Source organism: Pseudomonas sp. PGPPP4, assembly GCF_002256045.1.
Lineage (GTDB): Bacteria > Pseudomonadota > Gammaproteobacteria > Pseudomonadales > Pseudomonadaceae > Chryseomonas > Chryseomonas oryzihabitans.
In genome coordinates this window covers 56116-286801 of sequence record NZ_NKID01000001.1, presented here as the reverse complement: position 1 = coordinate 286801, position 230686 = coordinate 56116, and the positions used below count along the sequence as shown (strand labels likewise).

At 66.0% G+C, this 230686-nt stretch carries 199 protein-coding genes, 1 other RNA gene and 2 pseudogenes (2 of these 202 running past the window's edge); 107 read left to right on the top strand and 95 right to left on the bottom strand.

The window, feature by feature from the left end:
* Positions 1–872 carry the 5' portion of an NAD(P)-dependent oxidoreductase gene (locus tag CFE50_RS01250; protein ID WP_169886925.1) on the bottom strand. The gene continues 343 nt to the left of window position 1, outside the view, so the window shows 872 of its 1215 coding nt (coding positions 1–872); its start codon is at positions 870–872; its stop codon lies off the left edge, out of view.
* A gap of 286 nt (positions 873–1158) precedes the next feature.
* Entirely contained in the window at positions 1159–2652 is a 1494-nt protein-coding gene (locus CFE50_RS01245) for a lipid II flippase MurJ (protein ID WP_007161282.1), read from the bottom strand.
* A gap of 316 nt (positions 2653–2968) precedes the next feature.
* Between CFE50_RS01245 and CFE50_RS01240 the strand changes: the two genes are divergently transcribed.
* Together CFE50_RS01240 and CFE50_RS01235 are read left to right on the top strand one after the other, a co-directional pair.
* The gene (locus CFE50_RS01240; RefSeq protein ID WP_007161283.1) at positions 2969–3223 is read left to right on the top strand and encodes a YebG family protein; all 255 of its coding nucleotides are present in this window, start codon (positions 2969–2971) and stop codon (positions 3221–3223) included.
* Positions 3224–3279: 56 nt separating this feature from the next.
* Positions 3280–4233, top strand: a complete 954-nt coding sequence (locus CFE50_RS01235; protein WP_241808297.1) for a nucleoside hydrolase — start codon at positions 3280–3282, stop codon at positions 4231–4233.
* 139 nt (positions 4234–4372) lie between these two features.
* On the opposite strand, the gene fba is transcribed toward CFE50_RS01235, so the two are convergent.
* From fba to epd, 5 genes are all read right to left on the bottom strand, one after another.
* Positions 4373–5437, bottom strand: coding sequence for a class II fructose-bisphosphate aldolase (gene fba, locus CFE50_RS01230; protein WP_007161286.1), 1065 nt, complete (start codon positions 5435–5437; stop codon positions 4373–4375).
* A gap of 118 nt (positions 5438–5555) precedes the next feature.
* Complete coding sequence (locus tag CFE50_RS01225) at positions 5556–5882, bottom strand: MliC family protein (RefSeq protein WP_286729759.1); 327 nt, start codon at positions 5880–5882, stop codon at positions 5556–5558.
* The gene (locus CFE50_RS01220) at positions 5879–6070 is read right to left on the bottom strand and encodes a hypothetical protein (RefSeq protein WP_286729756.1); all 192 of its coding nucleotides are present in this window, start codon (positions 6068–6070) and stop codon (positions 5879–5881) included. Before CFE50_RS01220 ends, CFE50_RS01225 begins: the two co-directional genes overlap by 4 nt.
* A 5-nt stretch (positions 6071–6075) precedes the next feature.
* Entirely contained in the window at positions 6076–7239 is a 1164-nt protein-coding gene (locus CFE50_RS01215) for a phosphoglycerate kinase (protein ID WP_145151839.1), read from the bottom strand.
* 27 nt (positions 7240–7266) lie between these two features.
* Complete coding sequence (epd, locus tag CFE50_RS01210; RefSeq protein WP_241808295.1) at positions 7267–8310, bottom strand: erythrose-4-phosphate dehydrogenase; 1044 nt, start codon at positions 8308–8310, stop codon at positions 7267–7269.
* A gap of 463 nt (positions 8311–8773) precedes the next feature.
* Here epd and nrdH point away from each other — a divergent pair, with 463 nt between their 5' ends.
* From nrdH to CFE50_RS01175, 7 genes are all read left to right on the top strand, one after another.
* The gene (gene nrdH / locus CFE50_RS01205) at positions 8774–8998 is read left to right on the top strand and encodes a glutaredoxin-like protein NrdH (RefSeq protein ID WP_145011627.1); all 225 of its coding nucleotides are present in this window, start codon (positions 8774–8776) and stop codon (positions 8996–8998) included.
* Between the two features lie 10 nt (positions 8999–9008).
* Entirely contained in the window at positions 9009–9413 is a 405-nt protein-coding gene (nrdI, locus tag CFE50_RS01200; protein ID WP_027598230.1) for a class Ib ribonucleoside-diphosphate reductase assembly flavoprotein NrdI, read from the top strand.
* A complete protein-coding gene (gene nrdE / locus CFE50_RS01195) occupies positions 9395–11536 on the top strand; it encodes a class 1b ribonucleoside-diphosphate reductase subunit alpha (protein WP_286729745.1) in 2142 nt (713 codons plus the stop codon). Before nrdI ends, nrdE begins: the two co-directional genes overlap by 19 nt.
* A 10-nt stretch (positions 11537–11546) precedes the next feature.
* On the top strand, positions 11547–12527 hold the full coding sequence (gene nrdF, locus CFE50_RS01190) for a class 1b ribonucleoside-diphosphate reductase subunit beta (RefSeq protein WP_286729743.1): 981 nt from the start codon (positions 11547–11549) through the stop codon (positions 12525–12527).
* Between the two features lie 548 nt (positions 12528–13075).
* Positions 13076–14614, top strand: coding sequence for a DNA-3-methyladenine glycosylase 2 family protein (locus CFE50_RS01185; RefSeq protein WP_286729741.1), 1539 nt, complete (start codon positions 13076–13078; stop codon positions 14612–14614).
* The gene (locus tag CFE50_RS01180) at positions 14611–15147 is read left to right on the top strand and encodes a methylated-DNA--[protein]-cysteine S-methyltransferase (RefSeq protein ID WP_286729739.1); all 537 of its coding nucleotides are present in this window, start codon (positions 14611–14613) and stop codon (positions 15145–15147) included. Before CFE50_RS01185 ends, CFE50_RS01180 begins: the two co-directional genes overlap by 4 nt.
* A gap of 87 nt (positions 15148–15234) precedes the next feature.
* Positions 15235–17100 carry a type VI secretion system Vgr family protein gene (locus tag CFE50_RS01175; protein WP_286729738.1) on the top strand — a complete coding sequence of 622 codons (1866 nt, stop codon included), beginning with the start codon at positions 15235–15237 and terminating at the stop codon, positions 17098–17100.
* 69 nt (positions 17101–17169) lie between these two features.
* Here CFE50_RS01175 and tkt read toward each other — a convergent pair whose 3' ends face one another.
* The 5 genes from tkt to CFE50_RS01150 form a co-directional block, all read right to left on the bottom strand.
* Entirely contained in the window at positions 17170–19167 is a 1998-nt protein-coding gene (gene tkt / locus CFE50_RS01170) for a transketolase (RefSeq protein ID WP_286729735.1), read from the bottom strand.
* Positions 19168–19250: 83 nt separating this feature from the next.
* Positions 19251–19850, bottom strand: coding sequence for a PqiC family protein (locus CFE50_RS01165; RefSeq protein WP_286729731.1), 600 nt, complete (start codon positions 19848–19850; stop codon positions 19251–19253).
* A complete protein-coding gene (locus CFE50_RS01160) occupies positions 19847–21493 on the bottom strand; it encodes a PqiB family protein (protein WP_286729728.1) in 1647 nt (548 codons plus the stop codon). The genes CFE50_RS01165 and CFE50_RS01160 overlap by 4 nt, the downstream gene beginning before the upstream one ends.
* Positions 21477–22118, bottom strand: coding sequence for a paraquat-inducible protein A (locus CFE50_RS01155; RefSeq protein WP_286729725.1), 642 nt, complete (start codon positions 22116–22118; stop codon positions 21477–21479). Before CFE50_RS01155 ends, CFE50_RS01160 begins: the two co-directional genes overlap by 17 nt.
* Complete coding sequence (locus CFE50_RS01150) at positions 22115–22756, bottom strand: paraquat-inducible protein A (protein WP_027603063.1); 642 nt, start codon at positions 22754–22756, stop codon at positions 22115–22117. Before CFE50_RS01150 ends, CFE50_RS01155 begins: the two co-directional genes overlap by 4 nt.
* Before the next feature lie 213 nt (positions 22757–22969).
* On the opposite strand from CFE50_RS01150, the gene CFE50_RS01145 reads away from it, so the two are divergent.
* From CFE50_RS01145 to CFE50_RS01125, 5 genes are all read left to right on the top strand, one after another.
* Positions 22970–23968: an ArsR/SmtB family transcription factor gene (locus tag CFE50_RS01145; protein ID WP_286729722.1), complete on the top strand. Its 999-nt coding sequence runs from the start codon at positions 22970–22972 to the stop codon at positions 23966–23968.
* A 116-nt stretch (positions 23969–24084) separates the two neighbouring features.
* Complete coding sequence (gene metK / locus CFE50_RS01140; RefSeq protein WP_027598218.1) at positions 24085–25275, top strand: methionine adenosyltransferase; 1191 nt, start codon at positions 24085–24087, stop codon at positions 25273–25275.
* A 170-nt stretch (positions 25276–25445) separates the two neighbouring features.
* Positions 25446–26075, top strand: coding sequence for a phosphatase PAP2 family protein (locus CFE50_RS01135; protein ID WP_241808283.1), 630 nt, complete (start codon positions 25446–25448; stop codon positions 26073–26075).
* 147 nt (positions 26076–26222) lie between these two features.
* Positions 26223–27272 (top strand): polyamine ABC transporter substrate-binding protein, encoded by a 1050-nt coding sequence (locus CFE50_RS01130; RefSeq protein WP_286729717.1) that lies wholly within the window; start codon positions 26223–26225, stop codon positions 27270–27272.
* The gene (locus CFE50_RS01125; RefSeq protein WP_286729716.1) at positions 27259–29583 is read left to right on the top strand and encodes a putative bifunctional diguanylate cyclase/phosphodiesterase; all 2325 of its coding nucleotides are present in this window, start codon (positions 27259–27261) and stop codon (positions 29581–29583) included. Before CFE50_RS01130 ends, CFE50_RS01125 begins: the two co-directional genes overlap by 14 nt.
* Positions 29584–29634: 51 nt before the next feature.
* On the opposite strand, the gene CFE50_RS01120 is transcribed toward CFE50_RS01125, so the two are convergent.
* The 4 genes from CFE50_RS01120 to thiI form a co-directional block, all read right to left on the bottom strand.
* The gene (locus tag CFE50_RS01120) at positions 29635–31572 is read right to left on the bottom strand and encodes an autotransporter domain-containing SGNH/GDSL hydrolase family protein (RefSeq protein ID WP_286729714.1); all 1938 of its coding nucleotides are present in this window, start codon (positions 31570–31572) and stop codon (positions 29635–29637) included.
* A gap of 558 nt (positions 31573–32130) precedes the next feature.
* Entirely contained in the window at positions 32131–32520 is a 390-nt protein-coding gene (locus tag CFE50_RS01115; protein WP_286729711.1) for a lysozyme inhibitor LprI family protein, read from the bottom strand.
* 146 nt (positions 32521–32666) lie between these two features.
* A complete protein-coding gene (gene typA / locus CFE50_RS01110; RefSeq protein ID WP_241808278.1) occupies positions 32667–34484 on the bottom strand; it encodes a translational GTPase TypA in 1818 nt (605 codons plus the stop codon).
* 157 nt (positions 34485–34641) lie between these two features.
* On the bottom strand, positions 34642–36096 hold the full coding sequence (gene thiI / locus CFE50_RS01105) for a tRNA uracil 4-sulfurtransferase ThiI (protein ID WP_241808277.1): 1455 nt from the start codon (positions 36094–36096) through the stop codon (positions 34642–34644).
* 384 nt (positions 36097–36480) lie between these two features.
* On the opposite strand from thiI, the gene glnA reads away from it, so the two are divergent.
* From glnA to ntrC, 5 genes are all read left to right on the top strand, one after another.
* A complete protein-coding gene (gene glnA, locus CFE50_RS01100) occupies positions 36481–37887 on the top strand; it encodes a glutamate--ammonia ligase (RefSeq protein WP_017639449.1) in 1407 nt (468 codons plus the stop codon).
* Positions 37888–38047: 160 nt separating this feature from the next.
* Positions 38048–38569, top strand: a complete 522-nt coding sequence (locus CFE50_RS01095) for a DUF4124 domain-containing protein (protein ID WP_027600334.1) — start codon at positions 38048–38050, stop codon at positions 38567–38569.
* Complete coding sequence (locus CFE50_RS01090) at positions 38569–39207, top strand: DUF4124 domain-containing protein (RefSeq protein WP_286729706.1); 639 nt, start codon at positions 38569–38571, stop codon at positions 39205–39207. Before CFE50_RS01095 ends, CFE50_RS01090 begins: the two co-directional genes overlap by 1 nt.
* Before the next feature lie 171 nt (positions 39208–39378).
* Positions 39379–40443, top strand: a complete 1065-nt coding sequence (gene glnL, locus CFE50_RS01085; protein ID WP_007161315.1) for a nitrogen regulation protein NR(II) — start codon at positions 39379–39381, stop codon at positions 40441–40443.
* A 12-nt stretch (positions 40444–40455) separates the two neighbouring features.
* Positions 40456–41886 (top strand): nitrogen regulation protein NR(I), encoded by a 1431-nt coding sequence (gene ntrC / locus CFE50_RS01080; protein WP_286729702.1) that lies wholly within the window; start codon positions 40456–40458, stop codon positions 41884–41886.
* Positions 41887–43193: 1307 nt separating this feature from the next.
* Here ntrC and CFE50_RS01075 read toward each other — a convergent pair.
* Positions 43194–43751, bottom strand: coding sequence for a hypothetical protein (locus CFE50_RS01075; protein ID WP_286729699.1), 558 nt, complete (start codon positions 43749–43751; stop codon positions 43194–43196).
* Positions 43752–43823: 72 nt separating this feature from the next.
* Between CFE50_RS01075 and CFE50_RS01070 the strand changes: the two genes are divergently transcribed.
* Entirely contained in the window at positions 43824–44291 is a 468-nt protein-coding gene (locus CFE50_RS01070; protein ID WP_007161318.1) for a tRNA (cytidine(34)-2'-O)-methyltransferase, read from the top strand.
* A gap of 76 nt (positions 44292–44367) precedes the next feature.
* Positions 44368–46713, top strand: coding sequence for an FdhF/YdeP family oxidoreductase (locus tag CFE50_RS01065; protein WP_286729697.1), 2346 nt, complete (start codon positions 44368–44370; stop codon positions 46711–46713).
* A 42-nt stretch (positions 46714–46755) separates the two neighbouring features.
* Here CFE50_RS01065 and CFE50_RS01060 read toward each other — a convergent pair whose 3' ends face one another.
* The 5 genes from CFE50_RS01060 to CFE50_RS01040 form a co-directional block, all read right to left on the bottom strand.
* Positions 46756–48126 (bottom strand): TolC family outer membrane protein, encoded by a 1371-nt coding sequence (locus CFE50_RS01060; RefSeq protein ID WP_223855385.1) that lies wholly within the window; start codon positions 48124–48126, stop codon positions 46756–46758.
* Positions 48127–48130: 4 nt separating this feature from the next.
* Positions 48131–49456 carry an HlyD family type I secretion periplasmic adaptor subunit gene (locus CFE50_RS01055; RefSeq protein ID WP_286729693.1) on the bottom strand — a complete coding sequence of 442 codons (1326 nt, stop codon included), beginning with the start codon at positions 49454–49456 and terminating at the stop codon, positions 48131–48133.
* Position 49457: 1 nt separating this feature from the next.
* On the bottom strand, positions 49458–51200 hold the full coding sequence (locus tag CFE50_RS01050; RefSeq protein ID WP_286729690.1) for a type I secretion system permease/ATPase: 1743 nt from the start codon (positions 51198–51200) through the stop codon (positions 49458–49460).
* Between the two features lie 203 nt (positions 51201–51403).
* The gene (gene putA, locus CFE50_RS01045; protein ID WP_286729689.1) at positions 51404–55372 is read right to left on the bottom strand and encodes a trifunctional transcriptional regulator/proline dehydrogenase/L-glutamate gamma-semialdehyde dehydrogenase; all 3969 of its coding nucleotides are present in this window, start codon (positions 55370–55372) and stop codon (positions 51404–51406) included.
* Positions 55373–55639: 267 nt separating this feature from the next.
* Positions 55640–56632 carry an LLM class oxidoreductase gene (locus CFE50_RS01040; RefSeq protein WP_286729687.1) on the bottom strand — a complete coding sequence of 331 codons (993 nt, stop codon included), beginning with the start codon at positions 56630–56632 and terminating at the stop codon, positions 55640–55642.
* A 485-nt stretch (positions 56633–57117) separates the two neighbouring features.
* Here CFE50_RS01040 and CFE50_RS22685 point away from each other — a divergent pair.
* Both CFE50_RS22685 and CFE50_RS22680 read left to right on the top strand, forming a co-directional pair.
* A pseudogene (locus CFE50_RS22685) lies at positions 57118–58152 on the top strand (methyl-accepting chemotaxis protein); the annotation flags it as partial.
* A complete protein-coding gene (locus CFE50_RS22680) occupies positions 58135–59007 on the top strand; it encodes a methyl-accepting chemotaxis protein (RefSeq protein WP_430695106.1) in 873 nt (290 codons plus the stop codon). The pseudogene CFE50_RS22685 and the gene CFE50_RS22680, both read left to right, overlap by 18 nt.
* Before the next feature lie 50 nt (positions 59008–59057).
* Here the strand turns inward: CFE50_RS22680 and CFE50_RS01030 are convergent, their stop codons facing one another.
* Positions 59058–59696, bottom strand: coding sequence for a nucleotidyltransferase family protein (locus CFE50_RS01030; protein WP_502694658.1), 639 nt, complete (start codon positions 59694–59696; stop codon positions 59058–59060).
* A 259-nt stretch (positions 59697–59955) separates the two neighbouring features.
* Between CFE50_RS01030 and CFE50_RS01025 the strand changes: the two genes are divergently transcribed.
* The 3 genes from CFE50_RS01025 to CFE50_RS01015 are packed head-to-tail and all read left to right on the top strand — an operon-like array spanning position 59956 to position 63164.
* Positions 59956–61578: a methyl-accepting chemotaxis protein gene (locus CFE50_RS01025; protein ID WP_241808269.1), complete on the top strand. Its 1623-nt coding sequence runs from the start codon at positions 59956–59958 to the stop codon at positions 61576–61578.
* A gap of 51 nt (positions 61579–61629) precedes the next feature.
* Positions 61630–62751, top strand: a complete 1122-nt coding sequence (locus tag CFE50_RS01020) for a hypothetical protein (RefSeq protein ID WP_051399180.1) — start codon at positions 61630–61632, stop codon at positions 62749–62751.
* Positions 62752–62762: 11 nt separating this feature from the next.
* The gene (locus CFE50_RS01015; RefSeq protein WP_286729677.1) at positions 62763–63164 is read left to right on the top strand and encodes a type 2 periplasmic-binding domain-containing protein; all 402 of its coding nucleotides are present in this window, start codon (positions 62763–62765) and stop codon (positions 63162–63164) included.
* Positions 63165–63220: 56 nt separating this feature from the next.
* Here CFE50_RS01015 and CFE50_RS01010 read toward each other — a convergent pair whose 3' ends face one another.
* From CFE50_RS01010 to yrfG, 4 genes are all read right to left on the bottom strand, one after another.
* Positions 63221–65545, bottom strand: coding sequence for an FdhF/YdeP family oxidoreductase (locus CFE50_RS01010; RefSeq protein WP_286729675.1), 2325 nt, complete (start codon positions 65543–65545; stop codon positions 63221–63223).
* Positions 65546–65561: 16 nt separating this feature from the next.
* Entirely contained in the window at positions 65562–66377 is an 816-nt protein-coding gene (gene fdhD, locus CFE50_RS01005) for a formate dehydrogenase accessory sulfurtransferase FdhD (RefSeq protein WP_027598201.1), read from the bottom strand.
* A gap of 94 nt (positions 66378–66471) precedes the next feature.
* On the bottom strand, positions 66472–67365 hold the full coding sequence (locus CFE50_RS01000; protein ID WP_144955025.1) for a LysR family transcriptional regulator: 894 nt from the start codon (positions 67363–67365) through the stop codon (positions 66472–66474).
* A gap of 107 nt (positions 67366–67472) precedes the next feature.
* Positions 67473–68132 carry a GMP/IMP nucleotidase gene (gene yrfG / locus CFE50_RS00995; protein ID WP_286729671.1) on the bottom strand — a complete coding sequence of 220 codons (660 nt, stop codon included), beginning with the start codon at positions 68130–68132 and terminating at the stop codon, positions 67473–67475.
* Positions 68133–68195: 63 nt separating this feature from the next.
* On the opposite strand from yrfG, the gene nudE reads away from it, so the two are divergent.
* Together nudE and cysQ are read left to right on the top strand one after the other, a co-directional pair.
* Positions 68196–68762, top strand: a complete 567-nt coding sequence (nudE, locus tag CFE50_RS00990) for an ADP compounds hydrolase NudE (RefSeq protein WP_145151905.1) — start codon at positions 68196–68198, stop codon at positions 68760–68762.
* A complete protein-coding gene (gene cysQ / locus CFE50_RS00985) occupies positions 68759–69601 on the top strand; it encodes a 3'(2'),5'-bisphosphate nucleotidase CysQ (RefSeq protein ID WP_286729668.1) in 843 nt (280 codons plus the stop codon). Before nudE ends, cysQ begins: the two co-directional genes overlap by 4 nt.
* A gap of 5 nt (positions 69602–69606) precedes the next feature.
* Here cysQ and CFE50_RS00980 read toward each other — a convergent pair whose 3' ends face one another.
* Genes CFE50_RS00980 through CFE50_RS00965 form a run of 4 tightly spaced genes read right to left on the bottom strand, consistent with a single transcriptional unit; the run spans position 69607 to position 73934 of the window.
* Positions 69607–70836, bottom strand: coding sequence for a 2-octaprenyl-3-methyl-6-methoxy-1,4-benzoquinol hydroxylase (locus CFE50_RS00980; RefSeq protein ID WP_027598198.1), 1230 nt, complete (start codon positions 70834–70836; stop codon positions 69607–69609).
* A gap of 19 nt (positions 70837–70855) precedes the next feature.
* Complete coding sequence (gene ubiH / locus CFE50_RS00975) at positions 70856–72037, bottom strand: 2-octaprenyl-6-methoxyphenyl hydroxylase (RefSeq protein ID WP_286729666.1); 1182 nt, start codon at positions 72035–72037, stop codon at positions 70856–70858.
* On the bottom strand, positions 72024–73373 hold the full coding sequence (gene pepP / locus CFE50_RS00970; RefSeq protein ID WP_027598196.1) for a Xaa-Pro aminopeptidase: 1350 nt from the start codon (positions 73371–73373) through the stop codon (positions 72024–72026). Before pepP ends, ubiH begins: the two co-directional genes overlap by 14 nt.
* A gap of 6 nt (positions 73374–73379) precedes the next feature.
* Positions 73380–73934, bottom strand: coding sequence for a UPF0149 family protein (locus CFE50_RS00965; RefSeq protein WP_241808206.1), 555 nt, complete (start codon positions 73932–73934; stop codon positions 73380–73382).
* A 98-nt stretch (positions 73935–74032) separates the two neighbouring features.
* Between CFE50_RS00965 and CFE50_RS00960 the strand changes: the two genes are divergently transcribed.
* The 4 genes from CFE50_RS00960 (at position 74033) to CFE50_RS00945 (ending at position 75449) form a co-directional block, all read left to right on the top strand.
* Complete coding sequence (locus tag CFE50_RS00960; RefSeq protein WP_007161334.1) at positions 74033–74263, top strand: TIGR02449 family protein; 231 nt, start codon at positions 74033–74035, stop codon at positions 74261–74263.
* The gene (locus tag CFE50_RS00955; RefSeq protein WP_007161335.1) at positions 74260–74568 is read left to right on the top strand and encodes a cell division protein ZapA; all 309 of its coding nucleotides are present in this window, start codon (positions 74260–74262) and stop codon (positions 74566–74568) included. Before CFE50_RS00960 ends, CFE50_RS00955 begins: the two co-directional genes overlap by 4 nt.
* A gap of 58 nt (positions 74569–74626) precedes the next feature.
* Positions 74627–74804: non-coding RNA, 6S RNA (gene ssrS, locus CFE50_RS00950), on the top strand.
* A gap of 9 nt (positions 74805–74813) precedes the next feature.
* Positions 74814–75449: a 5-formyltetrahydrofolate cyclo-ligase gene (locus CFE50_RS00945; protein ID WP_286729663.1), complete on the top strand. Its 636-nt coding sequence runs from the start codon at positions 74814–74816 to the stop codon at positions 75447–75449.
* Here CFE50_RS00945 and CFE50_RS00940 read toward each other — a convergent pair.
* Positions 75416–75580 carry a hypothetical protein gene (locus CFE50_RS00940; protein ID WP_169742417.1) on the bottom strand — a complete coding sequence of 55 codons (165 nt, stop codon included), beginning with the start codon at positions 75578–75580 and terminating at the stop codon, positions 75416–75418. The genes CFE50_RS00945 and CFE50_RS00940 overlap by 34 nt on opposite strands.
* 182 nt (positions 75581–75762) lie before the next feature.
* Between CFE50_RS00940 and CFE50_RS00935 the strand changes: the two genes are divergently transcribed.
* Positions 75763–76218: an EVE domain-containing protein gene (locus CFE50_RS00935; protein ID WP_241808208.1), complete on the top strand. Its 456-nt coding sequence runs from the start codon at positions 75763–75765 to the stop codon at positions 76216–76218.
* Between the two features lie 9 nt (positions 76219–76227).
* Here CFE50_RS00935 and CFE50_RS00930 read toward each other — a convergent pair whose 3' ends face one another.
* Positions 76228–76635, bottom strand: coding sequence for a flagellar basal body-associated protein FliL (locus tag CFE50_RS00930; protein ID WP_241808209.1), 408 nt, complete (start codon positions 76633–76635; stop codon positions 76228–76230).
* A 45-nt stretch (positions 76636–76680) separates the two neighbouring features.
* Complete coding sequence (locus CFE50_RS00925; protein WP_286729660.1) at positions 76681–77706, bottom strand: DUF5924 family protein; 1026 nt, start codon at positions 77704–77706, stop codon at positions 76681–76683.
* Between the two features lie 190 nt (positions 77707–77896).
* On the opposite strand from CFE50_RS00925, the gene glpT reads away from it, so the two are divergent.
* Positions 77897–79237: a glycerol-3-phosphate transporter gene (gene glpT, locus CFE50_RS00920; RefSeq protein ID WP_241808211.1), complete on the top strand. Its 1341-nt coding sequence runs from the start codon at positions 77897–77899 to the stop codon at positions 79235–79237.
* Between the two features lie 135 nt (positions 79238–79372).
* Here the strand turns inward: glpT and CFE50_RS00915 are convergent, their stop codons facing one another.
* The 5 genes from CFE50_RS00915 to CFE50_RS00895 form a co-directional block, all read right to left on the bottom strand.
* Positions 79373–80341, bottom strand: a complete 969-nt coding sequence (locus CFE50_RS00915; protein WP_286729657.1) for a CDP-6-deoxy-delta-3,4-glucoseen reductase — start codon at positions 80339–80341, stop codon at positions 79373–79375.
* A gap of 11 nt (positions 80342–80352) precedes the next feature.
* A complete protein-coding gene (gene ubiD / locus CFE50_RS00910; RefSeq protein ID WP_007161343.1) occupies positions 80353–81819 on the bottom strand; it encodes a 4-hydroxy-3-polyprenylbenzoate decarboxylase in 1467 nt (488 codons plus the stop codon).
* A gap of 118 nt (positions 81820–81937) precedes the next feature.
* A complete protein-coding gene (gene rho / locus CFE50_RS00905; RefSeq protein WP_145151938.1) occupies positions 81938–83200 on the bottom strand; it encodes a transcription termination factor Rho in 1263 nt (420 codons plus the stop codon).
* A gap of 227 nt (positions 83201–83427) precedes the next feature.
* Positions 83428–83754, bottom strand: a complete 327-nt coding sequence (trxA, locus tag CFE50_RS00900) for a thioredoxin TrxA (RefSeq protein ID WP_017639417.1) — start codon at positions 83752–83754, stop codon at positions 83428–83430.
* Positions 83755–83861: 107 nt separating this feature from the next.
* Positions 83862–84557 (bottom strand): FadR/GntR family transcriptional regulator, encoded by a 696-nt coding sequence (locus CFE50_RS00895; protein ID WP_241808214.1) that lies wholly within the window; start codon positions 84555–84557, stop codon positions 83862–83864.
* Positions 84558–84825: 268 nt separating this feature from the next.
* Here CFE50_RS00895 and CFE50_RS00890 point away from each other — a divergent pair, with 268 nt between their 5' ends.
* The 5 genes from CFE50_RS00890 (at position 84826) to ppx (ending at position 89253) form a co-directional block, all read left to right on the top strand.
* Entirely contained in the window at positions 84826–85608 is a 783-nt protein-coding gene (locus tag CFE50_RS00890) for a transporter substrate-binding domain-containing protein (RefSeq protein ID WP_286729651.1), read from the top strand.
* 3 nt (positions 85609–85611) lie between these two features.
* Positions 85612–86277 (top strand): amino acid ABC transporter permease, encoded by a 666-nt coding sequence (locus CFE50_RS00885; RefSeq protein WP_286729648.1) that lies wholly within the window; start codon positions 85612–85614, stop codon positions 86275–86277.
* Positions 86274–86924, top strand: coding sequence for an amino acid ABC transporter permease (locus CFE50_RS00880; RefSeq protein WP_186309242.1), 651 nt, complete (start codon positions 86274–86276; stop codon positions 86922–86924). The genes CFE50_RS00885 and CFE50_RS00880 overlap by 4 nt, the downstream gene beginning before the upstream one ends.
* Positions 86911–87642, top strand: a complete 732-nt coding sequence (locus CFE50_RS00875) for an amino acid ABC transporter ATP-binding protein (protein ID WP_286729645.1) — start codon at positions 86911–86913, stop codon at positions 87640–87642. Before CFE50_RS00880 ends, CFE50_RS00875 begins: the two co-directional genes overlap by 14 nt.
* 111 nt (positions 87643–87753) lie before the next feature.
* Positions 87754–89253: an exopolyphosphatase gene (ppx, locus tag CFE50_RS00870; RefSeq protein WP_145151954.1), complete on the top strand. Its 1500-nt coding sequence runs from the start codon at positions 87754–87756 to the stop codon at positions 89251–89253.
* 892 nt (positions 89254–90145) lie between these two features.
* Here ppx and ppk1 read toward each other — a convergent pair.
* Both ppk1 and hemB read right to left on the bottom strand, forming a co-directional pair.
* A complete protein-coding gene (ppk1, locus tag CFE50_RS00865; RefSeq protein WP_286729639.1) occupies positions 90146–92365 on the bottom strand; it encodes a polyphosphate kinase 1 in 2220 nt (739 codons plus the stop codon).
* 9 nt (positions 92366–92374) lie between these two features.
* A complete protein-coding gene (gene hemB, locus CFE50_RS00860) occupies positions 92375–93397 on the bottom strand; it encodes a porphobilinogen synthase (protein WP_007161353.1) in 1023 nt (340 codons plus the stop codon).
* 263 nt (positions 93398–93660) lie between these two features.
* Here hemB and CFE50_RS00855 point away from each other — a divergent pair, with 263 nt between their 5' ends.
* On the top strand, positions 93661–94215 hold the full coding sequence (locus CFE50_RS00855) for a DedA family protein (RefSeq protein ID WP_241808218.1): 555 nt from the start codon (positions 93661–93663) through the stop codon (positions 94213–94215).
* Positions 94216–94333: 118 nt separating this feature from the next.
* The gene (locus tag CFE50_RS00850; protein WP_286729635.1) at positions 94334–96454 is read left to right on the top strand and encodes a putative bifunctional diguanylate cyclase/phosphodiesterase; all 2121 of its coding nucleotides are present in this window, start codon (positions 94334–94336) and stop codon (positions 96452–96454) included.
* A 14-nt stretch (positions 96455–96468) separates the two neighbouring features.
* On the opposite strand, the gene CFE50_RS00845 is transcribed toward CFE50_RS00850, so the two are convergent.
* Entirely contained in the window at positions 96469–96930 is a 462-nt protein-coding gene (locus CFE50_RS00845) for a YaiI/YqxD family protein (protein WP_241808220.1), read from the bottom strand.
* A 100-nt stretch (positions 96931–97030) separates the two neighbouring features.
* Between CFE50_RS00845 and CFE50_RS00840 the strand changes: the two genes are divergently transcribed.
* Entirely contained in the window at positions 97031–97795 is a 765-nt protein-coding gene (locus CFE50_RS00840) for an SDR family NAD(P)-dependent oxidoreductase (protein ID WP_286729631.1), read from the top strand.
* 9 nt (positions 97796–97804) lie between these two features.
* On the opposite strand, the gene CFE50_RS00835 is transcribed toward CFE50_RS00840, so the two are convergent.
* From CFE50_RS00835 to CFE50_RS00825, 3 genes are read right to left on the bottom strand one after another with little or no spacing between them, the layout of a single operon-like run.
* Positions 97805–98440 (bottom strand): LysE family transporter, encoded by a 636-nt coding sequence (locus tag CFE50_RS00835; protein ID WP_286729630.1) that lies wholly within the window; start codon positions 98438–98440, stop codon positions 97805–97807.
* Positions 98441–98444: 4 nt separating this feature from the next.
* The gene (locus CFE50_RS00830) at positions 98445–99023 is read right to left on the bottom strand and encodes a mechanosensitive ion channel family protein (protein ID WP_027598178.1); all 579 of its coding nucleotides are present in this window, start codon (positions 99021–99023) and stop codon (positions 98445–98447) included.
* A complete protein-coding gene (locus tag CFE50_RS00825; RefSeq protein WP_145151973.1) occupies positions 99023–100936 on the bottom strand; it encodes an ATP-binding cassette domain-containing protein in 1914 nt (637 codons plus the stop codon). Before CFE50_RS00825 ends, CFE50_RS00830 begins: the two co-directional genes overlap by 1 nt.
* 47 nt (positions 100937–100983) lie before the next feature.
* On the opposite strand from CFE50_RS00825, the gene CFE50_RS00820 reads away from it, so the two are divergent.
* Positions 100984–101448, top strand: a complete 465-nt coding sequence (locus CFE50_RS00820) for a TIGR02444 family protein (protein WP_286729623.1) — start codon at positions 100984–100986, stop codon at positions 101446–101448.
* Here CFE50_RS00820 and CFE50_RS00815 read toward each other — a convergent pair.
* The 8 genes from CFE50_RS00815 to CFE50_RS00780 all read right to left on the bottom strand — a co-directional run bounded on the left by CFE50_RS00815 (position 101445) and on the right by CFE50_RS00780 (position 108608).
* Entirely contained in the window at positions 101445–101921 is a 477-nt protein-coding gene (locus CFE50_RS00815; protein WP_007161363.1) for an Rsd/AlgQ family anti-sigma factor, read from the bottom strand. The two genes, CFE50_RS00820 and CFE50_RS00815, sit on opposite strands and share 4 nt — an antisense overlap.
* A gap of 109 nt (positions 101922–102030) precedes the next feature.
* Positions 102031–102516: a disulfide bond formation protein B gene (locus CFE50_RS00810; RefSeq protein ID WP_027598175.1), complete on the bottom strand. Its 486-nt coding sequence runs from the start codon at positions 102514–102516 to the stop codon at positions 102031–102033.
* An 88-nt stretch (positions 102517–102604) separates the two neighbouring features.
* Complete coding sequence (locus CFE50_RS00805; protein ID WP_241808223.1) at positions 102605–103813, bottom strand: heme biosynthesis HemY N-terminal domain-containing protein; 1209 nt, start codon at positions 103811–103813, stop codon at positions 102605–102607.
* The gene (locus CFE50_RS00800) at positions 103810–104976 is read right to left on the bottom strand and encodes a uroporphyrinogen-III C-methyltransferase (RefSeq protein WP_042135286.1); all 1167 of its coding nucleotides are present in this window, start codon (positions 104974–104976) and stop codon (positions 103810–103812) included. Before CFE50_RS00800 ends, CFE50_RS00805 begins: the two co-directional genes overlap by 4 nt.
* 17 nt (positions 104977–104993) lie before the next feature.
* Entirely contained in the window at positions 104994–105752 is a 759-nt protein-coding gene (locus CFE50_RS00795) for a uroporphyrinogen-III synthase (RefSeq protein WP_241808224.1), read from the bottom strand.
* Positions 105749–106687, bottom strand: coding sequence for a hydroxymethylbilane synthase (hemC, locus tag CFE50_RS00790; RefSeq protein ID WP_502694669.1), 939 nt, complete (start codon positions 106685–106687; stop codon positions 105749–105751). The genes CFE50_RS00795 and hemC overlap by 4 nt, the downstream gene beginning before the upstream one ends.
* A gap of 93 nt (positions 106688–106780) precedes the next feature.
* Positions 106781–107527 carry a LytR/AlgR family response regulator transcription factor gene (locus CFE50_RS00785; RefSeq protein ID WP_007161369.1) on the bottom strand — a complete coding sequence of 249 codons (747 nt, stop codon included), beginning with the start codon at positions 107525–107527 and terminating at the stop codon, positions 106781–106783.
* 4 nt (positions 107528–107531) lie between these two features.
* On the bottom strand, positions 107532–108608 hold the full coding sequence (locus CFE50_RS00780; RefSeq protein WP_286729612.1) for a sensor histidine kinase: 1077 nt from the start codon (positions 108606–108608) through the stop codon (positions 107532–107534).
* A gap of 128 nt (positions 108609–108736) precedes the next feature.
* Between CFE50_RS00780 and argH the strand changes: the two genes are divergently transcribed.
* Positions 108737–110131 carry an argininosuccinate lyase gene (gene argH / locus CFE50_RS00775; protein WP_286729609.1) on the top strand — a complete coding sequence of 465 codons (1395 nt, stop codon included), beginning with the start codon at positions 108737–108739 and terminating at the stop codon, positions 110129–110131.
* A 330-nt stretch (positions 110132–110461) separates the two neighbouring features.
* A complete protein-coding gene (locus CFE50_RS00770; RefSeq protein WP_286729607.1) occupies positions 110462–111190 on the top strand; it encodes an endo alpha-1,4 polygalactosaminidase in 729 nt (242 codons plus the stop codon).
* Positions 111191–111421: 231 nt separating this feature from the next.
* Here the strand turns inward: CFE50_RS00770 and CFE50_RS00765 are convergent, their stop codons facing one another.
* Positions 111422–112297: an NAD(P)-dependent oxidoreductase gene (locus tag CFE50_RS00765; protein ID WP_286729604.1), complete on the bottom strand. Its 876-nt coding sequence runs from the start codon at positions 112295–112297 to the stop codon at positions 111422–111424.
* 36 nt (positions 112298–112333) lie between these two features.
* Positions 112334–113320, bottom strand: coding sequence for a magnesium transporter CorA family protein (locus CFE50_RS00760; RefSeq protein ID WP_007161374.1), 987 nt, complete (start codon positions 113318–113320; stop codon positions 112334–112336).
* Positions 113321–113375: 55 nt separating this feature from the next.
* Here CFE50_RS00760 and CFE50_RS00755 point away from each other — a divergent pair, with 55 nt between their 5' ends.
* Positions 113376–113654, top strand: coding sequence for a hypothetical protein (locus CFE50_RS00755; RefSeq protein WP_241808228.1), 279 nt, complete (start codon positions 113376–113378; stop codon positions 113652–113654).
* On the opposite strand, the gene rnk is transcribed toward CFE50_RS00755, so the two are convergent.
* Entirely contained in the window at positions 113651–114034 is a 384-nt protein-coding gene (gene rnk / locus CFE50_RS00750; protein WP_286729601.1) for a nucleoside diphosphate kinase regulator, read from the bottom strand. The genes CFE50_RS00755 and rnk overlap by 4 nt on opposite strands.
* Positions 114035–114386: 352 nt before the next feature.
* The gene (cyaY, locus tag CFE50_RS00745; RefSeq protein WP_241808230.1) at positions 114387–114716 is read right to left on the bottom strand and encodes an iron donor protein CyaY; all 330 of its coding nucleotides are present in this window, start codon (positions 114714–114716) and stop codon (positions 114387–114389) included.
* A gap of 169 nt (positions 114717–114885) precedes the next feature.
* On the opposite strand from cyaY, the gene lptM reads away from it, so the two are divergent.
* The 17 genes from lptM to CFE50_RS00660 all read left to right on the top strand — a co-directional run bounded on the left by lptM (position 114886) and on the right by CFE50_RS00660 (position 133310).
* Complete coding sequence (gene lptM, locus CFE50_RS00740; protein ID WP_007161378.1) at positions 114886–115011, top strand: LPS translocon maturation chaperone LptM; 126 nt, start codon at positions 114886–114888, stop codon at positions 115009–115011.
* Positions 115012–115020: 9 nt separating this feature from the next.
* Positions 115021–116268, top strand: a complete 1248-nt coding sequence (gene lysA / locus CFE50_RS00735; protein WP_027600344.1) for a diaminopimelate decarboxylase — start codon at positions 115021–115023, stop codon at positions 116266–116268.
* Between the two features lie 10 nt (positions 116269–116278).
* Positions 116279–117109, top strand: coding sequence for a diaminopimelate epimerase (gene dapF, locus CFE50_RS00730; protein ID WP_286729591.1), 831 nt, complete (start codon positions 116279–116281; stop codon positions 117107–117109).
* Positions 117106–117792, top strand: a complete 687-nt coding sequence (locus CFE50_RS00725; protein WP_183631806.1) for a DUF484 family protein — start codon at positions 117106–117108, stop codon at positions 117790–117792. Before dapF ends, CFE50_RS00725 begins: the two co-directional genes overlap by 4 nt.
* Before the next feature lie 15 nt (positions 117793–117807).
* Entirely contained in the window at positions 117808–118701 is an 894-nt protein-coding gene (xerC, locus tag CFE50_RS00720; protein ID WP_241808232.1) for a tyrosine recombinase XerC, read from the top strand.
* Positions 118698–119390: an HAD family hydrolase gene (locus tag CFE50_RS00715; protein WP_241808233.1), complete on the top strand. Its 693-nt coding sequence runs from the start codon at positions 118698–118700 to the stop codon at positions 119388–119390. The genes xerC and CFE50_RS00715 overlap by 4 nt, the downstream gene beginning before the upstream one ends.
* A gap of 989 nt (positions 119391–120379) precedes the next feature.
* Positions 120380–121759 carry a pyridine nucleotide-disulfide oxidoreductase gene (locus CFE50_RS00710; RefSeq protein WP_286729586.1) on the top strand — a complete coding sequence of 460 codons (1380 nt, stop codon included), beginning with the start codon at positions 120380–120382 and terminating at the stop codon, positions 121757–121759.
* A gap of 44 nt (positions 121760–121803) precedes the next feature.
* On the top strand, positions 121804–122976 hold the full coding sequence (locus tag CFE50_RS00705; protein WP_286729584.1) for a DegT/DnrJ/EryC1/StrS family aminotransferase: 1173 nt from the start codon (positions 121804–121806) through the stop codon (positions 122974–122976).
* Positions 122977–122995: 19 nt separating this feature from the next.
* Positions 122996–124531, top strand: a complete 1536-nt coding sequence (locus CFE50_RS00700; RefSeq protein ID WP_007161386.1) for a lipopolysaccharide biosynthesis protein — start codon at positions 122996–122998, stop codon at positions 124529–124531.
* 1 nt (position 124532) lies between these two features.
* Positions 124533–125468 (top strand): glycosyltransferase, encoded by a 936-nt coding sequence (locus CFE50_RS00695; RefSeq protein ID WP_286729581.1) that lies wholly within the window; start codon positions 124533–124535, stop codon positions 125466–125468.
* A 57-nt stretch (positions 125469–125525) separates the two neighbouring features.
* On the top strand, positions 125526–127739 hold the full coding sequence (locus tag CFE50_RS00690; protein WP_027598160.1) for a polysaccharide biosynthesis tyrosine autokinase: 2214 nt from the start codon (positions 125526–125528) through the stop codon (positions 127737–127739).
* Between the two features lie 47 nt (positions 127740–127786).
* Positions 127787–128317 (top strand): transcription/translation regulatory transformer protein RfaH, encoded by a 531-nt coding sequence (gene rfaH, locus CFE50_RS00685; protein ID WP_286729579.1) that lies wholly within the window; start codon positions 127787–127789, stop codon positions 128315–128317.
* Between the two features lie 33 nt (positions 128318–128350).
* A complete protein-coding gene (locus CFE50_RS00680) occupies positions 128351–129349 on the top strand; it encodes a glycosyltransferase (protein WP_286729576.1) in 999 nt (332 codons plus the stop codon).
* Entirely contained in the window at positions 129346–130593 is a 1248-nt protein-coding gene (locus CFE50_RS00675) for a glycosyltransferase family 4 protein (RefSeq protein WP_286729572.1), read from the top strand. Before CFE50_RS00680 ends, CFE50_RS00675 begins: the two co-directional genes overlap by 4 nt.
* A 31-nt stretch (positions 130594–130624) precedes the next feature.
* On the top strand, positions 130625–131713 hold the full coding sequence (locus tag CFE50_RS00670) for a glycosyltransferase family 4 protein (protein ID WP_286729569.1): 1089 nt from the start codon (positions 130625–130627) through the stop codon (positions 131711–131713).
* A 37-nt stretch (positions 131714–131750) separates the two neighbouring features.
* Positions 131751–132065 (top strand): hypothetical protein, encoded by a 315-nt coding sequence (locus tag CFE50_RS00665; RefSeq protein WP_241808240.1) that lies wholly within the window; start codon positions 131751–131753, stop codon positions 132063–132065.
* 45 nt (positions 132066–132110) lie between these two features.
* Positions 132111–133310 (top strand): glycosyltransferase family 4 protein, encoded by a 1200-nt coding sequence (locus tag CFE50_RS00660; protein WP_241808241.1) that lies wholly within the window; start codon positions 132111–132113, stop codon positions 133308–133310.
* Between the two features lie 3 nt (positions 133311–133313).
* Here the strand turns inward: CFE50_RS00660 and CFE50_RS00655 are convergent, their stop codons facing one another.
* On the bottom strand, positions 133314–134177 hold the full coding sequence (locus tag CFE50_RS00655; RefSeq protein WP_027598153.1) for an oxaloacetate decarboxylase: 864 nt from the start codon (positions 134175–134177) through the stop codon (positions 133314–133316).
* 298 nt (positions 134178–134475) lie between these two features.
* Between CFE50_RS00655 and CFE50_RS00650 the strand changes: the two genes are divergently transcribed.
* The 20 genes from CFE50_RS00650 (at position 134476) to CFE50_RS00555 (ending at position 162447) form a co-directional block, all read left to right on the top strand.
* Positions 134476–135684 carry a methyltransferase gene (locus CFE50_RS00650; protein ID WP_286729565.1) on the top strand — a complete coding sequence of 403 codons (1209 nt, stop codon included), beginning with the start codon at positions 134476–134478 and terminating at the stop codon, positions 135682–135684.
* A gap of 136 nt (positions 135685–135820) precedes the next feature.
* Positions 135821–136033: a hypothetical protein gene (locus tag CFE50_RS00645; RefSeq protein ID WP_241808243.1), complete on the top strand. Its 213-nt coding sequence runs from the start codon at positions 135821–135823 to the stop codon at positions 136031–136033.
* Between the two features lie 470 nt (positions 136034–136503).
* The gene (locus tag CFE50_RS00640; RefSeq protein ID WP_007161398.1) at positions 136504–137913 is read left to right on the top strand and encodes an undecaprenyl-phosphate glucose phosphotransferase; all 1410 of its coding nucleotides are present in this window, start codon (positions 136504–136506) and stop codon (positions 137911–137913) included.
* Positions 137914–138070: 157 nt separating this feature from the next.
* Positions 138071–138511 (top strand): low molecular weight protein-tyrosine-phosphatase, encoded by a 441-nt coding sequence (locus CFE50_RS00635; RefSeq protein WP_027598150.1) that lies wholly within the window; start codon positions 138071–138073, stop codon positions 138509–138511.
* A 15-nt stretch (positions 138512–138526) separates the two neighbouring features.
* On the top strand, positions 138527–140743 hold the full coding sequence (locus tag CFE50_RS00630; RefSeq protein ID WP_027598149.1) for a polysaccharide biosynthesis tyrosine autokinase: 2217 nt from the start codon (positions 138527–138529) through the stop codon (positions 140741–140743).
* Between the two features lie 200 nt (positions 140744–140943).
* Positions 140944–141819, top strand: coding sequence for a glycosyltransferase family 2 protein (locus CFE50_RS00625; RefSeq protein ID WP_241808245.1), 876 nt, complete (start codon positions 140944–140946; stop codon positions 141817–141819).
* On the top strand, positions 141812–142552 hold the full coding sequence (locus CFE50_RS00620; RefSeq protein WP_027598147.1) for a WecB/TagA/CpsF family glycosyltransferase: 741 nt from the start codon (positions 141812–141814) through the stop codon (positions 142550–142552). The genes CFE50_RS00625 and CFE50_RS00620 overlap by 8 nt, the downstream gene beginning before the upstream one ends.
* An 84-nt stretch (positions 142553–142636) precedes the next feature.
* Positions 142637–143914 (top strand): hypothetical protein, encoded by a 1278-nt coding sequence (locus CFE50_RS00615; protein WP_241808246.1) that lies wholly within the window; start codon positions 142637–142639, stop codon positions 143912–143914.
* Between the two features lie 55 nt (positions 143915–143969).
* A complete protein-coding gene (locus tag CFE50_RS00610; protein WP_042135263.1) occupies positions 143970–145241 on the top strand; it encodes a flippase in 1272 nt (423 codons plus the stop codon).
* A 57-nt stretch (positions 145242–145298) separates the two neighbouring features.
* Complete coding sequence (locus tag CFE50_RS00605) at positions 145299–146333, top strand: glycoside hydrolase family 5 protein (RefSeq protein WP_286730845.1); 1035 nt, start codon at positions 145299–145301, stop codon at positions 146331–146333.
* Positions 146334–146616: 283 nt separating this feature from the next.
* The gene (locus tag CFE50_RS00600; RefSeq protein ID WP_241808247.1) at positions 146617–147729 is read left to right on the top strand and encodes a polysaccharide biosynthesis/export family protein; all 1113 of its coding nucleotides are present in this window, start codon (positions 146617–146619) and stop codon (positions 147727–147729) included.
* Between the two features lie 292 nt (positions 147730–148021).
* Positions 148022–150814, top strand: coding sequence for a bifunctional glycoside hydrolase/polysaccharide deacetylase family protein (locus tag CFE50_RS00595; protein ID WP_286729556.1), 2793 nt, complete (start codon positions 148022–148024; stop codon positions 150812–150814).
* On the top strand, positions 150795–154391 hold the full coding sequence (locus tag CFE50_RS00590) for a tetratricopeptide repeat protein (protein WP_286729553.1): 3597 nt from the start codon (positions 150795–150797) through the stop codon (positions 154389–154391). Before CFE50_RS00595 ends, CFE50_RS00590 begins: the two co-directional genes overlap by 20 nt.
* 22 nt (positions 154392–154413) lie before the next feature.
* Positions 154414–154929, top strand: coding sequence for a hypothetical protein (locus CFE50_RS00585; RefSeq protein ID WP_017639355.1), 516 nt, complete (start codon positions 154414–154416; stop codon positions 154927–154929).
* Positions 154929–156302 (top strand): PelD GGDEF domain-containing protein, encoded by a 1374-nt coding sequence (locus tag CFE50_RS00580; protein WP_068384629.1) that lies wholly within the window; start codon positions 154929–154931, stop codon positions 156300–156302. Before CFE50_RS00585 ends, CFE50_RS00580 begins: the two co-directional genes overlap by 1 nt.
* Complete coding sequence (locus CFE50_RS00575) at positions 156280–157269, top strand: tetratricopeptide repeat protein (protein ID WP_241808250.1); 990 nt, start codon at positions 156280–156282, stop codon at positions 157267–157269. Before CFE50_RS00580 ends, CFE50_RS00575 begins: the two co-directional genes overlap by 23 nt.
* Positions 157266–158786, top strand: coding sequence for a GT4 family glycosyltransferase PelF (gene pelF, locus CFE50_RS00570; RefSeq protein WP_286729548.1), 1521 nt, complete (start codon positions 157266–157268; stop codon positions 158784–158786). The genes CFE50_RS00575 and pelF overlap by 4 nt, the downstream gene beginning before the upstream one ends.
* A 1-nt stretch (position 158787) precedes the next feature.
* On the top strand, positions 158788–160158 hold the full coding sequence (gene pelG / locus CFE50_RS00565; RefSeq protein ID WP_027598138.1) for an exopolysaccharide Pel transporter PelG: 1371 nt from the start codon (positions 158788–158790) through the stop codon (positions 160156–160158).
* An 80-nt stretch (positions 160159–160238) separates the two neighbouring features.
* Complete coding sequence (locus tag CFE50_RS00560) at positions 160239–160850, top strand: hypothetical protein (protein ID WP_241808252.1); 612 nt, start codon at positions 160239–160241, stop codon at positions 160848–160850.
* 103 nt (positions 160851–160953) lie between these two features.
* Positions 160954–162447, top strand: coding sequence for an aldehyde dehydrogenase (locus tag CFE50_RS00555; protein ID WP_241808253.1), 1494 nt, complete (start codon positions 160954–160956; stop codon positions 162445–162447).
* Positions 162448–162493: 46 nt separating this feature from the next.
* Here the strand turns inward: CFE50_RS00555 and CFE50_RS00550 are convergent, their stop codons facing one another.
* The 4 genes from CFE50_RS00550 to CFE50_RS00535 form a co-directional block, all read right to left on the bottom strand.
* Positions 162494–163099, bottom strand: coding sequence for a hypothetical protein (locus tag CFE50_RS00550; protein WP_241808254.1), 606 nt, complete (start codon positions 163097–163099; stop codon positions 162494–162496).
* Positions 163100–163111: 12 nt separating this feature from the next.
* Positions 163112–163600: a hypothetical protein gene (locus tag CFE50_RS00545; RefSeq protein ID WP_241808255.1), complete on the bottom strand. Its 489-nt coding sequence runs from the start codon at positions 163598–163600 to the stop codon at positions 163112–163114.
* 609 nt (positions 163601–164209) lie between these two features.
* The gene (gene gmk, locus CFE50_RS00540) at positions 164210–164830 is read right to left on the bottom strand and encodes a guanylate kinase (RefSeq protein ID WP_007161416.1); all 621 of its coding nucleotides are present in this window, start codon (positions 164828–164830) and stop codon (positions 164210–164212) included.
* A gap of 10 nt (positions 164831–164840) precedes the next feature.
* Positions 164841–165701 carry a YicC/YloC family endoribonuclease gene (locus CFE50_RS00535; protein ID WP_286729541.1) on the bottom strand — a complete coding sequence of 287 codons (861 nt, stop codon included), beginning with the start codon at positions 165699–165701 and terminating at the stop codon, positions 164841–164843.
* A 172-nt stretch (positions 165702–165873) separates the two neighbouring features.
* Here CFE50_RS00535 and rph point away from each other — a divergent pair, with 172 nt between their 5' ends.
* The 4 genes from rph to CFE50_RS00515 all read left to right on the top strand — a co-directional run bounded on the left by rph (position 165874) and on the right by CFE50_RS00515 (position 170529).
* Positions 165874–166596, top strand: a complete 723-nt coding sequence (gene rph, locus CFE50_RS00530; protein ID WP_058791176.1) for a ribonuclease PH — start codon at positions 165874–165876, stop codon at positions 166594–166596.
* Between the two features lie 12 nt (positions 166597–166608).
* Positions 166609–166971 carry a DUF4870 domain-containing protein gene (locus tag CFE50_RS00525; RefSeq protein WP_241808258.1) on the top strand — a complete coding sequence of 121 codons (363 nt, stop codon included), beginning with the start codon at positions 166609–166611 and terminating at the stop codon, positions 166969–166971.
* Positions 166972–167277: 306 nt separating this feature from the next.
* The gene (locus CFE50_RS00520; protein ID WP_286729535.1) at positions 167278–168576 is read left to right on the top strand and encodes an O-antigen ligase family protein; all 1299 of its coding nucleotides are present in this window, start codon (positions 167278–167280) and stop codon (positions 168574–168576) included.
* A 48-nt stretch (positions 168577–168624) separates the two neighbouring features.
* The gene (locus tag CFE50_RS00515; protein WP_286729532.1) at positions 168625–170529 is read left to right on the top strand and encodes an acyltransferase family protein; all 1905 of its coding nucleotides are present in this window, start codon (positions 168625–168627) and stop codon (positions 170527–170529) included.
* Positions 170530–170611: 82 nt separating this feature from the next.
* Here CFE50_RS00515 and garD read toward each other — a convergent pair whose 3' ends face one another.
* From garD to CFE50_RS00465, 10 genes are all read right to left on the bottom strand, one after another.
* Entirely contained in the window at positions 170612–172168 is a 1557-nt protein-coding gene (garD, locus tag CFE50_RS00510; RefSeq protein WP_286729530.1) for a galactarate dehydratase, read from the bottom strand.
* Between the two features lie 21 nt (positions 172169–172189).
* Positions 172190–173548, bottom strand: coding sequence for an MFS transporter (locus tag CFE50_RS00505; RefSeq protein ID WP_007161423.1), 1359 nt, complete (start codon positions 173546–173548; stop codon positions 172190–172192).
* A gap of 166 nt (positions 173549–173714) precedes the next feature.
* Positions 173715–174752: a LacI family DNA-binding transcriptional regulator gene (locus tag CFE50_RS00500; RefSeq protein ID WP_241808262.1), complete on the bottom strand. Its 1038-nt coding sequence runs from the start codon at positions 174750–174752 to the stop codon at positions 173715–173717.
* A gap of 477 nt (positions 174753–175229) precedes the next feature.
* Entirely contained in the window at positions 175230–176270 is a 1041-nt protein-coding gene (locus CFE50_RS00495) for a threonine aldolase family protein (RefSeq protein WP_278440157.1), read from the bottom strand.
* Positions 176267–178078 (bottom strand): aminopeptidase P family protein, encoded by a 1812-nt coding sequence (locus tag CFE50_RS00490; RefSeq protein WP_286729524.1) that lies wholly within the window; start codon positions 178076–178078, stop codon positions 176267–176269. The genes CFE50_RS00495 and CFE50_RS00490 overlap by 4 nt, the downstream gene beginning before the upstream one ends.
* Before the next feature lie 120 nt (positions 178079–178198).
* Positions 178199–178369: a hypothetical protein gene (locus tag CFE50_RS00485; protein WP_007161427.1), complete on the bottom strand. Its 171-nt coding sequence runs from the start codon at positions 178367–178369 to the stop codon at positions 178199–178201.
* Positions 178370–178487: 118 nt separating this feature from the next.
* Positions 178488–179429, bottom strand: a complete 942-nt coding sequence (locus CFE50_RS00480) for a LysR family transcriptional regulator (protein WP_039976008.1) — start codon at positions 179427–179429, stop codon at positions 178488–178490.
* Between the two features lie 232 nt (positions 179430–179661).
* Positions 179662–182712, bottom strand: coding sequence for an efflux RND transporter permease subunit (locus tag CFE50_RS00475; RefSeq protein WP_286729518.1), 3051 nt, complete (start codon positions 182710–182712; stop codon positions 179662–179664).
* The gene (locus CFE50_RS00470) at positions 182709–183779 is read right to left on the bottom strand and encodes an efflux RND transporter periplasmic adaptor subunit (RefSeq protein ID WP_286729517.1); all 1071 of its coding nucleotides are present in this window, start codon (positions 183777–183779) and stop codon (positions 182709–182711) included. The genes CFE50_RS00475 and CFE50_RS00470 overlap by 4 nt, the downstream gene beginning before the upstream one ends.
* The gene (locus CFE50_RS00465) at positions 183776–184879 is read right to left on the bottom strand and encodes an efflux RND transporter periplasmic adaptor subunit (RefSeq protein WP_286729515.1); all 1104 of its coding nucleotides are present in this window, start codon (positions 184877–184879) and stop codon (positions 183776–183778) included. The genes CFE50_RS00470 and CFE50_RS00465 overlap by 4 nt, the downstream gene beginning before the upstream one ends.
* Before the next feature lie 306 nt (positions 184880–185185).
* Between CFE50_RS00465 and CFE50_RS00460 the strand changes: the two genes are divergently transcribed.
* Positions 185186–185413 (top strand): hypothetical protein, encoded by a 228-nt coding sequence (locus CFE50_RS00460; RefSeq protein WP_007161432.1) that lies wholly within the window; start codon positions 185186–185188, stop codon positions 185411–185413.
* A 123-nt stretch (positions 185414–185536) separates the two neighbouring features.
* On the opposite strand, the gene CFE50_RS00455 is transcribed toward CFE50_RS00460, so the two are convergent.
* Entirely contained in the window at positions 185537–185746 is a 210-nt protein-coding gene (locus CFE50_RS00455) for a DUF1127 domain-containing protein (protein ID WP_007161433.1), read from the bottom strand.
* A gap of 355 nt (positions 185747–186101) precedes the next feature.
* Positions 186102–187490: a GABA permease gene (gene gabP / locus CFE50_RS00450; protein ID WP_007161434.1), complete on the bottom strand. Its 1389-nt coding sequence runs from the start codon at positions 187488–187490 to the stop codon at positions 186102–186104.
* 568 nt (positions 187491–188058) lie between these two features.
* Here gabP and CFE50_RS00445 point away from each other — a divergent pair.
* The 3 genes from CFE50_RS00445 to CFE50_RS00435 are packed head-to-tail and all read left to right on the top strand — an operon-like array spanning position 188059 to position 191932.
* Positions 188059–188790, top strand: a complete 732-nt coding sequence (locus tag CFE50_RS00445) for a gluconate 2-dehydrogenase subunit 3 family protein (protein ID WP_286729509.1) — start codon at positions 188059–188061, stop codon at positions 188788–188790.
* Positions 188790–190577, top strand: coding sequence for a GMC family oxidoreductase (locus CFE50_RS00440; protein ID WP_286729507.1), 1788 nt, complete (start codon positions 188790–188792; stop codon positions 190575–190577). The genes CFE50_RS00445 and CFE50_RS00440 overlap by 1 nt, the downstream gene beginning before the upstream one ends.
* Before the next feature lie 11 nt (positions 190578–190588).
* Positions 190589–191932 carry a cytochrome c gene (locus tag CFE50_RS00435; RefSeq protein ID WP_286729504.1) on the top strand — a complete coding sequence of 448 codons (1344 nt, stop codon included), beginning with the start codon at positions 190589–190591 and terminating at the stop codon, positions 191930–191932.
* A gap of 8 nt (positions 191933–191940) precedes the next feature.
* On the opposite strand, the gene CFE50_RS00430 is transcribed toward CFE50_RS00435, so the two are convergent.
* Positions 191941–192855: a LysR family transcriptional regulator gene (locus tag CFE50_RS00430; RefSeq protein WP_286729502.1), complete on the bottom strand. Its 915-nt coding sequence runs from the start codon at positions 192853–192855 to the stop codon at positions 191941–191943.
* Positions 192856–192957: 102 nt separating this feature from the next.
* On the opposite strand from CFE50_RS00430, the gene CFE50_RS00425 reads away from it, so the two are divergent.
* The 3 genes from CFE50_RS00425 (at position 192958) to gpmA (ending at position 195410) form a co-directional block, all read left to right on the top strand.
* A complete protein-coding gene (locus tag CFE50_RS00425) occupies positions 192958–193947 on the top strand; it encodes an aldo/keto reductase (protein WP_286729500.1) in 990 nt (329 codons plus the stop codon).
* Between the two features lie 360 nt (positions 193948–194307).
* Complete coding sequence (locus CFE50_RS00420) at positions 194308–194535, top strand: hypothetical protein (protein WP_241808654.1); 228 nt, start codon at positions 194308–194310, stop codon at positions 194533–194535.
* Between the two features lie 128 nt (positions 194536–194663).
* Complete coding sequence (gene gpmA, locus CFE50_RS00415; protein WP_027598118.1) at positions 194664–195410, top strand: 2,3-diphosphoglycerate-dependent phosphoglycerate mutase; 747 nt, start codon at positions 194664–194666, stop codon at positions 195408–195410.
* 216 nt (positions 195411–195626) lie between these two features.
* Here gpmA and CFE50_RS00410 read toward each other — a convergent pair whose 3' ends face one another.
* The 4 genes from CFE50_RS00410 to CFE50_RS00395 all read right to left on the bottom strand — a co-directional run bounded on the left by CFE50_RS00410 (position 195627) and on the right by CFE50_RS00395 (position 199709).
* Positions 195627–196607: a YihY/virulence factor BrkB family protein gene (locus CFE50_RS00410; protein ID WP_241808653.1), complete on the bottom strand. Its 981-nt coding sequence runs from the start codon at positions 196605–196607 to the stop codon at positions 195627–195629.
* Positions 196608–196733: 126 nt separating this feature from the next.
* The gene (locus tag CFE50_RS00405) at positions 196734–197576 is read right to left on the bottom strand and encodes a galactosyltransferase-related protein (RefSeq protein WP_241808652.1); all 843 of its coding nucleotides are present in this window, start codon (positions 197574–197576) and stop codon (positions 196734–196736) included.
* Positions 197573–198610 carry a hypothetical protein gene (locus tag CFE50_RS00400; RefSeq protein ID WP_286729496.1) on the bottom strand — a complete coding sequence of 346 codons (1038 nt, stop codon included), beginning with the start codon at positions 198608–198610 and terminating at the stop codon, positions 197573–197575. Before CFE50_RS00400 ends, CFE50_RS00405 begins: the two co-directional genes overlap by 4 nt.
* Before the next feature lie 22 nt (positions 198611–198632).
* A complete protein-coding gene (locus tag CFE50_RS00395; RefSeq protein WP_286729494.1) occupies positions 198633–199709 on the bottom strand; it encodes a glycosyltransferase in 1077 nt (358 codons plus the stop codon).
* A gap of 187 nt (positions 199710–199896) precedes the next feature.
* Between CFE50_RS00395 and CFE50_RS00390 the strand changes: the two genes are divergently transcribed.
* Positions 199897–200628: a glutathione S-transferase gene (locus CFE50_RS00390; protein ID WP_286729492.1), complete on the top strand. Its 732-nt coding sequence runs from the start codon at positions 199897–199899 to the stop codon at positions 200626–200628.
* A gap of 50 nt (positions 200629–200678) precedes the next feature.
* Here the strand turns inward: CFE50_RS00390 and CFE50_RS00385 are convergent, their stop codons facing one another.
* Entirely contained in the window at positions 200679–200870 is a 192-nt protein-coding gene (locus tag CFE50_RS00385) for a CsbD family protein (protein WP_027598113.1), read from the bottom strand.
* 246 nt (positions 200871–201116) lie between these two features.
* Here CFE50_RS00385 and gloA point away from each other — a divergent pair, with 246 nt between their 5' ends.
* The 3 genes from gloA (at position 201117) to CFE50_RS00370 (ending at position 203748) form a co-directional block, all read left to right on the top strand.
* Positions 201117–201641, top strand: coding sequence for a lactoylglutathione lyase (gene gloA, locus CFE50_RS00380; protein ID WP_027598112.1), 525 nt, complete (start codon positions 201117–201119; stop codon positions 201639–201641).
* Positions 201642–201838: 197 nt separating this feature from the next.
* Positions 201839–203467 carry a methyl-accepting chemotaxis protein gene (locus CFE50_RS00375; protein ID WP_286729488.1) on the top strand — a complete coding sequence of 543 codons (1629 nt, stop codon included), beginning with the start codon at positions 201839–201841 and terminating at the stop codon, positions 203465–203467.
* 158 nt (positions 203468–203625) lie between these two features.
* Entirely contained in the window at positions 203626–203748 is a 123-nt protein-coding gene (locus tag CFE50_RS00370) for a hypothetical protein (protein WP_255211814.1), read from the top strand.
* 40 nt (positions 203749–203788) lie between these two features.
* Here the strand turns inward: CFE50_RS00370 and CFE50_RS22675 are convergent, their stop codons facing one another.
* Together CFE50_RS22675 and CFE50_RS22670 are read right to left on the bottom strand one after the other, a co-directional pair.
* Entirely contained in the window at positions 203789–204652 is an 864-nt protein-coding gene (locus CFE50_RS22675; RefSeq protein WP_502694668.1) for a methyl-accepting chemotaxis protein, read from the bottom strand.
* A pseudogene (locus CFE50_RS22670) lies at positions 204644–205414 on the bottom strand (MCP four helix bundle domain-containing protein); the annotation flags it as partial. The gene CFE50_RS22675 and the pseudogene CFE50_RS22670, both read right to left, overlap by 9 nt.
* A 670-nt stretch (positions 205415–206084) precedes the next feature.
* Between CFE50_RS22670 and CFE50_RS00360 the strand changes: the two are divergent.
* The 3 genes from CFE50_RS00360 (at position 206085) to CFE50_RS00350 (ending at position 209250) form a co-directional block, all read left to right on the top strand.
* Positions 206085–206792 (top strand): carbonic anhydrase, encoded by a 708-nt coding sequence (locus tag CFE50_RS00360; RefSeq protein WP_007161453.1) that lies wholly within the window; start codon positions 206085–206087, stop codon positions 206790–206792.
* Positions 206793–207003: 211 nt separating this feature from the next.
* Positions 207004–208563, top strand: a complete 1560-nt coding sequence (locus CFE50_RS00355) for a SulP family inorganic anion transporter (RefSeq protein WP_286729483.1) — start codon at positions 207004–207006, stop codon at positions 208561–208563.
* Positions 208564–208974: 411 nt separating this feature from the next.
* Complete coding sequence (locus CFE50_RS00350; protein WP_017639309.1) at positions 208975–209250, top strand: HU family DNA-binding protein; 276 nt, start codon at positions 208975–208977, stop codon at positions 209248–209250.
* Between the two features lie 92 nt (positions 209251–209342).
* Here the strand turns inward: CFE50_RS00350 and CFE50_RS00345 are convergent, their stop codons facing one another.
* The gene (locus tag CFE50_RS00345; RefSeq protein ID WP_007161456.1) at positions 209343–209510 is read right to left on the bottom strand and encodes a rubredoxin; all 168 of its coding nucleotides are present in this window, start codon (positions 209508–209510) and stop codon (positions 209343–209345) included.
* Between the two features lie 173 nt (positions 209511–209683).
* Here CFE50_RS00345 and CFE50_RS00340 point away from each other — a divergent pair, with 173 nt between their 5' ends.
* From CFE50_RS00340 to CFE50_RS00330, 3 genes are all read left to right on the top strand, one after another.
* Positions 209684–210829, top strand: a complete 1146-nt coding sequence (locus tag CFE50_RS00340; protein WP_286730842.1) for an MFS transporter — start codon at positions 209684–209686, stop codon at positions 210827–210829.
* A gap of 98 nt (positions 210830–210927) precedes the next feature.
* Entirely contained in the window at positions 210928–212253 is a 1326-nt protein-coding gene (locus CFE50_RS00335; protein WP_286729478.1) for a type II toxin-antitoxin system HipA family toxin, read from the top strand.
* Positions 212250–212525 (top strand): helix-turn-helix domain-containing protein, encoded by a 276-nt coding sequence (locus CFE50_RS00330; RefSeq protein WP_241808645.1) that lies wholly within the window; start codon positions 212250–212252, stop codon positions 212523–212525. The genes CFE50_RS00335 and CFE50_RS00330 overlap by 4 nt, the downstream gene beginning before the upstream one ends.
* A gap of 52 nt (positions 212526–212577) precedes the next feature.
* Here CFE50_RS00330 and CFE50_RS00325 read toward each other — a convergent pair whose 3' ends face one another.
* The 4 genes from CFE50_RS00325 to CFE50_RS00310 all read right to left on the bottom strand — a co-directional run bounded on the left by CFE50_RS00325 (position 212578) and on the right by CFE50_RS00310 (position 216071).
* Entirely contained in the window at positions 212578–213354 is a 777-nt protein-coding gene (locus tag CFE50_RS00325; RefSeq protein ID WP_197851101.1) for a MetQ/NlpA family ABC transporter substrate-binding protein, read from the bottom strand.
* 211 nt (positions 213355–213565) lie between these two features.
* A complete protein-coding gene (locus tag CFE50_RS00320) occupies positions 213566–214348 on the bottom strand; it encodes a MetQ/NlpA family ABC transporter substrate-binding protein (RefSeq protein ID WP_502694667.1) in 783 nt (260 codons plus the stop codon).
* A gap of 50 nt (positions 214349–214398) precedes the next feature.
* Positions 214399–215064, bottom strand: a complete 666-nt coding sequence (locus CFE50_RS00315) for a methionine ABC transporter permease (protein WP_007161460.1) — start codon at positions 215062–215064, stop codon at positions 214399–214401.
* The gene (locus CFE50_RS00310; protein WP_286729468.1) at positions 215064–216071 is read right to left on the bottom strand and encodes a methionine ABC transporter ATP-binding protein; all 1008 of its coding nucleotides are present in this window, start codon (positions 216069–216071) and stop codon (positions 215064–215066) included. The genes CFE50_RS00315 and CFE50_RS00310 overlap by 1 nt, the downstream gene beginning before the upstream one ends.
* A 286-nt stretch (positions 216072–216357) precedes the next feature.
* Between CFE50_RS00310 and katE the strand changes: the two genes are divergently transcribed.
* Entirely contained in the window at positions 216358–218499 is a 2142-nt protein-coding gene (gene katE, locus CFE50_RS00305) for a catalase HPII (protein ID WP_286729465.1), read from the top strand.
* Between the two features lie 132 nt (positions 218500–218631).
* Here the strand turns inward: katE and ridA are convergent, their stop codons facing one another.
* The 8 genes from ridA to glcD all read right to left on the bottom strand — a co-directional run bounded on the left by ridA (position 218632) and on the right by glcD (position 228218).
* Complete coding sequence (gene ridA / locus CFE50_RS00300; RefSeq protein ID WP_007161463.1) at positions 218632–219012, bottom strand: deaminase RidA; 381 nt, start codon at positions 219010–219012, stop codon at positions 218632–218634.
* A gap of 202 nt (positions 219013–219214) precedes the next feature.
* Positions 219215–221374: a bifunctional GTP diphosphokinase/guanosine-3',5'-bis pyrophosphate 3'-pyrophosphohydrolase gene (gene spoT / locus CFE50_RS00295; protein WP_042135202.1), complete on the bottom strand. Its 2160-nt coding sequence runs from the start codon at positions 221372–221374 to the stop codon at positions 219215–219217.
* Between the two features lie 3 nt (positions 221375–221377).
* Positions 221378–221650, bottom strand: coding sequence for a DNA-directed RNA polymerase subunit omega (rpoZ, locus tag CFE50_RS00290; protein ID WP_007161465.1), 273 nt, complete (start codon positions 221648–221650; stop codon positions 221378–221380).
* A gap of 153 nt (positions 221651–221803) precedes the next feature.
* A complete protein-coding gene (locus CFE50_RS00285) occupies positions 221804–223978 on the bottom strand; it encodes a malate synthase G (RefSeq protein ID WP_286729455.1) in 2175 nt (724 codons plus the stop codon).
* Between the two features lie 30 nt (positions 223979–224008).
* The gene (locus CFE50_RS00280; RefSeq protein WP_027598097.1) at positions 224009–224413 is read right to left on the bottom strand and encodes a heme-binding protein; all 405 of its coding nucleotides are present in this window, start codon (positions 224411–224413) and stop codon (positions 224009–224011) included.
* Positions 224414–224427: 14 nt separating this feature from the next.
* Entirely contained in the window at positions 224428–225660 is a 1233-nt protein-coding gene (glcF, locus tag CFE50_RS00275) for a glycolate oxidase subunit GlcF (protein ID WP_241808640.1), read from the bottom strand.
* A 12-nt stretch (positions 225661–225672) separates the two neighbouring features.
* A complete protein-coding gene (gene glcE, locus CFE50_RS00270; protein ID WP_241808639.1) occupies positions 225673–226719 on the bottom strand; it encodes a glycolate oxidase subunit GlcE in 1047 nt (348 codons plus the stop codon).
* A complete protein-coding gene (gene glcD / locus CFE50_RS00265) occupies positions 226719–228218 on the bottom strand; it encodes a glycolate oxidase subunit GlcD (RefSeq protein WP_241808638.1) in 1500 nt (499 codons plus the stop codon). Before glcD ends, glcE begins: the two co-directional genes overlap by 1 nt.
* Before the next feature lie 208 nt (positions 228219–228426).
* On the opposite strand from glcD, the gene glcC reads away from it, so the two are divergent.
* Entirely contained in the window at positions 228427–229194 is a 768-nt protein-coding gene (gene glcC / locus CFE50_RS00260; RefSeq protein WP_044341159.1) for a transcriptional regulator GlcC, read from the top strand.
* A 146-nt stretch (positions 229195–229340) separates the two neighbouring features.
* A protein-coding gene (locus CFE50_RS00255) for a hemolysin family protein (RefSeq protein ID WP_286729433.1) crosses the window boundary here: on the top strand, positions 229341–230686 show its 5' portion. It continues 19 nt past the right edge of the window; 1346 of the gene's 1365 nt are visible here — the first part of the coding sequence; the start codon lies at positions 229341–229343; its stop codon lies off the right edge, out of view.

Here is a 230686-nt window from a genome sequence, read left to right as displayed (position 1 = left end):
GCGGCCACGCTCAGGGTCGGTGTGGTGGAGTTGTTGAGCAGGATCTTGCCGCCGGCGATGACGCGTCTCAGGGTCTTGCCGACCTCCAGGGAGCACAGGTGGAAGGGGCGCACCAGCACGTAGTACGGGCCCTTGCCCAGCTTGAAGTACTCGATGGCACCGGCCTGGTCTTCGTCATGGCGACCGACCACGAAGACGCCACCGGCGGAGTAGCCGCTGGGGATCACGTAGTCGACGATGGGCTGGCCCAGTTGCTCGGCCATCTGCGCGAGGATGTTGGCGCTGTCCTGCAGGTTGGTCGAATTCAGGCCTTCCAGCCCCTGGCGGGTGATGGTGGCGCCATAGTTGTTGCCCACCACCACCTGCTCGATCTGCACCTTGGTGCCGTCGGTGAAGGAGGTGGTCTGGTCGACGCTGGTGCCCTGGCGCGCGGACCAGTAGGCCATGTCTTCCGGCGTCGGGTTGTGGTTCAGATAGCCCTTCATGTTGCCGTAGACCAGCGGCTTGAAGCCCATCTGCACGGCCTCTTCGTGCAGCGCCGCCAGCGAACCCGGCTGATCGCCCTCGGCCTCGGTCAGGAAACCCTTGCCGGCCAGGTAGGAACCGGTCGTCACCTGCAGTTCGGCATTGATGGTGACCACCTTGATGCCGGCTTCGAAGGCGCGCTCGATGATCTCGGTGCCGTGGTAGGGGTCGCCGCTGCACTCCACCAGCAGGTCGCAATGATCGATGAGATCCGCCACCGACTGGGTGAGCGCCTCGGTCAGCGGATAGTCGGTGACCGTGGCGATGGGCCGGCGGGTCAGGACGCGGGTCACGGTCATGTCGTCATAGTGACGGCTGATGAGCCGGGCCAGGCAGCGCGAGATCATGCCGGTACCGACGATGCCGATACGGGTGACAGGGGATTGGGAGGACATAGGATCGATTCCTTTCAAAGAGAATGTCGGTAGCGAGCAAAGCCACCATGCGAAGTGCCGACCCCAACTACATGTCCGATCTCTTGCAAATGGAAAAAAGCTTCCATCAGAAATTCTTTGACTGGGATCAATCTTTCCGTGCGACTCGAAGCCAAATCAAAAATTCATGACTTCGTAACAGATAGCGACCAATGGCTGCAGATCGCCACCTTTTTCCTTGCCGTCCAGCGACGGCCGTTCAACTCGTCGGTTCAGCGCGCCCCGTGCCTGAGTCACCGCGAGCCCAATAGCCGCGGCGGAACAGGTCACGTTCGCCCAGGACCAGCAACAGCACCAGGAAGCCCAGCATGGCCACGCTGACGCTGACGATCAGCTCCAGCAGGCCGACCGGCTTGGGCAACAGGAAACTCAGCAGGGCCACCGCGCTGCCCGCGCTGAACCAGCGCAGCAGCAGCGACAGGTGCAGGCCGGCCAGGGAGTGGCGATAGAGCGCCAGCGCCATGAACACCGCCTGCAGGAAGGCTCCGGTGGTAAAGGAGTAGGCCAGTCCCTGGGCACCGAATGGCCGATAGACAACAGCGTCCAGGGCCACGGTGATGAAGGAGCTGGCCAGGGTGGCGTAAAGGAAGGTGCGGGCGCGCTGCTGCGACAGCAGGGCACGCCCCCACAGCAGGGCCAGCCCCATCCAGGGCAGACCCAGGGCATAGGCCACCACCAGGGTCGCGGTCGCCGCGCTCTGCTCGGCGCCAAAGGCCCCGCGCTCCAGCAGCACCTTGACCACCGGCTCGGAGTAGCTGAACAGCACCACGGCGGCCGGCACCAGGAACAGCAGGGTGCCGAGCAGCGCCTTGCGCATCAGCGCGCTGTACTTGTCGGCATTGCCCTCGTTCCAGCTGCGGGTCAGCTCGGGAAAGATCATCGCCAGGATCGACAGCGCATAGAGCGTCAGCGGAATGGTCACGATGCGGTAGGAGAAGGACAGCATGGTGATGTTGCCCTCCGCCAGCAGCGAGGCGAAGAAACGCTCCGCCAGCATGCAACCCTGCTGGGCGCCGGCGGCGAGCAGCACGGGAGCGAAGGTCACGGCGAAGGGACTGCCTTCGGGCTTCTCGAAGGCCACCGAGCGCTGGCCGAGATAGCCCAGCCGGCGGTGCTGGATGACGATCAGCAGCACCTGGGGCAGCAGCATGCCGGTGAACAGCGCGATACCGCTCGGCTGCAGGATGACGATGGCCAGGATGGCGCCCAGATTGAGCATCAGGGTGCGGGTCATCGGCAGGATGAAGATGCGATCCAGGTTGAGCAGCGCGCCCTGGCAATAGAGGACGGCCTGCACGCAGATCAGCAGGGTACCGACGGCGAAGACCAGCTTGCCGGTCTCGACCTGCTCGTCGCTCCAGCCCGGCGCCAGGGCATGCATCAGCCAGGGGCTGGCGAGGACGCCGATCACCGACAGCAACAGGCCGAACAGGCCGATGCGCCAGTACAGCCAGCGACCGACCTGCTCGTACTGGGCGTTGCAGCGGTCGCGGATGCGTTGCAGATAGGGAATCATGGCATCGCGCAGGGCGAGGCCGAAGAAGCTCTCGAAGAACACCGGCAGGATGAGCGCGACAAAGATCAGGTCGGCTTCCCAGCTCACGCCGAATTGGCGGGCGATCAGCAGGTCGCGCAGGAACCCCAGCAGAAAGCTGGCGACCGTGATGGCCAGGATGATGAGGGTCGAACTCACGCCCGCACCTCGATCGACCCAGACGGGCCAAGCGCGGCAATAAGCGGACGGATAAAGATGGCAGGCATTGGCGGTCTCGTTCCGTGAGCCGGAGGTGATCCGGATAAAGGCGGGCAGTGATGCCCGTTTGGTCCAGACTCAGAGACCAGCTTCCGCGCTTAAGTTTCCCGAGGCAAATCTGGAGACACGCAGAAATGTCGAACGATTGGCAAATTGCCATGAGTGACCAGAGGCTGACCGCCGAGCGGTAGTCCTTGCAATCCCGCGACAAGCCAACTACTGTATATATAACCAGATACAGAATACGAGGTGACGCATGGCCGTCGAAGTGTTGTATCGCAGCAGCCGAGATCCGGAGCGCCTGTTCATGGATAAAGCCGAAGCCGATCGTCACGACAAGATGTTGGAGCTGGCCGAGTCGCTCGCCAGCGTATTGGACAAGGCCGTACCCGGTCTTGCCGAGAAGCAGTGCGAAGACCTGGGGCTGTTCATGGCCCGCAATCGCGAGGTCTTCGCCCGGGCGTTTCGCAACCAGCCGGATGCCCTGGGCGAGTTGGACCTGCCCAGCTAGCAAGGGGCGCTGCCCCTCGGGTAGCCTGGGAAGAGATCTGAGCCGGAGAAAGCCTCTTGTCCCTTCCCATCATCTTCGATACCGATCCTGGCGTGGACGACGCCCAGGCCATCGCCCTGCTGTTTGCCGATCCCGCTTTCGAGGTGATCGGCCTGACCACCACCTTTGGCAATGTGCCGGTCACCACGGCGACCCGCAACGCCCTGCTGCTCACCGAGCTGGCCGGCCGGGACACGCCCGTCGCGGCCGGGGTGGCCGAACCCCTGATCAAGCCGGCCGGCAACCACGCCCTGCACGTGCATGGCCAGGATGGTCTGGGCAACCAGCAGCTGCCCGCACCGAGCCAGACACCCCACGCCCTGGATGCGGCGCGCTTCATCGTCGAGCAGACCCGCCTGCGACCGGGCGAGATCACCCTGGTGGCGGTCGGCCCGCTGGGCAACCTGGCCCTCGCCCTGGCGCTGGATCCCACGGTCGCCGAGCGCGTCCGCGAGGTGGTGGTGATGGGCGGCGCCATCGTCGAGCCGGGCAACGTCACGCCGGTGGCCGAAGCCAACATCTTTTCCGATCCCCATGCCGCGGCGCGGGTCTTCGCCGCCCCCTGGCCGCTGACCCTGGTCGGCCTGGATGCCACCCACCGCGCCGTGCTCGATCCGCCCCGCCTGCAGCGCATCGCGGCGCACCAGGGCGCTCTCGGCGAGGTACTCGCCCGCAGCTATGACTTCTATGCGGACTTCTACCGCAGCGTGAAGGACATCGACGGCTGCCATCCCCACGACAGCTGCGCCCTCGCCTATCTGCGCCGCCCCGAGCTGTTCCACACCGCTCGCGGTCACCTCAGCGTCGGCACCGAGGGCCTGGCGGAAGGCCAGACCTTTTTCGCTCCCGAGGGGCGCGCCTACCTGGACGGGCGCTGGTCCGGCAATCCCCTGGTGACGGTCTGCCTGGGCATGGATGGCCCCGCCATGGTCGCCTGGATGGAAGAGGTCCTGACCACAACGGCGCAGTAACCGGTAAAGCATCCAAGGCCGCGCGCGGGGCCTTGCAGTGTGCACGGCCGCCTGCGCCAGGCGAATGGCGGCTCTGCCCGGTCGAGCGTGCTGCAGGCATAAAAAAAGGCCCCTCTCGGGGCCTTTTTTACATCCCGGATCAGTTGACCTTGGGATCCAGCTCGCCGCGGGCATAGCGCTCGAACATGGCGTCCAGGGAGATCGGCTTGATCTTGGAGGCCTGGCCGGCGGTGCCGAAGGCTTCGTAACGGGCGATGCAGACGTCGCGCATGGCGGTCACGGTCTTGGCCAGATACTTGCGCGGGTCGAACTCGCTACGGTTCTTGGCCATGAATTCGCGGATGGCACCGGTAGAGGCCAGACGCAGATCGGTGTCGATGTTGACCTTGCGGACCCCGTACTTGATGCCTTCGACGATCTCTTCGACCGGCACGCCGTAGGTTTCCTTGATGTCGCCACCGTACTCGTTGATGATCTTCAGCCACTCCTGGGGCACCGAGCTGGAGCCGTGCATGACCAGGTGGGTGTCCGGGATGCGCGCATGGATTTCCTTGATGCGCTGGATCGACAGGGTGTCCCCGGTCGGCGGCTTGGTGAACTTGTAGGCGCCGTGGCTGGTGCCGATGGCGATGGCCAGGGCGTCGACCTTGGTGGCCTTGACGAACTGGGCGGCTTCTTCCGGATCGGTCAGCAGCTGGCTGTGATCCAGGGTGCCTTCGGCGCCCACGCCGTCCTCTTCACCGGCCATGCCGGTTTCCAGGCTGCCCAGGCAGCCCAGCTCGCCTTCCACGGACACGCCGCAGGCATGGGCGAAGGCCACGGTCTGCTGGGTGACGCGCACGTTGTAGTCGTAGTCGGACGGCGTCTTGCCGTCGGCCATCAGCGAGCCGTCCATCATCACCGAGGAGAAGCCCAGCTGGATGGAACGCTGGCAGACGTCGGGGCTGGTGCCGTGGTCTTGGTGCATGACCACCGGGATGTGCGGGAATTCTTCCACCGCGGCCAGGATCAGGTGACGCAGGAAGGGAGCGCCGGCGTACTTGCGGGCACCGGCGGAGGCCTGAACGATGACCGGCGAATCGGTCTTGTCGGCGGCTTCCATGATGGCGCGCATCTGCTCGAGGTTGTTGACGTTGAAGGCCGGAACGCCATAGCCGAATTCGGCGGCGTGATCCAGCAGCTGACGCATGCTGACGAGTGCCATTGGTGATTATCTCCCTACAAAGGCGGTGGTGGCGCCAGCCTGCATGAGCGGCTGGCAGGGTTCAAGCGGCCGACCCCTGGCCGCCCTGGATTAATCGGTTCAGCTGACATTCGCCGCTTCAAGGCGTCCGGCAGCCGCGGCCGATGAGGTCGTTGTTGGCGATCCAGTAGACGAGTCCCTGGTCGCCGCGGATATGCAAAGCCACCAGCCCGTCGGTATAGGACTGGCCATCGGTGGCCGGTTCGCGGTTGAGATGACGGATCAGGCCATCGCCTTCCAGCTTGAGGTCGACGATGGACTGGCTGCGATCCACATAGCGCCAGTCGAAGGCCGCCTTGGAATCGCAGACCCAGTGGGTCCAGCCGCCGGTTTGCTGCGCGCCGCGACCGGCACAGCCGGCCAGCACGAGACCCAGCAGACCGAGGGCGAGCGTGCGCCCCTTCACTGGGCGCAACCGCTGGCAGGACGGCTGGCGTTGCCATTGAGCGTATCGACCCGCTCGCCATTCTGCGCCGTGGGCGTGGCGGCTGCCGCCGGTGGCGGCGCGAACACCGCGCAGGCCTTGTCGGCATTGCCACCGGCGCAACCGACCAGCATCAGGACAGCGGAACAGACGAGCAGCGGCGTACGCATGGCGATTACTCCTGGGCGCGTTGCTGGAGGACTTCGACGGCCGGCAGGACCTTGCCCTCGACAAATTCGAGGAAGGCGCCGCCACCGGTGGAGATATAGGAGACCTTCTCGCCGATGCCGTACTTGTCGATGGCGGCCAGGGTGTCGCCACCCCCGGCGATGGAGAAGGCGTCGCTGTCGGCGATGGCCTGGGCCAGGGTGCGGGTGCCTTCGCCGAACTGGTCGAATTCGAAGACGCCCACCGGACCGTTCCAGAGGATGGTCTTGGCCGACTTGAGCAGGTCGGCGAATTGCTGGGCGCTGACCGGGCCGATGTCGAGGATCATGTCGTCGTCGGCCACGTCGTTGATCGACTTAGTGACGGCTTCGGCGGTCTCGGCGAATTCCTTGGCGACCACTACGTCCACCGGCAGCGGCACGCTGACCTTGGCGGCGATGGCCTTGGCGGTGTCCACCAGATCGGCTTCGTACAGCGACTTGCCGACCTTGTAGCCGGCTGCGGCGAGGAAGGTGTTGGCGATGCCGCCGCCAACGATCAGCTGGTCGCAGATCTGCGCCAGGGAGTTGAGCACGTCCAGCTTGGTGGAGACCTTGGAGCCGGCGACGATGGCGGCCATCGGGCGGGCGGGATTGCCCAGCGCCTTGCCCAGGGCGTCCAGTTCGGCGGCCAGCAGCGGACCGGCCGCGGCGACCTTGGCGAACTTGGCCACGCCATGGGTCGAACCCTCGGCGCGGTGGGCGGTGCCGAAGGCGTCCATGACGAAGATGTCGCACAGGGCGGCGTATTTCTTCGCCAGCTCATCGGCGTTCTTTTTCTCGCCCGCGTTGAAGCGCACGTTCTCCAGCAGCACCAGCTGACCCGGCTCGACCTGGACGCCGTCCAGGTAGTCCTTCACCAGGGGCACCTCGCGGCCCAGGGCCTTGCTCAGGTAGGCCGCGACCGGGGCCAGGCTGTTTTCCTCGCTGAATTCGCCCTCGGTGGGACGACCCAGGTGCGAGCAGACGATCACCGCGGCACCCTTTTCCAGGGCCAGCTTGAGGGTCGGCAGGGCAGCGACCAGGCGGGCATCGCTCTTGATCTGGCCTTCCTTCACCGGAACGTTGAGGTCTTCGCGAATCAGGACGCGCTTACCCTTCAGATCGAGGTCGCTCATTTTCAACACGGACATACAGGCAATCCCTTAGTTGTGCTTGTTTCAGGTGGGCTTGGCGATGCGCAGCCAATGGCCGGCGACGTCGAGCATGCGGTTGGCGAAGCCCCATTCGTTGTCGAACCACACCAGCAGATTGACCAGCCGGGGGCCGGAAACGCGGGTTTGGCTGCCATCGACGATGGCGGAATGGGGATCGTGGTTGAAATCGCAGGAGGCGTGGGGCAACTCGGTGTAGTCGATCAGCCCGGCCAGGGGACCGCTCTGGGCGGCGTCACGCAACAGGGTGTTGAGCGCCGGCGCCGTGGTGTCGCGACCGACGATGCAGGTGATGTCCAGGCAGGAGACGTTGACCGTGGGTACGCGCACGGCACGGGCCTGGATGCGCCCGCCGAGCTCCGGCAGCAGGCGTTCGATGCCGCGCGCCAGGCCGGTCGCCACCGGGATGATCGACTGGAACGCCGAGCGGGTCCGCCGCAGATCTTCGGCATGGTAGGCGTCGATCACGGGCTGGTCGTTCATGGCCGAGTGGATCGTGGTGATGGAGACGTATTCCAGACCCAGCGTCTCATGCAAAAGTTTCAGCACCGGGACGCTGCAGTTGGTGGTGCAGGACGCATTCGAGACCAGCGTCTCGTCACCGCGCAGGGCCTGCTGGTTGACGCCATAGACCACGGTGGCGTCGACGTCGGTCTCGCTGACCATGGGCTGGGAGAACAGCACCCGCGGTGCACCGGCGGCGAGGAAGCGCCCGGCCTCGGCACGGGTGCTGAAGGCGCCGGAGCACTCCAGCACCAGATCGACGTCCAGCGCCCGCCAGTCCACTCGCTCGGGCTCCGCCTCGCGGCGGATCTCCAGGGCCTGGTCGCCGATGCGCAGGCGCTCACCCTCCAGCGCCACCCGCCCGGGAAAGCGGCCATGGGTGGAGTCGAAGCGGGTGAGGTATTCGAGGCTGGGCCGGTCGGCCAGGTCGTTGAGGGCGACGATGGCGAGCTCGCTCGCCGCACCGCGCTCGTGCAGGGCACGCAACACGCAACGACCGATGCGACCGTAGCCGTTGAGAGCGAGGCGATAGCGAGCGGAACTCATGCGTGAACGGACTCGGGCGCAAGCGAAAGGCCGATTATGCGGCGGTTCGACGACGAATGGGAGTCGCCAGCGTAGTCCGGTCGACTTTCGCACTACAAAAAGGCGCTCTCCTTGGCAGACAGGAAAGAAATCCGCCGTCTGGCCAGACGCCCCTGCCGCAGTCACGGCGTCTGGCGGTCTGCAGGGGAAGTCCGCAGGTAGCCTCAGGGGCCGCGGGACTACCGGGTTCGGCGACCCTGGCCTGACAGAAATCGTCATCTAAGCGTGATAGAGCAGAGCCATGACCTGGATCAAAATCCCCACTGATTGTGGTGTAGAAACTAAAAAGCACTATATGTAGTATCTGGACCGAACTTGAGCCCCAAGTCGAACTCAAAGGAAAGGACCCGCGCCGCCCTGGCAGATCCCGGCTGGCGACAGGCTTTTTCCTTTGAGTTCGCCCCACTACGGACAGGAGTCAGCCATGACCATCACCATTTACAGCAAGCCCGCCTGCGTGCAGTGCAACGCCACCTATCGCGCCCTGGATCGCCAGGGCATCGCCTACCAGGTGGTGGACATCGAGCAAGACGCCAATGCGCGCCAGACCGTGGAATCCCTGGGTTATCGCCAGGTACCGGTGGTGGTGGCCGGTGACGACCACTGGGCCGGCTTTCGCCCGGACAAGCTCGGCCAGCTGGTGGCCTGAGGCCAGGACCATGGGTGAGCTGCTGTATTTCTCCAGCACCTCGGAGAACACCCACAGATTCGTCGAGAAACTCGGGCTGCCGGCGCGGCGTATCCCCCAGGATCCCGCCGCCGAACCGCTCAAGGCCCGCGAGCCCTACATCCTGGTGCTGCCCACCTATGGCGGTGGCGGCAGCAAGGGCGCGGTGCCCAAGCCGGTCATCCACTTTCTCAACGATCCGCACAATCGCGCCCTGATCCGCGGCGTCATCGCCGCCGGCAACACCAACTTCGGCGAGGGCTACTGCCTGGGCGGACGCATCGTCGCCCAGAAGTGCGCGGTGCCCCTGCTCTACCAATTCGAATTGCTCGGCACGACGGAAGACGTCGACCGGGTGCGCACGGGAGTGAACGACTTTTGGCAACGTCAGGCCTGACCCCGACCGGCAGCGAGGCGGACTACCACGCGCTCAACGCCATGCTCAATCTCTACGGTCCGAACGGCGAGCTGCAGCTGGACAAGGATCGCCAGGCGACGCGCCAGTACTTCCTGCAGCACGTCAACCAGAACACCGTGTTCTTCCATAACCTGGACGAGAAACTCGACTACCTGGTGGACAAGGGCTACTACGAGGCGGCGGTGCTGGAGCAATACGCCCCGGCCTTCGTCAAGGCGCTGTTCGAGCGCGCCTATGCCTACAAATTCCGCTTCCAGAGCTTCCTGGGTGCCTTCAAGTACTACACCAGCTACACCCTCAAGACCTTCGATGGCCAGCGCTACCTGGAGCGCTACGAGGATCGGGTGTGCATGGTCGCCCTGAGTCTGGCCCGTGGTGACGAGGGCCTGGCCGAGTCGCTGGTGGACGAGATGATCAGCGGGCGCTTCCAGCCGGCCACCCCGACCTTCCTCAACGCCGGCAAGCGCCAGCGCGGCGAGTTGGTGTCCTGCTTCCTGCTCCGCATCGAAGACAACATGGAGTCCATCGGCCGCGCGGTGAATTCGGCGCTGCAGCTGTCCAAGCGTGGCGGCGGCGTGGCCTTCCTGCTGAGCAACGTGCGCGAGGTCGGGGCGCCGATCAAGCGCATCGAGAACCAGTCCTCCGGCATCATCCCGATCATGAAGCTCCTGGAAGACGCCTTCTCCTACGCCAACCAGCTGGGTTCGCGCCAGGGCGCCGGCGCCGTCTACCTCAATGCCCACCATCCGGACATCCTGAGGTTCCTCGACACCAAGCGCGAGAACGCGGACGAGAAGATCCGCATCAAGACCCTGTCCCTCGGCGTGGTCATCCCGGACATCACCTTCGAGCTGGCCAAGCGCAACGCCGACATGTACCTGTTCTCGCCCTATGACGTGGAGCGGGTCTATGGCGTGCCCTTCGCCGACATCAGCGTCAGCGACAAGTACGCCGAGATGGTGGCCGATGCGCGCATCCGCAAGCGCAAGATCAACGCCCGGGAATTCTTCCAGACCCTGGCGGAGATCCAGTTCGAATCCGGCTACCCCTACCTGATGTTCGAAGACACGGTGAATCGCGCCAATCCCATCGCCGGGCGCATCAACATGAGCAACCTCTGCTCGGAGATCCTCCAGGTCAACACCCCCAGCCGCTTCGACGAAGACCTGGGCTACGAGCATGTCGGCCAGGACATCTCCTGCAACCTGGGTTCGCTGAACATCGCCCGCACCATGGATTCGCCGGATCTGGGCCGCACCGTGGAAACCGCCATCCGCGGCCTCACCGCGGTCTCGGAGATGAGCGACATTCGCTGCGTACCCTCGGTGGCCGCCGGCAACGCCGCCTCCCACGCCATCGGCCTGGGGCAGATGAACCTGCACGGTTACCTGGCCCGCGAGCACATCCACTACGGCTCGGCGGAAGGCCTGGATTTCACCAATCTGTACTTCTACACCGTCACCTACCATGCGGTGCGCGCCTCCAACCGCCTGGCCATCGAACGCGGCCAGAGCTTCCAGGGCTTCGCCGAGTCCAAGTACGCCAGCGGCGACTACTTCGATCAGTACACCGAGGGCGACTTCACCCCGCGCACCCTGCGGGTGGCCGAGTTGTTCGAAGTGGCCGGCATCCGCCTGCCGACCCGCGCGGACTGGCAGGAACTCAAGGCCTCGGTGATGGCGCACGGGCTGTTCAACCGCAACCTCCAGGCCATCCCGCCCACCGGTTCGATCTCCTACATCAACCACTCCACCTCGAGCATCCACCCCATCGTCGCCAAGGTGGAGATCCGCAAGGAAGGCAAGCTGGGCCGCGTCTACTACCCGGCGCCCTACCTCGCCGACGATAACCAGGAGTACTACCAGGACGCCTACGAGATCGGCCCGGAAAAGATCATCGACACCTATGCCGAGGCCACCCGCCATGTCGACCAGGGACTGTCGCTGACGCTGTTTTTCCGCGACACCGCCACCACCCGCGACATCAATCGGGCGCAGATCTACGCCTGGAAGAAGGGCATCAAGACGCTCTATTACATCCGCCTGCGCCAGGCCGCCCTGGAAGGCACCGAGGTGCAGGGCTGCGTGTCCTGCAGCCTGTGAGGAAAAGGTCATGAATGCATCCATCAAAGCGCCGCGCCTGAACCGTATCAACGCCATCAACTGGAATCGCCTGCAGGACGAGAAAGACCTGGAGGTGTGGAATCGCCTGACCGGCAACTTCTGGCTGCCGGAAAAGATCCCGCTGTCCAACGACATCCCCTCCTGGGCGACCCTGACGCCCAAGGAGCAGCAACTGACCATCCGCGTCTTCACCGGCCTGACCCTGCTGGACACCATCCAGAACGCCGTGGGCGCTCCGACGCTGCTGGCCGATGCCGTCACTCCCCACGAGGAAGCGGTGATCGCCAACATCGGCTTCATGGAAGCCGTGCATGCGCGCTCCTACAGTTCGATCTTCTCCACCCTCTGCTCGACGCCCGACGTGGACGAGGCCTATCGCTGGAGCGAAGAGAATCCCTATCTGCAGACCAAGGCCGACCTGATCCTTGAGCGTTACCACGCCGAGGACCCGCTGCTGCGCAAGGTGGCCAGTGTCTTCCTGGAATCCTTCCTGTTCTATTCGGGCTTCTACCTGCCGATGTACTGGTCCAGCCGCGCCAAGCTGACCAACACCGCCGACCTGATCCGTCTGATCATTCGCGACGAGGCGGTGCACGGTTACTACATCGGCTACAAATTCCAGCAGGCCCTGGCCAAGGAAAGCCCGGAGCGCCGCCAGCAGGTCAAGGACTTCGCCTACGAGCTGCTGCAGGATCTCTACGACAACGAGGTGGCCTACACCGAGGACCTCTACGACAGCGTCGGCTGGAGCGAGGACGTGAAGAAATTCCTTCACTACAACGCCAACAAGGCGCTGATGAATCTGGGCTTCGAAGCCCTGTTCCCCAGCAGCATGACCGACGTCAGCCCGGCGATCCTGGCCGCCCTGTCGCCCAGCGCCGACGAGAACCACGACTTCTTCTCCGGCTCGGGTTCGTCCTATGTCATCGGCAAGGCGGTGAGCACCGAAGACGAGGATTGGGATTTCTGAGCCAACCTCCTGCTCCGACCAGCCCCCTCTCCCCGTGGGAGAGGGTTGGGGTGAGGGTGTCCCGCGCGACGAAGCCCTCAGTGGAAAAGGCTGCGCCGTTTTCCACGCTACGGCGCTGAACCGTCTTGCTCCGACAAGCCCCCTCTCCCTCTGGGAGAGGGTTGGGGTGAGGGTGCTCCGCGCGACGAAGTCCTCAGCGGAAAAGGCTGCGCCGTTTTCACGCTACGGCGCTGAGCCGGCCGCTTGCTCCGACAAGCCCCCTCTCCCCCTGGGAGAGGGTTGGGGTGAGAGTGCCCCGCGCGACGAAGTCCTCAGCGGAAAAGGCTGCGCCGTTTTCCACGCTACGGTGCTGAACCGGCCGCCTGCTCCGACAAGCCCCCTCTCCCCCTGGGAGAGGGTTGGGGTGAGGGTGCGCCGCCCGACGAAGCCCCCAGTGGAAAAGGCTGCGCCGTTTTCCACGCTACGGTGCTGATTCCTGATCGCCCTACCTCGGCGGTCCCGTCCGAAAACGGCCAGTCGCCCCTCCCCAGCGGTGCTAACCTGCCGCCATGAACGCCTTCCCTGATATTCCCGCTTTCGAACGCGCCCGCCTGGCGCGAGATCCGCGTTTCGACGGCCTGTTCTACACCGCGGTGCTCACCACCGGCATCTACTGTCGGCCGGTGTGTCCGGCGCAACCGCCACGCCCGGAAAACGTCAGCTACTACCCCAGCGCCGCAGCCGCCGAGGCCGCGGGTTATCGCCCCTGCCTGAGATGCCGCCCGGAACTCTCCCCCGCCGGCGGCCACTGGCAACGCGGCGATGCCACCCTGGCGCGCGCCCTGCGGCTGATGGACGAGGGCCTGGAGGAAGGCGGCCTGCCCGCCCTCGCCGCCCGCCTCGACCTCAGCGAACGCCAGTTGCGCCGGCTGTTCGTCGAGCGCCTGGGCGCTGCGCCCCTGGCGGTGCTCACCACCCGCCGCCTGCTGTTCGCCAAGCAATTGCTCAGCGAGACCCGGCTGCCCATCACCGAGGTGGCCCTGGCCGCCGGGTTCGGCAGTCTGAGACGCTTCAACACCGCCTTTCGCGACGCCTACGGCCTGGTCCCCAGTCAGGTGCGCAAGGGTCAGGCCGCCGCTTCGCCGGTGCTGGTCCTGCGCCTGGCCTATCGTCCGCCCTACGACTTCGCCGCCCAGCTGGATTTTCTCCGCGGTCACGCCCTGCCCGGCGTCGAGGTCCTGGATGACCACAGCTACGCCCGGGTGATCGGCACCCCCGAACAGCCGGGCTGGCTGCGCGTCTCGGCCTGGGACGCCGACACGCCGGCACTGCGCCTGGAGTTGCACGGTGCCGCCCCTGGAGAGCTGCAGGCCGCGGTGGCGCGTATCCGCCGCATGTTCGATCTGGACGCCGATCCCGAAGCCATCGCCCAGGGCCTGGCGGTCGATCCGACCCTGGCCGAACTGGTGGCGCGCCGCCCGGGCCTGCGCCTGCCTAGCGGCTGGGATGGCTTCGAGATCGCCGTGCGCGCCGTCATCGGTCAGCAGGTCAGCGTGGTGGCGGCCACCACCATGACCGCCCGGGTGGTGCAGCGCTTCGGTCGTCCCTGGGGCGAGTCCGGTCACGAGGCCAGTCGACCGCCCGCCGGTCTGCACCACTTCTTTCCCACCGTGGACGCCCTGGCCGATGCCGCCCTGGAAGACCTCACCGGCCTCGGCCTGATCCGCGCCCGCGCCGGTACCCTGGGTACGGTAGCCAGAGCGTTGCGCGCCGGCGAGGTGGACTTCGACACCGGGCGCACCCTGGACGATTTCGCCCGGCGCTGGATCGCGCTCAAGGGCATAGGTCCCTGGACCGCCCAGTACATCGCCCTGCGCGCCCTGGCCCATCCCGATGCCTGCCCGGTGGAAGACCTGGTGCTGCAGAAGCGCCTGGCGCAGCCCGGCGAGCGCCTGACCGCCAAGGCCCTGTATGCCCGCGCCGAAGCCTGGCGGCCCTGGCGTGCCTACGGGGTGATGCAGGTCTGGCGGGAAGCCACCTGGAAGGCGCCCGCCGACGCCCCCGCCGAACCCGTTCCCACCCGTCTCGCCAAGGAGTCGCCTCGATGATCGCCTACTGCCTGCTGGACAGCCCCATAGGAACGCTCACCCTGGCCGCCGACGACAGTGGCCTGCGCGTGGTGGAATTTCCCGAGAATCGCTACCTGGCCAAGCGTGACGCCAGCTGGAGCGCCGCCGACCATCCGATCCTCGACCTGGCCCGCGCGCAGCTCGGCGAGTACTTCGCCGGCCAGCGCCAGACCTTCGAGCTGCCCCTGGCACCGCGCGGTACTCCCTTCCAGCTGGCGGTCTGGCAGGCCCTGGCGGAGATCCCCCACGGCCAGACCTGGAGCTATGGTCAACTCGCCAGCCATCTCGGCCGACCCCAGGCGATGCGCGCGGTGGGCGCCGCCAACGGGCGTAATCCGCTGCCCATCGTGCTGCCCTGCCACCGGGTGATAGGGGCGTCCGGCGCCCTGACCGGCTTTGGCGGCGGCTTGCCGACCAAGCAATTCCTGCTAGAACTGGAAGGCGCGCTGCCGCCGCCGCGGGATCTCTTCGCCGCCTCCCAGCCTGGCACTGCGCCAGAATCTACCTGTTAAAAGGCTCTAGAATGCGGCTTTCAGGGCTTGAGCCGGTGCAACCCCGTAGCGCACACTGGAGCTTTCGATTCGCAAGGACGCGACGCGATGTTCAGCTCAGCCAATACCCCGACGTTTACCCTGACGCTGGACGGCGTCGCCCAGGATTTCCAGGTGCTCGCCTTCGACGGTCACGAGGCCATCGGCCAGCCCTATCGCTTCCAGCTCGAGCTGGTTAGCGAGCGCCCGGACTGGCCGCTGGAAGCGCTGTTGCAGCGGCCCGCCTTCCTCGCCCTGGGTCCGGGTGACCAAGGCATCCACGGCCAGCTCGCCGCCGTGGCCCAGGGCGATACCGGTCGGCGCCTGACCCGCTATCGCGCCGAACTGGTACCGCGCCTGGCCAGCCTGGCCCACCGCGTCAATTCCCGCATCTTCCAGGGGCGCAGCGTGCCCGAGATCCTGGCGCAGCTGCTCGAGGAGCACGGCATCCTCGACGGCGACTATCGCTTCGCTCTGGGGCCGACGCGCTATCCGCCGCGCGACTACTGCGTGCAGTACGGCGAAAGCGATCTGGCCTTTCTGACCCGCCTCTGCGAGGAAGAAGGCCTGCACTTCCACCACCAGCATCGCCGCGACGGCCATGTGCTGGTGTTTGGCGATGACGCCACCGGCTTTGCGCGGCTGGGCGCCACCCGCTATCGACCCGGCAGTGGCCTGGTGGCGGAGGAACCCGTGATCAGTCGCCTGGCGGTCGGCCTGCAGATTCGCAGCAGCGCCGCGACCCTGCGCGATCACGACCCATTGCAACCTCGGCTGCGCCTGCACAGCAGTACCGACGCCACGGCCCAGCCCGCGCTGGAAGACTATGGCTTCCCCGGCCGCTTCACCGATCGCGCTACCGGCCAGCGCCTGAGCAGCCGGCGCCTGGAGCGCCTGCGAGGGGACGCCGTTCAGGCCGAGGGCGCGAGCAACCAGCCCAGCCTGGTGAGCGGGCATTTCCTGCCGCTGGAACAGCACCCGCGCGCCGACTGGAATCAGCTCTGGCTGCTGACCGAGATCCAGCACCAGGGCCGCCAGCCGCAGGTCCTGGAGGAAGACGCTGCCGACGCCATCCCGGCCGACGGCTGGCACCAGGGCTATCGCAACAGCTTTGTCGCCCGGCCCTGGACCCAGCCCTTCCGCCTGCCCCGGCGCCATCCCAGGCCCAGGCTGCTGGGCGCCCAGAGCGCCGTGGTCACCGGACCGGTCGGCGAGGACATCCATTGCGATGCCCTGGGCCGGATCAAGGTGCAATTCCACTGGGATCGCCAGGGCCAGGCCGATGAGCGCAGCAGCTGCTGGCTGCGGGTCGCTAGCGGCTGGGCGGGTGACGGCCATGGCGCCCTGGCGGTTCCGCGGATCGGCATGGAGGTACTGGTGGGCTTTCTCGAGGGAGATCCCGACCAACCCCTGGTGATCGGCTGCCTGTACCACGCCGAGCATCGCCCACCGCTGGAACTGCCCCGGGACAAGACCCGCAGCACCTTCAAGAGCCTCAGCAGCCCCGGCGGCAACGGCTACAACGAATTGCGCAGCGAGGATCAAGGGGGTCAGGAAGAGATCCATGTCCATGCCCAGCGCGACTGGGACGAACGCATCGGCCATGATCATCGCAGCGAGATCGGCCACGCTCGCCATGAGCGCATCCGCGGCAACAGCTACAGCGAATTCCACGCCGAGGAACACCGCATCACCCGGGGCGAGCGCCGCAGCGAGGTGCGCGCCGACGACCACCTGGACATCGGCGAGAGTCAGCACCTGCGGCTGGACGGCAGTCTGCTGGTCGAGGCCGGCAGCGAGATCCGGCTCCAGTCCGGCCAGAAGATCGTCCTGGAAGCCGGCGCCCGCCTGACCCTCAAGGCCGGCGGCAGCTTCGTGCAGCTGGAGGCCGGCGGGGTCACCCTGGCAGGGCCGAGCATCCGGGTGAATCCCTGAGCAGGCACTGAATCCCGGGCATAAAAAAGCCACGCTTCAGCGTGGCTTTTTCTTTTATCGCGGCAGGACTCAGTCTTCCAGCAACTCGCCGGCCACCGCCAGGACGTTGTCCAGGGTAAAACCGAAGTGCTCGAACAGCGCGGCCGCCGGGGCGGATTCGCCGTAGGTGTGCATGCCGATGATGCGCCCGTCGAGACCGACGTACTTGTACCAGAAGTCGGCGATGCCGGCTTCGATGGCGATGCGGGCACCGACTTCCACCGGCAGGACCTGCTGGCGGTACTCGGGACTCTGGCGGTCGAAGACGCTGGTGCTGGGCATGGAGACCACACGCACCTGGCGACCTTCGGCGCTCAGGCGCTCGTAGGCCTGCACCGCCAGACCGACTTCGGAGCCGGTGGCGATGAGGATCAGCTCGGGTTCGCCGACGCAGTCCTTGAGCACGTAGCCGCCGCGCGCGGCGTTGCCCAGGGTGGCTTCGTCACGCACGCTGTGGGCCAGGTTCTGGCGCGAGAAGATCAGCGCGCTGGGACCGTCGCGACGTTCCAGGGCCGCGGTCCAGGCAATGGCGGATTCCACCGCATCGGCCGGACGCCAGGTGTCCAGGTTGGGGGTGTAGCGCAGCGAGGCCAGTTGCTCCACCGGCTGGTGGGTCGGGCCGTCTTCGCCGAGGCCGATGGAGTCGTGGGTGAAGACATAGAGCACCCGCTGCTTCATCAGCGCCGACATGCGCACCGCGTTGCGGGCGTATTCCATGAACATCAGGAAGGTGGCGCCATAGGGCACCAGGCCGCCGTGCAGGGCGACGCCGTTCATGATGGCGCTCATGCCGAATTCACGCACGCCGTAGTGGACGTAGTTGCCGCTGGCGTCTTCGGCGGTGACACCCTTGGCGCCCTTCCACAGGGTCAGGTTGGAACCGGCCAGGTCGGCGGAGCCACCGAGCAGCTCGGGCAGCAGCGGACCAAAGAACTGCAGGGCGTTCTGGCTGGCCTTGCGGCTGGCGATGGTCTCGCCCTTGGTGGCGACGTCCTGGATGAAGGCGGCGGCGCGCTCGGAGAAATCGGCGGGCAGGTCACCGGCCATGCGGCGCTTGAATTCAGCGGCCAGCTGCGGATGGGCCTGGGCGTAGGCGGCGAAGCGCTCGTTCCACTCGGCTTCGGCGGCGGCGCCGCGCTCCTTGGCACTCCAGTCGGCATAGAGCTCGGCGGGAATCTCGAAGGGCGCATGGGACCAGCCGAGCAGCTCGCGGGCGGCCTGGATCTCGTCGTTGCCCAGCGGAGCGCCGTGGCACTCTTCCTTGCCCTGCTTGTGCGGCGCGCCGTAGCCGATCACGGTCTTGCAGCAGATCAGGGTGGGCTTGTCGCTCTTGCGCGCGGTGTCCAGGGCGGTCCTGATCTCGTCGGCGTCGTGGCCGTCGACGTTGCGGATCACCTGCCAGCCGTAGCTCTCGAAGCGCTTGGGGGTGTCGTCGGTGAACCAGCCCTCGACCTCGCCATCGATGGAGATGCCGTTGTCGTCATAGAAGGCGATCAGCTTGGACAGGCCCAGGGTGCCGGCCAGGGAGCAGACCTCGTGGGAGATGCCTTCCATCATGCAGCCATCGCCGAGGAAGGCGTAGGTGTGGTGGTCGACGATCTGGTGGCCATCACGGTTGAACTGGGCGGCCATGACCTTTTCCGCCAGGGCGAAGCCCACGGCGTTGGCGATGCCCTGACCCAGGGGACCGGTGGTGGTCTCGATACCCGGGGCGTAGCCGTATTCGGGGTGGCCCGGAGTCTTGCTGTGCAGCTGACGGAAATTCTTCAGGTCGTCGATGGACAGGTCGTAGCCGGACAGGTGCAGCAGCGAATAGATGAGCATGGAGCCGTGGCCGTTGGACAGCACGAAGCGGTCACGGTCGGCCCACTGGGGGTTGCCAGGGTTGTGCTTGAGCTGATCGTGCCAGAGCACCTCGGCGATGTCGGCCATGCCCATGGGGGCGCCGGGGTGGCCACTGTTGGCCTTTTGCACGGCATCCATGCTGAGGGCGCGGATGGCGTTGGCTCGATCACGACGGCTGGGCATTGCGGTGTCTCCTGGCAGAGGCAGAGCGAAGGGGCCGTTATTCTGGCCCAGCCAGGGCACTTCCAGCAATCGGCGCGGTCGCCTCAGCCCGCCGGGCAGACCGTCGCGCCGTCGGCCACGAAGGCCCGTGCCACCGGTTCGATGCGCCTGGCCAGGGTCGCCAGGGCCTGGCGGTGCGCCGCCACGACCTCGGCATAGGAGGCGCCGGCGGGCTGGCTGATCCGGCTGCCGCAGGTGAGTACCCGCTCTCCGCCCGGCTCGGCCAGGCGCAGGGTCCACAGCGCGTCCTGTTGGACGCCGCGCCCGGGCTGCGAATCGAAGCGCTGTAGATCCACCTTGATGCGCAGCACCGGGGCGCCGCTGCCGCGCGGGGCATCGCCCAGGTCCAGGGTGCCGAGGTCCCGCGACAGGTCGGCGGACAGGGCACTGCGCACCTCGTCGGCCAGGGGCGCGATCCAGCGTTCGTTCTCCAGCAGGGCGATGCCGTCGCCCTGGCGCACCACCAGTTGCGGCTGATCCACCTGCGGCGGCACCGAGACGCCTTGCAGGGCGAAGCGGAAGTCCGCGGCGCGCGCCTGGCTCACGGGCTCCGCGGCGCTGGTCAGGGTGTGGTAGTTGAGCGGCGCCTTGGACGAACAGGCGGCCAGCAGCAGAGGCAAAGCCAGACAGGTCAGGCGCTTCATTGCAGTTTTCCTTTGGCGGGATCGCGGGAGCCCGGTTCGAACTTGGGCGGCGGATCGGTCACCAGACCGCGGATCAGGGATTCCGGATGGCGGCCGAGGTAGTCGCCGAACACGCGCAGGGAGCGCGCCATGCGCTGCATCTCTTCCAGGGTCTGGGTCAGATTCTGCTGCACCGGGGAATCCGCGCCCAGGCTCTGGCTGGCGCTGCCGGTAAGTTGCTGCACGCCCATCAGGGTGGTGGTCAGCTGCGGCAGGACCCCGGCGTTGAGCTGTTTGAGGGTGCCGCTGAGCTGCGCCAGGCTGGTGTCGAGATTCTTGCCGATGGAATCGAAGGGGATCTTGTCGATCTTGTTGACGATGCCGGCCATCTGCTCCTGCAGGCGATCGAAGCTGCCGGTGACGGTAGGGATCGACAACGGCTTGGCCTGGGGATCGAAGGCCACCTTGGGCGCATTGGGCACGAAGTCGACGGAAATGTAGAGCTGGCCGGTCAGCAGGTTGCCGGTGCGGGCCTGGGCGCGCAGACCCCGGGCCACCCAGCCGGCGAACAGCTTGCCGTCGCGGTCCTTGGTCTCGATGCGCTTGCCGACGTCGCCCAGCCGCTGGGGATAGATGACCGCGCCGACGATCAGCGAGAAGCGATCCTGGGCATCCTCGTAGTCGGGGGTCAGGGACACCACCCGGCCGACGTTCATGCCAAGGAATTCCACCGGCGCCCCGGTGGCGAGGCCACGCAGCGACTGCTGGAATCTCATCCGCACATAGAAGGGCTCGCCATCTGGCGGCGCCAGGGCGCTGGTCTGGTCGTCGAACAGGGTGAAACGCTGGTCTTCCTGGGCCTCCTCGGGATCCTTGGGCCATTCGGGGGTGACGAAGGCGATGCCGCCCGCCACCACCGTGGCCAGCGACTGGGTATTGAGCTTGAGGCCGGAGGCGCTGAGCGAGACATCGACCCCGCTGGCGTTCCAGAAGCGGCTATTGGCGGTGACGAAGCGGTCGTAGGGCGAATCGACGAAGATCTGCGCGCTGACGCCCTTGCCGTCCTGGTTGAGGTGGAAGGACACCACCCGCCCGACCTGGATGCGCCGGTAATAGACCGGCGAGCCGACGTCCAGCGAGCCGATGTCGTCGGCAGTGACGATGAATCTCTTGCCCGAGGCGCCGTGGATCAGCGCCGGCGGCTGCTCCAGGCCGCGGAAGTCGCGATGGGACTCGGTGGAATCACCGATGTCGGCGCCGATGAAGGCGCCCGACACCAGGGTGTCGACCCCCGAGACGCCATTGACGCCGAAGCGCGGCCGCACCACCCAGAAGCGCGCGTCCTTGGTGGCGAAGCCCTCGGCGGACTTTTCCAGCTCGATGGTGGTGATCACCCGGTTGCGGTCCGGCGCCAGCTGGATGTCGCTGACGGTGCCGATCACCACGTTCTTGTACTTGACCTGGGTCTTGCCGGCTTCCAGGCCCTCGGCGGTGAGAAAGGTCACCGTGATGGTCGGCCCGCGCGAGGCCCAGCTGTGGATCACCATGGACAGCCCGATCAGGGCCGCCACGATGGGCACCAGCCAGATCAGCGATACGCTCCAGCGACTGCGGCGTACCTCGGGGGTAGGCGCCAGGGCGTCGGGTTCATGCCTGTCCGTCATCGTTCACCTCTGCATCCCAGATCAAGCGGGGATCGAAACTCATCGCGGCGAGCATCGTCAGCACCACCACGAAACCAAAGAACACGATACCCAGGCGCGGCGCCGCCGAACTCAGGGCACCGAAGTGCACCAGCGCCGAGACCAGGGCCACCACGATCACGTCGAGCATCGACCAGTAGCCGATCAGCTCGACGAAGCGATAGAGCCGGGCACGCTGGGCGGTGGCCCAGTCGCTGCGGCGCTGGCAACTCACCAGCAGGGTGCCGAGCACCAGAAACTTGATGGAGGGCACCGCCACGCTGGCGATGAAGATCACCAGAGCGACGCCCCAGGAGCCGTTTTCCCAGAATTCGATCACCCCCTCGAGGATGGTGCTTTCCGTGCCGCGGCCCAGGGTACCGGTGAACATCACCGGCAGGGTATTGGCGGGGATATAGAGGATCAGCGCGGCGAGCAGATAGGCCCAGGTCTTGGCATAGACGTTCGGCTTGCGCCGGTGCAGCGCCGAGCCGCAGCGCGGGCAGCCGGCCTTGTGCCGGCGCGGCGCGGTGCAGACCTTGCCGCAGACGTGGCAGAGGCAGAGGCCGAGTTCGTCGGCGCGCGGGGGCAACTGGGTCGCGCTCAAGACTCGCGCTCCCCGACGGCGTCCCACAGCGGGTGCAGGTCGCGCTTGGCGATGATCAAGAGGACCACCATCAGCCCGACCATGCCGAACAGCCCCAGGCCCACCACCACGTGCAGCAGTCCGGCCAGCTTGATCACCGCCACCAGGGCGCCGAGCACGAAGACCTCGATCATGCTCCAGGGCCGCAAGTAGTGCAGGGTGACCATGGCCGTGGCGAAGCCGGGGGCACGGCGGCCGAGCTGGGCGAAGCCGAGCACCCAGAGCAGCAGCAGGATCTGCAGCAGCGGCACCACGAACAGGGTCATGGCCACCACCAGCGCCATGGGCCCGGCGAAGCCGCGACTCATGGCGACCACCGATTCCAGCAGGGTCGCCTCGCTGTGCAGGCCGCGAAAGCTGAGTTGCAGGATGGGCCCGACATTGGCGATCACGAACAGCACCGCCGCGGCGATCGCCAGCGCCAGCAGACCCTGGATGTCCAGGCGGCTGGCCCGATAGAGCAAGGCGCCACAGCGCAGACAATGCGCCCGCTCGCCGGCGGCGAGCGGCTCCAGGCGATGCACCGAATCGCAGTGCTCGCAGATCACCAGACGCGTGCCGGCGGCAGGCGCGGAAGGGGACGGTGGCTGGACGGACATGGGTTACCCGGTGACGCTCCTGGAAGGGGGCTGCAGGTTGGACGCGCGAGTCTCGCGGTCGTTACCGCAACGTCGCGAAGACCGCTGAGCAAAAGGCCCCGGCATCTTACCTTCCTCGACGAAGGTATGCGCGGCCCACCGCCATGGACAAGTATCAAAACTTTTTGATGCTTTTCTTGCGAGGCCCGGGACGGGTCTCTAGACTAGCGCCCCATGAATCCGCTCCGCGTGCCGGCGCTCGGCCAAGAACCAGGAGATACCCTCGCCGCCCTGTGCAAGGCCGGCGGCGATCCCCTGCGCCTGAACATCCTGCGCGCCCTGCACAGCGCCTCCTTCGGCGTGCTGGAGCTGGCGCAGATCTTCGCCACCGGCCAGTCCGGCATCAGCCACCATCTCAAGGTGCTGGCCCAGGCGCAGCTGGTGGCCACCCGCCGCGAGGGCAACGCCATCTTCTATCGCCGCGCCCTGCCCCGTCCCGGCAGCCTGGGGGGCGCCCTGCACGCCGCCCTGCTCGAAGAGGTGGACGCCCTGGACCTGCCCAGCGCGGTGCAGACGCGGATCACTGAGGTGCATGCCCAGCGCGCGGCGGTGAGTCGCGACTTCTTTGCCCGGGTGGCGGAAAAATTCCAGGCCCAGCAGGACCTGATCGCCAGCCTGCCGCAGTATCGCGACGGCCTGCTCAGCCTGCTGGACGCCCTGGCCCTGGATCCGCGCGGCTGCGCCCTGGAGGTGGGCCCGGGCGACGGCGCCTTCCTGCCGGACCTGGCACGGCGCTTCGCCCGGGTAGTGGCGGTGGACAACAGCCCGGCCATGCTCGAACTGGCGCGCCAGCGCTGCCAGCGCGACGGTCTCGCCCATGTCGAACTGCAACTGGCCGACGCCCTCGCCGAGCCGCTGCCAGCGGCCGACTGTGTGGTCCTCAACATGGTCCTGCACCACCTCGCCGCACCGGCGGAGGCGCTGCAGCAGCTGGCGCGGCGCGTGGCACCGGGCGGCAGCCTGGTGATCACCGACCTCTGCCCCCACGACCAGACCTGGGCGCGCGCGGCCTGTGGCGATCTCTGGCTCGGCTTCGACCAGGACGAACTGGCGCGCTGGGCCCAGGCCGCCGGCCTGCAGGCGGGCGAAAGCCTCTACCTCGGCCTGCGCAACGGCTTTCAGATCCAGGTGCGCCAGTTCGCGCGCCCGGATCAGGGAAACACCCCGTCATGAGGCCAACCGGCCAGTGGCGGGCGGACCCGACGCTCAAGGGCGTCATGTCCAGCAAGGAAACTGCTGTCTCGACCGGCCTGCGGGCCCCTACCCCTTGGTAATTTAGGAACCATTCGATGAGCGAATATTCCCTGTTCACCTCCGAGTCCGTGTCCGAAGGCCATCCGGACAAGATCGCCGACCAGATCTCCGATGCCGTGCTCGACGCCATCATCACCCAGGACAAGCACGCCCGCGTGGCGTGCGAGACCCTGGTCAAGACCGGTGTGGCCATCGTCGCCGGCGAGGTGACCACCTCCGCCTGGGTCGACCTGGAGCAACTGGTGCGCGACGTCATCGTCGACATCGGCTACGACAGCTCGGACGTGGGCTTCGACGGCGCCACCTGCGGCATCGTCAACATCATCGGCAAGCAGTCGGTGGACATCGCCCAGGGCGTAGATCGCAGCAAGCCGGAAGACCAGGGCGCCGGTGACCAGGGCCTGATGTTCGGCTACGCCTGCAACGAGACCGATGTGCTGATGCCCGCGCCCATCACCTTCTCCCACCGCCTGGTGGAACGTCAGGCCGAAGCACGCAAGTCGGGCCTGCTGCCCTGGCTGCGCCCGGACGCCAAGTCCCAGGTGACCTGCCGCTACGACGGCGGCAAGGTGGTCGGCATCGACGCCATCGTGCTGTCCACCCAGCACAATCCCGAGGTCAAGTACGCCGACCTGCGCGAAGCCGTGATGGAGCTGATCGTCAAGCACGTCATCCCCGCCGAGCTGCTGCACAAGGACACCCAGTTCCACATCAACCCGACCGGCCAGTTCATCATTGGCGGCCCGGTGGGTGACTGCGGTCTGACCGGCCGCAAGATCATCGTCGACAGCTACGGCGGCATGGCCCGTCACGGCGGTGGCGCCTTCTCCGGCAAGGACCCGTCCAAGGTCGACCGCAGCGCCGCCTACGCCGGTCGCTACGTGGCCAAGAACATCGTCGCCGCCGGCCTGGCCGATCGTTGCGAGATCCAGGTGTCCTACGCCATCGGCGTGGCCCAGCCCACCTCCATCTCGATCAACACCTTCGGCACCGCCAAGATCAGCGACGAGAAGATCGTGCAGCTGGTGCGCGAGCATTTCGACCTGCGCCCCTACGCCATCACCACCATGCTCGACCTGCTGCACCCGATGTACCGGGCCACCGCGGCCTACGGTCACTTCGGTCGCCACCCGCAGGAAATCACCGTGGGCGATGACACCTTCACCACCTTCACCTGGGAACGCACCGATCGCGCCGCCGCCCTGCGCGCCGCTGCCGGTCTGTAAGACGCCTCCCGGCAGACAGCCCCGCCACCTCCGGTGCCGGGGCTTTTTTCTGGGTCTGCAAGCGGAATCCCAGCGCTTTCTTGCGCCAGTCCACAGGCTGGCACGGGCGATGCAACCTCTGGGCGTCCGGTGGTCAGAATGCCTCGTCTTCTCCAGGAGTGTGCTTATCCATGTGGCTGTTCATCACCAACTTCGGCGATTCTTCGGTGATGCTTCCCTGCGCCGTGCTGATCGCGCTCTGGCTGCTGGCCGGTCTGTCGGCGCGGGCGGCACTGCTCTGGCTGCTGCTGTTTGGTGCGGCCAGTCTCAGCGTGGCCCTGTCCAAGATCGCCTTCTTTGGCTGGGGCCTGGGCATTCCGCGCCTGGACTTCACCGGCTTCAGCGGCCATTCCATGCTGGTGGGCAGCGTGCTGCCGGTTCTCGGCTGGCTGCTGGCCAGCCGGGCGCGGCCGTCGCTGCGGCTGACCGCGGCCGCCCTGGGCGCGCTGTGCGCCCTGCTCATCGCTGTCTCGCGGGTGGTGCTGGGCTATCACTCGATCTCGGAAGTGGTGACCGGTCTGCCCATCGGCTACGCCGCCAGCGGCAGCCTGCTGTGGCTGCTGCGCGGCCAGGAGGTCAATCTCAAGCCGCGTCAGGCGGCGCTGGGCGCCACCCTGCTGCTGTTGCCCCTGTTGCTGCTGCATGGCACCAATGCCCCGACGCAACGGGTGCTGGAGCGTCTGGCGGTAAAATTCGCCGACGAGCAGAAGCCCTGGACCCGCGCCCATCAGCGTGCCGGGGTGGCGCCGCTGCAGAACTGAGGCTCAGCGCGTGCAATAGACGGCGCCCGCGGCTGGCGAATACGCGGATGACTCCTAGACTGGCAAGAGCCCTGACGTTCGCGGGGTGAACGTCAGGGCCTTGCGGCCCCTCCTAGTTAAGTCAGTCCTTGCCGCCGAGTCGTCCGCATGCGCTACTGCCTCCCCCTTGTCTGCAGCCTGGTGCTCACCGGGCTGCCCGCGTCACCCGTGGCGGCTGCCGAGCCCTTGCGGCTCTATACCTGGGAAGGCTATTTCAGCGACACCCTGCTGCAGCGCTGGGCCAAGGCCCATCCTCCCGTGCAGGAAATCCATTTCGACAGCAGCGACGTGCGGGATGCCACCCTGGCGCGCGGCGACGCCGATCTCGACCTGGTGGTGATCAACGAGGTCAGCGCCACCCGCCTCGGCCAGGACGGCCTGCTGACGCGCATCGATCCCCAGCGCCTGCCCCACCTGAGCGAGCTCGATCCGCGCTGGCGCCAGAGTTGCGGCGACTATGCCGTGCCCTACGTCTGGGGCACCCTGGGCCTGCTCTATCGCAGCGATCGCCTGGCCCGGGCGCCCTCGTCCTGGCAGCCGCTGCTGCAGCCGGAGCCAGCCCTGCACGGCCACATCGCCATGCTCGAAGACCATGACGATCTGCTGGTGCCCCCTCTGATCACTCTGGGCGCCGCCATCAACAGCGACGATCCCGAGTTGCTCAGACGCAGCTTCGCCCTGCTCAAGGCCCAGGCCCCGGCGGTGCTGACCTATCAGTACGTGGTCAGCGCCCTGCACAATCCGGCCTACAGCGACCGCATCGAGCTGGCCCTGGGCTACAGCGGCGACCAGCACCTGCTCAATGCCGCGACGCCCGGGCAGCCCTGGCGCTTCGTCACGCCTCGCGAGGGCAGCCTGTTGTGGGTGGATTGCGTGGCCCTGCTCAGTAGCTCCCGGCACCAGGCCGCCGCCTGGCGCTTCATCGATTTCCTCAACGAACCGCGCAATGCCGTGCTGGCGACCGAGGACCTGCACCTGGCGACCCCCAATGCCGGCGCCCTGCGCCTGTTGCCGGCGGACCTGCGTCAGGACCCCAGCCTGTTCCCCCCCGATGACGTACTCGCCCGCAGCCAGGTCTTTCGCGAAGGTCCGCCCGATACCTTCCAGACCCGGCAACGCATCGGCAGTGCCCTGGTAGGTCGCCATGACGCTCAATAGACGCGCCCTGCTGCTGATCCTGCCGGTCGCCCTGCTCTGCATGCTGACCCTGGTGGGGCTGGGCTACACGGTGCAGCGCGAAGCGGTGATCGGCCTCGAACGCTCGCGGGTCAAACATGACCTGGCGGCGCTGGAAACCACCTATCGCGAGTACGATCACTTCAGCCGCAACCTGCTCTATGCCCTGTCCAACAGCGCCGCCCTGGGCAACTTCCTGCGGCAGACCGAGGTGCCCTATCGCAACGAAGCCCTGGGTACCCAGCTGCAACTGGCGGTGCGCCAGCTGGCCGGCAACGATGCGCCCAGCCATATCTCCCTGGCCATCGCCCGTCCCGACCTCAGCCTGGCTTACTACTACGAGCGCAGTGGCGACCCTTTCGCCCAGCTGAGCGCCGTCCAGCGGCAACTGCTCGAACGCCTGGCCCAGGAGCCGAGCGGGCCGCTGGAGCGGCGCGACTATCTGCTCGACGAACAGGGGCGCTCGCTGCTGGTGGCGACCACGTCACTGCTGCCGAGCACGGCCGGACCGCCCCTGCCGGGTCAGCGCGGCCTGGCGATGACGCTGCAACTGGCGGTCAGCCCGGACCGGATGGAGGCCATGCGCCGCACCCTCGAGCAGAGCTATGGCGCGCCTCTGGAATTCAGCCGGACGCTCCCCGTCCGCTCCAGCGATTTCACCGCCGTCGAGCGCCTGTCGCCCGATCTCTATGTGCGCCTGACCCCGGATCCGGGGCACCTCGACCGGGAATTGCGCCGCCTGGCGATCACCTACTTCGGCGGTGGCCTGCTAGTGACCCTGGCCTGCATCCTGGTGCTGATCGTGCTGATCCGCCGCTATATCACCCGACCCATCGCCCGTCTGGACAGTCAGCTCACGGAGGTCTTGGAAGGCCAGCGCCAGGCGCTCGAAACCGGCGAAGAACCCGGCGAGATCGGCCATCTGGGCGCCAACATGAAGCGCCTGCACGACAACAACCTGGCCATCCAGGCGCAGTTGCGCACGGCCCTGCGCACCGACGTCCTCACCCAGATCGGCAACCGCCGCTATTTCCAGCTCATGGGTGAATCCTGGCTGGCAGGCAAGCCGGACGGCCGTCGTATCGCCCTGCTCTATTTCGGCTTGGACCATTTCAAGTCGGTGAACGACAGATTCAGCCACGAGGTGGGCGATGAACTGCTGCAGGCCGTGGCCCGGCAGACCCAGCACCTGCTCGAAGCCCATCAGGTGGACAACGAGCTGGTGTTCACCCGCCTGGCGGGCGATGAATTCGCCATCCTGCTGCGCGGCCCGGCGGCGGCGACCGATGCCCTCGCCTTGGGCCAGCAACTGCAGCAGAACCACGACAACGGCACCCTGGTTGGCGAGCGGCGCTATGCGGTGACCCTGAGCCTCGGCCTGGCGACCCCCGAGGCCCCGCTGGACCTGGCCGACCTGCTGGCCCAGGCCGACCTGGCCCTGGAGCGGGCCAAGAACGAAGGCGGCAACCGCCTGGTGCACTTCACCCCGGAACTGGCCGCGCGCCAGCGCCGCCAGGATCTCCTGGACGAGCACCTGCGGCGCATGAACCCGGACGAGGAATTCCATCTCGTGTACATGCCGGCCGTCGACAGCAACGGCCAGGTGCGTTCCGCCGAAACCCTGCTGCGCTGGAATTCGCCGCGCCTCGGCCCGGTGTCACCGGCGGAATTCATCCCCATCGCCGAACGCCAGGGGCATTTTCGCTGGATCGATCGCTGGGTCGTGGATCAGGCCTGCCGCGAATACCCGGCGCTGCAGGAGGTGCTGGGCAGCGACCTGGTGCTGTCCATCAACCTGTCGTCGGCGCAACTGGACCAGGCCGACATCGTGCCCTATCTGCGCGAGCGGGTCCGCCACCACCGTGTCGATCCGGCCCGCCTGGAACTGGAATTCACCGAGACCTTCGCCGCCGAGCTGAACGAGCGGACCCTGGGGCTGCTGCATGAATTGCGCGCCGAGGGCTTTCGCGTGGCCATCGACGATTTCGGCGTCGGCTACACCTCGATCCAGCAGGTCACCGACTATCCCGCCGACACCATCAAGTTCGACCGGCTCATCGTCGAGCGCCTCAGCCAGCCCGGCAACCAGGCCAGCCTGGATGCGCTCATCGCCTTCTGCCATGCCCGCGACGCCCAGGTGATCGCCGAGGGCGTGGACACCGAACTCAAGCAGCTCTGCCTGCAACAGGCCGGTTGCGATCTCCTGCAGGGCTTTCTGGTCTGCCCGCCGCGCCGTCTGGACGAATTGCGCGACTGGCAGCGCCAGCGCCTGGGCGATCCCAGCCGGGTCTAGCCGCAATGCCCGCTGACACCCTGTCAGCGGGCCTTGTCCGCAGCGCGGCGGTTAGAAGTCCAGTGACAGGCCCAGGCCCACGCCCTGCTGATGGCTATCGCCCGCGCCGGCATAGCTGTAGCCACCGCGCAGGGTCAGTTCCGGGGTCAGCCGCTGGACCACGCCCAGGCTCAGTCGGGTGCGGTCGCTGTCGGGCTGGTAGCCGTCCAGGGTGTAGTCCAGACCTGGCACGCTGTTCAGGCGCATGGTCACGTCGCGGGTGCCATCGGCGAATTCCCGCTCGCGACCCAGGTCGGCGAACAGCGCCGTGGACGGGGCGAGCTGCCAGCGCCCCTGCAGACCCAGCCCCAGCCGCCGCGAGGTGCTCGACTGGTCGTCGAACTCCAGCGCCGTGGCGTCGTTGCCGCGCTCGCGATAGCCATCCACCTGGACGCGGGCATAGTCGGCGCTGAGATAGGGACTCAGGTGCCAGGGACTGCCGGCCGCCGCCAGGTCGTAGCCCAGCCGCGCCGAGAGGGCGCGCAGATCGCCGTCGGTGTCGCCCTGCTCGCTGCGGGTGGTCGGGCCGAGGGCGAAACGGCGGCTCAGGTCGTCATAGTCCAGCCGGCCACCGGTGGCGGTGAGATCGCCCCAGAGGCGCTCGCCCTGGTACTGGGCGAAGGCGCTGAGCAGATAGCTGTTGAGGCGATAGCTGGAATCGGCCGCGCCGGGCTCCAGGCGCTGGCGCGCGACACCGGCCGCCACGCCAAGGCGCCATTCCTCGCTGAGTCGATAGCTGCCACCCAGGTCCAGGCTGTAGCCGTTGCCGTCGCCGCCGGCGGTGCTGCGCTGGTCGTCGACATCCAGACGCCGCGCGCTGGTATCCACATAGCCCTGCCAGCGCCCCACCGGCTGCCAGGCATGCCAGTCGCCCAGCCAGCGCTGGTGCAGGCCGTCCTGGTGCGCCCTGAGGGTGGACTGGGCCATCTCCGGCAACAGGGTGACCTCCCAGGGCGCCGCCAGCAGCGAATAGGCGTAGTCGGCGATCAGCCGCTGACCGGTGATGGTCGGGTGGACGCGATCGTTGAACAGCAGCTGGCTGGGATCGGCCGCCGCCGCACCCAGGCCATAGGTGGTGTTGCGGGTGCAGCTGTCGCCACTGAAGCAGGTGCCGGTCAGATTCTGCCCGCTGGCCAGGCCATAGCGGCCCGGTTCGGCCACCACCTCGGCCAGCAGCTGGGGCACGTTGAGGCCGATGATCTCGGCGTCGATGCCGGCCAGGCGCGTCACCAGCGCCTGGTTGTAGACCCGGCTCAGGGCCGAGCTGGCCGCCTGTTGCGGCGAACCGGCCAGGGCCGGGGTCTGGCCGATGTCGGGCAGCAGCCAGACCACCAGGTAGCGGGCGCCGGCCTGCTGCAGGGCAGCCACGCCGTCGCCCAGGCGATTGGCCGCGGCCGCCGCGGTGGCCGGCGAGGTGACCAGGCCCTGGAGGAAGTCGTTACCCCCGCCGCTGATATAGAACAGGGTGTTGGGATCCAGGCTCAGTCCCTGGCTGGCGAGGCCGGGCAGGTAGCCGTCACGACTGCGCAGGGTCAGGCCACCCACCGCCACCACCGAACCGTTGCGAGCGATGATGGAATCGCGGATCTGCGCCGTGGTGTAGCCACCCGTGGCCCAGTTGTCGCCATCGCTCAGACCGATCCGCTGATTGATCAGGGAAGTCGAAGCGTCCAGGGTACGAACATCGAAGCCCAGCTGCTGGCCGAGCAGGATCGAGGACACCGGTCCGGTCACCGCACCGCTGGCCGGGCTGTAGCCGGGCCCGCCGCGGTTGGTGAATCTGAGGCTGGCGCCCGTGACCCCGGTATCGGGAAATTGCCCGGCATCGAGCAGGCTGTCGCCGAACACGGTGAAGCCACTGTAGGGATTGGGAGCCGCCTGGGCGGTTGCCGCGAGCGCCGTGGCCAGGGCGATGGCCAGCGGCAGGCGTTGCCTGAGAAAAGATGTCATGCCTGCATCCTTGGTTGTTGTTATCGGAGCACGCGTCAGGGCGTGTCGTCTCACGCTAGACGGTTTTCATGACGTTGTATCTGGGTGTGAACAAAAACTTGCAAGACGTTCATGCCGTCTGGACGGCATGCCAGACGGCTGTCGATAATTCGACCAAGGCGGCCCGTCATGACTGTCGAGTCTGCTGATCTACCAGTGGCAGCGCTCATGGGGCGACGACGCTGAGCACCCGTTCGAATAGCCCCCTCTCCCTCTGGGAGAGGGTTGGGGTGAGGGCTCTCTGGCGGCGAACCCCAGTGGAAAAGGCTGCGCCGTTTTCCAGGCTACGGTTTTCTCCGGGCGATGACGCCGAGCGCCCGCTCGGATAGCCCCCTCTCCCCTGGGGAGAGGGTTGGGGTGAGGGCCCTGGCAGCGAGCCCAGTGGAAAAGGCTGCGCCGTTTTCCAGGCTACGGTTTCATCCGGAGCGATGACGCCGAGCGCCCGCTCGGATAGCCCCCTCTCCCCCGGGGAGAGGGTTGGGGTGAGGGAACGGCGAAATGCCTATCCCGCCAGCGACCTCACTGCCCCAGCTTGCCCGCTTCGCAACCGGTGCTGGCGCATTCGCGCAGGCGCTCCTTGAGCACCTCCAGACGGCTGTCGGTCAGGCTGACGGCGCAGTCCAGGTTGACGAAGTAGCCATCGGCTTCCTCGCGGGCGCACTGGCTGTCGCGCTGCTTGATCCAAGCCAGCTGGCTCTGCTTGAGCACGGCCTGCTGATCGGCCGGCAGCTGTTTGCGCAATTCCCCATAGGTCTGGTTCAGCGACTTGTCGCTCTGGGCGAACAGGTTGCTGGCGCAGTAGACGGTATCGAAGGCATTGCGCGGCGTGCCGCAACCGGCGGCCTGGGCCGTGGCGAAAACGCAGAGACCGCTCAGGGTCAGGGCGGTGGCGAGGGTAGTCTTGAGCATGGCAGCATCCTGCAGAGGGGGCCGGCCCGAATGGCGCGGCCGTGGGACAAACGCTAGCAGAGCCGCCAGTCGTGCGCGCGGCAGGCCCTGAAAAACAGGCAACAAAAAAGCGCCCGAAGGCGCTTTCCTGCATCACCCGGACGGGATCAGACCTTGGAACGCTCGAAGCGCTTGCGGTCGTTCTCGTTCAGGTACTTCTTGCGCAGACGGATGGACTTCGGCGTCACTTCCACCAGCTCGTCGTCGGCGATGAATTCCAGCGCCTGCTCGAGGGTGAACTTGATCGGCGGCACCAGGGCGATGACTTCGTCCTTGCCCGAGGCGCGCATGTTGTCCAGCTTCTTGCCCTTGGTGGGGTTGAGCACCAGGTCGTTGTCACGGCTGTTGATGCCGCACAGCTGGCCTTCGTAGATCTCGTCGCCCGGCGCCAGGAACAGCTTGCCGCGGCTCTGCAGGGTTTCCAGCGAGTAGGTCAGAGCGGTACCGGTGGCCATGGACACCAGCACGCCGTTCTGACGGTTGCTCACTTCGCCGGCCTTGATCGGGCCGTAGTGGCTGAAGGTCGAGGTCAGGATGCCGCTGCCCGAGGTCAGGGTCAGGAAGTTGTTACGGAAGCCGATCAGGCCACGCGCCGGGATGGTGTACTCCAGGCGGATACGGCCCTTGCCGTCGGGGATCATGTTGGTCAGATCGCCCTTGCGCAGACCCATCTGCTCCATCACCGAGCCCTGGTGCTGCTCTTCGATGTCGATGGTGACGTTCTCGTAGGGCTCCTGCTTTTCGCCGTCCTTCTCGATGATCACCACTTCCGGACGGCCCACGGCCATCTCGAAGCCTTCGCGGCGCATGTTCTCGATCAGTACCGACAGGTGCAGCTCGCCACGGCCGGAGACCTTGAACTTCTCGGCGGACTCGCCCGGCTCGACGCGCAGGGCCACGTTGTGCAGCAGTTCCTTGTCCAGACGGTCCTTGATGTTGCGGCTGGTGACGAACTTGCCTTCACGACCGGCGAAGGGCGAGTCGTTGACCTGGAAGGTCATGCTCACGGTGGGCTGGTCGACGGTCAGCGGCGGACGGGCTTCGACGTTCTGCGGATCGCACAGGGTGTCGGAGATGAACAGCTCGTCCATGCCCGAGACGCAGACGATGTCGCCGGCTTCGGCTTCGGCCACTTCCACGCGCTGCAGGCCGGAGTGGCCCATGATCTTGAGGATACGACCGTTGCGCTTGCTGCCGTCGTCGCTGATGGCCACCACCGGAGTGTTGGCCTTGATGCGGCCACGGGCGATACGGCCGATGCCGATCACGCCGAGGAAGCTGTTGTAGTCCAGCTGGGAGATCTGCATCTGGAAGGGACCGTCCAGATCGACCTGGGGGGCCGGGACGTGGTCGACGATGGCCTGGAACAGGGCATCCATGTTGTCGTCCATCTTCTCGTGGTCCAGACCGGCGATGCCGTTCAGGGCGCTGGCGTAGACGATCGGGAAATCCAGCTGCTCATCGGTGGCGCCGAGGTTGTCGAACAGGTCGAAGATCTGGTCGATGACCCAGTCCGGACGCGCGCCGGGACGGTCGATCTTGTTGACCACCACGATCGGACGCAGGCCGGCTTTAAAGGCCTTCTGGGTCACGAAACGGGTCTGCGGCATGGGGCCGTCTTGGGCGTCGACCACCAGCAGCACGGAGTCGACCATGGACATCACGCGCTCCACCTCGCCACCGAAGTCGGCGTGGCCGGGGGTGTCGACGATGTTGATGTTGTAGTCCTTCCACTTCAGCGCGGTGTTCTTGGCCAGGATGGTGATGCCACGTTCCTTTTCCTGGTCGTTGCTGTCCATCACCCGCTCGTTTTCCGCTTCTTTGCGGTCCAGGGTGCCGGACAGGCGCAGCAGCTTGTCGACGAGGGTGGTCTTGCCATGGTCGACGTGCGCGATGATGGCGATGTTGCGTAGATTCTCGATCACAGTGGTGTTCTCGGTATAGAAATGAAGGAGCTTCAGCCAGCAGGCTGACAGCCGGAGATTGCAAAGGCGCGAAACGCGACCGACCGGTACGAGACCGGAGGGCTAGAGGAGGTCGGGAGGGCGGTGGCGGATACTGCCACCCAGCAGGCCCGGCTGCTTAGGCCGGACGATAAACGCGCACATTGGCGTGCCCTTCGGTGAGCAGGTGATGGGCGTGCAGCCGGCTCATCACCCCGCGGTCGCAATAGAGTAGGTACTGGCGATTCTCGTCCAGTTCCTTGAAACGGCTGTTCAGCGCGAAGAACGGCATGGCCTGCACCTCGATGCCGGGCAGCTCCAGCGGCTGGTCTTCCTGGGCGTCGGGATGGCGGATGTCCACCACGATCTGCCCGGGCAGCGGCTGGTCCACCTCTTCCACCTGCACGTCCTTGCCCAGCTCCTCGATCACCTTGTCGACGGTGATGAAGCGCGCACGTTCCAGGGCGGCGTCGAGCACCGCCAGGTCGAACTTGCCTTCCTCGTGCTCCACCCGCAAGGCCTTGGCCTTGGTGGTGGGATTCACCGAGATGATGCCGCAGTACTCGGGCATGTGCTTGGCGAAGTCGGCGGTGCCGATACGCTGGGCGGTGTCGATGATGTCCTGCTTGTGGCTGGCCAGCAGCGGGCGCAGCACCAGGGTATCGGTGGCCTTGTCGATCACCGCCAGGTTGGTCAGGGTCTGGCTGGAGACCTGGGAGATGGCTTCGCCGGTCACCAGCGCCTCGATCTGCAGCTGTTCGGCGATGCGACTGGCCGCGCGCAGCATCATGCGCTTGAGGATGACGCCCATGTGGCTGTCGTCGCACTGGGTCAGGATCTGCCCCACCACTTCCTCGAAGGGCACGCTGATGAACAGCACGCGCTGGGAACGCCCGTACTTTTCCCAGAGATAGTGGGCCACTTCCATCACGCCCAGCTCGTGGGCGCGCCCGCCGAGATTGAAGAAGCAGAAATGGCTGACCATGCCGCGTCTCATCATCTGGTAGGCGGCCACGGTGGAGTCGAACCCCCCGGACATCAGCACCAGCACCTGCTCCAGGGCGCCCAGCGGATAGCCGCCCAGCCCTTCGTGGTGCTCGTCGATGATGAACAGCTGCTGGTCGCGAATCTCCAGGCGGACGTTCACCTCGGGATTCTTCAGAGCGATGCCAGCGCCGCCGCAGCGCTCGCGCAGGCCACCACCGACATGGCGCTCCACGTCCATCGAGGAGAAGTCGTGGCGACCGGCGCGCTTGCAGCGCACCGAGAACACCTTGCCGCGCACGCGCTCGCCGAAGTGGCGTACGCACAACTCGAGAATCGAATCGAAATCGCCCAGCGGATACTCGTGCACCTCGAGGAACTGGCCGATGCCCGGGGTGCAGGCCAGGCGCTGCTTCATTTCCGCCAGCAGCCGCGGCTCGTCGAGCGCGGTCTCCAGGGTGATGTTGTCCCACACCCCTTCCACGCGGACATCCGGATCCAGATCGCGCAGCACGACACGAATGTTCTTCACCAACTGGCGAATGAAATTCTTGCGCACCGGGCGACTCTTGATGGTGATTTCCGGAAAGACCTTGATGATGAGCTTCATGAGCGAGAAACGGGGGCGGGCAACGCGAAAGAAAAGGGCGAATATCATACCTGAAAACCTCCCGGCACTCGAATTCGCCCGACAAAATCACCCAAGGCGCCATTAAGGTGCATCCGCGGAATTTTTCGCACCAAATTGGTGCTTGAATGCGGCCTCCATTGACCTGAAAACGGCACGACAGGCGCCAGGACGGCCCTCCAGCCCATTTAGGGGCACTGGCATACAACTTGCTCTCTTGTGAGGCAGCCGCCCCTGGGCCAGCATAGGGCGCTTTTCGTGGAACGCCGGTCGCTGACCAGGCAGTACGGGAGCGCCCCTCAAGGGCACAGCTGATACCGGGAGTACCGCCAACCGCTCCCGGCCGAAATTCCTCTGGAGGAAACCATGTCGAAGGCTGTTCAACTGATCAAAGAAAACGACGTGAAGTGGGTAGACCTGCGCTTCACCGACACCAAAGGCAAGCAGCAACACGTCACCATGCCGGCGCGTGACGCGCTGGACGAAGACTTCTTCGCCCACGGCAAGATGTTCGACGGCTCCTCCATCGCCGGCTGGAAAGGCATCGAAGCCTCCGACATGATCCTGCTGCCCGACGACAGCACTGCCGTTCTGGATCCCTTCACCGAAGAGCCGACCCTGATCCTGGTCTGCGACATCATCGAACCCTCCACCATGCAGCCCTACGAGCGCGACCCCCGCGGTATCGCCCGTGCTGCCGAGGAATACCTGAAGTCCACCGGCATCGGCGATACCGTGTTCGTCGGCCCGGAGCCCGAGTTCTTCATCTTCGACGAAGTGAAGTTCAAGTCGGACATCTCCGGCTCCATGTTCAAGATCTTCTCCGAGCAGGCTTCCTGGAACACCGATGCCGACTTCGAGTCCGGCAACAAGGGCCACCGTCCGGGCGTCAAGGGCGGCTACTTCCCGGTACCGCCGGTCGATCACGACCACGAAATCCGTACCGCCATGTGCAACGCCCTGGAAGAGATGGGTCTGGTCGTGGAAGTCCACCACCACGAAGTGGCGACCGCTGGCCAGAACGAGATCGGTGTGCAGTTCAACACCCTGGTCAAGAAGGCCGACGAGACCCAGACCCTGAAGTACGTCGTGCACAACGTGGCCGATGCCTACGGCAAGACCGCCACCTTCATGCCCAAGCCCCTGTACGGCGACAACGGCTCCGGCATGCACGTGCACATGTCCATCTCCAAGGATGGCAAGAACACCTTCGCTGGCGAAGGCTATGCCGGTCTGTCCGATACCGCCCTGTACTTCATCGGCGGCATCATCAAGCACGGCAAGGCGCTGAACGGCTTCACCAACCCGTCCACCAACAGCTACAAGCGTCTGGTGCCCGGCTTCGAAGCCCCGGTCATGCTGGCCTACTCGGCCCGTAACCGCTCCGCCTCCATCCGTATCCCCTATGTGTCGAGCCCGAAAGCCCGCCGCATCGAGGCCCGCTTCCCGGATCCGGCTGCCAACCCCTACCTGTGCTTCGCCGCCCTACTGATGGCCGGCCTGGACGGTATCCAGAACAAGATCCACCCCGGCGATGCCGCTGACAAGAACCTGTACGATCTGCCGCCGGAAGAAGGCAAGAAGATCCCGCAGGTTTGCGGCAGCCTGAAGGAAGCCCTGGAAGCCCTGGACGCCGGTCGCGCGTTCCTGACCAAAGGCGGCGTCTTCACCGACGAGTTTATCGATGCCTACATCGAGCTGAAGTCCGAGGAAGAGATCAAGGTGCGTACCTTCGTGCACCCGCTGGAATACGACCTGTACTACAGCGTCTGATCCCGCTGCGGTAAGGGCAAGAGGCCTCCTTCGGGAGGCCTTTTCTTTTGCCCTGGGAAAATCGCCGCGACCGACGCCCGGGCATAGCGGCCAGGTTGCCTACCTGCGCACCGGGCGCGCCTGCTACCCTTGATCTCCACTGCCCGGCCGAGATTCCGCCATGCCTCGCCTGCTTGCCTGCTGTCTGCTCTGCCTCGCCTGCTCCGCCCAGGCCGCGATCTACAAGTCGGTGGATGCCGAAGGCAACACGGTGTTCAGCGACCAGCCCTCGGCCAATGCCAAGCCGGTGCAGGTGGCACCCACCAATACCGTGGACAATCCACGGCCGGCGCCGCCCATCCCCAGCGCACCTGCGGCGGCGGCGACGCCTGCCGGCCCGGCCTTCAGCCGCCTGGAGGTCAATGTGCCCGACGATGAGGCCATCCGCGCCAACAACGGCACCTTCTCGGTGGGCGTATCCCTGGAGCCGGCCCTGGGCGCGGGGCAGTCGCTGCAATTGCTGGTGGACGGCGCCCCCTATGGCAGCCCCGGCCAGAGCACCCGCTTCGGGGTGGCCAACCTGGATCGCGGCGAGCACCGTTTCGCGGCCCAGGTGCTGTCCGGCAACGGCGAGGTGGTCCAGACCAGTGCCGAGAAGACCGTGACCGTGCAGCGCATCAGCGTCAACAGCCCGGCCCGCTGATGCGCGCGCTCCTGACCCTGCTGCTGCTCTACCTGCTGCTCCCCGCCCAGGCGGCGGTCTACAGCTATGTCGACAAGGAAGGCAATCGGGTCTACACCGACCAGCCGCCCAAGGGCGTCAAGGCCACCCAGGTGCCGATCACGGCGCCCAACAACCTCAATCAGCAGGGCCAGCCGACCCGCAAGCTGAGTCCGACCCCCGCCGCGCCGGTGGCCAGGACGCCCAAGGCGGCGCCCTTCCGCTACCAGATGCTGCGCATCCTGGTGCCCGAACCCGATGCCACGGTGATCGATCAGGAAGGGCAGCTCATCGTCAGCCTGGTCAGCGAGCCGGAATTGCAGCCGGGTCACAGCTACCGCCTGCTGCTGGACGACCGGGAAGCTGGCGCCGGACGCAGTCCGGTGTTTCCCCTGGGCGGCCTGGACCGCGGCACCCACAGCCTGGTGGCGGAGATCCTCGCCGCCGATGGCAACGTGCTGGAGCGGACGCCGGCCCAGCCCTTCCATCTGCGGCGCCCCTCCCTGGAGCAGAGACGCCGCGCCCATCCCTGCAGCGACAAGGACTGGGGTAAGCGGCCGGAATGTCCGCTGGACATGAAACCGCCCGAAACCAGGAAATCCTGGCTACCCTTCCTATAGCGCACGCTTTTGGTGCAACTTTTCGTATCGCACCATCTTGATACAAATCCTGGTCGAGCCACCGAGTCCGGCGGCGGCTGTTAGTGCACGTTACAGCTATCTGCCCTAACTCGGGGCGTCTTGGTTTGCTTCTTGCATTTTCCTATCGTCCCTATAGCGCTGTGGCCTCCCATGCCTACCGACGTCATTCACCGGCTCCTGCTCGACAACCTCACGACCGCGGTCATCCTGCTGGATGCGGAATTGCGGCTGGAGTACATGAACCCGGCCGCGGAGATGCTGCTGGCCATCAGCGGTCAGCGCAGCCATGGCCAGTTCATCAGCGAGCTGTTCACCGAATCGCCCGAGGCCCTGCAGGCGCTGCGCCAGGCGGTGGACCATGCCCACCCCTTCACCAAGCGCGAGGCGCTGCTGATCTCCACCTCGGGCAACAGCCTCACGGTGGACTATGCGGTGACCCCGATCCTGGACCGCCACAACACCCTGCTGCTGCTGGAAGTCCATCCCCGTGACCGGCTGCTGCGCATCACCAAGGAAGAGGCCCAGCTCTCCAAGCAGGAGACCACCAAGCTGCTGGTGCGCGGCCTGGCCCACGAGATCAAGAATCCCCTCGGCGGCATCCGTGGCGCGGCCCAGCTGCTGGCCCGCGAGCTGCCGGAAGAGGCGCTCAAGGACTACACCAACGTCATCATCGAGGAAGCCGATCGACTGCGGAATCTGGTCGATCGCATGCTCGGCTCCAACAAGCTGCCGAAGCTCGCCATCACCAACGTGCATGAGGTGCTCGAACGCGTCTGCAGCCTGGTGGAAGCGGAAAGCCAGGGGCTGATCAACCTGGTGCGCGACTACGACCCGAGCATTCCCGATCTGATGATCGACCGCGAGCAGATGATCCAGGCGGTGCTCAACATCGTGCGCAACGCCATGCAGGCCATCTCCCAGCAGAACGAACTGCGCCTGGGCCGGGTGACCCTGAGAACCCGCACCCTGCGCCAGTTCACCATCGGCCACCACCGCCATCGCCTGGTGTGCAAGGTGGAGATCACCGACAACGGTCCGGGCATCCCCCAGGACCTGCAGGAAACCATCTTCTATCCCATGGTCAGCGGTCGCCCCGACGGCACCGGCCTCGGGCTCGCCATCACCCAGAACATCATCACCCAGCACCAGGGGCTGATCGAGTGTGAAAGCCATCCTGGCCACACCGCCTTCAGCATCTTCCTGCCGCTGGAATAACGAGGAGTACGCATGAGCCGTCAGGAGACCGTCTGGATCGTCGACGACGACCGTTCCATCCGCTGGGTCCTGGAAAAAGCCCTGCAACAGGAAGGCATGACCACCGTCGCCTTCGACAGCGCCGACAGCGTCATGACCCGCCTCGGTCGCCAGCAGCCGGACGTGGTGATCTCGGACATCCGCATGCCGGGGACCAGTGGCCTGGACCTGCTGTCGCGCATCCGCGAGATGCACCCGCGCCTGCCGGTCATCATCATGACCGCCCACTCCGACCTGGACAGCGCCGTGGCCTCCTACCAGGGTGGCGCCTTCGAATACCTGCCCAAGCCGTTCGACGTCGACGAGGCCGTGGCCCTGGTCAAGCGCGCCGGGCAGCACGCCCATGAGCAGCAGGGCTTCGCCGAGCCGGCGCACCTGACCCGCACCCCCGAGATCATCGGCGAGGCGCCGGCGATGCAGGAGGTGTTCCGCGCCATTGGCCGTCTTTCGCACTCCAACATCACCGTGCTGATCAACGGCGAATCCGGTACCGGCAAGGAACTGGTCGCCCACGCCCTGCACCGCCACAGTCCGCGCGCCGCCGCGCCCTTCATCGCCCTGAACATGGCCGCCATCCCCAAGGACCTGATGGAGTCCGAGCTGTTCGGCCACGAGAAAGGCGCCTTCACCGGCGCCGCCGCCCAGCGCCGCGGCCGCTTCGAGCAGGCCGATGGCGGCACCCTGTTCCTCGACGAGATCGGCGACATGCCGGCCGACACCCAGACCCGCCTGCTGCGCGTGCTGGCCGATGGCGAGTTCTATCGCGTCGGTGGCCATACCCCGGTCAAGGTGGACGTGCGCATCATCGCCGCCACCCACCAGAACCTCGAAGGCCTGGTGCGCGAGGGGAAATTCCGCGAGGACCTCTTCCATCGCCTCAACGTCATCCGCATCCACATCCCGCGCCTGGCCGATCGCCGCGAGGACATCCCCGCCCTCGCCCGCCACTTCCTGGCGCGCGCGGCCCAGGAATTGGCCGTGGAGCCCAAGACCCTGCGCGGCGAGACCGAGGAATACATGAAGGGCCTGCCCTGGCAGGGCAACGTGCGCCAGCTGGAAAACACCTGCCGCTGGATCACGGTGATGGCCTCCAGCCGCGAGGTGCTGATCGACGACCTGCCGCCGGAGCTGCTCAACCAGCCCCAGGACGCCGCCCCCGCCGCCAACTGGGAACAAGCCCTGCGCCAGTGGGCCGACCAGGCCCTCACCCGCGGCCAGTCCAGCCTGCTGGACAATGCCGTACCGGCCTTCGAACGCATCATGATCGAGACCGCCCTCAAGCACACCGCCGGCCGCCGCCGCGACGCCGCCGTCCTGCTCGGCTGGGGCCGCAACACCCTGACCCGCAAGATCAAGGAACTGGGTATGAAGGTGGACGGGCCGGATGAGGAGGGAGAGGACTGAGGGTTCTCTATCGTGCCGTAGGTTGGGTTGAGCGAGAGCGAAGCCCAACACCCGACTGCCCCAGCTGATTATCTTGCTCTACTGATGGCTCTTGTTTCGCCCACCCGGGCGACTCACTTTTTTCAAACGCGGTTGCGCGCTCCGGACAAAAGTAAGCAAAAACGCTTGCCCCACCATCCGGCCCTCCGCTGCGCTGCGGGTGACTCGCGTTGCTCACCCTTCGGGCCAGCCTACGGCTGTTACTCCGCTTCGCTACGTTTCCCTCGCTCCGGCGCCGTGGCAGGGGCACGGCACCGGAACTCGGCCTCACTGACGGGGACGGGACGCCAGACCGAGGCTTCGATATTTACCGTCTCTGTAGCGTGGAAAACCGCGCAGCGTTTTCCACTGGCAGCCCTCAACCACCGAAGCCCAGGCCCTTGGAACTCTGCCTTTATCGCGGCCATGGGCCGCTCCTACCGAAGCCGGATACCCCGTAGGAGCGGTCGCTACGGCGCACCGGCATGGCCGCGATTTCAGCGGTGTCAGGGCGTGGCGGCCTTTTCCACAAGTGAGCTTGGTCTTGAACAGTGGACAAGGCTGCGCCGTTGTCCACGCTACGGGCTACGGGCTGTTCACGGCTCTTCAATCAGAACTTCCAGGCTGGCGAATCGCCCCGTTCAGCAGGGCGAGCGCCAGGGTCGTGGAGTGGGTCGAGCCGCATGGAGGCGGCGAGAGGCCTAACGGGCCATGGACGGCCCGTGTAGGCCGACCCCGGAACGGCGCTGGGGTGAGCGGACCTGGAGCGAAGCGGAAGGCCGGATGGTCGGGGCAGCGTTTTTGCTTACTTTTTTGGCGACTGCAAAAAGTGAGTCGCCCGGGTGGGCGAAACAAGAAGTACCCACAAAACTCGGTAAACAGCCAAGGCACCAATAAGCCTTATTACCTAGCACCTAGCACCTAGCATTGGCTTCACCTTGTTGGGCTTCTGCGATAAAGCCGCCTCAACCCAACCTACAAACCCTTCAAAACCACCCAAACCAAAAAACTTGGCACACCTCCTGCAATATCCTAGGTAACTACCCTTTTGGGGACCTCGGTACAGGCAGGCTGGGGAATCCCCTCTTTTCTTCCCAAGGCCATCACTCAGTGTGATGGCCTCTTTTTTTCGCTTGCGAAAAGCTGCAAACCCCAAGCTAGAGCGCTTCCTACCTGATGACCAGGTCAAAGGGCTTGGCAAAGGCAGACAAGACGTCAGAACAACCCGGCACCCTACCCCGTTCCGCTCTGGTGCAAACCAGCGGCCTTTTGCCTGATAACGGGGCATTTCAGGGTGCCAGCGGGACCTCGATGTGGAGCACCCAATCCTCGCCTTCTGCGACGATCCGGTCGCTGGCCTGCAAGACACCGCCCACACCGACCAGCAACACCTTCAGGTCCTGGCCATCCTGGCGTACCGTCCAGGAGAAGCTGCCGCCCGGCCGCGCCACCCGGCCCTGGCGCTCGCCGCCGTCCCAGCGGGCGCGGGGCAGGCGTAGGCTGAGGGCGCCGTCGGGGCGATAGCGTTCGTAGAACAGCGAGCGGTCGGCGGTGATCAGCAATTCGAAGCGCCCCGCGTCCTGATGAGCCTCCACCCCCAGGATGACCGGGCGGCGGGCCTCGGCCGACCAGGGATCGGGATGGGTGCGCTGGTATACCAGCTGGCCGAGGATCATGCCGAACAGCCCGGCGCCCAGGGCCGCCGAGGCCAGCCAGAGGGTCAGGCGCTGGCGCTGGCGGCGCCATTCGGCCCTGAGCAGATCGGGATCTTCCACCCGCGCCAGTTCGTCCCGGCGGGCGCGCTGTTCACGCAGCAGCCAGTCGACCAGCCGGCGCCAGAGGTTCATCGCCCTACCCCGCTCGCGACGGCGCGACGGCGGCGCAGTACCATAGGCGCTTTGCCAGGCGCCCTGCCCTTCATGTTCGACATCATCCTCTACCAACCGGAAATTCCGCCCAATACCGGCAACGTCATTCGCCTGTGCGCCATTACCGGCTGCCGCCTGCATCTGATCGAGCCGCTGGGCTTTGCGCTGGACGACAAGAAACTGCGTCGCGCCGGCTTGGACTACCACGAGTGGTCCAGCGTGCGGACCCATGCCAGCCTCGCGGCCTGTATAGCAGATTTGCAGCCGCCCCGACTGCTGGCCTTCACCACCAAAGCCAGCCATCCCTTCACCGAGATCGCCTATGCGCCGGGCGATGCCCTGCTGTTCGGTCCGGAAAGTCGCGGGCTGCCGGCCGAGGTGCTGGAGTCGCTGCCGCCCGAACAGCGGCTGCGCCTGCCGATGCTGCCCAATCGCCGCAGCCTCAATCTGTCCAATACCGTGGCCGTGGCGGTCTACGAAGGCTGGCGCCAACTGGGCTTCGCCGCACCGCCTGGCTGACCACCAGAACCTTCCCGACAGACGCGTCGTCCCATGACCTACAGGCACATCGCCAGACAGTCACGTGAGGCGCACCATGAGCAAGATCGGCAAACCCAAGGTTGAACGCTACGACGCGCCCTCCGGTGGCTGGGGCTCGGCGCGCTCGGTAACCGAGATCGTCCTGCGTGAACGGGTGCCGCTCAAGTCCGGTGCGCTGCTGGCCCGGCAGAACAAGCACGGTGGCTTCGCCTGCGTGAGTTGCGCCTGGGCCAAGCCGGGCAAGCCCCATCCGCTGGAATTCTGCGAGAACGGCGCCAAGGCCACCGCCTGGGAGGTCACCAGCAAGAGATGCGGACCGGAATTCTTCGCCCAGCATTCGCTCAGCGAACTGCGTGGCTGGCGCGACTATGACCTGGAAGAAGTCGGCCGCCTGACCCATCCGCTGCGCTACGACGCCGCCACCGACCGCTATCGTCCGGTCAGTTGGGCCGAGGCCTTCGCCGACATCGGCGCCGAACTCAAGGCGCTGGCGCCGGACTCGGTGATCTTCTACGCCTCGGGTCGCGCGGCGCTGGAGACGTCCTACCTCTATCAGCTCTATGCCCGCCTGTACGGCACCAACAACCTGCCGGACAGTTCCAACATGTGCCACGAGAGCACCTCGGTGGCCCTGCCCAAGAGCATCGGCGTGACCGTGGGCACCGTGACCCTGAACGACTTCGATCAGGCCGACTGCCTGCTGTTCTTCGGCCAGAATCCAGGCAGCAACAGCCCGCGGATGCTGCATGACCTGCAGGAGGCGCGCAAACGCGGCGCACCCATCATCACCTTCAATCCCCTGCGCGAGCGCGGCCTGGAAACCTTCGTCAATCCGCAGTCACCGGTGGAGATGCTGACCGACCAGCCCACCCAGATCAGCACCCAGTACCACCAGCTCAAGCCCGGTGGTGACACCGCGGCCCTCGCGGGCCTGTGCAAGGCCTTGTTGGCGGCCGATGATCTCGCGCGCGAACAGGGCCAGCCGGCCGTGCTCGACCATGCCTTCATCGCCGAGCATTGCCACGGCTTCGCCGACTTCTGCGAGTGGCTGCAGCGCCAGGAATGGCCACAGCTGGAGCGTCAGTCGGGGCTGACCCGCAGCGCCCTGGAAGCGGCCGCTGCCGTCTATGGTCGCTGCCAGAAGGTCATCGGCATCTATGGCATGGGGCTGACCCAGCATCGCCATGGCGTGGAAACCATCCAGATGCTGACCAACCTGCTGCTCATGCGCGGCAACATCGGCAAGCCCGGCGCCGGCATCTGCCCGGTGCGCGGGCATTCCAACGTTCAGGGCCAGCGCACCGTGGGCATCACCGAAAAGCCGGAATTGGCGCCGCTCGAACAGCTCGGCGAGCGCTTCGGCTTTGCCCCGCCGCAGGACAAGGGCCGCAATACCGTGGAAGCCTGCGAAGGCATCCTCGACGGCTCGGTGAAGGCCTTCATCAGCCTGGGCGGCAACTTCCTGCGCGCCATTCCCGAGACCAGCCTGATGGAGCCGGCCTGGCGCACCCTGCGTCTGTCGGTGCAGATCGCCACCAAGCTCAATCGCAATCATTTGGTGCCGGCGGACAAGACCTATCTGCTGCCCTGCCTGGGGCGTACCGAGATCGATCGCCAGAATGGGGTGGAACAGGCCCACAGCACCGAGGACAGCACCGGCTGCATCCATGGCTGGCGTGGCGTGGCCGAGCCGCCCGAAGGCGACCTGTTGTCCGAGCCGGCCATCGTCGCCGGCCTGGCCATGGCCACCCTGCCGGACAACCCGAAGGTCACCTGGGATGCCTGGGTCGCCGACTATGCCCTGATCCGCGACGAGATCGCCCTCTCCTTTCCGGAGATCTTTCACGACTTCAATGCGCGGCTGTGGGAGGTGGGCGGTTTCCATCGCCCGCTGCCGGCGGCCAAGCGCGAATGGAAGACCGACACCGGCAAGGCCAATCTCATCGTGCCGCGCAGCCTGGAAGAGGATCCAGACATGCCCGCCCGCGGGCGTGACGTCCTGACCCTGATGACGCTGCGCAGTAACGACCAGTTCAACACCACCATCTACGGCTATCACGATCGCTTTCGCGGCGTGAAGGGCACCCGTGCGGTGCTGCTGATGAATCGCAACGACATCGAACGCCTGGGCCTGGCCGAAGGCGACAAGGTGCAGGTGTCGACGGTGGCCGACGATGGCGTACGCCGTGAGGTAGGGCCGCTGCGGGTCACGCCCTACAACATTCCGGAAGGCGCCTGTGGCGGCTACTACCCCGAATGCAACGCCCTGATCCCGCTCTGGCACCACGCCGAAGGCAGCAAGGTCCCGGCGGCCAAAGCCATCCCGGTACGCCTGAACAAGCTGATCGCCGCCAACGATGGCAGCTTTCCGGTGGAACCGGAGGGGTATGGGCCTAGCTAGCGCATGTAGGCAGCGAGAAAAGCCGGTCCAGACGAAACTCGATCATGGCTCTTCCGCCCCCTTTCTTGCCAGAGAGGGAGCGACCAACCAGCTGTTGACTCGCTGAATATCGGCCGCGGAAAAGTCCCCGCTCCAGCGCAGTAAGACGAGCTGATTGGTGACGAAGTCGTACTGGGCCTGCAAGTAATCGCGCCGGCCGAGAAACTCCTGACGCACGGCGTTGAGGACATCGACTGCTGTAACGGTACCGTAGGCGAAGGACTTTTCGGTCACTTCTCTGGACTTGACCGCCGACTCCAAAGCCTTGCGCGCTGAAGTGATCTTCCGCAGATTGGCATTGCTCTTGAGATAGGCGGTCTTGGTTTCCTTGACCACCTGCCGTCGTAACGCTTCGTAGTCCTGCTCGGCAGCGTCTCGCGAACCGTACAGCCCCCGGGTACGGGCAGTCACCGACCCGCCGCTGTAGATCGGAATCTGCAGGTTCAAGCTGGCGGACAGGGTATCGACCTTGTCCGCCGCGATGACATTGTCGTAGGCAAAATCGCTGCGTTGCGCGCCCAAGGCGAGGCTCAAGGTGGGCAGGTGGCCGGCCTTGGCCTCATCAATGGCCTGTTCGGCCGAATTCAGCGCATTCTGCCGGGCTTTGAGCGCCGGATTATGCGCAAGCGCGGACGTCACCCAATCCGTTTCCGCGCCTGGCAGAGCGCTGAACAGCGTTCGCTCGTCAATTCGCTTGAGAGGCTGGTAGACCTCCTGGCCCAGCAGTTCGGCCAGCGCCTCGCGGGCGACCTGAATCTGGTTCCTAGCCTCGATTTCCTCAGTTTCCAAGCTGTCGACTCGGGCAGCCAATTGCAGCTTGTCCGTGATGGTCGCCAACTGACGCTCGAACAGCGCCGAGACGCGCTCCAGGTTACGGCGCGTCGCATCACGCTCGGCCCTGGCCAGGTCCAGCTCATCTTCCGCGGCCAAGACCGCGAAGTAGCGCTGGACGAGATCGGCGGCGGATTGGATACGCGCATCCTCCGCCTGGGACCGGTACTGTTGGGTGAGCTCCGCGTACTTCTTGAAACCGCGCCAGGCTTCAGGGTTATAGAGCGTCTGTGTGAGACTCAGGTTGTAGGTCTGGCCATCATAGAGCAGCGCCTGGGTTCCTTCCGAGCGCTTGATACGGCTGGTGGAGGCACCGCCTCTGAGCTGCGGCAGCAGTTGCCCTAGGGCACTGCGCTCCTGGCCGGCCCCCGCCTGGATCTGCGCATCCGCGCCGAGGATGCGCGGATCGGACTGGACGACTCGCTGATAGAGCTGCCAAACATCCACTGTGCCGGTGTCATTGTCAGGGAGAGCGGCAACGGCTGGTCCCATAAATAGCAGCAGCACGACCAGCTCCCGGCGCAGCCTTGATCGTCGGGACATAGTCCTACTCCTCGATCATCGAACGCGCCATGGCGTTGCGAGCGGGCTTGAGCAGATAGTTGAGCAAGGTACGATCCCCCGTGGTGATGAGGACCTCGGCCGGCATGCCAGGCACAAGTTCGCGTCGGCCTAGCTCCTGGCGACCTCGCTCCGTCAGGGCCACCCGCGCCAGGTAGTAGGGTGCACCGGTCTTCTCGTTGGTGAAACGGTCGGCAGAGACATAGACCAACTCCCCCTCCAGGATGGGGGTGGTCGCGCCCTTGAACGCGCTGAAGCGAATTTCGGCAGGCCTGCCCAGGGCTATACGATCGATGTCACCTGGCTGGATCTCCACCTCGACCAGGAGGTCCGCCCCACCTGGGACGACGTCCAGCAAGTGACTACCAGGCGCGACGACTCCACCCAGGGTATGGACGCTCAGTCCCATCACCATGCCATCCACGGGCGCCCTGATCACGGTACGGTCGAGCGTGTCCTGCAATGCCCTTAGCTGTTCACGCAATTCGTAGATACGTGATTGAGTATCGGCCAGCTGATTGGCGACCTCGGACCTGAATTTCTGGGTGATCTGGAGCATCTGCAGCTGGGTTTCCCCGCGCTGTACCCGGGCCCGGGCGATGGCCGAGCGCTGATCCGCAATCTCCGCCTGCAGTCGCGAGAGGCTGCGTTCCTGATCGCGCAGGCGCTCGTTGCTGACGAACCCCTGCCTGAGCAGCTCGCTCAGATCTTTGATCTCGCTGGTGTAGGACTTCGCCAGGCCCAGCTTGCTTTGACTGTTCGCTTCAAGTCCCAGGATCTGTTGCTCAAGCTCCATACCACGACTGCGCAGTACTTCGATCTCGCCCAGCCGAGCCGCCCGGCGTGCTTGGAACACCTGCCGCTCGCTGTTGCGCGCCTCACGAACGCGCCGGTCATCAACGGCAAAATCACTGCCGGTGAAGGCGATCTCGGACCGATCATCACGCTCGGCGATCAGCCGTGCCTCGAGTGCCTGGGCCGCGATCAGTTGGCTCCGCGTCGTTTCGAGCTGTGCCCGCGGCTGGGTATCGTCAAGCTGCATGAGTATCTCTCCCGCTTGCACCCGGTCGCCGTCGCTGACCCGCAACTCGCGCAGGATGCCGCCCTCCAGGTGCTGCACGGTCTTGCGCGAGCTCTTGATGATCACCGAGCCCTGCGCGAGCACGGCGCTGCTCAGCGGCGCCAGTGCCGCCCAGAGCCCTCCGAGGCCAAATACCACGAAGAGGATGGCGAAACCGAGCCAGCGGATGGGCCAGTCAGATACCTTGAGCCCCTCGGCTTCGGCTTGGATAAGGACGGGATGTTTCAGCACCTTAGACCTCCCTGCCAGGTTCACGGGCCTCGCTACCAGGCAGCCCCTCCGGCGCGGATGCCTCAACGCGGCCCTGCAGCCGCGCCAGCACCTCATCGCGCGGCCCCGACAGCGCGATCTGGCCGTCGCTGAGCACCAGGAGATTATCAACATAGGCCAGGGCACTGATCCGGTGCGTCACGATGAGCAAGGTGGTCTGGCTTTGCTTGAGCCGGGTCAAGGCAATCCCCAAGGCGCGCTCGCCGTGTTCGTCGAGATTAGAATTCGGCTCGTCCAGCACCACCAGTCTCGGCTTGCCATACACCGCGCGCGCAAGACCGATGCGCTGTCGCTGACCACCGGACAAGGCACCACCCTGGGTGCCAATGAGTGTGTCGTACCCTTGAGGCAGTCGGAGGATCATTTCGTGGACGCCAGCGAGTTCGGCCGCTTCGACCACAGCCTGCGGATCCACCGCCCCGAAACGGGCGATGTTGTCACTGATGCTACCCTCGAAGAGCTCGATGTCCTGAGGTAGGTAGCCCAGATGAGGCCCCAGGTCACTGCGCGGCCACTGGGCAATGTCGGCGCCGTCCAGACGAATCTTGCCGCTCTGTGGCAGCCAGATGCCCAGCAGTGCCCTGGCTAGGGTCGACTTGCCGGCGGCACTGGCGCCGAGGATGCCTACGGACGCGCCGGCAGCCACGTTGAAGTTCAACCCCTTGAGCACCGACTGGCTGGCTCCAGGCGGGGTCAGGAAGACCTGCTCCACGGCTAGGTGACCAGCGGGATCGGGCAAGGGCATCCTCGGCGGCTCGGCCGGTATCTGGCGTAACAGAGCATTGAGACGCTCGTACTGGCCGCGCGCCGTGACAAAGCCTTTCCAGCTGCCAATCATGAGATCGATCGGCGCCAGGGCTCTCCCCAGCAACAGAGAGCCCGCGGTCATCAGGCCAGGGGTAATTTGGTGATCGATGACCAGCCAGGCGCCCAAGCCAAGAATCAGCGACTGCAGGATCATACGCAGGGTCTTGGACAGGTTGCTCAGGGCACCGCCTCGCTCGCTGGCCTTGGCCTGCAGCGCCAGTACCCTGTTGTTACGCTGGCGCCAACGCTCGAACAGACTGGGCAGCATGCCCATGGCCGTCACCACCTCGGCATTGCGCAGGTTCTTGCTGGTGAACTGCGTGGCCCGGCCATGCTCTTGGTTGGCCTCGGCCAGGTGCCTGCTGGTCAGCCGCTCGTTGGCGAAGGCCAAGGCGAGCAACAGCAGAGCACCGAGGATGGTGAGGACACCGAACAGCGGATGAAAGAAGAACATCACCGCGATATAGAGGGGTAGCCAAGGCACGTCGAAGAAGGCGAACAATCCCGGACCGGTCAGGAATTGGCGCAGTCCGGTCAGGTCATTGAGCGCCTGCGCTGAAGCCAGGACACCACCGCTGTAGAGGGCCTGTTGGTAGCTCGCTTCATAGAAGCGACGATTTAACAGCAGGTCGAGTCGGGTGGACACCCGGATCAAGATGCGTGAACGCACCCACTCCAGAGCGCCATAGGTCGCCATCAACAGCAGCATGATCAGCGTCAGCATGACCAGCGTGGTGATGCTGTAGCTGGTCAGAACCCGGTCATACACTTGCAGCATGTAGAACGCGGGCACCAGCAGCAGCAGATTGATGAACAGGCTAAAGAAACCGACCGCGAGAAAGCTGCCCTTGCACGCGGCCAGCGCCTGCTCGAGATCCGTCTTATGGTTGTAGTGCATGCAGATACCAGCTGGAAACGGAAGCGCAGAGCCAGCGCGTTGCGACTCTAACAGTACCGCCTGGAACCTGCTGCCAAGACGATCAAATAAGTACAGACCAGCGAAAGAAATTCCGGTCGCCTTCAGGAAGGAGACCACCGGGATCGTCAGGGCTGAGCGTGCAGTGCCGGGAGGCGATGGTCACGCCTCCCAGCTCATACCCTTTAGCCAATCGTCATCAGACTCGCATTACCACCCGCCGCCGCGGTATTCACGCTCAGCGCGCGCTCGATGAGCAGGCGCTCCAGCGGAATGGCGGTCTCGCCGCGGGCCAGGCCCTGGACGCCGACGATGGGACCATTGCGCTTGGCCACCTGCTGGCAGACCTGGCGCAGCTGATCGGAATCGCCGTGGTGCAGGACCGCCTCGAAGGCGACCTCGTCCTTGCGCCAGTCGGCCGCCACCTGCACCCGCGCGCGCACGGCGTGCGGCAGGCGCGTCAGCGTCGTCTTGTGGGCGTCCTCGACCAGGGCCGTGCTGCCCACCGCCATGACCGCCGCCAGTTGCAGCAGCAGATCGCTTTCGTCGGCCGCCAGGCACAGCACCCGGCTGCGCGGCAGCAGGCTGTAGCTGTTGCGCTCGCCGGTGGGGCCCGGCAGCAGCCGGGTCAGGCCGCTCAGGGATTCCTCGGCGAATCTCAGGCAGGCCTGCTGCAGCTCGCCCAGGCCCTGTTGCTTGGCCCAGTCGTGCAGGGCGCCCAGCGGGTTGCCGGCCTGCTGCCGCAGGGCATCGCGCACCTGCCATTCGGTCTCGCCGGTGCTGCCCTTGGCCAGGGCCACCGCGGGATCGCCATCGGGACGGGTGCTGAGTAGGCGATAGAGGTACAGCGGGCCACCGGCCTTGGGACCGGTACCCGAGAGGCCTTCGCCGCCGAAGGGCTGCACCCCGACCACCGCGCCGACCATGTTGCGGTTGACGTAGAGGTTGCCGGCATGGGCGCGCTCCACCACCTTGGCGATGGTCTCGTCGATGCGGGTGTGCACGCCAAAGGTCAGGCCGTAGCCGGTGGCGTTGATCTGATCGATGACCTTGTCCAGGTCCTTGCGGCCATAGCGCACCACGTGCAGCACCGGACCGAAGACCTCGCGGCCCAGTTCGGCCAGGCTCTCCAGCTCGATCAGGGTGGGCATGACGAAGGTGCCGCGGTGGATGGCATCGCCTTCCACGCGACCGCCCTGGTGCACCCGACGGCCTTTGCCCCTCAGGGCCTGGATGTGCTTGTCGATGGTGGCCTTGGCCTCGCCGTCGATCACCGGGCCGATGTCGATGGCCAGATTCTCCGGATTGCCCAGACGGCATTCGGCCATGGCGCCCTTGAGCATTTCCAGCACGCGATCGGCCACGTCGTCCTGCACGCAGAGCACGCGCAGGGCCGAGCAGCGCTGACCGGCGCTGTCGAAGGCGGAGGCGACCACGTCGGCCACCACCTGCTCGGCCAGGGCCGAGGAGTCGACGATCATGGCGTTCTGGCCACCGGTCTCGGCGATCAGCGGGATCGGCCGGCCCTGGGCGTCCAGGCGTCCGGCGATGTTGCGCGCCAGGATCTGGGCCACCTCGGTGGAGCCGGTGAACATCACGCCCTTGACCCGCACGTCGTTGACCAGGGCGGCGCCGATGGTGGAGCCCTCGCCCGGCAGCAGTTGCAGCACGCCTTCGGGGATGCCGGCTTCCAGCAACAGGCGCACGGCCTGGGCGGCGATCAGCGGGGTCTGCTCGGCCGGCTTGGCCAGCACGGTGTTGCCGGCGGCCAGGGCCGCGGCGATTTGACCGCTGAAGATGGCCAGGGGGAAGTTCCAGGGACTGATGCAGACCACCGGACCCAGCGGGCGGTGGCTGTCGTTGGCGAAGTCGCGACGCACCAGGGCGGCGTAGTAGCGCAGGAAGTCCACCGCCTCGCGCACCTCGGCGATGGCGTTGGCGTAGGTCTTGCCGGCTTCGCGCACCAGCAGGCCCATCAGCGGCTGGATCTGCGCTTCCATCAGCTCGGCGGCGCGATCCAGGGCCGCGGCGCGCTGCTCGGGCGGGGTGGATTGCCAGATGGGCGCGGCGGCCAGGGCTTCTTCCAGGGCGATGTCGACATCGGCGCGGGTGGCATTGCTGACCTGGCCGACGCGATCGCGGCGATCGGCCGGATTGAGCACCGGTTGCGCAATCGACGGCTCGCTGGCGCGACCCAGCAGCGGGCGGGCTTCCCAGGCGGTGTTGCCACTGGCCAGCAGCGCCGCGGACAGCGAGCCCAGGCGGTGTTCGCTGGACAGGTCCAGACCGCTGGAATTGCAGCGCTCGGTGCCGTAGAGGGCGCTTGGGTGGGGAATGCGCGGATGCGGCAGGCCGATGGCGCCTTCGTTGGTGGACTGCTGTTCGATCTGCACCACCGGATCGGCCACCAGCTCGTCGAGGGAGATGGAGTGGTCGGCGATGCGGTTGACGAAAGAGGTGTTGGCGCCGTTTTCCAGCAGGCGGCGGACCAGGTAGGCCAGCAGCGTCTCGTGGGTGCCCACCGGAGCGTAGATGCGGCACGGCCGTGCCAGCTTGCCGTCCTTGACGCTGCCCACCACCTGCTCGTACAGCGGCTCGCCCATGCCGTGCAGGCACTGGAACTCGTACTGGCCGGGGTAGTAGTTCTGCCCGCCGAGCTGGTAGATGGCGGCCAGGGTGTGGGCGTTGTGGGTGGCGAATTGCGGGTAGATGGATTCCGGCGCCGCCAGGAGCTTGCGGGCGCAGGCCAGGTAGGCCACGTCGGTGTAGACCTTGCGGGTGTAGACCGGATAGCCCTCCAGGCCTTCCACCTGGGCGCGCTTGATCTCGCTGTCCCAGTAGGCGCCCTTGACCAGCCGGATCATCAGCCGGCGACGGCTGCGCCGGGCCAGATCGATCAGGTAGTCGATCACCAGCGGGCAGCGCTTCTGGTAGGCCTGGATGACGAAGCCGATGCCGTTCCAGCCGGCCAGTTGCGGTTCGAAGGACAGGCGCTCCAGGAGATCCAGGGAGATCTCCAGGCGATCGGCTTCCTCGGCGTCGATGTTCAGGCCGATGTCGTAGCGCTTGGCCAGCAGGGTCAGTTCCAGCAGGCGCGGATAGAGCTCGCTCATCACCCGGTCGTACTGGGCGCGGCTGTAGCGCGGATGCAGTGCCGAGAGTTTGATGGAAATGCCCGGGCCTTCGTAGATGCCACGGCCGTGGGAGGCCTTGCCGATAGAGTGGATGGCCTGCTCGTAGGAGGCCAGGTAGCGGCGGGCATCGGCCTCGGTCAGGGCCGCTTCGCCGAGCATGTCGTAGCTGTAGCGGAAGCCCTTCGCCTCGAACTTGCTGGCGTTGGCCAGGGCCTCGGCGATGGTCTCGCCGGTGACGAACTGCTCGCCCATCAGGCGCATGGCCATGTCCACGCCCTTGCGGATCACCGGCTCGCCGCTCTTGCCGATGAGGCGATTGAGCGAACTGGTGAGACCGGCCTCGTTGTGGGTCGACACCAGGCGCCCGGTCAGCAGTAGACCCCAGGTGGCGGCGTTGACGAACAGCGAGGGACTGTTGCCCAGGTGCGGCTGCCAGTTGCCGGTGCTGATCTTGTCGCGGATCAGCGCATCGCGGGTGCCCTTGTCGGGGATGCGCAGCAGGGCTTCGGCCAGGCACATCAGGGCCACGCCCTCCTGGGACGACAGCGAGAATTCACGGAGCAGACTCTGCACCATTCCGGAGCGCCCGGTTGCACCCTTGGCGTTGCGCAGCTTCTCGGCGATGCGGTGAGCCAGTTCATGGGTGGCCTTGGCCTGGGCCGCCGGCAGCCGCGCCTGCTCCAGCAGCAGCGGCAGCAGTTCCTCTTCCGGCCGGCGATAGGCCGCAGTGATGGCCGAGCGCAGCACCGATTGCGGCAGGATGCTTTCGGCGAATTCCAGGAAGGGCTGGTAGACCGGATCGGCCAGCGCCTCGACGGCTTCGTTGTCGCCCTCGGCCAGACGCTGGGCGATGCCCTGCAGATCGGCCAGGGTCGCACCGCTTTCCAGGGTTTCCAGATAGGTATAGATGGCCTGCTTGATCAGCCAGTGGGGCGTCCGATCAATACGGCGCGCCGCTTCCTTGAGGCGATCGCGAGTGGCTTCGTCGAGCTTTACGCCCAGGGTGGTGGTGGTGGCCATGCGCAGGTCCTCAAGCAAGAAGGCGTCGAAATTTGGCGCAGCTTAGCGCCGCTCGAAATAAAAGTGCAACCAAGTGCAACCCGCAAGGTTCTACCGTCGATCCGGTTGCACCTGAAGCTGGGTAACAGAACGGAAGGTCATGCAGAGATCAGGCCAAGGGGTGCGACCCGGTTGAACCCCCACCCCAGGGGAGTCGCCTGACCGGGTGACGACGGGCGGGAATCGTTAGCCAGGCAAGTGTTACCTGGCGCCACACCGCGGCGATCGCTACGGCTGCAGGGAAGGAAAGTGCGGGAGCACGAATTCGCCCAGTTCCTGGACCACTTCGCTGGCCGGACGCCGTGAGGGGCGCAGGTTGAGGGCCAGGTGATTGACGCCGGCTTCCTGCAACTGACCAAGGTAGTCCACCAACGCCCGCCGCCCGCAGGACAAGCCGGCATGGATAGGCCGAGGCGGCTGGGCCGGATCGCTGGCCAACTCGAAGAACAGCCCCTGGGCGAAGGGCTTGAACAACTCGCGCCCACCGATCTCGTCCAGCGCCTCGCGCCAGACCCGTGTCAGCGCCGGAACGTGCTCGGCCGGTACGAAGTAATAGAACCAGCCATCCGCCTTGGCGGCGATCCAGTCCACCGCTTGCCGACTGCGCCCGGTGACCAGCGCCGGAATGCGCCCATGCACGGGCTTGGGCACCAGATCGGCCAGCCCCTGCAGATCGCCGAAGCGGCGAAAGGCCCCGAGCGGGAAGTTGGTCTCGCCGGCCAGGCGAAACATCTCGAAGGCATCGCGAAAGCGCTCGCCCCGCCGCTCGAATTCGCTCTCCAGGCCGAAGGCCGGGTATTCCACCGGGCGATCGCCGGAGGCCACCCCCAGCACCAGCCGGCCATCGCTCAACTGGTCGACCGAAGCCGCCATCTTGGCCAGGTGCAGCGGATGGCGCAGGGTGATGACGGCGCTGCCGGTGGCCAGGGTCAGGTGCTGGGTGATGCCCGCCAGATAGCCGAGATAGGTGAAGGGCTCGAACACCTGGCCGGCGTCGTTGAAGCCGGGATCGTAGAAGGGCACGTCGCGCGCCCAGAGCGCCGCGAAGCCCAACTGGTCGGCCAGCCGCGCCAGGCGGGCGTGGTCGCGCAGGGTCGGCATGGGATCGTCGGGATAGCCCTCCAGCGGCAGCAGGAAGCCCAGGGTCAGGCGACCGGGCGCGAACAGCCGCGAAAAGCCCGGATGCTGCAGAAAGGCGCGGCGACGCTCCGTGGTGGACATGGGGATTCCTTGCCGGAGAGGGAAGGCGAATGACCTTCTATGGAGTCTAGCGGTAGTCCAGGGTTCGCCGGACAGCCGACGAGGATGTGAAACGTCGTTCATTCCCGCCACCGAAAGCTGCGCTTGCCGGCCGTGAGGGGTGACGGCACTCCCAACATCCTTCCGCGGCAGTATCAGACCCGTATCGCTCGGCATCTGAACTTTGCCTCCAGAAAAAAGAAAGACTAATAAAAAATTAGCCTATTAAAAATAACACTACCTTATTCACTTGAACTTCCGAACCGCACTTAAGCTAATCAATAACCGTCACGACTAGAGGCCAATAGTCAACCAAATAAGCAGAAACTTTAATATCCCATAAATAGACTTACCATTATTTAAATAGTGTAAATATAAGACTTTCCCGCCTTGCCCTCGGCTAGAATCCAGTGCTTCTCACCCACTTAAAACCCCGGAATTTTCCGCCGAACATCGGGAATAGTCCCATGAAAATGAGCAACATGAGTGTTCGCACGAAGCTGTTTTCCGGTTTCACCGCACTGATCATCCTTACTCTGGCCATCGCCTATGCTGGCTGGAATGGCATCCAGGCCTTGGGGCGACGGGGCAATCTCATCGAGCAATTCACCCAGATCGGTCTACTTACCCGCGACATGCGCAATGCCCGCTCGGCCTTCGCCTTGTTGCCGGAGGTGGAGCAGGCCAATCGCTGGAAAAGCGCTATCGACACCCTCGAAAAGCAGCTGCAGGAAGCCCGCCCACTGTTCAGACGCCCTGAGAGCCAGGCGTTGCTGGCTCGCACCGAGCAGATCCTCAAGGAATACCGCGATCTCTATCAGCAGACGTTGAAGGTAACGCAGGACCGCGGCACCACGGTCCAGGACATCCGGGACACCGGCGATAGCATGGACAAGCGGCTGCAGGAGGCTTCCAGCGCCATGGATAGCCAGAATGATCACGGCGGCGTGCAGTTGTCGCCGCTGCTGGCAGCGCTGCAAAAGCTGCGGATCGACTTACGCGTCTATGTACTCAAGTCAGCTGGCCCACAGCAGGAAGCCCTGCAAGCCTCGTTGACCAGAGTGGACGGTATGCTAAAGGCCCTGCTGACCGACAGCGCCTCAGCCCCGGGCCTGCAGCAGCTGCCAGGACTCTTTGCCGGGTATCAGCGTCAGGTACAGCAACTTTTCACCATCCAGAAGCAGTACGAAGACACCGATCAGGGTCTCGATCAGAGCATCCAGGCCCTGCTCAAGGCCGCCGACGAGATGAAGCAGGTGCAGAACCAATTCCGCCTCAGCGACATCCGCGACGCCAAGCTGATGCTGTTCGGCGGCCTATTGCTGGCGGTCCTGCTGAGCCTGGTCGCCGCCTGGATCATCACCCGTTCCATCGTGACGCCGCTGCGCCAGACCTTGGCGGCTGTAGAGCAGCTCGCTGCAGGCGACCTGACCGTCCAGATCCAGACGGAGCGCAAGGATGAGCTCGGCCAGCTGCAGGCCGCCATGCAACGCATGATCGTCAATCTGCGCGACCTGATCCGCGAACAGAAGGATGGTGTCATCCAGGTAGCCAGCGCTGCCGAAGAACTCTCCGCCATCACTCAGCAGACACGCTCCGGTGCCACGGCGCAAAAGGTCGAGACCGAGCAGATCGCAACCGCCATGCAGCAGATGACCGCCACCATAGGCGAGGTGGCCCGTAATGCCGAACGGGCCTCGGCTTCTGCCCGCGAGGCGACCCTCAAGACTCGCGAAGGCGATGAAATGGTCAATCAGGTCGTCGTCCAGATCCAGACCCTGGCCCAGGAAGTGGACAGCACCCAGGTCACCATGGAGTTGCTCAAGCAGGATGCCGACCGCATCGGCGGGGTGCTGGACGTGATCAAGACGGTCGCCGAACAGACCAACCTGCTGGCGCTCAACGCCGCCATCGAAGCCGCCCGCGCCGGCGAGGCCGGCCGCGGCTTCGCCGTGGTGGCCGACGAGGTGCGTGGCCTGGCGCAACGCACGCGCTCCTCCACCGACGAGATCGCCAGCCTCATCACCAGCCTGCATGGCAGCACCGACAGGATGAGCGCCGCCCTGGACCGCAATATCCAGCTGACCGGCGACAGCGTCGACCTGACCCGTCAGGCGGGTGTGGTCCTGGCCAGCGTCAACAGCGCGGTGGGCGAGATCGAAGCCATGAACGAGCAGATCGCCACCGCGGTCGAGCAGCAGAGTGCAGCGGGTGAGGACATCAGCCGCAGCGTGGTCAAGGTCCACGAGGTCGCCGACCAGACCGCTGCCGCCACCGAGAAGACCGCCGGTTCCAGCACCGAACTGGCGCACCTGAGCCTGCAACTGCAGGAGCTGACCGCAAGGTTCAAGGTCTGAGGCCTGTACCAGGCGGCCCTTAGGAACCGCCTGGTGGCACGGCTGCCACATCAAAGGCGTACAAGGCATCGCGGTTGACAGCCCTGCCGTAACGCGATCGGCAGGCGCTGCCGAGCAAGGCCTACGCAGGCACCGTCAAGGCGCCTGAATCCGCAATCGTGGCCAGCGCCCGAGCCAATCCTTGGTCGCGATCCGCTGGCGAAAGACCGCGGGCCGGGGCCGCCAGGGATTGGGCGTGAGATGGAGGGCGAAGAGCCCTTCCTGGGCGAAGGGGCTGACGACTCGAGCTTGCCTTCGGCGGTCAGGCGCGCGGCCAGGGCCGTCTCCACCTCGGGCCAGTGGGCCAGGGCATCCCGGCAGTCGCGATAAGGGCGATCGCCGTTACGCAAATGCATCCGCGCCTGATTCTTCACCGACCAGGGCCAGCCCGGCGCCTGCGCCGCCAACAGCGCTTCGATTTCCCTGTCCCGCTCGGGCCGGCAGTCGGCCGCATCGAAATAGATGACATCCAGATCCGCCAGCGGCGTCGACTCGGCATAGTCATGCAGTCGACCCCAAACCAGATTGCGCACTAAGCCAGCAGCCAGCCAGGCGTCGGGCAGGTGCAGGTCGGCCAGGGTGCGGAGCAGATGCAGACGGTCGGAGTCCGCAATCAGCCAGCGCTCGATACGAGCGAACAAGGGGTTCATGGCACGACTAGTCAGTCTAGAAAGCTGGACAGTGACCGCCTGCACCGGCTTTCGCAACGTCTATCGCCAATAATCGCAATAACGTTTAGCCCTCTTAAGTTTCAGCTCTAGATGTCGAAAATGTGACGGCTTCGCTTATTCACGTTTGCGAGGCCAACAGGACGTGGTGACCGGTCAGGACATGACCACTGGCAGCCCTCGCTTAAAAGAGGGCGCCGCACCTCGCTGCTCGCTACTGCCCACGCTTTCCGAGGTGTAGATGTTTCGTAACCTGTCGCTGACGCTCAAGCTGTCGCTGCTGCCTGCTGCCGCTCTGCTGGGCTTGCTGCTCTACGTGGCCTACACCTCGGCCCAGCTGGCTGGCAACGATCAACGCCTCGACCAGCTGGAAAATCACAGCTATCCGCTGCTGGAAAAGGCTGACGCCGTACTCTTCCAGTTTTCCCGTCTGCCCGGCCTGTTCAACAGCGCGGTGACCGCCAGTGAGCTGGAAACCCTGGGCGAGGCGCGCAAGGTGGTCGACGACATCGACCGCCGCCTGCAGGAGATGGCCGACCTCACCCGTCAGACCTCGGCGCGCAACGACGAGATATCCGGCTGGCGCCAGGGCATCCATCGCTATGCGGACAACGCCCTGGGCGCCTCCGAGCAGCTGATCAAGGGCAGCGGCTCCTTCGACTCCCTGCGACCCAACCTGGACCGCATGGCCACGGATCTCGCCGCCGCCCAGCAGCTGGGCACCACTCTGCGCAGCCATGCCTATACCGACTTCCAGCAGACCCTGGCCCAGGCTCGCGACCAGAACGCCGACACCACCCGGGTGGGTATCTGGCTGAGTCTGCTACTGGTGGTGATCCTGGCCGGCGCCGCGGTGCTGACCATCCGCAGCGTGCTCGGCAGCGTGCGCGAAGTGATCGCCTCGCTGCGCGCCATCGCCGAGGGCGACGGCGATCTCACCCGCCGCCTGCAGGTGGGCTCGCGGGACGAGATCGGCCAGATGACCGCGCTGTTCAACGTCTTTCTCGATCAGCTGCAGGGCACCATCAAGGCCATCGTCGATGCCGCCCATCCGCTGGGCCAGGTGTCCGGCGAGCTCTATAGGCTCACCCAGACGGTGGAGAACAACGCCCGTTCCCAGCAGGGTCATACCGAGTCCATCGGCCGTGACATCCAGACCATGAACACCAACCTGCACGAGGTGGCTGACCGCTCCCGCGAGGCCGCCGACCAGGCCTCTGCCGCGGCCGAGCAGTCCGCCGCCGCCCGTACCAGCATCGGCCAGCTGTCGCGCAACATGGGCGAACTGGACGACAGCGTGCGCCAGTCGGCCGAGTCCATGCAGCAGCTGGAACAGGAAACCCGCCAGGTCGGGCTGGTGCTGGACGTGATCAAGTCCATCGCCGAGCAGACCAATCTGCTGGCGCTCAACGCCGCCATCGAGGCCGCGCGCGCCGGTGAACAGGGCCGCGGCTTTGCCGTGGTGGCCGACGAGGTGCGCAATCTGGCGCAGAAGACCGCGCGCTCCACCGCCGAGATCCAGCAGATCATCGAACGCCTGCAGGGCAACGCCCAGCGCGTGCTGCAGGCCATGCAGGGCAGCCATACCCAGGCGCAGGTCAGCGCCAGCAGCTCCCAGGCCGCCACCGCGATGCTCGAGGGCATCGCCCAGGCCGTGGCGCGCATCAACGACTACAACGCTCAGATCGCCCTGCTCACCGGCGAGCAGCTGAGCCTTTCCGATTCGATCAGCAGCGACACCCGCCGCCTGCAGAGCGATACCCAGTCCAGTGCGGACAGCACCACCGCCACCGCCCGCATGGGCGAGCAACTGGTGGTGGTCGATACCGACCTCCGGCAGGCGACCTCGCGCTTCCGCATCTAGCCGTCCCCGTACTGATTTTCCCTATACCGAGAAACCTCTAGGAGCACTTCCATGGCTTTTGCACGTCTGCTCGCCTTCGGCGCGGCCCTCACCTGCGCGGGATCCGCGCTCGCCCTCGATCAGGGTGACTATCGCTTCAACGGCTTCGGCACCGCCGGCATCACCCATCTGGGCGGCGAAGACGACGGTCGCAGCTTCGGCATCAACGGTCAGACCAACGACCACTGGCGTGGCGACCAGCTGAGCAAGCTGGGCGGCCAGTTCCAGTACGGCCTGACCGACAAGCTGGACGCCACCGTGCAGGTCACCGCCAAGGCCGAGCAGGATCAGTGGAAAGCCAACCTGGAATGGGCCTATCTGGCCTTCCACGCCACCGACAACCTGACCTTCCGCGCCGGCCGCCTGCGCACGCCGGTGTTCATGTATTCCGAGACCCTGGACGTGGGCATCACCTACCCCTGGCTGCGCCTGCCCGACGAGGTCTACAGCCAGGTGCAGGTCTCCAACTACGAAGGCGCCGATGCCCTCTGGAGTCTGCCGGTCGCCTTCGGCACCCTGAACCTCCAAGTCAGCGGGGGCCAGGCGGTCAATCGCAACTACTTCGTCAACGACGACCTCTACGACATCGACTACAAGCGCATCGCCGCCGCCAACGTCAGTCTGGCGACCAACGAGTACGGCACCGTGCGCCTGGCCTACACCGAGTCCAGCATCGACCTGCACTATCCGTTGCTGACCCTGGACGACCAGAAGGGCAAGTTCACCTCGCTCGGCTACCAGTACGACAATGGCACCTGGCTGACCAGCAACGAATGGACCCGCCGCGTCATCGAGGGTGACAACCAGGGCAGCAGCAACGCCTTCTATCTGATGGCCGGTCGCCGCTTCGGTGACTTCCTGGCCCACGTGACCTACGCCCAGCTGGACGAGGAACGCGCCGGTCGCCAGAGCTCCTGGACCTACGGCCTGAACTACAACATCACCCCCAGCCTGGTGCTCAAGAGCGAGTACAAGCGCGTCGACACCACCGGCGGCTACAACGGCACCTTCGTCAAGACCGACAACGAGAGCATCGCCAATGCCGTCTACGATCGCAGCGGCGGTCGCTTCGGCGCGCCGGCGCGCAACTTCGACGGCGACATCATCAGCATCGGCCTCGACTTCATCTTCTAAGGAATCCGCCCATGAGTTCTCTCCGCCTGCTCACCGGCGCCGCCCTGCTGTTCAGCGTCAGCCTGGTCCATGCCGAAGTCGCCGTGATCGTCAATCCGGCCGCCACCAAGACACCCGGCCAGGATGAAGTGGCCAACATCTTCCTCGGCAAGGACAAGTCGCTGAAGGGCGTCGACCAGAAGGATTGGTCGGCCACCAAGGAGACCTTCTATGCCAAGGTCGCCAACAAGAACGAAGCCCAGCTGAAGTCCTACTGGTCGGGCCTGGTGTTTACCGGCAAGGGCCAGCCGCTGCCCAGCTTGGCCGGCGACGACGCCGTGGTCGCCCAGGTGGCCGGCGAAGCCGACGCCATCGGCTATGTGGACAAGGCCGCGGTCACCGACCAGGTAAAGGTCCTCTTCACCCTGCAGTGATGCCGCGCCATGAAAAAAGCCGTCTCGCGACGGCTTTTTTCATTTCGAGGAAGGCCTCAGGCCACCGAAGCGATACGGTTGCCAGCGCTGGCCTTCTCGACCTTGATGGCGACGAACTTGGAGGTGGGCGTGAAGCTGCCCTCGCCGTAGCTCTCCAGGGGCACCAGCGGATTGGTCTCCGGGTAGTAGCCCGCAGCCTGGCCGACCGGGATGTCGAACGGCAGCGCGGTGAAGCCGCGGACCCGGCGCTCGAGGCCGTCGTCCCACAGGGCGACCAGATCCACCTTCTCGCCGGCGACCACGCCCAGGCGATCCAGATCGGCCTGGTTGACGAAGACCACGTCGCGCTGGCCCTTCACGCCGCGATAGCGGTCGTCGAGGCTGTAGATGGTGGTGTTGTACTGATCGTGGGATCTCATGGTCTGCAGGATCAGGTCGGGCTTGATGCCCTGGCGGCGGACCGCGTCCGGCAAGAGGTCATGCAGCAGCGCATTGGCGGCGAAGTTGGCCTTGCCGGTGGGAGTGTTCCACTCCCGGCGCCCGGCCTTGTTGCCCAGGTAGAAACCGCCGGGTGCGGCGAGACGCGCGTTGAAGTCCTGGAAGCCGGGAATGACGTCGGCGATCAGGTCGCGGATGCGGTCGTAATCCTCGATCAGCCAGTCCCAGTCCACCGGATGGTTGCCCAGGGTGGCCTTGGCCAGGCCGGCGACGATGGCCGGCTCGGATTTCATCTGCGACGACAGCGGCCGCAGGATACCGGCCGAGGCGTGCACCATGCTGAAGCTGTCTTCCACGGTGATGGCCTGCTTGCCGCCCTTCTGCACGTCCATCTCGGTACGGCCCAGGCAGGGCAGGATCAGCGCCTGGCGACCGGTCACCAGGTGGCTGCGGTTGAGCTTGGTGGCGATGTGCACGGTCAGGTCGCACTTGCGCAGCGCCTTGTGGGTGCGCGGGGTGTCCGGAGTGGCCTGGGCGAAGTTGCCGCCGAGGCCGATGAACACCTTGGCCTTGCCCTGCTCCATGGCGGCGATGGCCTCCACGGTGTTGTGGCCACGATTGCGCGGCGGCTCGAAGGCGAAGCGTTTGGCCAGAGCGTCGCTGAGCCAGGCCGGGGCCTTCTCGTCGATGCCCATGGTGCGGTCGCCCTGGACGTTGCTGTGGCCGCGCACCGGGCAGAGGCCGGCGCCGGGCCGGCCGATGTGGCCGCAGAGCAGTTGCAGGTTGGCGATCTCCTGCACCGTGGCCACCGAATGGCGGTGCTGGGTGATGCCCATGGCCCAGCAGATGATGACCTTCTCGGCGCGGGCATACATGCGCGCGGCCTGTTCGATCTCGTGCAGCGACAAGCCCGACTGGCGCTCGATCAGCTCCCAGGAGGTGGCGTCGACCTGGGCCAGGTAGTCGTCCATGCCCAGGGTGTGGGCGGCGATGAAGTCGTGGTCGAAGACGCGCTTGGCGCCCTTGGCCGCGGCTTCGCGCTCCCACTGCAGGAGGTACTTGGCGATGCCGCGCAGTGCCGCCATGTCGCCGCCCAGAGCCGGACGGAAGTAGGCGGTGTTGGTCGGCCGCGAGTCGTTGGTGAGCATCTCCAGCGGACTCTGCGGGTGCTGGAAGCGCTCCAGGCCCCGCTCCTTGAGCGGGTTGAAGCAGACCACCTGGGCGCCGCGCTTCACCGCGTTGCGCAGGGTCTCGATCATGCGCGGGTGGTTGGTGCCCGGGTTCTGGCCGATGACGAAGATGGCATCCGCCTCGTCCAGGTCGTGATAGGTCACGGTGCCCTTGCCGACGCCGATGCTGCGGCCCAGGCCCACGCCGCTGGCCTCGTGGCACATGTTCGAGCAATCGGGGAAGTTGTTGGTGCCATAGGCGCGGACGAACAGCTGATAGAGGAAGGCCGCCTCGTTGCTGGCGCGCCCCGAGGTGTAGAACTCGGCTTCGTCGGGACTGGCCAGGGCCTTGAGCTCCTTGGCGATCAGCGCGAAGGCGGCGTCCCAGGCGATGGGCACATAGCGATCGGTGGCCGCGTCATAGCGCAGCGGCTCGGTCAGCCGGCCCTGGTATTCGAGCCAGTAGTCGCTCTGCTCCAGCAGCGAGGTCACGCTGTGGCGAGCGAAGAAGGCGGCATCGACGCGGCGCTTGGTGGCTTCCCAGTTGACCGCCTTGGCGCCGTTCTCGCAGAACTTCACCAGGCCGTTTTCCGGGGCCTCGCCCCAGGCGCAGCCGGGGCAATCGAAGCCATGGTCCTGGTTGGTCTTGAGCAGGGTACGCAGATTCTTGAAGGCGTTGCCGCTGTCGAGCCAGAAGTGCACCACGCTCTTCAGGGCGCCCCAGCCGGCGGCGGGGCCTTGATAGGGTTTGAAGGACTGCTGAGGTTTGTTCATGGCGATTCCCGTGGGATCAAGGGGCCACCGGCGCCGGGGCATAGACCCGCGGCGGCGACCGGTGTGGCAGATGGATCAGGTTGAGACGATGACGGCGCGCCCATTCCACGGCCAGCCCGGTAGGCGCCGACAGGGTGATGAGGGTGGCGAGTCCGGCCCGCACCGCCTTGTGGATGAGTTCGAGACTGCAGCGGCTGGTGACCACCACGCAGCCCTCGCGCACCGGCTGGCGCTGACGCAGCAGGGCGCCGATCAGCTTGTCCAGGGCGTTGTGGCGACCGATGTCCTCGCGGCACAGGGTCAGTTCGCCCTGGCCGTCGATGAACAGTGCCGCATGCACCGCACCGCTGCGCTGGCCCAGGTCCTGGGCGGCATCGATGCGCTGGCGCAGGTCGTGCAGGTGGGCGGCCGGTGGCAGCGGCACCTTGCGCAGGCGATCCAGCTGCGGCAGCGCCTGTTCCAGGGCCTCGACCCCGCACAGGCCGCAGCCACTGGTGCCGGCCAGCTGGCGGCGCTGCTGCTTGAGCGCCCAGAAGGTACGACTGCTGATCTCGACGTCGACGTTGAGGGCTTCGCCGACGCGCCGCACCTGGATGCCATAGATGTCGTCGATGGCATCGACGATGCCGGCGCTGAGGCTGAAACCGACCACGTAGTCTTCCACGTCGGCCGGGGTCGCCATCATCACCGCATGGCTGATGCCGTTGTAGGCGATGGCCAGCGCCACCTCCTCGGCCAGCGGCTGTTCGCCGCGCACGGCAGGCTGCTCCAGCTCGGCGAAGGCATAGCCGGCGGGAGGCGCGGCAACGAGGTCTGGCGAATCCTGGGACATGGGCGAAAACGACCTGCGGCGGTTTGACACAGATCAAAGATTAACCAGCACATCCCGGGGCGTCTAATCGCTATGACCGATGCCTTGATAAACGCTATCTATCACTCTCGGCATAGAGCGCCTTGACCGCCTGGAAACAGGCATCGGCGACCGCCAGTCGGGGTTCGGTCCGACGAATGAGCAGCCCCAGGGGAGCCAGGGTGCGGGCCGTGGCGATGGGGATCAGCCGCGCATGGGGGGTGAGCCGGTCGAAACCGCCGGCCAGGGGCACCACGGCGCAGCAGAGACCGGCATTGACCGCCTGCAAGAGCAGATAGACGGCGTCGGTCTCCAGCACCGGCTGCGGCGTCAACCCCAGGCTGCGAAAGCCATGGTCCACCGACTGGCGAAAATGCATGGCGCCGGTGAGCAGGCCGAGCGGCAAGCCGGCCACCGCCTGCCAATCCAGCGCGGCCTGGTCGAAGCTGAAATGGCGCTCGTCATAGAGCAGGCCCATGCGCGTCTCGGTCAGGGTCAGGCTGTCGAAGCGCGCAGGATCCAGGTGTTCCAGGTAGGAGATGCCCAGCTCCAGGCGATTGCTGGCCACGGCTTCGAGGATGCGCTCGGTGCTCAGCACCTGCAGCTGGAAATGCAGCTTGGGGTGCAGCTGGCGCAGGTGCTGCAGCAGCGGCATGGGATCGAAGCTGGCCAGCGGCACCAGGCCGACCCTCAGGGTGCCCACCAGTTGCCCCTGGAAGGCCTGGGCCTCGGCATAGAGACCGTCATGGGCGGCCATCAGGGTGCGCGCCCAGGCGAGGATGCGCTGCCCCGCCTCGGTGAAACCCTCGAAGCGCTGCCCACGCCGCACCAGCTCTACGCCCAGTTCATCTTCCAGGCCACGCAGGCGCATGGACAGGGTCGGCTGGGTGACGTGGCAGCGCGCCGCCGCCTGGCCGAAGTGGCGCGTCTCGTCCAGGGCGATGAGAAAGCGCAGTTGCTTGATATCCACTGATTACCTCCGGGCGCTCTGCCCCCTCTCCCCCTGGGAGAGGGCCGGGGTGAGGGTCGCCAGGACTGCGGCAGTCCTCACTGCGGCAGTCCTCACTGCGGCAGTCCTCACTGCGGCAGCAGCTCGCGATAATCCCGCACCGCCTCGAATTCCTCGCTGTCCTTGGGACCGCGACGGCTGTCCGGTTCGTGGATCGCCAGCAGATGGGCGACGCCATAGTCGCGAGCGCTGCGCAGGATCGGCAGGTTGTCGTCGATGAACAGGGTACGCGCCGGATCGAAGGCGAAGTCGGCCTGCAGAGCGTGCCAGAACTGCTGTTCTTCCTTGGGGAAGCCGTAATCGTGGGAGCTGATCAGGCGATCGAAATAGGGCGCCAGCTCGATACGCTCCAGCTTCAGCGACAGGGAATCGCGGTGGGCGTTGGTGATCAGCACCACCCGCTTGCCGGCGCGCTGCAGGGCGGCGAGAAAGGTATCGGCGTCGGGTCTCAGGGCGATCAGGTGGGCGATCTCCTCCTTGAGTTCGCGCATGGAAAAGCCCAGCTCGGCGCTCCAGAAGTCCAGGCAGTACCAGGTCAGCTTGCCCTGGTGGCTGAGAAACAGCGGCTCCAGCTCGGCCTTGGCCAGCGCCAGGGACTGGCCGTGGCGCTCGGCATAGCGCTGCGGCAGGTACTCCAGCCAGAAATGGTTGTCGAAATGCAGATCGAGCAGGGTGCCGTCCATGTCCAGCAACACGGTATCGATACGGCTCCAGTCGAGAGGGGTCATGGTGACTCCGGATCATGTAACAGGCGGGTTATCATACCCGTCCGCCCAGCCCAGGAGCCGTCCATGCGCCAGAAACCCACTGTTCTCGCCCGACAGATCGTGGCCAAGAGCCGTCTGTTCACCGTCGAGGAGATGCAGTTGCGCTTCGCCAACGGCGAGGAACGCACCTACGAGCGCCTGGCCAACAAGGGCACCGGTCATGGTGCGGTGATGGTGGTGGCCCTGCAGGACGCCACCCACGCCCTGCTCATCGAGGAATACTGCGGCGGCGTGGAAGACTACGAACTGTCGCTGCCCAAGGGCCTGGTGGAACCGGGCGAGGAGATCCTCGACGCCGCCAATCGCGAACTCAAGGAAGAGGCCGGCTTTGGCGCGCGCCAGCTGGAATACCTCACCGCCCTGTCGCTGAGCCCGGGCTACATGAGTCAGCGCATCCACGTGGTGCTGGCCCGCGACCTCTATCCCGAGCAACTGCCGGGCGACGAACCCGAGCCCCTCGAAGTCAGTAGCGTCGACCTGCGCGAGCTGTCGCAGCTGGTGCAGAATCCGCGCTTTTCCGAAGGCCGCGCCCTGGCCGCCCTCTACCTGGTGCGCGACCTGCTCACCCAACGCGGAGAGCTGCCGGCATGATGGCGCCCGTTTCCATTACCGCTCCGCTGGTGCTCAACGTCATCGACCTGGTGCGCCAGGCCGGCGCGGCCATCCTGCCCCATTGGCGCCAGGGCGTGGCGGTGCGGCAGAAGAGCGACGACTCGCCGGTGACCGCCGCCGACCTCGCCGCCCACCGGGTGCTGGCCGAAGGCCTGGCGCGCCTGACCCCGGATGTGCCGGTGCTGTCGGAAGAAGCCTGTGACATCCCCTTCGCGGCGCGTAGCGCCTGGGACGTCTGGTGGGTGGTCGATCCCCTGGACGGCACCAAGGAATTCATCGACGGCAGTGAGGAATTCACCGTCAACGTGGCCCTGGTCGAGCGCGGCCAGGTGATCTTTGGCGTGGTCGGCATCCCCACCCGGGACGTCTGCTTCAGCGGCGGCCGCGAACTGGGCGCCTTCCGTATCCAGGGCGAGGACGGCGTCGAGATCGGCGTGCGCACCCAACCGGAAGAAGCCTTCACCGTGGTCGCCAGTCGCCGTCACGGCAGTCCGGCCCAGCAGCGGCTGCTGGAAGAACTGGGCACCACCCTGGGCGAACCCAAGCTGGTCAGCGTCGGCAGCTCGCTCAAGTTCTGCCTCCTGGCCGAAGGCCTGGCCGACTTCTATCCCCGGCTCGCCCCCACCTCCCAGTGGGACACCGCCGCCGCCCAGGGCGTGCTGGAAGGCGCTGGCGGCGAGGTCCTGACCTTGGACGGCCAGCCCCTCACCTACGAGATGCGCGAGTCCTTTCTCAATCCGCACTTTCTCGCCCTGCCCCGCGAGGCCACCTGGCGGCAGCAGGTGCTGGAGCTGGCCGGAGACCTGGGCGACGCCTGAGGCTGCTAGGCCACTACCTTGGCCAATTCCGGCACATCGCCGGACAGGCCCAGGGCGCGGCGCACGAACAGGGCCTTGGCTTCGAAATGGCGATCGACCTGCTTGAGCGCGGCGTTGCGCAGCCAGCGCAGCGGCAGGCGGTCGTCCTGGAACAGCCGCTGGAAGCCTTCCATCGCCGCCATCATCGCCAGGTTGTGCGGCATGCGGCGGCGCTCGTAGCGCTCCAGCACCCGCTGCTCGGCGATGGATTCACCGCGCGCCTGGGCATGGCGCAGTTCCTCGGCCAGCACCGCGGCGTCGAGAAAGCCCAGGTTGACGCCCTGCCCGGCCAGCGGGTGGATGACGTGGGCGGCATCGCCGATCAGGGCCAGACCGGGTTCCACATAGCGCTTGGCATGGCGCTGGCGCAGCGGGATGCACAGCCGTGTGTCGCTGCACTCCACCTTGCCCAGGCGCTGCTCGAAGGCCTCGCCCAGGGCCTGGCAGAAGGCCGCGTCGTCCAGGGCCATCAGCCGCTCGCCCTGCTTGGGCGTGCAGGACCAGACGATGGAGCACCAGCGGGTGTCGCCACCGCGGTCCAGCGGCAGGAAGGCCAGCGGGCCGTCGTCGGTGAATCTTTGCCAGGCGGTGCGCTGGTGCGATTCGGCGCAGCGCACACTGGTGACGATGGCATGGTGCAGATAGTCCCATTCGCGGGTTTCCAGCCCGGCCAGACGGCGCACGGCGGAGGTGGCGCCATCGGCAGCCACTACCAGGGGCGCGCGGATCTGGCGATCGCCGGCCAGTTGCACCAGCCACTGATCGCCGGAGCGGCGCAGCAATTCCAGGCGCGCCTCGGGCAGGAGCAGGACGTTGGCCTCGGCCAGGCGTTCGAGCAGGGCATCCTGCACCACGCGATTCTCGACGATGTGGCCGAGCACCTCGGCGTGCACGCTGGCGGCATCGAAATGCACGGCGCCGGTGCCGGAGCCGTCCCAGACGTGCATCGCCTGGTAGGGACTGACGCGCCGCGCCAGGATGCCGTCCCAGGCGCCGAGGCGCTGCAGGATGCGCTGACTGGCCAGCGACAAGGCGCTGACCCGGGGTTCGAAGGGCAGGTCGCTCTCGACCGCGCCGGGGGTGAGCGGGCCGCGGTCGAGCAGCACCACCGACAGGCCGCTGTCGGCCAGGGCCAGGGCCAGGGCGCTGCCGACCATGCCGGCACCGACGATCACCAGATCCGCATGGGTCAGCATGCTCGTTTCTCCTCGCAGGTCAGGGACGGGTACTCAGGCCCATGGCCTGGCGGGCGAAGGCACTCTTGGCCGGCGGGCACAGCTCCAGGCCGACTAGGCCCAGGTTGCGTCCGGCACTGAGCCAGGGCCGACTGTTGGAAAACAGCCGGGTGATGCGATCGGAAAAGCCGATGGTCAGCTGCTGGTCCAGGCGCTGGCGCTGCAGGTAGTCCTGCAGGGTGGCGAAGTCGCCGGGCGCTGCGGCACTTTCCAGCAGGCACTCGGCCAGGCTGTCGACATCGCGCAGGGACAGGTTGAAGCCCTGGCCGGCGATGGGGTGCAGGCTGTGGGCGGCGTTGCCCAGGACCACCAGATGCGGGCGGACCTGTTCGTTGGCCTCCAGCAGGGTCAGCGGATAGACATGGCGGGTGCCGACCTGGGTGAAGCTGCCGAGGCGATAGCCCACCGCCTGCTGCAACTCGTCGAGAAAGACGGCAGCGGGCGCCTGTTGCAGCCGCAAGGCCTCGCCGTCCGGCTGGGTCCAGACCAGGGCGCTGCGCTGGCCCGGCAGGGGCAGCAGCGCCAGGGGGCCGTGGGGGGTGAAGCGCTCGAAGGCGCGACCGCCATGGCCGAGATTGGTCGAGACGTTGGCGATCAGCGCGGTCTGCTCATAGACCGTCCGCCGCACCTCGATGCCGAGGGACTCGCGCAGCGCCGAGCGGCCGCCGTCGGCCAGTACCGCCAGGCCGCATTCGAGGATGTCGCCATCCTCCAGCTCCAGGCGATAGCCGTCGGCAACGGCGGTGAGCGTGCGCACCTCGGCCGGGCAGCGCCATTCCACCACCTCGCGATCCAGTGCCTGCCAGAGCACCTGGCCGATCCAGGCGTTCTCCACCACATAGCCCAGCGCTGGCAGGTTCTCGTCGCGGGCGAGCAGCTGGGTCACGCCGAAGCGGCCCTGGTCGGAGACCTGGATCTCGCGGATCGCCTCGGCATGCTCGGCCAGTGCCTCCCAGACGCCGAGGCGCTGGTAGATCAGCCGCGAGCCATAGGAGAGCGCCGAGGAGCGGGCATCGTAGCTGGGCTGATAGGTGTCGCCGGGGGCGAAGGGCTCCACCAGCAGGATGCGCCAGCCGCGCGCCTTGGCGCCGGCCTGCAGGGCCAGGGCCAGACTGGCGCCCACCAGGCCGCCACCGATGATGGCGATATCAGGACGTTGCATGAGCGTTCTCCCGGCGGTCGCGCGCGGCCGCCATCAAGCCTTCGATCTCCGCGGCCGCCTTGGGCAGGCCGGCGGTCAGCACCTCGCAACCACTGCGCGTCACCAGCACCTCGTCTTCGATGCGGATGCCCAGGCCGCGCCATTTGCGCGGCACCTCGGCCTCCACCGGGATGTAGAGTCCGGGCTCCACGGTCAGCACCATGCCCGGCTCCAGCATCCGCCACTGATCGCCGATGCGGTACTCGCCGACGTCGTGGACGTCCAGCCCCAGCCAGTGTCCGGCGCGGTGCATGTAGAACTCACGACAGGCGCCGGCCTCGATCAGCGCATCCAGTTCGCCCTGCAGCAGCCCCAGGGCTAGCAGCCCCTCGGTGATCACCCTGACCGTGGCTTCGTGGGGTTCGTTCCAGTGCCGTCCGGGCGCGACGCAGGCGATGGCGGCCTGGTTGGCGGCCAGCACGATGTCGTACAGCTGCCGCTGCTCCGGCGAGAAGCGGCCATTCACCGGAAAGGTGCGGGTCACGTCGCTGGCATAGCACTCCAGCTCGCACCCGGCATCGATCAGCACCAGGTCGCCGTCGCGCAGAGGGGCATCGTTGGCCTGGTAGTGCATGACGCAGGCATTGGCCCCGGCAGCGACGATGGAGCCATAGGCCGCCAGTCGGGCACCGCCCTGGCGGAAGCAATAGTCCAGCTCCGCCTCCAGGTGATACTCGCGCAGCCCCGGTCGGCAGGCCTGGATGGCGCGCAGGTGGGCGGCGCAGGTCAATTCGGCGGCGGCCTTGAGCAGGCGCACCTCGGCGGCCGACTTGTACAGCCGGCTGTCGTGCAACAGGGTATCCAGTGCCAGCAGCTCCCGCGGCGGCGAGGCGCCCTGGTCGGCCTTGGCGCGGATCAGTTCGATCCAGTTGAGCAGCTGCCGCTCGAATTCCGGATGGGCGCCCATGGCGTAGTAGACCCGCTCGCGCCCTTCCAACAGCCCGGGCAGGATGTCGTCCAGATCGCCGATGGGAAAGGCGTCGTCGGCGCCATAGTCGGCCAGGGCCCCTTCCTGACCGGCGCGCCGACCCTCCCAGCGCTCCAGCTCCGCGTCCCGCTCGCGGCAGAACAGCAGGTATTCACCGTGGGCCCGGCCGGGGATCAGCACGGCCAGGGCCTCGGGTTCGGGAAAGCCGGTGAGGTACTGGAAGTCGCTGTCCTGGCGATAGGGTTGTTCGATGTCGCGATTGCGCAGGCACACCGGCGCGGCGGGCAGCAGGGCGATGCCGCCGTGGCCGATCTCGGCCATCAGGGCGCGGCGGCGACGGGCGAATTCGGCCTTGTGGATCCGCGGCATGGCCGCTCAGTGCACCACGGGCGCGGGTTCGGGAATGGGACCGCGGCCGTATTCGCCATAGAGCAGCAGCGGGGCGACGCGCAGGTATTCGGTGACTTCCATGAAGTCGTTCTCGCCCTCTTCGCCTTCCTCGGCCGGGTCCTGGATCTGGGCGATGGCCGCCAGGTCCTCGAGCACCTCGCGCGCCTCGCCGGAGACCTCGCCGGTACGCCCGGACAGACCGAAACCGGCCAGGAAGCCCTGGCACCACTGGCCCAGGGCCGCGGTGCGCTCGGCGAGCGGCACCTCGTCCGGCGGCAGCATCAGCACCAGGGCCACCTGCTGGCCGGCGAATTCCTGCTGCACCATGCCCAGCAGCCCCGAAAGCGCCGCCTGCAGCCGCTCGCCCGGCGCGCCACCGAGCAGCTCGCTGGCCGCGGCCAGCCAGTCGTTCTCGTCGAAGCCCGCGCCCCCGCAGACCCGCCCGAGCAGGTGACCGTGGAGTTCGGCGGGCGAGACCGGCAGAGCGGCCTCGGCGAGCAGGGTTGAGAAGGCGGCGTAGGCGGATGCTGAGCTGGACATGGCGTCGAGGTGAGGCGCTGGCTAGAATGAAGCCTTATCCTACGCGCTGACCCCGCCGGCGGCCAATCTCGTTGCACCCTTCTGGAGCTGTAGCCCTCATGCGCGAGTCTCGCGACACGCCCCTCGACGCCGATCTGGAAGCCCTCGGTGACCGTGTGGAGCGCCTGCTCCTGCGTCTCGAGGAATTGCAGCGGCAGAATCGACAACTGCGCCAGGGCGAGCGCAACTGGCGCCAGGAGCGCGCCGAGTTGATCGAGAAGAACGAATTGGCCAGATCGAAGGTCGAAGCGATGATTTTACGCCTGAAAGCCTTGGAGCAGGACTCATGAGCATCGAGACCGTGACCGTCCAGATACTGGAAAAGGAATATCGCATCAGCTGCCCGGCTGACGAGCGCGCCAACCTGGAGAGCACCGCTCGCTACCTGGACGGCAAGATGCGCGAGATCCGCGGCAGCGGCAAGGTCATCGGCGCCGACCGCGTGGCCGTGATGGCCGCCCTCAACATCACCCACGAACTGCTGCACCGCCAGGACGACGTCAGCCTGGAAGTCAGCAGCACCCGTGAGCGGGTTCGCGATCTGCTGGATCGCGTCGACCGGGCGCTGATCACCGAACACGACACCACCGCCTGATCGCCGACCGGGGACAGGTGGGGGTTTGCATCCCGGCTCAGGGGCGTATACTGGAGATCACTCTCTGGTGTGTGCGCCAGTCGGTCATGTCCCCGAGCCGATAAGCAACACCCCGGGGGTTGCTCGTCAGACTGGTGTGCATGTCCGCTACGGCGGAAAGCCTAAAGGTCTACGACTTCTCCCACCTTGAACCAAGGGTTCAAGGGCTACACCGGCAGCGGCATTCCGGAGAGCTCATTTCCTTCATGACCACCCCGCCTTCCCGCGATCTCAGCAGGCCCGCGCTGCGCAAGCTCCTTCGCCAGCGACGTCGCGCCCTCAACCCTGTTCAGCAACGCCAGGCCGCCCGCCAACTCTATCGGCAGCTCGCGCAGCATCCGCTGTTTCGTCGTGCCCGGCATATCGCCTTCTACCTGCCCAGCGATGGCGAGATCGATCCGCGTCCGCTGCTCGAAGAAGCCCAGCGCCGCGGCAAGGCCACCTACCTGCCGGTGCTGTCCCGCTGGCCGCGGACGGCGATGATCTTTCAGCGCGTGGGTCGCGGCGAATCCTGGGTGCGCAACAGATTCGGCATCGCCGAGCCGCGGCCGGATCGGCGCCTGGGTCGCCCGACCTGGGCGCTGGACCTGATTCTGATGCCACTGGTGGGTTTCGATCCCCAGGGCGGACGCCTGGGCATGGGCAAGGGCTTCTATGACCGCAACCTGGCCTATCTGGCGCGTCGGCGGCAATGGCACAGCCCGCTGCTGATCGGCTGTGCCCATGAATGTCAGAAGGTGGAGCGGCTGGCACTGGCGGCCTGGGACGTGCCCATGGCGGCCGTGGTGAGCGATGACGGCTGGTACGCTCAGCGTACGGGCGAGACTTCCCGCGCCGGCTGAGTGTCGCTGGCATAGCGGGCGTATTGCTGGCTCTGGCGCTGTTCCCAGAAGCTCTGGGTGTACCCGGTGGTGACGACACCCAGGGTAAAGATCAGGACCAGCACCCACAACAGATCAGGTTTGCGTTTCATCGAGCTGGGCCACCCCCTTGCTGGCACCTTTGGGCAGGACAGGACGTCGCCCTGTTATGCTCAGCGCGTACGATCAGACTACATCCGGAATGCGCGGCATTCTGCGACAAGCGGTCGCCCCTTGCAATCGATCAGACCCTTTCCCGGAAGCTCCCGAGCCTCCATTCGTCAGGAGACGAACCGTGGCCTGCTGGCTGTTGAAATCCGAACCCGATGAGTTCTCACTGGATGACCTGCAACGCCTGGGCCAGGCGCGCTGGGACGGAGTACGCAACTACCAGGCGCGCAACTTCCTGCGCGCCATGGCACCCGATGAGCTGTTCTTCTTTCACCATTCGAGTTGCGCCGAACCGGGCATCGCCGGCATCGGCCGTATCGTCGGCGAGGCCTTCGCGGACCCCACTGCCCTGGATCCCGAAAGCCCCTACCATGCGCCCAAGGCCAGCGCCGCCGACAACCCCTGGACGGCGCGCCAGGTCGCCTTCGTCGAGGCCTTTCCGCGGGTGCTGACCCTGCCGCGCCTGCGCCTGTTACCGGCCCTCGCCGACTTCGCCCTGCTGCGCAAGGGCAACCGCCTCTCGGTGATGCCGGTCAACGCGGCGGAATGGGCGGCGATCGTCGCCGCGGCGCGCGGCTGAGCGCTGGCTTCAGGGCTGGATGATCAGGTTGTTGAACAGCAGGTCTTCCACCAGGGGCTTGCCCTCTTCCTGGGTCAGGACGCTCTGTACCTGCTTGAGGGCCTCCTGACGCAGCTTCTCGCGGGCTTCGACCCCGGCCAGGGTCTCGTCGGTCTGCTGGGCAAAGAGCATCACCAGCTGATTGCGGATCAGCGGCTCGTGGAACTCCACCCTATCCTTGGCTTCCTTGCCAGTCATCATCAAGGCGATGTCGGCCTTGTAGTACTTGAGCTTGGGGCCGCTGCCATAGTTGCCGACCAGCGCCGGGGTCAGGTTGTAGAACTCGGTCTTGGGCGCCTCCCCTTCCTTCTTCTCTTCGTTCGCCCAGGCATTGACGGCCAGGCAGAAGGACAACAAAACGGCAGCGACGGCTTTCACGGCGAATCCTCTAGAGGTGGATGGCTGCAGCATAGCCAGCGGGATTCAAGGGGTCACCTCGAACCTGAGGGTTCCGATCACCTGGCCGACGTCCGTCACCACTTGCACCTGCCAACGGCCGGTCACGTCGCCGGGGAAGTTCTGCTTGTGGGTCCAGGCGCGATAACCGGCCTCGCGACCACCGCTGATATCCAGCGGAATCCGATCCACCTCCTGACCGGCATGGCGCCAGACATGGTAGATGCGCTCGTTCAGACCGCGTGGCGCATTGATGGCGGTGAAGGCATAGAGCCCCTGGGCGCGCAGCTGAGCGACGCTCAGGCTTTTCACCGCATCGCCTGGCTGGCGCTTGAGGCTGTCGAAGTTGGTGCTCATGCCCATGTCGGTCAGCCACAGGGTGGCCGGCGGCACCCAGGCGCGACCCAGCCAGCCGAAGGCGCCGATGGCCAGGCACAGCCCCAGCAGACCCAGCCAGCGCCAGCCGAGGCGTACCCGGAAGGCCACCGCCAAGCTGGGAAAGGACAGCAGCACGGCGACGCCCAGGGCCAGTTCATAGCTCTGGGTGGTGGTCAGGTGCAGGATGATCGGCAGCGCCGTGAGCAGCACCGCGAACAGCGTCAGGGTGTGGTAGCTGAGGAACACCCAGCGCCGCGGCGCCAGGGCCTTGTAGTAGAGCGGATCGATGATGGACACCAGGGCAGCCGCGCCGAGCAGCCCGGTGAACAGCGCCTGGCCGCTGTTCCAGGCCGTGGTGATGGCAAAGAACGGCAGGCAGAAGAACAGGCTTTCCTGGTGGATCAGCTGGGTGGCGTAGCGCAACAGCGGCGGCGGCAATTCCCAGCCGAAGCGCCGGCTGACCCAGCCCCGCAGCACGTTTTCCAGCATCAGCCAGACCCAGCTCGCCAGCATGACCACGGCCATCACCGGGGCGAAGCCCTTCTGCCGGTCCACCAGCAGGAAGCTGCAGATCCCCGAGATGAAGCCGGCCAGGGCGATCAGCCGCGGATAGCGTTCGAACAGGACGGTGGCCAGGTTCAGGGCGCGGGAGGAGAGGACTTTCCAGGCAGGCATGACGACTCGCGAAAACAACGGCAAAGACGCGCCACCCTAGGCGCGCGACCCCCGCAGATCAAGGGGAAATCCTGGGCCTCGCTGCCACAGGGCGGAAAAGCCTGGACCAGTTGTAATATCATTGTAATATTCGAAAACGAACCTGGAATGTTCGCTTTCGATTAATACCTATAACAATACCGAGGCTCCCATGCTTGGAATCTTCGCCCCTGCGGCCCATCGCGCGCCGCTGCCCGCCGATCGCATCGACCCCGTCTACCGCCGTCTCCGCTGGCAGATCTTTGCCGGGATCTTCATCGGCTATGCCGGCTACTACCTGCTCCGCAAGAACTTCTCGCTGGCCATGCCCTACCTGGTGGAGCAAGGCTACAGCCGGGGTGAACTGGGGGTGGCGCTGTCCGCGGTGGCCATTGCCTACGGCCTGTCCAAGTTTCTCATGGGGTTGGTCTCGGACCGCTCAAATCCGCGCTACTTCCTGCCCTTCGGGCTGGTGATGTCGGCGCTGGTGATGCTGCTGTTCGGATTCGCGCCCTGGGCCACCTCCAGCGTCAGCATCATGTTCGTCCTGCTGTTCCTCAACGGCTGGTTCCAGGGCATGGGCTGGCCGCCCAGTGGTCGCACCATGGTGCACTGGTGGTCGCAGAAGGAGCGTGGCGGCGTGGTCTCGGTGTGGAACGTCGCCCACAACGTCGGCGGCGGCCTGATCGGCCCGCTGTTTCTGCTCGGCCTGGCCTGGTTCAACGACTGGCACGCGGCCTTCTATGTGCCGGCGGTGGTAGCCCTGGCGGTCGCAGTCTTCGCCTTCATCGCCATGAGAGACACCCCGCAATCCTGCGGCCTGCCGTCGGTGGAGCACTGGAAACAGGATTTCCCCGAGGGCTACAGCGAAGGTCATGAACGCGAATTCTCCACCAAGGAGATCTTCGTCGAGTACGTGCTGAAGAATCGCCTGCTCTGGTACATCGCCTTTGCCAACGTCTTCGTCTATCTGCTGCGCTATGGCGTGCTGGACTGGGCCCCCACCTACCTCAAGGAAGCCAAGCACTTCTCGGTGGACAAGACCTCCTGGGCCTACTTCTTCTACGAATGGGCGGGCATCCCCGGCACCCTGCTCTGTGGCTGGCTCTCGGACAAGCTGTTCCGCGGCAATCGCGGCGCCACCGGCGTGGTGTTCATGCTCGGCGTGATGGTCGCTACCCTGGTCTACTGGCTCAACCCGGAAGGCAACCCCGGCGTCGACCTGGCGGCCCTGGTCTGCATCGGCTTCCTGATCTATGGCCCGGTGATGCTGATCGGCCTGCAGGCGCTGGAACTGGTGCCCAAGAAGGCCGCCGGCACCGCTGCGGGCTTTACCGGACTGTTCGGCTACCTGGGTGGCTCGGTCGCGGCCAACGCCCTGGTCGGCTACACCGTGGACCACTTCGGCTGGGATGGCGGCTTCATGCTGCTGATCGGCTCTTGCGTCCTAGCCATCGTCTTCCTGGCACTGACCCTGAGACACACCGGCATGGTGGCCAAGTCGGCGCGCTGAGCCTGGACAGGACCCCCGTAGCGTGGATGACGGCGTAGCCTCATCCACCGGGGCTCAAGGTGGAAAACGCTACGCGGTTTTCCACCCTACGGACGTATTCATCGCGGCCATGCCAGTGCGCCGTAGCGAGCCGCGTCAACCCCGCGGCGCGTAGGCGAAGACGTCGGCGCGCATCTGGTGCGCGTCCATGCCGGCGTCCACCAGGGCGTCCAGGGTGGCATAGACCATCGCCGGCGAGCCGCTGGCATAGACGTGCAGGCCGCTCAGGTCGGCGAAATCCGCCCGCACCACCTCGTGCAGCAGACCGCAGCGCCCTTCCCAGCCACAGGCATCGCTCACCACCCGGTTGAGGACGAGATTGGGCAGCTCCGCCCATCGCTCCCAGGCCTCGATGGCATAGAAGTCGTCCGGCGTGCGCACGCCCCAGTAGAGGTGCACCGGATGGGCGAAGCCGCGGGTGCGGGCGTCTTCGATCAGGCTGTGCATCTGCGCCATGCCGGTTCCGGCGGCGATCAGCACCAGGGGGCCATCGGGCAGTTCGGCCAGATGGGCATCCCCATAGGGCAGCTCGACCTGGGCCATGCCCTTGCCTTCCAGTTGCGCCAGCAGCGCCTGGCTGCTGGCCTCGCGCGCCAGCACGTGCAACTCCAGCTCACGCCCCTGGTGAGGCGCCGAGGCCAGCGAAAAGGCCGACTGCTTGCCGTCGTCACGACCGATCAGCAGGTACTGGCCGGCGTGATAGCGCGGCGGCCGCCCGGCCGGCGCACGCAGCCGTACCCGGCGGACATCGCCCCCCACGTCGTCCAGCGCCACTACCTGGCAGGCCAGCGTGCGCACCGGCAACTCGCCGGGCGCCAGGACGCCATCCCACTGCAGCAGGCAATCGCTCAGGGGCACCGCCACGCAGACATAGATCTCGCCGTGATCGACGGTCTGGCCATGCTGGCTGACCTGCCCCTCCACCAGCAGCGCGGCGCAGAGCTGGCAATTGCCGTTGCGGCAGCTGTGCGGTCCGCTGTAGCCGAGGCGCTGCGCGGCGGCCAGGATGGCTTCGCCGGGCTGGGTTTCCAGTACCGCACCCGAGGGCTGCAGGGTGACCTTCATCGTCGTCTCCGTTAATCGATCCCGAGACTGGACCACATCTCGTCCACCCGTTTGACCACCGCTTCGTCCTTGACGATCGCCCGCCCCCACTCGCGGGTGGTTTCGCCCGGCCACTTGTGGGTGGCATCCAGGCCCATCTTCGAGCCCAGGCCGGAGATCGGCGAGGCGAAGTCCAGGTAGTCGATGGGGGTGTTGTCGATCATCACGGTGTCGCGCTTGGGATCCATGCGCGTGGTGACCGCCCAGATGACGTCGTTCCAGTCGCGGGCATTGATGTCGTCGTCGGTGACGATCACGAACTTGGTGTACATGAACTGCCGCAGGAACGACCAGACGCCCAGCATCACCCGCTTGGCGTGGCCGGGGTACTGCTTCTTGATGGTCACCACCGCCATGCGGTACGAGCAGCCTTCCGGCGGCAGATAGAAGTCGACGATCTCCGGAAACTGCTTTTGCAGGATGGGCACGAAGACTTCGTTGAGCGCCACGCCCAGGATGGCCGGCTCGTCCGGCGGCCGCCCGGTGTAGGTGCTGTGATAGATGGGATCGCGGCGCCGGGTGATGCGCTCCACGGTAAAGACCGGGAAGGTATCGACCTCGTTGTAGTAGCCGGTGTGATCGCCATAGGGCCCTTCCGGCGCGGTCTCGCCCGGATGGATGACGCCTTCCAGGACGATCTCGGCACTGGCCGGCACCTGCAGGTCGTTGCCCACACACTTGACCAGCTCGCTGCGACTGCCGCGCAAGAGGCCGGCGAAGGCGTATTCGGACAGCGTATCCGGCACCGGGGTGACCGCGCCGAGGATGGTGGCCGGATCGGCGCCCAGGGCCACGGCCACCGGATAGGGCTGGCCGGGATGCTTCTGGCACCACTCGCGGAAGTCCAGGGCGCCGCCTCTGTGGCTCAGCCAGCGCATGATCAGCTTGTTGCGGCCGATGACCTGCTGGCGATAGATGCCGAGGTTCTGGCGTTCCTTGTTGGGCCCGCGGGTGACCGTCAGGCCCCAGGTGATCAGCGGCGCCACGTCGCCCGGCCAGCAGTGCTGGATCGGCAACCGGCCCAGATCGACCGCCTCGCCCTCCTCGATCACCTCCTGGCAGGGGGCGTCCTTGAGGACCTTGGGCGCCATGCTGATGACCTTCTTGTAGATCGGCAGCTTCGACCAGGCGTCCTTGAGGCCCTTGGGCGGCTCGGGCTCCTTGAGGAAGGCCAGCAGCTTGCCGATCTCGCGCAGGGCGCCGACGTCCTCGGCACCCATGCCCAGGGCCACGCGCTGCGGCGTGCCGAACAGGTTGCCCAGCACGGGCATGGAGAAGCCCACGGGATTCTCGAACAGCAGCGCCGGGCCCTGCTTGCGCAGGGTCCGGTCGCAGATTTCGGTCATCTCGAGGATCGGCGAGACCGGGGCGGTCACGCGCTTCAGTTCACCACGCTGCTCCAGGCTGCGGATGAAGTCACGCAGATCTCGGTATTGCATGCGGCCTCTTGGCGCTGGGGAAAGTCTGGCAGTCTACCGCCTGAGTCGCGCATCGAGAAAGCACTGGCCCAGAAACGCCAAAGGCCGGGATTTCCCGGCCTCTGCGTGCGACTGCGCCTTACTTGCTGCGCTTCATCGAATCGAAGAACTCGTTGTTGGTCTTGGTCTGACGCAACTTGTCGAGGAGGAATTCGATGCCGGCGATCTCGTCCATCGGATGCAGGATCTTGCGCAGGATCCACATGCGCGACAGCTCTTCCTCGTCGGTGAGCAGTTCTTCGCGGCGGGTGCCGGACTTGTTGATGTTGATGGCCGGGAAGACGCGCTTCTCGGCGATGCGACGATCCAGGGGCAGCTCCATGTTGCCGGTGCCCTTGAATTCCTCGTAGATCACCTCGTCCATCTTCGAGCCGGTTTCCACCAGCGCGGTGGCGATGATGGTCAGGCTGCCGCCTTCCTCGATGTTGCGCGCGGCACCGAAGAAGCGCTTGGGCTTCTCCAGGGCGTGGGCATCGACACCACCGGTGAGCACCTTGCCGGAGCTGGGGATCACGGTGTTGTAGGCGCGCGCCAGACGGGTGATGGAATCCAGCAGGATGACCACGTCCTTCTTGTGCTCGACCAGGCGCTTGGCCTTCTCGATCACCATGTCGGCGACCTGCACGTGGCGGGTCGGCGGCTCGTCGAAGGTGGAGGCCACCACTTCGCCGCGCACGGTGCGCTGCATCTCGGTCACTTCCTCGGGGCGCTCGTCGATGAGCAGCACGATGAGGTAGCACTCGGGATTGTTGCGGGTGATGTTGGCCGCGATGTTCTGCAGCATGATGGTCTTGCCGGCCTTGGGCGGCGCGACGATCAGACCACGCTGACCCTTGCCGATGGGGGCGCAGAGGTCGATGACCCGACCGGTGAGGTCTTCGGTGGAGCCGTTGCCGGCTTCCATGGTCAGGCGCTTGTTGGGGAACAGGGGCGTGAGGTTCTCGAACAGCACCTTGTTCTTGGCGTTTTCCGGACGGTCGAAGTTGATGGTGTCGACCTTGAGCAGCGCGAAGTAGCGCTCGCCCTCTTTCGGCGGACGAATCTTGCCGATGATGGTGTCGCCGGTGCGCAGGTTGAAGCGGCGGATCTGGCTGGGGGAGACATAGATGTCGTCGGGGCCGGCCAGGTAGGAGGAGTCGGCGCTACGCAGGAAGCCGAAGCCGTCCTGCAGGATCTCCAGCACGCCATCCCCGGAAATCTCGTCGCCACCCTTGGCGTGCTTCTTGAGCAGCGCAAAGATGATGTCCTGCTTGCGGGACCGGGCCATGTTTTCCAAGCCCGCGGCATCCGCCATTTCCAACAGTTCCGTGATGGGCTTTTGCTTGAGTTCGGTCAGATTCATAGACGTATGTTGACGTGAGAAGAGGCGAAGGAGGGATTCGAGCTGAGCGGCCGGATGCGAGATTAGCTTCGCGGGATGCGTTCTGAAGAGGAGAACTGACGGCTACAGCAGATGAGAAGACGGCCCGCTGATGGGGTCGTGGGCTGGAATCTAGCACCTGCACCTGTGCTCGTCCAGCCGTCCAGGCATAAAAAAGCCCCGCATGGCGGGGCTTTCGACTGGCTGACTCAGACGTTGGCGTCGAGGAAGGCGGCCAGTTGCGACTTGGACAGGGCGCCGACCTTGGTGGCCTCGACCGCGCCGTTCTTGAACAGCATCAGGGTCGGGATGCCACGCACGCCGTACTTCGGCGGGGTGTCCTGGTTTTCGTCGATGTTCAGTTTGCAGACCTTGAGCTTGCCTTGGTAGTCCTTGGCGATCTCGTCCAGAACCGGGGCAATCATCTTGCAGGGACCGCACCATTCGGCCCAGTAGTCGACCAGCACGGGGCTGTCGGACTTCAGCACGTCCTGCTCGAAGCTGGCGTCGCTGACGTTGGTGATGTATTCGCTCATTGACTCTCTCCGAATTCGGGTGCGACTTGAAGTACGGCCATAATAGCCCTGCTGCCGTCACTTCGAAAGCATTCGAACATTGATGGTGGCTATGACCGGCATTGATGTTAGACCGCAGGTACCGGGAAAGGGGTTCCACTGCGCAGCGCCGCATTGCGGATATGTTCGCGCATGGCCTTTTGCGCAGCCGCGGGCGAGCGGCGGCTCAGCGCCCTGAGGATACGCCGGTGTTCCTGCCAGGTTTCCAGGGCCCGCTCGGGGCGCACGAAGGGCAGCTTCTGGCTTTCGTGGAAACGCTCGGGGCTGCTGGTGATCACCGCGAGCATGGCCGGATTGTCCGCGGCCAGCAGCAGTTGACGATGAAAATCGAAGTCCAGCACGGCCGCCTCCTCTAGCTCGTTGGCCCGCAGCGCCCGGTGCAGGGCGGCGAGATTGGCCTCCAGGCGATCCAGGTCGGCGGGGCCCAGGGTGACGGCGGCGAGGCCAGCCGCGAAGCCCTCCAGGGCGAATCTCAGCTGGAACACATGGGCGGCGGCGACCTCGCCGGCGAAGGGCCAGTGCCCATCCGGCGCGCCCGTCGCTTCCTGCACATAGACCCCGCGCCCAGGCTGGACGCTGACCAGGCCCAGGGCACTGAGGGTGGACAGCGCCTCGCGCAGGGAGGCGCGACTCACCCCCAGCCGCTCGGCCAGCTCGCGCTGCGCGGGCAGCGCCGCGCCGGGGGCATAGCCTTCGGTTTCAATCAGCCGGCGAATGGCGTCGACGGCATATTGGGGTACGGCACGGGTGGCAGCGAGGGGCATGGCGTGGTCAGGCCAGTCAGTCCGGAAGCTTGCCTTTTAAGCCGATTTACCGACCAGTTCAAGCGTGGCCCCAAGGCGGAGCACAGGGCGGCAAGCGCGCACCAAAGCGGCCCACGCGGGTCAGACGCAGCCGTCCAGACGCCAGCCAACTGTTCAGACCAGTAAGACCAATCCTCAGGCCAGACGGCCCTTGCGCCCGTCTGGCAGGTGACTGGCACATGAAATGCACTGGGGAGAGCCAATCCCATCCTGCTTTCGGAGTCTCGTCATGCTCAAGCGCTGGACCGCCCTCTCCCTGTTCGCCCTGGGCCTGACCGCCCTGCACACCTCCGTCCAGGCCGATCAGCTGGCCGACATCCAGCAGCGTGGCACGGTGCGCATCGCCGTACCTCAGGACTTCCCGCCCTTCGGCACCGTGGGCCCCGACCTCAAGCCACGCGGCCTGGACATCGACACCGCCCAACTGGTCGCCGACAAGCTGGGCGTCAAGCTGGCGCTGACCCCGGTCACCAGCACCAACCGCATCCCCTTTCTGACCACCGGCAAGGTCGACATGGTCATCTCCAGCCTGGGCAAGAATGCCGAGCGCGAGCAGGTCATCGACTTCACCAAGCCCTACGCGCCCTTCTTTCTGGGCGTGTTCGGCGCCAAGGGCAGCAGTCTGAGCAAGCCCGAGGAACTGGCCGGTAAGACCATCGCCGTGACCCGCGGCGGCATCGAGGACATGGAGCTGAGCAAGGTGGCGCCCAAGGACGCGGTGATCAAGCGCTTCGAGGACAACAACGCCACCATCGCCGCCTATCTCGCCGGTCAGACCGAATTCATCGCCAGCGGCAGCTCGGTGATGGCCTCCATCGCCGAGAAGAAGCCCGATCGCGCGCCGGAAATGAAGATCACCCTGAAGAATTCACCCAACTACATCGGCCTGGCCAAGCACGAACCGGCCCTCAAGGCCAAGCTGGACGGCATCATCGAGGCGGCACGCGCCGACGGCAGCCTGGATCGCCAGGCCGAGAAGTGGCTGGGCCAGCCGCTGCCCAAGGACATGTAAGGCATGGCCTATCAGTTCGACTTCCAGCCGGTCCTGCAGCAGGGCGATCTGCTGCTCAAGGGCGCCCTCTTTACCCTGGAGCTGACCGCCATCGGCGCGCTGCTGGGCATCGCCCTGGGCATCCTCGGCGCGGTCTGCCGTGCCTGGCGGCTCAGGCCCTTCGACCGGGTGTTCGGCGTCTATGTCGAGCTGATCCGCAACACGCCCTTCCTGATCCAGCTGTTCTTCATCTTCTTCGGCCTGCCCTCGCTGGGCGTGCACATCAGCGAATGGCAGGCCGCGGTGCTGGCCATGGTGATCAACCTGGGCGCCTATTCCACGGAAATCATCCGTGCCGGCATCCAGGCCGTGCCCAAGGGCCAGCTGGAGGCCGCCGCCGCCCTGGCCATGACCCGCGCCGAGACCTTTCGCCACGTGATCCTCAGGCCCGCCCTGGCCAAGGTATGGCCGGCGCTGTCGAGTCAGGTGGTGATCGTGATGTTGGGGTCGGCGGTCTGCTCGCAGATTTCCACCGAAGAGCTGACCTTCGCCGCCAACTTCATCCAGTCGCGCAACTTCCGCGCCTTCGAGACCTATCTGCTGACCACCCTGCTCTATCTGGTCATGGCCATCGGCGTGCGCCAGCTGCTGCACTGGATCGGTCGGCGCTTCATCCAGGGAGGCCGCTGATGGACTTCACCCTCTGGGACATCGTCCGCAATCTGGGTACCGGGCTGTACTGGACCCTCATCCTCTCGCTGGCGGCCTTTGCCGGCGGCGGCCTGGCCGGATTGCTGGTGCTCTGGGCGCGGCTGTCGCCGCTGCAGGCGCCACGGCTGCTGGCCAAGCTGCACATCGAGCTGTTCCAGGGCACGCCCCTGCTGATGCAGCTGTTCCTGGTGTTCTTTGGCATCTCGCTGCTGGGATTGGAGATTCCCGCCTGGCTGGCCGCCGGCGTGGCCCTGACCCTGTTTACCAGCGCCTATCTCGCCGAGATCTGGCGCGGCTGCGTCGAGGCCATTCCTCATGGCCAGTGGGAAGCCTCGGAAAGCCTGGCGCTGACCCGCTTCGAGCAGCTGCGCCACGTCATCCTGCCCCAGGCCCTGCGCATCGCCGTGGCGCCCACCGTGGGCTTCTCGGTGCAGGTGGTCAAGGGCACCGCGGTGACCTCCATCATCGGCTTCACCGAACTGACCAAGATCGGCGGCATGCTCGCCAATGCCACCTACCAGCCCTTCACCGTCTACGGCCTCGCCGCCCTGGGCTATTTCATCCTCTGCTACCCGCTGTCGCTGGCCGCACGCTGGCTGGAAAGGAGACTGCATGCCGCTGCTTAGAGTGACCGCCCTGCACAAACACTATGGCAACCACCATGTGCTCAAGGGCATCGACCTGACCGTCGAGGAAGGCCAGGTGGTGGCCATCATCGGCAAGAGCGGCTCGGGCAAGAGCACCCTGCTGCGCACCCTGAACGGCCTGGAATCCATCAACGACGGCGTCATCGAGGTGGATGGCGAATACCTGGACGCGGCCCGGGTCAATCTCAGATCGCTGCGGCAGAAGGTCGGCATGGTCTTCCAGCAATTCAATCTCTTCCCGCACCTGACCGTGGGCGAGAACGTGATGCTGGCGCCCCAGGTGGTCAAGAAGACGGGCAAGGACGAAGCCCGCGCCCTGGCGCGGCAGATGCTCGAACGGGTCGGCCTGGCGGAGAAATTCGACAGTTATCCGGATCGCCTCTCCGGCGGCCAGCAGCAGCGGGTGGCGATCGCCCGCGCCCTGGCCATGTCGCCCAAGGTGCTGCTCTGCGACGAGATCACCTCGGCGCTGGACCCGGAACTGGTCAACGAGGTGCTGATGGTGGTCAAGCAGCTGGCCCGCGAGGGCATGACGCTGATCATGGTCACCCACGAGATGAGATTCGCCCGCGAGGTCGGTGACAAGCTGGTATTCATGCACCAGGGCAAGGTGCACGAAAGCGGCCATCCCCAGGAGCTGTTCGCCCATCCGCAGACGCCGGAACTGGCCCAGTTCATCGGTCAGGTGGCCTCCTGAGGCGGAAAACCCTATTTTTTCTGCCACTTTGCACAACCGTAACCGCTGTGCGCTTGAAGCCGTCACCGGCTAGCTGGCACGATGGCGCGGTTTATCGCCGAGAGCCTCCAGATGCAGCCTTCGCCAGCCGAACCCCACGAACTGATCGCCGCCATCGACCTGGGCTCGAACAGCTTTCACATCGTCCGGGCGCGCCATTCCCATGGGGAAATCCGCATCCTTGAGCGGTTGGGCGAAAAGATCCAGCTGGCCGCCGGTCTGGACGAGTCGCGCCTGCTCAGCGAAGAGGCCATCCAGCGGGGCCTGGACTGCCTGCGCCGCTTCGCCCAGCTGATCGCCGGCATGCCGCGCGGCGCCGTGCGGGTGGTGGGCACCAACGCCCTGCGCGAGGCACGCAACCGCGCCGAATTCATCCAGCGCGCCGAAGCCGTGCTCGGCCATGCGGTCGAGGTCATCTCCGGTCGCGAAGAGGCTCGCCTCATCTACCTGGGCGTGTCCCACTCCATGCCCGATGTGCCCGGACGCCGCCTGGTGACCGACATCGGCGGCGGCAGTACCGAATTCATCATCGGCCAGCGCTTCGAGACCCTGCAGCGCGAGAGTCTGCAGATGGGCTGCGTCAGCTTCACCAAGAGATTCTTCGCCGACGGCAAGATCACCGCCGCCCAGTACGCCCGCGCCTATACCGCCGCCCGCCTGGAACTGATGAACATCGACCAGGGCCTGCGCGAGATGGGCTGGCACCAGGCCCTCGGCGCCTCCGGCACCATCCGCGCGGTGGCCCTGGCGATCCAGGCCGCCGGCCGCGGCAATGGCGAGATCACCCCGGACGGCATCGAATGGCTCAAGCGCAAGCTGCTCAAGCAGGGTGACATCAACCTGCTCAACATCGACGGCGTGAAGCCGGATCGGCGCGCCATCCTGCCGGGTGGCCTGGCCATCCTCGAAGCCCTGTTCAAGGCCCTGGAACTGCAGGAGATGCACCTCTCCGAAGGCGCCCTGCGCGAAGGGGTGCTCTACGACATGATCGGCCGGCACAGCCACGAAGACGTCCGCGAGCGCACCCTCAACGCCCTGGCCGAGCGCTACCACGTCGATCAGCGCCATGCCGAACGCGTGGAAAAGCGCGCCCTGAAGTCCCTGGCGCAGGTCGCCGAGGCCTGGGCCCTGACCGACGAGAACCATGCCGAACTGCTGCGCTGGGCCGCGCGCCTGCACGGCGTCGGTCTGGACATCGCCCACTATCAGTACCACAAGCACGGCGCCTACCTGATCGAGCACTCGGACCTGCCCGGCTTCTCCCGCCGCGATCAGCAGGCCCTGGCCCTGCTGGTACGCGGCCATCGCCGCAACATTCCCGTCGAGCGCCTGCAGGAACTCGGCCCGGAAGGCGAACCGCTGCTGCGCCTGACCCTGCTACTGCGCTTCGCCATCCTCTTCCACCACATCCGCCACAAGAGCATCCCGGACGTGCAGCTCAGCGCCGGCGAGCGCAGCCTCGATGTGCAATTCCCCGATGGCTGGCTGGCGGAGAATCCCCTGACCCAGGCGGATTTCGAGCTGGAGGCCCAGTGGTTGGAGCGGGTGGGGTATCGGTTGAGCGTCCGCTGAGGTAATTTTTCGTAGGTTGGGTTGAGCGCCAGCGAAGCCCGACGTTGCGGGGCTTCAACTGTGCACCTTGGGTGTCTGGGTGCCTTAGTTGATTATCATGTTTTGCTGATGGCTCTTGTTTCGCCTGGCCGGCGACTTACTTTTCTTTGCTTGTGCAAAGAAAAGTAAGCAAAAGAAAGCACACCCCACGTTTCGGCCCTCCGCTGCGCTCCGGGTCCCCTCGCTCCGGCGCCGCTCCAGGAGCACGGCACGAAGGGGCCTCCTGCCCCTCGCGCCTTGCTCGGCGTCCTGCCTCGCATCCCCCTCCGCGACACCTGCACTCGGCCTCACTGACGGGGCGGGGCGCAAGCCTGATGTCTGGGTGCTCACAGGTTTGTAGCGTGGAAAACCGCGCCGCGTTTTCCACTGGCGCTTAACGTCGATCCCTGTGGACAAGGCTGCGCGGTTGTCCACGCTACGGGCTACGGGCTACGGGCTACGGGCTACGGGCTACGGGCTACGGGTAGCGTGTTCTTCAACCAACACTTTCAGGCTGGTGAATCGCCCCGTTCAGTAGGGCGAACGCCAGCGTCGTGGAGTGGGTCGAGCCGCAGGGATGCGGCGAGAGGCCTAACGGGCCATGGACGGCCCGTGTAGGCCGACCCCGGAACGGCGCTGGCGTGAGCGGACCCGGAGCGAAGCGTAGGGCCGTATGTCCGGGGCAAGCGTTTTTGCTTACTTTTTTCGCGACTGAAAAAAGTGAGTCGCCCGGGTGGGCGAAACAAGAACCATCAAAGCACTCGATAAGCAGCCAAGATGCACTGCTGACCCCCCGCAACGTTGGGCTTCGCTAGCGCTCAGCCCAGCCTACGAAACCGGCCAGGGCCCATGGCGGCATGGGCCCGTAACGCCATCAACGGGTATTCACCACCGGGCTGGCCAGCCGCTCCAGCAGCGTCGCCTGCACACTGCGGGCATTCTGGTTGCCGGTGGGCGATTGGCGGATGTAGCTGCCGTCTTCCTGCAGCACCCAGGCCTGGGTGTTGTCGGTGAGATAGCCTTCCAGCTCCTTCTTGACCCGGCTGATGAGCTTCTTGCCCTCCACCGGGAAGCAGGTCTCGACGCGCATGTCGAGGTTGCGTTCCATCCAGTCGGCGCTGGAGAGATAGAGCTTCTCGTCGCCACCGTTGAGGAAGTAGTAGATGCGGCTGTGTTCCAGGAAGCGACCGATGATGGAGCGCACCTGGATGTTGTGGGACACGCCCGGAACACCGGGGCGCAGGCAGCACATGCCGCGCACCACCAGGTCGATCTTCACCCCGGCCTGGCTGGCCTTGTAGAGGGCGCGGATGACCTTGGGATCGGTGAGGCCGTTGACCTTGGCCATGATCTGCGCCGGCCGCCCTTCGCTGGCCGCCACCGCTTCGCGGTTGATCATCTCCAGCAGGTTCTTCTTCAGGGTGAAGGGCGCGTGCAGCAGCTTCTTCATGCGCAGGGTCTTGCCCATGCCGATCAGCTGGTTGAACAGCTTGTGCACGTCCTCGGTCAGGGCCACGTCGGCGGTCAGCAGGCTGTAGTCGGTGTACAGCTTGGCGTTGCCGGCGTGGTAGTTGCCGGTGCCCAGATGGGCGTAGCGGCGCAGCTCGCCATTCTCGCGGCGCAGGATCAGCATCATCTTGGCGTGGGTCTTGAAGCCCACCACGCCATAGATGACCACGGCGCCAGCCTGCTGCAAGCGGCTGGCCAGCTGCAGGTTGGATTCCTCGTCGAAGCGCGCGCGCAATTCGATGACCGCGGTCACCTCCTTGCCGCTGCGCGCCGCATCCACCAGGGCGTCGACGATCTCCGAGTTGGCGCCGCTGCGGTAGAGCGTCTGCTTGATCGCCAGGACGTTGGGGTCCTTGGCGGCCTGGCGCATCAGGTCGATCACCGGGGTAAAGGACTCGAAAGGGTGCAGCAGCAGCACATCGAGCTTGCCCAGCACGTTGAAGAGGTTGTCCTTCTTCTGCAGGAGCTTGGGAATGGTCGGGGTGAAGGGGGCGTTCTGCAGCTCCGGGTGACTGTCCAGCCCGGTGATGGAGAACAGCCGGGTCAGGTTGACCGGACCATTGACCTTGTACAGCTCGCTGTCACCCAGGCCGAATTGCTTGAGCAGGTAGTCGGTAAGGTGTTTCGGGCAGATGTCCACCACCTCGAGCCGCACCGCATCGCCGTAGCGCCGCGAGAACAGCTCGCCGCGCAGGGCACGGGCCAGGTCTTCGACGTCCTCGGTGTCCACCGAGAGATCGGCGTTCCGGGTCAGGCGGAACTGGAAGCAGCCCTTGACCTTCATGCCGGGGAACAGGTCATCGGCATGGGCGTGGATCATCGAGGACAGGAAGACGTAGTTGTCCCCGGGTCCGGCGACCTCCTCCGGCACCCGGATGATCCGCGGCAGCAGGCGCGGCGCCGGGATGATGGCCAGACCCGAGTCGCGGCCGAAGGCGTCCATGCCCTCCAGCTCGACGATGAAGTTGAGACTCTTGTTCACCAGCAGCGGAAAGGGGTGGGTCGGATCCAGGCCGATGGGGGTGATGATGGGCGCGATCTCGTCGCGGAAGAACTTGCGCACCCAGGCCTTGATCTTGACGTCCCAGTAACGGCGGCGGATGAAGCGGATCTGCTGCTCGGCCAGGGCCGGCAGGAGCACGTCGTTGAGGATGGCGTACTGCCGCTCCACCTGGCCGTGGACGATGTCGCTGATGCGCGCCAGCGCCTGGTGCGGCAGCAGGCCGTCGGCGCCGGCCTGTTCGCGGGCGAAGGTGATCTGCTTCTTCAGACCCGCCACGCGGATCTCGAAGAATTCATCCAGGTTGCTGGAAAAGATCAGCAGGTACTTGAGCCGCTCGAGCAGCGGATAGGACTCGTCGAGGGCCTGTTCCAGCACCCGGATGTTGAACTGCAGTTGCGACAGCTCGCGATGGATGTAGAGGCTGCTGTCATCCACATTGGCGGCAGGCACGCTGGGCGCGGCCGGCACCTCCGCGGCGGCCGGTACTTCGGCGTCCAGCGCCAGCGTCTCTTCCGCGGTCTCCAGGGACTCGGCGGTGACGGGCTGTTGCAGATCGGTTTCGACGAAACCCTGGCTACTCATTGAAGCTCCTTAGGAACGCGAAGGCCCCTGGCGAAGTTGTTGGGCGGCGCGTTTGGCGAAATAGGTGAGGATGCCGTTGGCCCCGGCGCGCTTGAAGGCCAAGAGCGATTCGAGGATGACGGCGTCGGACAGCCAGCCGTTCTGGATCGCGGCCATGTGCATGGCGTACTCGCCGCTCACCTGGTACACGAAGGTCGGCACGCGGAATTCCTCGCGGACCCGGCGGACGATGTCCAGGTAGGGCATGCCCGGCTTGACCATCACCGAGTCGGCACCCTCGGCCAGGTCGCCGGCGATCTCGTGCAGCGCCTCGTCGCTGTTGCCCGGATCCATCTGGTAGGTGGCCTTGTTGCCCTTGCCCAGATTGGCGGCCGAGCCGACGGCGTCGCGGAACGGCCCATAGTAGGCGCTGGCGTACTTGGCCGAGTAGGCCATGATCTGCACGTTGTGATAACCGGCGTCTTCCAGGGCGGCGCGGATGGCACCGATGCGGCCATCCATCATGTCCGAGGGTGCGATCACCTGGGCCCCGGCGGCGGCATGGGACAGCGCCTGCTTGACCAGCACCTCGACCGAGACGTCGTTGAGCACGTAGCCGCGCTCGTCGAGGATGCCGTCCTGGCCGTGGGTGGTGAAGGGATCCAGGGCCACGTCGGTGATCACCCCCAGCTCGGGGAAGTGCTCGCGCAGGGCGCGGGTGGCGCGCTGGGCGATGCCGTCCGGGTTGTAGGCCTCGGCGCCGTCCAGCGACTTGCGCTCGGTGGGGGTGACCGGGAACAGGGCGACCGCGGGAATCCCCAGCGCCACCAGCTCGGCGGCCTCTTCCAGCAGCAGGTCGATGGACAGGCGCTCGACGCCGGGCATCGAGGGAATCGCCTCGCGGCGGCCTTCGCCATCGAGCACGAAGACCGGCAGGATCAGGTCATCCACCGTCAGCACATGCTCGCGCATCAGGCGACGGGAAAACTCGTCGCGGCGCTGACGGCGCATGCGAGTGGCAGGGTAGCTACGGTTGATGGGGGTAAAACTCACGATCGACTCCCAGACCCGGATCACGGGTCAGTGTGATGGGTTATAGGCCACAATCATGACCGATTGGTAACAGCAGATGACAATATGGAGTGCCTATAGGTCCTATCCAAGGCAGACGCCGGCTGGACCCGGCGTGACACAGGGTCGCAGCGAAATCCCTGCGTGACCGTCTGGCGCCCGGCGGACGGAAGTCCGTCACACTTTCTTTCCAGACGCCAACCGGGGTAGGCTGCGCCATCTTTATTCACCTCGTGTAGCGCCGAATGCTCCAACAATTCCTCCACGATTTCGGCTATTTCGCCCTTTTTCTCGGCACCTTTTTCGAGGGCGAAACCATTCTGGTGCTGGCCGGTTTCCTGGCCTTCCGCGACTACATGAACATCCAGACCGTCATCCTGGTTGCCTTCTGCGGCAGCTACGCCGGCGATCAGCTCTGGTACTTCCTCGGCCGACGCCACGGGCGCAAGCTGCTGGCACGCAAACCCAAGTGGGAAGCCGCAGGCGAGAAGGCCTTGGCGCACATCCGGCGCCATCCGGACCTCTGGGTGCTGAGCTTTCGCTTCGTCTACGGCCTGCGCACGGTGATGCCGGTGGCGATCGGGCTGTCGGGCTATCCGCCGGCGCGCTATCTGATCCTCAACGGCATCGGCGCCATCGTCTGGGCTACGGTGCTAGGCTATGCCGCCTATCACTTCGGCGCTGTCCTCGAAGGGGTGCTGGGCAATCTCAAGCGGTATGAACTGATGGTGCTGGGTGGTCTGGTGGTGATCGGTCTGCTGCTCTGGCTGTGGCGTCGCAGCCGCACGCCCAGAGCCTAATGGTCAGACAGCCTGTTACCCGGTACGTCCATCGAACGGATTAAAGGCTCGGCAGTCGCTGCCGATGCCCTGAGTATCAACCCTTCCCGACACCCCGTAGGCAAGCTGGCGATTGAGCATGCTGAACTTCTCTACCCTGCTGCCTCCCGGCCATCAGATCCTGGCCGCCCACGAGTACGAAAGCCTGCTCGTGGTCCTGTCGTACCTGATCGCCAGCGCGGCCGGCTACACCGCCCTGGCCATGGCCGACTGGGTGACCAACAGTCGCTCCCGCCGCGGCAGCGAGCTGGCCAAGCTGATCGGCGCCGTCGCCCTGGGCGGGGGCATCTGGTCGATGCACTTCCTGGCCATGCTGTCGTTCAAGATCGGCATCCATGTGCACTACGCGCCCCTGCAGACCCTGGCCTCGCTGCTGATCGCCATCGCCGTGTCCTACACGGTCATGCATCTGATCGGGCGCGAGTCCCTGACCGCACCGCAATACGGGCTCGCCGCCCTGGCCGCCGGCCTGGGCATCGCGACCATGCACTACACCGGCATGCTGGCGATGCAGTCGGTCGCCGTGCAGCTCTATGATCCGCTGCTGGTGGTGATCTCGGTGGTGATCGCCAGCCTGGCGTCCCTGGGTGCCCTGCTGCTGGCCTTCCGCCTGCGCGGCAGGACCGGCCTCAGAACCCTCTGGCTGCGCCTGCTGGGCAGTCTGGTCCTGGGTTTTGCCATCGTTTCCATGCACTTCACCGGCATGGCTGCCCTCACCCTCGCCGTGCCCATCGGCTTCGAACCCGACGGCCTGACGGAAATGACCCAGCACCTGGAGCTGGGCATGGGCATCGCTCTCGGCACCCTGTTCATCATCATGGTCGGCCTGCTCGCCGCCTGGGCCGGCGAGCGCTTCCATGCCCAGCGCCTGCGATTGGAGCGGGTCTCGACCACCCTCGATCAGATCACCCTGCACGATCCCCTCACCCACCTGCTCAACGGCGCCAGCTTTATCCAGACCGTCGACCGGGCCATCGGCCAGGCGCGTACCGGTGAGCAGTTCGCCCTGCTGATGCTGGACATCGATCACTTCAAGCGCATCAACGACAGCCTCGGCCATGCCCTTGGCGATGAATTGCTGATCCAGATGGCGCAGCGGATCCGCGCGGTGCTCGACAACGACCTGCCACTGGCCCGCTATGCCGGCGACGAATTCAGCCTGCTGCTGCCGCTCGGCCAGCGCGGCGATAGCCAGCCCCTGGCCATGCGCCTGCTGGAGCAGTTGCGCCCGCCCTTCGAGCTGGCCGGGCAGCGCATCGCCATGACCTTCAGCCTGGGCATCGCCCACTATCCGCAGGATGGCGCCAATGCCGGCCAGCTGCTGCGCAGCGCCGGCCTCGCGGTCGGCCATTGCAAACGCAGCGGACGCAATCGCAGCCAGAGATTCACCACCGAACTCCAGCGCGACGCCGACGACCTGCTGAGTCTGGAGATGGACCTGCGCCAGGCCCTAGCCCAGGGCGGTCTGCACGTGGCCTATCAGCCCATCGTCGACCCCGCCGGTGCGCCAGTGGCCCTGGAAGCCCTGGTCCGCTGGCAGCACCCAGTACTGGGCCCGCTGAGTCCCGAGCGCTTCGTTCGCGTCGCCGAGGAGACCGGGCTGATCGCCGACCTGGATGGCTGGGTCATGCGCCAGGCCTGCGCCGACCTCGCTCAGCTGCACCGCGAAGGTCACGCGGATCTACGCGTCTCGGTGAATTGCTCGGCGCTCAATTTGAGCGATCGGCTCCTGCCCCAATCCATCGCCCGCACCTTGCAGGCCGAGGACCTGCCGGCCTCGGCGCTGATCCTCGAAGTGACCGAGAATGCTCTGATGCACAGCCTCAACGTGGCCGTCGAGGTGCTCGGCGAGATCCGCACCCTGGGCGTGCGGGTCTCCATCGACGATTTCGGCAGTGGCTACTCGTCGCTGGCCTACCTGAGCCGGCTACCGGTGGATTCGCTCAAGGTCGATCGCGCCTTCGTTCGTACCATCCCCAAGCAGAGCAACGACATGGCCATTGCTGCGGCGATCATCGCCATGGCGCACAAGCTGGGCCTCAATGTGGTTGCCGAGGGGGTGGAAACCAGCGAGCAACGCCAGTTCCTGCAGGCCAACGACTGCAACTTCATGCAAGGCTACCTGTTCGGCCGGCCCATGCCGCTGCCACAACTGCGCACCTGGCTGCAGCAACCCGCTCTAGCCGCCTTGCCTGCCTAGCAGGCCACCCGCCCCTAGCCGGCGACGCTGCGCTGGAGGCGGGTAATCAACCGGTCCAGGGCGTTGGCGAAGGCCTGGCGATCACGCTCGCCGTAGCCGGCCTGGCCCCCGCCCATCTGTCCCTGGTCGCGCAGATCGGTCATCAGATTACGCATGGCCAACCGCTGCCCCATGTTGCGCTCGTCGAATTCCTGCCCGCGTGGATCGAGGGCCGCCACGCCCTTTTTCACCAGCCGATCGGCCAGGGGAATGTCGCTGCAGATCACCAGGTCACCCGGCTGCGCCTGCTCGACCAGGTGGTCGTCGGCGGCGTCGGGGCCACTGGGGACCACCACCAGGCGAACACAGGCGAAGGGTGGCTTGATCTGCGGCTGGCCGGCCACCAGCACCACCTCCAGCTTGCGCTTGAGGGCGAACTTGCAGACCAGCTCCTTGGCGGCGCGCGGACAGGCATCGGCATCGATCCACAGGATCACGGGGATTTCTCCGGCAAAAGCCCAGGATACCGCGCCGCGCCGGCGCACCCCAGCGCAGCGGCGCGGTCGGACAGGGATAGCGACCTGACTGGAGCCTCCCATGACTTTCTGGCAACGCCTGGCAGAGCCTGCCCAGGCCCTGGTGTATGGCGCCACCGGCGGCCTCGGCCTGGCCCTGTGCGAACAGCTGCTGGCGCGCGATGACGTCGCGCGGGTCTGGGCCTGCGCGCGCCACGCCGAGACGCATGAGGCCCTGGCCACGCTGGAGCGGCGGCATGGCCCGCGCCTGCGCCGCCTCGATGTCGATCCGCTGACCGCTACCGATCTGCCAGCCCGCCTGGCGGACGAGGCGCCGCGCCTGGATCTGCTGCTGTGCGCCTCGGGGCTGCTGCAGGGCGAACGGGCCCGCGCCGAGAAGAGTCTGGCGCAGGTGGATCAGGCGGGACTGCTGGAAAGCTATCTGGCCAATGCCGTGCTGCCGTTGCTGCTGATCCGCCAGTTGACGCCGCTGCTCAAGGGCCAGCACCCCTGTCAGATCGCGGCGCTGTCGGCGCGGGTCGGCTCCATCGGCGACAACCAGCTGGGTGGCTGGTATGGCTATCGGATGGCCAAGGCGGCGCTGAATCAGGGGCTGCGCTGCGCCAGCATCGAGCTCAGCCGGCTCAATCCGCAGAGCTGCGTGCTGGCCCTGCACCCTGGCACCACCGACACGGCGCTGTCCCGACCCTTCCAGGCGCGGGTACCGGCCGACAAGCTGTTCACGCCCGCCTATGCGGCAGAGCGCCTGCTGGCGGTGCTGGCCGCCCGTACGCCGGCCGAGACCGGCAGTTTCTGGGATTGGCAGGGGCAGCCGGTGGTCTGGTAGGGCCCGGCGTCAGACCGCGGCGCGGCGCACCGTGGACAGCAACGCGGCCGCCGCGAGGAACAGGCTGGCGAATACCCGGTTGGTGATGCGCTGCTGGCGCGGGGTGCGCAGCAGGGTCAGCACCCGGGCCGCCAGCCCGGTGTAGCCCGCCATCACGATCAGGTCGACGCTGACCATGGTTGCCCCGATGATCAGGTACTGCGCGGTCAGGGGCGCATGGGGATCGACGAATTGCGGCAGCACCGCGAGCATGAAGATCAGCGCCTTGGGATTGCTGACGTTGACCAGGAAACCGCGCATGACCAGGGCGCCGATCCGCGGGGGCAGACGCTCGCCGACCACCTGCTCACCCAGATCCAGGGGCGCCGCGCGCCACTGGCGGAGCGCCAGGTAGGCAAGATAGGCCACGCCAAACCACTTGATCAGGGTGAAGGCCAGCTGCGAGGTCGCCAGCAGGGCGCCGACGCCCACGGCGACGATGGCGATCTGCAGCGCCAGTCCCAGCTGCAGACCGATGGCCGTCCAGTAGCCACGGCGGAAGCCCAGGGTCACGCCGGCGCTCATGGAGGCGATCGCTCCGGCTCCGGGCGAGAGGCTGATCATCCAGCAGGCAATGAAGAAACCGGTCCAGACCTGCAGACTCATGGGTTCACCTGTCGAGATGGAAGTCGAAGGAGCCGTCGGCATCGCGCCAGCGGCGGACCGACTTCTGGAAGAACTGGGTGTTGGGGATCTGCACCAGGGCGCCTTCCTGGTTGTCGTCCAGTTCCTGCAGGGTCACGAAGAGCATGTTGATCGCCACCACCCGGCCCTTGATGCCGGGTTTGTCCGAGGCGTCCAGCACCTCGATGCGATCGCCGAGGCGGAAGGGACCGACGGTAAAGATCAGCACCGCGCAGAACAGGTTGGAGAGCACGCTCCAGATGGCGAAGAAGGCCACCGCGGCCACGGCGACGAACCCGGAAATGGCCGTCCAGAGCACCGCGGCGGACACCCCGAAGCGCTCCAGGGCCATGAGGATGGCACTGCCCATGATCAGCCAGCGCAGGGTGCCACGCAGTCCGAGGACGATCTGCGGTGGCAGCGGATAGCGCTCGCCCAGGCCGGTGACGGCACGGGCCACGATGCGCTGCAGCACATAGCCGATCAGCAGTACCAGGGCGACCTGGCCGGCCACCAGCAGGTAGTCGCCCCACCCCGGCAGCCAGGTGTGCAGCCACTCGGTCATCAGGCCCCCTCGAGTTCGGCTTGCAGGCTTTCCAGCCGTTCCAGGGCTTCCAGCCACTGCTCTTCCAGCTCGGCTTCGCGGGTCTTGGCCGCGGCCTGGTCAGCCAGCGCCTGGCGCAGTTCTTCCTTGCGCGCGGCGTCGTAGAGACCGCTGTCACCCAGCCGGGCTTCCAGGGCGGCGAGCCTTTCCTGCAGCTTGCCCAGCTCGGCTTCCAGCTTGTCGGCGGCCTTCTTCAGCGGCGCCAGCTGCTGGCGCAGGGCGGCGGCGGCCTGGCGCTGGGCCTTGCGATCGGTCTTGTCGACCGCGGCGCCTTCACCGGCGGCGAGGCCCGGCTCCTGGCGGGCGCGGAAGTCCACCAGCCAGCGGCTGTAGTCGTCCAGGTCGCCGTCGAAGGCCTGCACCTTGCCATCGGCCACCAGCAGGAATTCGTCGGTGGTGCTCTTGAGCAGATGCCGATCGTGGGAGACCACCAGCACCGCCCCAGCGAATTCCTGCAGCGCCAGGGTCAGGGCCAGGCGCATGTCCAGGTCCAGGTGGTTGGTGGGTTCGTCCAGCAGCAGCAGATTGGGCTTCTGCCAGGCGATCAGCGCCAGGGCCAGGCGCGCCTTTTCGCCACCGGAGAAATTCAGCACCGCCTCGTCGCAGCGCGGACCGCGGAAATCGAAGCCGCCGAGGAAGTCGCGCAGGCTCTGCTCGCGCTCGCCGGGGGCGATGCGTTGCAGGTGCAGCAGGGGACTGGCCTTGGCGTCCAGCGAATCGAGCTGGTGCTGGGCGAAGTAGCCGATGGCCAGGTTCTCGCCGCGCTGCAGCCGGCCGCCGAGGGGTTCGAGTTCGGCGGCCAGGGTCTTGATCAGGGTCGACTTGCCGGCGCCGTTGGGGCCGAGCAGGCCGATGCGGGCGCCTGGCGTCAGCTGCAGCTTGACCGGGTGCAGGATGGTGGTCTCGCCGTAGCCGAGTCGGCCTTCGGCCAGGTCGAGCAACGGACTGGACAGCTTGTCCGCCTCGCGGAAGGCGAATTCGAAGGGCGAATCGACATGGGCCGGTGCCAGCTCTTCCAGGCGTTCCAGGGCCTTGATCCGGCTCTGCGCCTGACGGGCCTTGGTGGCCTGGGCCTTGAAGCGGGCGATGTACTTCTCCATGTGGGCGCGCTGGGCCTGCTGCTTGTCGTAGGCCTGCTGCTGCTGCGCCAGGCGTTCGGCGCGGGTACGCTCGAAGCTGGAGTAGCCGCCGCGATAGAGCACGAGTTTCTGCTGGTCCAGGTGCACCACATGATCGACCACGGCATCGAGGAAGTCGCGGTCGTGGGAGATCAGGATCAGGGTGCCGGGATAGCCCTTGAGCCAGTCTTCCAGCCAGAGGATGGCGTCCAGATCCAGGTGGTTGGTGGGTTCGTCGAGCAGCAACAGGTCCGAGGGGCACATCAGCGCCTGGGCCAGGTTGAGGCGCATCCGCCAGCCACCGGAGAAGTCGCCGACCTGGCGCTCCATCTGCGCGGCGGTGAAGCCCAGCCCGGCCAGCAGCTTGCGGGCCCGGGCATCGGCGGTATAGCCGTCGGCGGCCTCGAAGTCGGCATGCAGCCGGCCGAGGGCGTTGCCGTCCTGGGCCGCTTCGGCCGCTGCCAGTTCGCGCTGGATGCGACGCAGGTCGATGTCGCCGTCCAGCACATAGTCCACCGCCAGCCGCTCCAGGGTATCCACCTCCTGGCGCATGTGGGCGATGCGCCAGGCCGCCGGGATGTGGCAGTCGCCGGCATCGGCCCCAAGCTGCCCGCGCAGCAAGGCGAAGAGACTGGATTTACCGGCGCCATTGGCACCGATCAGACCGGCTTTCTGGCCGGGATGCAGGGTCAGTTCAGCGCTTTCGAGCAGACGCTGGGGACCACGCTGTAAGGTAAGGTTCTGTAGTCGGATCATGGCGGCGGAGTGTAGCAGCTCCACCACCCACGAATGGGGAGGCGGACATGCAAGAGGACCTGTGGGAATTCGCGTTGGCAGTATACGCCCGGCCCGGCGTGGAAGGCGCCTGTTTGCGTCTGCAGGAGGCCGGCGCCGACGTCTGTCTGGTGCTGACGGCGCTCTGGCTGGATCGCCGCAACTGCGCCCTGGATGCCGAGGGCCTGGCCCGGCTGCAGCGCGCCTCGCAGCACTGGCAGGACACGGTGGTACGCCCCCTGCGCCAGTTGCGCCAGGCCTGGAAAGCCGCGTCCGGCGCGGACGAGAGCCTGGCGGCGCTGCGGGAGCAGCTCAAGGGACTGGAATTGGCCGCGGAACGTGAACAGCTCGCGCGTCTGGCACGGCTGGCGGGCCACTGGCCGTGTCGCGGGGGACAGGGTCCGGAAGACTGGCTGCACGCGCTGGCACCGCGCGAGGCAGCCGCAGCGGACCTCGACCTGCTGGCCGAGGCCGCGCGGGGGAACCGGGGCTAGACCGACGCCAGCCGCGGTTGCTGGTGCGAGGTGTGCAGCACCTCGATGAGGCAGTCTTCGAGTTCGAAGCGCTCGCGCAGGGTTTCACCCAGCAGCTTGAGTTCGATGGTCAGCAGACCCGGGTCCCGATAGGCCCCGCGCTCGAATCTGTCGTTGAAGTTCAAGGCGGCGTCGGTCAGGGCCTGCAGGCGCGGATAGACGCTGTCGGCGAACTCGATGGCGCGCTCGTCCTGGAATTCCCGGGCTTCGGCCACCAGTTGCTCGTAGATCTCGAAATGCGCGGTGGACATGTAGTCGACCAGCATGTCGCAGAGTCGCTCCAGTTCGCTGACCTCGCGCACCGGTCCCAGCAGGGGCTCCATGTCCAGGGTTTCGTAAGCGGTCACCAGCTCGCGGCGGGCAATCAGCCAGCGGTCGATCAGCTGGTGGACCCCACCCCAGCGTTCCTGGGCATTGCGGCAGGTTTCTAGCATGACGGCAGCTCTCTATACGGGCGAGACGGTCCGGGCGCAGGCGCCCGGCTGTTATCAGGAACTATACCGACATCGCCTCGCCAGGCGAGTGCCGTTGCTCGGAGAAAGCTCAGCGACGGCGGAAGATCTTGACCAGGCTCAGGGCCATGAGCAGCACGAAGGCCAGCAGGCTCCATTCCGGGATGCTCAGACCGAACAGCGTCCAGTTGACCTCGGCGCAATCGGCGGTGCCGTGCAGGACCAGGCGGATGATCTCCTGGAAGGGCAGCGCCTGCATCATGTAGTCGAGGCTCGGCAGGCAGGCCGCCAGCTCTTCCGCCGGAACCGTCTGCAGATAGACCTGGCGACCCGCGGTGGCGGCACCGGCGGCGGCCAGCAGCAGCAGGACCACGCCATAGATGCGCCGCCCGCGCTTGCCCGGCGCCTGGATGCCGGCGATCAGCGCCACCACCCCGACCAGAATGAAGAAGATCCGTTGCATGACGCACAGCGGGCAGGGCTCGAGGCCGACCACGTGTTCGAGATAGAGACCGACGCCCATGAGCACCGCACAGGTGGCGGCCATGAACAGAAAGATGAAGCGGGGACTAGTCACGGACGCGCCGTCTCCAACAGGGAATTGGGACGTTACGGTAGAGAAAGCCCGGGCACCTTTCAAGGACCCGGGCAGACGAGCCGCGCCGTCAGACCCGCGGCGTCGGCAGCGAAGTGGTGTCGGACTCGCGCCACTGGCTCTGCAGGAGCTGCTGGCTGCGGTCCACATCGCCCAGCTGGATGGCCACCCTGGCCAGTTCGCCGGCGGTGACTGCGGACGGCCGCTGCGCCAGACTGCGCTCCAGGTATTCGCGCGCCTTGCCCCACAGCTGGTTGTTCATGCACAACCGGCCCAGGGCCAGCAGCAGCACCGCATCCTGGGGGCGCTCCTTGAGCCAGCCTTCGGCGTGGTGCAGCGGACGACTGGCATCGCGCGGACGCAGCTGGCCATAGAGCTCGACCAGGCGCTCGTCCCACTGGCGATTCAGGGTGATGTGCAGCACCTCTTCGGCCAGGTCGTCGCGGCCGATGGCGCGCAGCTGACGGGCATAGGCCAGCACCACCGAGGCATCGCCCTTAAGCGCCGTGGGCACCTGCTGCCACTGGGCATCCACCGCCGATTCCGCGCCCTGGGCGGGCACCTCGTCGAGGGTCGCGATCCATACCTTGCGCTCCAGATCGTCCTGCTCCTGGGGTCGCAGCACCTGCTGCTTGCGCAGTTGCGGCAGCAGGGCGATCAGCGCCGGCCAGTCGCGCAGGGTCACCTGCAGGCGCTGCAGTTGCAGCAGCACCTCGCCATTCTTCGGATACTTGGCCTGCAACGGCGCCAGGCTGTCACGGGCCTCCAGATACTGACCCCGGTCGATCTGCAACCGGGCCTGTTGCAGGCCGATGGCCAGGTCGGCCTGGGGCTCGCGCTCGCGGGCCTGACGCAGCAGGCGGTCACGCTCTTCGAGATCGCCCAGTTCGTTGGCGGCGCGGGCGGCGCCCAGTAGGACGAACAGCGGCTGATCGGCGTGCTCGGCGGCGCCTTTCAGGTGCTTGAGGGCACCGCTCCAGTTGCCTTCGGCCAGTTCCAGCTGACCCTTGTGGCGCGCCTGCTCCAGGCGGCGCTGGCGATTGTGCCGCGACCAGGGGTTGAGCACCTTGCCGGTCAGGCCCAGGGCGCCCAGCACCAGCTTGAGGATGTAGAGCGCCAGCCAGGCTGCCACCAGCAGGGCCAGGAAAGCCCAGAGACTCGATTCGTAGCGGAAGTTGCTGTAGGACAGCAGCACGTAGCCCGGCTCCTTGGCCAGCACCACGGCAACGCCCAGGCCGACGAGCAGGGCGAACAGGAACAGCAGGTACAGGCGCTTCATGGGCGATTCTCCTGAGCCGCGCCGGCGGCGGCATTGTTCGGCTGGATTTGCTGACGCTGGGCGATGTAGGCCTGCAGCGCGGTCAGGGCCGGCGTCAGGTCAGGGGCCTCGAAGGTGACTGGCCGTTCGGCCAGCTCCTGCAGGCGCAGCTTGACCGCACGGCTGTCGGGATTCTGGTTGTTGAAGTGGGCGGCGAGGACGTCTTCGGCCTGCTCGATGGAAAGCCGGTAGACCTCCTGATTGCCGTTGAGCACGGCCCACTGCGCCTGCTCCAGCGCCAGGCTCATGGCCAGGCGCACCTGGGCCAGGGATTCCTCGGCCAGCAGCGGACGAATCGGCTGGTCGGCGGAAAAGTCGATGCGGAAGTAGCTGGAGATGCGCTGGCGGAAATCCTGCCACCATTGCTGCAGGGCATTGCTCGGCGGGACCGCGGCCTTTTCGACGCCGGGCTGGTCGGCCACCGTGGTGGAAAAGCGTGGCGGCAGGGGTTCCAGGCTCTGCACCTGATTGCGCAGCGAAGCCAGCTGGACGAATTGCCCGGTGCGATCCAGGTCGGGCAGCTGGCGCAGGGTCTGCTGGGCATTGGCCAGTTGCTGGCGGGCGGCGAAGGCGGCCGGATCGTTCTGGGCCTTGAGGATGTCATCGACACCCTGCAGCAGATTCTGGGCGCTGGGCACGTCCTGCAGCGCGGTCATGCGCAGGGTGGCCATGCGCAGCAGGTGCTCGGCCTCGGTCAGTCGCCAGGCCTGGCGACTCTGGCCGACCACCTCCTTGAATTGCTCGGCGAGGTGCTGCTGGTCGCCCTGCAGCTCACCGAGCTGACGGCGGCGTTCTTCCAGCTCGTTGGCCGAGGGCAGGCGGCCCAGATCGGCACTCAACGCCTGGTTGCGCATTTCCAGCTGGCGCAGCTGGCTACGCAGGTCTTCGGCCTGGGCGGCCTGGCTCTGCTCGGCCTGACGCACCTGCTGCAATTGCCAGACGCTCCAGCCGCCGACACCCAGGCCACCGGCGGCCACCAGCAAGGCCAGCAGCGCCAGACCGGACGCCTTGCCCGAGCCCTTGCGGCGCACGCTTGCCGGTGGGGGTGCCGGCGGCGGCGAGGCGGGAGTCACGACAGGATCGGGAGAAACGTCGTCGGCGCGGGGGGCTTGAGTTTCGCTCACGGGAATTCCTTGTAGGGTCAATCCGGATGGTGATGGGCAAGCGCGGCGATCAAGGCGCCAGCGCTGGCGCCCTGGCACTCGATGATGCGTTGGCAGCCGCTGGCACGAGCCAGTTCGGCCACACGGGCGCTGGGTACCAGCAGGGGATAACGGCGCACCGCGGGCCAATCCGCACCCGCACAGGCCTGCAGATGCGCGAAACCCTGCCCACTGCTGACCATGATGGCATTCAGGCGTTCCGCTGCCAGGGTCTCTAGGACCTGCCCTGCGGGGTAGTCCGGGCACTGGCGGCGATAGAGTTCGAGCACCTCGACGCGGGCGCCGCGGGCGGTGAGGGTGTCGACCAGCAGGTCACGGCCGCCCTCTCCGCGCAGCAGCAGCACCTCGGGCGCCGGGCGCTCGAGGGCTTCCTGCAAGGCCGGCAAGGCTAGCAGGCCTTCGCTGTCCTCACGCAGGGGATGGTGCACCTGCAGTCCATAGTCTTCGAGCACGGCGGCGGTGGCCGCGCCCACGGCGAACCAGGCTTGCAGTGGCGGTTGCGGCCAGTACTGATCGAGGGCGGCGAGGCCCAGGCGGGCCGCCGGCTTGCTCACCACCAGCACGGCGGCATAGCGATCGAGATCGAGCCAGAGCGAGCGCTGTTCGGGGGTTTCCGCCAGGGGCTGCAATTCCAGCAGCGGCAGGCTGGTCGTGGCGATGCCCACCGTGTCCAGAGCGGCGGCCAGGGGTGGATTCTCTTCCGCCGGCCGGGTCAACAGCAGTCGCCAGGCGCTCATGATGCGCCGGAGGCCCCATAGACGGCGTCGAGGATGCCCTGGGCGCCCTGGGCCAGCAGGTCTTCGGCCACGGTCACGCCCAACCCGGCCGGGTCGTTCAACGGGCCGCGGGCCTCGGCGCGCAGCAGCAGGCCACCATCGGGCTGGCCGACCAGGCCGCGCAGCCAGAGCAGTTCGCCTTCCTGTACCGCATAGCAGGCGATGGGTACCTGGCAGCCGCCATTGAGACGGCGATTCAGGGCGCGCTCGGCCGCGACGCGGCGTTCGGTCGCGAAATGGTGCAGAGGTTCGAGCAGTGCATGGACCTCGGCATCGTCGGTGCGGCATTCGATGCCCACGGCGCCCTGGCCACCCGCGGGCAGGCTGTCTTCGACGGTCAGGTATTCGCGGATGCGCTCGGCGAAGCCCAGGCGGATCAGGCCGGCGGCGGCCAGGATGATGGCGTCGTAGTCGCCGGCGTCGAGCTTGGCCAGGCGGGTATTGACGTTACCGCGCAGGAAGCGGATCTCCAGATCCGGGCGCAGGGCCAGCAACTGGGCCTGGCGCCTCAGGCTGGAGGTACCGACCACGCTGCCCTCTGGCAGCTCGGCAAGACCGCTGTAGCGATTGGAGACGAAGGCATCGCGCGGGTCTTCCCGCTCGCAGATGGCGTACAGCCCGAGACCTGCGGGGAATTCCATGGGCACATCCTTCATGGAGTGCACGGCGATGTCGGCGCTGCCGTCGAGCAGGGCGTTTTCCAGTTCCTTGACGAACAGACCCTTGCCGCCGATCTTGGCCAGGGGCGCGTCGAGCAGCTTGTCGCCGCGACTGGTCATGGGCAGCAGACTCACCCGCAACCCCGGATGGGCCGCTTCGAGGCGGGCTTTCACATAGTCGGCTTGCCAGAGTGCCAGGGCACTCTGGCGCGTGGCGATACGGATTTCGCGGAGCATGGACATTACCGGCACGTCAGATTGCCGGCCATGATAGCAGGTCGACCGGCGCCCCTCCCCCGCTGCGCGCCGGTCGCCAACCCGCGAGCGACGTCAGATGCTGTGCATCAGGCGGCGCACACCGGCCACATGACGGCGGCTGACGGTCAGGGCGTCGCCGTTCATGCCTTTCAGGAACAGCTGGAAGTGGCCTAGGGGCGTGCGCTGCAGACGCTCGATGCGCTCGCGAGAGACCAGCGCATTGCGGTGAATCCGCACGAAGCGCTCGCCGAATTCGTCTTCCAGCGCCTTGAGCGGTTCATCCAGCAGCACCTCGCCGCCGGAGTGTCTCAGGGTCACGTACTTGTGGTCGGCGATGAAGTAGACCACGTCATCCAGGGGGATCAGCTCGATGCCCTTGCGGGTCCGGGCGCTGATATGGCTGCGCGGGCCCGGGCCACCGCTGGCCGGCGGCTTGGTCAGGGCGGCCAGTTGCATCCGGTTGGGTCGCTGGGCCTTGCTCAGGGCAGCGGCCAGGTCCTCCTGCCGCACCGGCTTGACCAGATAGCCCACGGCGCTGACCTGGAAGGCGTCGAGCGCGTATTCGTCGTGGGCGGTCACGAAGATCACCGCGGGCGGCGATTCGCGCTCGCAGAGACGCGCGGCCACCTGCAGACCGTCCAGACCCGGCATGCGGATGTCGAGCAGGACGATATCGGGCTTGAGGTTTTCAACCAAAGCGAGGGCTTCCTCACCGTTGGTGGCTGTTGGCTCCAGGGCGGTATAACCGTCCAGTTGCCCCACCAGACGGGCCAGACGCTCGCGCGCCAAGGGTTCGTCATCGACGATCAGGACATTCATAAGCTCAGGCTTCCCGCATGAGTCGCTCGCATGGATAGCGAAGAGACGTTGTATGCCGCTGGTCGCGGCGTTCGATTTTGAGACTCGCAGCTGGTCCGAAAAGTGCCGTCAATCGCGCCTCGATATTGCTTAAAGCTTGACGGGTGCCCTTGGGTGGGCGTGGCTGCTGCTCCACCTCGGGATCATAGGGGTTGCTAATGACCAGCTCGAACACCCCCTCCCGGTAGGTGGCGAAGATGGTGACCAGGCCCCCTTCGATGCGCGGCGCCACGCCATAGATCAGCGCGTTTTCCAGCAGCGGCTGCAGCGTCAGCTGGGGAATCGGCAGATCCGCCGGCACCCCGTCCACGTCCCACTGCAACTGCAGGCGATCGCCCAGGCGCAGGCGTTCGATCTCCAGATAGCGCCGCGACAGCTCCAGCTCCTCGACCCAGCGCACCTTGGTGCCGGGCTGGGCCAGGCTGGCGCGGAACAGCGCCGACAGGTCCAGCACGGCGCGCTCGGCCTTGTCCGCATCCAGGGCGACCAGGCTGGCGATGCTGTTCAGGCTGTTGAACAGGAAGTGCGGGCGGATGCGCGCCTGCAGGGATTCGATGCGCGCCTGCAATTCGGCCTGCTGCTGGCGACGCCACTGGCTCTGCAGCCAGAAGTAGCGCAGCAGCAGCATTGACATGATGAAGGCGATCAGCGCGTGCCTCATGTACAGCCGCACCTCGCCCACCCGCTGCAGCGGACCGGCCAGTTGCAGCCAGTCGGCCACCAGGGTGCAGAGCAGGGTCAGGGCCACCACGATGGCGCAGCAGAGCCCGCCGGCCACCACCGGGCGATGGCGGGCGAGCCAGGGCCGCAGGCGACAGAGCAGCGCCGCCGAGAGCAGCACGATCCACTGCACGAAGAGCGAGACCAGCGCCAGGCGAATCCAGTTGAACTGCAGGGTGAAGGGTTCTGCCAGCACCAGGACCAGCACCAGCAGCTCGGCCAGCACCACCAGCACGAGCAGGGCCTCCGGTTCGCAGAGCGCCGGGACGAAGAAGTCGTCGACCTTGACCGGTCGGGGGGTTTTGCGGCGTTCGAGTATCATGGAGGCAGTGTGGGTCAGATACCACTCGTCGGCAAGTCGGCTCCGTTGAATCGGGCCGGCACCCGCTCAGGACTGCTATCATCGGCCCTCTCCTACCCTTACCGACAAGCCCAGCAGCAGGCCGATCCATGAGCAGCGAAAAAACCAACCAGTCCTGGGGCGGACGCTTCAGCGAACCCGTCGACGCCTTCGTCGCCCGCTTCACCGCCTCGGTGGACTTCGACAAGCGTCTCTACCGCCACGACATCCTCGGCAGCCAGGCCCATGCCCGCATGCTGACCCAGGCCGGAGTGCTCAGCGAAGCCGAGCGCGACGCCATCGTCGCCGGACTAGACGAGATCCGCGGCGAGATCGAGGCCGGCACCTTCGAGTGGCGCGTCGATCTGGAAGACGTGCACATGAACATCGAGGCGCGCCTGACCGAGCGCCTGGGCGTGGTCGGCAAGAAGCTGCACACCGGTCGCAGCCGCAATGACCAGGTGGCCACCGACATCCGCCTCTGGCTGCGCGACGAGATCGACGCCATCCTCGTCGAGCTCGACCGCCTGCAGGCCGGCCTGCTGCAACTGGCCGAGACCGAAGCCGACACCATCATGCCCGGCTTCACCCACCTGCAGACCGCGCAACCGGTGACCTTCGGCCACCACCTGCTGGCCTGGTTCGAGATGCTCTCCCGCGACCACGAGCGCCTGGTCGACTGCCGCAAGCGCGTCAATCGCATGCCGCTGGGCAGCGCGGCGCTGGCCGGCACCACCTACCCCATCCAGCGCCAGGTCACCTGCGAGCTGCTGGGCTTCGAGGCCATCGGCGGCAACTCCCTGGACGGCGTCTCGGATCGCGACTTCGCCATCGAATTCTGCGCCGCGGCCTCCCTGGCGATGATGCACCTGTCGCGCTTCTCCGAAGAACTGGTGCTCTGGACCAGCGCCCAGTTCCAGTTCATCGACCTGCCCGATCGCTTCTGCACCGGCTCTTCGATCATGCCGCAAAAGAAGAACCCCGACGTGCCCGAGCTGGTGCGCGGCAAGACCGGCCGGGTGTTCGGCGCCCTCACCGGCCTGTTGACCCTGATGAAGGGCCAGCCGCTGGCCTACAACAAGGACAACCAGGAAGACAAGGAACCGCTGTTCGACGCCGCCGACACCCTGCGCGACTCCCTGCGCGCCTTCGCCGACATGGTCCCGGCCATCAAGCCCAAGCGCGAGATCATGCGCGAGGCGGCCCGCCGCGGCTTCTCCACCGCCACCGATCTCGCCGACTACCTGGTGCGCAAGGGCCTGCCCTTCCGCGACTGCCACGAGATCGTCGGCCATGCGGTCAAGTACGGCGTGGACAGCGGCAAGGACCTGGCCGAGATGAGCCTGGAAGAACTGCAGCGCTTCAGCGACCAGATCGAGCAGGACGTCTTCGCCGTCCTGACCCTGGAAGGCTCGGTCAACGCCCGCGACCATATCGGCGGCACCGCCCCGGCCCAGGTCCGCGCCGCCGTGCAGCGCGGCCGCGAGCTGCTGGCCCAGCGCTAACGCCTGCCACTGCGCCTCTTGCCTACCCCTCCGCGGGGCGAGCGAGAACGCTGCCGGCCGAAGACTCCGCCCTTGCCGCTCATCGGCCGCGCAAAAGGACGCAAAGCTCCTTCCACCGTCCCGTCGGCGCCTGCTCCGACGGCAAGGGCTCTAGGCCAGGGGTCTACGCGCAAGAGGCCTGAAAGCCTGTCGGACGAGCGCCGACCAGCCGTTGATAGGTACGACGACTGGCGCTCAGGAAGGAGACCCGGCAGCCGATACTGGAGGCTTGACCAGCCGTTCGAGTCAAGTCTCATGCGCCTTTCAGCTTGTTCCCTCCTGCTTTGCGGAATGTTCGTCGCGGCTTCCAGCCAGGCCGCCCTGCCGCCGCCGCTGCCACAGACGCTCACCTGGCATGTCCAGCTGAACGGCGTGCTGCAAAAGCCCAATCGCACCCTCTACGACATCGATCTCTATGACACCAGCAAGGCGGTGATCGCCAACCTGAAGGGCAATGGGAAGACGGTGATCTGCTATTTCAGCGCCGGCACCTGGGAAGACTGGCGGCCTGACGCCGCCCTCTATCCCAAGGCCGCCCTGGGCAAGGCGCTGGACGCCTGGCCGGGCGAGCGCTGGCTGGACATCCGTCGCGCCGACGTCCGCGTGCTGCTGGCCAAGCGGCTGGACCTGGCCGTGCAGAAGGGCTGCCAGGGGGTGGACCCGGACAACGTCGATGGCTTCAGCAACCCCAACGGCCTCAAGCTGACCCGGGCCCAGCAGCTGGACTTTCTCAACTGGCTGGCCGATGAGGCGCACAAGCGCAGTCTGCTGGTGGGCCTGAAGAACGCCGTGGACCTGGTGCCGAGCCTCTACACCAAGTTCGACTTCGCCCTCAACGAGAGCTGCTACGACTACGCCGAGTGCAACGCCTACAGCTACTTCCGCACCCAGAAGAAGCCGGTGATGATCATCGACTACGGCCTCTACAGCACCAAGCGCTGCAGCCAGGCCAAGACCTCGGGCTACAACCTGCAATTCTACCCGCTGTCGCTGGCGGCGCTGGGCACCGCCTGCAAGTAGCCATGGCGCGGGATCTGGGTCAGGTCGCGCGAGCGGGAGCCACGTCCAACGCGGCTTGGCCGACGCGCAGCGGACTTTGAGCAGGCGCTCAGAACTTGTTTACGATCTTTTGGACTAGAGCCAGACAAGGCAAAAACAGCTGAGGAAGCGCAGTTTACAAGTTGTAAATGAGCATTCCGAAGCTGTTTTTAACGCCGTATGGCCGACGGCCAGGAGATCGTAAACAGGTTCTCAGTCGAGGCCGGCCTTCTTGTGCGACCTCTGCCCCAGCGCGATCCAGTCCAGATCGCCCTCGCCCTGGGCGACGGCCTCCAGCAGGTTGTCTCTCAGGACGCTGGCGAAGGGTAGCGGTACCGCCTTCTCCTGGCCGGCCGCCAGCGCCAGGCCGACGTCCTTGAGTCCCAGGCTGAGCTTGAAGGCCGCCGGCGAGAACTTGCGCTCGGTCAGCAGACGCCCGTAGTTCTGGTACACCGGCGCGGCGAACAGGGTGCTGGTGAGGATTTCCAGCAGCGCTGCCGGTTCCACGCCATAGCTGCGCGCCAGGGCGGTGCTCTCGCCCATGGTCTCGATGGCACTGGCGATCATGAAGTTGCCGGCGATCTTGACCACATTGGCCTGCCGCGGCTCCGCGCCCACCGGCCAGGTCTTGCGCCCCAGCACATCCAGCAGTGGCTGAACCCGCGCGATCGCCTCTGGATCCCCTGCCACCACGATGTTGAGCTGGCCACTGGCGGCCACGTCGGTGCGCCCGAACACCGGCGCCGCCACATAGCCCACGCCGGCTTCGGCATGGCGCGCGACCAGTTCGTCGACCAGGGCCACCGACAGGGTGGCCATGCTGACGTGGACCAGCCCGGTCTGCGCCCGCTGCAGGGCGCCGCTGTCGAGGATCACTTCGCGGGTGGCCGCGTCATTGGCCAGGATGCTGAAGACCACCTCGGTCTCGAAGGCCTCCGCGGGCGACGCCGCCGCGCGGGCGCCCTGGGCGACCAGGCCCTGCACCGGCTCCGGGGAACGATTCCAGACCACCACCTCATGACCGGCCTTGAGCAGATTGGCGGCCATGCCCTGGCCCATGCCGCCCAGGCCGATGAATCCGATACGCATAGGTTTGCCTCCTCGAGGTGCGATGGATGCCGCTGGCTACAGCCAGCGGCGAAATTTGAACCAGGCATAGGGAATCAGCGCCGAGACCACCATGGCGCCCAGCGCCAGCGGATAGCCGAAATGCCAGTCCAGCTCCGGCATGACCTTGAAGTTCATGCCGTAGATGGTGCCCACCAGGGTCGGCGGCAGGAACAGCACCGAGGCGATGGTGAACACCTTGACGATGTTGTTCTGCTCCACGCTGATCAGGCCCAGGGTGGCGTCGAGCAGGAAGCCGATCTCGCCGTTCATCTTGGCCTGGTAGTCGCTCAGCGAGCGGACGTCGCGTTCCAGCGTCTTGAACCAGGTCTTGGCCGTGCCGGAGATCCAGGTCGCCCCCGCCCGGCGCAGGTAGGAGACGATGCGGTTGATGCCCAGCAGGCTCTCGCTGAGCTGCGCCAGCAGCTGGTTGCTGCGGCCGAGCTGCTTGACGATGGATTGCAGGTCGGTCTTGGGCTGCTGCTTTTCCTGCTGCGGATCCAAGGGCTCGCGAAACACCGCCTTGGCCAGGCGATTGAGGTGCGCCTGCACCGATTCGAGGATGTCGGCCACGCGATCCACCAGGCTGTCCAGCAGGGAGGCGAAGATGACGTCGCTGCGACAGTGCTGCCGTGCCTGCTGCTGGGCCTTGCCGAGAAAGGCCTTGAAGGCGGCCAGCTCGGCGTAGCGCACCGTCACCAGCCAGTCGGGGGTCAGCACGAAATTGACGACCGAGGCCTGCGGCTGATGCTCACTGAAGCCGCTGACCACCGTGGTGGTCAGGTGCAGGGCCTGGTCGGTCTGATAGAGTCGCGAGGATTCCTCGATCTCGGCGATTTCTTCCCGGGTGGGGATGTCCATCGCCAGCGCCTGTTCGAGATAGCGTTCCTCTGCCTCGCTGGGGTCGAGCAGATCGACCCAGAGCAGATCCGCGGGCAGCGGGTCTCCCGGCGACAAGGGCTGCGCGACCAGCTCGTCGGCGGACAGGCGATAGCAGGTGATCATCGAGAAGACTCCAGACCGGCATCAGGGGTCGCACTGTAACAAAAGGTATCCAGACATGATTGACCACGCCGATGACGAAGAATCCTTTGTCTCCTCCCATCTGATCGAAGCGGTGGAGAATCAGCTCGCCGCCGGCGAGCCGAGCTATGTGCAGGCCGTACTCAACAAGCTGACCCTGGTCGGCTATGACCGCGAGGACGCGGTGCTGCTGATGGCCCAGGCGCTGTCCTTCGAGATCGCCGCCATGCTCGACGCCGACCGCCCCTTCGACGGCGCCCACTACGAGCGCCTGCTGCGGGCCCTGCCCGAGTTGCCGGAGCCCGCAGACGATTAGGATTTGAGCGGTTCCAGCGCCAACAACTCCACCTGCTGCTCCTTGCCGCCGGGCACCGGCCAGCTCAGGCGCTCGCCGGGCGTGGCACCGAGCAGTGCGCTACCGGCCGGCGCCAATACCGACACCCGCCCTTCTACGCCGGCATCCTCCGGATAGACCAGCACCACCTGGTACTCCTTGCCGGTATCGGTCTCGCGGCAGCGTACGCGCGAATTCATGGTGACCACCGCGCCGATCTCCTCGGGCGCCACCACCCGGGCCTGGGCCAGTTCCTCGTCCAGGGCCTCGGCCACGGGCCCGAATTCGGGCAGGGCGTCGAGCAGGCGTTCGAGACGGGGCAGGTCGACGGCGGAAACGGTGATGGGCGATGCATGGCGCATGGCGGACTCCTGGAGGACGAGACGGTGCGATCCCCGCCGCGCGAGGCGGCCGGACCACCGGGGATGACGGGCGACGGGCGCCCAGCGGGAAGCCGCTTGGAGGCGGCAAAAGAAAACGGCGCTCGAAAGGCGCCGATAGATCCTGTTCAAAGGCTCGCGAGCTAGCGACAAACAAGGCGAAAATGGCTGAGGAAGCGCAGTTTACGAAGGGTAAATGAGCATTCCGACCGAGCTGGCGATCCAGGACATTTTCAACGCCGTTTGGCCGACGCGCAGCAGGCTTTGAACAGGCTCTTAGGTCACGCTAGCACAGGGGTCTCGGCAGCGGTCAAGCCGCACCGACCGCAGGTCGTTACACCCCCGGTAGGGCCACGCTCTCGCCGGTCTGCTCCAGGGTCACCCGCACCAGCAGCGCGCCGAGGGTTTCGGACGAGGTGTCGCAGATCCAGTTCTGGCCATCCCAGTCGAAATGATAGCCACCCGAGCGCGCCGCCACCCAGAGCTGCACCAGCGGGGGCTGGCGGCTGAGAATGACCTGGCTGCCGTTGTCGAACTTGATCGTCAGCACGCCACCGGCATTTTCCAGATCGAGGTCCAGACCGCTGTCGTCATAGGCGTCCTCGACCTGACGCTGGGTCTGGTCGACGAGGTGATGGAATTGCGCTTCGCTGAGCCGGCTCATGACGATCCTCGAAAGAAGGGAAAGAATCGCCGCACGGTAGCGGGCCGCCCAGATGACGTCCAGTCGCGACGGCGGCCGGCAGCTGCGCTTCAGCCATCCGGGCGTGTCAAAGAGTCGTTCAACCCCGTTATACTCCGGGCAATATTCGCCTGAATAAAGGTTTAGCGTCATGAAGCGCCTGTCTCTTCTCTTCATCGCCTGCGCCTGCCTGCTGGCCGGCTGCGGTCAGAAAGGCCCGCTGTACCTGCCCGACGACCAGAAAGCCGCCAAAGAACACCGCCACGACGTGTTCTAAGGAGCCACCATGGAAGTCTTCGCTGTCCGTGCAGGTGAACTGCATGCGGAGGGGGTAGCCCTGAGCGCCGTGGCGCAGGAATTCGGCACCCCCGCCTACGTCTACTCGCGAGCGCACATCGAGGGCCAGTACCGCGCCTATACCGATGCGCTGGCCGGTCTGCCGCACCTGGTCTGCTTTGCCGTCAAGGCCAACTCCAACCTCGGCGTGCTCAATGTCCTGGCCCGCCTCGGCGCCGGCTTCGACATCGTTTCCCGTGGTGAACTGGAGCGCGTCCTGGCCGCCGGTGGCGATCCGCACCGGGTGGTGTTCTCCGGGGTCGGCAAGACCCGCGACGACATGCGCCGCGCCCTGGAAGTGGGCGTGCACTGCTTCAACGTCGAATCCACCGACGAGCTGGAACGGCTGCAACAGGTAGCCGCGGAGCTGGGTGTGGTCGCGCCGATCTCGTTGCGGGTCAATCCCGACGTCGACGCCGGTACCCATCCCTACATCTCCACCGGTCTCAAGGAAAACAAGTTCGGCATCGACATCGCCGACGCCGAGGCGGTCTACGCCCGCGCCGCCGAACTGCCCAACCTGGACATCCTCGGGGTGGACTGCCACATCGGCTCCCAGCTCACCACCCTGCCGCCCTTCCTCGACGCCCTCGACCGCCTGCTGGCGCTGATCGACCGCCTCGCCGAGCGCGGTATCGTGCTGCGCCATCTGGACCTCGGTGGCGGCCTGGGCGTGCGCTATCGCGACGAGCAGCCGCCGCTGGCCGGCGACTATATCCAGGCCATCCGCGAGCGCATCGCCGGGCGCAACCTGACCCTGGTGTTCGAACCCGGCCGCTTCATCGTGGCCAACGCCGGTGTCCTGCTGACCCGCGTGGAGTACCTCAAGCACACCGCCCACAAGGACTTCGCCATCGTCGATGCGGCGATGAACGACCTGATCCGTCCGGCGCTGTACCAGGCCTGGATGGCGGTGGAGCCGGTGACCGCGCGCCAGGGCGATGCCCGCCGCTACGACCTGGTCGGCCCCATCTGCGAGACCGGCGACTTCCTCGCCAAGGACCGCGAGCTGGTCCTGGCCGAAGGCGATCTGCTGGCCATCCGCTCCGCCGGGGCCTATGGCTTCACCATGAGTTCCAACTACAACACCCGTGGCCGTGCGGCCGAGGTGATGGTGGATGGCGACCAGGCGCACCTGGTCCGTCGGCGCGAGACGCTGGAAGAACTCTTCGCAGGCGAGAGCCGGCTGCCGGCCTGAGGGGAGTTCCATGCAACTGCGCTTCACCAAGATGCACGGTCTGGGCAACGACTTCATGGTCCTCGACCTGATCAGCCAGCACGCGCACATCCAGCCCAAGCACGTCCGTCTGTGGGGTGACCGCAAGACCGGGGTCGGCTTCGACCAGCTGCTGATCGTCGAGACCCCCAGCACCCCGGACGTGGACTTTCGCTATCGCATCTTCAACGCCGATGGCTCCGAGGTCGAACAGTGCGGCAACGGTGCCCGCTGCTTCGCCCGCTTCGTCTTCGACAAGCGCCTGACGGTCAAGAAGCAGATCCGCGTCGAAACCAAGGGCGGCATCATCGAGCTGCTGCTCAAGGGCGATGGCCAGGTCCGTGTCGACATGGGCGCACCGCGCCTGCAGGCGGCCGAGATCCCCTTCATCGCCGAGACGGAGACCCTGAGTCATGCCGTCCAGGTCGAAGGCGAGACGGTCGAGCTGGCGGTGGTCTCCATGGGCAATCCCCATGGCGTGCTGCGCGTCGCCGACGTCGACCAGGCGCCGGTACTGACCCTCGGGCCCAAGCTGGAATGCCATCCGCGCTTTCCGCAAAAGGCCAATATCGGCTTCCTGCAGGTCATCGACGCCCAGCGCGCCCGCCTGCGGGTCTGGGAACGCGGTGTCGGCGAAACCCGCGCCTGCGGCACCGGTGCCTGCGCCGCTGCGGTAGCCGGTATCCGCCAGGGCTGGCTGAAATCGCCGGTGAGCATCGAATTGCCGGGCGGCCTGCTCAACATCGAGTGGGACGGCGTCGGTCAATCGGTGCTCATGACCGGTCCGGCCACCCGTGTCTACGAAGGCCAGGTAAGAGTATGAGCGACACCCCCGAACTGACCGCGGACCAGATCGCCGACTGGCTGCTGGACCATCCGCACTTCTTCGCCGATCGCGAAGAGCTGCTGGCGGAGATGCGCGTGCCCCATCAGCGGGGTACCGCCATCTCCCTGGTCGAGCGGCAACTCGGTCTGTTGCGCGATCGCAACGGCGAGATGCGCCATCGCCTGACCCACCTGATGGACGTGGCGCGGGACAACGACCGGCTGTTCGACAAGACCCGCCGCCTGATCATCGGCCTGCTGGACGCCAACAGCCTGGAAGAGGTGATAGGCACCGTCGAAGACAGCCTGCGCCATGAATTCAAGGTGCCCTACGTCGGCCTCATCCTGTTCCACGAGCATCCCCTGCCGGTCGGCCGCAGCGTCACCCCCGCCGAGGCGCAAAAGGTGATCGGTGGTCTGCTGGGCGGCGAGAAGACCACCAGCGGCGTCCTGCGCGCCCACGAACTGGCCTTCCTGTTCGGTGACTCGGCCAAGGAAGAGGTCGGCTCCGCCGCCGTCGCCGCCCTCTCCCACCAGGGTCTGCATGGCGTCCTGGCGATCGGCAGTCCTGATCCCCAGCACTATCGCAGCAGCCTGGGCACCCTGTTCCTCAGCCATGTGGCGGAAGTCCTGGCGCGGGTCCTGCCGCGCTTTCCCGTCCCCTTGCGTACGGTGCGCTGAGCCCGGGAGCGGAGCATGCAGGTCCAGCTCGATGCCTATCTCGACCACCTGCGCCTGGAACGCCAGGTTTCGCCCCACACCCTCGACGGCTACCGGCGCGACCTGCGCAAGCTGCTGAGCTTCGCCGAAGCCGAAGGCCTGAGCGACTGGGGCGGCCTGGACAGTCGGCGCCTGCGCGCCCTGATCGCCCAGCTGCACCGGGCCGGCGCTTCCAGCCGCAGCCTGGCGCGGCTGCTGTCGGCCTGTCGCGGCTTCTATCTCTACCTGATCCGCGAGGGCCACTGCAGCCAGGACCCGGCTCATGGCCTCTCGCCGCCCAAGGCGCAGAAGGCCCTGCCCAAGGTGCTCGATGTCGACCGCTCCATGCAGTTGCTCGACGGCGCCGTGGAGGACGATTTCCTCGCCCTGCGCGACCAGGCCCTGCTGGAGCTGTTCTACAGCTCCGGGCTGCGGCTGTCCGAGCTGGTAGGGCTGGACCTGGCGGATGTGGACCTGGCCCAGGGCCTGGTCCAGGTGCGCGGCAAGGGCAACAAGGAGCGGGTGCTGCCCATCGGCAGCAAGGCCCGCGACGCCCTGGAGACCTGGCTCAAGATCCGGCTCCAGACCGCACCGCGTGACGACGCCCTGTTCATCGGCCAGCGCGGTCTGCGCCTGACGCCCCGCGCGATACAGCTGCGGGTGCGCGAGGCCGGCGTGCGCGAACTGGGCCAGCACCTGCATCCGCACATGCTCAGGCACAGCTTCGCCAGCCACATGCTCAGCGCCTCTGGCGATCTGCGCGCGGTCCAGGAGCTGCTCGGCCATGCCGACATCGCCACCACCCAGATCTACACCCACCTGGACTTCGGCCAGCTCGCCGAGGTCTATGACAAGGCGCACCCCCGCGCCAAGCGCAAGGCCAGCCGATGACGATTCGCCTCGTGACCTTCGACCTCGACGACACCCTCTGGGAGATCGCCCCGGTCATCCACTCCGCCGAAGCCCTGCTGCGCGACTGGTTCGCCGCCTCCGCGCCGCGACTGGGCAGCGTTCCGGTCGAGCACCTCTGGGCAATTCGCGATCGCCTGCTGCAAGAGGACGCCGGTCTCAGGCACCGGGTCAGCGAGCTGCGCCGCCGGGTCATCCATCAGGCACTGCTCGATGCCGGCTATGGCGAACCCGAGGCCGCGCAGCTGGCCGAAGCGGGCTTCGCGGTCTATCTGGCCGCCCGCCAGCAGGTCACCCTGTTCGACGACGTCCATCCCACCCTGGAGCAACTGGCCGATCGCTACACCCTGGGGGTGCTGACCAATGGCAATGCGGACGTCCAGACCATCGGCCTGGCCGACTATTTCCGCTTCGCCCTGAATGCCGAGCAGCTGGGCGTCGGCAAACCCGATCCCACGCCCTTTCGCGAAGCGCTGCGCCTCACCGGCATTCCCGCCGCGGCCACCGTGCACGTGGGCGATAACCCCGTGGATGACGTCCAGGGCGCGCAGCGCGCCGGCATTCGCGCCGTCTGGTTCAATCCCCTGCAGCATCCCTGGCAGGGCCCTGGCCAGCCGGATGCGGAGGTCCGCAGCCTGAGCGAGCTTCCCGCCGTACTGGCAGGCTGGTGAGCCAGCGGAAAAAATTAGCAATACTAAATAGGGAAAGGCTGATTTATTTCCGCGCGCCAGCCGTCTACTAGCGCCCTTGGTTCTGTTAACCAATCGCCAAAATATTCGTCACATTTGTTGCCTTGCCTGGCAGAGGCTTTGCGACCCCCTTCACCAAAAGCTTCGGAGTCGGCCGTTTTTTTGCCAAGCACACCTCATTTGGCCGCCGATTCACCCGGATCAACGGCATTAATAGCGGTCTCGCTGCCCGGATTTCCCGTCCGGACCTCGCGTTGACAGTCCAAACCCTTTTGACAATCATTGCCCCAGGTTCGAAGTAGCGCTGGGATTGCGCGCTGAACCTGCTGCCGTACAGGTCAGGGAAGACAGCATTACCTCCCCCTCCTCTGCGTCTCGCCGATGGCTTCTCAAGTTCCTGTCTTCTGCGTTGTCGGGTCTTGATATCGGTAAATAACCCTCTGTTCATCCCGTCCAGGTGCAAACCCGTGCGGTAGCCATGTCCCGATCGGACCGGTTACCACCCAAGACACGGCAAACCTGTGCGGTAGCCATGCCCAGGCACTGGACAGCAGGGGACGATCACCGTGCCAGCGAGCACCTGCAGGACTACATGGATGTCACCTGAACTGGACTTAACTCTTTTCGTGCTTGCCACTTCAGTCTTGCCTGAAACAGGCGGGCGGGTGGCTGCCCAGCCAAACGAACTTCGGCACCTTCACGCGACACGCAGTGTGGCCCGGATCCTCGGGTAAAGATCGAAAAGTCTTCGGCAGATGGCCGTGAGCAAGTTGCTGTTAACCCGGCGCCGATACTTGCGAATTAATTACCGGCAATGGCTGGCACAGTTACTGACCGACGTTCATCAGACGGTCATTCAATCAATAAAGATTAAAACGATCTCTTGTATTTCTTGCTGACTGCCGGGCACTGCGAAAGCCAGTTTCTACCACGTTAATTGCGCCCCGATTGCGCACAGAGAGGATGCCCCGATGGCAAGGAATGATCTATCGGAATCGACATTAGGATGTCTAATTGGCGGCGCCGGTCCGGCGGGCCTGGGATTCCTGTTCAATGCCATCAAGCGTGGCGCCCTGGAGCAACTGGCCCAGGCCGGCACCATCATCGTCGATGCCGGGACCGAACTCGGCGCCGGCAAGCTGGGTGACTATCAGATCATCGCCAACTCGGTCAGCGACGTCTTTCTGGACTGCCTGCGCGATCCCCTGCTGGCGCCCATCCTGGCCCCGCTGCAGGCCTCGCCGACCTTTCGCCACCTCAAGCTGAATTCCCAGGAAGCGCCGGCGCTGCCCATCGTCGGCCAGCTCTTCCAGCAGGCCGCCGGCCTGGTCCTGCCCTGGCTCGAACGCCAGTACGGCATCCCCACCTGGCGCCAGACCCGCATCACCGAAGTGACCTGCGAAGGCTCGAGCTATGTCGTCTGGCTGGAACAGGCCGGCGCCATCCGCCGCGTCCGCACCTCCAGCCTGGTCCTCAACCTGGGCGGCAAGCAGACCCGCCACAGCTTCGAGGAAAGCATCCAGGCCATGGGTCTGCAGCTGCCCCAGAGCGCCTCGATCGACAGCTCCGACAATCTGCTGCGCCTGCAACCCGAGGCCCTGCGCCAGCGCTATCGGGCACGCCTCAAGGATGGCGGTCCGATCTGCGTGGTCGGCGGCTCCCACAGTGCCTTTTCCGCCCTGGACAACCTGGCCAGCGCCCTGCACCACGATGGTCTGCGCGAGCTGACCCTGGTCCATCGCTCGCCGATCCGGCTGTTCTACGAGACCGCCGCCGAAGCCCTGGCCGCCGGCTACGACTTCGACCCGATCCAGGACATCTGCCCCATTTCCAAGCGGGTCAACCGTTCCGGCGGACTGCGCTACCGCGCCCACGAGATCGGTCGCCAGGTCCTTGCCGGTCAGGGCATCGGCGGCACCCCGGTCAAGGTCAGGACGCTGCAGCTGGATGGCCGCGCCGAACGTCTCGCCAGCGCCCAGACGCTGTTCGACAGCGCCGCCCTGCTGGTCCAGGGCATGGGTTACCAACCCATAGTGCCCGAGCTGCGCTGCCAGGACGGCCGGCCGCTGACCCTGCGCACCCTGCGCGGCGGCCTGGACTCCGACGCCGCCGGCAGTCCGCTGGACCAGCACGGCCAGCGCCTCAAGGGCCTGCACCTGTTCGGCCTGGGCTCGGGATTGGCGGTGGATCCCCGCCTGGGCAGCGAAGCGTCCTTTTCCGGACGCATCTACGGGGTCTGGCAGTTCCACAACGATGCCAGTCGCGAGGCCCTGGAGTCGGTTCTGGAGCGCCTGGACAGGCCCGGCGCCCTCTTCCGGCAATCGGCCAGCCCGGTCGCCGAACACGCTTGACCGAACCGACACGTATCAAGGACTCGATAAGCAGGTACCGGATCATGATCAATGTGACCAAGCCCTACCTTGGCGATAAGGAACGCTTCAAGGCGTATATCGACAAGATCTACACCAACAACTGGATCACTAACCAGGGCCCTCTGCACGCGCAACTCGAAGAACGCCTGCGCGACTATCTGGGCGTCAGAAACATCATCCTGGTCAACAACGGTACCCTGGCCCTGCAGGTCGCCTATCGCGCCCTGGGCCTGACCGGCAGTGCCATCACCACGCCGTTCAGCTTTGTCGCCACCACCAGCACCCTGCACTGGGAAGGGATCCGGCCGGTGTTCGCCGACATCCACCCGGAAACCTGGAACCTGGATCCGGCCAACGTCGAAGCCGCCATCGAGCCTGACACCTCGGCCATCGTCGCCACCCATGTGTTCGGCAATCCCTGCGATGTCCGCGGCCTGCAGCAGGTCGCCCAGCGCCACGGCCTGAAGGTCGTCTACGACGGCGCCCATGCCTTCGGCACCCTGTTCGAAGGCCGCTCGGTACTGCAGTGGGGCGACATCACCACCGTCAGCTTCCACGCCACCAAGCTGTTCCACACCATCGAAGGCGGCGCGATCATCACCGAAGACGACGAACTCGCCGAGCGCGTTCGCCGCATGATCAACTTCGGCATCGTCGATGCCGAACGCATCGAAGGCGTGGGCATCAACGCCAAGCTCAACGAGGTCTCCGCGGCCATGGGGCTGTGCATCCTCGACGAGCTGGAAGACATCCTGGCCCGCCGCGCCGTCATCGGTCAGCACTATGAAAGACGCCTGCAGGGCGCCTTCGACCTGCAGCGCCCCACCTACGGGACCCAGCTGAACTACAGCTACTTCCCGGTGGCCCTGCGCGACGAGCCGAGCCTGCTGGACACCAAGAAGGCGCTCAACGCCGTCGGCATCAATCCGCGCCGCTACTTCTATCCGTCGCTGGAAACCCTGGATTACCTGCAGCCCCAGGCGATCAAGCCGGTCTCGCGCAAGCTGAGTCACCGCATCCTCTGCGTGCCGCTCTATCCGGACCTGCCGCAGGCGACCCAGGACCTGCTGATCGACACCCTGCTCCTCGCGCAGCAGAAAAAGACCAGCATGGAATCCCTGCGGGCACTCATCACCCCGGCACAGCTGCTGCCGAGCTGGGATTTTCCCGGCGACTCCTCTCCTGTTCTAACTTGACCCTGGCCCGCTATCTCCCATGACCAGTCCCGCGAAAGTGTCGGTGTTGCGCAACACCCTGATCAACTATGCCGGCCAAGCCTATGCGCTGCTGATCGGCATCTTGATCCAGCCGATGTATCTCGGTCATCTGGGTGCCGAAACCTATGGTCTGATCGGCTTCTTCGCCGTGCTGCAGACCTGGCTGCAACTCCTCGACGTCGGCATTTCCGCCTCGCTGGTCCGCGACGTCGCCCACGGCCGCGGCCAGACCGGCGCCGGGCGTACCCGCGGCCAGCTGCTGCGCTCGCTGGAATTCATCTTCATCCCCCTGGCGACCCTGGCCTTCGTCGCCATCGAGCTGAATGCGGAGTGGATGGCGGGGCACTGGCTCAACGTCCAGGGCCTGCCCACGGAAACCGTGGCCCACTGCATCGGCCTGATGGGGCTGATGATCGCCTTCCGCCTGCTGTCGACGCTGTACAAGAGCGGCGTCCAGGGGGTCGAGCTGCACGGCTGGCTGAACATGGTCAACGTGCTGATCGCCACGGTGCGCTACTTCGGCGGCCTGGTCCTGGTGATGTGGATTTCCCAGGAGCCGCTGGACTTCTTCGTGTTCCAGGCCTTCGTCGCCGTGTTCGAGATGCTGGTCTATGCGCTCAAGGCCTATCGCCTGCTGCCCAACCCCACCTGGTGGAGCGGCTTCGACTGGCAGCGGGTCAAGCCCATCGTGCCCTTCGCCCTGAGCATGTCCTTTACCTCGATCCTGTGGATCGCCCTGACCCAGCTCGACAAGCTGGTGCTGTCCAAGGCGCTGCCCCTGGCCGAGTACGGCTACTTCAGCCTGGTGGCGCTGATCTCCACCGGCATCGTGACCCTGACCAATCCGCTGGTGCAGGCGCTGTTGCCACGCATGACGGTGCTGGTGTCCCAGGACAAGCCGCTCGAACTGGAGCGGCTCTATCGCAACGCGGCACGCTTCGCCTTCGCCATCCTGCTGCCGCTGGCGGCCATGGTGGCCTTCCATGGCGAGGCGCTGGTCTTCGCCTGGACCGGCGACAAGGTCTCCGCCCACTGGAGCGAGCCGATCCTGTTCTGGTACGCCCTGGGCTCGGCGCTGCTCGCCCTCAGCCAGTTCCAGTTCTACCTGCAGTACGCCTACGGCAAGTTGCGCCTGCACGTCTGGTACAGCCTGGTATCGGCGGCCATCTCGGTGCCCATCGTGATCCTGGTGGTCCTGCACTACGGCGCCTATGGCGCGGCGCTGGCCTGGTTCTTCATGCGCCTGATCCCCTTCGTGATCTGGCCGATGATCGTCCACGGCCGCTTCGCGCCGAATCTGCAGCGCTACTGGAACCAGGATCTGCTGGTGGCCGTGGTGGTGACCGCCATCGGCGTGGGCCTGAGCAAGCTGCTGTACCAAGAGATTCAACCGCAGGAGCGGTTCTCCATCCTGGCCACCCTCGCCCTGGGCGGTGGCCTGACCCTGGTGCTGATGGCGCTGAGCTACGTGCTCTGTTCTCCGAAACAGACCCGCTCGCGCCTGTTTTCCCAACTCTACAAAGCAGGTATCTGACATGGACGCTCGGACCGAAGCAGAGATCATGAAGCACTGGCCGACGAATTGCAGTCGGCCGGTCGCCAGCATCGTCTGCCTGACCTTCAACCATCGTGATTACATCGGCCAGGCCATCGACGGCTTCCTGCGCCAGCAGACCGATTTCCCCTTCGAGATCATCGTCAACGACGACGCCTCGACCGATGGCACCCGGGAAATCCTCCAGGACTACGAGCGCCGCTACCCCCGGCTGATCCGCCTGATCCTGCAAAAGGAAAACCAGTACAGCCAGGGCAAGCCCTATGGCATGCCGGTGTTCCAGCACGCCCGCGGCGACTACATCGCCTATTGCGAAGGCGACGACTACTGGAACGATCCGCGCAAGCTGCAGCTGCAGGTGGACTTCCTGGAGAACAACCGGGACTACGCCCTGACCTTCCACGCCTCCTATGCCTTCAACAGCACGGGGATCGTCAATCCGCAGCGGTTCAATGGCCAGGATCACTACGATCGCAGCGAAACCGACCTGAAGAAGGCTCTGCCGCTGTCGACCCTGACCGCCTGCTTCCGCAACATCCTGCGCGAACTGCCGCCGGAGCTGGAAACCGCCGCGCTCATGGACATCGTCTGGTGGTCGCTGCTGGGTGCCCACGGCAAGGGCAAGTTCATGGACGAGATCCGCCCCGCCGCCTACCGCGTGCACGAGGGCGGGATCTTTTCCATGCGCGCCAGCCAGAAGCGCCTGCAGATGGATCTCCACACCCAGTACTGCCTGGCCAACTACTACTACCGGCTGGGCGAACGCGACCTGCATGTCTTCTTCCTGCGCCAGGTCCTGAGTCTTTCGCTGTCCTCGATTCCGCCGACGCAGAAGGTCAAGGCGCTCCTGCGGGCGGTAAGCAACATCACCCTCAACATCGGCCGACGCTTCGCCCCCAAGCGCGTCACCTACTGAACTTACGCAGAGCAGTTTTCCGGCTGCGCTGTATCCAGCTAAAAGGAAGGGACCCCAATGACCGTCATGCAGCGCTCTTCGTTCGAACAACACGAAGAACAACATCTGGACCTCAAGACGATGGCCCTCACGCTTCTTGATCACAAGAAGCTGATCGCGGGCATCACCGCGGGTTTTCTGGCCGTGGGCATCACCTATGCCGTGCTGTCGACTCCGCAATACGTCGCCGGGGCGATGATCCAGATCGAACCCAAGAAGAATGCGCTCACGGCGGTCGCCGAGACCGTGGTGCGACCCAACTCCGCCTCGCCGGCGGTAGCCGAGATCGAGCTGCTGAAGTCGCGCGCGGTGCTGACCAAGACCGTGGAGAATCTGCGCCTGGACATCGAGGCCAAGCCGCGCTTCTTCCCGCTGATCGGCCACTACCTGTGGCGCCACTACGAAGCCGAAAAGCCGGGTCAGCTGGCGGACAGCTGGCCGCAACTGCGCGGCTTCGCCTGGGGCGGCGAACAGATCGACGTCTTCCAGTTCGACGTGCCGGACGACATGTACGGTGAAACGCTGACCGTGGTGGCCGGCAGCAACGGTCGCTACCGCCTGCTGGACAAGGACAAGCAGCCCCTGCTCGACGGCCAGGTCGGCCAGATGGCCAGCGGTAACGGCTACCGCATGCAGATCAAGACCCTGACCGCGCGTCCCGGTACCGAATTCAAGGTGACCCGCAACCGCGTCATCACCACCGCGCAGCTCTATCAGAACCGCATCAAGACCAGCGAAGCGGGCAAGGAGTCGGGGATCATCTACCTGTCCCTGGCCGACGAGAATCCCGATCTGGCCAAGAGCGTCCTGTCCGAGATCAGCCGCCTGTACGTGCTGCAGAACGTCGAGCGCAGCTCGGCCGAAGCCGCCCAGCGCCTGGACTTCCTCCGTGGCCAGCTGCCGGCGGTGCGCAAGGACCTGGAAAGCGCCGAAGCGGCCCTGAACAACTACCAGACCAACAGCCGCTCCGTGGACATCAGCCTGGAAACCAAGGCAGTCCTGGACAAGATCGTCACCCTCGACACCTCTATCTCCCAGCTCAAGCTCAAGCAGGCCGAATACGATCGCCTCTATACCCGCGATCACCCCAGCTACAAGACCCTGCTGAACCAGCTCGCCCAGCTGGAAGTGGAAAAACGCAGCCTGCAGCGCAAGGTGGAGGCCCTGCCGAGCACCCAGCAGGAGCTGCTGCGCCTGAACCGCGACATGAAGGTCACCAACCAGACCTATCAGCTGCTGCTCAACCAGGCCCAGGAACAGGACATCATCCGTGCCGGCACCATCGGCAACGTGCGCCTGGTCGACAACGCCGACGTCAACCTCGACGAGCCGGCCACCAACCGCAAGATCGCGTTGATCCTGTCGCTGCTGCTGGGTCTGGTGACCTCGGTGGTGGTGGTCTTCGTCCGCCAGGCCTTCCAGAAGGGCATCGAGAATCCGGACACCGTCGAGCAGATCGGCCTGCCGGTCTATTCCACCCTGCCCTTCACCAAGGACCAGGAGCGCCTGAACCGTCGCCTGAAGAAGAAGACCCGTACCGGCGAACCCAATCTGCTGAGCGTGGTGCAGCCGGCCAACCTGGCGGTGGAATCCCTGCGCAGCCTGAGATCCAGCCTGCACTTCGCCATGCTGGAAGCCAAGAACCGGGTGATCATGATTTCCAGCCCGACCCCGGGCGTCGGCAAGTCCTTCGTCTCCAGCAACCTCGCCGCGGTGGTCGCCCAGTCGGGTCAGCGCGTGCTGCTGATCGACGCCGACATGCGCAAGGGCTATCTGCACCGCGTGTTCGGCCTGCAGCCGCAAGCCGGCCTGTCCGAGCTGCTGACCGGTCGCAGCAAGCTGCGTGAAGCCATCGTGCCGAGCGGTATCGCCCAGCTGGACATCATCAGCTGTGGTCAGGCCGCGCCGAATCCCTCGGAGCTGCTGATGCACGCCAATTTCTCCCGTCTGCTGGACGAAGTGGGCAGCCTCTACGACCTGGTGATCATCGATACCCCGCCGATCCTGGCGGTGACCGATGCCGCCCTGGTGGGTCGCCTCGCCGGCACCACCCTGCTGGTCACCCGTTTCGGCCAGAGCACCCTCAAGGCGGTGGAGAACTCCCGTCGCCGCTTCGCCCAGAACGGCATCACCATCAAGGGCGCCATCCTCAACGGCGTGCAGCGCAAGGCCTCGACGTCCATGGAAGACGATGGCGTCTACGGCTACTACGAATACGGCCCCCGTACCTGATACGCCGCTCCGTCGCGACCGATAGCCCCAAGAGAAGGAACTCGCCCATGACGCTCGCCCATCCCGCCGGTCACTGGTACCTGGTGCAGACCAAGCCCAATCAGGAGGCCCGCGCTGAAGAAAACCTGAGCAGACAGGGCTATGTCTGCTTCCGGCCCCAGCGCGAGCGCAAGGCGTCCGGCAGAAGTCGCGCGGCCGGCAGCGAATCGCTGTTCCCGGGGTACCTGTTCATCCAGCTCAATGACGTGAACGACAACTGGTACCCCATCCGCTCGACGCGCGGCGTCAATCGCATCGTCAGCTTCGGCACCCAGCCGACGGCGGTGAGCGAAGCCATCATCGACGATATCCGTCAGCGGCTCGCCGCCCTGGCGGAGCCTGCACCCGCGCACCAGCCCGGCGCGGCCGTGCGGGTGCAATACAGCCAGGAGCTGGAAATGGACGCCGTGTTCCTGAGTGCCGATGGCAACGAGCGAGCCATCATCCTGCTGCGCATCCTGCAGCGCGAACAGCGGGTCAGCGTCGCCCTCGAGCAATTATCGGCAGCGACCCCCGTCAGCCAACGGCTGCGCGCCTGACCCAGTACCCAAGGCCCTTTGGAGAGTCTCTTCATGCAATGCAAAACCACGGTCGTTACCGTCACCTACGGCAATCGCATCGGCTACCTGGAGCAGCTCGTCACCCGCGCCCTGGCCGAGCGCACCATTCATCAGGTCATCGTGGTGAGCAATGCGGCGACGGTGTCGCTGGATAGCCTCGAAACCCGCTGGCCCGGTCAGGTCAAGGTGATCGCCCTGAGCGAGAACACCGGTTCCGCCAACGGTTACGCCGTGGCCCTGGAAGCGGCCCTGGCCACCGATACCACCCACATCTGGATGATGGACGACGACAACGCCCCCCTGGGCGATGCCCTCGACGTGCTGCACCGTCGCCTCGACGAACTCGGCGCCGTCCACGGTCGCGACAAGGTCGCCGTGCTCGGCTACCGGCCGACCCAGCAGGCCGACATCGCCCAGTGCATCCCGACCAAGATGATCACCCAGCCACGTTCGAGCTATTTCGGCTTCCACGTGGCCCGCATCCCCTACAAGATCTGGCGCCGCCTGCCCTGGGGCCGGCCGCGCGGTGGCCAGCCGGAAGCCCTGGTCGAGCTGCCTTTCGCCCCCTATGGCGGCATGCTCGCCCACCGCAGCCTCTATGAGCGCATCGGCCTGCCCCTGCGCGAGCTGGTGCTCTATTCCGACGACACCGAGTACACCTACCGCATCACCCAGGCCGGCGGAAAGCTGTTCATGGTCACCGAGGCGGAACTCGAAGAACTGGAGCATTCCTGGAACATCAAGGAAGGCACCAGCAACGTCTACCAGAACTACCTGCAGGCCGGCTCGGATTTCCGCGCCTACTACGCCGCGCGCAACCAGGCCTGGTTCGACAAGAACGTCTGGGCCAGCTCCCGGCCGATGTACAGCCTCAACCGCTACGTCTTCCACACCCTGCTCAAGCTGTTCGCCCGTGACGACAAGAGCCGTCAGCGCCTGGCGCTGATCCGGCAGGCGGTCCAGGACGGCGAAACCGGCGCGCTGGGGATAAACCGCAGCTATCCGCTATGAAACTGCTCTTTCTCAACAGCTTCTATCCGCCCCAGGTGGGCGGTGGCGCGGAGCTCATCCTGCAACGCAGCGTGGAAGGCTTCCAGCAGCGCGGTCACGACGTGGCCGTGCTGGTGACCGGTCCCGAGCAGGGTGTGCGGCAGGAGACGGTGAACGACGTTCGCGTCTATCGCGCCGGGCTGAAGAATTTCTACTGGCCCCTGACCCAGCAGCGCCCCGGTCCGCTGGCGCGCTTCGGCTGGCACTTTCGCGACCAGTACAACAGCGCGATGCGGGCGCCCCTGCGCCAGGTGCTGCAACAGGAAAAGCCGGATCTGGTGGTGTGCCACAACCTGTCCGGCTGGTCGGTCGCGGCCTGGGACGAGATCCGCGCCAGCGGCGTGCCCATCGTGCAGGTGCTGCATGACATGTACCTGCTGTGCCCGAAGAACACCCTGTTCAAGAAGGGCCAGAGCTGCCAGAAACTCTGTGGCAGCTGCGCGGCCCTGCGCCGCCCCCACGCCGAGCAGTCCGCCAAGGTGGATGCCGTCGTCGGGGTCAGCCGGTACCTGCTGGATACCATCGTGAACAAGGGCTACTTCAGCGGCGTTCCGCGTCAGGTCATCCACAACGCCAGCCTGATCGCCGGCAGCAATGCCGAGACCGCGACCCCCAGTCCGGACGGCGTCGTCCGCTTCGGCTACATGGGTACCCTGTCGGAAAACAAGGGCGTGGGCTGGCTGATCGAGCAGTTCCAGCGGCTGTCGCTCAACGCCACCCTGACCATCGCCGGCAAGGGCCAGCTGGACTACGAAGCCCAGCTCAAGGCCATGGCCGATCCGCAGAAGGTCAGCTTCGTCGGTTATCAGAAGCCCGAGGCCTTCTACCGGAGCATCGACGTCTTCGTCGCGCCGTCGCTGTGGGCCGAGCCCTTCGGCATGGTCGCCGTCGAGGCCTGTGCCTTCCAGAAGCCGGTCATCGCCGCGCGCATGGGCGGTCTGCCGGAGATCGTTCGCGATGGCGTCAACGGGCTGCTCTGCAATCCCGACGACCGCGACTCCCTGGGCCGCGCCCTGCAGTGCCTGCATGACGATACCGAGTTGCGCCAGCGGCTGAGTCTGCTGAGCCGCACTGCGGTGGCCGATCTGCTGAGCATGGACACCATGCTCGACCAGTACCAGGCGCTCTTTGAAGACGTCCTGGGCAAGGCGCAACACGGCTCCGCCAAGCAGCTTCACGTACCTCACACACAGCTTTCCAACTGATCCACCCCAGGTCACGGCAACGGGCAGAATCATGATCATCGTCAATTCCCGCTTCATCACCCAGGATCTTCGCGGCGTCCAGCGCTTCGCGGAATGCATCTCGCTGGAGCTGGCGAAGCTGAGATACGACCTGCGCTTCGTCGCGCCGCCCGGCGTCGTCAGGCCCGAGGTGGCCAAGCGGCTGAACATCGAGATCATCGGCACCCGCCAGGGCCAGCGCTGGGAGCAATGGGACCTGCCGAACTGGCTGAAGAGCCAGGGCAGCCCCCTGCTGCTGTCGCTGTGCAGCACGGCGCCGCTGCTCTACACCAACCAGATCGCCACCCACCACGACATCAACTACGTGCGCTTTCCCGAGAGTTACTCGTGGAAATTCCGCACCTCGTACCGCTGCCTGATCCCCATGCTGCTCAAGCGCTCGAATGCCCTGATCACCGTGAGTGAATTCTCCCGGGACGAGATCTCGCGCTTCTATCGCTACCCGAGCGACTCGATCACGGTGGTGCCCAACGCCGTCGCCGACGCCTTCACCCTGGAGCCGCGGATCGACCGCGCCGACACCCCCTATCTGCTGGCGGTGTCCTCGCCCAGCTACCACAAGAATTTCTCGCGGATGCTGGAGGCCTTCGCCGCCCTGCCGCGGGATCTGGATGTCGAGTTGCGCATTGTCGGCGACAGCCACGCCGTGTTCGGTCAGAACGACCTGGCGACCCTGGCCGCCCGGGATTCGCGGGTCAAGCTGCTCGGCCGCATCGACGATGCCGAACTGGCGCGCCAGTATCGCCAGGCCACCGCCTTCGTCTTTCCGTCGCTCTACGAGGGGTTCGGCATTCCGCCCCTCGAAGCCCAGGCCTGCGGCTGCCCGGTGATCTCGGCAAACACCGCCTCCATGCCGGAAGTGCTGCAGGACAGCGTCCTCTACTTCGATCCCTACGAGACGGCCAGCATCACCCGGGCGATGCGCACCATCCTCCAGGACGCACCGCTCAGGGAGGCGCTTCGCGCCAAGGGTCTGGCCAACATCCAGCGCTTCAACTGGCAGACCTCGGCGAGAAAGGTCTCCGACCTGCTGGATAGCGCCCTGGCGACCACCACCAAGTCCACGGCCAGGGCCGCCTGAAACGACCCCACGACAATAATTCAGCGATCAAGAACTCATGGAAGAGACAAGCAACGCCATGGCAGGCCAGCGCGGTTCCTCTGTACCCCTGACGCTCGACGACTCGAGCGGGTCCGGGCGCGTCCTTCAGGTCGCTGATTGCCACCGGCTGCACAGCAGCTCGGACGCCACCGCGGCAGAGACCGTGGAGCGCCCGGAAAACGCCGAATGTTTCGAAACGCCTGCAACAGACGCCGTCTTTGCACCAAGCCCAACCATCAAGTTGCACGAACTCGAAAGCCCCTCGGACGACATCGAGATTACCCGGCTGCCCTGGGGATATGCAGTGACCAGAAAGACCCGCACTCCATGATTCAGCACCAGCACTTGATTTCATTTCACGCTTAAGGAAGACGACATGAAAATCGCCATCGTTCACGATTGGTTGGTAACCTTTGCTGGCGCCGAACGCGTGCTCGCCGAATTGCTCGACATCTGGCCGGAGGCGGACCTGTTCAGCGTGATCGACTTCCTCTCGGACGAGGATCGGGCGCAGCTGCAAGGCAAGCAGGCGACAACCACTTTCATCCAGCGCCTGCCCCAGGCCAAGAAGCGCTATCAGACCTATCTGCCGCTGATGCCGCACGCCATCGAGCAACTCGACCTGTCCGGCTACGACCTGATCATCTCCAGCAGCCATGCGGTGGCCAAGGGTGTCCTGACCGGTCCGGACCAGCTGCACATCAGCTATGTCCACTCGCCCATCCGCTACGCCTGGGACCTGCAGCACCAGTACCTCAAGGAAGCCGGTCTCGACCGCGGCCTCAAGGGCAAGCTGGCGCGCGTCATCCTGCACTACGTGCGCATCTGGGATCAGCGCACCGCCGCCGGCGTGGATGCCTTCGTCGCCAACTCCCACTTCATCGCCCGGCGCATCAGCAAGGCCTATCGCCGCGAAGCCAAGGTCATCTATCCGCCGGTCGACATCAGTCGCTTCACCCCCAGCGGCGGCAAGGACGACTTCTACCTCACGGCGTCGCGCATGGTGCCCTACAAGCGCATGCCGATGATCGTCGAAGCCTTCAGCTCGATGCCCGACAAGAAGCTGGTGGTGATCGGCGCCGGCCCCGAATTCGAGAAAGCCAAGGAAGTCGCCGGCCCCAATGTCACCCTGCTGGGTTACCAGGACTTCGACTGCCTGCTCGATCATATGCGCAGAGCGCGGGCCTTCGTTTTTGCCGCCGAGGAAGATTTCGGCATCACCCCCATCGAAGCCCAGGCCTGCGGTACGCCCGTCATCGCCTATGGCCGGGGTGGCGTTCTGGAAACCGTGCGCGGTCTCGATGCGCAACACCCCACCGGCGTCTTCTATCCGGAGCAGACCGCTGCCTCGCTATGCGCCGCCGTGCGTCAGTTCGAGGCCTTGGAAACGCCGATCAGCCAGCAGGCGTGCCGACAGAACGCCGAGCGCTTCGCCACCAAGCGTTTCCGTCAGGAAATGCGCGCCTATGTCGAAGCCCGGGTCGCTGCGCTGCATCTGCCCGCCGATCTGGATCTGGAGATCGTGACGCCCTTTCCCAGCAAGGCTCTGCAACCGAGCTCGCTGAGCACCGCCTGAGGGTTACTCCTTCACGTCCATGAATTCCCGCGCCCAGACTCGATACTCCTGCAGGGTCGAGTACTTGGTGGAGAGTTCGGAAGCGGACAGGTCGGACGCGGTGATGTCGCGCTGCTCTCTGAGGCAGTCGTAGGTCGCCTTGATCGCCGCGAAGTAGGCTGCATGCCCGTTCACCACCACCCGGACCCCGGCCTTGGCCAGGCGGGCGTTGTCGCGCAACTGGGGATTGCCGTAGGTCACCAGCATCACCGGCACGCTCAGGTGCTGGGTGATTTCTTCCAGATGAGCGAAATCGCGAATGCCGACCATGCAGATACCGTCCGCACCCGCGGCCTCGTAGGCCTTGGTGCGGGAGATGACTTCCTCGGTGCTCAATTCGGTGGCGTTGGTGCGGGCGAAGATGCTCAGGGCCTCGTCGATACGGGCTTCCAGCGCCCCCTTGATCTTGCCGATACCCTCTTCGACGCTCACCAGATCGGTGGACTTGCGACCATAGCCGGCCGGCAGCACGGTGTCCTCGATGGTCAGGGCAGCCACTCCGGCGCGTTCGAGTTCGGTGATGGTGCGCATCACGTTCAGCGCATTGCCGTAGCCGTGATCGGCGTCAGCGATGATGGGCAGCCGGGCGACCCGCCCGATGCGCGTGGCCTGCTCGACGAACTCGCTGAGAGTGATCAGGGCGAAGTCCGGCGCGGCCAACACCTGCAGGGAAGCCACCGACCCGCCGAGGATGCCCATTTCGAAACCCAGGTCGTTGGCGATGCGCGCCGACATGGGATCGAAGACGGACGCCGTGTGATAGCAGCTGTCCGATTTGAGCAGGGCTCTGAACGCTAGACGCAACTTGTGCGGGGAGGTTGGCTTCATGGAATTTTCCTTCTGGGAGATACCGAACAGACAATGTTAGCGCGACAAGTACTGGTCATACGACCGGATGTCCGGCTTTGAGATAAATCGATTCATCCAACTGACCCACGGTCGTCGCCCGGCCTCGCTCTTCAAGAGCCACAGGCCCCGCGGCGAACGTCAAATGAATGCGGATCGGCAGTGCAGCCAGCCACTTGGCCAAGCGTGGGAAATTTCGGTACCCAAGCATGCCCGGGCAAAGTGACAATAGTGGCCAGGCCTTGCCTTCCTGCCAATCCCGTCACTGCATAATGCCATCATGCTCGCCGCTGCTTTCCTCGAACGCTTCACCGCCCTGGATCTCTTTCTGACCCGCCATCAGCACCTGTGGCGACCCAGACCCTTCGTCGAACGGGAGCTGGCCTGGGAATCGAGCCATGCGGAGCTGGCCCGCTGGCTGCGGGCCCGCAGTCTGGAGGAAGCCGAGGCCGCCCATAATACCCCTCAGCTGCTGGCTGCACCTGAGCCCTTCCGCTCTCTGGCAGAGACCTCGCTGGCGCTCAGTCAGGTCCACGCCTACCCAGACGCTCCTGGCCGCACCTTGTCCGGCAGGCAAGACGTCGACGTGCCGGGGCGCAAGTGGCTGCAGATCGAAGCCTTCAGTCGCAAGCTGGACTTCCGGCAACCGGTGCAGCGCTGGGTCGACTGGTGTGCGGGCAAGGGCCACCTGGCCAGGCACCTGACCCATCAGGGTGCGCCAGCCGTCTGCCTGGAGTTCGATGCGGCCCTGGTCGAGGAGGGTGAAAGGCTCAGCCACCGGGGCCGGGCCCCGGTGCACCATTATCAGGCCGATGTGCTCCAACCGCTGGCAGGCGACCAGCTCGGCAGTCGCGACACACCCGTCGCCCTGCACGCCTGTGGCGACCTGCACACCCGGCTGCTCAGGGTGACGGCAGCGCGCGGCTGTCAGCAACTGGCCCTGGCGCCCTGCTGCTATGACCGCATCTCCGCCGAGGTGTATGACCCGTTGTCCACCGCGGCGCAGGCCTCGGCGCTGCGCCTGGACCGCGAAGCCCTGCGCCTGGCGCTCTGCGAAACCGTCACCGGCGGGCAGCGGGTGCGGCGGGACAGGGACCTGTCCATGGCGCGACGCCTGGGATTCGATCTCCTGCAACGCGAACTCAGCGGACGCGACGTCTATCTCAATACGCCGCCGCTGCCCAGCCACTGGCTGCGCCAGCCCTTCTCGGCGTTCGGTGCGGAGCTGGCGCGGCGCAAGGCGCTCGAGCTTCCCGCGGCGATCGACTGGCCGCTGTGGGAACATCGGGGCTTCCAGCGGCTGGCAGAAGTTCGTAATCTCGAACTGCTGCGCGGCCTGTTCCGCCGTCCGCTGGAACTCTGGCTGGTGCTGGACCAGGCGCTGTTCCTACAGGAGCAAGGTTACAGTGTGACGCTGGGAACCTTCTGTCCGGCCAGCCTGACACCCCGGAATCTGCTGCTGAGCGCGGAAAAACCCTGTCCGGCATAGGCCTACAGCCGCTCTATCCTGCACGTTTGTCGGAATCTGAGCTGAGGAGTGTAAAAAATACCTTTTGGTGATGGACTTCTCACAAAGTCTGCACAATAGTTAGGTTGCAATCTCGCAAAAAGCAGGAATAACAAAAATGCGCTACTACCTGCCCGTTTGGACCGGCGTTGCCGGTTGCCTCGTCTTCGCCCAAGCCCAACTGCCTTGGCTTGCGGTGGCCTCCCTCCTTGTCAGCTGGTCGTTCCTGTTGTTCTCCCACGACAACTCGAGAAATTCGGCCTGGCATTCCAAGATCTCCACCCTCCCCGTCAACTCCCCCCTGAGTTTTCAGTCCCACCATCGCCATTGAGGCGTGTTTCAGGCCAGGGACTGGCCTACACCCGACCTGACCGGTCCGGCTGTCTCATTGTTTGGTGAAACAGCTCACAGTTCCTGCATCTCACATTAAAGTCCGACGGAACGTTTTCCTCCCTTCTGCTGCCCGGACGAACCGCTCATCGCGCCCTGACGCGAGAGAAGTGTGTCAGCCGTCCGCCCGCGCTGTGACGCACTCCCCCCTTCTCGACTTCCCTTCCACTGTCGCACCCCAGCTGGCGTGCTATTTGCCGTGATCTGGGCTTGCTCGACAGCGCCTGCCTGCCTTTCTACCGTGTGAACCTCTTAATCAGTGCCGAGTCCTAACGTCGCTACAGCCATCATGGCATTTAGCGATCGGTGGTCAGTCATCGGTCCTAGAGCGCCATAGTGAACATTTCAGACGCTGGTAGCTGCCTCGCCCAGTTGAAAGTTCGTGCACGGTATACGCACAAGGATGGAACCATGAATTTGAAAGAACGCGGCATTTTGCATACGAACTCCTCGGCAATCTCGCTCGCACACCGCCTGCTCGACCTCGCCGTGATCACGCTGAGCGCCTATGTGGCAGGCACCTGGGCGTCGGAAACCGGCATGCGCCCCGAGCATTGGGTCGTCATCTTCCTGTCCTTGCTGATCTTCCATTTCCTCACCGAGCTGAACCACGTCTATGGTTCCTGGCGGGGTGAGCGCATCACCGACGAACTGCTCAAGATCGCCACCTACTGGGTGCTGACCTTCGCGACCGTGTTCATGGTCGACTACTTCTTCTTCGACCAGTCCTATCTCTCACCTGGCGTGATGCAGGGCTGGCTGGGTCTGACGCTCGGCACCCTGTGCGGCTATCGCGTGCTGCTGCGCTCGATCATGCATTCCCTGCGCAAGGCCGGCATCAACACCCGCAACGTCGCCATCGCCGGCAACGGCATGGTCGCCCAGCGCCTGGCGCACACCATCAGCACCGCGCCCTGGATGGGCCTGCGCATCGCCGGTTTCTACAGCGACAACCAGGACACCGGTGAAGAAGGCGTGCCCAGCCCGGCGTTGAATGGCGGTCTGGATCGCCTCATGCAAGACGTTCGCTCCGGCCAGGTCGACAAGGTCTACATCACCCTGGGCATGGCCGATCAGAGCAAGATCAACTGGCTGGTCCAGGAGCTGAGCGATACCACCGCGTCCGTCTACATCATCCCGGACATCTTCATGTTCCACCTGCTGCATGCTCGTAGCGAGAGCCTGGACGGCCTGCCCAGCATCAGCATCTTCGATACCCCGATGGATGGCGCCAGCCATATCGTCAAGCGTATCGAGGACATCGTGCTGTCTTCGATCATCCTCGCCATGATCTCCCTGCCCATGCTGGCCATCGCCATCGGCATCAAGATCACCTCGCCCGGCCCGATCTTCTTCAAGCAGAAGCGCTACGGCATGGACGGCAAGCCGATCGAAGTGTGGAAATTCCGCAGCATGAAGGTCATGGAAAATGGCGCCAAGGTCACCCAGGCGACCAAGAATGACTCCCGCATCACCCCGTTTGGTGCATTTTTACGACGTACGTCTCTCGATGAATTGCCTCAATTCATTAATGTACTCCGCGGCGAAATGTCCATCGTGGGTCCCCGTCCCCATGCCGTCGCTCACAACGAGCAATACCGCAAGCTGGTGCAGGGCTACATGCTCCGCCACAAGATGAAGCCCGGCATTACCGGCTGGGCTCAGGTCAATGGCTGGCGCGGCGAGACCGACACCCTGGACAAGATGCAGAAGCGCGTCGAGTTCGATCTGGACTATATCCACCACTGGTCCTTCTGGTGGGACGTCAAGATCATCTTTCTCACGCTGTTCAAAGGCTTCATCAATAAGAACGCATACTGAGTCTGGCCGGGGCCGTTGGCCCCACTACTCAGCACGACGATCTGGAGCCTGGACTCCCGACTCTAATTACATCGGCAGCGAGCAACTCCTGTACGGGCTTTGCTGGGCTATCTGCCGTCGATACCTGTTGTCCGGACAACAGGAAGGTTTTTGAAGAATGATCAAGTCGATATTGGTTGTATGCGAAGGGAACATCTGCCGCAGCCCGGTCGCAGAAGCACTACTGGCCAAGGCGCTGGAAGGCCGGGACGTCCAGGTCGGTTCGGCCGGCATCAGGGCGCTGGTGGGCCACGGCATGGAAAAGACCGCTCAGGAGGTATTGCTACGGGAGAACGGCATCGATTTCACCACCCACAAAGCTCGCCAGGCGGATGCAGAGATGCTGCGCAAGGCGGATTTGATTTTGACCATGGAAGAGTTCCACTCACGCTCCGTCGAAAGTATTGCTCCTGAAGTCAGGGGTAAGGTTTTTCTGATCGGGAAATGGTTGAGCAATCAAGAAGTACCAGACCCTTATCGCCTTTCTAAAGAGATGTTTCAAAATGTCCAAATACTTTTGACGCGCTGTGTAGACAGTTGGCTTCCATACATCAAATAGGGAAGAAGGAATTTCATGACCACGATGCCTCGCTTTACTCCCGAAGTTAAAAATGAGTCGGATATCAACTTCTCCGCACTCTTTGGAATGTTGATCGATTACAAATGGCAACTGCTGTCGGTAATCGGCATTTTCGCTGCGCTCGGTATTGGCTACGCCATCCTGGCCACGCCGATGTATTCGTCCAACGCCATGATCCAGATCGAAATGGAGAAGAAGGGCGTTACCCGACTGACCGACCAGACCAGCGGCATGCCGCCGCCCATGCCCGAGGCGGTGACCGAGATCGAGCTGCTCAAGTCGCGCTCGGTGATCGGCAAGGCGATCGAGAACCTCAAGCTGGATATCGAGGTCAAGCCGCGCTATTTCCCGCTGATCGGCAACTTCGTCGCGCGCCGTTTCGAGCCGCAGAATGAAACCGACGTCGCCTCTCCCCTGCTCGGCCTGAACAGCTTCGCCTGGGGCGGCGAGAAACTGGTCATCGACCAGTTGGAAGTGCCGGACAGCAACCTCGACAAGCCGATGAAGCTGAAGGTCGAGGACAACCAGAACTTCACCGTCTTCAACGCCGACGACGAAGTGGTGCTGCACGGTGGCCTCGGCCAGCCGGTGAGCAATGCCGGTTACCAGATCAAGGTGACTACGCTGCAGGCTCGCCCCGGCACCGAATTCACCATCATGAAGAAGCGTTTTTCCAAGACCATCCAGGAATACCAGGGCCGCATCGTCGCCGGTGAACGCGGCAAGATGTCGGGCATCATCGGTGTCGGTCTGCAAGACGCGGATCCGCTGAAGGCCCAGGCCATCGTCCAGGAAGTCGCGGACATCTATGTTCAGCAGAACATCGATCGCAACGCCGCCGAGTCCACCCAGAGTCTGGAATTCCTGCGCGCCCAGATCCCGGTCGTGAAATCCGATCTGGAAAAGGCCCAGTCCGCGCTGAACTACTACCAGACCAACAAGAAGTCGGTCGACATCGACAGCGAGACCAAGGGGGTCCTGGAACAGACCGTTGCCCTGGATAACCAGATCTCCGAGCTGAACCTCAAGCGCACCGAGATGGATCGCAAGTTCACTCGCCAGCACCCGGCCTACCAGGCGCTGATGAGCCAGCTGGGCCAACTCCAGGCCGAGCGCGCCAAGCTGCAGAAGCGCGTCGAAGTGCTGCCGGAAACCCAGCAGGAACTGCTGCGCCTGAACCGCGACATCGAAGTGACCGGTCAGACCTATGCGCTGATGCTGAACAAGGCCCAGGAGCTGGAAGTCATTCGCGCCGGTACCGTGGGTAGCGTCCGCATCATCGACAACGCCAACGCCAACGTCGACGATCCGTCCGCCCCCAACAAACCGCTGATCATCGCCGTCGCCATCATCCTGGGCGGCATCGTCGGCCTGGCCATCGTCTACACCCGTCACACCCTGCGTCGCGGTGTCGAGACCCCGGAAGCCATCGAGCAGATCGGCCTGCCGGTCTACGCCTCGATCCCCTACAGCAAGAACCAGGCGGACACCACCAAGGTACTGGGCACCAAGCAGCCGGGCGAGTCCTCGCTGACCGCCCTCACCCATCCGACCGATCTGAGCACCGAGGCGCTGCGCAGCCTGCGTACCAGCCTGCACTTCGCCATGATCGAGGCCAAGAACAACATCCTGATGATCTCCGGTCCCAGCCCGGGCGTCGGCAAGTCCTTCGTGTCCTCGAACCTGGCCGCGGTGATCGCCGAGTCCGGTCAACGCGTCCTGCTGATCGATGGCGACATGCGCAAGGGCTATCTGCACAAGCTGATGAACACCAAGCAGCAGGACGGTCTGTCCGATCTGCTGAGTGGCCGCATCGCCCTGAACGACGCCATCAAGAAGACCGAAGTCGGCAGCCTGGATTTCGTCTCCTGCGGCCAGTTCCCGCCGAATCCGTCGGAACTGCTGATGAGCCTGAGATTCACCACCGTGCTGAAGAAATTCAGCGAGCTGTACGACATCGTGATCATCGACACCCCGCCGATCCTGGCGGTGACCGAGGCCGGCATCATCGGCAGCCACGCCGGTACCAGCCTGATCGTCGCACGTTTCGGCGTGAACAGTGTCAAGGAGCTTGAGGCGACCAAGCGCCGCTTCGACCTCAACGGCATTCCGCTCAAGGGCGTGATCTTCAACGCCGTGGAGCGCAAGGCCAGTAACTACGGCTCTTACGGCAACTATCACTACTCTTACGAGCAGAACGCCAAGAGCTGATGCACGACCCGGCTGGACGGCCCGAGCGCCGTCCAGCCAATCCCTTCAGGGATCGCGGCAGTATTCGTACAGGCGCATCGAACAAGAAACTACCTCACACAGCGATTTCGAAGGGTTCGCTCCTGAACCCGGCCACGCTTGGCAGCCTTGGATCTCGACGCTGTACCGGATTGATGATTCTGAAGAATAGGAACACGCCAATGAACGTAGTCATGGTGCTCAACTACAAGGCCCCCAACGAAACCATCAGTTGTGTGGAGAGCATCCTCAAGCACTGCCCGTCCATCGATCACGCGGTGGTGGTGGACAATGATTCCCAGGACGGCTCCATCGACGTCCTGCAACGCTGGCAGGCCGACAACGGCCTGAGCCAGGTCACCGTGCTCGCCAGTCCGCGCAACGACGGCTATGCCGGTGGCAACAACTACGGCATGCGCTGGGCGCTGGACAACCTGGCGGTCAAGCATTTCTGGGTCGTCAACAACGACGCCTACGTCAAGGACGATGCCTTCGCTCCGCTGCTGGCCGAGCTGCAGCGCGCGCCCAAGACCATCGTCGGCTCGGTGATCCTGAGCTCCCAGACCGGTCGCCTGGAATGCTATGGCGGCGGCATCCTCTATCCGCTGCTGGGCAAGTCCAAGCTGCTGGGCAAGGACATCGCCGTCAGCGAAATCCCCAAGCTCGACCGTGAACCCGACTACATCATGGGTTGCAGCATGGCCTTCTGCGCCAGCCTGCTGACCGAGATCGGGTTCATGGACGAAGCCTACTTCATGTATTCCGAAGAGGTGGACTGGCAGTACCAGGCCAAGCGCAAGGGCGTCGCCCTCAAGGTACTGCGGGAGAGCCAGCTCTATCATTACGGCTCCATGAGCTCGGGCGGACGCAGTGCCTTCTATCACTACTTCCGCAATCGCGCCGCGACTCGCTTCAATCGCAAATTCCATGGCACGCCCTACGCACTGGTCTCCGCCGTGCTGCTGTCCGGCATCACCGTGCTCAAGGAATTCAAGAATCCGAAACTGGCCTGGTCCGGTGTCAAGGGCGCCTTCAAGGGAGCGACGATGCATGTCTAACCTACGCACCCAAGCCTTTGGTATCGACTTCTTCACCGGTACCAAGGACGAGCTGATGAGTTCGATCAGCCAGGATATCCACCGGCCCTACAGCTACATCGTCACGCCGAACATCGACCATGTCGTGCAGCTGCAGAGCAACCCCGACATGCGCGAGTCCTACCAGCGCGCCGGCAAGCGCATCTGCGACAGCCGGATCCTGATGCCGATCCTCAAGTCGCTGGGAGTGGCCGTACCCGAGGTCATCACCGGCAGCGATCTGACCCTGAGCATCCTGCGCAAGGCCAATGACGAGCGCCTGTCGGTGGTGCTGATCGGTTCGAGCGAGAATGACGTGGGCAAGCTGCGGCGGATGTATCCGCACATGCAGCTGGCGCACTACAACCCGCCGATGGGCTTCATCAACGATCCGCTGGAAACGCAGAAATGCGTCGACTTCGTGATGCAGAATCCGTCGGAGTTCATCCTCTATGCCGTCGGGGCGCCGCGTCAGGAAAAGCTCGCGCGGCAGATCGACAGCAGCAAGCGCACCGGCGTCGGCCTGTGCATCGGCGCGTCCATCCTGTTCGCCGTCGGCACCGTCAAGCGGGCGCCGCGCTGGATGCAGAAGGCCAAGCTGGAGTGGCTGCACCGGATGTGTTCGGAGCCCAAGCGACTGGCCAAGCGTTACGTGCACGATGCGGTGAGCATCCTGCCCATCTATCTCAAGGAACGCAGCAGTCGACGCACCTGAGTGGCTGCCCCGCAGCGTTCTCAGCCGCAAGGAAGATGACCACCGGACACCCAGTCCGGTGGTCCCGTCTGGATGGGTAGGTCTATGAGCATTCTCCGTAAAAGTACCGTTTCCTTCGTTCTCCTGGTTCCGTTGCTGATCCTGCACCTGGACGTGTTCGGCGAAAGTCCGCACAACCCGGTCGGCATCCTCTATCTGAACGAGTTGTACCTGGCCATCTGCATGGCCTTCACCTTCTTCTACCTGCTGACCAGCATTGGTACCCAGCAGCGCGAATTCAAGATCCTGATGACCTACGCCGTCTATTCGTCGGTGGTGTTCATCGGTCTGCCCGCGATCTTTTCCTTCCTGTTCTACGGCCAGCCGCTGGTCTACGGCCTGATCGAGGAGCGGCGGATCCTGTTCAGCTTCGGCTTCGCCACCCTGATGTTCCTCGGGCGCAACATGAGCGCCTCGCAATTCGAGAAGGCCCTGCTGATCACGGCGCTGCTGGCCGCTGTCATGGCCTGGATGTTCAAGTTCGGCGTGCTGCCGGACCTGCGTGACAAGCAGTCCTCCTTCGACCGCCCGGACCGTTCCTCCATCGGTGCGCCGGCGCTGTGCCTGGCCTACTTCTACTGCATCCAGACCTGGAACAAGGGCATCTCGCCGATCGATGGCTCGGCGCGCAGCAAGACCGTGCACATCGTGCTGGCCATGGTGTTCCTGCTGACCCTGGTGTTCGGCACCCAGACCCGGCAGCTGATCGTGCTGGCGCTGGTGTTCACCGTGTTCTGCCTGAAGAGCAAGTCGATCGTCTGGATCTGTGTCTCCACGCTGCTGCTGTCGCCCTTCTTCATCTTCCCGGACCTGATGAAGGTGCTGGGGTTGAATCTGGACTTCTATGCCCAGTCGGTGCAGGACGGCCCCACCGACGGGGTGCGCGAGCAGACCATCGGCTACATCTTCTCCCACCTCAGCCAGAACCACTGGTTGCCCAGCGGCTCGTTGTCGCTGATGTGGAACAACGGCTTCATCCCCTACTTCGGCGAGTACTTCTTCCTTTCCGACGTCGGCGTGTTCGGCACCCTGTTCCGCTTCGGCTTCCTGGCCTTCATCATCATCCCGGTGTCGCTGTTCCTCTACTATCGCTGGGCGAAGATGCTGCACCCCGATACCGGTTTCGTGGTGACCGCCACCCTGGCCCAGCTGGTGATCTGGCCGCTGGCCGGCTTCTTCGAGTACCTCCAGGCCACCATCTGCTACCTGATGGTGATTCAGGCCCTGCGCGCGCTGCACCACTACAGCTCCGCCCCGGTCCAGGAGACCTACGTCAGCAGCCCTTACCCGCGTCCGAGCAGCCAGCTGGCTCGCCCGGTCTGATCCCGCGTGCCGCCCGGCGTCGGTCGGGCGGCCTCAAGGAGTTTTCACCCCCACGATGTCGATGATCAAAAACAGCACCTGGAACATCCTGGGTGTCGTCATTCCCAGTGCCATCGCGCTGCCCACCATGGGCGTGCTGTCGCGCCTGCTCGGTGTCGAGCAGTTCGGCCTGTTCACCCTGGCCTTCGCCATCGTCGGCTATGCCACTCTGTTCGATGCCGGCCTGTCGCGGGCGGTCATCCGCGCCGTCGCCATGCACCATGGCGACAAGGGACTCAACCGGCTGGTCATGGGCACGGCCACCGGCGCCGTCATCGGCCTGAGTCTGCTGGCGACGCTGCTGCTGTGGTTCGGCGCGGGCAAGGTGGTGAGTCTGCTGCACGTCTCGCCCGAACATTTCGACAATGCCGTGGCCGGCTTTCGCTGGCTGAGCCTGTGCGTGCCGCCCTTTCTGCTGGCGACGGTCTGGTTCGCCTACCTGGAAGGCAACGAGCGCTTCGGTGAATTCAACATCCTGCGGACCTTCTCCAACAGCCTGCTGGCGATCGCGCCGCTGATCGCGGTGCTGATCGAACCGAGCTTTTCCGCCACGGTGATCGGTCTGGTGCTGGCGCGGGTGGTGTCCATGGCGCTGGCCTACTGGCCGTTGCACAAGGACTTCCCGGAAGGCATCCGTACCTTCAAGGTCGAGGTGTTCAAGGAACTGCTGAAATTCGGCAGCTGGATGACGGTGAGCAACATCATCAGTCCGCTGATGGTCTACTTCGACCGCTTCGTGCTGTCGCACATGGTCGGTGCCAGCCGCGTGTCCTTCTACACCGCCCCGGCCGAAGCGGTGTCGCGGATGCTGATCATCCCCAATGCCGTGGCCCGGGTGGTGTTCCCGCTGCTGAGCAAGAGCGGCGACGACGCCGCGCGCCAGGCGAACAAGGCCTTCTGGGGTCTGCTGCTGATCAGCCTGGCGATGGTGCTGCCGATCCTCATCCTGGCGCCCTGGATCATGACCGTGTGGATGGGTCCGGAGTACGGCGGCGATGCCGCGCAGATCCTGCGCATCCTGGCGGTGGGGTTCATCTTCAACGCCCTGGCGCAGATTCCCTTCGCCAAGATCCAGGCCCGCGGCCATTCGCGCACCACCGCGATGATCCACCTCGCCGAGCTGCTGCCCTACCTGGGTCTGCTGGTGGTCTGCATCCAGCATTTCTCCATCATGGGCGCCGCCATCGCCTGGACCATCCGGGTCACCGTGGACTACCTGGCGCTGGAATACTTCGCCCGGCGCACGCCGCCGCTGCAACCCACGCCGGTCTATCAGCAGAGCTCCTGAGGGCGCTCTGCTCAGACGAACTTACGCAACACACGAGAGGTGCTGTCCGTGTCACGAGTGAAACGTCGTATCGGTGGTGGCCTGCTGGCCACCGTATTACTGTCCGCGGCGCTTTATGGCCAGGCTCAGCCACAGCCGGCGACAGCCAAGGTGGATCTCATCGGCATCAACCTGTCGGCCGCCGGCTTCGCCGGCCAGGTGCTGCCCGGCGTGGAAGGCACCAACTACTTCTATCCCACCGAGGATTACTTCCGCCGCTACGCGGCCAAGGGCATCCGCTTCATCCGCTTCCCCTTCCTCTGGGAGCGGGTGCAGCCGCAACTGGGCGGTGAGCTGGACCAGGCCCAGGTCGCCCTGCTGCAGCGCACCCTGGACTTCGCCGACAAGTACGGCATCCGGGTGATCCTCGACCTGCACAACTACGCGCGCTATCGCGGCCAGCTGATCGGCTCGCCCCAGGTGTCCTATGCCAGCTACGCCGATGTCTGGAAGCGCCTGGCGCTGACCTTCCAGAAGCATCCGGCGCTGTACGGCTACGATGTCATGAACGAACCCCACGACACCCAGGGCCTCTGGCCGCGGGCAGCGCAAACGGCCGTGGATAGCATCCGCACCGTGGACATGAAGACGCCGATCTTCATCGCCGGCGACAGCTGGTCCAGTGCCCAGCGCTGGCCGCAGGTGAATGGCGACCTGCTGATCAAGGATCCGGCGGACAACCTGATCTACGAGGCGCACATCTACTTCGACGAGGACTCCAGCGGCAATTACGCCTCGGGCATGAAGGGCGTCCATCCCATGATCGGCGTGGAAAGAACCCGCCCCTTCATCGAGTGGCTGAAAAAGCACAATTTGCGCGGCTTCATTGGCGAATATGGGATACCTGCACACCCGCAGTGGCTGGAAGCCATGGACAATCTGCTCAGCTATCTGGGCGAGCAGTGCGTACCCAGCGCCTATTGGGCGGCCGGTCCGGGCTGGGGCGACTATCCCCTGGCCATCGAACCGAAGAACGGCGCGGAGAAGCCCCAGACGGCCCTGCTGGAAAAACACCTGAACAAACATGACTGCCAAGTCATAGGACCTCGTTAGCGGAGATGTGACAGATTTCGAACGGCGTCACCTTTTTCCGCTCCGGGGGCGCTGAACTCGATGGCCAAGGGCCAGTCCTAGACCAGCAGACTCAGGTGCTCGTACAACTAAAAGCTGAGACCCGAGTTCTCTCGCCGCTGGATAGGCTGGCCGCATGGAATCCAGTCCAATGTCGAGGACCGTTATGTCTCGCGAAGGAACACCATGAATAACCGGCTCGTTGCTTCTACCTTCCGATTTATTCCTCTTGCTCACACTCAATCAGCAATCAAGGACGAATGACATGAAAACCAAATTTACCGCTCTGGCCTTGCTGTCCGGCATCGTCCTGCAGGGTTGTGCCTACTCCCCGGGTCAGTACCTGGATCAGGACGACCTGAAGAGCGATCCAAGCATCCAGGGCACCAAGGTCCAGCTGATCCCGATCACCAGCTCGCTGCTGATGAGCCAGGATTCCGCGGCCCTGTCCAAGGCTCCCGACCTCAAGCCCCTGCTGGACTACAAGCCGCAGGCTTACCGCGTCGGTGCGAGCGACCTGCTCTACATCACCGTCTGGGATCACCCCGAACTGACCGCTCCGTCCGGCGCCCAGCAGCAGCTGGAAGCCAACGGTCGCCTGGTACGCCCGGATGGCACCCTGTTCTACCCCTACGTCGGCACCGTGCGCGCCGCCGGCAAGACCCTGGAAGAGATCCGTACCGATATCTCCCGCCGTCTGGCCACCTTCATCGACAATCCCCAGGTCGACGTCAGCGTGCTGAAGTTCGGCAGCCAGAAGGTCACCATCTCCGGCGCCGTGAACAAGGGCGATGCCATTCCCCTGACCACCAAGCCCATCACCCTGGTGGAAGCCCTGGGTCAGGCCGGCGTGGCCAACACCGGTGGCGCCGATCTGACCGGCGTGACCCTGGTGCGCGACGGCAAGGAATACCGCCTGGACACCGACAGCCTGAACCGCAAGGATTCCAAGCTGTACGGCATCTACCTCAAGGACGGCGACAGCCTCCACCTGCCCTACAACGACGCACGCAAGGTCTATGTGGTCGGTGAAGTCCGTGCTCCGGCAGCGGTCAGCTACAAGATCACCAACCTGAACCTGATGGAAGCCCTGAGCCAGGCCGGCGGCATCCAGCAGGAAACCGCCAACGCCGATGCCGTCTACGTCATCCGTGGCCCGGAAGACCTGAAGGCCCCGGGTGCCACCGCCCAGGTCTTCCACCTGGCGGCCAAGAACCCCACCGCCTATGTGCTGGCGCAGAACTTCCATCTGCAGCCGCAGGACGTGGTCTTCGTCGGCCCGGCCGGTATCACCCGCTGGAACCGCTTCGTCAGCCAGCTGCTCGGCTCGACCAACATCCTCTCCACCAGCGCCAACCTGAACAGCAGCTTCAAGTAACAGCGCTCGCTTGCCGTCATGCCGGTTACCGCCGCGCATGACGGCAATTCCTCTGACGTTCCGCTCCACCCCGCCTGCCTTTCCCGCGCCAACGCCCCCGCTCAAGAGCCTGAAACCCGCCGCCTAGACGCGCTTTCCGGCAGATCATTAATTATCTCGATACCTATTAACCCCCTAATTGCTGCCGCTCGGCTTGCCATAGGCAGTTTTTCGTCACGCTTTTGCGTAATGTAGCTAACCTGATACCGAAGTCGGGCACGTTTAAGGACTGGGTGTGGCGTCAGGCAAGGCAATGAGAGCAGGGTCCCGCTTCGGTTGGTGGCGCCGGCTGACGGTAGGGCTACTGGGCTACCTGTCCCTGTTGGGGACGGCCCTGGCGGCACCCGCCAGCGTGGCTTTCTGGTATGCGGAAAAGCCGCCAGTGGCCGAACTCGCCCAGTTCGACTGGGTGGTACTCGAACCCGGCCATGCCAGCGCCGCCGATGTCCGTGCCCTGCACGAGGCCGGTACCCAACCATTCGCCTATCTGTCCATTGGCGAATTCGCCGGCGACGCGGCGGCCTTGGAAAAGGCCGGCCTCAGCGCCGGTGCCAGCCCGGTGGCCAACAAGGCCTGGGGCAGTCAGGTGATGAACCTGGCGTCGCCGGTCTGGCGTGCCCATCTGCTCGACCGCGCCGCCCAACTGGCCAAGACCGGTTACACGGGGCTGTTTCTCGATACCCTCGACAGCTTCCAGCTGGTGGCCGAAGACCAGCGCGAAACCCAGCGCCTGGCGCTGAAGAGCCTGCTGGCCGAACTGCACCGCCGCCAGCCAGCGCTCAGGCTGTTCTTCAACCGTGGCTTCGAGGTGCAACCGGAATTGCCCGGGGTGGCTGCCGCCATGGCGGTGGAATCCCTCTACGCCGGCTGGGATGCCGGCAAGAAGACCTATCGCCCGGTCAGCGAGCAGGACCGCGAGTGGCTGAAGCCACGGATCGAGGCGGCGCGCAGTGCCGGCCTCCCGGTCATCGCCATCGAGTACCTGCCGCCGGAACAGCGTGAGGAAGCACGGCGCCTGGCCAAGCGGCTGCGCGACGAAGGCTATGTGCCCTATATCACCACCCCCGACCTCAACACCCTGGGCATCAGCTCGGTAGCCCTGCAGCCACGCCGGCTGGCGCTGCTCTACGATGGCCGCGAAGGCGCCCTGCGCCAGTCGGCGGTGCATCGTTTCCTCGGCAGTGCACTGGAGTACCAGGGCTATCGCCTGGACTATTTCGATGCCTCCAAGCCGCTGCCCACGGCCTGGCCTGGCGCCCTATACGCCGGGGTCGTGGTGTGGATGACCAGCGGTCCGCCACCCAATTCGCGGGCGTTCAACGACTGGATCGGCCAGCGCCTGGATGAAAAGACCCCCCTGTTGATCCTCGGCGGTCTGCCGCTGGACAACGAGGCCCTGCTCAAGCGAATAGGCCTGGGCGTCAGTCGCAAGCCGCTGCCCGACGGCCTGACCCTCAAGGTGCTGGACCCTGCCCTGGCCGGCAACTTCGAGGCGCCGGTCAAGTTGCGGACGCGTGACCTGCCCGCCGTACAGACGCTGCCCGGTGGGCCGACCCCGGTGGTCAGCCTGAGCGGTCCGGGCGGGACCTTCGTGCCCATGGGCGTGGCCCCCTGGGGCGGCTTCGCCTTCGGCCCCTATGTCATGGAAGACGGCCCCGAAGCCAGTCGCTGGATCATCGATCCCTTCGCCTTCACGGCGAAGACTCTACAGCTGCCGCCCCTGCCGGTGCCCGATCCGACCACGGAAAACGGTCGACGCATCGCCACCGTGCACATCGACGGTGACGCCTTCGCCTCCAAGGCGGAGATTCCCGGCGCGCCCTTTTCCGGCCAGGTGGTGCTGGAGCAGTTCATCCAGCCGCATCCCTTTCTGACCTCGGCCTCGATCATCGAAGGCGAGGTCGGCCCCAAGGGCCGCTATCCGGAGCTGACCGCGCAACTCGAGCCCATCGCCCGTCGCCTGTTCGCCGATCCCAAGGTGGAAGTGGCCACCCACACCTTCAGCCATCCGTTCTTCTGGCAACCGGCGGTGGCCGAGCAGAGCGAGAACTTCGAAGCCCAGTACGGCTACATGATGCAGATTCCCGGCTACGACAAGGTGGATTTCACCCGGGAGATCGTGGGTTCGACCCGCTATATCAACGAGCGCCTGACCACCCCGCAGAAGCCAGTGAAGATGGTGTTCTGGTCGGGTGACGCCCAGCCCGATGCGGCCACCCTCAAGCTCGCCTACGACAACGGCCTGCTCAACGTGAACGGCGGCAACTCGCACATCACCCGGGCGCAGCCCTCGGTGAGCGGTCTCTATCCCTTCATCCGCCCCACCCCGGGCGGCCTGCAGTTCTATGCGCCCATCATCAACGAGAACGTCTACACCAATCTCTGGCGCGGTCCCTACTACGGCTTTCGCGATCTGCTCTATACCTTCGAGCGAACCGAGCACCCGCGCCGGTTGCGCGGGCTGCACCTCTATTACCACTTCTACTCGGGCACCAAGCAGGCGTCGCTCAAGGTCATGGAAGAGATCTACCAGGGCATGGCCGCCGAACATCCGCTGTCGCTGTGGATGAGCGACTACCTGAGTCGCCTGCGCGGCTTCTATACCGCCAGTCTCGCCCGGGAAGACGATGGCAGCTGGTCGATCAAGGCCCTCGACGGCTTACGTACCCTGCGCCTGGATCCGCGCCTGGGTTGGCCGGACCTGCAGCGCTCCAAGGGCATCGCCGGGGTCCGCGACCTGCCGCAGGGGCGCTATGTCCACCTGGCCGGCGCTCAGGCGCGGCTGGTCCTGCGTGACAGCCGCGACCCCACCCCCGCCCTCGAAGAGGCCAACATTCCGCTGCAGCAGTGGGACTACCTGTCGCCGACGCGCATCCGCTTCGCCTTCGCCGGGCAATTCCCGCTGGAGCTGACCCTGCGCGCGTCCTCGGCCTGCGAGCTGCGGGTCGGTCGCGAGCGCTACAAGAGCCAGCCGGGTGCGGCCGGACTCCAGACGTTCAAACTTCCGCTAACACGAGTGAGTGACGGTGAGATCGTCTGCGGCTAAGAAAACCCGGCTCCTGAGTGGTTGGACGCTGCTGGGGGTCGCGCTCCTCACCGCACTGGTGCTGGTGCTGACCTTTCATGGCAAGCAGGTCTTCCTGCCCGGCGAGGAACCGGCCGACCAGGTGTCCATCAGCTACGCCCAGGTGCTGCTCAAGGCGACCCCGGACGACACCGGGCTGCGCATGAAGCTGATCGACCAGCTGATCGCCCTGGGGCGCATCGACGAGGCGCGGCGGCAACTGCAACTGCTGCCGAAACCGCTGGCGTCGACCCCCTTCTATGCCCTGGAGTTGGACATCCTGCAGGCGGAAGCCCAGCCGCAAGGCCTGGCCGACGCCGATCGCGAGCGCCTGGCACAACGGCTGAGCGCCCTGGACGTGGCGACCCTCAGCACGCCCCAGCTGCAACGGGTGGCCGAGCGCGCCCTGCAACTGGGCGATCCGGCCACGGCGGCGCAGCGTTATATCGAACTGGCCCGTCGCGATCCGCCCCGGCGCCAGCAATGGCTGGAACAGGCGGCACGCTGGAGTCTGGCCGGCGGGCGTCAGCAGGAGGCCGCGCGCCTCTATCTGCGCCTGGCCGATCTCGCCGATTCGGCCGAACAGCGCCAGGGCTACCGGCACCAGGCCTTCGATGCCTGGCTCGCCGCCGGCCAGGGCGCCGAAGCCGCCGCCCTGCTGGAACAGGAACTGCCGCGGCTGCAGGCCGATGCCACCGGTCTGGCCTGGCTGCAGGCCGGGGTGGCCGCCGCCCAGGGCAGCGGGCGCCTGGACCTGGCCCAGCGCCTGATCGATCGCTGGCGCGAGTGGCAGCCGGACGACCCGGCCGCCCTGGAGGCCGCCTACCGGCTGGCCCTGGGCCGAGGCGACACCGAGCGCGCCTGGGAAGAGGGTCATCAACTGCTGGCGCTGCGTCCGGACGATGAAAAACTGCTCGCGGAACTGGCCCAGCTGGGCGAATGGACCGGGCATATGGACGAAGCCCTCGACCTCTGGTTGCGCCTGCTGGCACGCCAGGACGATCCGCAACGCCGCGATCATGCCTGGAAGCTGGCCGCCCGGGCGTTTCGCTTCGATGCCGTGGTCGAGTTGCTGGCCGAGGCGTCGCGGCAACGGCAGCTGGACAAGACCGAACTGGATGCGCTGATCTTCGCCTACGAATCCCTGGGCGATCCCGCCGCCGAGGAGCGCTGGCTGCGGGACTACCTCCGGCGTCAGCCGAAGCAGCGCCTGGCCTGGGAGCGGCTGCAGCAGCTGCTGGCCCGTACCGAGCAGGGCGACGCCGAAGTCGAAGCCTGGGCGGCGTTCAGCAAGAGGTTCCCGCTGACCAACGCGGAGTATCTGACCTGGGCCGGCACCCTGTGGGAGTTGTTCAAGCCTGAAGAGGCCTGGAAGGTGCTCGAGGGCATGCCGGCCAAGCAGCGGCAGGGCGTCGACTACTGGCGGCTGCGGGCGGAGCTGGCCTGGGAGCTGGAACGCGACGGCGAGGCCCAGCTGGCCTTCGAACGCCTGGCCACGATTGACAAGGGCCTGACCGCCAACGACGAGGATCGCCTGCTGGCGATCTATCTGCGCACGGCGCCGCGCAAGGCGCTGGCCCTGTTGGAAAAGAGCTGGGAAAAGAGCAAGAACCAGAAGCGCCTGACCGACGCCCTGCAATGGGCCGAGCAACTCAAGGACACGGCGGCGCTGGAGCGGCTGCTGGCCAGTGCCGCGCGCGAGCCGGCCTCGGCCGACAATCCCGCGGTCTGGCTGGCGCGCTCGGGGCTGGACTTCCAGCGCGGGCGCATCGCCCAGGCCGAAGAGGGCTATCGGCAGGCCTTGCAGCGCTTTCCGGATGACGACCGCTTCCGCGAACGGCTGCTGTGGCTGCTCATCGACCAGAATCGCCAGACCGAACTGGCCACCCTGCTGCGCGACTGGAAGGGCCGGGCCCGGGACAGCGATGTGCTCTGGCTGCCCTTCGGCAGCGGTCTGGTGCTGCTGGGCCAGGCGGAAGAGGCGCTCGGCTGGTATCGCCGCTACCTGGACGCCCATCCCCAGGACTGGCTGGTGCAGGCCGCCTACGCCGACGCCCTGGACGCCGCCGGTCACCAGGACGCGGCGCTGCGACTGCGCAAGGTCGTCACGCCGCACCTGGCCAACGACGAGGTGCCGGCCACCCCCGAGCGCTATGCCACCTACCTGCGTCTGCTCTCCAGCCTGCGCGGTCCCCAGGCGGCGCTGGCCCAGGCGCGTGCCTGGCAGGATGGCTCGCCGAGCATGCTGCAACTCTGGTTCGATCAGTGGCTCGACGCCCTCAGCCAGAACAACGACGACGGCCTCAAGGGCGAATGGCTGGCCTGGGCCAAGAGCCGTGGTCTGAAGGTGCGCCAGTACGAGCAGTTGCAGGAAGTCCTGCGCCGGCAGAATCGCGGCGAGCTGGAAAAGCTGCTGGCGGCCGGCGACCTGGATCCGGCGCAGCGTGTCGAGGTGCTGCAGCGCCTCGGCCATGCCGGCGACGCCCAGGCCGCGGCGCTGACCGCCGCCGGTGACGAGCCGCCGGAGGTCATCCAGCGGCAGCTGCTGCGCCAGGCCACCGAGCAGGCCGAGCGCACCCCCAACGGCGTCCAGGCCGGCTGGGAACGCCGCGACTATGGCGGTCTGATCGAACAGGGCACCGAGGTGCGCGCCGCCCGGCGACTCAGCGATGACATCTATGCCGATGTCCAGCTCAAGCAGAATCGCGTGGAGAGCAGTGGCCTCAAGTCCGATGCCCTGGGCAACGAACACCAGATGCTGCTCAAGGTGCTGAAGAACCTGGCCGATGGCGGTCTGGAAACCACCGTCGACGCCAGCCAGCGTTCGGACAGCAATCGCCTGGGCCTGGGCGTCGCCCGCACCTGGCGTATCGATGGCAACACCGAGATCGAAGCGGCCCTGGACTGGCACCGGCAACCCGACGAGAGCGGCTATCTGCGCGCCCTCGGCCGGCGGGATAGCGTCAGCCTGGCCGGGCGCCACAACCTCACGCCACGCGACCAGCTGAGCTGGCGAGCGGCGCACAATCGCTATTCCAGTCGGGACGGCGATGCCCTGGGCAGCGGCTTCGCCTTCAACCTGGAGCTGAGCCACATGATCTTCTTCGAAGGTCCCACCTGGCAGGTGCGCAGCGGCATCACCTATCAGCAGAACAGTGCACGCAGCACCCTGCCCGCCAGCGTCACCCGCTACCTGCAGCCGCTGGCCGGCAGTGGCGAGAACGGCGAGGTCACCGCGGCCGACCTGGAAGCCCTGGGCGGCACCCAGCTGTTGCAGGATCGCTATGGCCAGCTCTATGTCGGCAGCAGCTGGCGGCGCGGCATTCCCGGTTCGCTCAACCGCACCCATCCGCAGTACAGCTGGCTGGTGGACACCCTGGTCGGCTGGCAGTGGACCGAGCGCGAATTCAACTACGGTTTGAATGTCGGCCTGGGCATGGTAGTGCTCGGCGACGACGAACTGGCGTTCACCGCCGGCTACCAGTCCGCGCCCCAGGGCAGCGGCGGTCAGGCCGGCAGCACCCTGGGCATTCAATACAGCAATCGAATCGGTCGCTAGACCGCTTCAAGGGAGAGACCTCATGAACATCACGCGTCTGCTCGTCGCCAGTGTCGCCACCGTGCTGCTGGCCGGCTGCTCGAGCTTTACCCGACCCAGCGGCGAGGCCCTGCCCAAGGATGCCCGCTGGGGCCTGGTGCCCCTGGCCAACTATGCCCAGGCGCCCATGGCTGGCGATCGCGCGGCGCAGATCCTGGTCAGCGTGCTCGGCGAGCGCGGCATCCGCCCGCAGGTCTACGACGACAGCCAGGGTGGCAATCCCACCGACGACGAGAAGGCCCGCCAGCGCGCGGCCCTGGACTGGGCGCGGCAGCAGAATCTGCAATACGTGCTCACCGGCAGCGTCGACGAGTGGCAGTACAAGAACGGCCTGGACGGCGAACCGGCGGTGGGCGTGACCCTGCAGGTCGTCGAGCCGGCCAGCGGTCGGGTGGTCTGGAGCAACAGCGGCGCCCGCTCGGGCTGGTCGCGCGAGAGCCTGGCCGCCACCGCGCAAAAGGTCCTGCGCGGCACCGCGCAAGAGCTGCAGCTGCGCTGATGGCCCTGCAATCCGTCCACAAGGACTACACCCTGGCGCCCCGCGCCAGTGGCCGCCTGTCCTGGTTGGAAACCCTGCTGGTCACGGCGGCCGCCCTGGGGCTGGGTTTCTGGCTGGTGCCGGAAGATCCCTTGATGGTCGGCCTGGCCTTTCCCTGGGTGGTGTTCGCGCCCATCCTCATGGGCGTGCGCTACGGCTTCATGCGCGGCCTGGTGAGTGCCAGCCTCTTGGTGGTGGCGCTGCTCTATCTGCATCGCCAGGGCTATCCGGCCTACGAGGAGATCCCGCCGTCCTTTATCGTCGGCGTGCTGCTCAGCGCCATGCTGGTGGGCGAATTCCGCGATCTCTGGGATCGGCGCCTGGAACGCCTGGACCTGGCCAACGACTATCGCCAGCTGCGCCTGGACGAATTCACCCGTGCCCACCACCTGCTGCGCATCTCCCACGATCGCCTGGAACAGCGCGTCGCCGGCAACGACCTCAGCCTGCGCAGCTCCCTGCTGGACCTGCGGCGCCAGCTGCGCGAGGTGCCGCGCGAACAGGATGCGCTGCAGGCCCTGGCCGAACCCATCGTCGGGCTGCTGACCCAGTACGGTTCGCTGCGGGTGGCGGGGCTGTACCGGGTCGACGGCAATGGCCGGGTGGATCGTCGCGCCCTCGCCAGCCAGGGCGAGATGCCCGGCATCGATCCCGACGACCTGCTGGTGCGTCTGACGCTGGAGCGCGGCGAGACCCTGAGCATCCGCCAGGCGCTGCTGGAGCGCGGCGAGACCCAGCATTCGGCGCTGCAGGCCTGCGTCCCGCTGCTGGATACCGAGGAACGGCTGCTGGCGGTGCTGGCCATCGAGCAGATGCCGTTCTTTTCCTTCAACGAACGCACCCTCAATCTGCTGACCATCCTCGCCGGCCACATCGCCGACCTGCTGGGCAGCGATCCCCAGGCGCTGGCCCTGGCCGACGACGACGCCCAGCAATTCTCCCAGCACCTCAAGCGCTCGCTGCGCGACGCCCAGCAGCACGCCCTGCCCGCCTGCCTGTTCTGCTTCGAGATGACCGAGGCCGACGGTGGCGAACGTGCCCTGGCGCTGCTGGAAGGCAGTCGCCGCGGTCTCGACCTGCAACTGCGCCTGACCAATCAGGCCGGTCACCCCTGCCTGCTGGTCCTGCTGCCGCTGACCTCTTCCGACGGCCTGGAAGGCTATCGCCGCCGGCTGCGCCAGCTGCTGGCCGAGCGCCATGGCCAGGACAGCACCCTGGAAAGCCTGGGCGTGCGCAGCCACGAGCACGAGCTGCTGCCCAAGACCCGCGCCCAGGAGTTGCGCGTCTTCCTGTTCAACGAGTGTGGCCTGCATGAACAGCAAGTGGCTGTTTAGCGGCGCCTTCGCCTTCGAGGCCAGCAGCTGGGCGCTGCTGTTCGCCAACCTGCCGGTGGCGGCGGCAGCCCTGGCCTTCGCCGCCGCCCATGCCGCCGGCAGCGCCCTGCTGGCAGGCGGCGCCTGGCTGCTGCTGCCCCGGCGCTACCAGCGGCCGCTGCCCTGGAGTCCGCTGTTTCTCTTTGCCCTGGCCTTCTTCATTCCGCTGCTGGGCGCGGCCGGGGTGATCGCCGCGGTGTTTCCGGCGCTCTATCTGCCGCGCAAGCAGCGCGAGATCGCCTGGGAGGCGCGCAGCGTGCCCAACCTGCCGTTCCGCCCGCTGGAGCGGCGCGAGGAGATGCTGTTCAGCGACGGCGGCCTGCAGGACGTCCTGCGCCATGCGCCCAGCCCCGACAAGCGCCTGACCGCGCTCTTCGCCACCCGCCGCATGCCGGGGCGCGACGCCATCCCCATCCTCAAGCTGGCCCTGCGCGATCCGGCCGACGACGTGCGGCTGCTCGCCTATTCGATGCTCGACCAGCAGGAAAGCCAGATCAACCAGCGCATCGAGACCCAGCTCGGCGAACTGGCCAGCACTCCCGCCGAGCGCCAGCCGGCGCTGCACGGCACCCTGGCCCGCGGCTACTGGGAACTGGCCTACCTGGGCCTGGCCCAGGGCAGCGTCCTGCGCCACGTGCTCGGCCAAGCCCGGGAACACATCGAACTGGCCCTGGCCGGGGAAGAAAACGAAGAACTGCGCATCCTCGCCGGGCGCATCGCCCTGGAACAGGGCGAGCCCGAGCGCGCCCTGGAATTCTTCCAGGACGCTGAAGCGGCGGGCGTGCCCCTGGCCCAGCTGGCGCCCTTCCGCGCCGAGATCGCCTTTCTACGCCGCGATTACGCGGTCATCCCGGCGCTGCTCGACAGCCTGCCGGCGGATCTGAAGAAGCGGCCGCCGTTCGCCGCCCTGGTGAAGTACTGGTTATGAAAGACGCCCCCGCGACCGTCACCCCCGATGTCTGCCTGCTCCTGGAGGGCACCTGGCCCTATGTGCGCGGTGGGGTGTCGAGCTGGGTCAACCAGTTGATCCTCGGCCTGCCGGAGCTGACCTTCTCGGTGTTCTTCATCGGCGGTCAGCGCGAGAACTACGAGAAGCGCCACTACGCCATCCCGCCCAACGTGGTGCATATCGAGGAGCATTTCCTCGCCGGCTCCTGGGTGCCCAAGGCGGCGCCCATCAGTCCGCGGCGCCAGGCGCCGGTGCAGTTGCTGCGCGATCTGCACGCCTTTCTGCACCACCCCGACGAACCCAGCGCCGCCCAGGGCGATGCCCTGGTGGACGCCTTCGCCCAGGGCAGCGTGACCCTGGACGACTTCATGTACAGCCGCGCCAGCTGGGAGGCCATCACCGAGGGCTACGAGCGCTATTGCACCGATCCCTCCTTCGTCGACTACCTCTGGACCCTGCGCGCCATGCAGGCGCCCTTGCTGATGCTGGCCGAGGCCGCGCGCCGCCTGCCGCGTCCGCGGATGATCCACTCCATCTCCACCGGTTACGCCGGCATGCTCGGCGCCATCCTGCAGCGGCGCTGGGGCTGCAACTTCCTGCTCAGCGAGCACGGCATCTACACCAAGGAACGCAAGATCGACCTGGCCCAGGCCAAGTGGATCGCCGAAGGCCCCGACGAGGCCCTGCGCACCGGGCTGGACGTGGACGTCAGCTACATCCGCCGGCTGTGGATCCGCTTCTTCGAGCGCATCGGCCTGCTCACCTACAAGGCCGCCGATCCGATCATCTCGCTCTATGACGGCAACCGCCGCCGGCAGATCCAGGACGGCGCCGATCCCGCGCGCTGCCGGGTGATCCCCAACGGCATCAGCCTCACCCAGTGGCAGGACGCCCTGGAGCGCCGCCCGGAAGGGGTGCCGCCGGTGGTCGGGCTGCTCGGCCGGGTGGTGCCGATCAAGGACGTCAAGACCTTCATCCGCGCCATGCGCGGGGTGATCAGCGCCATGCCCGAGGCCGAGGCCTGGGTGGTCGGCCCGGAAGACGAAGACGAGGAATACGCCGCCGAATGCCACAGCCTGGTCACCAGCCTGGGCCTGGAGGGCAAGGTGAAATTCCTCGGCTTCCAGAAGATCGGCGACATCCTGCCCAAGCTCGGCCTCATGGTGCTGACCTCCATCAGCGAGGCCCAACCGCTGGTGATCCTCGAAGGCTGGGCCGCCGGGGTGCCGGTGGTGAGCAGCGACGTGGGCTCCTGCCGCGAGCTGATCGAGGGTTCCATCCCCGAGGACCGCGCCCTGGGCACCGGCGGCAGCGTGGTCGCCATCGCCGATCCCCAGGCCACCGCCCGCGCCATCCTCGCCCTACTGCGCAATCCCGGCCGCTGGCAGGCCGCGCAGCGCACCGGCCTCGCCCGGGTCAATCGCTACTACACCGAGCCGCTGATGCTGGAACGCTATCGCGAGCTCTACCAGGACGCCATCGGGAGGGTCGTCTGACATGGCCGGCATCGGCTTCGAACTGCGCAAGATCCTCGCACGCGACTCCTACACCGCCACCCTGCGCGCCTATGTCTACGCCGGCCTGATCAGTTCCGGCCCCTGGGTGCTGTCGATCATCAGCGTCATGCTGATCGGCGTGCTGGCCACCGGCATCGTCACCCCCAGCGTGCTGATCCGCCAGTTCCTGGTCACGGTGACCTACCTCATGGCCAGCTCGCTGATCCTCACCGGCGGCCTGCAGCTGTATTTCACCCGCTTCGTCTCGGACCGGCTGTTCGAGGAGAAACAGACCAGCATCCTGCCCAATCTGGTGGGCATCCTGCTCCTGGTCACGCTGGTCGCCGGCGGCCTGGGCTTTCTGCTGCTGGCCACCCTGTTCGACCAGCCCTTCGCCTACCGTCTGCTGGTGCTGGCCAACTTCGTCACCCTCTGCGATCTCTGGCTGGTGATCATCTTCCTGTCGGGGATGAAGGCCTACAACCGCATCCTGGTGGTGATGACGCTGGGCTACGCCATCATGATCGCCGCCGCCTTCGTGCTGCGCTTCCTCGGCATGGACGGCCTGCTGATGGCGCTGCTGCTGGGCCACGCCGCGCTGCTGTTCATGTTTCTCTACGACATCATCCGCGAATACCCGGCCGACCGCCTGGTGGCCTTCGACTTCCTCGACCGCAAGCAGATCTTCATCAGCCTGCTGGTCACCGGGCTGTTCTACAACCTGGGCATCTGGGTCGACAAATTCGTCTTCTGGTTCAATCCGCTGACCTCCGATGCCGTCATCGGTCCGTTGCGCGCCTCCATCCTCTACGACCTGCCGATCTTTCTCGCCTACCTGGCCATCATCCCCGGCATGGCGGTGTTCCTGGTGCGCATCGAGACCGACTTCGCCGAGTGGTACGAGCGGGTGTTCAACGCCGTGCGCGGCGGCGAGACCCTGCAGCACATCAGCCAGCTCAAGGAGCAGATGATCCTGGCCATCCGCCAGGGCCTGCTGGAGATCTGCAAGGTCCAGGGCCTGACCCTGGTGCTGGTGTTCCTCCTGGCGCCGCAGCTCTTGGCCTGGCTGGGCATGTCGCACTACTACCTGCCGCTGTTCTACATCGACGTGGTGGGGGTCAGCATCCAAGTGGTGTTCATGGCGCTGCTCAACGTCTTCTTCTACCTGGACCGGCGCGACACCGTGCTGATGCTCTGCACCCTGTTTCTCGGCCTCAACCTGGCGCTGACCCTGCTCAGCATCGAGCTGGGTCCGAGCTTCTTCGGCTACGGCTTCACCGTCTCCCTGGCCTGTTGCGTGCTGCTGGGTCTGCACCGCCTGGACCGGGTGCTGGACGACCTGGAATACGACACCTTCATGCTCCGGCACTGAAGGCCGCCGGCACCGGACGAACGGTGTGACCCGCTCCCTCTGGAGGCGTCCAACACAGCTCATCCCTGCAGGACCCTGCCATGAATACCGCCGCCTTGCGCCTCGTGATCCAGACCACCCAGGTGCGCGCTCGGGACAGTGGCGAGGCCAGCCGCACCTTTGCCGACCAGGCGGCGCGTACCGCCAGCGCCGACGCCACCCGCGGCCCGGCCCTGGAGCGCTTCGCCAGCGCCTATGTCGACAAGGTGCCCGATGCCCTGGAAGCCCTGCTGCTGCAGGCGCGGGCGGTGGCCTTCGAGGCGCCCCTGACCGGGGTGCTGGAACGCGCTCTGGCCGGCTTCGCCCCGGCGGCGCTGGCCCAGGCACCCTCCGCCAGCCTGGCGCTGCTCGCGGCCGCCTATCGCCTCCATCGCCTGCTCGAAGGCCTCCAGGCACGCCTCGCCGCCTGGTGGGGCGCCGCCAGCGAACCGGCCACGCCCAGCCTGGGCAATCTCATCGCCCACCAGGTGCTGGGGCAACTCACCGTCGCCGCCCTGGAAGACGCCGTCGATGGCTGGCTCGACGACCTGGACGCCAGCGTCGAGGCGCCGCTCACCCAGCAGTGCTTCCAGCCGCGGCAACGGCGTGGCACCCTGACCACGGCCCGCCCGGCCCTGACCCTGAGTCGGCAACGCCAGCGCAGCGTTCGATAAAACGCACGTTTCGGCGCCTTTGGCGGCCGACTGTCAAATATATTGATAACCCTTCCGGGCCGGTTTAGGGTGGCTGCTCACCGCCATTAGCGAGGAGTCACCCATGAGCTTGCCCAGCCGCGCCGAGTGGGAGCAGCGCTTCCAAGGTCTCACCCTGGAAGGTCGCGCCTTCATCGACGGCGCCTATGTCGACGCCACCGCCGGCGCCACCTTCGACTGCCTGAGTCCGGTGGACGGACGTTTCCTCGCCAAGGTCGCCCGCTGTGACGCCGCCGATGCCGACCTGGCCGTAGCCGCTGCCCGCGCCGCCTTCCAGAAGGGCACCTGGGCGCACCTGGCGCCGGCCCAGCGCAAGCGCGTGCTGATCCGCTTCGCCGACCTGCTGCTGGCCAACGCCGAAGAACTGGCGCTGCTGGAAACCCTGGACATGGGCAAGCCCATCGCTGACGCCTTCACGATCGACGTACCCGGCTCGGCCAATGCCATCCGCTGGAGCGCCGAGGCCATCGACAAGCTCTACGACGAGGTCGCCCCCACGCCCCATGACCAGCTGGGCCTGGTGACCCGCGAGCCGGTCGGCGTGGTCGCCGCCGTGGTGCCCTGGAATTTTCCGTTGATGATGGCCTGCTGGAAACTCGGCCCGGCGCTGGCCACCGGCAACTCGGTGGTGCTCAAGCCCTCGGAGAAGTCGCCGCTGACCGCCATCCGCGTCGCCCAGCTGGCCCAGCAAGCGGGCATCCCGGCCGGGGTGTTCAACGTGCTGCCGGGTTACGGCCATGAGGTCGGCAAGGCCCTGGGCCTGCACGCGGACGTCGACACCATCGTCTTCACCGGCTCCACCCGGGTCGCCAAGCAGCTGCTGGCCTATTCTGGCGAATCCAACATGAAGCGCGTCTGGCTGGAAGCCGGCGGCAAGAGCCCCAACATCGTCTTCGCCGACGCCCCCGACCTCAAGGACGCCGCCGCGGCCGCCGCCAGCGGCATCGCCTTCAACCAGGGCGAGGTCTGCACCGCCGGTTCGCGCCTGCTGGTGGAGCGTTCCATCAAGGAAGAATTCCTGCCGCTGGTGATCGAGGCCCTCAAGGGCTGGAAGCCCGGCCATGCGCTGGACCCCGAGACCAACGTCGGCGCCCTGGTGGACACCACCCAGCTGGACACCGTGCTGCGCTACATCGAGGCCGGCCATGCCGAAGGCGCCACCCTGGTGGCCGGTGGCAAGCGCACCCTGGAAGAAACCGGCGGCGTCTATGTCGAGCCGACCATCTTTGACGGCGTGAGCAACGCCATGAAGATCGCCCGCGAAGAGATCTTCGGCCCGGTGCTCTCGGTGATCACCTTCGACACCGCCGAGGAAGCCGTGCAGATCGCCAACGACACCCAATACGGCCTGGCCGCCGCGGTCTGGACGCGCGACATCTCCAAGGCCCACAAGACCGCCCGTGCGCTGCGCGCCGGCAGCGTCTGGGTCAACCAGTACGACGGCGGCGACATGACCGCGCCCTTCGGCGGCTTCAAGCAGTCCGGCAACGGTCGCGACAAGTCGCTGCACGCCTTCGACAAGTACACCGAGCTCAAGGCGACCTGGATCAAGCTCTGATCCCTGACCAGCCGGGTCGTCATGACCCGGCTGGTGGCTGGCGGGGTTAGCGGTAGACGTGGTAGGTGGCGAACTTGCCCACCTCGAGATTGCCGCTCCAGCTGCTGATCACGCGTCTGGAGTCCCACTCGTACCAGTGCGGCCCGGGCCGATTGCCGACACCGGTTGAGCAATCGCCGTTCTGAACCCAGGCGCCGCGGAACTTACCACTCTTCCACCGTCGCTCCACCACCTGAACCGGTTGCACCCGATAGCCCGGCTGCACGCGAACGCTCCAGGTGAAGTTCGTACTGATCGAGCGATCCTGCTTGTAGCTGCCATCTACGCCGAGGATGCTCAGGTATTTGCCGACGAAGGGCAGCTTTTCCGGGTTGATCTTGACCCCCACTGACCAGCCGTAACTGGAGGTCTTGGTTTCGCCCCAGGCGTAGGTGCAGTCGATGGTGCCGGTACTCGAGCAGAGGAACACCGGTCCGCGCCAGATCCAGTCCTGCCAGGTATTGCGCGCCTGCTGGGTGGCGAAGGCGCGGGAACCATTGCCGAGAATGGCGGGTTCGCTGTGATTGGTGAAGCATTCGCCGGCCTGCACCAGACCGGTCGACAGCACGAAGCTGAGCGCCCCACCGAGCGTGGATTTCACAAGGCTGTTCATGACTTCAGTCCCTCAAAGTCCAAAGACATTTTCGATGGTGTTGCTCTGCGGGTGCTGCTTGGCACTCTGCGTCTGGCTCGCGGACAGGCTGTCGGCAGGGCGATCGACGGGCGTCAGCAGCAGCCCTGTCGCGTTATCGGGCTTACGCACCATCAGGGCATCGGCGTCGATGGTCATGCCCAGCGCCAGTGCGGCGTTTTCGCTGGCGATGTGCTGACCGGGCAGGTTATCGAAGATCACGCGTCCACCCTGACTCAGGGTATCGTTGATTTCCTTCTTGACGTTTCTATCAATCCGAACGTTGGGTCCGATCACCAGATAGTCATATTCGCCGGCGTTGACGATCCGGGTATCGGCTGTCTTCAATCTATTAAGAACGAAGCCCGTATTACCCACCACCTTGAGTCGCAAGTAAGGCTGATTACTCAAGGACTCCGCAGCCTGGGCAGTGGTACCCAGCAGGGTCGATAACAGCAGTACAGCTATAGGTTTCAACTTCATGTCAAACTCTCCTGTCACGGCAACTACAGAAACAGAAAGTCCTATGCACAGTGCCGAACGCATCCGCGAAGCCTTCAACCACGCGGATTTGGCAGGATAAGCAGGCAGCAACGAGCCCTTTATCGGAATGCATTCCGATAAAGGTTCTACTGTCGGAGCTCAAACGACCAATTACCATCCAGCAAAGATGACGGGAATAACGCAGTATCCATCCACCACGGACAGGCCACTGCGCTCGCCGTCCTTGGTAAGACTAGCCAGAGTTTTTTTCAACAAATAGTAACTATTACGCAGGCGACTCAGACAAGCTGCCGGGCAACTCGCTAGCTGTTTTGAAGTTGCTCTTTAATAAGCATATAAGAGATGACTTCTTCTTTCCGAAAAGCCAATGATCGTCAAATAGCGGTCGTTCTACTTAACGAAAGATCTGATAAATAAGACGATCGCCAAAACCTCGACAGCCGCATAGCAGCTGAACGATCGCTCAAAATAAATGTAACAAAATATTTCAAGGAAGCTGGCGGGCGTTGCCCATTGCTCAGCGAGTCGAGCGGGAGACCCAAAAGAAGTGGCCGGACCCGCGCCGACGGCGCGGGTCGTGGATAGCGGTCAGCCCAGCAGATCCACCAGCAGATCGTCGTGGCGGCGCTGCTGACGATCCAGGCGCAGCTGGCGGGTGCGGAAGATCGACTTGAGGTCTTCCAGGGCGCTGGCGAAGTCGTCGTTGATGATCAGGTAGTCGTACTCGACATAGTGACTCATCTCGCTGACCGCCTCGCGCATGCGGCGCTCAATGATCTCGGCGCTGTCCTGGCCGCGATTGTCCAGACGCTGGCGCAGGGCGGCCTGGCTCGGCGGCAGGATGAAGATCGACTGGGCATGGGGCAGCTTGCGGCGCACCTGCTGGGCGCCCTGCCAGTCGATTTCCAGGATCAGGTCGTGGCCTTCGGCGAGGGTGCGCTCCAGGGCCGCCTGGGAGGTACCGTAGTAGTTGCCGAACACCTCGGCGTGCTCGAGGAAGTCGCCGTGCTCGAGCAGGTTGGTAAAGGTCGCGCAATCGACGAAGTGGTAGTTCACCCCGTCGGCTTCACCCGGGCGCATGGCGCGGGTGGTGTGGGAGACCGACACGCGGATGTCGGGCAGGGCATCCAGCAGGGCCTTGACCAGGCTGGTCTTGCCGGCGCCGGAAGGCGCGGAAACGATGTAAAGGGTGCCGGGAAGGGCTGTCATGAAGGTCCGCCTATTCGATGTTCTGCACTTGCTCACGCATCTGTTCGATGAGCACCTTGAGATTGATGGCCGCCTGGGAGGCCCGGGCGTCGATGGCCTTGGAACCCAGGGTATTGGCCTCGCGATTGAGTTCCTGCATGAGGAAATCCAGCCGCCGGCCGGCCGCGCCGCTGCCCGCCAGGACCCGCCGCACCTCGGCCACATGGGTCTCCAGACGATCCAGTTCCTCGGCCACGTCGCTCTTCTGCGCCAGCAGCACCAGTTCCTGCTCCAGCCGCGCCGGTTCGAACTCGACCCCCGCCTCGGCGCAGCGCTCGAGGATACGCCGCCGCTGCAGGGCCAGCAGGTCGGGCAGCAGCGCGCGCAGGGTCGCCACCTCCGCCAGCACCTGGTCCAGGCGTTCCTCGATCAGGCGCGCCAGTTCGCGGCCCTCGCGCTGCCGGCCGTCGAGCAATTCATCCAGCGCCGCCTCGAACAGCGCCAGGGTCTGGGCCTTGAGTTCGGCGCCATCCACCTCGGCGCCCGCCAGCACCCCGGGCCAGGCCAGCACGGCCAGGGGATCGAGCTTGGCCGGGCGCGCGATCAGCGCGGCGACGTCTTCGGCGGCGGCCACCAGCTGCGCGGCGCGGCGGGCATCGACGCGCAGGGCCACGCTCTCGTCGCGCTCCTCGCGCAGCACGCACTCCAGCTTGCCCCGCGACAGGCGCCGGCGCAGCGCTTCGCGCACGCCGGACTCCAGATCGCGAAAGGTCTCCGGCAGCCGCAGGTGGGGTTCCAGGTAGCGGTGATTGACCGAGCGCAACTCCCAGCTCAGGGTGCCCTGGGGCCCCGGCCGCTCGACCCGGGCGAACGCCGTCATGCTGTGCACCATGGCAGGATCCTCGTCTGACGATGCGTGGATCTGGGGCGATCCCAGGCGACCACGCATGTAAAACGCACGATTCTAGCGCACCTGATCGGAGCGACCCAATGCATCCGTGTCGCATGAGCCGGACGCTCCCTATACTATGGACCTGATATCTACGCCTTACAGGAAGCCCGCAATGAAGCGTCCCAGTGGCCGCGCCGCCGATCAGCTGCGCCCCATCCGCATCACCCGTCAGTACACCAAGCACGCCGAGGGTTCGGTCCTGGTGGAATTCGGCGATACCAAGGTGATCTGCACCGCCAGCGTCGAGGCCGGGGTGCCGCGCTTTCTCAAGGGCAAGGGCCAGGGCTGGCTCACCGCCGAGTACGGCATGCTGCCGCGCGCGACCGGCGAGCGGAACCAGCGGGAAGCCGCCAAGGGCAAGCAGGGCGGTCGGACCCTGGAGATCCAGCGGCTGATCGGTCGTTCGCTGCGCGCCGCCGTCGACCTGTCCAAGCTGGGCGAGAACACCATCTATATCGACTGCGACGTGATCCAGGCCGACGGCGGTACCCGCACCGCCTCGGTGACCGGTGCCTGCGTGGCCCTGGTCGATGCCCTGGGCGCGCTCAAGCGCCGCGGCAACCTCAAGGGCAATCCGCTCAAGCAGATGGTGGCCGCCATCTCCGTGGGCATCTACCAGGGCACCCCGGTGCTGGACCTGGATTACCTGGAAGACTCCGCCGCCGAGACCGATCTCAACGTGATCATGACCGACGCCGGTGGCTTCATCGAAGTGCAGGGCACCGCCGAAGGCGCGCCCTTCCAGCCGGCCGAACTCAACGCCATGCTCGAACTGGCCCAGGGTGGCCTGCGCGACCTGTTCGAGATTCAGCAAGCCGCCCTGCGCGGCGAGTAAGGAAGCCCGCTCATGCACGATCTCGTCCCCGCCCCCAGCGTCGAAGCCCGGCGCTGGGCCATGCTCTGCCACTACGCCGCCTTCCTGGGCTTCGTGGTGCCCTTCATCGGTAACGTCATAGGTCCGCTGGTGGTCTGGCAGTTCAAACGCGAGGACGACCCCTTTATCGACCGCCAGGGCAAGGAGGCGCTGAACTTCCAGCTCACCGTCACCCTGCTGCACATGATCTGCTGGCTGCTGGTATGGGTGCTGATCGGCTTTCCGCTGATGCTGCTGGTGGCCTGCGTGGCCTTCGTGCTGACGGTGATCGCCGGCATCAAGGCCAACCAGGGTCGCGATTACCGCTATCCCCTGACCTGGCGGATGGTGAAGTAGCGGGCTTTTTGTGGCCTGCTTCTGATATCCGCGTTGAGGATTTCCGGTCGGCCCGGCGTCGTTTGACAGGCGCCGGAAGCCCTCCGCTATCATCCCCGCGTCGTACCTTTTTCCACCTGTCGCCCGTGGCCGTTCCTGACCGCCATGGGCGGTAGCGTGCCTGCCTTTCACTTGCAGACCTCATCCAGCCCAGGGACAACGCCAAGGTGGCGAGCCCTCGCGCTGGTTATCGCTTGCGCGCCTTTCACGTCAGCGCAGCGGCCGCCCATGGCCCGCTGCCTCGGCATCAACCCAGGGATGATGATCATGTCGGCCGTAGTCGCCCCCCCGCAATCGGCGTTCCAGCAGGCTTTGTCCTGGCGCTATTCGACCCTCGCGGTCTGGACCGCCATCTCGCTGCTGTTCGTCGAGACCTTTTCCGGCGCCCTGCGCTACTACCTCGACATGGCCGGCGCCTCGGCGCTGATCTACCTGCCCAAGATCGCCTGCCTGGCGCTCTTCGCCCTGCAACTGGCCACCGCCAAGCTGCCGCGCATCCTCTGGGTGGCCCTGCTCAGCATCCCGGCCTATGCGGCCCTGGCGCTGCTGCATGGCGCCAGCATCAACAACGTCTTCTTCTCGCTGTTCGTCTACAGCCCGCTGCTGTTCGGCCTGCTCTGCGGCCGCGAGCTGCTGGAGCAGCGACGCCTGCTCGGCCGGGTGGTGCTGGGTCTGCTGATCGCCTCGCTCATCGGCATCCTGCTGGACAAGTACACCTCCGTCCCCTGGAAGGGCTACAGCTACACCCTGGGTGGCAACGACATCGCCGGTAACACCAACTGGATGGCCGGCGAGGCCGACCGCATCGCCGGTTTCGCCCGCGTGTCCAACGTCCTGGCCGCGCTGATCGCCGTCTACTGCCTCTATCTCTCCTATTTCGCACGCTCCTACACGCTCTGGCTGCTGATGGCCCTGACCGGCCTGTTCGGCATCCTGCTGACCACCAGCAAGGCTCCGGCTGCGGCCTTCGCCTTCACCCTGGTGCTGATGCTGGGCCGGCGCTTCCAGTGGTCCACCTACCTGCTGTTGCTGCTCGGTGTGGTCGGCGGCCTGCTGCTGCCGATCCTGAGCCTGATCCGCGACTTCGATCCCCATGTGGTCACCAGCGACAGTGGTCTGGCCTCCTTCTACGACCGCCTGGTCAACACCTGGCCCAACGTGGTCGAGGTCATGAGCGAACCCGGCTGGACCCTGACCGGCGCCGGCTTCGGCATGTTCGGCAGCACCATGGCCGCCTTCCCGGTGCCGGGCGTGGAGCTGATGGTCAACTGCGACAGCAGCGTGGTCTATCTGTGGTGCGTGTTCGGCGTGGTCGGCATCGCCCTCTACTGCCTGCAACTGCCGCTGTTCATTCGCCTGCACCTGAGCCGTGATCGTGAAAGCCACACGCTGCTGGCCATCGCCTTCTGCCTCTGCCTGATCGGCTGGACCACCGACCTCTTCGAGATCGGCGTGGCCAACCTGTTCATCGGCATCACCCTGGGCTATCTGCTGCTCAAGCCCAAGACCGACCCCGGCCTGCACCTGGTCCGCCCGGCACCGGAAACCCTGGCTCCCCACGCCTAGCCCGACGCCCCCTTCTCTCGCCTTCCCCTTGCTGCCCGGATGCCGCTCATGGACTTCAGGAAAGACATCAATGGGCTGCGCGCGATCGCCGTGATCGCCGTCGTCCTCTTCCACTTCAATGCCGACTGGCTACCGGGCGGTTTCGCCGGGGTCGACGTCTTCTTCGTCATCTCCGGCTTCCTGATCACCGGGATCATCTTTCGCGCCCTCGAACAGCAGCGCTTCCGCCTGTCCGCCTTCTACCTGTCCCGCGTCCGCCGCATCGTGCCGGCGCTGGCGGTACTCTGCGCCGTGCTGCTGATCGCCGGCTGGTTCTTCCTGCTGCCCAACGCCTATGGCGAACTGGGCAAGCATGTGGCGAGCAGCCTGGGTTTCGTTTCTAACCTGGTCTACTGGAAGGAAGCCGGCTACTTCACCGCCGCGGCCCATGAGAAATGGCTGCTGCACACCTGGTCGCTGTCGGTGGAGTGGCAGTTCTACCTGATCTATCCGCTGATCCTGGTGTTGCTGTCCAAGCTGGTGTCACTCAAGACCCTGCGGGTGCTGATCCTGCTCGCCACCGCGGCCGGCTTCGCCTTTGCCGTCACCGCCTCCCTGCTCTGGCCGGAAGCGGCCTTCTATCTGCTGCCGACCCGTGCCTGGGAGCTGATGGTGGGCGGCGTTGCCTACCTCTTCCCGCTGCAACTCGCCGCCCGGTCGCGCCGCCTGCTGGAAGGCGCCGGGTTGATCGCCCTGGCGGTAGGTTTCCTGACGCTCGCCGAAGGCGATGTCTGGCCGGGCTATCTGGCGCTGATCCCGGTGCTGGGCACCGCCGCCATCATCCTGGCCGCCCGCCAGGATTCGCTGGTCACCAGCAACGGCTTCTCCCAGTGGACCGGTACCCTCTCCTACTCGCTCTACCTCTGGCACTGGCCGGTGGTGGTGTTCATGAGCTATGCCGGCCTGCTCGACAAGACGCCGCACCTGCTGCTGGGCATCGCCGCCTCCTTCGCCCTGGGTTGGGCTTCCTACACCCTGGTGGAGACCCGTGCCTCGCGCCGCAAGGGCCAGAGCGGTGCGGCACTGGCCACCGGCACCGGCCTGCTCGCCACCCTGTTCCTCAGTGCGGGCGCGGTGAACGCCACCGACGGTGCCATCACGCCGCTGCGCAGCATCAGCCAGTCGGACCGCGCGCAATTCGTGCAGGAATACCTGGATCGCCAGAAGAATCTCCACGACCTCTACTGGCTCAAGTGCGACGCCTATTCGGCCTTTACCCAACGCCACCAGGACGCCATCGACCCCAGCTGCACCCACGGCCAGGGCAAGGGCGGTCTCTTCGTCTGGGGCGATTCCCATGCCCAGGCCCTGTCCTTCGGCTTGCGCAGCCTGCTGCCGGCCGGCCTGCCCTACTACCAGGTGGCCTCGGCGAGCTGCAAGCCGCGCCTCACCGACGACATGGGTCGGCAAACCGAGACGCGAGTGACCTGCAACTACTCCAATCGCACCGCCCTGGAAGGCATTCAGCGCCTGCGTCCGGAGGTGGTGGTCATGGCGCAGAAGGCCGACCACGAAAAGACCGACTGGAACGCCATCACCGAGCGTCTGCACAGCTATGGCGTCAAGCGCATCGTGCTGCTCGGCCCCGTCCCCCAGTGGAGTCCGTCGCTGCCCAGCGTCATCGCCATCCGCCACTGGGGCAGCACCGATGACCACATCGCCGACTCCGCCCTGGATCGCCACGTCCTCGCCACCGACCAGGCCATGCGCCAGGCCAGGCTCCCGGCAGGACTGGAGTACATCTCCCTGGTACAGCGCCTTTGCGTCGAGGATGCCTGCCGGGTACGGGCCGCGGATGGCCGGACCCTGCTGCAGATCGACGATGGTCACCTGAGCGACAAGGGCTCGCTGTTCATCGTCGGCCATTACCTGCTGCCCAGTCTGCAACTGACGACGGCCACCGCCCAGCGCTAGGGCGCCGACCTCACGCCAGCTTCCTGACTCCATGAAAAAAGGCCGACCCCATCGGGGTCGGCCTTTTTTATTGCCGCGTGGATCAGGTCACCGGCGCCGGATTGAACAGCGCCAGGTCGTTGTGCAGGCGATGGCGCTCGGCCCAGGTCTGGCGGCGACCGCTGGCCACGTCCAGATAGCACTGGAAGATCTCCCAGCCCATCTCCTCCAGCGACAGCCGCCCGCTCACCACCCGACCGGCATCGATGTCGATCAGGTCCGGCCAGCGCTCGGCCAGCTGGGTGCGGGTCGAGACCTTGATCACCGGCACCATGGACAGTCCATAGGGGGTGCCGCGGCCGGTGGTGAAGATGTGCAGGTTCATGCCCGCGGCCAGTTGCAGGGTGCCGCAGATGAAGTCGCTGGCCGGGGTGGCGGCGAAGTACAGGCCCTTGCCGCGGATCCGCTCGCCGGGCGCGATGACCCCGGCGATGGGGCTGGTGCCCGACTTGGCGATCGACCCCATGGCCTTTTCGACGATGTTGTTCAGCCCGCCCTTCTTGTTGCCAGGGGTGGTATTGGCGCTGCGATCGGCCATGCCCCGTTCCAGGTAGCGGTCGTACCAGTCCATCTCGCGGATCAGGGCGTCGGCCACCTCCGGGGTGGCGGCGCGCGGGGTCAGCAGGTGGATGCCGTCGCGCACCTCGGTGTTCTCGGAAAACATCACGGTGGCGCCGGCCCGCACCAGCAGGTCGGCGGCCACGCCCAGGGCTGGGTTGGCGGTGATGCCGGAGAAGGCGTCGCTGCCGCCGCACTGCATGCCCACCACCAACTCGGACGCCGGCACCGTCTCGCGACGACGCTGATCGAGCACCTCCAGCCGCGCCTCGATCAGCCCCATGATCTGCTCGACCATGCCGGCGAAGCCGTTGGCCGAGTCCTGCAGGCGGAACAGCCAGTCTTCTTCGTTCTGCCCGGCGGTGAGGTCGTCGCCGGGCATCAGTTGGCTGGCCTGCAGCTTCTCGCAACCGAGGCCGATGACCAGCGCCTGGCCGCCGAAGTTGGGGTTGCGGCTGATGTTGTGCAGGGTACGGATGGGAATCACCGCATCCGGGGCGTTGATGGCCACCCCGCAGCCGTAGCTGTGGGACAGCGGCACCACGTCGTCGACATTGGGGTAGCGCGGCAGGATCTCCTTGCGCACCCGCTCTACACAGTGGTCCAACACCCCCACCACGCACTGCACGGTGGTGGTCACCGCCAGGATGTTGCGGGTGCCGACGCTGCCGTCCGGATTGCGAAAGCCCTCGAAGGTATAGCCCTCCAGGGGTTCGCCGACCTGGCCGGGCGCGGTGGCCTTGGGCAGGTTGTCCAGCGCCGGCGGCTCCGGCATGCGCAGCAGGGCTTCGGTGATCCAGCTGCCGGCGGGCACGTCCTGCAGGGCGTAGCCGATGACCTCGCCATAGCGCACCACCTCGGCACCTTCCCTGAAGTCCACCAGGGAGACCTTGTGGCTCTGGGGAATGGCCTCGACCGTGGTCAGGCCATCGGCGAAGGCGGTGCCAGCGGCCACGCCGGGTTCGTTGACCACCACCCCGACGTTGTCCTGGGGATGGAGCTTGATGTAGCGCGGCGAATCACGGTGATCGATCAGGTTCATGTTCTTATCCTCTGCCGGGGCTCAGGCCCGGGCCGGGTCAGGCTGGGTCGCACCCAGGATCTCGCCATCGGCGGTACGCAGCTCGACGCGCTGGATGCGACCGACGATGAACAGGTAGCTGAACACCGCCACCAGGGCATTGGCGCCGACATAGACCAGCGCCCACTTGAAGGAGCCGGTGGCGGCGATGAGATAGCCGATGACGATGGGGGTGGTGATGGAGGCCAGGTTGCCGAAGGTGTTGAACAGGCCACCGGAGAGCCCGGCGATCTGCTTGGGCGAGGTGTCCGCCACCACCGCCCAGCCGAGGGCGCCGATGCCCTTGCCAAAGAAGGCCAGGGTCATGAAGCCCACCACCATCCAGTCGGCGTCGACGTAGTTGCAGAAGATCATGCTGGTGGAGAGCAGCAGGCCGCAGACGATGGGCAGCTTGCGGGCGAAGGTCAGGGAATGGCCGCGCCGCAGCAGGTAGTCGGAGATCACCCCGCCGAGCACCCCGCCGATGAAGCCGCAGATCGCCGGCAGCGAGGCGATGAAGCCGGCCTTGAGGATGGTCATGCCGCGCTCCTGCACCAGGTACACCGGAAACCAGGTCAGGAAGAAGTAGGTGATGGCGTTGATGCAGTACTGGCCCAGGTAGACGCCGAGCATCATGCGATTGGTCAGCAGCTGGGTGATGTAGTGCCACTTGGGGCCGCCGCCCTGCTGGCGGGCGCCGTTGTCCATGTCCACCAGGCCGCCGTTGTCACGGATGTGCGCCAGCTCCGCGGCGTTGATGCGCGGATGTTCCTTGGGATTGTGGATGTACTTCAGCCAGACGCCGGAGAAGAGGATGCCTAGGGCGCCCATGATGACGAAGACGTGCTCCCAGCCGAAGTGGAAGACGATACCGCCCATGATCGGCGCGAACAGCGCGGTGGCGAAATACTGCGCCGAGTTGAAGATGGCCGAGGCGGTGCCGCGTTCGGCGGTGGGAAACCAGGCGGCGACGATGCGCGCATTGCCCGGGAAGGACGGCGCCTCGGCCAGGCCGACCAGGAATCTCAGCATGAACAGGGTGGTGACCGCCCAGGCCACCGGCAGACCGCCGACCAGCCCCTGCAGCAGGGTGAACAGCGACCAGAAGAAGATGCTGCCGGCATAGACCTTCTTCGAACCGAAGCGATCCAGCAGCCAGCCGCCGGGAATCTGCCCGGCCACGTAGGCCCAACCAAAAGCGGAGAAGATATAGCCGAGGGTGACGGCGCTGATGCCGAGGTCTTTCTGCAGACTGGAGCCGGCGATGGCGATGGTGGCGCGGTCGGCGTAGTTGATGGTGGTCACCACGAACAGCATCAACAGGATCAGGTAGCGCACCCGGGTGGGTCTTGTGGCATCCATGGGGATCCCTCTTGCGTGATTGTTTTTATTGAAGGTGCGAGTCGCTGGATGATTGCGCAATCATATCCTGATGCGACAACCTGACTCAGCCCTGCCGTTTGCCCAAGACTAAGCCATGATTGCGCAACCATACAAGTACGACGTCTAACAAGATCAGAACCGGCGGTCAGGTCGTGGCGCGGTCGATGATATGGAAACCGGTGTCGATGCGCACCGCTTTCGGGGCCTGGTTACCCTCGTTGAAACGCTGCAGCAATGCCTCTGCCGCCAGGGTGCCCATGCGATCGCCTTCGACGCTGACCGACGACAGCGCCGGGTGCATCTGGGCGGCGCTGGAGAGATTGCCGAAGCCCAGTACCGCCAGATCCTCGGGCAGGCGCAGTCCACGACTGGCGGCTTCCGCCATGACGCCCTGGGCGACGGTGTCCGAGCTGCAGACCACCACGTCGAAGGCCTCGTCACGGGCCAGCAACTGGCGCAGGCCCGCGCGACCGGACTCCACCAGCGCCGGCGCCGGCAGGATCTCCAGCGGCGGTTCCACCACGCCCAGCTCGGCCAGCCGCGCGACCAGGCTGCGACAGCGCCGCAGGGCGCGGGGGTCGTCCACCGAGACCACGGCAAAGCGCCGATAGCCGCGGGCGTGCAGATGCTCGGCCTGGGCCCGGCCCACGGCTTCGTGGGAAAAGCCCACCTGCATGTCCAGCGGATCTTCACCCAGGTCCCAGGACTCCACCACCGGGATGCCAGCCTGGGCCAGGCGCTGGCGACTGGCGGCGGTGTGCAGGGTACCGGTCAGCACGATGCCATCGGGCTTGCGCCCCAGCACCGCGGCCAGCAGCTGTTCTTCCTGTTCGGCGCTGTAGCCGGTCAGGCCGAGCAGGGTCTGGTAGCCGGCCTGGGACAGCCGCGCCATCAGCGCCTGCACGGTCTCGGCGAAGATGGAATGGACGATGGTCGGCACGAACAGCGCCACCAGGCGACTGCGATTGGACGCCAGGCCGCCGGCCAGCAGATTGGGCACGTAGCCGGTGGCCTGCACCGCCGCCAGCACCTTTTCCCGCGCCGCCTCGCTGACGATCTCCGGTCGATTCAGCGCCCGCGAGACGGTGATCGGCGACACCCCGGCGACCCGCGCCACGTCGATGAGCGTGGGGGCAGCGGAAATGACCGCGGTGGAGAGGGCTTTGCTGGACTTCTTGGCCATGAATCGCTGGAGACGAGGAAGAGATCGGCCATGGTAACGGTTGGGGCGGATGGCGTCCCCGGAGAACACCGTAGCGTGGAAAACCGCGCAGCGTTTTTCACATCGAGCCGCGTAGGTTGGGTTGCGCGCAGCGAAGCCCAACATCACCTCGGAGAGCCGCCCTTGTTGGACTTTGACGGTAGCGCCATCTCAACCCAACCTACGGGCCGCAGTAGCGTGGAAAACGGCGTAGCCTTTTCCACTGGAACGGCGTGGCGAGGGACTCCCTCACCCCAGCCCTCTCCCAGGGGGAGAGGGGGTCAACCGAGCAGGCGTTCATCGTCATCCGGCCTGGCCAAAGCGCGATCAACTGTCGGGGCCCGTCCCATCGGCGCACCGCCATGGCTGTGATAGTCCCCTGCCAGGCCTGATCGCGGCCATGGGCCGCTCCTACAGAATCAGGTGCGCTTCAGCGGCGGACCATCATGGCCGTACAGCCTACCCCCCCATCGCCATCCGAATGTCCGCCGCCAGCTCCAGCACGCGCGCCTCCTCGGTATCCCAGGAGCACATGAAACGCGCGCCGCCGCTGCCGATGAAGGTGTAGAAGCGCCAGCCGCGAGCGCGCAGGAATTCCAGCGCCGGCTCGGAGAGCTGCAGGAACACCGAGTTGGCTTCCACCGGGAACATGAAGTCCACACCGGGCACTCCGCGCACCCGCTCGGCGAGCAGCTGGGCCATGGCGTTGGCGTGGCGGGCGTGGCGTAGCCAGGTGTCGTTTTCCAGCACACCGAGCCAGGGCGCGGAGAGGAATCTCATCTTGGAGGCCAGCTGGCCGGCCTGCTTGCAGCGGTATTCGAAGTCCTCGGCCAGGTCGCGGTTGAAGAAGAGGATCGCCTCCCCCACCGCCATGCCGCTCTTGGTGCCGCCAAAGCAGAGCACGTCGACGCCGGCCTTCCAGGTCACCTCGGCCGGGGTGCAGCCCAGACCGGCCACGGCGTTGGAAAAGCGCGAGCCGTCCATGTGCAGGTGCAGGCCGAGGTCGCGGCAGGTCGCGCTGATGGCCTGCAATTCGTTGAGGCCATAGAGGGTGCCCACCTCGGTGGCCTGGGTGACGGTCACCGCCCGCGGCTTGGGAAAGTGGATGTCGGCGCGCTTGGTGGCGATCTGCTGGATGGCGCCCGGGGTCAGCTTGCCCTGGTGCGCCGGCGCCAGCAGCAGCTTGGAGCCGTTGGAAAAGAATTCCGGCGCGCCGCATTCGTCGGTCTCGACGTGAGCGGTGTCGGAGCAGATCACGCTGTGGTAGCTCTGGCACAGCGCCGCCAGGGCCAGGGAGTTGGCCGCGGTGCCGTTGAAGGCGAAGAACACCTCGCAGTCGGTCTCGAACAGCTGGCGAAAGCGATCGGCGGCGCGCGCCGTCCAGGTGTCGTTGCCGTAGGCGGTCTCGTGGCCGACGTTGGCCGCGGCCATGGCGGCCCAGGCTTCCGGGCAGATGCCGGAATAGTTGTCACTGGCGAATTGCTGGGCGTTGCTGCTCATCGGGCAGTCCTCACGACGGGTTCGGTGCGGGCCAGCAGCCAGTCGCGCGCGGCGCCCTCGACCAGCGGCAGCACGCGGCGGCGGACCTCGGCGTGATAGCCATCCAGCCAGTCCAGCTCGTCGCTGCGCAGCAGCGCCAGATCCAGGCAGCGGGTGTCCAGCGGACAGAGGGTCAGGGTCTCGAAGGCCAGGAAATCGCCGAATTCGGTGGTTTCCGCGCGGGTGCACAGGAGCAGGTTCTCCAGCCGTACGCCCCACTGGCCGGGGCGATAGATGCCCGGTTCGTTGGAGGTGATCATGCCCTCGCGCAGGACATGGTGCGGGGTGACCGTGGCATAGAAGGAAATCGACTGCGGCCCCTCGTGCACATTGAGGAAGTAGCCCACGCCATGGCCGGTGCCGTGGCCGTAGTCGATGCCAGCGGCCCAGATCGGCTCGCGCGCCAGGGCGTCGAGCATGGGCGCGGCGACGCCGGCCGGAAAGCGCGCCCGCGACAGCGCCAGCATGCCCTTGAGCACCAGGGTGAAATCGCGCTTCTGGGCGGCGCTGGGGGTACCGATGGGCACCACCCGGGTGATGTCGGTGGTGCCGCCCAGGTACTGGCCGCCACTGTCGATCAGCAGCAGGCCGTCGCCCTGGAGTTCGGCATGGGCCTCTTCGGTCGCTCGGTAGTGCGGCAGGGCGCCACCGGCGTTGAAGCCGGCGATGGTGGCGAAGCTCAGGGAGACGAAGTTGGGCCGGGCGGCACGCGCCTCGCTCAGCCAGTCGTCCACGGTCAGCTCGGTGAGGCGCTCGCCACGGGCCAGGGCCGCTTCGAAGCGGGCGAAGAAGACGCACAGCGCGGCGCCATCCTCTTCCATGGCCAGGCGCACCTGAGCCACCTCTTCAGCGGTCTTGCAGGCCTTGAGCAGGGTCGAGGGATTGATCTGTTCGTGCCGCTCGACACCCTGGGGCGCGGCCTCGGCCAACCCCAGGGTGACCCGTGCCGGGTCCACCAGCAGGCGACTGCCGGCCGGCAGCCGAGCCAGCTCGGCGGCGGCCTGGTGGTAGTCGGCCAGGGTCACACCGTCGGCCACCAGGGCCGTGCGGATCTCGGCCGGCACCTTGGCCGGGTCGATGAACAGCTGGCAGCTGTCGCTACCCAGCAGCACATGGGCGAGGAACACCGGGTTGTAGGGCACGTCGGCGCCGCGCAGATTGAGCAGCCAGGCGATGTCGTCCAGCGAGGAGATGAAATGCCAGTCGGCCTTGGCGTCCTTCAGCTTCTCGCGCACCTGGGCGAGCTTGGCGCTGCGCGGCTGGGGGGCCTGGGGGGCGGCATGGGCATAGACCGGCGCCGCCGGCAGCGCGGGGCGCTCGCGCCAGATCGCCGCCAGCGGGTCGAGATCGGTCCGCAGCTGGATCCCCTTGGGCTCCAGCGCCCGGCGCAGGGCCGCTGCCGCACCCAGCGACAGCACCTGGCCGTCCACCAGTACCGTGCCGCCCGCGGGCACCTGGTCGGCCAGCCACTGCAGGTGGGCCTGGGGCTGGCTGGCGACCTGCTTCATCAGGTCGATGCCGCTGCCCGCCAGCTCCTGGGTGGCCTGCTCCCAGTAGCGGCTGTCGGTCCAGACGCCGGCGGCCTCGCGGGTCACCAGCAGCAACCCGGCGGAGCCGGTGAAACCGGACAGCCAGGCACGGCCCTGCCAGTGCTCCGGCAGGTATTCGGACAGATGGGGATCGGCGCTGGGGATCAGGCAGGCATCGGCGCCCTGCTCGGCCAGGAAGGCGCGCAGGTCGGCAAGTCGTTGAGCGGAAATGGCGGTCATGAGCACCTCGACAAGGTCAGGGGCTCAGTGTGCCGCAGATATAAAAAAGCCGCACCCAAAGGGTGCGGCGGAGAAAGACCAAAGGAGCAAGGAGGGGTGGTCTTTCGAAAGCGGAGCGGCTCAGCGACGCGCGTCGGCGGCGGGAGCGGCCTGATCGCCGTAGTGCTGCATGGCGGCATGATTCTGATCGACCAGCTTGTATCTCAGGCTGGGATTGTCGTCGGCAGCGGCGAACTGGGTGGCGGTCAGGGCGGCAAGGGTCAGCAACAGGGCGGACAGAGAACGTTTCATGGCGAACTCCTCAAAGGTCGTGTTCATCGGGGTACAGGACCATTCTAGGAAAAGAACGCCACCTAATAAATAGCATGCTAATTAAATGACTGTTGCAAGGATTGCAACAAGCCCTGGCCTAGTCCTTGGCCCAGTAGCGCTGGTCCTCGAGCACCCGATTCTCCAGCTGCAGCCGTTCGGGCAACTCTTCCTTGAGGAAGTCGATCCAGGTCTTGATCTTGGCGTCGAGAAAGCGCCGCGAGGGATAGAGCGCATGGATGTTGCGTTCGCGCAGGCGGAAGTTGGGCAGCAGGCGCACCAGGCTGCCATCGCGCAGGTAGTTGACCGCGATGTAGCTGGGCAGTAGGCAGATGCCCATGCCCTGGCGGGCCACGCTGGCCAGGGCTTCGGCGACATTGACCTGGAAGACGTAGCGCGGCGCCACCTGCTGCTCGCCGTCTTCGCCGGCGAAGACCCAGCGTTCGGAGAAATTCGGATCCAGCAGGCGCAGACAGTCGTGCTCGGCGAGATCGGCCGGCACCTTGGGTGCCGGGCGTTGCGCCAGGTAGCTGGGCGCCGCGCAGACCACGCTGTAGACGCCACCGAGACGTTGGGCGACGAAGTCCGAGTCGGCCAGTTCGGTGTCCAGGGTGATGGCGATGTCGTGCCCATCCTCCAGCAGCGCCGGATGGTTCTGCGAGAGATTCATGACGATCTCGACATGGGGATAGCGCGCGCAGAAGCGCGACACCAGCGGTGCCAGCAACTGGGTACCCAGACCGGTCATGGAATGCAGGCGCAGATGACCATGGGGCTTGAGATGGGCGCCGCTGGCCTCGGCTTCGGCCTCGCCGACGTCCTGCAGGATGCGCCGGCAGCGTTCGAGATAGCGCTCGCCCGCCTCGGTCAGCGCCAGCCGCCGGGTGGTGCGGTGCAGCAGGCGGGTCTGCAGATGGCTTTCCAGTTCCGCCAGCAGGCGCGACACCTGGGCGGTGGACAGGTCGAGGGTGTGGGCAGCAGCCGTGAGACTGCCCAGATCCACCACCCGGACGAAGATGCGCATGCCTTGGAAAATATCCATTATTGCCTTTTTCGCAATGGAGTTTCGTCAAGTCGTCACTTTATTGAAAAAGTCGGACGCCCGATAGTGGTGCAGTGAGCTGCTGTGGATTCGACTTGCTGACCGCGCGAATCCTTCCCTCCGGCAGTGGCTCCTTGGATAGCTCCTTGCGGCCTTCCGACAGACGTCTCCCCTGGAGACCTCCGCCGGAGGGCCGTTTTTTTTGCCTGGCGTTCCAACCAGGCCCCGGCCATCAGCCCCGCCGCTCCGGCTCGCGAATGCGATAGCTGGCGATGTAGAGCGCCGGCAGGAACAGCAGCGTCAGCAGCGTCGCGGCGACGATGCCGCCGATCATGGCATAGGCCATGGGCCCCCAGAACACCTCGCGGGCGATGGGAATCATGCCCAGGCTGGCCGCCGCGGCGGTCAGCAGGATCGGCCGGCGGCGGTGCCGGGTGGCTTCCACCACGGCGTCCCAGGGCGAACGACCGGCCTGTTCGAAGGCATCGATCTGGGTCACCAGGATCACCGAATTGCGGATGATGATGCCGATCAGCGCCAGCACCCCGAGGATGGCGACGAAGCCCAGCGGCTGGCCGAAGGGGATCAGCCCCAGCACCACGCCGATCAGCCCGAGGGGCGCCACACTCGCCACCAGGAACAGCTTGCGGATGCTGTGCAGCTGGATCATCAGGAAGGTGGCCATGAGAAACAGCATCAGCGGCACCACCTCGGCGATCGGGCCCTGGGCCTTGCTGCTCTCCTCCACCGTGCCACCCACCGCCACCTGGTAGCGCGGCGGCAGCTTGGCGATGAAGGCATCCACGTCCGGCTGCAGCTGCTTGACCAGATCCGGCGCCTGGATCTCGCTGAGAATCGAGGCCTTGAGGGTGATGGTGGGCAGGCGATCGCGACGCCACACCAGCGGCTGCTCCAGGGCGTAGTCGATACGGGCAAAGGCCTTGAGCGGCACCGCGACGCCCTGGGGCGTCATGATCTGCAGATTCTCCAGGGTCTCCACCGAGCGCCGTTCGGCCTCGCTGGCGCGGGCCACCACGTTGACCAGGTAGATGTCGTCGCGCACCTGGGTCACCGGGGTGCCGGTCACCACGCCATTGAGGATCTGCGCCACGTCCTGGGACGAGAAGCCCAGCTGCCGCGCCTTGTCCTGGTTGACCTCGACCTTGAGCATCCGCGCCGGCTCGTTCCAGTCGTAGAGGAAGTCACCCAGTTGCGGACTCTTGCCCAGCACGCTGGCCAGCGCCAGCGCCTGGCGGCGTACCTCGGCGACGTCCGGACCGCTGATGCGGTACTGGATCGGCCGACCCACCGGCGGCCCCATCTCCAGCGGCTGGACGTAGCCGGACAGGCCGACGAAGTCCTGGCGCAGCCGCTGCTTGAGCTTGGGCAGGAGGCGATTGCGCGCCTCCAGGTCCTTGGCCACCAGGATCACCTGGCCATAGAAGGGATTCTCCAGCTGCTGGTCCAGCGGCAGATAGAAGCGCACCGCGCCCTGGCCGACATAGGAACTCCAGTGGGCCACGTCCGGATCGTCGGCCAGGGTCTTCTCGAATCTGTCCATCTGCGCCCGGGTGGCGTCGAGGGAGGCGTTCTGCGGCAGGTTGAAGTCGATCAGCAGTTCGGGTCGATCCGAGGACGGGAAGAACTGGTTCTGCACGAACTTCATCGAGAACAGCGCCGCGGCGAACAAGAGCACCGTGAGGCCGATGGTCAGCCAGCGGTGGCGCATGGCGCCCAGCAGGAGGCCGTCGGACCAGCGCGCCAGGCGGCCGGGCTGATCATGATCCTTGGGCTTCACCTTCTTCGGCAGGATGTGCACGCCGATCACCGGCGAAAAGAACACCGCGACGATCCAGGACAAGAGCAGCGCCACGGCGATCACCGCGAACAGGGTGAAGGTGTACTGGCCGGCGCTGCTGGAGTTGAGGCCGATGGGCACGAAGCCGGCCACCGTCACCAGGGTGCCGGTGAGCATGGGAAAGGCGGTCGACTCGTAGGCGAAGGTCGCCGAGCGGTGCAGCGACTCGCCCTCCTCGCGCTTGGTCACCATCATCTCCACGGTGATCATGGCGTCGTCCACCAGCAGGCCGAGGGCGATGATCAGGGCGCCCAGGGAGATCCGCTGCATGGTGATGCCGCTGTATTCCATGAAGACGAACACCAGCGCCAGGGTCAGGGGAATCGACAGCGCCACCACCAGGCCGGCGCGCACGCCGAGGCTGATGAAGCTCACCACCAGCACGATGATGACCGCCTCGAACAGCGCCCGGGTAAAGCCGCCGACGGCCTTTTCCACCACCTGCGCCTGGTTGGAGACCACATGCACGCCGATGCCCACCGGCAGGGCGCCGGTCAGCTCCTGCATCCTCTCGGTGAGGGCCGCGCCAAAGGTCTGGATATTGCCGCCGCTGCTCATGGCGATGGCCAGGCCGATCGCCGGCTGGCCGTTGTAGCGGAACAGCGAACTGGGCGGATCGGCGTAGCCGCTGCGGATGTCGGCCAGGTCGGTGAGGCGGTAGAAGCGATCGTCGATGCGCAGATTGACCGCGGCCAGATCGGCGGTGGAGCGGAATTCGCCACTGGTGCGCACGCTGATGCGCTCGGCGCCGGATTCGATGGTGCCCGAGGGGGTCACCGCATTCTGCTGTTGCAGACTCTGCATCACCTGGCGCTGGTCCAGCCCCAGGGCGGCCAGCTTGCGGGTGGAGAAATCCAGGTAGATGACCTCGTTTTCCGCGCCGATCAGCTGCACCTTGCCGATGCCCGGCACGCTGCGGATCTCGCGGCGCACCTGCTCCACCTGGTCGCGCAGCTGGCGCATGCTGAAGCCGTCGCCGGTGAAGGCATAGATGCTGCCGAAGACGTCGCCGAATTCGTCGTTGAAGGCCGGGCCCTGGATGCCCTGGGGGAATTCGCCCTGGATGTCCGAGACCTTCTTGCGCACCTGGTACCAGATGTCGGGAATCGCCTTGGCCGGCGTGGTGTCGCGCAGGTAGACGAATACCGTGGACTGCCCCGGCCGGGTGAAACTCTTGGTGTAGTCGAGGGAATCCAGCTCTTCGAGCTTCTTTTCCACCCGCTCGGTGACCTGGCGCAGGGTCTCCTCGGTGGTCGCCCCCGGCCAGCGGGTCTGGATGACCATGGTCTTGATGGCAAAGGACGGATCTTCCTCGCGTCCCAGCTTCATGTAGGAGAAGACGCCCATCAGCAGGGCGACGAACATCAGGTACCAGACGAAGGATTGGTGGCGCAGCGCCCAGTCCGACAGGTTGAAGCCTTTCATGGCCGAGCGCCCTCCTGATCCTTCACCCGCTGTCCCTCCTCGAGACTGTTGACCCCTGCCGTCACCACCCGCTCACCCACCTTCAGGCCCTTGCCGATCCAGGCCAGGCCATCGGCCTCGCGCAGCACCTCGACCGGGCGCTGGCGCACCTGAGCCTGCTCGCCCCGGCCTTCCACCACCCAGACCGCGGTCTGGCCATTCTGGCGCCGCAGCGCCTGCGCAGGCAGGGCCAGACCGGCCGCCGGCGGCGACTCCAGCTCGCCCTGCACCAGGCTGCCGATACGCAGCGCGGCCGGCGGCTCGTCCAGGGTCAGGCGCACTCGCCGGGTACGGGTGGTGGCATCGGCCTGGGGCTCGATCTCGCGCACTCGGCCCGCAACCGCCACGGCCGGATCCAGCGCCATGCGCACGGTCAGCACCCGCCCCGGGGTCAGCTGGCCGATGGCCTGGGCGGGCAGGTCCAGCACCGCCTCGCGGACGTCCGGGCGGGCGACCCGCACCACCGGCTGACCGGCGGACACCACCTGGCCGACCTCGGCCTGCCAGGCGGTGATCACGCCGTCGAAATCGCTGTAGAGCTCGGCATAGTCGCGCTGATCGCGGGCCTGGCGCTCGGCGCTCTGGGCCTGCTCGCGGGCGGCTTCCAGGGTATGCAGGCGGGTCAGCGCCTGATCCAGCTGGGAGCGCGAGCCGACGCCCTGGTCGAACAGCTGCTGCTGGCGCCGGGCATCGTTGCGCGCGTCGCGCCACTGGGCTTCGGCATCGGCGGTCTGGCCCTGCCGACTGCGCAGGGCATTGTCCTGATCGGTGGGGTCCAGCGCGGCCAGCAACTGGCCACGGCGCACCGCCTGGCCCACGTCCAGCAGCCGGCGGGTGATGCGGCCGCCGACGCGAAAGCCCAGCACGCTCTCGTAGCGCGCCTGGATGCTGCCGGCAAAGACCTCGCGCCCGGGCGGCGGGGCACTCAGGGTCAGGGTCGCCACCGGCCGGATCGGCGGTGGCGGGGCCTCGTCATCGGAGCAGCCCGCCAGGACCAGCAGCAGGCACAGCGGCAGCAGCGGCTTCATGGGCGCACCTCGTTGAAGGCGGAGCGCTCGGCGACTTCGACCCTCTGCCCGGGACTCAGCGCCTGACCGCCGGCGACGACGATGCGGTCGCCGGCCTTGAGGCCCTCGCTGACGATGATGCTGTCGCGGGTGAAGCGCTCGATGCGCAGCGGCTGCAGGCTGACCCGCTCGTCGTCGCCGAGGCGCCAGGCGGCGGGCTGCTCGGTGGTGCCGTTCAGCGCCGTCCAGGGCAAGGCGAAGCCCTGCTCGGTCGCACCTTCGAGCTGGGCATTGACCACCGCCCCCAGGGTCATGGCCGCCGGGGGTCGATCGAGTTGTACCTTGACGCGCACCGTGCCACTGCTCGCCACGGTCGGGGCGATCTCGCGCAGGGTACCCCGGGTCGTGACGGCCGGTTGCGCCTGCAGGGCGACGGGCAGGGTCTGGCCGACCTTGAGTTCGCGGGCCAGGGATTCATAGAGATCGAAGACGGCGTCGAGGTCGCCGCTCACCGCCAGATCGAAGATCGCCGTGCCGGCCTGCACCACTTGTCCGGCTTCGGCGTGGCGGGCGGTCAGCACCCCGGCGGCGCTGGCGCGCAATTCGGTATAGCCCAGTTGCTTGCGCGCATCGTCGCGCTGGGCGACGGCGGTCTGCAGGGCGCTGCGGGCGCCGTCGAGGGTGGCCTGGGCCTGGTCGTACTGGCTGCGACTGGTGTAGCCCTTGGGCAGCAGGGCGGCCTGGCGCTCGAAATCGACCCGCGCCAGCCGGGTGCGGGCTTCCTGGGCTTCCACCTGGGCCTGGGCGGCGGCCAGGTTATTGCGCAGATCCTGGGGATCCAGCCGGGCCAGGACCTGACCCTCGCGCACGCGATCGCCGACATCCGCCAGCCGCTCGCTGATCTTGCCACTCACGCGGAAACCGAGCGGCGCCTGCACCCGCGCCTGGATATCCCCGGTAAAGGGGATGCGCTGACTGTCCTTTATCGGATTCAGCTGCACCACCACCACCCGCGCCAGTTCCTCGGTGGGCGGTTGCTCCTGGGAGCAGCCCGGTAACAGCGTTACCAGGGTAAGAGCAGCCGTTACCTGGCAGAGGCGAGCAAGGCGGAGAGCCCTCATGATTGTCCTTATCGGTGGAAGAGGCGCGATCTGCGAACTGACCACAGGCGGCGCAGGGGGTTCGTCTGACGAATTGTCAGGCGCCGGGCGCCGCTTGGGAAGCGCTACGGCGAGGACGCACGGCGCAGGCCCAACAGCGGAGCGGTCATTCGCCCACAAATGTTCACAAATGCCCTGGAACCCGGCATTCCGGGCCGCAGTCAACTGAGACGTGCGCTGTGGACCTGCCCGTCTGCAGCTGATGCCCGCGACCCTGATGGCGCGGGTCCCATCAGATTCACAGGTTCATTTGACGAGGCCGAACTCATGAAAAAGCTGCTGATCACCTCTACTGCTGCTGTGATGCTGTCGATGGCCACGGGTGTCTTCGCGGCCGAAACCTCCAAGAGCGCCACGGCCGTCAACGGCTCGGCTACCGAAGCCGTACCCGGCAAGACCACCGTCAAGGGTGGCGCGGACGGTGGCACCGATGTGCCCTTCAAGACCGAGAAGCCCAACAAGGTCGACGCCCGCAACCAGAACAACATGCAGTAACCGCCCTTTCCCGGCGGTAACAGAAAGCCCCGGCATGCCGGGGCTTTTTGCTGTCTGCCGTTCAGCCTGCAGACAAGACAAACCCCGCCGAAGCGGGGTTTGTAGAAAGGCTAGCAGCCGGGCTTAGCGCCAGAACGGCTTGTGCATTTCCTGGTAGCGCTGGGCCTCGGTGATACCGGCGTCGGCCAGCATACGGGCGTCCAGGCGGGCCAGTTCGTTGCGGCTGGCGATGCGACGCTGCCAGGTGGACAGGGTGGAGATAACGCGCAGGGCAGCGGGCACACGGTTGCTGGGCTTGGCGTTGTACAGCGAGGAACTGAAGGTGCGTTCCATGGTGGCTTTCCTTCCCGCTTGTGACGGGTACTGGTCATCGAATGGCGCCATTGTCTCGCCAGGCGAGTGCTACCACCAGTAACAGTCCAGGGAAAGGTTCGCGGATCACTCAGCACACAATTGCAACTGTACTGCTGCAATTTGGGTCATTCTGTAACGTATTGCACCATTGCAGTGCAAAATTTGGTTACCAGAGGGAACATCGCGGGAATTCGAGCTATACAGTTGGCCAGAAGGCCAGCAAACAAGAGTGCTTGTTCTACCTGTTACCGCAGCCGCTGTCCAGCCTGGAAGGAACTCCGTGCTCCAGAAAGGAGCGCTTCCGACGCCCGGTGGCGCCGGAAGCCTCTGGTCATCAGCGCGCGGCAGCGGCCAGGCTCGGGGTGGCGGGCTGACGCCGGCCTACCCAGGTACCGATGGCCACGACCAGCAGCGCCAGCAGACCGGTCGCCAGGATCTCGAAGCGATGGGCTTCGCTGAACAGCATCACGGTCAGGGCGCCGACGATGAAGACGATCACCGCCCAGGTCAGCCAGGGGAACAGCCACATGCGGAACTCCAGGGTTTCACCGCGGGCGATCAGCTTGCGTCTCAGGCGCAGCTGGGTCACGGCGATCACCAGATAGACCAGCAGGGCCACGGCGCCGGAGGTGGACAGCAGGAAGCTGAATACCGCCTCGGGCATGGTGTAGTTGGCGATGGTGGTCAGGAAGCCCACGGCGGTACTGGCCAGCACGGCCGCGCGCGGCACGCCGCTGCTGGAGGCACGCCCCATCTTGGCCGGGGCATCGCCACGGCGAGCCAGCGAATAGAGCATGCGCGAAGCGGTGTAGAGCGCCGAGTTCAGGCAGCTGGCCACGGCGACCAGCACCACGCAGTCGACGATCAGCTTGGCATTGGGGATCGACAGCACCTCGAGGGCGCGCTGGTAGGAACCCACGATCGGCAGCTGGGCATCGTTCCAGGGCACCATGGACACCACCAGGAAGATGGAGACCAGGTAAAACAGCGCGATCCGCCAGATCACCGAGTTGGTGGCCTTGCTGATCTGCCGCGACGGGTCCTTGGACTCGGCGGCGGCGATGGTGACGATCTCGGTCCCCATGAAGCTGAACATGGTGGTCAGCAGGGCACCCAGCACCGCGCCGAAGCCATTGGGCATGAAGCCGCCGGTATGGGCCATCAGATTGCTCAGGCCGCTGACCTCGCGACCCGGCAGGGCGCCGACCAGGGCGGCCGCGCCCAGGGCGATGAAGGCGACGATGGCGATGACCTTGAGCAGGGCGAACCAGAATTCGAACTCGCCGTACTTGGCGACGCTGAACAGGTTGGTCACGGTCAGGATGCCGGTGATGATCAGGGCGAATTGCCAGGTGGCGATCGCCGGGAACCAGGCGTTGAGGATGGCGGCGGCGGCCACGGCTTCCAGCGGAATCACCAGCACCCAGAACCACCAATACAGCCAGCCGATGGTGAAGCCGGCCCAGCGGCCGATGCCCTGCTGCGCATAGGAAGAGAAGGAACCGGTATCGGGCGAGGCGACGGCCATTTCACCCAGCATGCGCATGACCAGCACCACCAGGGTACCGGCCAGGGCATAGGCCAGCAGTACGGCCGGGCCGGCCGCGGCGATGGCATGACCGGAGCCGACGAACAGACCGGCACCGATCACCCCGGCGATGGACAACATGGTCACATGGCGCGGTTTGAGCGCCGGCGAGAGGTTGCATTCTACGTTGGACATAAGGTGTTACCTGACAACGGAAAGCCTCCCAAGTGCAACTTGCGCGCCACACGGGCTGAAATCGGCACAAAATGAACGCAAAGGGTGCAATGCCTCGCGGAAAGCGGCGAAAAAGCGGCATTCCGCCGAGCTATCGCGCTAACCATCTGATGTGCAAAGCGATTTCTTTCAGGTATGCATGCCCGTTCGGCTTGCTTCGTTAGGTATCACCTTGTGCAACTTGCACTACTATGGTGCTTGCACAGGTGGAACCTTAGGTAACCCCAGGCCTGGAGCCGGGCGCCACGCCCTCCGCTACCTGACCGCAAAACCTGGACACGCCGGAAAGGACCGCCCTGCCTGGCGTCCGTTGCCGGCTCGCCCGAGTAGCAGGGACCGCCTAAAGCCGCGGCTTGGACGCTTTTCCATGCCGATGCTGCTGCAGGGGGAACTTGCCGGGCCGTCAGGCCTCTGCACACCTGCGACAAAATGTAACCGTAACCAGCAGATGTTGGTAATATTCCAACATATTAGCTAGCTAACCATAAGCCCTGCGGTTCCACGTCGGGCACCTGATGAGACCCTGACCATGTCCGCAGACGATTCCGTCCCGGCCCGCCGCGACTTCCTGCGCAAGTCCCTGAGCCTGATTCCCGTGGTCGCCCTGGCGAGCGGTGCCTCCTCGGGCCTGGCCCTCGCCGCGCCTGCCCCGGAGAGCAAGCCGGGCAGCAGCCCGCGCGCCGACCACTATCAACCGGTGTTCTTCACCGCCGAGGAATGGGCCTTCGTGCAGGCCGCGGTGGCCCGGCTGATTCCGGCGGACGACCTCGGCCCGGGCGCGCTGGAAGCCGGTGCGCCGGAATTCATCGACCGGCAGATGCAGACCCCCTATGCCCGTGGCGGCCTCTGGTACATGCAGGGCCCCTTCGCCGCCGATGCCGCACCGGAGATGGGTTACCAGAGTCGCCTGGTACCCCAGGATCTCTATCGCCTGGGCATCGCCGCGGTGGATCGCTGGACCCGCCAGCAGCACGGCAAGGTCTTCGCCGCGCTGGCACCCGCTGAGCAGGACGCGGCCCTCAAGGCGCTGGAAAGCGGTGACGCCAGCCTGGACGGCGTGCCGGCCAAGCTGTTCTTCGCCCAGCTGCTGCAGAACACCCGGGAAGGCTTCTATTGCGACCCGCTGCACGGCGGCAACAAGGAACTGGTCGGCTGGAAACTGGTGAATTTTCCCGGTGCCCGCGCCGACTTCATGGACTGGGTGGAGCGCGACGAGCGCTATCCGCTGCCGCCAGTCTCCATTCGCGGGGAGCGCGGTTGATGGCCAAGGTATTGCCCAGCAAGCAGGTAGTGATCGTCGGCTTCGGCTGGACCGGCGCCATCATGGCCAAGGAACTGACCGAGGCCGGCCTGGACGTGGTGGCCCTGGAGCGTGGCAGCTACCGCGACACCTATCCCGACGGCTCCTATCCCCAGGTGATCGACGAACTCACCTACAGCATCCGCAAGAAGCTGTTCGTCGATGTTTCCAAGGAAACCGTCACCATCCGCCACAGCGTCAACGACGTCGCCCTACCCAACCGCCAGCTCGGCGTCTTCCTGCCCGGCGATGGCGTGGGCGGCGCCGGTCTGCACTGGTCGGGCGTGCATTTCCGCGTCGACCCGGTGGAGCTGCGCCTGCGCAGTCATTATGAAGAGCGCTACGGCAAGAAATTCATCCCCGACGGCATGACCATCCAGGACTTCGGCGTCAGCTACGCCGAGCTGGAGCCCTACTTCGATTTCGCGGAAAAGGTCTTTGGCACCTCGGGTACCGCCTGGAGCGTCAAGGGCCAGGTGGTGGGCGACGGCAAGGGTGGCAATCCCTATGCGCCGGATCGCTCCAGCGATTTCCCGCTGCCGGCGCAAAAGAACACCGTCTCGGCGCAGCTGTTCGAGAAGGCCGCGCGGGAGGTGGGCTATCACCCCTACAACCTGCCCTCGGCCAACACCTCGGGGCCCTACACCAACCCCTACGGTTGCCAGATGGGCCCCTGCAACTTCTGCGGCTATTGCAGCGGCTACGTCTGCTACATGTATTCCAAGGCCTCGCCGAATCTCAACATCCTGCCGGCGCTCAAGCAAGAGCCGCGCTTCGAGTTGCGCAGCCAGGCCCATGTGCTCAAGGTGAACCTGGACAGCACCGGCAAGCAGGCCACCGGGGTGACCTACCTGGACGCCCAGGGCCAGGAGCTGGAGCAGCCGGCCGACATCGTCATCCTCGCCGCCTTCCAGTTCAACAACGTGCGCCTCATGCTGCTGTCGGGCATCGGCCAGCCCTATGACCCCAAGACCGGCGAAGGCGTGGTCGGGCGCAATTTCGCCTACCAGAACATGGCCACCATCAAGGCCTTTTTCCGCCAGGATCAGCACCACACCAACCCCTTCATCGGCGCCGGTGGCAATGGCGTGGCGGTGGACGACTTCAACGCCGACAACTTCGACCACGGCCCCCACGGCTTCGTCGGCGGCTCGCCCATGTGGGTCAACCAGGCCGGCACCCGGCCCATCGCCGGCGCGGCCAATCCGCCCGGCACCCCGCAGTGGGGCAGTGCCTGGAAAAAGGCCCAGGCCGGCTACTACAACCACCAGCTGTCGATGGACGCCCACGGCGCGCACCAGTCCTATCGCGACAACTACCTGGATCTGGACCCCACCTACCGCGACGCCTATGGGCAGCCGCTGCTGCGCATGACCTTCGACTGGAAGGACAACGACATCCGCATGACCCGCTTCATGGCGGCCAAGATGAAGAAGATCGCCGAGGCCATGAATCCCGAGCACATCAGCGTGTCGGTCAAGGATTTCGGCGGTCACTTCAACACCGCCAGCTACCAGACCACCCACCTGAACGGTGGCGCCATCATGGGCACCGACCCCAAGACCAGCGCGGTCAATCGCTACCTGCAGAGCTGGGACGTGCACAACGTCTTCGTGCCGGGCGCCTCGGCCTTTCCCCAGGGCCTGGGCTACAACCCCACCGGCCTGGTGGCGGCCCTGACCTACTGGTCGGCGCGGGCCATCCGCGAGCAGTACCTGAAAAATCCCGGCCCGCTGGTGCAGGCATGAGAGGCGCGCCCATGATCCTTCGTACCCTCGCGACCCTGCTCCTGGGCAGCGGCCTGGCGCTGGCGGCCCAGGCCGCCGAAGACACCGACCCGGCGCTGGTCAAGCAAGGCGAATACCTGGCCCGCGCCGGCGATTGCGTGGCCTGCCACACGGCGCCGGGCGGCCAGCCCTTCGCCGGCGGCCTGCCCATGCAGACGCCCATCGGCACCCTCTATTCCACCAACATCACCCCGGATCGGCAGACCGGCATCGGCGACTACAGCTATGCCGACTTCGACGCCGCCATCCGCCAGGGCATCGCCAAGGAGGGACACACCCTCTACCCGGCCATGCCCTACCCCTCCTATGCCCGGGTCAGCGAGGGCGACATGCGCGCCCTCTATGCCTACTTCATGCACGGCGTGACGCCAGTCGAGCAGGCCAATCGCGACAGCGACATCCCCTGGCCGCTGTCCATGCGCTGGCCGCTGGCGATCTGGCGCCAGCTGTTCGCGCCCGAGGTGGTGCAATTCCAGCCCGCGCCGGACCAGGACCCGGTAGTGGCCCGCGGCGCCTACCTGGTGGAAGGCCTCGGCCACTGCGGCGCCTGCCACACCCCGCGTGCCTTCACCATGCAGGAGAAGGCGCTCTCCCCCGCCGACGGCAAGGATTTCCTGGCCGGCAGCGCGCCCCTGGAAGGCTGGATCGCCAAGAACCTGCGCGGTGATCACCGCGACGGCCTAGGCAGCTGGAGCGAAGCGCAGCTGGTGCAATTCCTCAAGACCGGGCGCTCCGCCGACAGCGCGGTGTTCGGCGGCATGACCGAGGTGGTGCAGCACAGCCTGCAATACCTCAGCGACGCCGATCTGCAGGCCATCGCCCGCTACCTCAAGACCCTGCCGGCCAAGGACCCGCACGATGCCCCCTTCCAGCCCGACGGGCGCGCCGCCGCGGCGCTCTGGCGCGGCGACGACAGCGCCCGTGGCGCCCAGGTCTATGTGGACAACTGCGCCGCCTGTCACCGCACCGACGGCCAGGGCTACGACCGGGTCTTCCCGGCACTGGCCGGCAATCCGGTGCTGCGCACGGCCGACGCCAGTTCGCTGATCAACATCGTGCTCAAGGGCGGCACCCTGCCCGGCCTGCACACGGCGCCCTCGACCCTCGTCATGCCGCCCTTCGGCTGGCGGCTGAACGATGCCCAGGTGGCCGACGTGGTCAGCTTCATCCGCGCCAGCTGGGGCAACGCCGCCGCCCCGGTCAGCGCCGCCGACGTCGCCAAATGGCGCACCGACGATACGCGCACCACCTCGGGCGATGACCTGGGCCAGGCGTTCGGTCACGGTCAGCCGGAGACGCGCGAAGCGGGTAAATAGCGGTCGTTTCAGCGGCGCAACCAGGCCGGATCCACGGCGGCGAACACCTCCTGCAGCCACTCGACCCAGGCGCGTACCCGCGGCGAGGTCTGGCTGGCCAGGGGGTAGACCGCCGCCAGTGGCAAGCCCGGTGGGCGTTGCTCGGGTAGCACCTCGCACAGCCGCCCCGCCGCCAGGTCAGCCGCCACATGGTAGAGCGGCGCCTGGACCAGCCCCAGGCCGGCTAGGGCGGCGCCGATATAGATGTCGGCGCCGCTGAGCGCCAATCGGCCCGGCAACTCCGGGCAAAGCAACTCGCCATCCTTGACGAACTCGAAAGGCAGCCGCCGACCGCTGCGCTGGGAGCGGTAGTACACGCCCTGATGCTCGGCCAGATCGGCGAGGGTTGTCGGCGAGCCTTGGCGCGCCAGATAGGCCGGACCGGCGCAGGTCACCTGTACCAGTTCTCCCAGGGGCTGGGCGGCCAGGCCTTCGTCGAGCAGCGGTCCGCTGCGCAGGACGCAATCGATGCCCTCGCCGATGACGTCCACCGGCCGGTCATCGGCGCTGATCACCAGCTCCAGATCGGGATAGCGCTGGCAGAAGCCCGGCAGCGCCGGGATCACCAAGGCGCGCCCGAGGGACCCTGGCAGATCCACCCGCAATCGACCGCGCGGCTGGCGCCGCCGCTGGCTGAAGACCCCCTCGATATCGTCCAGCTCGGCCAGCCAGCTGACGCAACGCTCGTAGTAGGCGGCGCCATCCAACGTCGGACTGACCCTGCGGGTGGTCCGGTGCAGCAACGTCACCCCCAGGTGGGCTTCCAGCTGCTGCACCAGCAGCGTCGCCATCGCTGGCGAGAGGCCGAGATCGGCGGCCGCCCGGCTGAAGGAGCGACGCTCGACGATGCGCACGAAGCCGCGCATGGCTGCCAATCGGTCCAAGATCATTCATTCCTGTCGAATACTGTCTGTCGTGATAGCAGCTTTGTTCAGCCTGGCTCAATAGCGAGACTGCTTCCATCTTTCACGAGAGGAGCGAACGTCATGCTGCAACGACGACTGGGCCGCGCTGGCCCGCTGGTATCCGCCTTGGGGCTGGGCTGCATGGGCATGAGCGAATTCTATGGCGCCACCGACGAGACCGAGGCCCTGGCCACCCTGGACCTGGCCCTGGAACGCGGCGTGACCCTGCTGGATACCGCCGATGCCTATGGCCCCCACCGCAATGAGGAGTTGCTGGGCCGTGCCTTGCGTGGCCGCCGCGAGCGGGTATTCCTCGCCACCAAGTTCGGCCTGGTGCGCAGCGAAGATCCCAACACCCGCGGCGTGAATGGCCGGCCCGACTACGTACGCCAGGCGGTGGACGGCAGCCTGCGCCGACTGGGGGTCGAGCAGCTCGATCTCTACTACCAGCACCGCGTCGATCCCGAGGTGGCGATCGAAGAGACGGTGGGCGCCATGGCCGAATTGGTGCGGGCCGGCAAGGTGCGTTACCTGGGACTGAGCGAGGCGTCCAGCGAGACCCTTAGGCGTGCCCAGCGAGTCCATCCCATCGCCGCCCTGCAGAGTGAATTCTCGCTCTGGTCCCGCGACCCGCAGGAACACGGCATGCTCGCCACCTGCCGCGAGCTGGGCGTGGCGCTGGTCGCCTACAGCCCACTCGGCCGCGGCTTCCTCACCGGGGCTCTCCGATCGCCGGACGACTTCGCCGCCGACGACTATCGCCGGTTGAGTCCGCGCTTCCAGGGCGAAAACTTCCAGCGCAACCTGGAATTGGTGGAACGGGTACGCGCCCTGGCCGAAGCCAAGGGCGTGACCGCGGGCCAGGTGGCCCTGGCCTGGGTGCTGGCCCAGGGCGAGGACGTCATCCCTATCCCAGGCACCCGCCGGCGGCGTTATCTGCAGGAGAATCTCGCCGCGCTCGAGGTGCGCCTGAGCGCAGACGAAAGCGCCGAGCTGGAGCGACTTTTCACGCCGGAGCAGGTGGCCGGTACGCGCTATCCCGCCGCCTGGATGCAGCTCGTCGAGCGCTAGTGACCATCAAGCCCGCCGCCGACCGACGGGCTTGCGCGGCTGGCATCGATCCTGCTAGCTTGATCGGGTTAGTACCAAGCTGACCCCAATCGCTGGACGCCTTTCCGCTCGTTGTAGCAGCGCGAAATCAGCGTCATCCGGATCCACCGATCCCTCGATTGCTCAGGATCTGCCGCCGCGGCCTCTGAATCTCGTGCCCGGCCGGTTGCCTGCCTTCCCAAGTACTTACCTGCATGCCTGGGCGTCTCGCCCACACGCTGCCTTCCTCCAGCCAGAGATTCAGCCGTCGGCCGTCATGGGTACGAGGTTGCTGGAGTTATTTCACCGCGCCGACTGAGCGTGGATCCCAAGGATAGTCATATGAACATTCAAAATCAGGCCACTGCGGCCATGCAACACCTCCAGGCGGCCTTCGCGCCGTTCCAATGCATCACCACCCCGGCTTCGCGCAAGGGCGGTTTCAGTTTCACCGTGGTCGACGAGCGCGGTGTCGCCTGTCGCAGCGAGCGCCTCTACCCCGAGCAGTACAACGCTGCCGACGGCCTGGAGCGGGTCATCGCCCGTACCCGCCGCGCCCTGGTGGCCTGAAGCGCCAACCGAGTGCCGGACGCATCACGGTTTCCGTGATGCCCATGCCGGCCGCCTCCATCTGCGGTATGTTTGGCACAGCTTCGCGTAGGCGTGAGCCAAACAATGAATCCCAAGATGGAGGTCGCATGTCGCAAGTCGTATTCATCCGCCATGGCCAGTCGGCGTGGAACCTGGAAAACCGCTTCAGTGGCTGGGCGGATGTGGATCTGACCGAACAGGGGATCCGCGAGGCCCACGAGGGCGGTCAGGCGCTCAAGGACGCCGGCTTCCTCTTCGACGTGGCTCACGTCTCGGTGCTCAAGCGTGCCGTGCGCACCCTCTGGCACGTGCAGGAAGGCATGGACCAGATGTGGCTGCCGGTGGTGAGCGACTGGCGCCTCAACGAGCGTCACTATGGTGGCCTGACCGGCCTGAACAAATCCGAGACCGCCGCCAAGTATGGCGAGGAGCAGGTGCTGGTCTGGCGCCGCAGCTACGACGTGCCGCCGCCCGAGCAGAGCGTCGAAGAGCAGCAGGCGCTGGCCGCCGATCCGCGCTATGCCGGTCTGTCGCTGGACCAGGTGCCGCGCACCGAGTGCCTCAAGGATTGCGTCGAGCGCGTCCTGCCCTACTGGAACGAAGTCCTGGCCCCGGCCATTCGCAGCGGCCAGCGCGTGCTGGTGGTCGCCCATGGCAACTCCATGCGCGCCCTGATCAAGTACCTGGACAACATCTCCGACAGCGACATCGTCAGCCTCAACATCCCCAACGGCGTGCCGCTGGTGTACGAGTTCGACGAAGACCTGAAGCCCACCAAGCACTACTACCTGGCCGACCCGGACGAGGTCGCCGCCAAGATGGCCGCGGTGGCCAATCAGGGCAAGGCGAAGTAAGGCGTTTCATCGCGGCCATGGCGGTCCGCCGATGCGGCCGCTCCTACGGTTACCTAGGAGCCTGTAGGAGCGGCCCATGGCCGCGATTTTCTCAGCGAAAGAACCGGATCGTTTTCAAGACGAGACCTGTAGCGTGGAAAACCGCGTAGCGTTTTCCACAACCAGGGTCGCCGGTGAGCGGTGGATAAGGCTGGCGCCGTTATCCACCCTACGGCCTCAGGTGCGACGCTCCGGGCGCTTCACCACCCGCGCCTCACCCAGCACGCCCTCTTCTTCCGCCTGGGCCGCCTGGATGTCCTCGTCGCCTTCCACCCCGCCATCGCCCGGCGTCTTCTCGCCCTTTTCCTTGCCGTCGTCGCTGTGGTGCTCGATCACCGCGTTGATCTCCGCGCCGAACAGCAGCACCGCCGACGACAGATAGAAGTACAGCAGCAGCACGATGATGGCGCCGATGCTGCCGTAGGTGGCGTTGTAGTTGGCGAAGTTCTGCACGTAGTAGCCGAAGCCCAGGGAGGCCAGGATCCAGACCACCACCGCCAGCACCGAACCGGGGGTGATGAAGCGGAAGCTCTGCTTCACGTCCGGGGTGACGTAGTAGAGCGCTGCCACCGCGATCATCAGCAGGAACACCGCCAGCGGCCAGCGGATCAGCGCCCAGAGGGTCACCATGTAGTCTTCCAGCCCCACGTAGGCAGCCAGCCAGTTCATCACCTGGGGCCCCAGCACCATGAGGGCAGCGGCGCTGAGCAGCAGCCCGGCGAGGCCGATGGTGTGCAGCACCGACAGGGGAATGCGCTTCCAGGCCGGACGGCTTTCCACCACGTCATAGGCGCTGTTCATGGCGGTCATCAGCGAGCGGAAGCCACCGGAGGCGGACCAGAGGGCGACGATGATACTGAAGGACAGCAGCCCGCCCTTCTGTGTTTGCAACTGGTCGATGATGGGATTGACCGTATCCAGCGCCGTGACCGGCAGCAGATAGGCGGCCTGTTCGCGCAGGAAGGTGAAGAAGTCCGGCAGGTGCAGGAAGCCGATCAGGGCGATCAGGAACAGCAGGAAGGGAAACAGCGAAAACAGCATCTGGTAGGCCAGCGCTGCGGCATAGGTGGGCATGTCGTCGGCCACGAATTCCTGGACGGCACGCTTGATGAGGGTGAACGGCGAAACGCCGCGCAGGCTGAAGGCAAACAAGGACATGACGGCTCCTGACGAACGTTCCTCACGAAGGATTCCTGGGGCGGGCCTGCACGGCCTGCGCCCGGCGGCTTTGCAGGTCCGCCCTACCTTCAGAGTGGCAGCAGCCGGGTTGGTTGCGCCCTGACGTCAGAAGCCGGACCCCGAGGCATCCCGGCAGGCAGCGACCTCGGCGGCGGTAGGCATGCGGATTTCCTCTATCCCGCGGCTTTCATCGAAGTCGATGTAGCCAGCGGCGGCGAATTCGCGCAGCCAGCCATCCATGGGCCAGAGTCCCCAGCGCGCCTGGAAGCGCCGGGCGTTCTCCAGGATGCTGGCGAAATGGTTGAGCGGTGGGTGATAGGTCGGATGGTACTGGTGAAAAGCCCGCGCCTCGGCCTGGTAGACCGGCACTGCCGCCGCGCGGGCGCGAAAGGCGAAGTCGGTGTCCTCGCCACCATAGCCGCGATAACCCTCATCGAAGCCGCCGATGCGGCCGAAGGTGGCGCGGGTGCAGGCGAAGTTGAGCGACCAGAACAGCGGATGGGGAACCGCCTCGCCAGGCGGACGATCCCGGTGCAGGGGATGGACGACGCCGCTGGCGCGCAGCTCTTCCGGCGTCCAGTCGCCTTCTGCGACGCCCGCCGGCAGGTAGTGGACGAAGCCCTGGTGCAGGGCTTCGGGGTGGGCCGCCAGCGCCTCCCGGTAGGCGTCGAGCAATTCCGGCGCGGGGATGCAATCCACGTCGAGAAACACCAGCTCCTCACCGGGCGCGGCGGCCACCGCGGCATTGCGCGCGGCGGCCAGGGGCAGGATGCCGTCGCCCTCGACTCCGTGCACCTGAATCGGAAAGCGCGGGCTGTGCCAGGCGCGCGGTGCCTCGTTCATCTGCACCACCACCAGGGCCGCAGGCGGGGTGGGCGCAAGCTCCAGGCCGCGGATGAGATTGGCCAGCTGCCGCTCGCGGCCATGAACCAGGGTCAGGACGATCATGCCAGCACCTCCTGGGCGACCTGTCGAATACAGGCAGCGGCGCGCCGGGCGCCCTCGCCATCGCTTACCGCCACCCAGCGCTCGGGATCGAGTTCGCGCGCCCTGGCCAGCAGCCCCGGCCAGGCGTCGTCGGCGGGCCAGCTTTCGCAGGTGATCGCCAGGCCCTGGGCGGCCAGCAGGCGCCCGGTGGACAGTTGCTCGTCGAAGGGCCGGGCGTCCGGCAGGCAGAGGAAGCGGCAGCGCAGGTCGGCCAGTTCCGCCACCAGGCTGTCGCCCGCCGAGCCGATCACCAGCTCGGCGCGGGTTAGCCAGGGTGCGGGATCGGCGACGCTGCCCAAAAAGCTCAGATTGGCCGGTGCCTCGGTGGCGTCCTCGAGCACCGGACCCAGCACCGTCCAGTGCCAGGCGGGACAGGCGCGGGCGGCCGCCACCAGGCGCGCGCGGCTAAAGGCGGTGCCGCCATGGCCAGCGATGACGGTGATCGTACCGGGCTCGCGCCTGCGGTCGGGCCCTTGCCCGGCATAGCGCGACAGGCTGCCGGCATAGCAGGTCTTGGCCCGCCAGGCGGCCGGGGTATCAGGCTCTTCCAGGCAGTCCGGATAGGGTGCCAGCAGGCGACTGGCACTGGCGTAGGCCAGTTCGTGGGCGGCATCGAAACGACTGCCGCGCTGGCGCAGATAGATCGTCGGCACGCCGCACAACCGGGCCAGCAGCGCCACCTCCACCGAGACGTCGACCACCAGCAGGCAGGGCCAGGCGCGGCGAAACCAGTCCACCAGCAGGCCCATGCGCTCGCGCAGCCCTGCCACCCCCAGCGGGGCATAGTGCAGGCAGGCGAAGGCTTCCCCTTCGACGCCCGGGGCCACGTCGGGCGGCAGCGGGCAGAGCTGGACGTTGGGCGGCGCCACCCGCTCGGGCAGGCGACTGCCGAACAAGGTCAGGGGGCCGTCGAAGGCCGCGGCGATGGCCAGGGCGCGGGTCACGTGGCCGGCGCCGTGATGGTGGGCGTAGTAACCGACGTTCAGCTCAGTCACGGGCGGTCTAGCCACGGGCAGTCTAGCCACGGGCGACTCGGCCGGCAGCGACATCGGCGAGCAGGCGCTCGTAGCGGTCGATCATCAGCCGGTGGCTCCACTGGGCCTCGGCCCGCGCCCGGCAGGCCTCGCGAGACAGCGACAGGGCTTCGCGCAGGGCCGCCGCCAGGGCCGGGACATCGCCCGGCGGGGCCAGGGCGCCGGTCTCGGCGGTGAGCAGTTCCGGCAGGGCGCCGCGAGCGAAGGCGGCGACCGGCGTACCACAGGCCAGGGCCTCGGCGACGATCAGGCCAAAGGGTTCGTCCCAGCAGGGCGTGACCAGACAGGCGCGGGCCTGGGCGACTTCGGCGGCCAGGGCGGTACGGTCCAGGTGACCGAGGTAGACGGCCTGCTCGCCCAGGCGCGGCTCGATCTCCTGGCGGAAATAGCGCTCGTCGGTAGCCTGGCCGGCCAGGCGCAGGGGTACGCCAGCCTCGCGGGCGGCATCCAGCGCCAGGTGCGGTCCCTTGTCCGGCACCAGGCGGCCGAACCAGAGGGCATGGTCGCCGATCGGCGTATCGCGCGGGCGCCAGGCGTCGAGGTCGATGCCATTGGGAATCACGTGACAGGCCGGCGCGAGGTGCGCCCAGTTGTCGGCATTGGCCTGGGACACCGTGCAGTAATGGCCGCCACCGCGCTTGTGCAATTCGCCGAGGGCGTTGATCAGTTCGAAGAACGGCGGGGTGTGCAGCACCGTGAGCATGGGGGTGCGGATCAGCCCGGACATGGTCACCGGCACATAGTGCAGGGCGTTGTTGAAGATGACGTCGAAGCCGTAGCCATCGATGCGCTGCATGCAGTCCAGATAGCCGTGATGCTCGTCGAGGTATTCGGAGCTGAGCACGTTGCGCTTGCGCCGGCAGCCGTCCGCGCCGTAGTTGCCGTCGTCGAGGATGGGCACCACCTCCAGCTCCGGCGCCGAGGCCGAACTGGCGAACAGCGTCACCGCATGGCCACGCTCGCGCAGCTGCAGGGTGATGTCGTAGGTGAAGGCTTCGAGACCGCCGGCGAACGGCTGGCGTACCGGGTGTTTCACGTGGGTAAGAATGCCTATGCGCATGGAACCGTCCGCCTGCTGTTGCCTGTCATCCCACCGTCCTTATCGCGAGCCGCTGGTTGATAGGAGTCTCAGCGACGGGAATTGGTTGTGCGCTTCGTCGTGAAAGCCGCACGGCCGGCAAACCGCGGAACCCTGTCGGGGGTCAGCCTTCTTGGACCCGTATTCCCAGCAGACGACGGAGGTTTCCATGCATTATGAACTGCACTATTGGCCCAGCATCCAGGGCCGCGGCGAATTCGTCCGCCTGGCGCTCGAAGAAGCCGGCGCACCCTATCTCGATGTCGGCAACGCCCCGAAAGGCGAAGGCCTGGGCGTACCCGCCATGGAAGACTATCTACAAGGCAGGAAGACCCGCCGCCCGCCCTTCGCCCCGCCCTTTCTCAAGGCCGGCGACGAGGTCGTCTCCCATGTCGCCAACATCCTCCAGTTCCTCGGGCCGCGCCTGGACCTGGTACCGGCCGACGAGGAAGCCCGCTTCTGGGTGCACGGCCTGCAGCTGACCATCACCGACCTCACCGCCGAGGCCCATGACGTCCATCATCCGGTGGCCATCTCCCTGACCTACGAAGAGCAGCAGGACGAAGCCCGGCGCCGCGCCAAGGCCTTTGCCGGCGAACGGATCCGTACCTACCTGAGCTATTTCGAGCGGGTGCTGGGCTACAACCCGGCGGGTAACCATTGGCTGGTGGGCGACCGGCGCTCCTATGTCGACCTGTCGCTGTTCCAGGTGGTGGCCGGCCTGACCTATGCCTTCCCCAACGCCATGCGCCGCCTGGCGCCGGAGATCCCGCGGGTGCTGGCCCTGGCCGAGCGAGTCGCCGCGCGACCCAACATCGCCGCCTACCTGGCCTCGCCCCGCCGCCTGCCGTTCAGCGAGAACGGCATCTTCCGTCACTATCCGGAGCTGGATCCGGTCTGACGGGCAAAAGAAAAGGCCGCCCGGGGGCGGCCTTTTCGTCACGACTGGACTCAGGCGCGGTCGATGGTGTTCTTGACCGCTTCCTTGCCCTTGCCGACGTTCTTCTGCAGCTTGCCTTCGGCTTCCTGGGCACGACCCTCGCCTTTCATGCGCGAGTTGTCGGTGGCTTCGCCGATACCTTGCTTGACCTTGCCGGCCACTTCTTTGGCGGTACCCTTGATCTTGTCGCTGGTGCTGCTCATATCAGTCTCCTTGGGATCGCACAGGCAGTGCGCTTGTAAAATCCGACTGCGGCTCTAGCCGGGTGGTTTCGACCATTCGTCGCACAGCGCAGCGGCAAGGGGCGCCAGGAAGCTTTGGGCAGCGGCCTTCGAAACCTTTAGACTTCCTGCCCTTTTTCGTGAGCGACCGCCCAGGCGCCTTTTCCGCCGGGAACGTTGCGCGGGGCCGCCTCTCCAAATTCCACACCCCTTCACCGGAGACCTCTGATGTCGCTGAGCCAATTCGACAACCTGCCGGGCGTGACCGCCCAGCCCGACGCCGCCACCCGCGAGTTCGTCTTCAACCACACCATGCTGCGGGTCAAGAACCTCGAGACCTCGCTGGACTTCTATACCCGCGTGCTGGGTTTCACCGTGGTCGACCACAAGGACTTCCCGGACGCCAAGTTCAGCCTGACCTTTCTCGCCCTGGTCGATCGCAACCAGGTGCCGGAAGAGCCGGAGGCCCGCCAGCGCTGGCGCAAGTCGACCCCGGGCATCCTCGAGCTGACCCATAACCACGGTACCGAGAACGACGCCGAATTCAGCTACCACAACGGCAACAGCGATCCGCGCGGCTTCGGCCACACCTGCGTGGCGGTCCCGGATATCCGCGCCGCCTGCGAGCGCTTCGAGCAACTGGGCGTGGCCTTCCAGAAGCGCCTGACCGACGGCAGCATGAAGGAAATCGCCTTCATCAAGGATCCCGACGGCTATTGGGTCGAAGTCATCCAATTCACCCCGCTGTCCTGATCTTCTCGGGCCCGGCATTCGTCGGGCCCACGCTTTTCTGCACTCCTGAAGACATCCGACGACTTCTCGGCGCTTAACTGATACCGACCGGCTCCAGGCCATCGACGCCTGCCTGGGCCTTTGGCGTACTGCTGGCGAAAAGCCTTACCAAAGTCGTATTGCGCACCCCAGCCAGCGACGTCGCCAGAGGGCCCACCATGAACAAAACAACAAGAATCCGTACCGGGATGTACAGCGTCCTCAGCCTGTTCGTGGCCTGCCTGCTGCTCGCCTGCCTGTACGGTTGGATCAGCGCCCGGACCAGTGCCCAACAGATCCGCGACCTGGATAGTCTGACCATGGAACAGCTGGACCGGGTCAACAACGCCGCCACCTGGATCAGTCGCGCCAGCGCCAATTCCCATACCGCCATGCTCGACCGCGTCAACGGTGATGCGGCCAAGGCCGAGAAAGGCGTGAAGCTGGCCCTGGAGCGGCTGGACATCGCCCGCAAGCTGATCACCGACATGCAGGCCAACGTCGGCGATTCCAAGCTGAGCGGCCAGATCGAAGCCATGCTCAAGGCCTTCGACGCTTACAAAGGTATCGTCGAGGGACAGATCGCCGCCTGCCGGGCCGGCGACCTGCCCGGCTACATCCGTATCAGCGACGGGGCCAAGGGGGCCAGTACGGCCTTCGCCGACACCCGTCAGGCCTTCACCGACGAGATCACCGGCCGTATCGCGGCCACCCTCGCCGCCTCCGACAGTCGCGTGTCCCAGGCCCAGATCGGCAGCCTGCTGCTGGTCGGTCTGACCCTGCTGCTGGCGGTGCTCTCCGGCTGGTTCATCGCCCGCCGCGTGCTGGCCCCGCTCAACGAGGCCGGCGAGCACTTCGCCGCCATGAGCGAAGGTGACCTGACCCGCCGCATCGAGGTGCGCAGCCATGACGAGATCGGCCAGCTGTTCGCCGGCCTCGCCACCCTGCAGAGCCGCCAGCGCGACACCCTGGCCCAGCTCAATCGCACCGCCGAACAACTCGACGGCGCCGCCCAGGAACTGGGACAGGTCACCGCCCAGAGCAACCGCACCCTCAACCAGCAGCAACAGGAGCTGGAACAGGCGGTGACCGCGGTCACCGAGATGACCACCGCCGTGGAAGAGGTGGCACGCAATGCCGCGTCCACCTCGGATACCGCTCGCGAATCCGATCGCCTGGCTGCCGGCAGTCGCGGCCAGGTGGCCCAGGTGCTCAGCGAATTGCAGAGCATGCAGACTACGGTCAAGGAAAGCGAAGTCGTGATCGCCAGTCTGGCACAGCAGGCCAACCAGATCGGCAAGGTACTGGACGTGATCCGCGCCGTCTCCGAGCAGACCAATCTGCTGGCGCTCAACGCCGCCATCGAGGCCGCGCGCGCCGGCGATGCCGGCCGTGGTTTCGCCGTGGTGGCCGACGAGGTGCGCAGCCTGGCGCAGCGCACCCGCCAGTCGACCCTGGAGATCGAGCAGATGATCGGCAACATCCAGACCGGCACCGGTCAGGCGGTGACCGCCATCCAGCGCAGCAATACCCTGGCTGGCACCACCCTGGAAACCACCGAGCGCACCGGCCAGAGCCTGGAACACATCTTTGTCGCCATCGGCGACATCAACGAGCGCAACCTGGTCATCGCCAGCGCCGCCGAGGAACAGGCCCAGGTGGCGCGCGAGGTGGATCGCAACCTGATCAACATCCGTGAACTGGCGGGCGTGTCCAAACGCGGCGCCGACCAGATCGAGACCTCCAGTCGCCAGCTCGCCGAGCTGACCCGCGAGATCCACGGCCTGGCCGCGCGCTTCCGCGTCTGACGCGGCGCCCCCCTACCCCCGGACGTAGGCGTCCCGGGGCAGTGGCGGCTTTACCCATCTTTACGTTTTCTTGGCATGACGTCGCTGCCGGGACAGGCGAAAATTGGCACCGGGCGCCAGGCGTGGCGCCGGTTTTCGCTACGGAGCTGCCTGACGTCATGACGACCTGCCCTACCCCGCGCGGCCCGCGCCTGCGCTGCCTGCTGCTGTCCTTTCTCGCCTCGCCCCTGGGCCTGCTGGTGCTGCTGACCGGCGTGCTGCAACTGCTCGGCCCTGGCTAGGGCCGGCGTCCGCGCACCGAAGCGAACGGACGCCACGGGATCACAGGCGGAAGCGCGTCACCAGGCCATTGAGGTCAACGGCCAGGCGCGACAGCTCGGCGCTGGCGGCGCTGGACTGCTCGGCGCCCGCGGCGGTCTGCACCGACAACTCGCGGATGTTCACCAGGTTGCGATCCACTTCGCGGGCCACCTGGGCCTGCTCTTCCGCCGCGCTGGCGATCACCAGATTGCGCTCGTTGATGCCGCCGATGGCGCCGTGGATGCGCTCCAGGGCATGGCCGGCGCCGCGGGCCACTTCCAGAGTGGACAGGGCACGCTCGGTGCTGCTGCGCATGGCCGCCACCGCCTGATCGGTACCCTGCTGGATGGTGCCGATGGAGGTCTCGATCTCGCGGGTCGACTCCTGGGTGCGATGGGCCAGGGCGCGCACCTCGTCGGCCACCACGGCGAAGCCGCGACCGGCTTCCCCGGCGCGCGCCGCCTCGATGGCGGCATTGAGCGCCAGCAGATTGGTCTGCTCGGCCACGCTGCGGATCACGTCCAGCACCTTGCCGATGTCGTTGACCTGGACCGCCAGATCGCCCACCAGGGTGGCGCCGTGCTGGACGTCGTCGCTCATGGTGGCGATGGCGCCCACGGTTTCCTGCACCAGATCGCGACCGTCACGGGCCACGCCGGCCGACTCCTGGGAGGCCTGGGAGGTGTTGACGGCGTTGCGCGCCACCTCGTCCACCGCCGACGACATCTGATTCACCGCGGTGGCGGCCTGTTCGATCTCGGCGTTCTGGCGCTGGAGGCCGCGACTGGATTCATCGGTCACGGCATTGAGTTCTTCCGCCGCCGAAGCCAGCTGGGTGGCCGAGCCGAGGATGCCCTGCAGGGTCTGGCGCAGCTGGCCCTGCATGGTCTTCATGGCCTGCAGCAGGCGCGCGGCCTCGTCGCGGCCTTCGCTGTGGATCTCCTGGCTGAGGTCGCCGGTGGCGATCACCTCGGCGGCCTGCACGGCGCGGGCGATGGGCTGGGTGATACTGCGGATCAGCAGCCAGGCAAAGACCACGGTCAGCAGTGCGGTAGCCGCCAGCAGCAGCACCAGCCACTGGATGGCGTGATTATAGTCGGCGGCGGACTGGGCGTTGGCCGCCGCGGTCTGCTGATCGACCAGGTCGGTGAGTTGCTTAAGTACCGCGTTGACCGCATCGGAGTTGGCCAGCAGGTCTTCGTTGAGCAGACGGCGTAAGGGCTCCAACTGATCGGCAGCGGAAAACGCCAGCATGCGCTGCTGCAGGCCGTCGTATTGGGTAATCAACTGACCGTAGCGGCTGTAGGCGGTGCGCTCTTCGTCAGACTGGATCAGCGCCTCGTAGCGCTGCTGTGCGGCCCGCATCTGGCCGTTGCGCTGCTGGAACAGCGCCTGGGTCTTGGCGATGATCTCGGGCTCGCGATTGAGCAGCAGGCGATAGGACAGCACCCGCAGGCGCAGGGTCAGGGCGGTCAGCTCGTCGAGCGCGGCCACGCGCGGCATGGCGCGCTCTTCGATGGCCAGACCCGAGGCGCGGATGTCGTTCATCTTGACCAGGGCGGTACCGCCGAGCAGCAGCAGGAGCAGACCGATGAAGGCGAAGCCGAGCGTGGCGCGTCGCGCGATGGAGAGATTGCGAAAGGACATGGAGAGTTTCCGTTGAGCCTGGAAAGCTCCTGCTATCGACCACCGCTCGAAGATCCTGAGGCCGGATATCGGCGAGGATTTCGCGACAGGCGCAGGTCAGCGCCGAGCAAAATCCGCAAACCCCTGTCCTATAGGGCATTGGAGCTATTGAAAGGCTGGCGAAAGGTCTGGGCTGCGGCACTGTGCCGCAGATCACAGCCCAGGGGCAAAGTGGGCGAAAGGCGAGCAATCTTCACCAGCGGCATTGCGTTCACATTTTTGTACATCTCTCGCAAGCCCCTGATCGCCAAGGAAAACTGTTCGGCTATCGCGATTCACGTTTTCTTCACGGGGAAAAGCGCGATTCGGCCGCTAATTTCCGGATTCGTGCCGATAAAAGGACTAAATTCGCTGATCGTGTAGCGATAATGGCGGGATGATCTCAGTATAAGTTTGAAATATCTTCTGCGTTGTCTGTCACGAGCTATTGTTTCAGCGTGGATTAAGGTTGTGCTCACCAAGATGAACGACCGGGTGCCAGGACGCTGCCCGAGTGCGCGATGGATCGCCAGACAATGAAGCCACCAGAGCCCAAGAGGGTCGGGGCGTATCGAGGCGATGCCAGGGGGCGTCTAGCCACTAACCAGCGCTTGCCGCTGCCATTGCGTACTTGAGAAGAGGTCAGAAACAGATGAGCGACAACACGGATACCTTCGGCGCACCCGACGAGGCCCTCCTGCAACTGGTCGATGGTTTCAAGCGTTTCCGCCAGGATGTCTTTCCCGAACAGGAAGCGCTGTTCAAGAAACTCGCCAGTGCGCAGTCGCCCAAGGCCATGTTCATCACCTGCGCAGACTCGCGCATCGTCCCGGAGCTCATCACCCAGAGTTCGCCGGGCGATCTGTTCGTGACCCGTAACGTCGGCAACGTGGTGCCCCCCTACGGCCAGATGAACGGCGGCGTCTCCACCGCCATCGAATACGCGGTCGTGGCCCTCGGCGTGAAGCACATCATCATCTGCGGCCACTCCGACTGCGGCGCCATGAAGGCGGTGCTCAATCCCGATCCGCTGGAAAAGATGCCGACGGTAAAGGTCTGGCTGCGCCACGCCGAGGTCGCCCGTACCGTGGTCGAGGACCATGGTCATTGCGACTGCGGCCATGGCGGCACCCTGGGCTTCCTCACCGAGGAAAACGTGGTGGCCCAGCTGGTCCACCTGCGCACCCACCCCTCGGTAGCCTCGCGGCTGGCCAGCGGTCAACTGCAGATCCATGGCTGGGTCTATTCCATCGAGACCAGCGAGATCAAGGCGTATGACGCCCAGCAGGAGCGCTTCCTGCCTTTGGACGGCGAGAACATGCCGGTCGCCACCCCGCGGCCGCGCCTGCAACAGGCTTGATCCGCCGCGGCCAGTCGGTTCGCCGGCTGGCCGCACCGAGACGGGTCGAGCGACCCGTCCGCATAACAGCGCACCGCGCCGGTCGATCCCACCTTGGGGCTCCATCGGGACCGTCCACCCTTTCCGCTAGCCGCCTGAATCCCGAACCGTGTCATATGACGTGATATGACGCGCAGGCACCCCTTTACCTAGTCGCTGGAGGACCAGGACCATGCTTGGCAATCAACAGACCCCGGGGCGCAGCCTGTCGCGCGATGCCCTGGCCTCACTCGTGGTGTTTCTGGTCGCCCTGCCGCTGTGCATGGGGATCGCCATCGCCTCCGGCATGCCGCCGGCCAAGGGCATCATCACCGGCATCATCGGTGGCCTGGTGGTCGGCTTTCTCGCCGGTTCGCCGTTGCAGGTCAGCGGTCCGGCCGCCGGTCTGGTGGTGCTGGTGTTCGACCTGATCAACCGCCACGGTATCGAGGCCCTGGGCCCGGTGCTGCTGCTGGCCGGCCTGCTGCAGCTCATCGCCGGCTTCACCCGCCTGGGCGCCTGGTTCCGCGTCACCTCGCCCGCCGTCGTCTACGGCATGCTCGCCGGCATCGGCATCCTCATCGTGCTCTCGCAGTTGCACGTGATGCTGGATGCCAAGCCAGCGGCTTCGGGCCTGTCCAACCTGCTGGCCTTCCCCGGCGCCGCCTTTACCGCGGCGGGCCAGTGGAACGGCAGCGGCAGCGGCGCCCAGGCGGCGCTGATCGGCCTGCTGACCATCGCCAGCATGTGGCTGTGGGAGAAATTCCGCCCGCAGACCCTGCGCTTCCTGCCAGGCGCCCTGATCGGCGTGACCCTGGCGACCCTGGCCAGTCTCTGGCTGGCGCTGGACATCCGCCGCGTGGAAGTGCCCAACAACCTGGCCGACGCCATCGATTGGGTGACCTTCGCCGACCTGGGCATGCTGGCCAACGCCGAACTGGTGGTCGCGGCCCTCGCCCTGGCCTTCATCGCCAGCGCCGAGACCCTGCTCTCGGCCGCCGCGGTGGATCGCATGCACACCGGACCGCGCTCGCACTTCGACCGCGAACTGGGCGCCCAGGGTATCGGCAATCTGCTCTGCGGCGCCGTTGGCGCCCTGCCCATGACCGGGGTCATCGTGCGCAGCTCGGCCAATGTCCAGGCCGGCGCCACCAGTCGCGCCTCCACCATCTTCCATGGCCTCTGGCTACTGGCCTTCGTCGCCGCTCTGCCCTTCCTGCTCAAGCTGGTGCCGGTGGCGAGTCTGGCCGGCGTGCTGGTGTTCACCGGTGTCAAGCTGGCCGATCCCAAGTCGCTGAGCGGGCTCAAGCGCTATGGCCGGACGCCCATGGTCATCTATGCGCTGACCGCCCTGATGATCGTCGCCACCGATCTGCTGACCGGGGTGCTGGTGGGCTTCGGCCTGTCGATCGCCTTCCTGGCGGTCAAGGCGGCGCAACTCAAGGTCAGCCTGACCTATCGCGAGGACCAGCCGGACCAGGCCGACCTGCGCCTGGTGGGCGCCGCGACCTTCCTGCGCGTGCCCCAGCTGACCAAGGTGCTGGAACAGGTCAAGCCCGGCACCACCCTGCACGTGCCCCTGGAGCGCGTCTCCTATATCGATCACGCCTGCATGGAGCTGCTGGAGGACTGGGGCCGTACCCAGGCCAGCAATGGCATGCGCCTGGTGATCGAGCCCAAGGCCCTGGAGCGGCGCCTGGAAGGCCAGGCGCCGGCGGGTCAACCGGTCATGCCGACCCAGGCACCGGCCTGATCCGGCGGGTGGAGCGGCCAGCGGCCGCTTCGCCACCCGTCCCTTGTCTCAATGCGGCGCTGCCGGACCCGAGGTCCGCAGCGCCGTCGCTGATCGCGATACCGGCTTGCCAGAGCCCCTCATGGCCGCTCCACCCCCTTCCCGCCAGGCCATAAAGCGGACAAAATGTCCACAGAAAGTGTCGGAATTGGTTGATAAATGTCCAAGTTGGCATCAGTCATCCTACCAACGGCTAATAGTCTGCTAATTAACTTTCGCTCTTCTCGGCTTTGCCTTATAACGCTATCTGGTTCGACTTTTGTCGCACCAACGATCTTTGTGTCGGGCCACCCTCTATCTCGGGGGTAATCGCTTTGCCAGGAAAGCCATGCGACGCCCACACGGCTAAAAATGACTCCAAGAGAGGTAGCTATGCGCAAGCCTGAATTGGCGACGGTGATCGCTGAAAAAGTCGGACTTCCAAAGGAACAAGCCAACGTCGTGCTCAACACGCTGCTGGACGAGATCGCGAATGCGCTGCACCGCAAGGACAGCGTTACCCTGGTCGGCTTCGGCACCTTCCTGCCGCGTCACCGCGGTGCCCGCATGGGGAAGAATCCCCAGACCGGCGAGCCGGTCAAGATTCGTGCGAGCAACACGGTGGCGTTCAAGCCGGGCAAGGCGCTGAAGGACAGCATCGAAGGCTGAGCATGAGGCGGCACGGATCGCCGCTGCAGCCAAAAGGCATCGCCCGTGCGATGCCTTTTTTGTGTCCGCGCAGAAGACGCGGAGCGGGGTGATCAGCCGATGGCGATCATCTCGAAGTCGCCCTTGCCCACGCCGCAATCCGGGCACAGCCAATCCTCGGGCACATCCTCCCAGCGCGTGCCCGGCGCGATGCCGTCATCCGGCCAGCCCAGGGCTTCGTCGTAGATATAGCCGCACACGATGCACTGCCATTTCCGCATGTTCTGTTATCTCTCAACCGGCTTCAGGTAGCGCGCACGCTACGCGAAAGCCCGGCAAAGGCCAACCGTGCCGGAACCCCGACGGACGCCCGGGGCTCAATAGGCTGCGCGTGGCAGCTGCCCGTCTCCCTCCTATCAGCTAGGCTGAGCCCATGAATTCCTCGCCATCGCCCATGCCCTGGGCCATCTATTTCGCCGTGCTGGGCAGTGTCATCAGCGTGGGGCTGGCCATCGGCCTGTCGATGCCGCTGGTCTCGCTGCGCCTGGAAGGCTGGGGCTATGGCAGCTTCGCCATCGGCGTGATGGCCGCCTCGCCGGCCCTCGGCATCCTCACCGGCGCCAGCCTGGCCGGGCGCCTGGCCGCGCGCATCGGCACGCCACGGCTGATGCGGCTGTGCCTGATCAGTGGCGCCGCCTCGCTGATCCTGCTCTCGCTGCTGCCCAGCTACCCCCTGTGGCTGCTCCTGCGCCTGGCTCTGGGCGCCATCCTCACCCTGGTCTTCGTGCTCGGCGAAAGCTGGATGAACCAGGTCATCACCGACCGTTGGCGCGGCCGCCTGGTGGCTCTCTATGGCAGCAGCTACGCGCTGAGCCAGCTGGCCGGTCCGCTGCTGCTGGGGGTGCTGGGCACCGAGGGCGACCAGGGCTTCTGGCTCGGCGCCCTGCTCATGCTCGGCGGCGCCGTCCTGCTGCTCGGCCGTCAGGGCGCGCCGGCCACCGGCGGCCACACCGCGGCCTGGCGGGCACTGCTGGACTTCTGCCGCGGTGCCCCGGCCATCGCCTGGGCGGTGGCACTGTTCGCCTGCTTCGAGGCGATGATCCTCACCCTGCTGCCGGTCTATGCCCTCAACCAGGGTTTCGGTCAGCAACTGGCGCTGTACATGGTCAGCGCCGTGGTGGTGGGCGATGCCCTGCTGCAACTGCCCCTGGGCCTGCTCGCCGATCGCCTCTCACGCCAGGGCCTGTTCCTCGGCTGCGTCCTGGGGCTGCTGGCGGTGAGCCTGGCCCTGCCGCTGCTGCTGCATACCGCAGGCGTCTGGCCGCTGCTGGTGCTGTTCGGCGCCACCGCCGGCGGTCTCTTCACCCTGGCGCTGATCCTGGTGGGCGAGCGCTATCGCGATGCCGAACTGGTCAGCGCCAACGCCTGTATCGCCCAGCTCTGGGGGCTCGGCTGCCTGGTCGGCCCACTGGTCACCGGCGCCGCCAGCCAGTGGCTCACCGGCCACGCCCTGCCGCTGCTGATGGCGGCCGGTGCCGCGGTATTGCTAGTAATCGTCGGCCGCTGCGGCAGCGCGCCGACCGTGCAAACGGCAATTTAATACCCAATATAGCGCCATATAAGCTTATTCAGGCACTATATTGCCGATAATATGTATAGCACTCATAATTATCGGCAGTATATTGCCGGAGGTCTGCCGTGAGTACGCTCGTGGTTCAAGCCTATTTGAGCGGGCATTGGCACGATGCCCTGCGCCTGGTTTTCGATGACTCTGGGCAAGGCCCCCAACAAGGCGCTTGCACCCTCAGCTATCTGGCTGCCTACCTGAGCGATCATCTCGACGATTTCGGCAAGCCGACGGCTGCAGCCGTGAGCGCCAACCTACCTTTGAGTTGGGAGGTCGAGCGCCTGCCCTATTGGCCCGCGTTTCTCCAGGACATTCTCCCGGCCGGCGCCGCTCGCCGCTTTCTGCTGCCTCGCCTCGGGCTGACCGCAGCGGAAGCTGCGCAGACCGACTTTCAGTTGTTATCCCGCTGCACGCCAGCGCCCATCGGCCATCTGCGGATTCGTGAGTCGCTGGACGAGTTGGCGCAGACACCCTCCGTGGGCTTTACCCGTGAACAGGTCATCGCTCGCGATCAGGACTTTCTGGAGTATGCCTATGAGCAAGGTGCCGCCATCGGCGGTGCAACCGGGGCAGGTGGCGATGCACCCAAGCTATTGCTGGCCGAAGATGCTCAGGGCTTGCTCCATCCAGATGCCACCCTAGCCGATGACCTGGCCTGTCGACACTGGTTGGTGAAGTTTCCGCGCAATAAAGGCAATGCCACGGACCAGGACATCCTGCGTAGCGAGCACGGCTACTATCGGGCCTTGAATACCCTTGGGCTGGAGACCGTCGCTGAAAACGGGCTCGCCCTGGAAGAGGGTCGCCGCCCCAGTCTCTGGCTGCCACGCTTCGACCGCTGCACCGGCCCACAACACGTAGAGCGTCTGGCCGTTGAATCCCTCTATTCGCTGACTCACACCCTGGTGCCCGGCAGCTATCTCAATCATCTCGACGTCATCGGCGCCCTGATCAGGGTTTGGCGCGCAGCGGGTCAGGAACGCGAGATTCCGGCGCTGCTGGACGACTATCTGCGCCGTGATCTGCTCAATCAGCTGCTGGGCAACAGTGACAACCACGGCCGCAATACCGCCATTCTGCGAGATGAGCATCACGTGCGCCTGGCGCCTCTCTACGACCTTGCCCCCATGGTCATGGATGAGCAGGGCATCACCCGAACCAGCAAATGGCCAGCGCCCGTCGAGCAGGCGGGCGCTGTCGATTGGCACGCGACCTGTCGGCTGCTGGCCGAGTGGGACGATCCCGAACGGCTTTGGAAAGCACTCAAGCAGAACGCCGAGCAGCTCCGCGCCCTGCCAGACCTGTTGCAGCCGATGCTGCCCCGGGCCACCTGGGAACATCCGCGGATTCCGTTACGGCGTCTGGATAGCTATTTGCGCGAGGCAGGGCTGCTATGAGCCTCGATGATCCGGAACTGCGGCAACACAAGCTGGATGATATCCGTGAAGGATTACAGACTGGGCGCCTGAGTCTGGGCACCGGTGTCCGGCGTCTGCGTCGCGACATCACCGGCCTGACCCAGGCTGACTTCGCACGCATGGCCCGTATCTCGCTGCGTACCTTGCGACAACTGGAGCAGGATGAAGGCAATCCCACCCTGGCGACGCTGCAGGCGGTCTTTCGACCCTTCGGCCTGGGAATGGGCGTCGTCCCCCTGAAACGCCAATGAGCCACATGAAAAACGCCGGCACTGGGCCGGCGTCTCTTGTCTCGGGCAGCGCTTAGAACGCCGGCACCACGGCGCCCTTGTACTTCTCTTCGATGAACTGCTTCACCGCCGGGGTGTTCAGCGCCTTGGCCAGCTTCTGCACGGCATCGCTGTCCTTGTTGTCCGGACGGGCGACCAGGATGTTGGCATAGGGCGATTCCTTGCCTTCCAGCAGCAGGGCGTCCTGGGTCGGGTTGAGCTTGGCTTCCAGGGCGTAGTTGGTGTTGATCAGCGCCAGGTCGACCTGATTCAGCACGCGCGGCAGGGTCGCGGCTTCCAGCTCCTTGAACTTGAGCTTCTTGGGATTCTCGGCGATGTCCTTGGGTGTGGCGAGGATGTTGGCGCTGTCCTTGAGCTTGATCAGGCCGGCCTTCTCCAGCAGCAGCAGGGCGCGGCCGCCGTTGGTGGCGTCGCTGGGGATGGCCACGACGGCGCCTTCGCGGACTTCGTCGAGCTGCTTGATCTTCTGCGAGTAGATGCCGAAGGGCTCGACATGCACCTGGGCGACGGTCACCAGGTCGGTACCGCGGCTCTTGTTGAATTCATCCAGGTAGGGCTGGTGCTGGAAGAAGTTAGCGTCCAGACGCTTCTGGGCCACCTGCAGGTTGGGCTGCACGTAGTCGGTGAAGACCTTGATCTGCAGGTCCACCCCTTCCTTGGCCAGCTGGGGTTTGACGAATTCGAGGATCTCGGCGTGGGGCACCGGAGTGGCGGCGACGCTGAGGGTCTCGGCGGCGTGGGCGGTCAGGCTGGCGGCCAGCAGGGCGGCGGTGGCGAGCAGTTTCTTCATGGCAGTTTCCTAGAACGGGGTGGAACCGTCGACGCCTCTGCGAGCGTCGACGGCGATGGAGCCGAGGCTTAGAAGCTGTTCACGGTCTCGCGAGCTAGAGACAAACAAGGCGAAAAGGCCTGAGGAAGCGGAGTTTACGAGTGGTAAATGAGCATTCCGAAGGCATTTTCAACGCCGTTTGATCGACGCGCAGCAGATCGTGAACAGATTCTTAGAACGCGGGAACGACGGCGCCCTGATACTTCTTCTCGATGAATTGCTTCACCTCGGGCGTGGTCAGGGCCTTGGCCAGCTTCTGGATGGCCGGGTCGTTGGCCTTGTCGGCACGGGTATAGAGCAGGTTGGCGTAGGGCGACTCGCCGCTCTCGATGAAGATGGCGTCCTTGGTCGGCACCAGCTTGGCTTCCAGGGCGTAGTTGGCGTTGATCAGCGCCAGGTCGACCTGGTTCAGCACGCGCGGCAGGGTCGCGGCTTCCAGCTCCTTGAACTTGAGGTACTTGGGATTCTCGACGATGTCACGCGGGGTGGCGGTGACGTTGCTCGGATCCTTGAGGGTGATCAGGCCCTGCTTGGCGATCAGCAGCAGCGCGCGACCGGAGTTGCTCGGGTCGTTGGGGATGGCCACGGTGGCGCCGTCCTTGAGCTCCTTGATGTCCTTGATCTTCTGCGAATAGGCGCCGAAGGGCTCGACGTGCACCGCCACCACCGGCACCTGGTCGCTGCTCGGGTTGCTCTTCTTGTAGCTGGCGTAATAGGGCTTGGTCTGGAAGTAGTTGGCATCCACCTGCTTCTGATCGGTCTGGCGATCGGGCTGGATGTAGTCGGTGAAGACCTTGATCTTGAGGTCCACACCTTCCTTGGCCAGCTGCGGCTTGATGAATTCCAGGATCTCCGCATGGGGGACCGGATTGACCGCGACGGTCAGGGTCTCGGCGGCCTGGGCGGCGGTGGCGACACCCAGGCCGAAGGCCAGGGACAGCAGGGTACGTTTCAGCGACATCTGGATTTTCCTTGTGCAAAACCTTCGAGTGGATGAAGCCTGGATCAACGACGACTGAAATGGGCGACGAGGCGATCGCCGACCATCTGCAGTACCTGGACCAGCACCAGCAGCAAGAGCACCGTGACCACCATGACGTCGGTCTGGAAGCGCTGGTAGCCGAAACGGATGGCCAGATCGCCCAGGCCGCCGCCGCCGATCACGCCGGCCATGGCGGTGTAGGACACCAGGGCGATGGCGGTGACGGTGGTGGCCGCGATCAGCCCGGGCAGGGCCTCGGGCAACAGGGTGCGGGTGACGATCTGCCAGAGGCTGGCGCCCATGGCCTGGGTCGCCTCGATGATGCCGCGGTCGACCTCGCGCAGGGCGGTCTCCACCAGCCGGGCGAAGAAGGGCGCGGCGCCCACCACCAGCGGCGGAATGGCGCCCTCGACGCCCAGGGAGGTGCCGATCAGCCAGACCGTGATGGGGATCATCAGGATCAGGAGGATGATGAAGGGCACCGAGCGCAGCACGTTGACCACGAAGGAGAGGATGCCGTAGACCAGCGGCTGCTCCAGCAGCTGACGGCGGCTGGTGAGAAACAGCAGCACGCCCAGCGGCAGCCCGAGGATCAGGGTGAAGAGCATGGACCAGCCGAGCATGGCCAGGGTGTCCTGGGTCGCCTGCCAGATCTCGGCCCAGTCGATGTTGGTGAAGAGTTCGTCCATCAGCGCAGGACCTCCACGGTGACGTCGGCGGCCTGGAAGCGAGCCAGGGCGGCGTCCAGGTCACCACCCACCAGGGCGATGGTGAGCTGGCCATAGGGCTCGTCCCGGATGCGGTCGATGCGACCGCCGAGAATGCTGTAGTCCACACCGGTCTCCCGGGCGACGTGGCCCAGCAGCGGTGCATAGGTGGCTTCGCCGCGGAAAGTCAGGCGCAGGATGCGGCCTTCGACATGGGCATAGGCGTCGGCCAGCTCGGCCTCGTCCTGGTGCTCGGCCTCGAAGACGAAGCGGCGGGTGGTGGGGTGCTGCGGGTGCAGGAAGACATCGGCGACGGTGCCCTGCTCCACCACGACGCCGCCGTCGAGCACGGCGACGCGGTCGCAGACGCGGCGGATCACGTCCATCTCGTGGGTGATCAGCACGATGGTCAGCCCCAGCTCGCGATTGAGTTCGGCGAGCAGTTGCAGCACCTGGGCGGTGGTCTGGGGATCGAGAGCGCTGGTGGCCTCGTCGCAGAGCAGGATCTTCGGCTCGGTGGCCAGGGCGCGGGCGATGCCGACGCGCTGCTTCTGACCGCCGGAGAGTTGCGCCGGATACTTGCGCGCCTGGTCGGACAGGCCGACCCGCGCCAGCAGCTCCTCGACGCGCTGGGCGATCTGCGCCCGCGAACGGCCGCCGGCCAGTTCCAGTGGCAGGGCCACGTTGGCCGCCACGGTCTTCGAGGAGAGCAGATTGAAGTGCTGGAAGATCATGCCGATGCGGCGGCGGAAATCACGCAGCTCGCTGGAGCCCAGGGTGGTGACCTCGGCGCCATCGACCTGCAGGCGACCGCCGCTGGGGGCTTCGAGGCGGTTGATCAGGCGCAGCAGGGTGCTCTTGCCGGCACCGGAATGGCCGATCAGGCCGAAGATCTCGCCGGCTTCGATCCTTAGGTCGACCGGCTGGAGCGCCGCGACCTCGCGACCGCGCGTGCGGTACGTCTTGTGGACAGCGTGGAATTCGATCAATGGAAAAACCTTGTGGGTATCGTCAGACAACTGGAGGGTGATCCAGCCGCGCAGTTTAACGCGCGCGCTTATATCTGCTTAGCACTTGTTGTCGGGTATTAAGCCAATAAAGGCATATGGCCAGTTCGTGCGCCGAGACTTCACCCGCAGGAACAGTCCGTCGCTTCGCATCAACCAGACGGAACACCGGCTCTGGCCGGCGAGTCACTACAGGACTGCCTGAATTCGCCCCACATTCCGTAGGGGACGCAAAGAGCGCCTGACAGGCGCCTGATGAGGACTTTCCATGGCTACGCCCCCCAAGAGTGAACTCGCCGGTACCGACACCCTGGATCGCCAGAACACCTCGAAGAAAATCGAGCAACTGGAGCAATTCCGCTCCGATGCCACCGGCCAGGCACTGCGCACCAACCATGGCGTGAAGATCGCCGACAACCAGAATTCGCTGCGCGCCGGCACCCGCGGGCCTTCCCTGCTCGAAGACTTCATCATGCGGGAGAAGATCACCCACTTCGACCACGAGCGCATCCCGGAGCGCATCCCGGAGCGCATCGTCCATGCCCGCGGCACCGGTGCCTATGGCTATTTCCAGCCCTACCAGGACTGGTCCGACCTGACCAAGGCCGCGCTCTTCCGCGACCCCAACCACCAGACCCCGGTGTTCGTGCGCTTCTCCACCGTGCAGGGCCCGCGCGGCTCCGGCGACAGCGTGCGCGACGTGCGTGGCTTCGCCATCAAGTTCTACACCGAGGAAGGCAACTGGGACATGGTCGGCAACAACATGCCGGTCTTCTTCATCCAAGACGCCATCAAGTTCCCCGACTTCGTCCATGCGGTGAAGCCCGAGCCGCACAACGAGATCCCCACTGGCGGCAGCGCCCACGACACCTTCTGGGACTTCGTTTCCCTGGTGCCCGAGTCGGCGCACATGGTGCTCTGGACCATGACCGACCGCGCCATCCCGGTGAACCTGCGCAGCATGCAGGGCTTCGGCATCCACACCTTCCGCATGATCAACACCGCCGGCAAGGGCGTCTTCGTCAAGATCCACCTGAAGCCCGCCGGCGGCGTGCGCTCCCTGGTGTGGGACGAGGCCCAGAAGCTGGCCGGCAAGGACACCGATGCCCACCGTCGCGACCTCTGGGAAGCCATCGAAGCCGGTGACTACCCCGAGTGGGAATTCGGCGTGCAGATCATTCCCGAGGAAGACGAGCACACCTTCGACTGGGACATCCTCGACGCCACCAAGATCATCCCCGAGGAGCTGGTGCCCATCACCCCGCTGGGCAAGCTGGTGCTCAACCGCAACCCGGACAACTACTTCGCCGAGACCGAGCAGGTGGCCTTCTGCCCCGGCCATGTCGTGCCCGGTATCGACTTCAGCAACGATCCCCTGCTGCAGGGTCGGCTGTTCTCCTACACCGACACCCAGATCAGCCGTCTCGGTGGGCCGAACTTCCACGAGCTGCCGGTCAACCGCCCAGTGGTGCCGAATCACAACGGCCAGCGTGACGCCAAGTACCGCATGACCATCGACAAGGGTCGCGCCTCCTACGAGCCCAACTCCATCGACGGCGGCTGGCCCAAGGAAACCCCGCCGGCGCCCCAGGACGGCGGCTTCGAGAGCTACTACGAGCGCATCGACGGCCACAAGGTGCGTGAGCGCAGCGAGACCTTCGGCGACCACTTCTCCCAGGCCACGCTGTTCTACAACAGCCTGTCGGAAGCCGAGCAGGCGCACGTCGCCGATGCCTACAGCTTCGAGCTGGGCAAGGTCGAGCGCATGTGGATTCGCGAGCGCCAGGTCAACGAGATCCTCGCCAACATCGATCTGGAGCTGGCGCAGAAGGTGGCCAAGAAGGTCGGCGTGACCCCGCCCACCGCCCCCACCGTGCAGCCGCGCAAGGTCTCCATCGACAAGTCGCCGGCGCTGAGCCAGCTCAACCTGCTGTCCGGCAACATCAAGGGCTTCAAGGTGGCGGTGCTGGTAGGTGACGGCGTCATCTCCAGCGAAGTGGAGGCCATCAAGCAGGCGCTCAAGGCCGAAGGTGCCCATGTGAAGGTGCTCGGCCCCACCGCCGGCCCGGTCAAGGCCGCCGACGGCAGCGAAGTGGCCGTGGACGGCTCCGCCGAAGGCATGCCTTCGGTGGCGCTGGACGCGGTCTATGTGCCGGGCGGTGCCGAGAGCGTCAAGGCCATGCTCGACGACGGCGTGATCAAGCACTACCTGCTGGAAGCCTACAAGCACCTCAAGGCCATCGCCCTCACCGGCGAAGCCGAGCAGTTGCTCAAGGCGGTCTACCTGGACACCGACGAGGCGCTGCTCACCGGCAGCGACTTCAAGGCGGTGCAGCAGGACTTCTTCGCCGCCATCGCCAAGCACCGTTGCTGGGCGCGGATGCCGAAGATCAAGTCGATCCCGGCCTAAGCAGGCGGGCATGAAAAAGCCGACCGTCGCGAGACGGTCGGCTTTTTTGGTCTAGGCTATCGCGGCCATGGGCCGCTCCTACAAGAGATCATGCTGCTGTAGGAGCGGCCCATGGCCGCGATTGACCACTGATTACCCCAGCACCAGCACCCCATCCATCTCCACCTGCGACCCCTTCGGCAGCGCGGCTACACCAATGGCAGCGCGCGCCGGATAGGGCTGCTGGAAATAGCGACCCATGATCTCGTTGACGGTGGCGAAGTGCGCCAGGTCGATCAGGAAGATGTTCAGCTTGACGATATCGGCCAGCGAACCACCGGCAGCCTCGGCAACGGACTTGAGGTTTTCGAAGACCTGGACCACCTGGGCCTCGAAGCCGTCCACCAGCTCCATGCTGGTCGGGTTGAGCGGGATCTGCCCGGAGAGATAGACGGTGTCACCGACCTTGATCGCCTGGGAATAGGTACCAATGGCGGCGGGCGCCTTGTCGGTGTGGATCACTTGCTTGCTCATGGGTCGCTCCTGTGCGGGAAAGGCCTGATTCTGCAAGCCGGTGGCGATCCGCTGCAACCTCAGAACCTGTTCACGATTGCGCGAGCTAGAGACAAACAAGGCGAAAATGCCTGAGGAAGCGGAGTTTACGAATGGTAAATGAGCATTCCGAAGGCATTTTCAACGCCGTTTGGCCGACGCGCAGCAGATCGTGAGCAGGTTCTCAGCTGCGAACCCGAGTGATACCGGCCACGCCCTTGAGCGTCCGCAGCTTCTTGATCACCCGCGCCAGGTGCACGCGATCACGCACGCTGACCACCAGCTGGACCACGCTGACCCGGCCGTCACGCTCGTTCATGCCGATCTTCTCGACGTTGGCGTCCGCGGCGGTGACGTTGTTGGCCAGCATGGCGATCAGGCCGCGCTGGTGCTCCAGCTGGACGCGCAACTCGACGCTGAATTCGCCAGTGACGTCCTTGGCCCAGTTGAGCACGATGCACTTTTCGCTGTTATGCCGGAATTCGGCGATGTTCCGGCAATTTTCCAGGTGGATCACCATGCCCTTGCCGGCCGACAGGTGACCGACGATGGGATCGCCCGGAATCGGCGTGCAGCACTTGGCGTAGCTGATCACCAGGCCTTCGGTGCCGCGGATCGCCAGCGGGCCCTGGGGCGTGGTGCTGGCCTGGGGTTCCAGTGGCTCTTCCTGCTCGCTGCCGGACACCAGGCGCCGCGCCACCACATAGGCCATGCGATTGCCCAGGCCGATCTCTTCGAGCAGGTCTTCCAGCACCACGCCCTTGTATTCGCCGAGCACCGAGAGGATGCGCATCGGCGAGATCTTCGACAGCTGGGTGCCGAAGCCGGACAGCGCCTTGTTCAGCAGCCGCTCGCCGAGGCTGATGGACTCGGAGCGACGCTGCTGCTTGAGCGCATGGCGGATGTTGGTGCGCGCCTTGCCGGTGACCACGAAGTTGAGCCAGGCCGGATTGGGCCGGGCGCCGGGGGCGGTGACGATCTCCACCGTCTCGCCGCTGCCCAGCGGCTGCGACAGCGGCGCCAGGCGGCGGTTGATGCGGCAGGCGATGCAGCTGTTGCCGACGTCGGTGTGCACCGCGTAGGCGAAGTCCACGGCCGTGGAGCCCTTGGGCAGCTCCATGATGCGGCCCTTGGGGGTGAAGACGTAGACCTCGTCGGGAAAGAGGTCGATCTTCACGTTCTCGATGAATTCCAGGGAGTTGCCCGCGCGCTGCTGCAACTCGAGGATGCCCTTCACCCACTGGCGCGCGCGCAGGTGACTGGCGCGCGGTTCGTCGCCGCCGGCCTTGTACAGGCCATGGGCGGCGATGCCGTTGTTGGCCATCTCTTCCATCTCGCGGGTGCGGATCTGGATCTCGATGGGCACGCCGTGCATGCCGAACAGGGTGGTGTGCAAGGACTGGTAGCCGTTGGCCTTGGGGATGGCGATGTAGTCCTTGAAGCGCCCCGGGAACGGCTTGTAGAGATTGTGCACCGCGCCGAGCACGCGGTAGCAGGTGTCGACCTTGTCGACGATGATGCGGAAGCCGTAGACGTCCATGATCTCGTTAAACGACTTACGCTTGCCGCGCATCTTCTGGTAGATGCTGTGCAGGTGCTTTTCGCGGCCGACCACCTCGCCGTCGAGGCCGTCCCGGGCCAGGCAATTGGCCAGGGATTCCTGGATCTTGCCGAGGATCTCGCGGCGATTGCCCCGCGCGGTCTTGACCGCCCGCTGGATGCGTTCGGCACGCATCGGGTGCATGGCGCGGAAGCCCAGGTCCTCGAATTCCACGTAGAAATCGTGCATGCCCAGCCGGTTGGCGATGGGGGCGTAGATTTCCAGGGTTTCCTTGGCGATACGCCGGCTCTTGTCCGGCGGCATGGCGTCCAGGGTGCGCATGTTGTGCAGCCGGTCGGCCAGCTTGACCAGGATGACGCGGATGTCCTTGGACATCGCCATGGTCATCTTCTGGAAGTTCTCCGCCTGGGCCTCGGCCTTGGTCTCGAACTTCATCTGGGTCAGCTTGCTGACCCCGTCCACCAGCTCCGCCACCGTCTCGCCGAACTGGCCGGCCAGGGCTTCCTTGGCGATGCCGGTGTCCTCGATCACGTCGTGCAGCATGGCGGCCATCAGGCTCTGATGGTCCATGTGCATGTCGGCGAGGATGTTGGCGACGGCCAGCGGATGGGTGACATAGGGCTCGCCGCTGCGGCGGCGCTGCCCGTCGTGAGCCTGCTCGGCGTAGTAGTAGGCCCGCCGTACCAGATTGACCTGGTCGGGGGTCAGGTAGTCCGCCAGACGCTCGGCCAGCAGGTCGATGCCGGTCGGGTGGACGTCACCATACGCAGGCTCGGCGGCCATGGCTTAGAGGGCCTCGCCGTCCGCTTCTTCGTTGACTTCGAAGGCGGCGAACAGCGGCTCTTCTTCGACGATGTCGTCAAGACGGATGACTTCTTCGTCGACCAGACCTTCGGCGATCTCGCGCAGGGCGACGACGGTGGGCTTGTCGTTGTCCCACGGTACCTTGGGCTCCTTGCCGCCGGTGGCCAGCTGACGCGAGCGCTTGGTGGCGAGCATGACCAGCTCGAATCGGTTGTCTACGTTGTCCAGGCAGTCTTCGACAGTAACGCGGGCCATGGTCTTCCTCGTGGCGATGATGATCCCGGGAACGGGGGACCCGATAGTATAAAAATTCGCCAGTGGCAAGGGAAGGGGCGGTGGTCGGAGGACCACCGGCACCGCACCTGGGTAAGTGGCTCCCGCCCGCGCCGGACGGGAGCCCTGGCCGGATCAGGCGCCGGCTTTCTTCTTCAGGCGCCAGGCGTGCAGCAGCGGCTCGGTGTAGCCGCTGGGCTGCTCGCGGCCCTTGAAGATGAGGTCGCGAGCGGCGCGGTAGGCGTAGGACGTGTCGAAGTGGCCGGCCATGGGCTCGTAGAGGGCATCGCCGGCGTTCTGGCCGTCCACCACCTTGGCCATGCGCTGCAGCGTCTCGTCCACCTGCGCGGCCGTGACCACGCCGTGGTGCAGCCAGTTGGCGATGTGCTGGCTGGAGATGCGCAGGGTGGCACGGTCTTCCATCAGGCCGACGTCATGGATGTCGGGCACCTTGGAGCAGCCGACGCCCTGGTCGACCCAGCGCACCACGTAGCCGAGGATGCCCTGGCAGTTGTTGTCCAGCTCCTGCTGGATGGCCTCGACGGACCAGTCCGGCGACTCGGCCACCGGCACGCTGAGCAGCCCGGCGAGCAAGTCGCCGCGGGCGGCGTCGACGTCGCTGCGTTCCAGCTCCTGCTGCACCTGCTGGACGTTGACCTGGTGGTAATGCAGGGCATGCAGCACGGCGGCGGTGGGCGACGGTACCCAGGCGGTGTTGGCGCCGGCCTTGGGATGGCCGATCTTCTGCTCCAGCATGGCCGCCATCAGGTCGGGCATGGCCCACATGCCCTTGCCGATCTGCGCCTTGCCGCGCAGGCCGCAGGCCAGGCCGACCAGCACGTTGTTGCGCTCGTAGGCGGTGATCCACTTGGAGGTCTTCATGTCGCCCTTGCGCAGCATGGGCCCGGCCAGCATGGCGGTGTGCATCTCGTCACCGGTACGGTCGAGGAAGCCGGTGTTGATGAAGGCCACCCGCGCCGCGGCGGCGGCGATGCAGGCCTTGAGGTTGACGCTGGTACGCCGCTCCTCGTCCATGATGCCTAGCTTGACGGTATTGGCCGGCAGCCCCAGCAGCGCCTCGACGCGGTCGAACAGCTGGACGGCGAAGGCCACCTCGGCCGGACCGTGCATCTTGGGTTTGACGATATAGACTGAGCCGCTGCGGGAGTTGCCCTGGCGCTTGAGGTCGTGCAGGGCGATGGTCACGGTGACCACGGCGTCGAGGATGCCCTCGGGGATCTCGCGGCCGTCTTCCAGCAGCACCGCCGGATTGGTCATCAAATGGCCGACGTTGCGGATGAACAGCAGCGAGCGCCCGTGCAGGCTCAAGGGCTGGCCGTCGGCGCCCTGGTACTCGCGATCGGGGTTGAGGCGGCGGGTGAAGGTCTCGCCGCCCTTGCTGACTTCCTCGGCCAGGTCGCCTTTCATCAGGCCCAGCCAGTTGCGATAGGCCAGGACCTTGTCGGCGGCGTCCACCGCGGCGATGGAGTCTTCCAGGTCCATGATGGTGCTGACCGCGGCTTCCATCAGCAGGTCCTTGACCCCGGCGGCGTCGGTCTTGCCGATGGCGCTGTCGCGGTCGATCTGGATCTCCAGGTGCAGGCCGTTGTGGCGCAGGAGCACGGCCGACGGCGCGGCGGCCTCGCCCTGGAAGCCGACGAAGGCGGCCGGATCGGCCAGTTCGCTGGTGCCGCTCTTGAGCTCCACCACCAGGCGGCCGTCCTGGATGCGGTAGGCGGTGGCATCCCGGTGCGAGCCACTGGCCAAGGGGGCCACGCCGTCCAGCACCTGGCGGGCGAAGGCCACCACCTTGGCGCCACGGGCGGGGTTGTAGCCCTTGCCGCGCTCGGCGCCATCGGTCTCGGGCAGGGCGTCGGTGCCGTAGAGGGCGTCGTACAGCGAACCCCAGCGGGCGTTGGCGGCGTTCAGGGCGTAGCGGGCGTTGAGCACCGGCACCACCAGCTGCGGACCGGCCTGTTCGGCGATCTCGCGGTCGACGCCGGCCGTCGAGGCCTGCACCTGGCCGGGGACCGGTTGCAGATAGCCGATGCCTTCCAGAAAGGCCTGGTAGGCGGCCAGGTCGGTGACCGGACCGGGATGGGCGCTGTGCCAGTTGTCCAGTTCCACCTGCAGGCGATCCCGCTCGGCCAGCAGTTCGCGATTGCGCGGCGCCAAATCGTGCACCAGTTGGTCCACGCCCGACCAGAAGGCGGCGGTGTCGAGTCCGGTGCCGGGCAGCACCTCCGCGTCGATGAAGCGCTGCAGCTCGGTGGCCACCTGCAGGCGGCCCAGGGTAGTGCGGTCGGTCATGATGGCTTTCCTTAATGTGAGGCGTTGAATTCAGTTGAGGGCTGCAATCGCGGCCTTGGCGACCTGGGCATCTTCCGGCGCCTTGACGCCGGAGACGCCGACGGCGCCCACCACCTGGCCGTCCACCAGGATGGGCACCCCGCCTTCGAGCATGCCCTGCATCAGCGGCGCGCTGAGAAAGGCGGTGCGGCCGTTGTTGATCATCTCTTCCAGCACCTTGGACTCCTTGCGCGCCAGGGCGGCGCTGCGGGCCTTTTCCGGGGCGATGTAGGCGCTGTTGGGCGCGGCGCCGTCGAGGCGCAGCAGGGCCAGCGGATGGCCGCCGTCGTCGGCCACGGCGATGCACACGGCCCAGCCCTGGCGCTCGGCTTCGGCGCGACCGGCGGCCAGCAGGGTGTCGATCTCGGCAAGGGTGAGCACGGCTTTGGTCTTCATGGAGCCTCCAGGGTTCAGGGTTGGGTCGGAGCGGCCAGGGCCGCGTCGAGGATTTCGATCCAGTGGCGCACCGGGGTGCGCCCGGCGCCGTCGAGATGGCTCTGGCAACCGATGTTGGCGGTGGCGATCACCTCGGGGTGACCGCTCTCCAGGGCGTCGAGCTTGGCGTCGCGCAGCCGCCGCGACAAGTCCGGCTGGGTCAGCGAATAGGTGCCGGCCGAGCCACAGCAGAGGTGGCCGTCGGGCACCGGCGCCAGCGGAAAGCCGAGCCGCTGCAGGACGCCTTCCACGGCGCCGCCCAGGCGCTGGGCGTGCTGCAGGGTGCAGGGGCAATGGAAGGCCAGTCGCGGCGCGTCCTTCAGCCGCAGCTCTTCCAGCGGCAGCTCGCGCAGCACCTCCACCAGGTCGCGGGTGCGCGCCGAGACTTCCCGCGCCTTGGCGGCATAGGCCGGATCGTTCTTGAGCAGGCTGGCGTATTCCTTGACGAAGGCGCCGCAGCCGCTGGCGGTCTGGATGATGGCTTCGGCGCCGCCCTGCAGCGCCGGCCACCAGGCGTCGATGTTGCGCCGGGCGCGATCGAGGCCGGCCTCCTGGGCATTGAGGTGGTAATCCACCGCGCCGCAACAGCCGGCGCGGGGCGCGGCGTCCAGGCTGATACCGAGGCGATCCAGTACCCGCGCGGTGGCGGCATTGGTGTTGGGCGAGAGCCCCGGCTGCACGCAGCCTTCGAGGATCAGCATGCGCCGGGCATGGCGTGGCGCGGGTCGCACGCCGGGAGCGGCGATGCGCGCCGGCAGCTTGGCCTGGACGCCTGCCGGCAGCAGCGGCTTCAGTGCCTGCCCGCTTTTCAGCAGCGCCCCGAACAGCCGCGGCTGCGGCAGCACCTGACGCAGCCCGGCGCGCAGCAGGCGCTGGCCCAGCGGGCGCGGTACCCGGCGCTCCACCTCGGCGCGGCCGATGTCGAGCAATTCGTGATAGGAGACGCCCGAGGGACAGGTGGTCTCGCAGTTGCGGCAGGTCAGGCAGCGGTCGAGGTGCTCGCGGGTCTTTTCGCTGACCTCGCCGCCTTCGAGCATGCCCTTGATCAGGTAGATGCGCCCGCGCGGACCGTCCAGCTCATCGCCGAGCAACTGGTAGGTCGGGCAGGTGGCATTGCAGAAGCCGCAGTGCACGCAGCTGCGCAGCACCCGCTCGGCATCGGCGGCGCGGGGCAGTTCGCGGGCGGCGGGACTCAGATTGGTTTGCATGACGTCTTTCCCCTACAGCCCGGCGTACAGCCGACCCGGATTGAAGATCCCCTGGGGGTCCAGGCGCGCCTTGAGGCGGCGGTGATAGTCGAGCAGCGCGGCGGGCAGCGGATGCTGGGCCTCGCGCTCGGCGTCCGGCGTGTAGCAGAGCGCATGGCCGCCGGCGCGCGCGGCGATCTCGCGCAGCACGGTGGCCGGGGCATCGCTCTTGAGCCAGTACTGGGCACCGCCCCAATCCAGCAGGCGGCTGCCGGGCAGGTCCAGCAGCGGGGTGTTGACCGGCACCGACAGCCGCCACAGCGGCGCGGGGCCGTCGAAGAAGGCCAGCCGCTGTTCGTTGAGCTCGTCCCAGAAGGCTTCGCCCAGGGCTTCACCGCCCAGGCGATCGGCCGCCGAGCGCACCGAGCCCTCGCCGCCTTCCAGGCGCAGGTGCAGCCGCTGGCCGTCATGGCAGGCCGCCGAGATCGGCAGCGCCTCGCGACCCCAGACGGCCAGGCGCTGGAGGGCGCGTTCGGCGTCCAGTTCCAGGCTCAGGCTCTGGGTGCAGCGCGGCCTGGGCAGCACCTTGAAGGACACCTCGGTGATCACGCCCAGGCAACCCTGGCTGCCGGCCAGCAGGCGGGAGACGTCGTAGCCGGCGACATTCTTCATCACCTCGCCGCCGAATCTCAGGTGCTCGCCGGTGCCGGTGATCAGGCGCGTGCCGAGCACGAAGTCCCGCAGGCTGCCGGCCCAGGGGCGGCGTGGACCGGAAAGACCGCAGGCCAGGGTGCCGCCGACGGTGGCGCCCTCCCCCAGCCGCGGCGGCTCGCAGGGCAGCATCTGCCCCTGCTCGGCCAGGGCGGCATTGAGTTCGGCCAGCGGCGTGCCGGTGCGCACCGTGGCCACCAGTTCGGTGGGATCGTAGTGCACCAGGCCGCGATGGCCGCTGACGTCCAGCGGCTCGCCCTCCACCGCACGGCCCAGTCGGGCCTTGGTGTCGCCGCCATGGATGCGCAGCGGCTGGTGACGGACCAGGGCCTCGCGGACCTGGTCGAGGAGCAGGTTCAGACTGTCCATCAGAAGCGCTCCAGTTCGGGGTGGGGCAACTGGCCGCGATGCACGTGCAGGCCACCGAATTCGGCGCAGCGGTGCAGGGTCGGCACGTTCTTGCCGGGGTTGAGCAAGCCGGGGGCGTCGAAGGCGGCCTTTACCGCATGGAAGAAGGTCAGCTCGCCCGACTGGAACTGGGTGCACATGGCGTTGATCTTTTCGCGGCCGACGCCGTGTTCGCCGGTGATGGTGCCCCCCACCGCCACGCAGAGATCGAGGATGCGGCCACCCAGGGCCTCGGCCTGTTCCAGCTCGCCGGGCCGATTGGCATCGAAGAGGATCAGCGGATGCAGGTTGCCGTCGCCGGCGTGGAAGACATTGCCCACCGCCAGGCCGTATTCCGCCGACAAGGCCTCGATGCCGCGCAGCACCTCGGGCAGGGCGCGACGCGGGATGGTGCCGTCCATGCAGTAGTAGTCGGGCGACAGCCGTCCCACCGCGGGAAAGGCGTTCTTGCGCCCGGCCCAGAATTTCTGCCGCTCGGCCTCGTCGCGGGCCAGGCGGATCTCGGTGGCTCCGGCGGCGGCCAGCAGGGCGCTGACGCGCTCGATGTCGGCGGCCACGTCGGCTTCCACCCCGTCCAACTCGCAGAGCAGGATGGCGGCGGCGTCCACCGGGTAGCCGGCGTGGATGAAGTCCTCGGCGGCTCTCAGGGTCAGGTTGTCCATCATCTCCAGGCCGCCAGGGATGATGCCGGCGGCGATGATGTCGGCCACCGCCGCCCCGGCGCGCTCGATGTCGGCGAAGCTGGCCATGACCACTCGGGCGCAGGGCGGCTTGGGCAAGAGCTTGACGGTCACCTCCACCACCACCCCCAGCAAGCCCTCGGAGCCGGTGAACAGCGCCAGCAGGTCGAAGCCGGGGCTGTCCAGGGCGGCGCCGCCCAGGGTCAGGCGTTCGCCTTCCAGGGTGACGATCTCCACCGCCAGCACGTTGTGCACGGTCAGGCCGTATTTCAGGCAGTGCACGCCGCCGGCGTTCTCGGCGACGTTGCCACCGATGGAACAGGCGATCTGCGACGAGGGATCGGGCGCGTAGTAGAGCTCAAAGGGCGCCGCGGCCTGGGAGATGGCCAGGTTGCGCACCCCGGGCTGGACCCGCGCACGGCGACCGTCGGGGTCCACTTCGAGGATGCGATTGAAGCGCGCCATCACCAGCAGCACGCCCTGCTCCAGCGGCAGGGCGCCGCCGGACAGGCCGGTGCCGGCGCCGCGGGCCACCAGGGGTACCTGCAGTTCATGGCAGAGGCGCAGGGTCGCCTGCACCTGCTCCACGGTTTCCGGCAGCACCACCAGCAGCGGCGTGGTGCGATAGGCCGCGAGACCATCGCATTCGTAGGGCTTGAGGTCTTCCCTGTCGTGCAGCAGGCAGTGCTCGGGCAGTTCGGCACGCAGCCGCTGCAGCAGTTGCGCCTTGTCCGGGCGGGGCAAGGCGCCGTCGAGACGTTCGTCGTAGACCAGGCTCATCGGGTAACCGCCATTGTTGTTGTTCTGGCTGGAAAGGCTTCGTTGTACCCCGACTGCAAGCGGGGCGTCCATGGCCGAGCGCACTGGTCATACCAGTTTTTGCGCCCTCTTCGACCAAAGGATGAGCCGCTTTCAGCCCGCTTGACGGCAGATTCCGCCAGTGGCTCACTAGCGCCAAACCCCGTGGTCATACCAGCAGGAACTCGCCATGTCCGCGCCCGCCGCCCGTCTTCCCGTCGCCGAGAACGTCAGTCAGCAGATCGAACGCCTGGTGGTGGACGGGGTGCTCAAGGTCGGTCAGCCGCTGCCGTCCGAGCGGCGCCTGTGCGACAAGCTCGGCGTCTCGCGCACCGCCCTGCGCGAGGGTCTGGGCCTGCTGCGCGCCCGCGGCATCATCGAGACCCGTCACGGCCAGGGCAGCTTCGTCGCCCGCCTGGCGGCGCCGGCGGCGGAGAATCCGCTGCTGCACCTGTTCAGCAGCCAGCCGCGCACCCTCTACGACCTCTTGGAGGTCCGCGCCCTGCTGGAAGGCGAAGCCGCGCGCCTGGCGGCGCTGCGCGCCACCACCGCCGACCTGGTGCTGATCGGTCGCCGCTACGACGAACTCTGCGCCGCCTGCCAGGACCCGGCCACCCTGCCGGCGGAAACCCATGCGCGCCTCGATCACGCCTTCCACCTGGCGATCAGCGAGGCCTCGCACAATCCGGTGCTGGTGCACACCCTGCAATCGCTCAACGAGCTCTTGCTGGGTTCGGTGTTCGCCTGCATCGCCAATCTCTACCATCGGCCGCCGCAGCGCCGCGAGATCGACGCCCAGCATGCCCGCCTCTATGCCGCCGTGAGCCAGCGCCTGCCCGACGAAGCCCATGCCGCCGCCCGCGAGCACATCCACAGCGTCAGGGACAGCCTGCGCGAGATCGAGCAGGAAGAGCAGCGCCTGGTGCGCGCCACCATGCGTCTGGAAGGCTGGACCTAGCGAAAAAGGCCCGCCGGCAAAGGGGGATGCCAGAGCGGCTGCCCGTCAGCCCAGGGTGCGCCCCGTCCCTCCGGCGGGCGCAACATCTTGCAACTGCCCTGCCCCGCCCCCATGCTTAGCCGACCTTTTTCCAGCTCTCGGCCCTAATGGACCCTTCCACCAGTCTCGCCTCGACGTTGTTCGCCGATCTCGGCCTCGTGTTCTTCGCCTTCTTCCTCGTGCTGCTCAACGGCTTCTTCGTCGCCGCCGAGTTCGCCATGGTCAAGCTGCGCGCCACCCGCGTGGAGGCCATCGCCAAGAAACATGGCTGGCGCGGGCGCATCCTCAAGAAGGTGCACAACCAGCTCGACGCCTACCTCTCCGCCTGCCAGCTCGGCATCACCCTGGCCTCCCTGGGCCTGGGCTGGGTCGGCGAGCCGGCCTTCGCCGAATTGCTCGAACCCCTGCTCGGCGCCGTCGGCGTCAGCAGCCCCGAGGTGATCCACGGCGTCGCCTTCTTCTCGGCGTTCTTCATCATCTCCTACCTGCACATCGTGGTCGGCGAGCTGGCGCCCAAGTCCTGGGCGATCCGCAAGCCCGACCTGCTCTCGCTGTGGACGGCGGTGCCGCTGTACCTCTTCTACTGGCTGATGTACCCGGCCATCTGGCTGCTCAACGCCAGCGCCAACGGCATCCTGCGCATCGCCGGCCAGGGCGAGCCGGGCGCGCACCACGAGCACCACTACAGTCGCGACGAGCTCAAGCTGATCCTGCACTCCAACCGCGCCACCGACCCGGACAGCCGGGTGCTGGCCTCGGCGGTGGAGCTGGGCGAGCTGGAAGTGGTGGACTGGGCCAATTCCCGCGAAGACCTCATCTACCTGGACAGCAAGGCCAGCCTGGACGAGATCCTCACCCAGATCCGCCGCTCCAAGTACAGCCGCTACCCGGTCTACGACGAAGACAGCCAGACCTTTACCGGGGTCCTGCACATCAAGGACCTGCTGCTGGCCATCGCCGGCCTGGACAGCGAAGCCGCCTCCTTCGACCTCGACGACCTGGTGCATCCGCTGGAGCGGGTGACCAAGCACATGCCGCTGTCCGACCTGCTGGAGCAATTCCGTCGCGGCGGTGCGCACTTCGTGCTGGTGGAGGAAGCCGACCACAAGGTCATCGGCTTCCTGACCATGGAAGACGTGCTCGAGGTGCTGGTGGGCGACATCCAGGACGAACACCGCAAGACCGAGCGCGGCGTGGTCGCCTACCAGCCGGGCAAGCTGCTGGTGCGCGGCGACACCCCGCTGTTCAAGGTCGAGCGACTGCTGGGCATCGATCTGGACCACGTCGAGGCCGAGACCCTGGCCGGCCTGATCTACGACAGCCTGAAGCGCGTCCCCGAAGAGGAAACGGTGCTGGAAGCCGAGGGCCTGCGCATCATCGTCAAGAAGATGAAGGGCCCCAAGATCGTCCTGGCCAAGGTCATCAAGCTGGATCCCAAGGACGTCCACCGGCG

Excerpts from the sequence above, each read along its gene's own strand:
- CFE50_RS01240 (WP_007161283.1), top strand. The coding sequence starts at position 2,969 with ATGGCCGTCGAAGTGTTGTATCGCAGCAGCCGAGATCCGGAGCGCCTG.
- fba (WP_007161286.1), bottom strand. The coding sequence starts at position 5,437 with ATGGCACTCGTCAGCATGCGTCAGCTGCTGGATCACGCCGCCGAATTC.
- CFE50_RS01220 (WP_286729756.1), bottom strand. The coding sequence starts at position 6,070 with ATGCGTACGCCGCTGCTCGTCTGTTCCGCTGTCCTGATGCTGGTCGGT.
- CFE50_RS01215 (WP_145151839.1), bottom strand. The coding sequence starts at position 7,239 with ATGTCCGTGTTGAAAATGAGCGACCTCGATCTGAAGGGTAAGCGCGTC.
- epd (WP_241808295.1), bottom strand. The coding sequence starts at position 8,310 with ATGAGTTCCGCTCGCTATCGCCTCGCTCTCAACGGCTACGGTCGCATC.
- nrdH (WP_145011627.1), top strand. The coding sequence starts at position 8,774 with ATGACCATCACCATTTACAGCAAGCCCGCCTGCGTGCAGTGCAACGCC.
- nrdI (WP_027598230.1), top strand. The coding sequence starts at position 9,009 with ATGGGTGAGCTGCTGTATTTCTCCAGCACCTCGGAGAACACCCACAGA.
- nrdF (WP_286729743.1), top strand. The coding sequence starts at position 11,547 with ATGAATGCATCCATCAAAGCGCCGCGCCTGAACCGTATCAACGCCATC.
- CFE50_RS01185 (WP_286729741.1), top strand. The coding sequence starts at position 13,076 with ATGAACGCCTTCCCTGATATTCCCGCTTTCGAACGCGCCCGCCTGGCG.
- CFE50_RS01180 (WP_286729739.1), top strand. The coding sequence starts at position 14,611 with ATGATCGCCTACTGCCTGCTGGACAGCCCCATAGGAACGCTCACCCTG.
- CFE50_RS01175 (WP_286729738.1), top strand. The coding sequence starts at position 15,235 with ATGTTCAGCTCAGCCAATACCCCGACGTTTACCCTGACGCTGGACGGC.
- tkt (WP_286729735.1), bottom strand. The coding sequence starts at position 19,167 with ATGCCCAGCCGTCGTGATCGAGCCAACGCCATCCGCGCCCTCAGCATG.
- CFE50_RS01165 (WP_286729731.1), bottom strand. The coding sequence starts at position 19,850 with ATGAAGCGCCTGACCTGTCTGGCTTTGCCTCTGCTGCTGGCCGCCTGT.
- CFE50_RS01160 (WP_286729728.1), bottom strand. The coding sequence starts at position 21,493 with ATGACGGACAGGCATGAACCCGACGCCCTGGCGCCTACCCCCGAGGTA.
- CFE50_RS01150 (WP_027603063.1), bottom strand. The coding sequence starts at position 22,756 with ATGTCCGTCCAGCCACCGTCCCCTTCCGCGCCTGCCGCCGGCACGCGT.
- CFE50_RS01145 (WP_286729722.1), top strand. The coding sequence starts at position 22,970 with ATGAATCCGCTCCGCGTGCCGGCGCTCGGCCAAGAACCAGGAGATACC.
- metK (WP_027598218.1), top strand. The coding sequence starts at position 24,085 with ATGAGCGAATATTCCCTGTTCACCTCCGAGTCCGTGTCCGAAGGCCAT.
- CFE50_RS01135 (WP_241808283.1), top strand. The coding sequence starts at position 25,446 with ATGTGGCTGTTCATCACCAACTTCGGCGATTCTTCGGTGATGCTTCCC.
- CFE50_RS01130 (WP_286729717.1), top strand. The coding sequence starts at position 26,223 with ATGCGCTACTGCCTCCCCCTTGTCTGCAGCCTGGTGCTCACCGGGCTG.
- CFE50_RS01125 (WP_286729716.1), top strand. The coding sequence starts at position 27,259 with ATGACGCTCAATAGACGCGCCCTGCTGCTGATCCTGCCGGTCGCCCTG.
- CFE50_RS01120 (WP_286729714.1), bottom strand. The coding sequence starts at position 31,572 with ATGACATCTTTTCTCAGGCAACGCCTGCCGCTGGCCATCGCCCTGGCC.
- CFE50_RS01115 (WP_286729711.1), bottom strand. The coding sequence starts at position 32,520 with ATGCTCAAGACTACCCTCGCCACCGCCCTGACCCTGAGCGGTCTCTGC.
- thiI (WP_241808277.1), bottom strand. The coding sequence starts at position 36,096 with ATGAAGCTCATCATCAAGGTCTTTCCGGAAATCACCATCAAGAGTCGC.
- glnA (WP_017639449.1), top strand. The coding sequence starts at position 36,481 with ATGTCGAAGGCTGTTCAACTGATCAAAGAAAACGACGTGAAGTGGGTA.
- CFE50_RS01095 (WP_027600334.1), top strand. The coding sequence starts at position 38,048 with ATGCCTCGCCTGCTTGCCTGCTGTCTGCTCTGCCTCGCCTGCTCCGCC.
- CFE50_RS01090 (WP_286729706.1), top strand. The coding sequence starts at position 38,569 with ATGCGCGCGCTCCTGACCCTGCTGCTGCTCTACCTGCTGCTCCCCGCC.
- glnL (WP_007161315.1), top strand. The coding sequence starts at position 39,379 with ATGCCTACCGACGTCATTCACCGGCTCCTGCTCGACAACCTCACGACC.
- ntrC (WP_286729702.1), top strand. The coding sequence starts at position 40,456 with ATGAGCCGTCAGGAGACCGTCTGGATCGTCGACGACGACCGTTCCATC.
- CFE50_RS01075 (WP_286729699.1), bottom strand. The coding sequence starts at position 43,751 with ATGAACCTCTGGCGCCGGCTGGTCGACTGGCTGCTGCGTGAACAGCGC.
- CFE50_RS01070 (WP_007161318.1), top strand. The coding sequence starts at position 43,824 with ATGTTCGACATCATCCTCTACCAACCGGAAATTCCGCCCAATACCGGC.
- CFE50_RS01065 (WP_286729697.1), top strand. The coding sequence starts at position 44,368 with ATGAGCAAGATCGGCAAACCCAAGGTTGAACGCTACGACGCGCCCTCC.
- CFE50_RS01060 (WP_223855385.1), bottom strand. The coding sequence starts at position 48,126 with ATGTCCCGACGATCAAGGCTGCGCCGGGAGCTGGTCGTGCTGCTGCTA.
- CFE50_RS01050 (WP_286729690.1), bottom strand. The coding sequence starts at position 51,200 with ATGCACTACAACCATAAGACGGATCTCGAGCAGGCGCTGGCCGCGTGC.
- putA (WP_286729689.1), bottom strand. The coding sequence starts at position 55,372 with ATGGCCACCACCACCACCCTGGGCGTAAAGCTCGACGAAGCCACTCGC.
- CFE50_RS01040 (WP_286729687.1), bottom strand. The coding sequence starts at position 56,632 with ATGTCCACCACGGAGCGTCGCCGCGCCTTTCTGCAGCATCCGGGCTTT.
- CFE50_RS22680 (WP_430695106.1), top strand. The coding sequence starts at position 58,135 with ATGCAACGCATGATCGTCAATCTGCGCGACCTGATCCGCGAACAGAAG.
- CFE50_RS01030 (WP_502694658.1), bottom strand. The coding sequence starts at position 59,696 with ATGAACCCCTTGTTCGCTCGTATCGAGCGCTGGCTGATTGCGGACTCC.
- CFE50_RS01025 (WP_241808269.1), top strand. The coding sequence starts at position 59,956 with ATGTTTCGTAACCTGTCGCTGACGCTCAAGCTGTCGCTGCTGCCTGCT.
- CFE50_RS01020 (WP_051399180.1), top strand. The coding sequence starts at position 61,630 with ATGGCTTTTGCACGTCTGCTCGCCTTCGGCGCGGCCCTCACCTGCGCG.
- CFE50_RS01015 (WP_286729677.1), top strand. The coding sequence starts at position 62,763 with ATGAGTTCTCTCCGCCTGCTCACCGGCGCCGCCCTGCTGTTCAGCGTC.
- CFE50_RS01010 (WP_286729675.1), bottom strand. The coding sequence starts at position 65,545 with ATGAACAAACCTCAGCAGTCCTTCAAACCCTATCAAGGCCCCGCCGCC.
- fdhD (WP_027598201.1), bottom strand. The coding sequence starts at position 66,377 with ATGTCCCAGGATTCGCCAGACCTCGTTGCCGCGCCTCCCGCCGGCTAT.
- yrfG (WP_286729671.1), bottom strand. The coding sequence starts at position 68,132 with ATGACCCCTCTCGACTGGAGCCGTATCGATACCGTGTTGCTGGACATG.
- nudE (WP_145151905.1), top strand. The coding sequence starts at position 68,196 with ATGCGCCAGAAACCCACTGTTCTCGCCCGACAGATCGTGGCCAAGAGC.
- cysQ (WP_286729668.1), top strand. The coding sequence starts at position 68,759 with ATGATGGCGCCCGTTTCCATTACCGCTCCGCTGGTGCTCAACGTCATC.
- CFE50_RS00980 (WP_027598198.1), bottom strand. The coding sequence starts at position 70,836 with ATGCTGACCCATGCGGATCTGGTGATCGTCGGTGCCGGCATGGTCGGC.
- ubiH (WP_286729666.1), bottom strand. The coding sequence starts at position 72,037 with ATGCAACGTCCTGATATCGCCATCATCGGTGGCGGCCTGGTGGGCGCC.
- pepP (WP_027598196.1), bottom strand. The coding sequence starts at position 73,373 with ATGCCGCGGATCCACAAGGCCGAATTCGCCCGTCGCCGCCGCGCCCTG.
- CFE50_RS00965 (WP_241808206.1), bottom strand. The coding sequence starts at position 73,934 with ATGTCCAGCTCAGCATCCGCCTACGCCGCCTTCTCAACCCTGCTCGCC.
- CFE50_RS00960 (WP_007161334.1), top strand. The coding sequence starts at position 74,033 with ATGCGCGAGTCTCGCGACACGCCCCTCGACGCCGATCTGGAAGCCCTC.
- CFE50_RS00955 (WP_007161335.1), top strand. The coding sequence starts at position 74,260 with ATGAGCATCGAGACCGTGACCGTCCAGATACTGGAAAAGGAATATCGC.
- CFE50_RS00945 (WP_286729663.1), top strand. The coding sequence starts at position 74,814 with ATGACCACCCCGCCTTCCCGCGATCTCAGCAGGCCCGCGCTGCGCAAG.
- CFE50_RS00940 (WP_169742417.1), bottom strand. The coding sequence starts at position 75,580 with ATGAAACGCAAACCTGATCTGTTGTGGGTGCTGGTCCTGATCTTTACC.
- CFE50_RS00925 (WP_286729660.1), bottom strand. The coding sequence starts at position 77,706 with ATGCCTGCCTGGAAAGTCCTCTCCTCCCGCGCCCTGAACCTGGCCACC.
- glpT (WP_241808211.1), top strand. The coding sequence starts at position 77,897 with ATGCTTGGAATCTTCGCCCCTGCGGCCCATCGCGCGCCGCTGCCCGCC.
- CFE50_RS00915 (WP_286729657.1), bottom strand. The coding sequence starts at position 80,341 with ATGAAGGTCACCCTGCAGCCCTCGGGTGCGGTACTGGAAACCCAGCCC.
- ubiD (WP_007161343.1), bottom strand. The coding sequence starts at position 81,819 with ATGCAATACCGAGATCTGCGTGACTTCATCCGCAGCCTGGAGCAGCGT.
- rho (WP_145151938.1), bottom strand. The coding sequence starts at position 83,200 with ATGAATCTGACCGAACTCAAGCAAAAGCCCATCACGGAACTGTTGGAA.
- trxA (WP_017639417.1), bottom strand. The coding sequence starts at position 83,754 with ATGAGCGAATACATCACCAACGTCAGCGACGCCAGCTTCGAGCAGGAC.
- CFE50_RS00895 (WP_241808214.1), bottom strand. The coding sequence starts at position 84,557 with ATGCCCCTCGCTGCCACCCGTGCCGTACCCCAATATGCCGTCGACGCC.
- CFE50_RS00890 (WP_286729651.1), top strand. The coding sequence starts at position 84,826 with ATGCTCAAGCGCTGGACCGCCCTCTCCCTGTTCGCCCTGGGCCTGACC.
- CFE50_RS00885 (WP_286729648.1), top strand. The coding sequence starts at position 85,612 with ATGGCCTATCAGTTCGACTTCCAGCCGGTCCTGCAGCAGGGCGATCTG.
- CFE50_RS00875 (WP_286729645.1), top strand. The coding sequence starts at position 86,911 with ATGCCGCTGCTTAGAGTGACCGCCCTGCACAAACACTATGGCAACCAC.
- ppx (WP_145151954.1), top strand. The coding sequence starts at position 87,754 with ATGCAGCCTTCGCCAGCCGAACCCCACGAACTGATCGCCGCCATCGAC.
- ppk1 (WP_286729639.1), bottom strand. The coding sequence starts at position 92,365 with ATGAGTAGCCAGGGTTTCGTCGAAACCGATCTGCAACAGCCCGTCACC.
- CFE50_RS00855 (WP_241808218.1), top strand. The coding sequence starts at position 93,661 with ATGCTCCAACAATTCCTCCACGATTTCGGCTATTTCGCCCTTTTTCTC.
- CFE50_RS00850 (WP_286729635.1), top strand. The coding sequence starts at position 94,334 with ATGCTGAACTTCTCTACCCTGCTGCCTCCCGGCCATCAGATCCTGGCC.
- CFE50_RS00840 (WP_286729631.1), top strand. The coding sequence starts at position 97,031 with ATGACTTTCTGGCAACGCCTGGCAGAGCCTGCCCAGGCCCTGGTGTAT.
- CFE50_RS00835 (WP_286729630.1), bottom strand. The coding sequence starts at position 98,440 with ATGAGTCTGCAGGTCTGGACCGGTTTCTTCATTGCCTGCTGGATGATC.
- CFE50_RS00830 (WP_027598178.1), bottom strand. The coding sequence starts at position 99,023 with ATGACCGAGTGGCTGCACACCTGGCTGCCGGGGTGGGGCGACTACCTG.
- CFE50_RS00825 (WP_145151973.1), bottom strand. The coding sequence starts at position 100,936 with ATGATCCGACTACAGAACCTTACCTTACAGCGTGGTCCCCAGCGTCTG.
- CFE50_RS00820 (WP_286729623.1), top strand. The coding sequence starts at position 100,984 with ATGCAAGAGGACCTGTGGGAATTCGCGTTGGCAGTATACGCCCGGCCC.
- CFE50_RS00815 (WP_007161363.1), bottom strand. The coding sequence starts at position 101,921 with ATGCTAGAAACCTGCCGCAATGCCCAGGAACGCTGGGGTGGGGTCCAC.
- CFE50_RS00805 (WP_241808223.1), bottom strand. The coding sequence starts at position 103,813 with ATGAAGCGCCTGTACCTGCTGTTCCTGTTCGCCCTGCTCGTCGGCCTG.
- CFE50_RS00795 (WP_241808224.1), bottom strand. The coding sequence starts at position 105,752 with ATGAGCGCCTGGCGACTGCTGTTGACCCGGCCGGCGGAAGAGAATCCA.
- hemC (WP_502694669.1), bottom strand. The coding sequence starts at position 106,687 with ATGCTCCGCGAAATCCGTATCGCCACGCGCCAGAGTGCCCTGGCACTC.
- CFE50_RS00785 (WP_007161369.1), bottom strand. The coding sequence starts at position 107,527 with ATGAATGTCCTGATCGTCGATGACGAACCCTTGGCGCGCGAGCGTCTG.
- CFE50_RS00780 (WP_286729612.1), bottom strand. The coding sequence starts at position 108,608 with ATGATACTCGAACGCCGCAAAACCCCCCGACCGGTCAAGGTCGACGAC.
- argH (WP_286729609.1), top strand. The coding sequence starts at position 108,737 with ATGAGCAGCGAAAAAACCAACCAGTCCTGGGGCGGACGCTTCAGCGAA.
- CFE50_RS00770 (WP_286729607.1), top strand. The coding sequence starts at position 110,462 with ATGTTCGTCGCGGCTTCCAGCCAGGCCGCCCTGCCGCCGCCGCTGCCA.
- CFE50_RS00765 (WP_286729604.1), bottom strand. The coding sequence starts at position 112,297 with ATGCGTATCGGATTCATCGGCCTGGGCGGCATGGGCCAGGGCATGGCC.
- CFE50_RS00760 (WP_007161374.1), bottom strand. The coding sequence starts at position 113,320 with ATGATCACCTGCTATCGCCTGTCCGCCGACGAGCTGGTCGCGCAGCCC.
- CFE50_RS00755 (WP_241808228.1), top strand. The coding sequence starts at position 113,376 with ATGATTGACCACGCCGATGACGAAGAATCCTTTGTCTCCTCCCATCTG.
- rnk (WP_286729601.1), bottom strand. The coding sequence starts at position 114,034 with ATGCGCCATGCATCGCCCATCACCGTTTCCGCCGTCGACCTGCCCCGT.
- cyaY (WP_241808230.1), bottom strand. The coding sequence starts at position 114,716 with ATGAGCCGGCTCAGCGAAGCGCAATTCCATCACCTCGTCGACCAGACC.
- lptM (WP_007161378.1), top strand. The coding sequence starts at position 114,886 with ATGAAGCGCCTGTCTCTTCTCTTCATCGCCTGCGCCTGCCTGCTGGCC.
- lysA (WP_027600344.1), top strand. The coding sequence starts at position 115,021 with ATGGAAGTCTTCGCTGTCCGTGCAGGTGAACTGCATGCGGAGGGGGTA.
- dapF (WP_286729591.1), top strand. The coding sequence starts at position 116,279 with ATGCAACTGCGCTTCACCAAGATGCACGGTCTGGGCAACGACTTCATG.
- CFE50_RS00725 (WP_183631806.1), top strand. The coding sequence starts at position 117,106 with ATGAGCGACACCCCCGAACTGACCGCGGACCAGATCGCCGACTGGCTG.
- xerC (WP_241808232.1), top strand. The coding sequence starts at position 117,808 with ATGCAGGTCCAGCTCGATGCCTATCTCGACCACCTGCGCCTGGAACGC.
- CFE50_RS00715 (WP_241808233.1), top strand. The coding sequence starts at position 118,698 with ATGACGATTCGCCTCGTGACCTTCGACCTCGACGACACCCTCTGGGAG.
- CFE50_RS00710 (WP_286729586.1), top strand. The coding sequence starts at position 120,380 with ATGGCAAGGAATGATCTATCGGAATCGACATTAGGATGTCTAATTGGC.
- CFE50_RS00705 (WP_286729584.1), top strand. The coding sequence starts at position 121,804 with ATGATCAATGTGACCAAGCCCTACCTTGGCGATAAGGAACGCTTCAAG.
- CFE50_RS00700 (WP_007161386.1), top strand. The coding sequence starts at position 122,996 with ATGACCAGTCCCGCGAAAGTGTCGGTGTTGCGCAACACCCTGATCAAC.
- CFE50_RS00695 (WP_286729581.1), top strand. The coding sequence starts at position 124,533 with ATGGACGCTCGGACCGAAGCAGAGATCATGAAGCACTGGCCGACGAAT.
- CFE50_RS00690 (WP_027598160.1), top strand. The coding sequence starts at position 125,526 with ATGACCGTCATGCAGCGCTCTTCGTTCGAACAACACGAAGAACAACAT.
- rfaH (WP_286729579.1), top strand. The coding sequence starts at position 127,787 with ATGACGCTCGCCCATCCCGCCGGTCACTGGTACCTGGTGCAGACCAAG.
- CFE50_RS00680 (WP_286729576.1), top strand. The coding sequence starts at position 128,351 with ATGCAATGCAAAACCACGGTCGTTACCGTCACCTACGGCAATCGCATC.
- CFE50_RS00675 (WP_286729572.1), top strand. The coding sequence starts at position 129,346 with ATGAAACTGCTCTTTCTCAACAGCTTCTATCCGCCCCAGGTGGGCGGT.
- CFE50_RS00670 (WP_286729569.1), top strand. The coding sequence starts at position 130,625 with ATGATCATCGTCAATTCCCGCTTCATCACCCAGGATCTTCGCGGCGTC.
- CFE50_RS00665 (WP_241808240.1), top strand. The coding sequence starts at position 131,751 with ATGGAAGAGACAAGCAACGCCATGGCAGGCCAGCGCGGTTCCTCTGTA.
- CFE50_RS00660 (WP_241808241.1), top strand. The coding sequence starts at position 132,111 with ATGAAAATCGCCATCGTTCACGATTGGTTGGTAACCTTTGCTGGCGCC.
- CFE50_RS00655 (WP_027598153.1), bottom strand. The coding sequence starts at position 134,177 with ATGAAGCCAACCTCCCCGCACAAGTTGCGTCTAGCGTTCAGAGCCCTG.
- CFE50_RS00650 (WP_286729565.1), top strand. The coding sequence starts at position 134,476 with ATGCTCGCCGCTGCTTTCCTCGAACGCTTCACCGCCCTGGATCTCTTT.
- CFE50_RS00645 (WP_241808243.1), top strand. The coding sequence starts at position 135,821 with ATGCGCTACTACCTGCCCGTTTGGACCGGCGTTGCCGGTTGCCTCGTC.
- CFE50_RS00640 (WP_007161398.1), top strand. The coding sequence starts at position 136,504 with ATGAATTTGAAAGAACGCGGCATTTTGCATACGAACTCCTCGGCAATC.
- CFE50_RS00635 (WP_027598150.1), top strand. The coding sequence starts at position 138,071 with ATGATCAAGTCGATATTGGTTGTATGCGAAGGGAACATCTGCCGCAGC.
- CFE50_RS00630 (WP_027598149.1), top strand. The coding sequence starts at position 138,527 with ATGACCACGATGCCTCGCTTTACTCCCGAAGTTAAAAATGAGTCGGAT.
- CFE50_RS00625 (WP_241808245.1), top strand. The coding sequence starts at position 140,944 with ATGAACGTAGTCATGGTGCTCAACTACAAGGCCCCCAACGAAACCATC.
- CFE50_RS00620 (WP_027598147.1), top strand. The coding sequence starts at position 141,812 with ATGTCTAACCTACGCACCCAAGCCTTTGGTATCGACTTCTTCACCGGT.
- CFE50_RS00615 (WP_241808246.1), top strand. The coding sequence starts at position 142,637 with ATGAGCATTCTCCGTAAAAGTACCGTTTCCTTCGTTCTCCTGGTTCCG.
- CFE50_RS00610 (WP_042135263.1), top strand. The coding sequence starts at position 143,970 with ATGTCGATGATCAAAAACAGCACCTGGAACATCCTGGGTGTCGTCATT.
- CFE50_RS00600 (WP_241808247.1), top strand. The coding sequence starts at position 146,617 with ATGAAAACCAAATTTACCGCTCTGGCCTTGCTGTCCGGCATCGTCCTG.
- CFE50_RS00595 (WP_286729556.1), top strand. The coding sequence starts at position 148,022 with ATGAGAGCAGGGTCCCGCTTCGGTTGGTGGCGCCGGCTGACGGTAGGG.
- CFE50_RS00585 (WP_017639355.1), top strand. The coding sequence starts at position 154,414 with ATGAACATCACGCGTCTGCTCGTCGCCAGTGTCGCCACCGTGCTGCTG.
- CFE50_RS00580 (WP_068384629.1), top strand. The coding sequence starts at position 154,929 with ATGGCCCTGCAATCCGTCCACAAGGACTACACCCTGGCGCCCCGCGCC.
- CFE50_RS00575 (WP_241808250.1), top strand. The coding sequence starts at position 156,280 with ATGAACAGCAAGTGGCTGTTTAGCGGCGCCTTCGCCTTCGAGGCCAGC.
- pelF (WP_286729548.1), top strand. The coding sequence starts at position 157,266 with ATGAAAGACGCCCCCGCGACCGTCACCCCCGATGTCTGCCTGCTCCTG.
- pelG (WP_027598138.1), top strand. The coding sequence starts at position 158,788 with ATGGCCGGCATCGGCTTCGAACTGCGCAAGATCCTCGCACGCGACTCC.
- CFE50_RS00560 (WP_241808252.1), top strand. The coding sequence starts at position 160,239 with ATGAATACCGCCGCCTTGCGCCTCGTGATCCAGACCACCCAGGTGCGC.
- CFE50_RS00555 (WP_241808253.1), top strand. The coding sequence starts at position 160,954 with ATGAGCTTGCCCAGCCGCGCCGAGTGGGAGCAGCGCTTCCAAGGTCTC.
- CFE50_RS00550 (WP_241808254.1), bottom strand. The coding sequence starts at position 163,099 with ATGAACAGCCTTGTGAAATCCACGCTCGGTGGGGCGCTCAGCTTCGTG.
- CFE50_RS00545 (WP_241808255.1), bottom strand. The coding sequence starts at position 163,600 with ATGAAGTTGAAACCTATAGCTGTACTGCTGTTATCGACCCTGCTGGGT.
- gmk (WP_007161416.1), bottom strand. The coding sequence starts at position 164,830 with ATGACAGCCCTTCCCGGCACCCTTTACATCGTTTCCGCGCCTTCCGGC.
- CFE50_RS00535 (WP_286729541.1), bottom strand. The coding sequence starts at position 165,701 with ATGGTGCACAGCATGACGGCGTTCGCCCGGGTCGAGCGGCCGGGGCCC.
- rph (WP_058791176.1), top strand. The coding sequence starts at position 165,874 with ATGAAGCGTCCCAGTGGCCGCGCCGCCGATCAGCTGCGCCCCATCCGC.
- CFE50_RS00525 (WP_241808258.1), top strand. The coding sequence starts at position 166,609 with ATGCACGATCTCGTCCCCGCCCCCAGCGTCGAAGCCCGGCGCTGGGCC.
- CFE50_RS00520 (WP_286729535.1), top strand. The coding sequence starts at position 167,278 with ATGTCGGCCGTAGTCGCCCCCCCGCAATCGGCGTTCCAGCAGGCTTTG.
- CFE50_RS00515 (WP_286729532.1), top strand. The coding sequence starts at position 168,625 with ATGGACTTCAGGAAAGACATCAATGGGCTGCGCGCGATCGCCGTGATC.
- garD (WP_286729530.1), bottom strand. The coding sequence starts at position 172,168 with ATGAACCTGATCGATCACCGTGATTCGCCGCGCTACATCAAGCTCCAT.
- CFE50_RS00505 (WP_007161423.1), bottom strand. The coding sequence starts at position 173,548 with ATGGATGCCACAAGACCCACCCGGGTGCGCTACCTGATCCTGTTGATG.
- CFE50_RS00500 (WP_241808262.1), bottom strand. The coding sequence starts at position 174,752 with ATGGCCAAGAAGTCCAGCAAAGCCCTCTCCACCGCGGTCATTTCCGCT.
- CFE50_RS00495 (WP_278440157.1), bottom strand. The coding sequence starts at position 176,270 with ATGAGCAGCAACGCCCAGCAATTCGCCAGTGACAACTATTCCGGCATC.
- CFE50_RS00490 (WP_286729524.1), bottom strand. The coding sequence starts at position 178,078 with ATGACCGCCATTTCCGCTCAACGACTTGCCGACCTGCGCGCCTTCCTG.
- CFE50_RS00485 (WP_007161427.1), bottom strand. The coding sequence starts at position 178,369 with ATGAAACGTTCTCTGTCCGCCCTGTTGCTGACCCTTGCCGCCCTGACC.
- CFE50_RS00480 (WP_039976008.1), bottom strand. The coding sequence starts at position 179,429 with ATGGATATTTTCCAAGGCATGCGCATCTTCGTCCGGGTGGTGGATCTG.
- CFE50_RS00475 (WP_286729518.1), bottom strand. The coding sequence starts at position 182,712 with ATGAAAGGCTTCAACCTGTCGGACTGGGCGCTGCGCCACCAATCCTTC.
- CFE50_RS00470 (WP_286729517.1), bottom strand. The coding sequence starts at position 183,779 with ATGAAGCCGCTGCTGCCGCTGTGCCTGCTGCTGGTCCTGGCGGGCTGC.
- CFE50_RS00465 (WP_286729515.1), bottom strand. The coding sequence starts at position 184,879 with ATGAGGGCTCTCCGCCTTGCTCGCCTCTGCCAGGTAACGGCTGCTCTT.
- CFE50_RS00460 (WP_007161432.1), top strand. The coding sequence starts at position 185,186 with ATGAAAAAGCTGCTGATCACCTCTACTGCTGCTGTGATGCTGTCGATG.
- CFE50_RS00455 (WP_007161433.1), bottom strand. The coding sequence starts at position 185,746 with ATGGAACGCACCTTCAGTTCCTCGCTGTACAACGCCAAGCCCAGCAAC.
- gabP (WP_007161434.1), bottom strand. The coding sequence starts at position 187,490 with ATGTCCAACGTAGAATGCAACCTCTCGCCGGCGCTCAAACCGCGCCAT.
- CFE50_RS00445 (WP_286729509.1), top strand. The coding sequence starts at position 188,059 with ATGTCCGCAGACGATTCCGTCCCGGCCCGCCGCGACTTCCTGCGCAAG.
- CFE50_RS00440 (WP_286729507.1), top strand. The coding sequence starts at position 188,790 with ATGGCCAAGGTATTGCCCAGCAAGCAGGTAGTGATCGTCGGCTTCGGC.
- CFE50_RS00435 (WP_286729504.1), top strand. The coding sequence starts at position 190,589 with ATGATCCTTCGTACCCTCGCGACCCTGCTCCTGGGCAGCGGCCTGGCG.
- CFE50_RS00425 (WP_286729500.1), top strand. The coding sequence starts at position 192,958 with ATGCTGCAACGACGACTGGGCCGCGCTGGCCCGCTGGTATCCGCCTTG.
- CFE50_RS00420 (WP_241808654.1), top strand. The coding sequence starts at position 194,308 with ATGAACATTCAAAATCAGGCCACTGCGGCCATGCAACACCTCCAGGCG.
- gpmA (WP_027598118.1), top strand. The coding sequence starts at position 194,664 with ATGTCGCAAGTCGTATTCATCCGCCATGGCCAGTCGGCGTGGAACCTG.
- CFE50_RS00410 (WP_241808653.1), bottom strand. The coding sequence starts at position 196,607 with ATGTCCTTGTTTGCCTTCAGCCTGCGCGGCGTTTCGCCGTTCACCCTC.
- CFE50_RS00405 (WP_241808652.1), bottom strand. The coding sequence starts at position 197,576 with ATGATCGTCCTGACCCTGGTTCATGGCCGCGAGCGGCAGCTGGCCAAT.
- CFE50_RS00395 (WP_286729494.1), bottom strand. The coding sequence starts at position 199,709 with ATGCGCATAGGCATTCTTACCCACGTGAAACACCCGGTACGCCAGCCG.
- CFE50_RS00390 (WP_286729492.1), top strand. The coding sequence starts at position 199,897 with ATGCATTATGAACTGCACTATTGGCCCAGCATCCAGGGCCGCGGCGAA.
- CFE50_RS00385 (WP_027598113.1), bottom strand. The coding sequence starts at position 200,870 with ATGAGCAGCACCAGCGACAAGATCAAGGGTACCGCCAAAGAAGTGGCC.
- gloA (WP_027598112.1), top strand. The coding sequence starts at position 201,117 with ATGTCGCTGAGCCAATTCGACAACCTGCCGGGCGTGACCGCCCAGCCC.
- CFE50_RS00375 (WP_286729488.1), top strand. The coding sequence starts at position 201,839 with ATGAACAAAACAACAAGAATCCGTACCGGGATGTACAGCGTCCTCAGC.
- CFE50_RS00370 (WP_255211814.1), top strand. The coding sequence starts at position 203,626 with ATGACGACCTGCCCTACCCCGCGCGGCCCGCGCCTGCGCTGCCTGCTG.
- CFE50_RS22675 (WP_502694668.1), bottom strand. The coding sequence starts at position 204,652 with ATGCAGGGCCAGCTGCGCCAGACCCTGCAGGGCATCCTCGGCTCGGCC.
- CFE50_RS00360 (WP_007161453.1), top strand. The coding sequence starts at position 206,085 with ATGAGCGACAACACGGATACCTTCGGCGCACCCGACGAGGCCCTCCTG.
- CFE50_RS00355 (WP_286729483.1), top strand. The coding sequence starts at position 207,004 with ATGCTTGGCAATCAACAGACCCCGGGGCGCAGCCTGTCGCGCGATGCC.
- CFE50_RS00350 (WP_017639309.1), top strand. The coding sequence starts at position 208,975 with ATGCGCAAGCCTGAATTGGCGACGGTGATCGCTGAAAAAGTCGGACTT.
- CFE50_RS00345 (WP_007161456.1), bottom strand. The coding sequence starts at position 209,510 with ATGCGGAAATGGCAGTGCATCGTGTGCGGCTATATCTACGACGAAGCC.
- CFE50_RS00340 (WP_286730842.1), top strand. The coding sequence starts at position 209,684 with ATGCCCTGGGCCATCTATTTCGCCGTGCTGGGCAGTGTCATCAGCGTG.
- CFE50_RS00330 (WP_241808645.1), top strand. The coding sequence starts at position 212,250 with ATGAGCCTCGATGATCCGGAACTGCGGCAACACAAGCTGGATGATATC.
- CFE50_RS00325 (WP_197851101.1), bottom strand. The coding sequence starts at position 213,354 with ATGAAGAAACTGCTCGCCACCGCCGCCCTGCTGGCCGCCAGCCTGACC.
- CFE50_RS00315 (WP_007161460.1), bottom strand. The coding sequence starts at position 215,064 with ATGGACGAACTCTTCACCAACATCGACTGGGCCGAGATCTGGCAGGCG.
- katE (WP_286729465.1), top strand. The coding sequence starts at position 216,358 with ATGGCTACGCCCCCCAAGAGTGAACTCGCCGGTACCGACACCCTGGAT.
- ridA (WP_007161463.1), bottom strand. The coding sequence starts at position 219,012 with ATGAGCAAGCAAGTGATCCACACCGACAAGGCGCCCGCCGCCATTGGT.
- spoT (WP_042135202.1), bottom strand. The coding sequence starts at position 221,374 with ATGGCCGCCGAGCCTGCGTATGGTGACGTCCACCCGACCGGCATCGAC.
- rpoZ (WP_007161465.1), bottom strand. The coding sequence starts at position 221,650 with ATGGCCCGCGTTACTGTCGAAGACTGCCTGGACAACGTAGACAACCGA.
- CFE50_RS00285 (WP_286729455.1), bottom strand. The coding sequence starts at position 223,978 with ATGACCGACCGCACTACCCTGGGCCGCCTGCAGGTGGCCACCGAGCTG.
- CFE50_RS00280 (WP_027598097.1), bottom strand. The coding sequence starts at position 224,413 with ATGAAGACCAAAGCCGTGCTCACCCTTGCCGAGATCGACACCCTGCTG.
- glcF (WP_241808640.1), bottom strand. The coding sequence starts at position 225,660 with ATGCAAACCAATCTGAGTCCCGCCGCCCGCGAACTGCCCCGCGCCGCC.
- glcE (WP_241808639.1), bottom strand. The coding sequence starts at position 226,719 with ATGGACAGTCTGAACCTGCTCCTCGACCAGGTCCGCGAGGCCCTGGTC.
- glcD (WP_241808638.1), bottom strand. The coding sequence starts at position 228,218 with ATGAGCCTGGTCTACGACGAACGTCTCGACGGCGCCTTGCCCCGCCCG.
- glcC (WP_044341159.1), top strand. The coding sequence starts at position 228,427 with ATGTCCGCGCCCGCCGCCCGTCTTCCCGTCGCCGAGAACGTCAGTCAG.